Origin of the sequence: Sphingobacterium sp. G1-14 (assembly GCF_002196555.1) — a bacterium.
In the GTDB taxonomy this organism is placed as follows: domain Bacteria; phylum Bacteroidota; class Bacteroidia; order Sphingobacteriales; family Sphingobacteriaceae; genus Sphingobacterium; species Sphingobacterium siyangense.
This window is the reverse complement of sequence record NZ_CP021381.1, coordinates 1-230,686: the sequence shown is the minus strand read 5'-3', so window position 1 is coordinate 230,686 and position 230,686 is coordinate 1. Positions and strand designations below refer to the sequence as shown.

At 39.3% G+C, this 230,686-nt stretch carries 205 protein-coding genes and 2 tRNA genes (1 of these 207 cut by a window edge); 69 read left to right on the top strand and 138 right to left on the bottom strand.

Annotated elements, in window-relative coordinates:
• On the bottom strand, positions 1–225 hold the start of the coding sequence (locus CBM24_RS01025; protein ID WP_088159894.1) for a TlpA family protein disulfide reductase. 402 nt of this gene lie to the left of the window's left edge; 225 of the gene's 627 nt are visible here — the first part of the coding sequence; the start codon lies at positions 223–225; its stop codon lies beyond the left edge, outside the window.
• A 1-nt stretch (position 226) separates the two neighbouring features.
• Complete coding sequence (locus CBM24_RS01020) at positions 227–604, bottom strand: hypothetical protein (protein WP_088159893.1); 378 nt, start codon at positions 602–604, stop codon at positions 227–229.
• An 874-nt stretch (positions 605–1,478) separates the two neighbouring features.
• On the opposite strand from CBM24_RS01020, the gene CBM24_RS01015 reads away from it, so the two are divergent.
• Positions 1,479–1,853, top strand: a complete 375-nt coding sequence (locus CBM24_RS01015; RefSeq protein WP_088159892.1) for a hypothetical protein — start codon at positions 1,479–1,481, stop codon at positions 1,851–1,853.
• Between the two features lie 610 nt (positions 1,854–2,463).
• Here CBM24_RS01015 and CBM24_RS01005 read toward each other — a convergent pair.
• Positions 2,464–3,420, bottom strand: coding sequence for a hypothetical protein (locus tag CBM24_RS01005; RefSeq protein ID WP_088159890.1), 957 nt, complete (start codon positions 3,418–3,420; stop codon positions 2,464–2,466).
• A 270-nt stretch (positions 3,421–3,690) separates the two neighbouring features.
• Between CBM24_RS01005 and CBM24_RS01000 the strand changes: the two genes are divergently transcribed.
• The 6 genes from CBM24_RS01000 to CBM24_RS00970 all read left to right on the top strand — a co-directional run bounded on the left by CBM24_RS01000 (position 3,691) and on the right by CBM24_RS00970 (position 11,842).
• A complete protein-coding gene (locus CBM24_RS01000) occupies positions 3,691–4,392 on the top strand; it encodes a hypothetical protein (RefSeq protein ID WP_088159889.1) in 702 nt (233 codons plus the stop codon).
• A gap of 437 nt (positions 4,393–4,829) precedes the next feature.
• A complete protein-coding gene (locus CBM24_RS00990; protein WP_088159887.1) occupies positions 4,830–7,913 on the top strand; it encodes a SusC/RagA family TonB-linked outer membrane protein in 3,084 nt (1,027 codons plus the stop codon).
• A 12-nt stretch (positions 7,914–7,925) separates the two neighbouring features.
• Complete coding sequence (locus CBM24_RS00985; protein WP_088159886.1) at positions 7,926–9,491, top strand: SusD/RagB family nutrient-binding outer membrane lipoprotein; 1,566 nt, start codon at positions 7,926–7,928, stop codon at positions 9,489–9,491.
• An 18-nt stretch (positions 9,492–9,509) separates the two neighbouring features.
• Positions 9,510–10,322, top strand: a complete 813-nt coding sequence (locus tag CBM24_RS00980) for a DUF4397 domain-containing protein (protein ID WP_088159885.1) — start codon at positions 9,510–9,512, stop codon at positions 10,320–10,322.
• Positions 10,323–10,324: 2 nt separating this feature from the next.
• Positions 10,325–11,317, top strand: coding sequence for a phosphodiester glycosidase family protein (locus CBM24_RS00975; RefSeq protein WP_088159884.1), 993 nt, complete (start codon positions 10,325–10,327; stop codon positions 11,315–11,317).
• Positions 11,318–11,596: 279 nt separating this feature from the next.
• On the top strand, positions 11,597–11,842 hold the full coding sequence (locus tag CBM24_RS00970; protein WP_088159883.1) for a helix-turn-helix domain-containing protein: 246 nt from the start codon (positions 11,597–11,599) through the stop codon (positions 11,840–11,842).
• Here the strand turns inward: CBM24_RS00970 and CBM24_RS00965 are convergent.
• Entirely contained in the window at positions 11,839–12,942 is a 1,104-nt protein-coding gene (locus CBM24_RS00965; protein WP_088159882.1) for a PAS domain-containing sensor histidine kinase, read from the bottom strand. The two genes, CBM24_RS00970 and CBM24_RS00965, sit on opposite strands and share 4 nt — an antisense overlap.
• A gap of 88 nt (positions 12,943–13,030) precedes the next feature.
• Between CBM24_RS00965 and CBM24_RS27120 the strand changes: the two genes are divergently transcribed.
• Positions 13,031–13,189: a hypothetical protein gene (locus CBM24_RS27120; RefSeq protein WP_157698340.1), complete on the top strand. Its 159-nt coding sequence runs from the start codon at positions 13,031–13,033 to the stop codon at positions 13,187–13,189.
• Between the two features lie 61 nt (positions 13,190–13,250).
• A complete protein-coding gene (locus CBM24_RS00960; protein WP_088159881.1) occupies positions 13,251–14,300 on the top strand; it encodes a LacI family DNA-binding transcriptional regulator in 1,050 nt (349 codons plus the stop codon).
• A gap of 35 nt (positions 14,301–14,335) precedes the next feature.
• On the opposite strand, the gene CBM24_RS00955 is transcribed toward CBM24_RS00960, so the two are convergent.
• From CBM24_RS00955 to CBM24_RS27450, 10 genes are all read right to left on the bottom strand, one after another.
• A complete protein-coding gene (locus CBM24_RS00955) occupies positions 14,336–15,535 on the bottom strand; it encodes an endonuclease/exonuclease/phosphatase family protein (protein WP_088159880.1) in 1,200 nt (399 codons plus the stop codon).
• A 46-nt stretch (positions 15,536–15,581) separates the two neighbouring features.
• Entirely contained in the window at positions 15,582–16,406 is an 825-nt protein-coding gene (locus CBM24_RS00950; protein WP_198386019.1) for an endonuclease/exonuclease/phosphatase family protein, read from the bottom strand.
• 47 nt (positions 16,407–16,453) lie between these two features.
• Positions 16,454–17,713 carry an IPT/TIG domain-containing protein gene (locus tag CBM24_RS00945; protein ID WP_198386018.1) on the bottom strand — a complete coding sequence of 420 codons (1,260 nt, stop codon included), beginning with the start codon at positions 17,711–17,713 and terminating at the stop codon, positions 16,454–16,456.
• A 95-nt stretch (positions 17,714–17,808) separates the two neighbouring features.
• Entirely contained in the window at positions 17,809–18,660 is an 852-nt protein-coding gene (locus tag CBM24_RS00940; protein ID WP_088159878.1) for an endonuclease/exonuclease/phosphatase family protein, read from the bottom strand.
• Positions 18,653–19,357: a DUF3823 domain-containing protein gene (locus tag CBM24_RS00935; RefSeq protein ID WP_198386016.1), complete on the bottom strand. Its 705-nt coding sequence runs from the start codon at positions 19,355–19,357 to the stop codon at positions 18,653–18,655. The genes CBM24_RS00940 and CBM24_RS00935 overlap by 8 nt, the downstream gene beginning before the upstream one ends.
• Positions 19,358–19,384: 27 nt before the next feature.
• Entirely contained in the window at positions 19,385–21,283 is a 1,899-nt protein-coding gene (locus CBM24_RS00930; protein WP_198386015.1) for a RagB/SusD family nutrient uptake outer membrane protein, read from the bottom strand.
• Between the two features lie 11 nt (positions 21,284–21,294).
• Positions 21,295–24,441: a SusC/RagA family TonB-linked outer membrane protein gene (locus CBM24_RS00925; RefSeq protein WP_088159877.1), complete on the bottom strand. Its 3,147-nt coding sequence runs from the start codon at positions 24,439–24,441 to the stop codon at positions 21,295–21,297.
• 79 nt (positions 24,442–24,520) lie between these two features.
• The gene (locus tag CBM24_RS00920; protein WP_232475654.1) at positions 24,521–25,693 is read right to left on the bottom strand and encodes a glycoside hydrolase family 130 protein; all 1,173 of its coding nucleotides are present in this window, start codon (positions 25,691–25,693) and stop codon (positions 24,521–24,523) included.
• A 158-nt stretch (positions 25,694–25,851) separates the two neighbouring features.
• On the bottom strand, positions 25,852–27,129 hold the full coding sequence (locus tag CBM24_RS00915; RefSeq protein ID WP_198386014.1) for a sugar porter family MFS transporter: 1,278 nt from the start codon (positions 27,127–27,129) through the stop codon (positions 25,852–25,854).
• A complete protein-coding gene (locus CBM24_RS27450) occupies positions 27,126–27,986 on the bottom strand; it encodes an ROK family protein (protein ID WP_088159876.1) in 861 nt (286 codons plus the stop codon). The genes CBM24_RS00915 and CBM24_RS27450 overlap by 4 nt, the downstream gene beginning before the upstream one ends.
• Positions 27,987–28,149: 163 nt before the next feature.
• Between CBM24_RS27450 and CBM24_RS00905 the strand changes: the two genes are divergently transcribed.
• A complete protein-coding gene (locus CBM24_RS00905; protein ID WP_088159875.1) occupies positions 28,150–28,533 on the top strand; it encodes a hypothetical protein in 384 nt (127 codons plus the stop codon).
• Positions 28,534–28,914: 381 nt separating this feature from the next.
• Here CBM24_RS00905 and CBM24_RS00900 read toward each other — a convergent pair whose 3' ends face one another.
• The 7 genes from CBM24_RS00900 to CBM24_RS00870 form a co-directional block, all read right to left on the bottom strand.
• Positions 28,915–29,973, bottom strand: a complete 1,059-nt coding sequence (locus CBM24_RS00900) for an acyltransferase family protein (RefSeq protein ID WP_088159874.1) — start codon at positions 29,971–29,973, stop codon at positions 28,915–28,917.
• A 467-nt stretch (positions 29,974–30,440) separates the two neighbouring features.
• On the bottom strand, positions 30,441–32,804 hold the full coding sequence (locus tag CBM24_RS00895) for a hypothetical protein (RefSeq protein ID WP_088159873.1): 2,364 nt from the start codon (positions 32,802–32,804) through the stop codon (positions 30,441–30,443).
• A gap of 233 nt (positions 32,805–33,037) precedes the next feature.
• A complete protein-coding gene (gldN, locus tag CBM24_RS00890) occupies positions 33,038–34,003 on the bottom strand; it encodes a gliding motility protein GldN (protein WP_088159872.1) in 966 nt (321 codons plus the stop codon).
• 32 nt (positions 34,004–34,035) lie between these two features.
• Positions 34,036–35,334, bottom strand: a complete 1,299-nt coding sequence (locus tag CBM24_RS00885) for an SUMF1/EgtB/PvdO family nonheme iron enzyme (RefSeq protein WP_088159871.1) — start codon at positions 35,332–35,334, stop codon at positions 34,036–34,038.
• Between the two features lie 26 nt (positions 35,335–35,360).
• Positions 35,361–36,053 (bottom strand): outer membrane beta-barrel protein, encoded by a 693-nt coding sequence (locus tag CBM24_RS00880; RefSeq protein WP_088159870.1) that lies wholly within the window; start codon positions 36,051–36,053, stop codon positions 35,361–35,363.
• Between the two features lie 126 nt (positions 36,054–36,179).
• Complete coding sequence (locus CBM24_RS00875; RefSeq protein ID WP_088159869.1) at positions 36,180–38,576, bottom strand: GumC family protein; 2,397 nt, start codon at positions 38,574–38,576, stop codon at positions 36,180–36,182.
• Positions 38,577–38,584: 8 nt separating this feature from the next.
• Positions 38,585–39,367, bottom strand: coding sequence for a polysaccharide biosynthesis/export family protein (locus CBM24_RS00870; RefSeq protein ID WP_088159868.1), 783 nt, complete (start codon positions 39,365–39,367; stop codon positions 38,585–38,587).
• 282 nt (positions 39,368–39,649) lie between these two features.
• On the opposite strand from CBM24_RS00870, the gene CBM24_RS00865 reads away from it, so the two are divergent.
• Positions 39,650–40,096, top strand: coding sequence for a nucleotidyltransferase family protein (locus CBM24_RS00865; RefSeq protein WP_157698339.1), 447 nt, complete (start codon positions 39,650–39,652; stop codon positions 40,094–40,096).
• A 36-nt stretch (positions 40,097–40,132) separates the two neighbouring features.
• Here the strand turns inward: CBM24_RS00865 and CBM24_RS00860 are convergent, their stop codons facing one another.
• Complete coding sequence (locus CBM24_RS00860; protein WP_088159866.1) at positions 40,133–41,197, bottom strand: IS110 family transposase; 1,065 nt, start codon at positions 41,195–41,197, stop codon at positions 40,133–40,135.
• 389 nt (positions 41,198–41,586) lie between these two features.
• On the opposite strand from CBM24_RS00860, the gene istA reads away from it, so the two are divergent.
• Both istA and CBM24_RS00850 read left to right on the top strand, forming a co-directional pair.
• Positions 41,587–43,140, top strand: coding sequence for an IS21 family transposase (istA, locus tag CBM24_RS00855; RefSeq protein WP_088159865.1), 1,554 nt, complete (start codon positions 41,587–41,589; stop codon positions 43,138–43,140).
• Positions 43,141–43,158: 18 nt separating this feature from the next.
• Positions 43,159–43,512 (top strand): ATP-binding protein, encoded by a 354-nt coding sequence (locus CBM24_RS00850; RefSeq protein ID WP_232475653.1) that lies wholly within the window; start codon positions 43,159–43,161, stop codon positions 43,510–43,512.
• Positions 43,513–43,587: 75 nt separating this feature from the next.
• Here CBM24_RS00850 and CBM24_RS00845 read toward each other — a convergent pair whose 3' ends face one another.
• From CBM24_RS00845 to CBM24_RS00835, 3 genes are read right to left on the bottom strand one after another with little or no spacing between them, the layout of a single operon-like run.
• Positions 43,588–44,604: a site-specific integrase gene (locus tag CBM24_RS00845; RefSeq protein ID WP_088163413.1), complete on the bottom strand. Its 1,017-nt coding sequence runs from the start codon at positions 44,602–44,604 to the stop codon at positions 43,588–43,590.
• Positions 44,591–45,583, bottom strand: a complete 993-nt coding sequence (locus tag CBM24_RS00840; protein WP_088159864.1) for a tyrosine-type recombinase/integrase — start codon at positions 45,581–45,583, stop codon at positions 44,591–44,593. The genes CBM24_RS00845 and CBM24_RS00840 overlap by 14 nt, the downstream gene beginning before the upstream one ends.
• An 8-nt stretch (positions 45,584–45,591) precedes the next feature.
• A complete protein-coding gene (locus CBM24_RS00835) occupies positions 45,592–46,833 on the bottom strand; it encodes a tyrosine-type recombinase/integrase (RefSeq protein ID WP_088159863.1) in 1,242 nt (413 codons plus the stop codon).
• Between the two features lie 178 nt (positions 46,834–47,011).
• On the opposite strand from CBM24_RS00835, the gene CBM24_RS00830 reads away from it, so the two are divergent.
• Positions 47,012–47,398 (top strand): ATP-binding protein, encoded by a 387-nt coding sequence (locus CBM24_RS00830; RefSeq protein WP_262508008.1) that lies wholly within the window; start codon positions 47,012–47,014, stop codon positions 47,396–47,398.
• 70 nt (positions 47,399–47,468) lie between these two features.
• Here the strand turns inward: CBM24_RS00830 and CBM24_RS00825 are convergent, their stop codons facing one another.
• Genes CBM24_RS00825 through CBM24_RS00815 form a run of 3 tightly spaced genes read right to left on the bottom strand, consistent with a single transcriptional unit; the run spans position 47,469 to position 50,713 of the window.
• Positions 47,469–48,497, bottom strand: coding sequence for a tyrosine-type recombinase/integrase (locus tag CBM24_RS00825; RefSeq protein ID WP_088159862.1), 1,029 nt, complete (start codon positions 48,495–48,497; stop codon positions 47,469–47,471).
• On the bottom strand, positions 48,484–49,488 hold the full coding sequence (locus CBM24_RS00820; RefSeq protein ID WP_070568342.1) for a tyrosine-type recombinase/integrase: 1,005 nt from the start codon (positions 49,486–49,488) through the stop codon (positions 48,484–48,486). The genes CBM24_RS00825 and CBM24_RS00820 overlap by 14 nt, the downstream gene beginning before the upstream one ends.
• Complete coding sequence (locus tag CBM24_RS00815; protein ID WP_070568339.1) at positions 49,481–50,713, bottom strand: tyrosine-type recombinase/integrase; 1,233 nt, start codon at positions 50,711–50,713, stop codon at positions 49,481–49,483. Before CBM24_RS00815 ends, CBM24_RS00820 begins: the two co-directional genes overlap by 8 nt.
• A gap of 341 nt (positions 50,714–51,054) precedes the next feature.
• Between CBM24_RS00815 and CBM24_RS00810 the strand changes: the two genes are divergently transcribed.
• A complete protein-coding gene (locus tag CBM24_RS00810; protein ID WP_088159861.1) occupies positions 51,055–51,717 on the top strand; it encodes a nucleotidyltransferase family protein in 663 nt (220 codons plus the stop codon).
• Here the strand turns inward: CBM24_RS00810 and CBM24_RS00805 are convergent.
• The 21 genes from CBM24_RS00805 to CBM24_RS00705 form a co-directional block, all read right to left on the bottom strand.
• On the bottom strand, positions 51,689–52,132 hold the full coding sequence (locus CBM24_RS00805) for a hypothetical protein (RefSeq protein WP_088159860.1): 444 nt from the start codon (positions 52,130–52,132) through the stop codon (positions 51,689–51,691). The genes CBM24_RS00810 and CBM24_RS00805 overlap by 29 nt on opposite strands.
• A 4-nt stretch (positions 52,133–52,136) precedes the next feature.
• Positions 52,137–53,096, bottom strand: coding sequence for an MraY family glycosyltransferase (locus CBM24_RS00800; protein ID WP_088159859.1), 960 nt, complete (start codon positions 53,094–53,096; stop codon positions 52,137–52,139).
• Between the two features lie 31 nt (positions 53,097–53,127).
• On the bottom strand, positions 53,128–55,065 hold the full coding sequence (locus CBM24_RS00795) for a polysaccharide biosynthesis protein (protein WP_232475652.1): 1,938 nt from the start codon (positions 55,063–55,065) through the stop codon (positions 53,128–53,130).
• A gap of 12 nt (positions 55,066–55,077) precedes the next feature.
• A complete protein-coding gene (locus tag CBM24_RS00790) occupies positions 55,078–55,932 on the bottom strand; it encodes an aldose 1-epimerase family protein (protein WP_088159858.1) in 855 nt (284 codons plus the stop codon).
• A 14-nt stretch (positions 55,933–55,946) separates the two neighbouring features.
• Positions 55,947–57,683: a phospho-sugar mutase gene (locus CBM24_RS00785; protein WP_088159857.1), complete on the bottom strand. Its 1,737-nt coding sequence runs from the start codon at positions 57,681–57,683 to the stop codon at positions 55,947–55,949.
• A 29-nt stretch (positions 57,684–57,712) separates the two neighbouring features.
• Complete coding sequence (locus CBM24_RS00780) at positions 57,713–58,615, bottom strand: NAD-dependent epimerase/dehydratase family protein (RefSeq protein ID WP_088159856.1); 903 nt, start codon at positions 58,613–58,615, stop codon at positions 57,713–57,715.
• A gap of 20 nt (positions 58,616–58,635) precedes the next feature.
• The gene (locus tag CBM24_RS00775) at positions 58,636–59,382 is read right to left on the bottom strand and encodes a glycosyltransferase family 2 protein (protein ID WP_088159855.1); all 747 of its coding nucleotides are present in this window, start codon (positions 59,380–59,382) and stop codon (positions 58,636–58,638) included.
• Positions 59,383–59,428: 46 nt separating this feature from the next.
• Positions 59,429–60,319 (bottom strand): glycosyltransferase family 2 protein, encoded by an 891-nt coding sequence (locus CBM24_RS00770; RefSeq protein WP_088159854.1) that lies wholly within the window; start codon positions 60,317–60,319, stop codon positions 59,429–59,431.
• Positions 60,312–60,860: a colanic acid biosynthesis acetyltransferase WcaF gene (locus tag CBM24_RS00765; protein WP_088159853.1), complete on the bottom strand. Its 549-nt coding sequence runs from the start codon at positions 60,858–60,860 to the stop codon at positions 60,312–60,314. Before CBM24_RS00765 ends, CBM24_RS00770 begins: the two co-directional genes overlap by 8 nt.
• Positions 60,857–61,411, bottom strand: coding sequence for a putative colanic acid biosynthesis acetyltransferase (locus tag CBM24_RS00760; protein WP_088159852.1), 555 nt, complete (start codon positions 61,409–61,411; stop codon positions 60,857–60,859). The genes CBM24_RS00765 and CBM24_RS00760 overlap by 4 nt, the downstream gene beginning before the upstream one ends.
• Complete coding sequence (locus CBM24_RS00755; protein WP_088159851.1) at positions 61,399–62,556, bottom strand: glycosyltransferase; 1,158 nt, start codon at positions 62,554–62,556, stop codon at positions 61,399–61,401. The genes CBM24_RS00760 and CBM24_RS00755 overlap by 13 nt, the downstream gene beginning before the upstream one ends.
• Entirely contained in the window at positions 62,553–63,539 is a 987-nt protein-coding gene (locus CBM24_RS00750; protein ID WP_088159850.1) for a glycosyltransferase family 4 protein, read from the bottom strand. The genes CBM24_RS00755 and CBM24_RS00750 overlap by 4 nt, the downstream gene beginning before the upstream one ends.
• On the bottom strand, positions 63,517–64,572 hold the full coding sequence (locus CBM24_RS00745; RefSeq protein ID WP_088159849.1) for a glycosyltransferase: 1,056 nt from the start codon (positions 64,570–64,572) through the stop codon (positions 63,517–63,519). The genes CBM24_RS00750 and CBM24_RS00745 overlap by 23 nt, the downstream gene beginning before the upstream one ends.
• Positions 64,550–65,875: a hypothetical protein gene (locus tag CBM24_RS00740; RefSeq protein WP_157698337.1), complete on the bottom strand. Its 1,326-nt coding sequence runs from the start codon at positions 65,873–65,875 to the stop codon at positions 64,550–64,552. The genes CBM24_RS00745 and CBM24_RS00740 overlap by 23 nt, the downstream gene beginning before the upstream one ends.
• Positions 65,876–65,913: 38 nt before the next feature.
• The gene (locus CBM24_RS00735; RefSeq protein WP_088159847.1) at positions 65,914–67,221 is read right to left on the bottom strand and encodes a lipopolysaccharide biosynthesis protein; all 1,308 of its coding nucleotides are present in this window, start codon (positions 67,219–67,221) and stop codon (positions 65,914–65,916) included.
• 58 nt (positions 67,222–67,279) lie between these two features.
• Complete coding sequence (gmd, locus tag CBM24_RS00730; RefSeq protein WP_088159846.1) at positions 67,280–68,353, bottom strand: GDP-mannose 4,6-dehydratase; 1,074 nt, start codon at positions 68,351–68,353, stop codon at positions 67,280–67,282.
• Between the two features lie 62 nt (positions 68,354–68,415).
• Positions 68,416–69,366, bottom strand: coding sequence for a GDP-L-fucose synthase family protein (locus tag CBM24_RS00725; RefSeq protein ID WP_088159845.1), 951 nt, complete (start codon positions 69,364–69,366; stop codon positions 68,416–68,418).
• A gap of 17 nt (positions 69,367–69,383) precedes the next feature.
• Positions 69,384–70,379 (bottom strand): mannose-1-phosphate guanylyltransferase, encoded by a 996-nt coding sequence (locus tag CBM24_RS00720; protein ID WP_198386013.1) that lies wholly within the window; start codon positions 70,377–70,379, stop codon positions 69,384–69,386.
• 39 nt (positions 70,380–70,418) lie between these two features.
• Positions 70,419–71,801, bottom strand: a complete 1,383-nt coding sequence (locus CBM24_RS00715; protein ID WP_088159843.1) for a nucleotide sugar dehydrogenase — start codon at positions 71,799–71,801, stop codon at positions 70,419–70,421.
• Between the two features lie 33 nt (positions 71,802–71,834).
• Entirely contained in the window at positions 71,835–72,377 is a 543-nt protein-coding gene (locus CBM24_RS00710; protein ID WP_088159842.1) for a transcriptional regulator, read from the bottom strand.
• A 201-nt stretch (positions 72,378–72,578) separates the two neighbouring features.
• Positions 72,579–72,980, bottom strand: coding sequence for a hypothetical protein (locus CBM24_RS00705; protein ID WP_157698336.1), 402 nt, complete (start codon positions 72,978–72,980; stop codon positions 72,579–72,581).
• A gap of 274 nt (positions 72,981–73,254) precedes the next feature.
• Between CBM24_RS00705 and CBM24_RS00700 the strand changes: the two genes are divergently transcribed.
• Both CBM24_RS00700 and CBM24_RS00695 read left to right on the top strand, forming a co-directional pair.
• Positions 73,255–75,180, top strand: a complete 1,926-nt coding sequence (locus CBM24_RS00700) for a 7TM diverse intracellular signaling domain-containing protein (RefSeq protein ID WP_088159840.1) — start codon at positions 73,255–73,257, stop codon at positions 75,178–75,180.
• Positions 75,177–75,788 carry a DNA-binding response regulator gene (locus CBM24_RS00695; protein WP_088159839.1) on the top strand — a complete coding sequence of 204 codons (612 nt, stop codon included), beginning with the start codon at positions 75,177–75,179 and terminating at the stop codon, positions 75,786–75,788. Before CBM24_RS00700 ends, CBM24_RS00695 begins: the two co-directional genes overlap by 4 nt.
• Positions 75,789–75,846: 58 nt before the next feature.
• Here the strand turns inward: CBM24_RS00695 and CBM24_RS00690 are convergent, their stop codons facing one another.
• From CBM24_RS00690 to CBM24_RS00595, 21 genes are all read right to left on the bottom strand, one after another.
• Positions 75,847–76,335: a hypothetical protein gene (locus CBM24_RS00690; RefSeq protein ID WP_088159838.1), complete on the bottom strand. Its 489-nt coding sequence runs from the start codon at positions 76,333–76,335 to the stop codon at positions 75,847–75,849.
• A 310-nt stretch (positions 76,336–76,645) separates the two neighbouring features.
• On the bottom strand, positions 76,646–77,059 hold the full coding sequence (locus tag CBM24_RS00685) for an adenylyltransferase/cytidyltransferase family protein (RefSeq protein WP_088159837.1): 414 nt from the start codon (positions 77,057–77,059) through the stop codon (positions 76,646–76,648).
• Between the two features lie 134 nt (positions 77,060–77,193).
• Positions 77,194–77,652 (bottom strand): adenylyltransferase/cytidyltransferase family protein, encoded by a 459-nt coding sequence (locus tag CBM24_RS00680; protein ID WP_232475651.1) that lies wholly within the window; start codon positions 77,650–77,652, stop codon positions 77,194–77,196.
• A gap of 114 nt (positions 77,653–77,766) precedes the next feature.
• Positions 77,767–78,288, bottom strand: coding sequence for a 3'-5' exonuclease (locus tag CBM24_RS00675; RefSeq protein ID WP_088159836.1), 522 nt, complete (start codon positions 78,286–78,288; stop codon positions 77,767–77,769).
• Between the two features lie 146 nt (positions 78,289–78,434).
• Positions 78,435–79,634 (bottom strand): glycosyltransferase family 4 protein, encoded by a 1,200-nt coding sequence (locus CBM24_RS00670; protein ID WP_157698335.1) that lies wholly within the window; start codon positions 79,632–79,634, stop codon positions 78,435–78,437.
• Positions 79,618–80,607, bottom strand: coding sequence for a UDP-glucuronic acid decarboxylase family protein (locus CBM24_RS00665; protein ID WP_088159834.1), 990 nt, complete (start codon positions 80,605–80,607; stop codon positions 79,618–79,620). The genes CBM24_RS00670 and CBM24_RS00665 overlap by 17 nt, the downstream gene beginning before the upstream one ends.
• A gap of 79 nt (positions 80,608–80,686) precedes the next feature.
• Positions 80,687–81,931 (bottom strand): hypothetical protein, encoded by a 1,245-nt coding sequence (locus CBM24_RS00660; RefSeq protein ID WP_088159833.1) that lies wholly within the window; start codon positions 81,929–81,931, stop codon positions 80,687–80,689.
• Positions 81,928–82,734 (bottom strand): glycosyltransferase family 2 protein, encoded by an 807-nt coding sequence (locus CBM24_RS00655; RefSeq protein ID WP_088159832.1) that lies wholly within the window; start codon positions 82,732–82,734, stop codon positions 81,928–81,930. The genes CBM24_RS00660 and CBM24_RS00655 overlap by 4 nt, the downstream gene beginning before the upstream one ends.
• Positions 82,710–83,639 (bottom strand): NAD-dependent epimerase/dehydratase family protein, encoded by a 930-nt coding sequence (locus CBM24_RS00650; protein WP_088159831.1) that lies wholly within the window; start codon positions 83,637–83,639, stop codon positions 82,710–82,712. The genes CBM24_RS00655 and CBM24_RS00650 overlap by 25 nt, the downstream gene beginning before the upstream one ends.
• 15 nt (positions 83,640–83,654) lie before the next feature.
• The gene (locus CBM24_RS00645; RefSeq protein ID WP_088159830.1) at positions 83,655–84,917 is read right to left on the bottom strand and encodes a glycosyltransferase; all 1,263 of its coding nucleotides are present in this window, start codon (positions 84,915–84,917) and stop codon (positions 83,655–83,657) included.
• Positions 84,886–86,253, bottom strand: a complete 1,368-nt coding sequence (locus tag CBM24_RS00640) for a hypothetical protein (protein WP_232475650.1) — start codon at positions 86,251–86,253, stop codon at positions 84,886–84,888. The genes CBM24_RS00645 and CBM24_RS00640 overlap by 32 nt, the downstream gene beginning before the upstream one ends.
• A 140-nt stretch (positions 86,254–86,393) precedes the next feature.
• Positions 86,394–87,650: a hypothetical protein gene (locus tag CBM24_RS00635; protein WP_088159828.1), complete on the bottom strand. Its 1,257-nt coding sequence runs from the start codon at positions 87,648–87,650 to the stop codon at positions 86,394–86,396.
• 1 nt (position 87,651) lies between these two features.
• Positions 87,652–88,689: a pseudaminic acid synthase gene (gene pseI / locus CBM24_RS00630; protein WP_088159827.1), complete on the bottom strand. Its 1,038-nt coding sequence runs from the start codon at positions 88,687–88,689 to the stop codon at positions 87,652–87,654.
• Positions 88,679–89,686: a GNAT family N-acetyltransferase gene (locus tag CBM24_RS27110; RefSeq protein ID WP_157698333.1), complete on the bottom strand. Its 1,008-nt coding sequence runs from the start codon at positions 89,684–89,686 to the stop codon at positions 88,679–88,681. Before CBM24_RS27110 ends, pseI begins: the two co-directional genes overlap by 11 nt.
• A 15-nt stretch (positions 89,687–89,701) precedes the next feature.
• A complete protein-coding gene (locus CBM24_RS27445) occupies positions 89,702–91,012 on the bottom strand; it encodes an aminotransferase class III-fold pyridoxal phosphate-dependent enzyme (RefSeq protein WP_198386012.1) in 1,311 nt (436 codons plus the stop codon).
• Between the two features lie 2 nt (positions 91,013–91,014).
• On the bottom strand, positions 91,015–91,761 hold the full coding sequence (locus CBM24_RS27440) for a cytidylyltransferase domain-containing protein (RefSeq protein WP_198386011.1): 747 nt from the start codon (positions 91,759–91,761) through the stop codon (positions 91,015–91,017).
• Positions 91,743–92,621 carry an aldo/keto reductase gene (locus CBM24_RS00615; RefSeq protein WP_088159826.1) on the bottom strand — a complete coding sequence of 293 codons (879 nt, stop codon included), beginning with the start codon at positions 92,619–92,621 and terminating at the stop codon, positions 91,743–91,745. The genes CBM24_RS27440 and CBM24_RS00615 overlap by 19 nt, the downstream gene beginning before the upstream one ends.
• The gene (gene pseC / locus CBM24_RS00610; RefSeq protein ID WP_088159825.1) at positions 92,611–93,789 is read right to left on the bottom strand and encodes a UDP-4-amino-4,6-dideoxy-N-acetyl-beta-L-altrosamine transaminase; all 1,179 of its coding nucleotides are present in this window, start codon (positions 93,787–93,789) and stop codon (positions 92,611–92,613) included. Before pseC ends, CBM24_RS00615 begins: the two co-directional genes overlap by 11 nt.
• A 9-nt stretch (positions 93,790–93,798) precedes the next feature.
• Positions 93,799–94,827, bottom strand: a complete 1,029-nt coding sequence (pseB, locus tag CBM24_RS00605; protein WP_088159824.1) for a UDP-N-acetylglucosamine 4,6-dehydratase (inverting) — start codon at positions 94,825–94,827, stop codon at positions 93,799–93,801.
• 14 nt (positions 94,828–94,841) lie between these two features.
• Positions 94,842–95,921, bottom strand: coding sequence for a lipopolysaccharide biosynthesis protein (locus CBM24_RS00600; RefSeq protein ID WP_088159823.1), 1,080 nt, complete (start codon positions 95,919–95,921; stop codon positions 94,842–94,844).
• 4 nt (positions 95,922–95,925) lie between these two features.
• Entirely contained in the window at positions 95,926–98,457 is a 2,532-nt protein-coding gene (locus CBM24_RS00595; protein ID WP_088159822.1) for an SLBB domain-containing protein, read from the bottom strand.
• A 481-nt stretch (positions 98,458–98,938) separates the two neighbouring features.
• Between CBM24_RS00595 and CBM24_RS00590 the strand changes: the two genes are divergently transcribed.
• The 9 genes from CBM24_RS00590 to CBM24_RS00555 all read left to right on the top strand — a co-directional run bounded on the left by CBM24_RS00590 (position 98,939) and on the right by CBM24_RS00555 (position 103,420).
• Positions 98,939–99,064 carry a DUF5106 domain-containing protein gene (locus CBM24_RS00590; RefSeq protein ID WP_088159821.1) on the top strand — a complete coding sequence of 42 codons (126 nt, stop codon included), beginning with the start codon at positions 98,939–98,941 and terminating at the stop codon, positions 99,062–99,064.
• A gap of 63 nt (positions 99,065–99,127) precedes the next feature.
• On the top strand, positions 99,128–99,562 hold the full coding sequence (locus tag CBM24_RS00585; RefSeq protein WP_157698332.1) for a peroxiredoxin family protein: 435 nt from the start codon (positions 99,128–99,130) through the stop codon (positions 99,560–99,562).
• A 3-nt stretch (positions 99,563–99,565) separates the two neighbouring features.
• On the top strand, positions 99,566–99,766 hold the full coding sequence (locus CBM24_RS00580; protein WP_088159819.1) for a hypothetical protein: 201 nt from the start codon (positions 99,566–99,568) through the stop codon (positions 99,764–99,766).
• Positions 99,767–100,289: 523 nt separating this feature from the next.
• Positions 100,290–101,204 carry an NAD-dependent epimerase/dehydratase family protein gene (locus tag CBM24_RS00575; RefSeq protein ID WP_088159818.1) on the top strand — a complete coding sequence of 305 codons (915 nt, stop codon included), beginning with the start codon at positions 100,290–100,292 and terminating at the stop codon, positions 101,202–101,204.
• 334 nt (positions 101,205–101,538) lie between these two features.
• Entirely contained in the window at positions 101,539–101,787 is a 249-nt protein-coding gene (locus tag CBM24_RS27435; protein WP_198386174.1) for a hypothetical protein, read from the top strand.
• Positions 101,705–101,935, top strand: a complete 231-nt coding sequence (locus CBM24_RS28005) for a hypothetical protein (protein ID WP_088159817.1) — start codon at positions 101,705–101,707, stop codon at positions 101,933–101,935. The genes CBM24_RS27435 and CBM24_RS28005 overlap by 83 nt, the downstream gene beginning before the upstream one ends.
• A gap of 41 nt (positions 101,936–101,976) precedes the next feature.
• Positions 101,977–102,276: an ABC transporter ATP-binding protein gene (locus tag CBM24_RS00565; RefSeq protein WP_088159816.1), complete on the top strand. Its 300-nt coding sequence runs from the start codon at positions 101,977–101,979 to the stop codon at positions 102,274–102,276.
• Positions 102,277–102,858 (top strand): ATP-binding cassette domain-containing protein, encoded by a 582-nt coding sequence (locus tag CBM24_RS00560; protein ID WP_088159815.1) that lies wholly within the window; start codon positions 102,277–102,279, stop codon positions 102,856–102,858.
• A gap of 178 nt (positions 102,859–103,036) precedes the next feature.
• The gene (locus tag CBM24_RS00555) at positions 103,037–103,420 is read left to right on the top strand and encodes a hypothetical protein (protein WP_088159814.1); all 384 of its coding nucleotides are present in this window, start codon (positions 103,037–103,039) and stop codon (positions 103,418–103,420) included.
• 176 nt (positions 103,421–103,596) lie between these two features.
• Here CBM24_RS00555 and CBM24_RS00550 read toward each other — a convergent pair whose 3' ends face one another.
• Both CBM24_RS00550 and CBM24_RS00545 read right to left on the bottom strand, forming a co-directional pair.
• On the bottom strand, positions 103,597–105,105 hold the full coding sequence (locus CBM24_RS00550; RefSeq protein ID WP_088159813.1) for a S41 family peptidase: 1,509 nt from the start codon (positions 105,103–105,105) through the stop codon (positions 103,597–103,599).
• Between the two features lie 189 nt (positions 105,106–105,294).
• On the bottom strand, positions 105,295–106,575 hold the full coding sequence (locus CBM24_RS00545; RefSeq protein ID WP_070565875.1) for a replication-associated recombination protein A: 1,281 nt from the start codon (positions 106,573–106,575) through the stop codon (positions 105,295–105,297).
• Between the two features lie 314 nt (positions 106,576–106,889).
• Here CBM24_RS00545 and CBM24_RS00540 point away from each other — a divergent pair, with 314 nt between their 5' ends.
• From CBM24_RS00540 to CBM24_RS00530, 3 genes are all read left to right on the top strand, one after another.
• Entirely contained in the window at positions 106,890–107,993 is a 1,104-nt protein-coding gene (locus tag CBM24_RS00540) for a tetratricopeptide repeat protein (RefSeq protein ID WP_157698330.1), read from the top strand.
• A 208-nt stretch (positions 107,994–108,201) separates the two neighbouring features.
• Complete coding sequence (locus CBM24_RS00535) at positions 108,202–110,322, top strand: carboxy terminal-processing peptidase (protein WP_088163410.1); 2,121 nt, start codon at positions 108,202–108,204, stop codon at positions 110,320–110,322.
• A gap of 335 nt (positions 110,323–110,657) precedes the next feature.
• Complete coding sequence (locus tag CBM24_RS00530; protein WP_088159811.1) at positions 110,658–111,488, top strand: universal stress protein; 831 nt, start codon at positions 110,658–110,660, stop codon at positions 111,486–111,488.
• A gap of 146 nt (positions 111,489–111,634) precedes the next feature.
• Here CBM24_RS00530 and CBM24_RS00525 read toward each other — a convergent pair whose 3' ends face one another.
• Complete coding sequence (locus CBM24_RS00525) at positions 111,635–112,042, bottom strand: DoxX family protein (RefSeq protein ID WP_088159810.1); 408 nt, start codon at positions 112,040–112,042, stop codon at positions 111,635–111,637.
• 224 nt (positions 112,043–112,266) lie between these two features.
• Here CBM24_RS00525 and CBM24_RS00520 point away from each other — a divergent pair, with 224 nt between their 5' ends.
• Positions 112,267–113,097: a universal stress protein gene (locus CBM24_RS00520; protein WP_075990521.1), complete on the top strand. Its 831-nt coding sequence runs from the start codon at positions 112,267–112,269 to the stop codon at positions 113,095–113,097.
• 53 nt (positions 113,098–113,150) lie between these two features.
• Here CBM24_RS00520 and CBM24_RS00515 read toward each other — a convergent pair whose 3' ends face one another.
• Positions 113,151–114,053, bottom strand: a complete 903-nt coding sequence (locus CBM24_RS00515; RefSeq protein ID WP_088159809.1) for an LD-carboxypeptidase — start codon at positions 114,051–114,053, stop codon at positions 113,151–113,153.
• 409 nt (positions 114,054–114,462) lie between these two features.
• Here CBM24_RS00515 and metG point away from each other — a divergent pair, with 409 nt between their 5' ends.
• Positions 114,463–116,532, top strand: a complete 2,070-nt coding sequence (metG, locus tag CBM24_RS00510) for a methionine--tRNA ligase (protein WP_088159808.1) — start codon at positions 114,463–114,465, stop codon at positions 116,530–116,532.
• 168 nt (positions 116,533–116,700) lie between these two features.
• On the opposite strand, the gene CBM24_RS00505 is transcribed toward metG, so the two are convergent.
• The 10 genes from CBM24_RS00505 to CBM24_RS27105 all read right to left on the bottom strand — a co-directional run bounded on the left by CBM24_RS00505 (position 116,701) and on the right by CBM24_RS27105 (position 131,510).
• Positions 116,701–117,495 (bottom strand): GLPGLI family protein, encoded by a 795-nt coding sequence (locus CBM24_RS00505; RefSeq protein ID WP_232475649.1) that lies wholly within the window; start codon positions 117,493–117,495, stop codon positions 116,701–116,703.
• Between the two features lie 106 nt (positions 117,496–117,601).
• Positions 117,602–120,388: an outer membrane beta-barrel protein gene (locus CBM24_RS00500; RefSeq protein WP_198386010.1), complete on the bottom strand. Its 2,787-nt coding sequence runs from the start codon at positions 120,386–120,388 to the stop codon at positions 117,602–117,604.
• Positions 120,389–120,606: 218 nt separating this feature from the next.
• Positions 120,607–121,047: an RrF2 family transcriptional regulator gene (locus CBM24_RS00495; RefSeq protein ID WP_046673766.1), complete on the bottom strand. Its 441-nt coding sequence runs from the start codon at positions 121,045–121,047 to the stop codon at positions 120,607–120,609.
• Between the two features lie 91 nt (positions 121,048–121,138).
• The gene (gene pafA / locus CBM24_RS00490) at positions 121,139–122,782 is read right to left on the bottom strand and encodes an alkaline phosphatase PafA (protein WP_088159806.1); all 1,644 of its coding nucleotides are present in this window, start codon (positions 122,780–122,782) and stop codon (positions 121,139–121,141) included.
• Between the two features lie 140 nt (positions 122,783–122,922).
• Complete coding sequence (gene uvrA, locus CBM24_RS00485) at positions 122,923–125,724, bottom strand: excinuclease ABC subunit UvrA (protein ID WP_088159805.1); 2,802 nt, start codon at positions 125,722–125,724, stop codon at positions 122,923–122,925.
• Between the two features lie 224 nt (positions 125,725–125,948).
• Positions 125,949–127,754 carry a translational GTPase TypA gene (gene typA, locus CBM24_RS00480; protein WP_088159804.1) on the bottom strand — a complete coding sequence of 602 codons (1,806 nt, stop codon included), beginning with the start codon at positions 127,752–127,754 and terminating at the stop codon, positions 125,949–125,951.
• A gap of 78 nt (positions 127,755–127,832) precedes the next feature.
• Positions 127,833–129,023, bottom strand: a complete 1,191-nt coding sequence (gene kbl / locus CBM24_RS00475) for a glycine C-acetyltransferase (protein WP_075990514.1) — start codon at positions 129,021–129,023, stop codon at positions 127,833–127,835.
• A 264-nt stretch (positions 129,024–129,287) separates the two neighbouring features.
• Positions 129,288–130,535: an ABC transporter permease gene (locus CBM24_RS00470; protein ID WP_088159803.1), complete on the bottom strand. Its 1,248-nt coding sequence runs from the start codon at positions 130,533–130,535 to the stop codon at positions 129,288–129,290.
• A gap of 154 nt (positions 130,536–130,689) precedes the next feature.
• The gene (locus tag CBM24_RS00465) at positions 130,690–131,115 is read right to left on the bottom strand and encodes a DUF2147 domain-containing protein (protein ID WP_046673759.1); all 426 of its coding nucleotides are present in this window, start codon (positions 131,113–131,115) and stop codon (positions 130,690–130,692) included.
• 245 nt (positions 131,116–131,360) lie between these two features.
• Positions 131,361–131,510: a hypothetical protein gene (locus CBM24_RS27105; RefSeq protein ID WP_157698329.1), complete on the bottom strand. Its 150-nt coding sequence runs from the start codon at positions 131,508–131,510 to the stop codon at positions 131,361–131,363.
• A 72-nt stretch (positions 131,511–131,582) separates the two neighbouring features.
• On the opposite strand from CBM24_RS27105, the gene CBM24_RS00460 reads away from it, so the two are divergent.
• Positions 131,583–131,924 (top strand): phage holin family protein, encoded by a 342-nt coding sequence (locus CBM24_RS00460; RefSeq protein WP_088159802.1) that lies wholly within the window; start codon positions 131,583–131,585, stop codon positions 131,922–131,924.
• On the opposite strand, the gene CBM24_RS27100 is transcribed toward CBM24_RS00460, so the two are convergent.
• Positions 131,899–132,126, bottom strand: coding sequence for a hypothetical protein (locus CBM24_RS27100; RefSeq protein ID WP_157698328.1), 228 nt, complete (start codon positions 132,124–132,126; stop codon positions 131,899–131,901). The genes CBM24_RS00460 and CBM24_RS27100 overlap by 26 nt on opposite strands.
• Before the next feature lie 60 nt (positions 132,127–132,186).
• Between CBM24_RS27100 and CBM24_RS00455 the strand changes: the two genes are divergently transcribed.
• Positions 132,187–134,103, top strand: a complete 1,917-nt coding sequence (locus CBM24_RS00455) for a heavy metal translocating P-type ATPase (protein ID WP_088159801.1) — start codon at positions 132,187–132,189, stop codon at positions 134,101–134,103.
• A 110-nt stretch (positions 134,104–134,213) separates the two neighbouring features.
• On the opposite strand, the gene pgi is transcribed toward CBM24_RS00455, so the two are convergent.
• Positions 134,214–135,884, bottom strand: a complete 1,671-nt coding sequence (gene pgi / locus CBM24_RS00450) for a glucose-6-phosphate isomerase (protein ID WP_088159800.1) — start codon at positions 135,882–135,884, stop codon at positions 134,214–134,216.
• A gap of 218 nt (positions 135,885–136,102) precedes the next feature.
• On the opposite strand from pgi, the gene prfB reads away from it, so the two are divergent.
• The 3 genes from prfB (at position 136,103) to CBM24_RS00435 (ending at position 140,420) form a co-directional block, all read left to right on the top strand.
• Positions 136,103–137,186 (top strand): peptide chain release factor 2 gene (gene prfB, locus CBM24_RS00445; protein WP_157698327.1). Its coding sequence is split into 2 segments (ribosomal slippage): positions 136,103–136,162 and positions 136,164–137,186, totalling 1,083 coding nucleotides; the frame shifts between segments, so codons are not numbered across the junction.
• Positions 137,187–137,638: 452 nt separating this feature from the next.
• Positions 137,639–139,084 (top strand): glycosyltransferase, encoded by a 1,446-nt coding sequence (locus tag CBM24_RS00440; RefSeq protein ID WP_198386009.1) that lies wholly within the window; start codon positions 137,639–137,641, stop codon positions 139,082–139,084.
• 34 nt (positions 139,085–139,118) lie between these two features.
• Positions 139,119–140,420: a nucleotide sugar dehydrogenase gene (locus CBM24_RS00435; RefSeq protein WP_088159798.1), complete on the top strand. Its 1,302-nt coding sequence runs from the start codon at positions 139,119–139,121 to the stop codon at positions 140,418–140,420.
• A 185-nt stretch (positions 140,421–140,605) separates the two neighbouring features.
• Here the strand turns inward: CBM24_RS00435 and CBM24_RS00430 are convergent, their stop codons facing one another.
• The 3 genes from CBM24_RS00430 to CBM24_RS00420 all read right to left on the bottom strand — a co-directional run bounded on the left by CBM24_RS00430 (position 140,606) and on the right by CBM24_RS00420 (position 142,593).
• Positions 140,606–141,241, bottom strand: a complete 636-nt coding sequence (locus CBM24_RS00430) for a carbonic anhydrase (protein WP_088159797.1) — start codon at positions 141,239–141,241, stop codon at positions 140,606–140,608.
• A gap of 82 nt (positions 141,242–141,323) precedes the next feature.
• On the bottom strand, positions 141,324–142,196 hold the full coding sequence (locus tag CBM24_RS00425; protein ID WP_232475811.1) for a phosphotransferase: 873 nt from the start codon (positions 142,194–142,196) through the stop codon (positions 141,324–141,326).
• Between the two features lie 325 nt (positions 142,197–142,521).
• Positions 142,522–142,593: transfer RNA gene (locus CBM24_RS00420), tRNA-Glu, on the bottom strand.
• A gap of 140 nt (positions 142,594–142,733) precedes the next feature.
• Between CBM24_RS00420 and CBM24_RS00415 the strand changes: the two genes are divergently transcribed.
• Positions 142,734–145,250 carry a family 20 glycosylhydrolase gene (locus tag CBM24_RS00415; RefSeq protein WP_088159795.1) on the top strand — a complete coding sequence of 839 codons (2,517 nt, stop codon included), beginning with the start codon at positions 142,734–142,736 and terminating at the stop codon, positions 145,248–145,250.
• A gap of 188 nt (positions 145,251–145,438) precedes the next feature.
• Here the strand turns inward: CBM24_RS00415 and CBM24_RS00410 are convergent, their stop codons facing one another.
• The 3 genes from CBM24_RS00410 to CBM24_RS00400 form a co-directional block, all read right to left on the bottom strand.
• Positions 145,439–147,928, bottom strand: coding sequence for a TonB-dependent receptor (locus CBM24_RS00410; RefSeq protein ID WP_088159794.1), 2,490 nt, complete (start codon positions 147,926–147,928; stop codon positions 145,439–145,441).
• Between the two features lie 162 nt (positions 147,929–148,090).
• Complete coding sequence (gene nagB / locus CBM24_RS00405) at positions 148,091–150,019, bottom strand: glucosamine-6-phosphate deaminase (protein ID WP_075990500.1); 1,929 nt, start codon at positions 150,017–150,019, stop codon at positions 148,091–148,093.
• A gap of 141 nt (positions 150,020–150,160) precedes the next feature.
• A complete protein-coding gene (locus CBM24_RS00400) occupies positions 150,161–151,309 on the bottom strand; it encodes a methionine aminotransferase (RefSeq protein WP_088159793.1) in 1,149 nt (382 codons plus the stop codon).
• A gap of 72 nt (positions 151,310–151,381) precedes the next feature.
• Between CBM24_RS00400 and CBM24_RS00395 the strand changes: the two genes are divergently transcribed.
• Positions 151,382–152,065, top strand: a complete 684-nt coding sequence (locus CBM24_RS00395; protein WP_088159792.1) for a peroxiredoxin family protein — start codon at positions 151,382–151,384, stop codon at positions 152,063–152,065.
• 153 nt (positions 152,066–152,218) lie between these two features.
• Here CBM24_RS00395 and radA read toward each other — a convergent pair whose 3' ends face one another.
• From radA to CBM24_RS00380, 3 genes are all read right to left on the bottom strand, one after another.
• Positions 152,219–153,604, bottom strand: coding sequence for a DNA repair protein RadA (gene radA, locus CBM24_RS00390; protein WP_075990497.1), 1,386 nt, complete (start codon positions 153,602–153,604; stop codon positions 152,219–152,221).
• A 240-nt stretch (positions 153,605–153,844) separates the two neighbouring features.
• Positions 153,845–155,005: a dipeptidase gene (locus tag CBM24_RS00385; RefSeq protein ID WP_088159791.1), complete on the bottom strand. Its 1,161-nt coding sequence runs from the start codon at positions 155,003–155,005 to the stop codon at positions 153,845–153,847.
• Positions 155,002–156,726, bottom strand: a complete 1,725-nt coding sequence (locus tag CBM24_RS00380; RefSeq protein WP_088159790.1) for a serine hydrolase domain-containing protein — start codon at positions 156,724–156,726, stop codon at positions 155,002–155,004. The genes CBM24_RS00385 and CBM24_RS00380 overlap by 4 nt, the downstream gene beginning before the upstream one ends.
• A 196-nt stretch (positions 156,727–156,922) precedes the next feature.
• On the opposite strand from CBM24_RS00380, the gene xseA reads away from it, so the two are divergent.
• Both xseA and xseB read left to right on the top strand, forming a co-directional pair.
• Positions 156,923–158,209, top strand: coding sequence for an exodeoxyribonuclease VII large subunit (gene xseA, locus CBM24_RS00375; RefSeq protein ID WP_088159789.1), 1,287 nt, complete (start codon positions 156,923–156,925; stop codon positions 158,207–158,209).
• Between the two features lie 42 nt (positions 158,210–158,251).
• A complete protein-coding gene (gene xseB / locus CBM24_RS00370; RefSeq protein ID WP_075990493.1) occupies positions 158,252–158,473 on the top strand; it encodes an exodeoxyribonuclease VII small subunit in 222 nt (73 codons plus the stop codon).
• Here the strand turns inward: xseB and CBM24_RS00365 are convergent, their stop codons facing one another.
• The 8 genes from CBM24_RS00365 to CBM24_RS00330 all read right to left on the bottom strand — a co-directional run bounded on the left by CBM24_RS00365 (position 158,474) and on the right by CBM24_RS00330 (position 168,734).
• Complete coding sequence (locus CBM24_RS00365; RefSeq protein ID WP_198386008.1) at positions 158,474–158,668, bottom strand: hypothetical protein; 195 nt, start codon at positions 158,666–158,668, stop codon at positions 158,474–158,476.
• A 105-nt stretch (positions 158,669–158,773) separates the two neighbouring features.
• Complete coding sequence (locus tag CBM24_RS00360) at positions 158,774–159,418, bottom strand: MgtC/SapB family protein (RefSeq protein WP_088159788.1); 645 nt, start codon at positions 159,416–159,418, stop codon at positions 158,774–158,776.
• Between the two features lie 85 nt (positions 159,419–159,503).
• On the bottom strand, positions 159,504–160,217 hold the full coding sequence (locus CBM24_RS00355) for a pirin family protein (protein WP_088159787.1): 714 nt from the start codon (positions 160,215–160,217) through the stop codon (positions 159,504–159,506).
• Between the two features lie 98 nt (positions 160,218–160,315).
• Positions 160,316–161,062 carry an aspartate/glutamate racemase family protein gene (locus CBM24_RS00350; RefSeq protein ID WP_088159786.1) on the bottom strand — a complete coding sequence of 249 codons (747 nt, stop codon included), beginning with the start codon at positions 161,060–161,062 and terminating at the stop codon, positions 160,316–160,318.
• A gap of 56 nt (positions 161,063–161,118) precedes the next feature.
• Positions 161,119–162,102: a DUF4973 domain-containing protein gene (locus tag CBM24_RS00345; protein WP_088163408.1), complete on the bottom strand. Its 984-nt coding sequence runs from the start codon at positions 162,100–162,102 to the stop codon at positions 161,119–161,121.
• A gap of 15 nt (positions 162,103–162,117) precedes the next feature.
• On the bottom strand, positions 162,118–164,175 hold the full coding sequence (locus tag CBM24_RS00340; RefSeq protein ID WP_088159785.1) for a RagB/SusD family nutrient uptake outer membrane protein: 2,058 nt from the start codon (positions 164,173–164,175) through the stop codon (positions 162,118–162,120).
• 12 nt (positions 164,176–164,187) lie between these two features.
• Entirely contained in the window at positions 164,188–167,271 is a 3,084-nt protein-coding gene (locus tag CBM24_RS00335; RefSeq protein ID WP_232475648.1) for a SusC/RagA family TonB-linked outer membrane protein, read from the bottom strand.
• Positions 167,272–167,282: 11 nt separating this feature from the next.
• Complete coding sequence (locus CBM24_RS00330; RefSeq protein ID WP_198386007.1) at positions 167,283–168,734, bottom strand: IPT/TIG domain-containing protein; 1,452 nt, start codon at positions 168,732–168,734, stop codon at positions 167,283–167,285.
• Between the two features lie 544 nt (positions 168,735–169,278).
• On the opposite strand from CBM24_RS00330, the gene CBM24_RS00325 reads away from it, so the two are divergent.
• On the top strand, positions 169,279–169,485 hold the full coding sequence (locus CBM24_RS00325) for a hypothetical protein (protein ID WP_070562421.1): 207 nt from the start codon (positions 169,279–169,281) through the stop codon (positions 169,483–169,485).
• On the opposite strand, the gene CBM24_RS00320 is transcribed toward CBM24_RS00325, so the two are convergent.
• A tRNA-Glu gene (locus CBM24_RS00320) sits at positions 169,476–169,547 on the bottom strand. The genes CBM24_RS00325 and CBM24_RS00320 overlap by 10 nt on opposite strands.
• Positions 169,548–169,635: 88 nt before the next feature.
• Complete coding sequence (gene purD, locus CBM24_RS00315) at positions 169,636–170,910, bottom strand: phosphoribosylamine--glycine ligase (protein WP_088159783.1); 1,275 nt, start codon at positions 170,908–170,910, stop codon at positions 169,636–169,638.
• Positions 170,911–171,033: 123 nt separating this feature from the next.
• Between purD and CBM24_RS00310 the strand changes: the two genes are divergently transcribed.
• From CBM24_RS00310 to idi, 7 genes are all read left to right on the top strand, one after another.
• Complete coding sequence (locus CBM24_RS00310; RefSeq protein ID WP_088159782.1) at positions 171,034–173,718, top strand: carboxypeptidase-like regulatory domain-containing protein; 2,685 nt, start codon at positions 171,034–171,036, stop codon at positions 173,716–173,718.
• Between the two features lie 36 nt (positions 173,719–173,754).
• On the top strand, positions 173,755–174,519 hold the full coding sequence (locus CBM24_RS00305; protein WP_088159781.1) for an enoyl-CoA hydratase/isomerase family protein: 765 nt from the start codon (positions 173,755–173,757) through the stop codon (positions 174,517–174,519).
• A 17-nt stretch (positions 174,520–174,536) separates the two neighbouring features.
• Positions 174,537–175,220, top strand: coding sequence for a hypothetical protein (locus CBM24_RS00300; protein ID WP_088159780.1), 684 nt, complete (start codon positions 174,537–174,539; stop codon positions 175,218–175,220).
• Positions 175,221–175,252: 32 nt separating this feature from the next.
• Entirely contained in the window at positions 175,253–176,989 is a 1,737-nt protein-coding gene (locus tag CBM24_RS00295; RefSeq protein ID WP_088159779.1) for a phospho-sugar mutase, read from the top strand.
• Positions 176,989–177,531: an NUDIX hydrolase gene (locus CBM24_RS00290; RefSeq protein WP_088159778.1), complete on the top strand. Its 543-nt coding sequence runs from the start codon at positions 176,989–176,991 to the stop codon at positions 177,529–177,531. Before CBM24_RS00295 ends, CBM24_RS00290 begins: the two co-directional genes overlap by 1 nt.
• A 79-nt stretch (positions 177,532–177,610) precedes the next feature.
• A complete protein-coding gene (locus CBM24_RS00285) occupies positions 177,611–178,924 on the top strand; it encodes a nicotinamide mononucleotide adenylyltransferase (RefSeq protein ID WP_075990474.1) in 1,314 nt (437 codons plus the stop codon).
• Between the two features lie 76 nt (positions 178,925–179,000).
• Positions 179,001–179,540, top strand: a complete 540-nt coding sequence (gene idi, locus CBM24_RS00280) for an isopentenyl-diphosphate Delta-isomerase (RefSeq protein ID WP_088159777.1) — start codon at positions 179,001–179,003, stop codon at positions 179,538–179,540.
• Between the two features lie 77 nt (positions 179,541–179,617).
• Here idi and CBM24_RS00275 read toward each other — a convergent pair whose 3' ends face one another.
• The 3 genes from CBM24_RS00275 to gcvP all read right to left on the bottom strand — a co-directional run bounded on the left by CBM24_RS00275 (position 179,618) and on the right by gcvP (position 184,395).
• Positions 179,618–180,445 carry an N-acetylmuramoyl-L-alanine amidase gene (locus CBM24_RS00275; protein WP_088159776.1) on the bottom strand — a complete coding sequence of 276 codons (828 nt, stop codon included), beginning with the start codon at positions 180,443–180,445 and terminating at the stop codon, positions 179,618–179,620.
• A gap of 207 nt (positions 180,446–180,652) precedes the next feature.
• Positions 180,653–181,309, bottom strand: coding sequence for a hypothetical protein (locus CBM24_RS00270; RefSeq protein WP_075990471.1), 657 nt, complete (start codon positions 181,307–181,309; stop codon positions 180,653–180,655).
• A 212-nt stretch (positions 181,310–181,521) separates the two neighbouring features.
• Positions 181,522–184,395 carry an aminomethyl-transferring glycine dehydrogenase gene (gene gcvP, locus CBM24_RS00265; protein ID WP_088159775.1) on the bottom strand — a complete coding sequence of 958 codons (2,874 nt, stop codon included), beginning with the start codon at positions 184,393–184,395 and terminating at the stop codon, positions 181,522–181,524.
• A 575-nt stretch (positions 184,396–184,970) separates the two neighbouring features.
• On the opposite strand from gcvP, the gene ctlX reads away from it, so the two are divergent.
• Positions 184,971–185,921: a citrulline utilization hydrolase CtlX gene (gene ctlX, locus CBM24_RS00260; protein ID WP_088159774.1), complete on the top strand. Its 951-nt coding sequence runs from the start codon at positions 184,971–184,973 to the stop codon at positions 185,919–185,921.
• A gap of 158 nt (positions 185,922–186,079) precedes the next feature.
• Here the strand turns inward: ctlX and CBM24_RS00255 are convergent, their stop codons facing one another.
• The 7 genes from CBM24_RS00255 to rpmB form a co-directional block, all read right to left on the bottom strand.
• Positions 186,080–189,265, bottom strand: a complete 3,186-nt coding sequence (locus tag CBM24_RS00255) for a TonB-dependent receptor (RefSeq protein ID WP_088159773.1) — start codon at positions 189,263–189,265, stop codon at positions 186,080–186,082.
• A 296-nt stretch (positions 189,266–189,561) separates the two neighbouring features.
• Entirely contained in the window at positions 189,562–191,151 is a 1,590-nt protein-coding gene (gene bshC, locus CBM24_RS00250; protein WP_088159772.1) for a bacillithiol biosynthesis cysteine-adding enzyme BshC, read from the bottom strand.
• Positions 191,152–191,514: 363 nt separating this feature from the next.
• Positions 191,515–192,852, bottom strand: coding sequence for a 30S ribosomal protein S12 methylthiotransferase RimO (rimO, locus tag CBM24_RS00240; protein WP_088159771.1), 1,338 nt, complete (start codon positions 192,850–192,852; stop codon positions 191,515–191,517).
• An 18-nt stretch (positions 192,853–192,870) separates the two neighbouring features.
• On the bottom strand, positions 192,871–193,833 hold the full coding sequence (gene ftsY, locus CBM24_RS00235) for a signal recognition particle-docking protein FtsY (protein WP_088159770.1): 963 nt from the start codon (positions 193,831–193,833) through the stop codon (positions 192,871–192,873).
• A gap of 139 nt (positions 193,834–193,972) precedes the next feature.
• Entirely contained in the window at positions 193,973–194,134 is a 162-nt protein-coding gene (locus CBM24_RS00230) for a DUF4295 domain-containing protein (protein WP_070562566.1), read from the bottom strand.
• A gap of 51 nt (positions 194,135–194,185) precedes the next feature.
• Positions 194,186–194,368: a 50S ribosomal protein L33 gene (gene rpmG, locus CBM24_RS00225; protein WP_002998409.1), complete on the bottom strand. Its 183-nt coding sequence runs from the start codon at positions 194,366–194,368 to the stop codon at positions 194,186–194,188.
• Between the two features lie 75 nt (positions 194,369–194,443).
• Entirely contained in the window at positions 194,444–194,677 is a 234-nt protein-coding gene (rpmB, locus tag CBM24_RS00220) for a 50S ribosomal protein L28 (RefSeq protein ID WP_046672597.1), read from the bottom strand.
• Positions 194,678–194,894: 217 nt separating this feature from the next.
• On the opposite strand from rpmB, the gene CBM24_RS00215 reads away from it, so the two are divergent.
• The 3 genes from CBM24_RS00215 (at position 194,895) to CBM24_RS00205 (ending at position 196,582) form a co-directional block, all read left to right on the top strand.
• Positions 194,895–195,146, top strand: a complete 252-nt coding sequence (locus CBM24_RS00215) for a signal peptidase (protein WP_088159769.1) — start codon at positions 194,895–194,897, stop codon at positions 195,144–195,146.
• Positions 195,130–195,852, top strand: coding sequence for a DNA repair protein RecO (gene recO, locus CBM24_RS00210; protein WP_088159768.1), 723 nt, complete (start codon positions 195,130–195,132; stop codon positions 195,850–195,852). The genes CBM24_RS00215 and recO overlap by 17 nt, the downstream gene beginning before the upstream one ends.
• Positions 195,853–196,093: 241 nt before the next feature.
• Positions 196,094–196,582 carry a DUF805 domain-containing protein gene (locus CBM24_RS00205; RefSeq protein ID WP_088159767.1) on the top strand — a complete coding sequence of 163 codons (489 nt, stop codon included), beginning with the start codon at positions 196,094–196,096 and terminating at the stop codon, positions 196,580–196,582.
• Positions 196,583–196,726: 144 nt separating this feature from the next.
• Here the strand turns inward: CBM24_RS00205 and CBM24_RS00200 are convergent, their stop codons facing one another.
• Positions 196,727–196,921 (bottom strand): quinol oxidase subunit 4, encoded by a 195-nt coding sequence (locus CBM24_RS00200; RefSeq protein ID WP_088163406.1) that lies wholly within the window; start codon positions 196,919–196,921, stop codon positions 196,727–196,729.
• Positions 196,922–197,122: 201 nt separating this feature from the next.
• Positions 197,123–197,314: a cold-shock protein gene (locus CBM24_RS00195; protein WP_046672593.1), complete on the bottom strand. Its 192-nt coding sequence runs from the start codon at positions 197,312–197,314 to the stop codon at positions 197,123–197,125.
• Between the two features lie 162 nt (positions 197,315–197,476).
• On the opposite strand from CBM24_RS00195, the gene CBM24_RS00190 reads away from it, so the two are divergent.
• The 6 genes from CBM24_RS00190 (at position 197,477) to gcvT (ending at position 201,870) form a co-directional block, all read left to right on the top strand.
• Positions 197,477–198,193, top strand: coding sequence for an SIMPL domain-containing protein (locus CBM24_RS00190; protein WP_075990460.1), 717 nt, complete (start codon positions 197,477–197,479; stop codon positions 198,191–198,193).
• Between the two features lie 2 nt (positions 198,194–198,195).
• A complete protein-coding gene (locus CBM24_RS00185; protein ID WP_075990459.1) occupies positions 198,196–198,687 on the top strand; it encodes a DUF4112 domain-containing protein in 492 nt (163 codons plus the stop codon).
• Between the two features lie 145 nt (positions 198,688–198,832).
• Positions 198,833–199,201 carry a DUF4359 domain-containing protein gene (locus tag CBM24_RS00180; protein WP_088159766.1) on the top strand — a complete coding sequence of 123 codons (369 nt, stop codon included), beginning with the start codon at positions 198,833–198,835 and terminating at the stop codon, positions 199,199–199,201.
• Position 199,202: 1 nt separating this feature from the next.
• On the top strand, positions 199,203–199,895 hold the full coding sequence (locus tag CBM24_RS00175; RefSeq protein ID WP_088159765.1) for a pseudouridine synthase: 693 nt from the start codon (positions 199,203–199,205) through the stop codon (positions 199,893–199,895).
• Positions 199,889–200,707, top strand: a complete 819-nt coding sequence (locus CBM24_RS00170) for a DUF6929 family protein (protein ID WP_088159764.1) — start codon at positions 199,889–199,891, stop codon at positions 200,705–200,707. The genes CBM24_RS00175 and CBM24_RS00170 overlap by 7 nt, the downstream gene beginning before the upstream one ends.
• 80 nt (positions 200,708–200,787) lie before the next feature.
• Entirely contained in the window at positions 200,788–201,870 is a 1,083-nt protein-coding gene (gcvT, locus tag CBM24_RS00165) for a glycine cleavage system aminomethyltransferase GcvT (protein ID WP_075990455.1), read from the top strand.
• A 33-nt stretch (positions 201,871–201,903) separates the two neighbouring features.
• Here gcvT and CBM24_RS00160 read toward each other — a convergent pair whose 3' ends face one another.
• The 3 genes from CBM24_RS00160 to CBM24_RS00150 are packed head-to-tail and all read right to left on the bottom strand — an operon-like array spanning position 201,904 to position 202,751.
• Positions 201,904–202,134: a DUF6358 family protein gene (locus tag CBM24_RS00160; protein ID WP_046672586.1), complete on the bottom strand. Its 231-nt coding sequence runs from the start codon at positions 202,132–202,134 to the stop codon at positions 201,904–201,906.
• 1 nt (position 202,135) lies between these two features.
• On the bottom strand, positions 202,136–202,435 hold the full coding sequence (locus tag CBM24_RS00155) for a hypothetical protein (RefSeq protein WP_046672585.1): 300 nt from the start codon (positions 202,433–202,435) through the stop codon (positions 202,136–202,138).
• A 1-nt stretch (position 202,436) separates the two neighbouring features.
• The gene (locus tag CBM24_RS00150) at positions 202,437–202,751 is read right to left on the bottom strand and encodes a rhodanese-like domain-containing protein (RefSeq protein WP_088159763.1); all 315 of its coding nucleotides are present in this window, start codon (positions 202,749–202,751) and stop codon (positions 202,437–202,439) included.
• A gap of 257 nt (positions 202,752–203,008) precedes the next feature.
• Between CBM24_RS00150 and CBM24_RS00145 the strand changes: the two genes are divergently transcribed.
• A complete protein-coding gene (locus CBM24_RS00145; protein WP_088159762.1) occupies positions 203,009–204,313 on the top strand; it encodes a M20/M25/M40 family metallo-hydrolase in 1,305 nt (434 codons plus the stop codon).
• Here the strand turns inward: CBM24_RS00145 and CBM24_RS00140 are convergent.
• The 8 genes from CBM24_RS00140 to surE form a co-directional block, all read right to left on the bottom strand.
• On the bottom strand, positions 204,310–204,810 hold the full coding sequence (locus CBM24_RS00140) for a GNAT family N-acetyltransferase (RefSeq protein WP_088159761.1): 501 nt from the start codon (positions 204,808–204,810) through the stop codon (positions 204,310–204,312). The genes CBM24_RS00145 and CBM24_RS00140 overlap by 4 nt on opposite strands.
• Complete coding sequence (locus tag CBM24_RS00135) at positions 204,807–205,385, bottom strand: thiamine diphosphokinase (protein ID WP_088159760.1); 579 nt, start codon at positions 205,383–205,385, stop codon at positions 204,807–204,809. Before CBM24_RS00135 ends, CBM24_RS00140 begins: the two co-directional genes overlap by 4 nt.
• 7 nt (positions 205,386–205,392) lie before the next feature.
• Positions 205,393–206,583 (bottom strand): M20 family metallopeptidase, encoded by a 1,191-nt coding sequence (locus CBM24_RS00130; RefSeq protein ID WP_088163405.1) that lies wholly within the window; start codon positions 206,581–206,583, stop codon positions 205,393–205,395.
• A 13-nt stretch (positions 206,584–206,596) separates the two neighbouring features.
• Complete coding sequence (locus CBM24_RS00125) at positions 206,597–207,055, bottom strand: SPOR domain-containing protein (protein ID WP_088159759.1); 459 nt, start codon at positions 207,053–207,055, stop codon at positions 206,597–206,599.
• Positions 207,056–207,075: 20 nt separating this feature from the next.
• The gene (secA, locus tag CBM24_RS00120) at positions 207,076–210,363 is read right to left on the bottom strand and encodes a preprotein translocase subunit SecA (protein ID WP_088159758.1); all 3,288 of its coding nucleotides are present in this window, start codon (positions 210,361–210,363) and stop codon (positions 207,076–207,078) included.
• A 257-nt stretch (positions 210,364–210,620) separates the two neighbouring features.
• Complete coding sequence (locus CBM24_RS00115) at positions 210,621–211,490, bottom strand: menaquinone biosynthesis family protein (RefSeq protein WP_088159757.1); 870 nt, start codon at positions 211,488–211,490, stop codon at positions 210,621–210,623.
• A 48-nt stretch (positions 211,491–211,538) separates the two neighbouring features.
• Positions 211,539–211,799, bottom strand: coding sequence for a hypothetical protein (locus CBM24_RS00110; RefSeq protein ID WP_075990446.1), 261 nt, complete (start codon positions 211,797–211,799; stop codon positions 211,539–211,541).
• Positions 211,789–212,589, bottom strand: coding sequence for a 5'/3'-nucleotidase SurE (gene surE / locus CBM24_RS00105; protein WP_088159756.1), 801 nt, complete (start codon positions 212,587–212,589; stop codon positions 211,789–211,791). The genes CBM24_RS00110 and surE overlap by 11 nt, the downstream gene beginning before the upstream one ends.
• Positions 212,590–213,129: 540 nt before the next feature.
• Between surE and kduI the strand changes: the two genes are divergently transcribed.
• Genes kduI through CBM24_RS00090 form a run of 3 tightly spaced genes read left to right on the top strand, consistent with a single transcriptional unit; the run spans position 213,130 to position 215,868 of the window.
• Positions 213,130–213,975 carry a 5-dehydro-4-deoxy-D-glucuronate isomerase gene (gene kduI, locus CBM24_RS00100; protein WP_088159755.1) on the top strand — a complete coding sequence of 282 codons (846 nt, stop codon included), beginning with the start codon at positions 213,130–213,132 and terminating at the stop codon, positions 213,973–213,975.
• 1 nt (position 213,976) lies between these two features.
• On the top strand, positions 213,977–215,098 hold the full coding sequence (locus CBM24_RS00095) for a DUF4861 family protein (RefSeq protein ID WP_088159754.1): 1,122 nt from the start codon (positions 213,977–213,979) through the stop codon (positions 215,096–215,098).
• A gap of 5 nt (positions 215,099–215,103) precedes the next feature.
• Positions 215,104–215,868 (top strand): SDR family oxidoreductase, encoded by a 765-nt coding sequence (locus CBM24_RS00090; protein ID WP_172840746.1) that lies wholly within the window; start codon positions 215,104–215,106, stop codon positions 215,866–215,868.
• A gap of 26 nt (positions 215,869–215,894) precedes the next feature.
• Here the strand turns inward: CBM24_RS00090 and CBM24_RS00085 are convergent, their stop codons facing one another.
• The 9 genes from CBM24_RS00085 to dnaN all read right to left on the bottom strand — a co-directional run bounded on the left by CBM24_RS00085 (position 215,895) and on the right by dnaN (position 223,101).
• Positions 215,895–216,734, bottom strand: coding sequence for a formylglycine-generating enzyme family protein (locus CBM24_RS00085; protein ID WP_088159753.1), 840 nt, complete (start codon positions 216,732–216,734; stop codon positions 215,895–215,897).
• The gene (locus tag CBM24_RS00080) at positions 216,731–217,549 is read right to left on the bottom strand and encodes a hypothetical protein (RefSeq protein WP_088159752.1); all 819 of its coding nucleotides are present in this window, start codon (positions 217,547–217,549) and stop codon (positions 216,731–216,733) included. The genes CBM24_RS00085 and CBM24_RS00080 overlap by 4 nt, the downstream gene beginning before the upstream one ends.
• 222 nt (positions 217,550–217,771) lie before the next feature.
• Positions 217,772–218,347 (bottom strand): nicotinate (nicotinamide) nucleotide adenylyltransferase, encoded by a 576-nt coding sequence (nadD, locus tag CBM24_RS00075; protein WP_075990440.1) that lies wholly within the window; start codon positions 218,345–218,347, stop codon positions 217,772–217,774.
• A gap of 4 nt (positions 218,348–218,351) precedes the next feature.
• On the bottom strand, positions 218,352–218,921 hold the full coding sequence (gene gmk, locus CBM24_RS00070; RefSeq protein WP_075990439.1) for a guanylate kinase: 570 nt from the start codon (positions 218,919–218,921) through the stop codon (positions 218,352–218,354).
• Positions 218,922–218,923: 2 nt separating this feature from the next.
• Positions 218,924–219,799 carry a YicC/YloC family endoribonuclease gene (locus CBM24_RS00065; protein WP_083663423.1) on the bottom strand — a complete coding sequence of 292 codons (876 nt, stop codon included), beginning with the start codon at positions 219,797–219,799 and terminating at the stop codon, positions 218,924–218,926.
• A gap of 85 nt (positions 219,800–219,884) precedes the next feature.
• Complete coding sequence (locus CBM24_RS00060) at positions 219,885–220,457, bottom strand: CAP domain-containing protein (protein ID WP_088159751.1); 573 nt, start codon at positions 220,455–220,457, stop codon at positions 219,885–219,887.
• Positions 220,458–220,628: 171 nt separating this feature from the next.
• The gene (locus CBM24_RS00055; RefSeq protein ID WP_088159750.1) at positions 220,629–221,276 is read right to left on the bottom strand and encodes a DedA family protein; all 648 of its coding nucleotides are present in this window, start codon (positions 221,274–221,276) and stop codon (positions 220,629–220,631) included.
• A gap of 27 nt (positions 221,277–221,303) precedes the next feature.
• Positions 221,304–221,966, bottom strand: coding sequence for a DedA family protein (locus CBM24_RS00050; protein WP_075990435.1), 663 nt, complete (start codon positions 221,964–221,966; stop codon positions 221,304–221,306).
• 13 nt (positions 221,967–221,979) lie between these two features.
• Positions 221,980–223,101: a DNA polymerase III subunit beta gene (gene dnaN / locus CBM24_RS00045; RefSeq protein WP_088159749.1), complete on the bottom strand. Its 1,122-nt coding sequence runs from the start codon at positions 223,099–223,101 to the stop codon at positions 221,980–221,982.
• Between the two features lie 209 nt (positions 223,102–223,310).
• On the opposite strand from dnaN, the gene CBM24_RS00040 reads away from it, so the two are divergent.
• The 7 genes from CBM24_RS00040 to CBM24_RS00010 all read left to right on the top strand — a co-directional run bounded on the left by CBM24_RS00040 (position 223,311) and on the right by CBM24_RS00010 (position 229,096).
• The gene (locus CBM24_RS00040; RefSeq protein WP_088159748.1) at positions 223,311–224,456 is read left to right on the top strand and encodes an ATP-binding protein; all 1,146 of its coding nucleotides are present in this window, start codon (positions 223,311–223,313) and stop codon (positions 224,454–224,456) included.
• A gap of 6 nt (positions 224,457–224,462) precedes the next feature.
• Entirely contained in the window at positions 224,463–225,839 is a 1,377-nt protein-coding gene (locus tag CBM24_RS00035) for a stage 0 sporulation family protein (RefSeq protein WP_198386006.1), read from the top strand.
• A 52-nt stretch (positions 225,840–225,891) separates the two neighbouring features.
• Complete coding sequence (locus CBM24_RS00030) at positions 225,892–226,362, top strand: gliding motility lipoprotein GldH (RefSeq protein WP_088159746.1); 471 nt, start codon at positions 225,892–225,894, stop codon at positions 226,360–226,362.
• Positions 226,359–227,408: a tetraacyldisaccharide 4'-kinase gene (gene lpxK / locus CBM24_RS00025; protein WP_088159745.1), complete on the top strand. Its 1,050-nt coding sequence runs from the start codon at positions 226,359–226,361 to the stop codon at positions 227,406–227,408. The genes CBM24_RS00030 and lpxK overlap by 4 nt, the downstream gene beginning before the upstream one ends.
• A gap of 151 nt (positions 227,409–227,559) precedes the next feature.
• Complete coding sequence (locus CBM24_RS00020) at positions 227,560–227,928, top strand: hypothetical protein (RefSeq protein ID WP_145328250.1); 369 nt, start codon at positions 227,560–227,562, stop codon at positions 227,926–227,928.
• A 303-nt stretch (positions 227,929–228,231) separates the two neighbouring features.
• The gene (locus CBM24_RS00015) at positions 228,232–228,615 is read left to right on the top strand and encodes a hypothetical protein (RefSeq protein ID WP_088159744.1); all 384 of its coding nucleotides are present in this window, start codon (positions 228,232–228,234) and stop codon (positions 228,613–228,615) included.
• A gap of 64 nt (positions 228,616–228,679) precedes the next feature.
• Positions 228,680–229,096: a hypothetical protein gene (locus CBM24_RS00010; RefSeq protein WP_088159743.1), complete on the top strand. Its 417-nt coding sequence runs from the start codon at positions 228,680–228,682 to the stop codon at positions 229,094–229,096.
• 146 nt (positions 229,097–229,242) lie between these two features.
• Here CBM24_RS00010 and dnaA read toward each other — a convergent pair whose 3' ends face one another.
• Positions 229,243–230,667 carry a chromosomal replication initiator protein DnaA gene (gene dnaA / locus CBM24_RS00005; protein ID WP_046672557.1) on the bottom strand — a complete coding sequence of 475 codons (1,425 nt, stop codon included), beginning with the start codon at positions 230,665–230,667 and terminating at the stop codon, positions 229,243–229,245.
• Positions 230,668–230,686 lie beyond the last annotated feature (19 nt).

Here is a 230,686-nt window from a genome sequence, read left to right as displayed (position 1 = left end):
GATAGCCGTACCATTCGTGTAAACTTTATACTGTCGGGTATAAAAATCTTCGGGAACCCGATCGCCTACATTGATTGGTGCAACTGTAGGAAGCCCATTGGCCCCACTGTCCTTGCGGGGCGTCTGGGCCGATAAACTAAACATAGAAACCAAACACAGCAGTATTGCTCGTGCTCGTTTGCTTTTAAAAGCCTTGTATAAATTGTATAGTGTTGATTTCATCATCTTAAGGTTTTGATTGGTTAATGGATTGAAAAAAATCGTTGATTTGTTTGGTCAGCTGGAGTTCCTCCATACTTGCGCCCAGAGTTGACAGTTTTATTTGGGTCGTATCTAAATGGCGGCTATGTGTCAGGAAATACGCCATCAGAGCACGCAGGATATCGGCCAAAAATAGCGTTTGCTGTACAGCCTCCAATTTGCTTTCGGCAGCTGTTTCGAGGTTTTTGCATTTGAAATCCAAAGCATATAGGTATTCGCGTATTGAGACTAGCGGATAATTATCCCAAAAGTTTTCGATACATTTCAATGGATCGTAACTGTCTTCATGGATCTCGTAAAATGGCCTATCGAGATGCAGGAGATCTTCATAAATAGCTTTCATGTGTTTAGTTTTTGGCTGTGACCTTAGCGCATAGCTCTCCCTGTCCGACCGAAATCAGCTTTTTGCGAGAACCTGAATGGGCTCAGGTCACAGCAGTGAAAAAATAAGAAATAGGTTATCGGGCGCGGTGCAGGACAGTTACACGTAATTTGATAGAGACGATACCGCGTCCGTTGGTAAAATAAAAAACCGACCTTATATATAGATAATCTACAATCGTATTTTTCTTTAATCTTTGCTTTTGATTTCGGAAACCCTTACTTTTAAAGTGCGAAGATAAAAGAGAAGGGAGCCGTGCATTTTTGGGGCATAGATCTTAAAAAAGTACCGGTCGGCAAAATCAACAGTGGCGGTGCTATCCACAGGCCTTTGTTGGCTTTTGTATGCACATTCCTCATCCGAGGTAAAGGGCCATTGCTGATTTTAAGCTTTTGAGAAGCTATTCTGGCGGGCAGTATTTGTTCTTGATGAGCAGTGATACTGCAAGCCGACGAAGCTGATCCTTGATCTGCCGTCGTTCTGTAAATGTTCTTAGCTCTTTTGATCTCATAATATTACAATATGGTTAACAAAAAGAGTCTCAAGGGGGGAAGATATGAAAGGCATGGCTAAATATAAAAGGGGCGAGCCTCACTATCTTCCACCGAACATCGGGCACGGCAAAGAGCCTTGACACAGTTTCCAATAGAGAGTGCTCGCCCCTCCTTGTTGTAAAGATACAAAAAGCTGGGGGGTTCGCAAACCCTACATCTCGTGTCATTTGAAATTTGCCGTTTCGATATCCGAGACTAAATCAGATTACCTGATTATGATACAAATATAATTAAATAAAAATTATCAACAAAATATTTTGTAAAAACAACAAATAAAATTAATGAATATCGGAGAAAAGATTAAGGAAATCGCGGATAGAAAAAACTTGTCGCAGAAATTGGTTGGTGATCTGATAAATGAAAACCAGCAAAATGTTGGAAATGATTATAAAAGATCTTCTCTTTCCATTGATAAACTATTAACCTATTCAAAGGCATTAGACCATAATTTCATACAATATTACTATAACGATGAGCCATTTAAAACTTATCGAGAGGAAGAGTATAAACAATGGAATGAAAAAATCAATTCTCTGAACGAGCAGTTAGACCAGGCTAATCGACTGATATCTAGGCAGGAAGAAACAATACAGACTCAAAAGGATTTAATTTCTACACAAAAGTTATTGATAGAGGCCCTATCTGATAAAAAATAGAAACACATCACTTGGTATTGAACGTGTAGGCTTAGCCAATGACGGGTACGGAAAAATTCACAAACCAATGAAAGCTTAAGTAAATTCGCTAAGGTAATTTTCGTTGCCAGCCGTAAACATAAAGATATGACACCGAAAATCGGACCTCAAGTGTACCCAATAAGAAAAATCCGACATGAAAATGATGATACCGGTTTTTACCCCTATCAAGTGTATGCTTTAGCAAAAATATTACAAATAAAACCAAGTCAACTTTTTGACTACTTCCACGGCGATGACGAGCGACCAATAATTGGGTTAAGCTAAGCCAGCCAAAAAAAATGGAGAAGCAGACATAAAAAAATATTTTTATTTTTCCAATTCCAAAAAATTATTCCTATATTAGATTAGCCTGTTGAAATATATCAACATCTAGCGAAGCGGCTTAATCTATTAGGACGCTTTATTATTAACGATAAGGTTTTTTCATATATTTAGTTTAAAAAGGCACTCCTCTTTTATCAGCAATGAAAGGGGAGTTTTTTTGACCATATAGCATCCTTAAAATGAAAAGCCACTCCCTTCCGGAAATGGCTCAAAATAAATATCTATAAACTTTAAAAGTATTTGATTACAGCTTTTCGATTTCTTCGATAGAAAGACCGGTTCCTTTAGCAATATCAGCAATAGGTAAACCCATTTTCTTAAACTCTAGTGCAATGGCAATAGCTTCTTCACGCTTACCTTTTTCAATACCAGTCTTAAGACCTTTTTCAATACCAGTCTTAAGACCTTTTTCAATGCCTTTCTGAATTCCTTTTTTTTCAGCTTTATCTAATAAATATTCTTGAGTGCCCATTGTATCGCTCCTTCCTATTTTTGTTTTAATTTCTTGCTCAAATATACTTAAAACTTCCTCATTATCAAAACTTACGTAGTAAGTAAGGAAATCATATAGCCCCTGTCGGGTATCCTTATCCATCTTCCTTTTCATCATCTCATCATACAGATCATGTTTTATTTCTTTCAGTCCATCATCGGTCACTTTCTTGTTTACTACAGCCAAAAGTGCAGTAAGGACAATCACTGAAAATGGATTCTCATTTGCTCGCAATTCCGATTCTTCCTGATCGAGGATCTTATAGCTATTAAAATCGTAGCGTAATGAAGTTCCCATAAACTCCTGGCTATATACCACTGGTCGATAGCCTTTGTTTTCATCTGCCAAAATTGCAATAGCTGTAATTGGAACTTTGTAACGATCCCATATTCTATAAAAATAGCGAAACATGCGCTCGGCCAAATCTCCCCTGCCTTTATTGCTCTGAATCTCTACATGGCAGAGTACGAACTGTTCGCGGCCATCCTTTAAAAATACCTTCACAAGCTTGTCTACATAACGGACTCCCCTGCCGTTGCTTTCCGGAGGAAATAAACTCTCAAACTCTTTATCGAGATAATCAAAGGGTCTGCTCAGATCAAAAACGGCATCCGCATCCGGAAAGATAAATCGTAAAAAATGCGAGAACGTTTGTTCTAAGATAGATTTCCACAAAGGGTCGTCTACACGCCTTGATTTTGGACTCATAATTATTTATCAACTGGTTAACAGTACAAAGATACGAAATAACAATATAAAATACTAATATAATTAGTATTTTATAAGATAGGGTGAGTACTCCATTATGGTCGCATCTTTAGTATTCACTTTTCTAAAAAGGAGACCTGTATTGAGTATCAGCAGTGGACAATAAAAATAAATAACCACACATATAATAACTTTCAGTTATTATAACTATCTTTAAAATTATACAAAGCTTAAAAATCACACAGCTTGTTTACTCAAATCGCAAAAAACATGCAATTTAAAACGACTCTCCGCCCTCTTCTTTTTCTCTGCGCCCTAGGCTTATGTTTTAGCTCTTGCCAAAAGGATGCCTCTTCTGAGTCGGAGGGTCTAATTGATATTGAAACCAGAGATGCTACCTGGACGAAATTGAGTATCCCGGGCCAGCTCAGAGGTACATCGGCTATTTACGGTAATATTGACGATACTTTGGTCGTAGCCACCATGTATAAGATTTATATGACTACAGATAAAGGAGCTTCGTGGCAAATGGTCCGCGATGCTGGACTTGGCATACCAAGCTTCAGTATGTATCAGGGAGAATTGATGGCTTTAAGCAACTTCCAGGACCACTCGACAAGTCCATTTTTATTCTCGTTGGATCATGGCAAAAGTTGGAGCACAAAGGGCAAATATGGCTATGAAGTCTATGATAAAGTACGGGTCAATCGAAAAGAAACAAAGATCAGTGAAACTGAATCCTACAAAATCAGCCCACAGCCCAATGAAATCATCGACAAAGAATACGGCCGCCCGTTAATGCAGCCAGATAAACTAGTAAGAGTCACTGATAAAGGCGAACAGAAGCTCGATTTTCCTTTCCGTCGACAACTGAATTATATTTACCACGACAAGAAAAACCGACTTTACATTGGTGCTGAAGGTACACGTTATGAGTGGACTGTCCGAACGTTCCATCAACTCTTTGACTAAGGACAAACCTATTTCCGGCCCCTGTGCTTCAAGCGCTTTGCCTGCGCGCTCATGGACTTTAAATACGACATCCAGAAATTCATGTGGAATGCCGACCCCACGATCTTCCAAATAGTGTACAATTTCTTTGCTTGTCTTTTCCCCTCTATTGCAAGATAAACTTGCTCGGTATCTTTGGCATATTTCACAGCGTTAAAAACCATATTAACAGAAGCATCTTTATGCGTTTTTATTCAACAGATTACACATTTCAGACTAAAAAAATCGAAAAATATTTTAAACACTGCATTTTTATGCTATATTTGATATAAAACATATACAAACCGATTTCTAACCGCTATAAATTTTTATGAAATAGCACAATATCTATGTTGCCCAAGCACCAGGTGTATCGGCAAAACCTCAGTTAAACGAAACTAATCAAACACAATTTTATTATGAAAAGAAGTATGCTCATACTAGTGAGTTTACTGAGTACGTATGGTGTCGCCCTGGCCCAAAAAATCGTTACCGGTAAAGTCACTACGACAGATGGGTCGGCATTAGGCGGTGTAACAGTTCTCGAAAAAGGCAAAAACACCCAGTCCATCACCACCAACAGTGGAATGTACAAGATCACCGTACAAGAAAACGCCACCTTAATTTTTAGACATGTCGGTTATAACCAAATCGAAAAAGCGCTCATGGGGCAGTCGGTAATCAACATCAGCCTATCCGAAAACAGTTCGTCCCTCGACGAAGTGGTAGTCACCGCTTTCGGAGTCAAACGTGATCGAAAAACCCTCGGATACTCCACACCTATCGTTGCCGGATCAGATGTATCCGAAACCCAACGCGAATCGTTTTTCCAAGGTCTCCAAGGCCGTGTACCGGGCCTATCTGTCAATAGTACCAGTGGTATGCCAGGTGCATCAGCACAGATTGTACTGCGCGGCTTTGCCTCCATCTCTGGCGACAACAATGCCCTAATCGTTGTCGATGGCGTACCCATCAACAACTCCACACTGAATGAAAATGACCTGGCTAGCAATGGAGCAAATCGAGATCTCGATTACTCCAATCGGGCAATGGATATCAATCCAGACGATATCGAAACCTACACCATCCTGAAAGGCCCCGAGGCGACAGCCCAATTCGGCAGCCAAGGTGCAGGCGGAGCCATTCTCATAACAACCAAGAAAGGAAAAGCCGGTAAATTTACCGTCAACTATTCGCTTTCAGGACGTGTTGAAACGGTCAATAAATACCCCGAGCGGCAATATGTTTATGCACAGGGAACCAATGGTGTATACGCCGCTAATTCGGTCTATTCAATGGGACCAAAATATGCAGAAGGAGTCACGCTCTACAAAGACAATGTCAACAACTTCTTCCGCACCGGATATAATCAAAAGCATAATCTTTCTTTCGAAGGCGGATCAGAAAAAGTGACTTACCGCTGGTCCAATGAATACAGCAACAATACTGGTATCGTCCCCAATACCAGCTATAAGCGCTTTTCGACCCGCCTCAATGGAACAGCAAAATTTAACGACAAACTCGAATTTAACACCTCTTTCAACTATATCAATTCACAAAACGATAAAGTCCGTAAAGGCAATACAGGCTACCTGATTACCCTGATGCGCTTCAACCCGCTGTTTGATGTGAGGGACTGGATCGATGAAAAAGGGAATCGTGTACTCCACAGCACCGATATTTACAATGAGCTGGATAATCCCTTTTGGGATGTATACCGCAACACCGCCAATGATGATGTAAACCGCCTCCTTGCCACTTCCAACATTACCTATCGTGCTACGAACTGGCTAAGCCTCAACGGGATCATCGGCATCGACTTTGCCAACACACAGGGACAAAGCGTTTACCATCCTCAATCCTACTCCGGATCAGGGTCTTCGACCAATGTACGCAATGGCTCCATGAATGAGTATCAAGTCAATGCACGCGTGCTCTCGGGATCATTTATGGCGACGGCCAATACAAAAATCGGGCGCGACATTAGTTTTAGAGCAAACTTGGGAACAGAATTTAAAGACTACAATACCCTTACTAACTCCCAATATGGCGAGGACTTTTACGATCCCAACTTTTACAGCATCAACAATACCTTTCCGAGCACGCGCCTGGCGCGATCTGTTGCCAATAACTTTCGTACAGTCGGATTTTTGGCACAGGCCGGATTTGGATATCTTGACAACCTCCTGTACCTCAATTTAACAGGTCGACTGGATGCAGCCTCCCGCATGATGCCCAACAATCCCTATTTTGGCTACCCATCGGCATCCTTGGCCTTTAATTTTTCAGACCTGTCTTTCTTCAAAAATAAAGTACAATGGCTCAGCGACGGAAAATACCGCATCTCTGTAGGAACGACCGGAAAAGCACCCTTCAAAAGCTACTATACCCTATCCAATCTGGAGCCAAAGCTCTCAACAGGAGGCGGATTTGCTTACGGCGTGAACGGCGGTAACCCCGACCTGAAAGCCGAGAAAACCCGCGATTTTGAAACAGGACTCGAATTTGGTTTTTTTAAACGCCGCCTCACATTTGATTTCAGCTATTTTAATCGATTAAGCACAGGACAGATCATTCTGCCAAGATTGAGCTATGGCTCAGGCTTTGTACTACGGATGATGAACGGCGGCGAAGTCAAAACCTATGGTACCGAATTGCAAGTCAACGTCAACCCGATCAAAAAAGACGATTTCAGCTGGGATATGACCTTCAATTTTACCCAATACAAAGGAAAAGTACTATCGCTTGCTGAAGAATTGCCCGAACTCTATGATTCAGACACCTGGGTACTTAGTGGCGTACGGTCTTCCGTGATGCCAGGCTATAGTATCGGTACCCTAACAGGTACGCAGTTTAAAAGAAACGAGCGTGGAGACATTTTGATCAATCCACAAACAGGCTTACCCATTGCGGGCACCGATAAGTATTATCCGATAGGCGACCGCATTCCCGACTATACACTTGGAATTGTCAACAAGTTCAATTACAAAAACTTTTACCTAACGTTTTTATGGGATCTCCGCAAAGGTGGTGATGTGCTCAACGGGCTAGATTATAGACTCTATACCTATGGGCAGTCTGTGAAAACATTAAATCGGGAAGACCCGCGGGTAATTCAGGGCGTATTGGAAGACGGGCTTGAAAACACGGCCAATCCAACAGTAAACCACATTGCAGTAACACCATATTCCGCATCCGCCTACTATATGACCAATATCGAACCGCAGATGTTTATCGAGAAAAACATTTATGCATTTAGGCTTCGGGATGTAACTCTTCGCTATGCCCTACCCAAACATCTGACACAACGCATCTCGTCACAAGCCGCACTCAGCGTATTTTTTACGGCCACCGATCTCTTCCTGTTCACCAATTACACAGGGCTGGATCCCGAAAGTAATAGCAATACAGCAGGACTAGGCGGTATCGGCGGATACGGAATCGATTACGGGAATATGGCTAAACCCAGAGGTTTCAATTTTGGTTTAAACATGAGATTTTAGGAGGAATACACCATGAGAACAACGCTTTATATACTTATTTTCTTAGTCCTCACCGGATTGAGCAGTTGTAAAAAATACCTGGACATCAATGAAAACCCGTCCAACCCACAGCTTGTAAAAGCCGAATTGCTTTTAGCACCGATTATCTATCAAATGGCCAATGGTTATGCCAATGACCAACGTCAGATGAACAAGTTCAATCAGACCATCCTTGGCGCCAGCACCGATGAGTCCTCCCGAATCTGGGAGCGGCATGGATTTCCACAGCAAAGTGATGTTGGCGGTGTGATGTGGCGTATGGTCTATTTTGATCACGGACTAAACCTGCAGTTGATGATCAATGACGCCATAGCCAATCAGAAATATGAATATGCCGCAATCGGCTATGCCGTAAAAGCCTGGGGCTATCAGATGCTGACCGACTATCACGGCCCCATTATTCTCGATGAGGCCTTGCGTACGCAACAGTTATCCTTCAAATATAATGACCAACCAGAAGTGTATGCTAAAGTACGCGTATGGTGTGATTCTGCATTATATTATCTGGATCAAAAAAGCCCCGTCGATTACAGCGCCAACCTCAATTCAAAAAAGGGCGATAATCTCTTTCGGGGCAATATGGACCGCTGGCGCAAATTTGTCTACGGCCTAAAAGCACTTCAGTACATTCACTTGGTTAATAAACCCGATTTTAAGGAAAAGTATGCCGACTCGATTGCCTATTTTGTGGACCGCTCCTTTGATTCACCATCCGATGATGCAGGCGTTAAATTTGACGGCGACAAATCCGAAACAGCCAATGTGGTAAGCTCAAAATTCGGCCTTTATACCACATCCTATTACAACAGAGCCGGTAAGCCTATTGTGCGCTACCTAACCGGGGGATTGCGGGGTGAACCTATTGAAAATCCAAAAATATCGACAGACCCTCGTCTATCGCGTATGTTGATGATCAATAATCCTGTTGACAGTATTTTCGTCGGTGGTGAGCCCAATGTATCCAATACCACCGTTCCAAATATCCTAGGCGACGTCAGTAGCGGTGTAGGCAAATTCATCTTTAGAGACGCCGCAGATTTTCCATTGATGACCTATGCGCAGCTGCAACTGGTCAAAGCCGAGGCCCTCTTTATCAAAGGCGACGCAGCAAAGGCCTATGAGGCCTATATCAAAGGCATCTATGCCCACATGAACTTCGTCAATAAGTACATCAATACAACCAATGAAAAATCCATTACTGCTGTTGAAATAGATAATTACATCAAGGGAGGAGAAATACCGCTATCTGCTGCCGATCTAACCCTAGCCGACATTATGGGACAAAAGTATATTGTCCAGTGGGGATGGGGCGGTTTAGAACAATGGTGTGATTTAAGAAAATATCATTATAACACGGAAATATTCAAGCAGTTTATTCCATTGGCCGGCAGCCAGCTGACTTACAATGATTATTGCTATCGCGTTAGACCACGCTACAATTCGGAGTACGTATGGAATGCTTCAGAGCTAGAACGATGGGGCGGATTAGAGCCGGAGTACGTGATTAAGCCAACCTGGTTTGTTACAACAACTTATTAACGTATTAAAGGAAACATTATGAAGATATTCAAAAACTTAGCATTTCTAGCTTTAGGTGTCTTTGGCCTATATTCATGCGAGAAATCCATTCAGGACTTTGGAAAAGTAGATTTCCTTGGCGCCGATGATGTCATCGTGAAAATCAATATGGCATCGATATATCCCGATGACCGCTATATGTATGTCAAATTTGACGATCAGCGCGTTACTTCACTCATTCGGGGACGCGAGCCCTTTCCCGGCGGCGGGTATAATACCCGCGGAGATTCACGGCCTGATTTTTTAAAATGGAAAGCCGGCAACGTAAAGGTACAAGTTGCCCTTCCACATAAAACCGACGATGGACGCGACTCCATTATCTTGGCCGAATCATCCGTTAACCTGAGCGCAGGCAAGCGCTATACCATTCATATTACCGATACGGCGCAGAACACAAAAATGATCCTCAATGAAGAAGACCTCACACGTCCCGACAGTACACAAGCAAGGTATCACTTTACCAATCTGATGCCCAATGTACCATCAATAGACCTGTACTATGGTGCTGCGGCCACTGGGAGCGCAGATGCCATCGCCGTGCAAGACTCACTTGTCGCCAAGGACATTAAATACCTGGAAACAAGCCCATATTTCCAGCTCAACCGCATTGCCACCCGTACCTGGAAGATCCGCAAGGCGGGATCTCAGGTAACAAATGGCACTGTAATCGCGTCCTACAGCAATGCCGGAGCCATCCTGGACCGCAGGTCATATGTCATTTATGCTTTGGGCTATGATGGATTTACCAGCACCATCATGAAGCCTTATGTTTCATTTTTCTTAGTTCGATAGATATGAAAAGAAAAACAATATTAAGAAATGTCCTTTTGTACATCACGTGCATCAGCATGCTATATTCCTGCAAGCAAAGGGATGATTATCCCAGCTTTGACGATAAAGAGATAGTAACTCCGCCCACCGATATTATTCCAGAAGACAAGGAAATAGAGCCCGTCACCAAGAAGCTCATGGCGCAGACCGACCTCATCAAAACATTTCTGGTCGATTCATCCGTTACCCTAACCAATGGACTTGTACGAACCCATATTCGCTACCAGAACAAGCTCGATCAACGCGTGAGCCTTCAACTGCTCACTGTAGATCTTTCATCAAAAGCGGTTTTTCCTTCAATCATGAGTGCATTTGATGATTACCTATATGTGAGCCAGCCGATAGGTGATATGGCCAAGTACTGCGAACCACGCGCAGGCGGCGAGATCCTCGCAGCAACAAATGCGGCGTTATCGTCCACTTATTCCTACATTAAAAACGGGCGGCAGATCAATGTATCCACGAGCAATATAAAGACCAAAGAGAAGACCAGACCTTTCTTTGCGATACAAAAGGATGGCACGCCTTACATAGGCAATTGTGCCGATACCATCAAGTTTGCTTTTGAGCCTTATGATCTGAATCAATTTAGCGGACTGGTATCCGGCACCAATTGGGTCCGTTACCGGGGTTATAACGTTTTGACTACAGCAGCAATTGTTCAAGCGATAACAGCCATTGGCCTATCCGCAGATAATAAAACGATGTATGCCTTAGTTGTCGACGGAGGCGACACCAATTTTTCAGTAGGCATCAGTTTAAATGATGTTGCCGTCTTGATGGGAGCCTTAGGCAGTTACGATGCATTTGTATTGAACGGCGGTTCCACCAGCGTGATGGTCCAAAAGACCAATACAGGAAACCAATTTAATCCCGTGGTCTGGAACACCGTATCCAAGCCATTAACGGCAGGCGGATCTGCAAGCATCAGCGGTATCGCATTTGTGAAGCGATAAATTAGAAAATCAGCTACTCAACAACGGATTTTGAGTAGCTGATTTTTTAAATTTAAATTTGTTTACGCTGTTATTTCATCTTGCTTGCAGCTAAGCAAAACACGATTATTTCGCCCAAGAAAATTCAATCACAAGAATTTTATTTTCCTCATGCCCGAAATAAAACTTCCAGCCGAAGTTAGTATTAGGTCAACGTATCTACCAATATATTTCAATATAGTCCTAATTATTAAGTTTTCGGTTGTTTTTTTTGTATCTTAACGTTAGATTAATTTTTCAATGGACAAACTAGGAAAAGCAATTAGATTACTGAGACATCAAAAAGGCTGGAATCAAGGCGATGTTGCAACGCGATTAGAAATATCAATTCCTGCATTTTCTAAAATTGAAACCGGTTTTACAGATTTAAATATCTCTCGATTAAACCAAATCGCAAAGGTATTTAATTTGACAACCGCACAGCTTTTATATTATTCTGAAAATAAAGAAATTAAAGAGCATGTTGAGGAGTTAAAAGTTGTTTAGGCTAACGTTCGCGATGAAACTGGAAAAAATAAGCGAACGACGGTCCCTTTGTTAAGTTTGCTCGATAAATGAATCGTCCCACCGATACGTTCCATGAGATGTTTAACCAATGCCAGCCCGATTCCCGATCCAGCAATCTTGGCAGTATTACTCGCCCGTTCATTTGTAAGAAAAACCTTCTGCAACTCGTCTTCCGGAATCCCGATGCCATTATCTTCGAGATAATATACTACTCCTTTATCAGCTTTTTCACTATAAATATGCAAAAAAGCCTCGCCTGATTTTTTTGCATATTTAACGGCATTACGAATTAGATTTATAAAAACCTGATAAACGATTCCGCCATCCGTATACAAAGGAAATAGATCTCCTAATTTGATTTCCATTTGTTTGTCGGGATATACCAGTTTAATTTCATCAATACAATTCCTTATTTTTTTATCCATTGCCACACACGCGACTTCTTTCTCGGCACTGCGTATCTTGCCAAGCTGCAATGTCTGATTTATAATACTTTCTATATTTTGAATAGATGCCGCAAAGGCTTCAAACCACCTTTCACTTACCTTAACCGAAACACCCACATTTTTCCTCAGAAAACTATTCCCAATTTTCAAAACAGACAATGGATTTTTTAGATCATGTGCCAAAGTGCTGGCGAGCACGTCCAATTCGCGGCTAAACATAAGCTGCTCTTGCTTTTCTTCCACATTTTTGTAAGCAAGATGTTGCTCAGTCACATCACTTGCCGTATGCAAAATGGCATAGGTTTTCCCCTCCTCGTCAAGCAATGGCCTATATTCAAAATTAAAATACCGCAGTGTTTTCGTCCCTTCATGAACAATATTTGCGGGTGTACGCTCAGCCTGATAGACAATTCCTGTTTTCCAAACGTTTTTCAAAATAGATGAAAAACCTTCTTCTTTAAAATGAGGAAAGCATGCACAAAAACTACGCCCTAGGATGGACCGATCCACACATAATATATCCAGCATACCTTGGCTAACAAAAGCAATATTTAGGTCTATGCTATCATAAATTGCGATCGCACTATGGGACTGCTCCAAAATAGACACCAGAAGATTAGCTGTAATTTTCATCTATGCTAATTTAATCATAATATTTTACAACAGATAAATCAATAAGGGAAAATCCGAAAAACAAAAAGCTAATCACGAAGTTGACCTGATGCATCTTGACAGAGAAGGCTTCAACCCCATGATGGCCCAAGAAAAGATTATGAAGTACATTGAATCTCTTTACGATCTTGCCGATTTCTTCTGGACCCTTTTTTTCTTTGCTGCAGTAAACGACCTCTTTTTCAACAACAATGCCGGTAGATTCTAAAGGCTTTGAACGATAATGGATACAAGTGAATAAAAATCTATATTTTTAAGTTTTAGAATGTATGGAAAATAAAAAGATTTCAATAAATGACATTGCGAAACACTTAAAAATAGCAAAGTCAACCGTATCGTTGATCATTAACGGAAAAGCTGACGAAAGACGGATTAGCAAAGAATTACAGGCTAAAGTACTGGATTATGTCAGAGAGGTTCGTTTTTACCCGCATCACTTAGCGCAAAGCCTAGCCACAGGCCGAAGTAGCAGTATCGGACTTATTGTTGAAGATATTTCTGACTCATTTTTTGGACCAATAGCGCTCATGATCGAAAATCTAGCCAAAACGAAAGGGTATAGGATAATGTACAGCAGTACCCTCGGTGATACCAATACAGCCATTGAGATTATCAATTTTTTCAGACGGAGCCAACTGGATGGCTATATTATTGCACCAACCAAAGGAATAGAAGATGTCGTTAAAGAAATGGTGGATGAACATATCCCAATTGTTCTATTTGACCGGGATCCGGTCGAAGGTGTGGATTTTGTCGGAACCAACAACAAGGAAGCAATGATTGAAGCTTGTATGCATCTATATGATAAGGGGTTTCGTCAGATTGGATTCGTTACACTCGAATCTACACAAAGCCAAATGCATGAACGATTATTAGGTTACCAAGAGACGATGGAAAAATTAGCTGTTGACCCTAAAGTAGCCTTTATACCCTTTGAATCAAAAAAAACAGTCAAACAGCAGCTTATTAAAGATTTTCTTGAAAAAAATCTGGAATTGGACGCTATCATCTTTGCAACCAATTATCTTTGTCTTGCAGGGTTGGCTGCAATAAATAAGCTAACGGCTAAAAAGAAAATGGATTTCGGCATCGTGTCCTTTGACGATCATGAAGCGTTTAACCTGATCTCCCCAACGATCACCGCCATACGTCAGCCCTTGGAGGAACTAAGTAACAACATTATAAAATTATTGCTAAAGCAGATAGAAAAACCAACAAAAGATAATGCTAGTCATGTCGTGTTACCCTCTGTGATAAAAGCAAGAAAGTCATCTGAAAGAAAAAGCAATAATCTTCTGCCAATCGGTCGCAACAACTGATCGGCATAAGATTACCGAAAAAAGAGTGGCATCATTTATTCCACTTTCATGGACGAGGCCTTATCATTGGCTGTCGGTGTCAATTGAGAAAAGAGTGGCGTATCCGTCGTCAGCACCCAGTTGATCCCCGAGAAATTTTGGTGTTCGTACAGCGTCAAGGTAACTCCGTTTGGAACTTTCGCGGAGGATGCCCAATCATTTTCGATACCTCTGGCATTCAGATCTGCCAGATTATAGCTTCCTTTCGGCAAGAAAACTCCCTTTCCACCATAATGTGCATCCTTAAATATACTTACGCCTTCCACATTCATTCGTGCGACAACAGGAAAATGATCAGATGGCAATATTTCTCCCGGATCCTTATGATACCAATCAACTAATCGGGAAGATACTTTCCACTGACCGGTGACAAAGATATGGTCGATCTGGCTATCTCCTGTTGGACTAATATTCCATCCATTACCCGTTACACGTAATGCTGGCAACTTGGAACTCGCAACAGCCCAGCTTTCTTCTAACAATAAAGAACTATTAAGCACGTTATATGCCGCTGAGTTTTGATTTGCGTTTAAATCTCCCATTAAAACCGCAGGAAGCGCTCCGATTTTGTTTTGCATATAAGTCAACAAGAGATTCGCACTGTTAACCTTGGCTTCAACGCCTTTATGATCAAAATGTGTATTAAATACGTAAAATATCATTGCAGTCTGTTTATCCTGAAGTTTTATCCAGGTACAGATGCGCTTGTATGCGGCGTCCCAGGCAGGCCCTGTAGGAGTTGTAGGAGTTCCAGGGGCGAGCCAAAATGTACCGCTCTCCAACGCGTTAAACTTGGTGTTCTTGTAAAATATGGCCGAGTGTTCAGAAGAGGTATTTCCTTCACGCCCTGTACCAACTTTGCTGTAGCCCTGCAGATCTGAAGCCATATTGTCCATTTGGTTCCCTAAAGCTTCCTGAACTCCAACGATATCACAATCATGCTCCAATATGCGTTCTTTTACTAATGATCGCCTGACCGCCCAGGCACGGTTTCCCGCATCGGGCGCATCCTGCCGGATATTAAAAGTCATCATGACATAACCGCCGCTTCCAGCTATTGTTGCTGAACTTTGTAATTCAGTTGGTACGGACAGCTGTTCGCCAGTGGTCGAAGAATTTGTCAGATCTTTGGAACAAGAGGCAAAGATAAAACCCCACAAAAGTGTCAGCTGTAGTCCATAAATTAATTTTCCCATTATTTTTGGTTTATATGTTCCAATAATTAGTATTGAATTATTCAGACTATTTAATATTAAATGTTCCTACAACTGGAAAATGGTCGGATTCTTTGTCTGCCCAAAATTGAACCGCATAGTCCTTTACTTCAAAAGCCTGCTGCGGAGCATATATCAACCAATCACAAGTATATGTCGGTTTTGGTGTAGGTACAGTCCATTCACAATTCGAGGTTTGACAGGGCAGGGAAAACCATTTTTGCAAAGCCGGCATAGTCTGCGAGTTGGGCCGTGAATTCAGATCAGCACCCAAAATGATCGGCTTCTTTAAATTTTTGATTTCCGCCAAGATCTCATCGATCTGTTTTAAACGGGTGGCATCATCCTTTTTGTAGCCCAGGTGGGTCGTCGCAAAATAAAATTGTTTGCCTTCCTTTTCCAACAATGCATAGCCAAAGGATCGGATGTCATCCCCATCATTAGCAACCCCCAAATGGATAGACTTTGTCTCCAGTAGCGGATATTTGGAAAGGATAACATTACCATAATCACCTTTCTTCAACGTTAATGCATGTGCAAAATAATAGTATTGCATCCCTGTCAATGCAGCGATTTCCTTCGGAAAATCCATTGGATTAATAGCTGTATTGCGTTCCACTTCTTGCAAAGAAACAACATCGGGATCAACTTTTTTGATCACCGAAGCAATCGCTTCAATGCCCATTTTTCGAGCACTATAGATGTTGTAGGTCATTGTTTTGATCTCAACCTTACTATTCAATTTTTGGGCGGAAACTCCATTGGCGTTAACTGACAACAGCAGAGCGGTTATTAAAACAAACAGCAGGGGGCGCAAGTTTAAATGTCTTGCTTTAGACAAAGTTATCATCATGATCCTATTCTTTAATGTAAGTAAGAATTAGTTAAATTATGTTGTAGTTACTCTATAACGATCTTTCGAATAACGTGATTCCAGGTATCAGCTACATACAATGCTCCGTCAGGACCGAACTGTAGACCTTCGGGTTCGTAAAATTTTGCTGTTAAGGCATTCCCATTCTGGAGACCACTGGTGCCGGCAATTCCTGCATAAGTAGTTACCGTACCATTGGTCGTGATTTTACGAACACAATGGTTTTTACGATCGGCAACATATAAGTTTCCATCCTGATCCAGATCCATTTGTGCAGGTGTATTGAATCGCGCAGACTCTCCATTTCCTATTGCATTCCCCGTCGTATTGGCATTTGGTCCAGCAAGTACGTGTACAGCGCCGAATCTCTTGGCCGCAAGGTCATAGGGTACACGATAAACACTGTGTGCATTGTAGGCTCCTGATATAAACATAGTTTGCCCATCTGGAGAGAAAATAATGTCCATAATATTGACATTTTTTGAATTGACTGCAAATAGCTGCTCCAGCGTACCATCGGATTTTAAACGACAGATCTTTCCGCCCGAGTATATACCAACAAACACTTCATCTGTCACGGGGTTCGTTGTTACAGCCGTCAATCCTGCCGTTGCAGATAGGGCCGTTAAATTGCTATATTTACCAGAAGATTTTATCATCTTGCCAAAGCCCATGGATCCATTTGCGTTGTTATCATTGCTAAGGTACAATGTATTTTGGTCTATTGAAAAGTCAAAAGCCCGGAGCCGCTCGAACAAAGGGTTCTCAGAAGCATTAAGTAGGGTACTTACTTGATTATTTGCAGCAACACGGAGTGCTGCAAAATTATCTCGGCTACTCGCCCCCTCTTCGACAAAATAGAGCATATTATCCTTACTCCATTTCAAATAGCGTGGCCCGGATAATTTAGCCTGCACATAATCCCCGTCAACATCATCCTTAGTCGATCCTAAATAGGTATACACGACGGTCTGATATCCGTACTCAAAATTTTGCTTATAGGTATACGCTACGCCGTTAATAGCTAGTTTGACTTTACCAGATCCCGCATTCTGTGGAATACGTGCGGTAATGACCCGTCCATTGGAACTTAATACACTCGCTTCCTTCTCATTTATTGTCACTTTGATTTTTTCGAGATCCGTTCCAAAATTACTCCCATATAGGGATATTTCGGTAGATGAGCCTCCAGAAATGGGTGTATATTGGGTAATTTGAGGTTCATTAGCCTTATCGGGATACGTCATGTCGCCACCAATCTCTTTGGTGCAACTTAGTAGACCCATTGCGAAACAAAAAAATATCCCGATGTGAAGATTTCTTATTCCTGATATTTTAGAAAAACAAATAGTTATCATGGTTTTGCTACGTAAAATTTGTATTAGTTTTTGATTAAAAAATTCGCAACAACAGGAAAATGATCGGATTGCGAATAGGAACTATAGTCTACATCATATGTCTCCGTCAAGACCCCGTCTGCCGGTGCATACATCAGGTAATCTATGGTTCCATCAGGTTTAGGTGTTCCGGCTGTAAAGCCACAGTAGCCATTTAGGCATCCTGATGTAAACCATTTCGTCAACACTTTATAGCCTTCTTCTGTAGGCTTGGCATTGATGTCTGCAGACAGAATGATAGGTAGGGTAATATCTTTGGTATATTGGTGGATTAGGTCAATTTGATGGAGCCTATTGGCGTTATCTGACAGATGATCTAAATGCGTTACTGCAAAATAAAAATCCTGATTATCCTTGGTTACCCTCACCGTGCCAAGCGCTCTTATATAAGCGTTTGATTCTGAAGTGACCACATCCAAAAGGTAAGTTGCCTGTTCTTTAAGGGGTAATTTTGAAAGAATGAGATTACCATATTCCCCCTGAGCTAAGTCGCGGGCTTTGACAAAATAATAATAGGGCATACCGGTAAGCTCGGAAAGGCGTTTTCCGGTGTCAAAATTCAAATTGATGGAGTTCTTCTCCACTTCCTGCAGCCCCACAAGGTCGGGATCATTTTTCTTAATCACGTCGGCGATCGCCTCTATGCCTTTTTTTTGTGCAGCATAGATGTTATACGACATGGTTTTGACAGATGTGCCGGTTACGGATGGCTCTTCCACCTTGGTTTCATTTTTACTGCATGATACCAATAAAAAACCGATTATACTGAATGTTATAATTCTTTTCATGAGTGACTCCTGTGTAGTTTTTGCTTTGCGTGTTAGTTGATCAGTCATTTGCTATCAATTCTATGGTATCGCTATAATTGACGACGCCGTTTACCGTCGCACTTACCCGGACATAGATTTTGTTGCCGTTTGCCTTGATCTTGTAAAAGTTCTCGACAAATTGTTTATCATTGGCCAGTTCAAAGACATGTGTACCTTCATCTATTTTACCCTTAGCAATCTTTGTGACATAATTCGCATTATTTTCATCTACTCGGGGCGTATAGTTCCACATCACAGATACATTGGTAAACGTAAAGGATTCGTCCGATTTATTAACCTTAAATGCTACCTCGACTTGGTTTCTGTCGGAAATGGTGGCCGATGCCGTAATACGGGAAAAAGGGGTTGCTTTCAAATCAAATTCCGTTTGACCTTGGACGGTCGTATACCCTTCGCAAACGCCAATAAAAGGGCCGTTGACAACCACTCTATACTTCCCATTAAACACCGTATTGTTGGTATAAGATCCATCTGCATTTGCCCTGAAATCGACAGAGGCAGTCGCCCCGGTTCCTATTTCAAATAAAGAAACCAATACACCTCCCGAGCCCTCCACCGGCAATGGAATAGGCTTGTTTGTTTCCATATCATATATGGTGCCGTGAAGCCCCCCATTAGGAGCCTGTAGATTGTCGATCTCATTTTCGCAACTGTTCATGACAGCGATTAAAATAAAACCAAACACATAAAAAATATTCTTCATTTTGATCATAATTGTAATACATCATAATTAGTTGCCGTAACCCGGATTTTGAACCAGCTGCGGATTCGTACTCAAATCCGTAGGACTAATGCGGATATAGTAGTTTCTTTCCAGAAATAATCTTTTTTGCTTCGGAGGTACTCCGGTTTCGAAAGTATACTTATTGCTTTTGACATTGAACCAAGGATATAGCGCTGTACCTCTATAGTTGGTTAGTCCGCCCTGCGATTCATCCATGTGGGCTACTCGCCAGCGCTTGAGATCCCAAAAGCGTAGCTTTTCAAAAGCAAGCTCTACCTTGCGTTCCTGCCGAACTTTGGCAATGGATATCGTTGCAAGTGACTGAATTCCGGCACGTGTGCGAATGGCATTTACCGCCTGCAAAGCTTCGGTGTCTTTGCCTCCGAGCTCGACACAGGCCTCGGCAAAATTAAGGTATATTTCACCAAGGCGAAATACTACCCAAGGTGTCTCCGAACGTTTGGCATCAATATTTGTCATGTCTGTAAGCGTTTCATCAAAAAACTTACGCATATAAAACCCCGTTTTTGAAGCATCTCCGACGTCTGCACCGCCATCTTTACCCGATGTATTGTACCTCACACCGTCTATCGTAGCCACATTATCCTTGTCGGGCTGATTCTGTGCCTGGTATTTTTGCCCCGAGCCATTCTGCCCATTGATCACTCCTCGTATCCACTCGACCTTGCTGCCCTTTAATGGAGCGCCGGGAACATAGATGGAAGCAAACAACCGCGGGTCTTTCCCAACGAAAAGATCGTAGGGACTATCAAAACTACGCGGGGTCCCATCTGTATTTTTTAAAGACAATTTACCCGGGCTACCATCGCTGTATTCAAATGCTTCGACCATTTCGAGCGTTGGGGTCACTCCGCAGCCCCAGCCATCACCACGATAGGAAAAAGGAGCATTCATCTTATCCCACATGTGACCTTTCCCGGCTGAAACATTAAAGGTTTTCTGAAAGATGTATTCCCCATTATCGCCATTTACACTTTTTGAAAACAGCTCATAGAAATTCGCTGCTTTGTCGGCATTTTTGTTATAAAGGGTATAAGTGCCTGCCTCCAGCAATGCTTTTGAAGCATTATACGATTCGGTAAAATACCTCGTTGCCTCATTGGCTGCTATACCAACATAACCTCGCGTTACAGCCTCTCCACTTAAATTTGCATTTGAACCATATTTAGCGATCGAGCCAGCATACAGCGAAGCACGGGACCATAAGGCAAGGGCTGCACCTTGGGAGGCTCTATATTTACTTTCTGCAGATCGCGATACCGGAAGTATGTCGCTAATCGCCTTACATTCACTGATAATAAAATCGTAAACTTCCGATTCCTTATTTCTTGGAACCTGTAATGCCGAAAAATCGCCAGGAACGTATTCTTGTGGTGTCGTTAGCAAGGGGACACCACCATAGCGCTTCACCAAACCAAAATATTGCATCGCGCGTATCCACCTCGCCTCAGCATCGACTAGGCGCTTCTCCTCGTCGCTCAAGACTGTAGTCTCGCTCAGTTTCTTCAAGAAGTCGTTTGTACGTCTTATTTGGACGTATCGCGTCGCAAAAGGGTCTTCAAAGACGTAATCACTATACGTATATACCGAATTTGCATTACTAAATGCATAGTCTTTCTGATACGCTCCTGTCGCTTCATCAGACAAGGAGGTCAAATTGAGCAGATTTGATTTTCCTGTAAACCAATCGTCAAACTCATCTAATCGTAATCCCTCATCATACATCGTGACTAACACGGACTGTATCGCTTGCGGACTTTCCCAGATGAGATCAGAGGTGATAATTCCACTGGTAAGCTCCCGGTCCAGGTAATCGTTACAACTATATAAACTCAGTGTAAATGCACAACTCAGAAGAAGAGGACTGAAATATTTCATTTTCATAGTATAGGATTTTATAAAACTATATTAACACCAAAATTGAATGTTTTCAATTGTGGATAATAGCGCAATCGACTTTGATTGCTTTCAGGGTCTATATTTTTCAATAACGCATCACTCCCCGTGAACGTCAACAGGTTATTGGCATTAAAGTAGATTCTGCACCGTTCAATCTTTAGGGACTCGGCCCATTTTTTTGGTAAAGAATATCCTACTTCCAATGTTTTTAACCGTAGATAATCTGCTTTATGTAAGGACCATGAGTTATCAGATCGGTTGTCCACCTGACCTGTTACCCGGGCTGCGGGCATTGTGCCGGCAATCCATTCACTATTGGGATCAGCAGGATCTGCCCGGTGCCATCGGTCGGTCATAAATGCAAATCCGTTACCTAGGCCCTGTTGGATAAATGGATCAAGTATATCGCCACTTATATAAATATCATGGCCTGCAGCTCCCTGAAAAAATAAGGTCATATCAAATCCTTTATAATTCGCGCCGAGATTTAATCCATAATACATTCTTGGTGTTGCACCATGACCGATTGGTTCCACATCGTTCCCATCTATAATGCCGTCGCCATTCACATCTTTGAATTTCAAATCTCCGGGAAGCAGGGATCGATTTCCATTATTATCCTGCACCGGTGAATTTAAAATATCTTCATACGAGGAAAATTGACCCAAGACCGTCTTCCCCCACCGGATATCCTTATTTCTATCATTACTGTTGTTCCGCCAGTTATCATACATATTGGTTGAAGCTGCACGTTCGACGTAGCCATAGCGGATGCGTGTTACAGAAAAATTGCCGGATATATTATAGGCAAAATCACCAATTTTATTTTTATGGCCTACAGTCCATTCAAAACCGGTATTGATATCTGAATTTAAATTTTCCTGTGGCATGGACTCGCCGAATGTTGTCGGGAAAGTGCCTTGTCTTGTCGCAGGAAGGCCAGAGCGTTCGCGTCTAAACCAGTCGAATTCCGTATTGATCAATCCGTTTTTAAAGGAAGCCTCAAACCCTAGATTCATGATATTAGACTCGTACCATGTCAACCAAGGATTGGCCATCCCACTGCTTCTCAGCCCAGAAGACAAGCCTCCAGTTCCCAGCACATAACTCCCTCCATAGACATATCCGTCGAGGTATTGGAATGCCGAAAAATCACCCTCATCACCGACTTTGGCATAGGAGCCCCGGATTTTTACGTTATCAAAATGAGCAAAATTTTCTTTGAAAAATTTCTCTTCCGAAATCCGCCAACCGGCTGAAACTCCCGGGAAGAATCCCCACCTGCGGTCCCGCTGAAATTTATAAGATCCATCATAACGGAAATTCAATTCAAGTAGATATCTTCGGTCATAGGCATAATTAAACCTTCCTACCAGACCTGCATGCGCCGTTTCCACACTTTTGCCACTCGTATTTTGGTTTTCGGTGTCTCCTTTACTGATGTCGTCAATGATCCCGATCGAAGATTCCCTAAAACCCAATATATCGGTCAAACGGTCGTGATAGGCCTCCCATAACAATAAGCCACTGACATCATGCTTTTGTCCAAATACACGGTTGTAATTGATCGAATACTGCTGAGTTGGCATATACAGATTTTCCATCTTGGACTCCAGGCTTGCTTTTTTTCTTAGAGCGACCTCGGTATATTGTTCATTCGTCTGATTGTACTGGTAATCGCTCAATGCCTTTTGCCATGTTTTCCATTCACTGTTCTTATAGTCATAAGCGACCATAGCACGTAACGACAGTCCAGCTATCCACGGTAGCTTCCAATTTAGATCCAATGAACCGTTAAACTCTCTTCTCAGGCGCGATTCATATCCACTATGCTCGATATAAGAGCTATGTATAGGGTTGGCCATGTTTCCAATGGCCTGCCAATAACTGGGATTATTATTGGCATAAATGGAATAAATAGGGATGGCCATCTGTGCCTGTGTAAACAGATCGTCACCTCCATACGGTTTTTCACGATCTTGTAAACGACCAGTCAATTTAAATCCGACGGTAAAATTTGGCGTAACATTCAGATCAATATTGGAGCGTAGATTATACCTTTTGAAGTTCCAGTCATCTGACCTCAAAATACCACCCTGGTCAACATATCCCACCGAATTATAATATTTAACTTTGTCATTTCCCCCATAGATGCTGACATTGTGTGAGCTCTGTGGAGCATTGTTACGCACGAGGGAATCCCACCAGTCAGTACCCTGCGCTCCATTTTTGTAACTATCGAGTTGTTCTTGACTATATGCTGGTACCCCAGTGTACGGATTAGAATTATAGATCGCTTCATTATACAGCGACGCATATTCATAGGCATTCATCATACGTGGATATCGCGTCACCTGCTGGATCCCATAATATCCATTGTACTCCACTTTAGTTTTTGAATTGCTTCCTTTTTTTGTGGTCACCAATAGCACCCCGTTGGAACCTTTAAATCCGTACACCGCGGCAGCAGCATCCTTTAATATTGATATAGATTCGATATCATTCGGATCGACCTGTGCAAAATCTCGCTGTACGCCATCCACGATAACGAGCATACTACCGTACCCGCGGATATCCACCGACGCTCCGTCATCTCCGGGGGCACCGCTACGCTGTACCGCACGAATCCCCGGCAATCGACCAGCAAGCATATTTGTTACGTTTGGCGTTTTTACCTTAATCAGCTCTTCAGCCTGTATGGATGCAACTGAACCTGTTACCGAAGCTCGTTTCTGCACGCCGTATCCCACCACCACAACCTCGTCCATCATCGCTACACTATCTTGCAGAATAATGGATAAGTTTGTTCGTCCCCCAAGTAGGATTTCTTGGCTCTTATAGCCGGCGGCGGATAGCAGCAGTGTTTCGTTCGGATCTGTTGTAATGGAAAATTTTCCGGTTCCGTCCGTACTGGTTCCGATGGAGGGTGTGCGCTTTATTTGCACAGTGACCCCGGCGATCGGATTATTGGCAGCATCCGTTACTTGTCCGGTTATCCGGACGGGTGCTTTGGCCATAGCCATGAGGACAAGATCACTGTCCCAACGCTCATGACCATAAGCTGCGGATGTCATTAGTGCGATCCCTATCAAACTTGCCTTTAAGGCGCTCTTATAGGCTGCATTTAAATCACGCTGTATCATTTTTATAAAATTTATTTTTGGTTAGTAATTCTTTATTAAAACGCTTACACGAATCACTTTGGCTTTATACATCTATACCTTATTTTTCATTAGGGATGGGATCCAGTGCAGCAGGATGTTGCGGATCAAAAATGGCAACACCAACCTTTGAATCAGCACAGCCATAGTATAGAAACCATTTCTGTTTAAAATAAACCAGGCCTTCAATAAACACTGTGCCGTCAACATATTGACCACTTTTTTCAAAAGCTTCCATTGGTCTTAGGAAAGGTACGTCCATCCTTGCTAATACTTTACCCGGATCTTTACTGTCGAAAAGAACTTGCCCTGCTGAATAAGTACCTTTATTAAATCGCTTATCTCCTTTTTCGGGGTGGTTTTTGCCATTATATAATAGTAGAATTCCTTTATCTGTCAGGATGGCCGGTGGGCCACATTCTGTTAAAGAGCTATCAAAATATCCCTCTCGAGGTGAGATGAACGCTTTGAGTTGACCTTTCTCATCTACAACCGGTTCCCAGTCAATCAGATTATCCGACGTTGCGCCATATACACCATGCTCGCCCCAGTACATCCAATACTTCCCATTTACTTTAGTAATTAGCTGCTTACCATTTTCCAGTTTAGTGACAATCGATGCTGATTTATGCGATTTATTGACGAGCTCAGGCAGTATGTTCGATTTTTTAAAAATAGGCCCATATTTTGTCCAATTTTTAAGATCCTTTGAGGTAGCTACCCCTAGGCGAGGTACTTTTCGGTTCCATTGCGTATAGAACATCACATAGGTGCCATCTTCGGATTCCGCTATACGCGGATCCTCCGTTCCACCGGGCCATTCAAACTCACGCTGGCTATCAGCCCCGGGATAAAAAACAGGCGTGTTTTGTCGGTTGAAATGTGTTCCATCAGCGCTCGCAGCAAGTCCTAGACGTGAAGTACGATGACCAATTTTTATCCCCGTCTTATCTTCGGCACGATAAAGCACGTAGATACTATCTCCTTTTACCACCGCTGCCGGGTTGAAGGTGTCATTATTCTCCCAATGCACAAGTTGCCCATTCATGGGATTCATAAATGTGGTGGTACTATCCGGTTCGATTACAGGGTTTACCCCTGCTGGACGAACGAAACCGCCCATTACCCAGTCTGGGGCGAGATGGCGCTGCTGTCTTTGCGCGCTACAGCCCCAAAAAGTCACCGCAATCGCAATTATGGAAAGAGGTTTAAATAGCGTTATCATTTGTTTCATATGTCAATTATTTTAATATATGGTATTACGAAAATGTTTCTTTAGTATCAAAAGCGCATAATTATCTTAGAAAACCGGTTTTGCAAAACGAAAGTAAGAAGTTTATCGATCAATATCGCTTTATGATGAGGATTTAATAATTATTTAATATGGGAACTTTAGGTTATTTCTTCCAATACTTTGCCCTTCGTTTCGGGCATAAATAGAATAAACACGAAGGACGCGATAACCATCAGGGCATAGAATAAAAACACATAATATCCTCCGAGTACGCTACCTTCTACAATAATTGGAAATACCCAGGATATTATTGCAGCAAATAGCCAATGGGTGGTGCTCCCCAAGGAAGAGCCTTGGGCGCGAACCTCGTTCGGGAAAATTTCCGCCAAAAACACCCAAATCACCGCACCTTGTGATAAGGCAAAAGATGCTATAAATCCCATGATATAGAAAAGTAAAAATTGTGCGTTTACTCCTTTTAGGCCAAAGGCTGCCAATAACAGAAATAAGAACATGCCAATAGCGCCTGTCAAAAGCAGTTTTTTTCGCCCAAAACGATCGATGATGCTCATGCCAACCAGGGTGAAGAGCAAGTTGGTACCACCGATAAAAATAGGCTGAAGGTAGGCTAATTCTGCACTAAAGCCCGCCATTTCGAAGATCCGTGGTGCGTAATATAGAATAGCATTAATTCCGGTCATTTGATTAAAGAATGCTAACAACACCGCAAAAAGTATAGGTTTGGCATACCGTTTTTGGAATAGGCTAACATGCTTACCAGATGTTTGGGGCGGATTGACCTGCACTTCAAATGGAGTTTCAAGCCGAAGATAACTTGCACGCGCTTTTTCAATGTGTCCCTGCTGCAATAGCCATCTTGGACTTTCGGGAATGAGATTCAATAGAAGTACAAATAATAGGGCAGGCACAGCCATGATACCGAGCATGTATCGCCATCCGTCTGAATTTACGCTCATAAAAAGAAAATTTGTCAGATAGGCCGTAAAGATTCCCAGCACGATCATAATCTGAAAAGTCCCTGTAAGTTTACCGCGATCTTTTGCGGGAGCAATTTCGGAGGTATATACTGGTCCAACAACAGAGCTGATCCCCACAGCAAGTCCACCCAATAATCTGAACAACAGGAAAAGCTCCCAGATGGACGCTACTGCACAGCCCAATGCTGAGAGTAAATATAAAGCTGCAACGAAATAAAGCACGGGTTTACGCCCATAACGATCGGCCATACGCCCGGCGATAACGGCTCCTATAATGGTTCCGATCAGCGAGATCGATACGGTAAGTCCATGACGGACAGCATCCAAGTCCCAGAGTTTTTGTATGATTTGTTCAGCACCCGATATCACTGCTGTTTCAAAACCAAACAAAAAACCTCCCAACGATGCGATTAATGTAAATTTCCAAATGGGTTTCATATACTAAATGTCTTGAGGGTTAATCCGAGAAATAAGTTGCGTTCATCAAATGACGCAAGGGATAGCTCCGTATCAAGGGTACAAAGGAGCTTATCAAAAAAATAATTGTGGGCCTTGGCAATACTGCCTCCGATTATAATTGTGTCTGGCGTTAACGGATAAATATATTCTTTAATGAAAGTAATCAGTTGGTTGCTTAGGAAATCAAAAGCCTCTTTTCTAAAAATTTCCAGATCTGGGCGTTCAGCTATGTCTTTTATGTTATCAACGGGAATATACCCAAATTTTTCTGTCAAATGAGTTAAGACCCCTCGGGTTGAAATGAAGTCTTCTACAATGCCGTTGCTGAAAACTGCTGATCCTAAATTGAGATCTACGATTGTTCCATTTTCGTAAAGCGAAGAACCCAATCCGGTTCCTAAAGTCAGGCCTATAACGCGCCTATTTTCCATTTTTTTATTGACAACTTCGCCCAATAAAAAGGCTGCAGCGTCGTTATAAAAGTAGATCGAACTTAAATCAATTCCCGTGATATTCGCAAAAAATGTTTTTAGATTAAAGCCTAGTAGCGACTGATACTTATTCATTCCGTCCATTAAGGATATTCCGTTTTCGTAATCGAATGGGCCAGGGCAAGATATGAAAATTTCGGATGGTAAATTCGTAGTTGAACTTAGGGTCTTATCGATGGTTTGTTTTATGGCCGACAAAATCTGTACTCTTTCTGCGTTACTATTTACATTCCCGCGAAAGTACGATCCGTCCATGACAACTGCAGGGCTCCCGTGCACAAGGCCGGATGAGCAATGCGTACCACCTAAATCGACACATAAAATTATATTTTCGGTATGAGGCATTTTTGTTTTTAAAATTGGTTATTAATAATAATAAGCAAAACCGGTTTTGCTTAGATAATGCTAAGATAACACTTATATTTGAAAATCAAATTTTTAATCTAAATTTTTATCTTCCATCCGTCTTACATCCTCTCTTAAGTTTAGCGGTAGCCCCCTATTTTGTATGTGCCATAAAAAAACTTTTGGCTTCTGCTCGCACTTACCTGCTACAGACTATCGCTATAATCCGGCCGATGATGGTGAAGTCGTGGTGGTACCGGTTACTGCCGACCGTCTGACCAGACTACCGGCGTACCGTGAAAATTACCTGGATCCGGATACTGAATTATCCATTCGCCATATTTATGAGGGAACAGGTGATGTCGGATTTACGGTAGGATCTGGTGTATATGACCAGGATTTTTATCAACATCCACATTTTAATGAAGATACATTTTATAGCCCGGGATCAAAGACAGATGAATTTGCTGCGGAGCGCGAGCGTGCCCGGCGTGTACGTGCTAGATACGATAGAAATTTAGATGGTGATCCCAATGATTTAATCTAAAGAATTTATCAGGTTAAGATTTACCATTCCAAAGGTTTTCATTCTTTACAGTTTGAAAACCTTTTTTTTCCGATAGATATCGGTGTTTAATTACGTTGGCAATTGGCAGTCGACTTAAAGGTACTCATTCGTTTCGGGAGAAGATATCACGGTCCACAATCGGGTCAACTGGCATATTAGCCGCAAGGACAAGCCCTTGAACTTCGTCGACCAAGTGGGCCATTTTTCAGAAGTTGAACACGGGAAAAAATACAGTTCCATAGACCAGCTGCCTCCTAAAATGTCTAAGCGAGAGGAAAACACAAGGTAAAATATAGAAAGTGCTCCCCATGGGCTCAAGTTGATCAGCACAGTTCTCTGTTCTCTGAATCGTAGAAATAATTAAATTTTATTTGAACAACTTATTAAATATCTATTTGCTATCTTAACACATTTTGTTTCAAAAAACCGATAACTCAAATAACTAATCACAATGGATAATATTGCCGCAAGTAGTATGAAAGAATACATAGGTAGTGAAATATGAAAGATATCTAATGATTTCTTGAAAAGCGAATATACAATGGGATGAAATAAATATATTCCATAACTTATCTCACCTAAAAAAAGAAGTGGTTTATGGATAAATACATTTGTATTCGCTTTCAACAGATATAGGCTGGCTACAATAAGCCAACAAGCTATAAAAAACACATACCTATTTCCTTTTATCACTAGGAGAACATCATTTGTCCCAGTAGGATAACAAATAAAAATGATCAATGAGATAATTAATACAGCCCACAGACCGATTTTAGAAACACTTTTATTCATTGAAAATAACCTACCTATTGCGATACCAGAATAAAAGTAAATCAATTGATTCAGTGGATTCACATAATTTCTCCAAAATATTGTGTCTTGGTTCATCGAATCCGGCAAAACATAAAAAGAAAAGTAGATGCTTATGAATAAGATAAAGGCTCCGATACACCAAAATAACATATTCCTTTTTTTAGCCGCAACTAACAGAAAAGGGAAAAAAGCATAAAAAACTAACTCATTGCCTATTGACCAAGCACCAGTAGCAAAATAGGCATCCCATTTAAAAAAGCCAAACAAGCCTGACAGATTCAAAAAGACATCTAAATAATTTGGAGCGTTATCGCTGAATATAATTGATTTCAGAGAAACCAACCAAAGTAAAGGTAGTATCCGAGCGATTCGCTTAATAAAAAATGCTTTTATAGTATTTTTTTTAAATGTGAAGCTTTCATTATATACATAGAATAATGTTAATCCACTTAATATATAAAAGATGGTCACTCCATAGTAGCCCATCCTTCTAATAAAAGATTCGCCATCAAACTCGACACCTTCAAAAATAAGATAATGATAAATTAGAATAAGTAATGCTGCTCCCCCCCTTAGATAGTCTAAGGTATAAACGCGTTGTTTCATAAAATAGTGAATTCATGCCAAATGTAATAATATTCTTAAAAAGAATATTAAAAACAACTAAAAAATTTCACTATCCAATTAAATTCTGTTAATATGTATAGTCATCTAAAGCCAAAATATCAACAAACAGAAAAATTAAACTCGAGCATATACTTAACGCGGTTGCGCTAAGGACCGATGAATTTCTTCCTGCCTATTTTATACATGCAGAAGGTTGTGAAATTCGTTTTCTGACCTTTTTCTATTTATAAACTGTAAAAAATTTGGGGACTAAAAATCACTATATTAAAACAGATTCAAATGAGCGTTTTGCTATAGAATTCCAAATCATCGGATAAGCGGCAATATTGATTGGTGCTTTGAAGACGACGGATATAAAAAATCCCGTAATTTTTTAAAGAATAATCTATATCTTTTAGCACTTCATGCATGTCTAAAATTATTAGCTATAAAAAGCCTTTTTATGGCTATTCTCCTATTCTAATGTTTTCAATTTCCATTACTATTTTACTCCGTCCTTTGAAATCGAATTTCCCCTGCTGTGGTAAAAGATAGAGTTTTGTAATTTTAGATACCTTAGCATTATTCAAAATACGTGTAGAGTTTTGAGATATATCAATATTATCCCAGAGAACATTTACTCCAGAAATATCAGTACAGATCTTCATATTTGAAGGTCCTCTACTTCTTCCATACGGCGCTACATTAATAACGGAAATTTTCCTAATCGAAGAACCAGTTGGCAAAGAAAGTGAAATTGGTAATGACAATGAACCATCAGTAGAATTTATAATATTAGTAATAGTAAAAGTCGAATTAATATTACTGCCTCGTTGCTTATAAGTAATGTTATTACTCACATCAATTAAGTCAACTTCGTTTGTATTGCTAAGGTTCTTATTTGAATTAACTAAAATTCGCATTTGATTACCCACAAAATCATCAGATAATTTCCTCCATCCCTTAACAATCACATCATATCTGTTATTAAACGATGTTTCTCTAGTATTATTATCAGTGGCCACTATGCCTATATATTTTTTTTTGGATGAAAAAGCAGCTATATTTACATTGGCTTGATAATAGTTGTTACTGCCTCTAAGACCTATAAATCCCTGTTGGTCGCCCGAGTAGTCATTTACATAAACGTTTATATTCTTTAAAATATTTTTGTCTGCTTTACCTATGATTGAAATGGGCCATACATATGAAATGGATGAGACATCCTTTACAGTGACATTTTCTATTACATTATTTTTAAAATAGGAGGTGACAATATCTCTTATTGCAACAAAACCAAAAGATGGATCGAAAATACTTGAATTATATTCCGCATATATATTCCTATAAATACTGTTTATACTATTACCAACATCAAAAACCCCATCCCTACGAAATGATTTGTAGTTATCAATTAATCCATTGTTTACTCCAGCCAACTTCAGAGAATTACAATACCCCCCTGAATAAGCTTTTACATCTTTAACACCAACATATAGACCTGAATCATAAACATTTGTTATTTTTAAGCTATCTTGCGAAAAAACACCAATTTCGTTCAAATAAAATAAATGTGGTGGTGGCATCCACCTATCACCTTTACCGTTCACAATAGAACCACCATAGTTATCGCCATTAGCCCCTTGAACATTAGAATATCTAACAGATTTGACATTGTTAGCTCGAAAATTAGCACATTGTCCTTGAACCCCCATTATCGTACCATCCAATTTCACATTCTCCAAAGTTACATTGGAGGATTCTTGAAGATAATTCTTTATCATTTTATTATTCACGTCTACAAAGCCATCCTTAGTAAATTCCGGTTGAAGCTTCATTACCCATACAATAAAACGATCTGCCGATACGCCAGAGGAATATATATTAACATTTTCAAATCTTATATTTTTACTTCCCCTTATATTAAACATCGCCATATACGCTACTGGTCCTTGCCAATAGGGATCTATATTAATGTTAGCCCATTGAATACGGTTCTTTTTAAGCCATGTTTTTACTTGTCGCTGATTTATACCATTAAACAAAGTGCCACTTTCTGCAGCATCATATTTCCCGTCATATCTAAAATTAATATTTTTGAAAACAATATTCTTTGAAAGGGCAATTACAAAAGCCGGTGATATGGTCTGATTTAATATGATGCAGCTACTATTCTCACTCTTAATAAATGTATTGTCATCAATAAAAATCATCCCGCTCCCATCCTTTTTGTTAACATCTAAAAAGCAATCCTTACTAATGTTGACAAAAATTTTATGTTCTGAAGCATACTTAATAGCCCTTCTAAAAATTTCTATATTGTCTCCATTTTTTTCGCCAAAGTAAGAGAGATCAACTTCATTTATAAAATTATGCTCCAATTTAATCTGTCCTAGTTTAAAAGTACTACCACCGTCGTCAGGATTTGTGGTGTTGGACAAATGATACTCAATTGGCTTTGGCGTATCTCCTTGGATATAATATCCTAAAAGTCGTATACCTTTAAATATGCCTTCCCGAATAAGGGACTGATTCTTAGGGCTCATATTTCGTAATTCCTCAACTGTCCTTACTTCCAGATAAGAATCCATGATTTGGGGCTCGTCAAGAACGAGTCTATCTGATGTCACATAACTTGGAAAATGATTAGACTCTTCTGTCTTCGGATAATTCCAACTCGATAAAAAAGAAAAGCGCCCATGTGAATTAACAGTTTCACTATTTTTCAATTCATAAGAGGAATGAAGAATATCGTTCCGTAAAAAAAAAATAGATTGATTACTGGTAATACCAAGCATTAAAACTGAAAGAATTTTTGAAATTAGATTCATTTTCAACACAAAAATTAATAAAACTGGAATTTTAAGGCATACTTTCACCTACAATAGACCTAACAAAATCCAATCCATTTGAATCAATAATATTTAGTAAACATTTATATTAAAAAAATTTACTGAGTATCAGCTAAATTACGAAATCATCAAAATCCTCGACATTGCCACCTACTTTAATCAACAAACAGCTTCAAGAAAAAGAAATACATGTCCAAACAAGCAGTTGAACATCATTTAAGATTCGATCTATTACCGTCTAATTCTTCAGCCTTTACCCCTTTTGGGTTGCTCCAAAGTTTTCTCTTATATGTATCCAATTTCTCTTCCACTTTTTTTCCGTCCAACTGTTGCCCTCCGTTCTCAGTATCTTTGAGATTCTGCAACATACCTGGAGAAGACTCTCGCACGATGGTACCGGCAAATTTATTCTGTACAAAGAAATCATCCATGGTCATATCATAAAGGCCTTTGTCTGGATCAGAAATATCAACCTGAATCAAGCTGTAACGCAGTTGAGGGAAATATAGCCAAAATGCTGGCGTAGCACCAACAGATTCTGCTAATTCTGCAGATGTAGTGATGTTCATTAGAGGTGCTACTCCGATTATGCGCGTTTCCAGTCGGCTTCGTTGTTTATCAAAAAAGATGTCCTCTTTAATTCTAAACTTGGTCACACGCGCAGGATCAAATTCATTAAGTGCCATTTTCGAATCGATCTGATTTCCTTCGCCATCAAAAATTGGCACTAATACGCTATCGGCAAATCGCGCCATACCTTCCTGAGCGCTCAATCTTCCCTTGAACGAATCATCATCAGGGCTATATAATGACAATTTCCCTTTTTCGATTGCCTTCATCACCACTTCAATCAGCGAATTACCAGGGATAGCAAGAATGTTATTCTTCTCATCTTTTAGATCAATATCGCGCCATACTCTTTTGTAAAAACGGATATTCTTTTTATTTACCTCAGGATACGCAAAAGGCACTGCATCTTCCATATTATTCGCCTGATAGAATCCATCAGTTAGTGGAATTGTATCCTGAATAACTTCACCCGACGCGGGAATAGCTGAATTAACATTATTCAACATCCTTTGGTTTTTAGGCACTGTATCTATTCTTGTCTCTTGCTGTGCAAACAATGACCCAACTCCAAAAGTCATCGCCGCTATCAATACTATTTTAGTTTTCATCGTTATCGGTTTTTGGGTTATACAACAGCGAATTAATATTTACGTGTTTTACTTTGTACCGTCGGCATTTCAAATGCAGACATGACGCAACGGAAGCCAATATAGGAATGTGGCTCATAGTCAACCGAATAATTTCGCGTTTCGCTATTCAGTTGCTCTCCGTTATCCTTCCATGAACCTCCGCGCACAACCTTACGCTTCAAGGCATCACCATCCCTCGCGTCTGCATCATAGAGCAAAGCGGGATTTAAGTCATTGACAAAAACGACTGCAGAGGGACTATAGGCATCTAGTGTCCACTCAGACACATTCCCCGCCATATTATAAACTCCAAAAGCATTTGGCATATACGATTTTACGGGTAGGGTAAAAGTAGCCCCATCGCGGGAATAGGTTCCTTCTCCCTGTTTAAAGTTAACAGCCAATTTCTTTTTACCTTCTGTACCATCAATAGTCATTCGCATTCCAACAATTGTATCCTGTGGATCTACTTTTCCGGAAGCTGCATATTGCCACTGTGCTTCTGTTGGGAGACTTAAGCTCAATTGATAACCGTTCAAATAAGAGTTTTTCAATACCGTAGCAGCCATCTCGTTAGCTCGCCAATCTGTAAATGCCCGTGCTTGCCTCCAAGTCACCCCCACAACTGGATAATAATCAAAAGAGGGATGGGTAAAGTAATTTGCATCTAAGGACGCTAATTGAGCATTGGGGAAGTCTTTAGTCCAAATATCTTCGACAGGCATTACAGAGACTGTGTCGGTTACATATTTCTTTTTTACATTGCCCTTAGACTGGAGATAAGAGAAACGATATTTGATCATTTCTGGATTCAGAGAACGCCTGTTTCCTTGCATTTCGAGCATAGGTGCAATACGTTCTTGAATAGCTGGATCGTTACTTTTCCATATTGGAGATATCTTTTTGACTTTCGCCCAATTAATTCGCTTTTGACCAACCTGTTCACCAGCAATCTCCAAGAAGTATTGTCCATCATTTAAATAGTCCGTTACGGCTACGGAATCTGCAACCCAATTGACAAATTCGCGATATTGCTTGTTTGTTACCTCAGCCTCGTCAATAAAAAATGCGCTGACGCTCACATTTTTACCAACATTCCCACTATCTAGTGATCCTTTGAATAGAATAGTACCCGATGGGATATAAACCATTCCCGGAGGAGCCGGCAGTTTACCCCCTCTAAACGCGTTCACATTTGGCGCTTTATATATAGCGGTATTAGATTTACAGGCTGTAAATCCGATCAGGATAGCTAAAGAAAAAAGCCCCATTAGGCGATTTCTATTGTACCTTTTAAGTATATTCATCATTTTCCTTATTTAGATATTAAACTGGCCTATTTACGATTGAATAATGCATATTTCACGCCAACAGAAATCAGGCCGTACTGGTCATTATTTTTATTAATGATCCCATCAAGATTGTCGTCAAAAGTCAATGTATGTTGATAGTTAACATTAATGGCCCATTGTGGCCCATATAAAGTCCGTCCAAACGGGATATCCACACCGACGTTAACCGGAAGCACAAAATGTATTCCAAAACGATCTTCGGCCAACTCGCCATTATTTTTTTCTATATATTTAACGTAATCTGGAGACAACTGATTAACAATACGATTTTTCATTAATCCGGCTCCAGCTCCGACATAAATATTAGAGAGGATACGCGAGAGAGCATTTGCTTCTAGGGTGTAATAACTATAATTATCTACATGTCCCATAAATTGTCCCAAACGAAGTTTACCATTGATATTTGCGGCAAAATATCGGTTTTTAAAATTGCTGTCATATCCATTTCCAGCCAATGTACCTTTTTCACCATGTAATCCAACAGAAACGAAGGGGGTTAACAGATAATCCAATTCACCGTAAAAGGCAAATTTCGATTCGACAGTGCCCAAATCAGTTAAATTAATAGTTCCCCCCGCACCAGCTCCTACACTTATAGGTCTAGAAAATTGGGCTGATACAGAAGTTGTTATCAAACATAAAAGTCCAATAACACTAAAAAATAGAAGTTTTTTCATTTGGTTGAGTGTATTAAATTAATAATAGAACGGCAGATAACAAGTAAAAGTATAAAATAAACCCCAAGCCGATCCTTCGACTTGGGGTTCAACAACAATAAGGCCAAAATGTGTTAAGAACCTCGCTTATTTAATATTTAAACGATCTTTTAAGTTTTGCCAAACTTTTGACAAACCTGTTTTCTTCACATTTTTATCACCGTAGCCATAACCATAACCATATCCATATCCATAACCGCGTGCAAAATCCACATCATTGATTACTGCCGCAAGATTTTTCAATTTACCTTCTACATACAGTTCTCGTGGCACCTGTAATAAACGCTTGTCTAGGTAATTTACACGCGAAACATATAGTGTAAGGTCGGCATTATGTGCTATTAATAAAGTATCAGTCACCAAACTAACTGGCGCAGTATCGACCAGGACATAATCATAATGTTCTCGTGCGTATTTAATTACATCATCAAAATGACCATTCATTAATAATTCTGCGGGGTTTGGAGCGATATAGCCAGAATACACTACGTCGAAATCATAATTACCTGGTTTTTTGATAATGATATTATCAACATCCATATCCGGATTGATCAAAAACTGAGTAATCCCAACATTGGTATGTTGAAGATGTGATAGACCTAAATAATCCAATACTTTTGGACTACGAATATCAGCACCAATTAACAATACTTTTTTACCAGACATGGATAAAATTTGCGCCAGATTGGTCGTCACAAAGGATTTACCTTCACCGGAAATTGTCGACGTTACAAATACCACCTTAGAAGCATCCTTATTGTCTGCACCAAACATAAAACTCATATTGGTACGAAGAATACGAAAAGCCTCTGCCAAAGAGGAACGATCATTTAAATGTACCATCGTATCTTCTGCAGTAGGGATCTCCCCTAAAACAGGGATTTTAACAATGTCTTCAACATCCTTACGTGAGTGAATTTTATTGTCCAATAGAAACTTTAAATAAATGATTACTAGAGGGATTAAAAACCCTAAAATTAAAGCGGCTATTAAAACCATCGATTTCTTTGGAGAAACTGGAATTTTATTCCCATAAGCTACATCGATTACCTTTAAATTATCAGGAGTTGCGGCAGCTTTCACTTCGCTTTCTTCACGCTTTTGAAGAAGTAAAAGATATAGAGATTCAACAATTTGCTGTTGTCTAGAAATCTTTCGGAACCCTTGTTCCTGATTTGGAATGGAACTTATACGCCCCTTTATCTCATTAGATTTTCGTTCTATATTATTTAATGCTAATCGGGTTACTCGCTGATAATTTTGTAAAGATTGCCGAATATTATTACTACTTTCCGCAATATTCTCATTTAGGGCGATAACTGTAGGATTTTGACTGGAAGCGGATTTCAATAAATCATCCCGCTCTAATACCACTTTATTATACTCAGCTATAGATGCTGCTATTGATTCATCCTGAAGACCAATATTTGATGGAATGAGCTTACCCTTAGGTTGATCTTTCAGATAATCATTCATATGGTCTACCAATTGCAGCTGAGTGCGATATTCCAATACCTTTTTATCATTTTCGGAGGCTGTATTAAGAAAAACACCTGCTTCCGCAGTCATATCAACCATTGAATTGGAGGATTTAAATTCTGCTGCTTCCCTATCTGAACCTGAAAGATCTTTAGAAATTAATAGTAGGCGTTTGTTAATAAAATCCGATGTGGCACGAGTAGTCCGCATCTTATCTTCTGTTAGATCAGTATTATAAACATCAATCAAACTATTTAATACTAATTCAGCTTTCCTACTTAATGTAGAAACCATCGAGAAATTTACAATATAAGATTGCAATTCCTTATTTGGCGTTATACTAATAGAATTAAGAGTGGACATTATTGCCCAATCTTTTGGAACTATATTAACTATAAACTCCCTCTCCGAATTAACTTTATATGTGCTATTGTGACGGAATATTATTTCACTCTTTCCGATTTTTAAAATTTTGTCAAAATTAGTCTCAAATTTCTTTTTTGAAGCCAAATCTTCAATACCTAGTTTACCATTTCTAAGAACACTTACTTGCATATTAACCCAAGACGTATCTATATTATTTTTAGCCTCTATTGAAAAAGGCACATCATTAACAGCAATTTCAGCTGTTCGAATTTTACCCTTGGCTGAATAGTTTATATTTAGATTCAGTCGATCAACGACCTTACGCATTAACCTTCGGGAATAAAGTACCTCAATTTGGTCTGTAACAAAAGCGGATCTTGATCCACCAAAGCCCATACTACTACTTAATTCTGCGATACCTGCTAGTTCACCCGCAGCGGCACTTCGCTCATCTTTAAGCAAGATCTTTGCATTCGTAACATAAGTTCTTTCTGCATAACGCAAATAAATAAAAGCTATACTTATAGAAATAATGACGCATAGAGCAAACCATTTCCAGTAATAAGCATACTGTTCAAAAAGCTGCCTTAGATTAACTTCCTCTTGATCTTGTTTAATATTTGTTGATTGTTGTTCCATGGATAAAATTAGCGAGTCAATACAGAAATAACAGTAATTAATAAACCTGCAATAGAAATAATTACATTTGTATTACTTCCTAGTTTAGAGTTGTTGATTTGAGATTTATTTGGTTCGACATAGATCACGTCATTTTGAGCTAAATAATAATACGGTGAGTTTAAAGTATTTTGCTGAGTGAGATCCAAACGATGCACGGTCTTCTGTCCATTAATTTCTCGGATTAGCATGACATTTTCGCGTACACCGCGAATTGTGAGATCACCAGCTAAACCTAAAGCTTCTAATACTGTCACTCGTTCTGTAGGCATAATAAAGGATCCTGGACGAGCGACCTCTCCCAATACGGAAACCCTAAAATTATTAAAATTTATATTAACCCCCGGGTCTTTAATATAAGTACTTAACTCTGTACGAATTTTTTCAATTGCTTCCACACGGGTTAAACCAGCAACCTTTACTCTACCCAACATAGGCAGCGTAATTTCACCATTATCATCTACAGTATACGTAGGACGCAATGCTAAATCAGTTGCTTGTGTTACATTCCCCGCAGCCATTGAACTCATTGGATTGAACGGTGTAGTAACCCTTGGATCAGCCGCAGATACAACTACTGTTAAAATATCGTTAGGCTGGATTTTTGGCACATATTGTTCATATATAGCACTAATATGTGCTGAATCAGGTTGAAAGTATACCATACTCTTCCGCGAACCGCAGGAGCTAAACATCATCAGGACTATAGCAAATAATCCTAATAGTAATCCAAACTTTGAAAATAATCGCATGGGCTGTTTGATAATAAATTGATTTATGACAAAAATATATTTTTTTCTCTAAAAACCCCTTAAAAATAACATATTAATGGGGTCTATTCTTGAGCATCCTCCGATAAGCAATATCTGTGCCCAATTTTTCATTTTCGACATGATATTCTAAATAAACCTCATCAATTGACCTAATTTTAAAATCCAGGCAAATAATTTAAAATTTTAAATCTAAATATAATCGTTCTACTACAACTCTAATCCCTTTAATCATTATATTTGAGTTAAATGTTGACCCCATTAATGAATAAACAACTTCAGAACATATTTTTCCAATTACTGCGTTTAGGCTTATGGGGCCAGGGACGTCTAAATCTCGATCATCGTTTATCAGCAGAAGACTGGCAGCAGCTCTATACAGCCGCAGTTAAGCGCACTGTTGAAGGACTGATCTACGACAGCTTTAATTTATTACAGGAAGATCAACTTCCGCCGCCTTCGCTAAGAATGAAATGGGCTATACGCATAGACCAGATTGAGCGGATCAATATGAAAATGAACACGGTTATCGCGACACAATATCGATTCTTTTCGGATATTGGGCTAAGCCCTATTCTTCAGAAAGGCCAGGGGGTCGCACAATGTTATAGAAGCCCTTTACATCGCGTTTCTGGCGATATCGACTGGTACTTTGAGTCTGGCGGCTATGTCGAGGCGCGAAAATCCTTAAAAAAAAAGGTACTGTTTTAAATTCCAAATATTTAGACAAAAAAGTATTTTTGTAATCTAAAGAAGTTCAGGTTCTGAACTATCTAGTGTAGTCTCGGTTTTCGGATCGGGACTACTTACTTTATAATTTTCTATAAACACGGTGTCATTTTTCCAAAGTGTATACATTAAGATTAATAATTTTCTCTGTACAGCAACCTGTCCGACCATTTTTGACGGCTTTTTCAGGATAATTCTCGTATAAGCTTCCTTTAACACAGAATTATATCTGCAGGCTACCATAGCCGGGAAATACAGCGCATTTCTGATATATCTATTCCCTTTCTTTGATATCCTGGTTTTTCCTTTGACCGATGTTCCAGATTCCCGTTGAACCACATCATAGCCGGCATAGCTGACAAGTTGTTTGGCGCTACCAAACTCTTCAAACCCCATTGTTTCAGCAAGAATGGTAACTATGGTGATCATTCCGATACCTTTTATCGTTGCAAGCTTCTCAATTTTTTTATGGAGACCCACGTCCGACTTTACCAGCCTGTTGATTTCCCTGAGGCATCTGACAATTTCCTTATCTATCTCAGTAATAAGTTTTTTATTGCTTTTCAGGATAAAGGTTTGGATATCATGCGAACAGTCTTTGCTATGTTTGATGTTACCCAATCCAGTTTTCTGCTCTTGTAGCTGGACATAGTATCTGGTCAAATTTCTCAGCTGCAATAATATGGCTGGAGGCGGGGTCCATGCTTTATGAATCCTTTCGACACCGAACTGACTCAAGATTCTGGAATCAACAGCATCTGTTTTGGTCTTGATATTGAGGCTTGAAAAATAGTGTTTCGACATATTGGGAAGAACAACATGAACCCTTTTCTTAATCTTGTGCAGATGGTGGGCAAGGTTCTCATAATACACACCGGTAGCTTCCATCAAAAAAACAAGTGCTGCATCTCTGGCAATGACTCCTTTCGTCCATCGAAGGAACTGGTTGAATCCTTTGCTGTCGTTACTAAAATCAATTGCCTTGGAGAACGCTAATCCTCCATCATCTGAACGTTGACACAGACATGCTGTGAAGGTCCCTTTTGAGATATCTATCCCAATGCATTGTTTACTAATACCCATAGTCAAGAATTTAAATCGTATCGACTTAATCCTCCTTCGTCTATCCTTTTGTTTTATCCAGGCTCCAAATAGCGGCCTTAAGTACTGTTCAGACTCCTGAGAATAAAATCGTGTGGACAATTCCTTTTTTACGGTATAACGATCTGTTTACCTAGCCCACATTCGTCTCACACGAAAAGTCAATACATTTTGTATAACAACAATATAATTGGATATTACGGTTTGATTTGTGCCAGTCATTTCGGTCGGATGGTGCCAGCTACTACGGTTCAAATGATGCCACTTTAGTGGTATAGTTTTAGTCCGTCCATCCGTATTTTTTACGGTTTGAATTGTGCCACTTTAAAAAGATCAAGAAAGAATTACCTTGTCGCTTTAAATACAGCGATATGGCCAACAAACTTGATCCGATGGACTTAAAACAAATACTCACATTACATCTGGACGGTTACAGTAACCGTAAAATAGGTTCCGTTCTCGGTATTTCCCGCAATACAGTCAATACCTATATGCAGCTATTTGCAGGCAGCGGCTACTCATTCAGAGAGCTTCTGGGCTTTGATACCGCTGTTTTATCCGAACTTTTTTCATCCCATACGACGCTGGACGCTACCCGCCACAATGAACTCATGCTTTACTTTGAGGGGGTCAACAAGGCCCGGAATCATCCCGGCTTTACCTTTCTGTATCATTATCAGCAATATGTTGAGCTAGCCGCAGAACCATATAGCTACACGCAGTTTCTCGAACATTACCGCCGTAAATATCCAAAAGAAAAGGGTTCGATGAAACTTCAGCATATTGCGGGCGAAGAAATGTTCGTGGACTTTGCCGGGAAGAAGCTGCAGATCATCGATAAACACACCGGAGAGGTTATCGCTGTGGAAGTATTTGTGGCCATACTACCGTGCAGCCAGTACACCTATATCCAGGCATGCAGGAGCCAGAAACGCGAAGATATGATATCCTGTTGCACAGCGGCGCTTCGTTTTTATGGTGGATCGCCCAAAGCGATAGTGTCCGACAATCTAAAGTCCGCCGTCAATAGATCGAGCAGATACGAAGCGGACATCAACCGTAGCTTCAAGGACTTTGCCCGCCATTATAACTGTGTCATCAACCCGACTCGTAGTTACGCTCCACAGGACAAAGCGCTGGTTGAGAATGCGGTGCATCTGGCCTATCAGCGTATCTATTACCCATTACGTGAAATGACTTTCTTCTCGCTGGAAGATCTCAATAGAGAAATTGCAGTACTACTGGAGCGTTATAACAATCTATTGTTCAAACGAAAAGAATCGAGCCGTATCGAGCTCTTCCAGAGTATTGAACGAGAATATCTCAAAGCCCTTCCCGCTGATCCATATGAACTGAAAGATTACAAAAGGGCCAAAGTACAGAAAATGGGTTACGTATACTTTTCTCCCGAGAAGTGTTATTATAGTGTTCCATACCGGTATATCGGAAAGGAAACAATGATCCATTACACCAGAAGTCGTATTGAGATCTTTTATAATCATGAAAGAATTGCGCTACACCCGCGCAATCTGACCAAAGGCAGCTACATCACCAACGCAGATCACCTGAGCAGCACACATAAGTTCTATTCGGAATGGAGCCCTGAGTTCTTTAGAAAAAAAGCGCTGCCACATGGGGAATATGTCCTGGCATGCATCGAAAAGATACTTGCTTCCAATGATTATCCCGAAATAAACTACAAACGCTCCCTTGGAATTATCCACCTGCACCGAGCCTATGGATCCGGGCGTCTGAACAATGCGTGTAAAAGAGCATTGGATACAGATAGCTGCTCCTATCTACGGATAAAGAATATCCTGAAAAACAATATGGACAGGCTGCTTTTATCTGTGAATGAGCTTGAGCCCCAAAAACCACATATACCTTTTCACAGCAATATACGCGGTGCTTCCGCATATGAATAATAAACAAAAATCAAGAAAATGAACAATCAGACAGTTGAAAAACTACGCGACATGCGTTTAGGAGCTATGGCACAGTTACATCAGCAGTACGTTAAGGAAAACAGGCTCGAAGGTATGACCTGCGACGAATACCTCGCGTTACTTACTGACCATCAGTGGGAAGACCGGGAAAATAAAAAGATAGAGCGTTTGCTCAAGCAGGCAAACTTTAGGCATAATGCCAGTATAGGTGATATAAACTACGCCAGTGAAAGAAATCTGGACAAAAATATGTTTGCGCGTCTGGGTACACTGGACTTTATGCTCCGAAAAGAATACATTATTATCTGTGGTGCTTCTGGCACAGGAAATGTAAACCATATGATAATGTAAAGCAGAAAGTTTTTTATACTTAGTATCCTTATGTTAAGCTTTTATCATTCAATCCACTTTACATTATATTAGCCTTTATCTAAAGGCCTTCAGCCACTCCAAAAGGTCATTATTTTCAACCCACTCAGGTATTTCCTTGGAAACCACATCTACATACGCTTTTTCTATAGCTTCTCTTTTTTGTTGTGAATCGGCACGGGCATATATTTCCGTAGTTTGAACGGATTCATGTCCCAGGAAGTCTCTTATATAAACGAGATGTACTCCAGACTGCAAAAGATGCATCGCCTTAGAATGTCTTAATGAATGGCAGCTTATCTTTTCTGGTATAAGTCCTGGATTCTTGTTCCTGGCCATGCAGGCGTACTTTTTCAGTATGCAGTTGATTCCTGCCCTAGTCAGTTTTTCTCTGCGACTGTTACAGAACAAGGGGGATGTGCGCATTTGCGGTTCCAGTAAGTGGTTTTCATCCATATATCTTTTTATATGAACAATCGCCTCATCCATCAAAGGAATTACCCTGGCCTTGTTTCCCTTACCAGTAATCTTCATTGTAAAGGGTTTATCTAATCGGATAAAGGATGGTTCCGCATCAATTATCTCCTGTACCCGGGCAGCGCAATCATACATCAAGGCCAGCATGGAAAGATCCCTTCTTCCTTTACGACTAGAGGTGTCAGGTTGTTCCAATAGGAGCTTAAGACCCTCTACAGAAAGATAACTGACAGCATTTTTTGCGATCTTCTTAACTTTTATGGAGAGGATACGTTGCCATTCTGCCATGTGATCTGGCTGCTGGTATTGCATAAAACTGAAGAAGGAATGTAATGCGGCCAGCCGCACATTTCGGGTAGCAGCGGAGGATTTTCTTTCTGACTGCAGCCAATCAAGGAACTCTACAACTATTTCTTTAGTAATATCGCTCAATACCAATTTGGAAACACGTATTTTTTTTACCTGCTCAATAAATGAGATAAACAGAATAAAGGTAAACCTGTAGGATGATATCGTATGGTTACTCATTCCACGTTCTCCCGGAAGATAGCGTGAAAGAAAGTTAGTCAGATGTCGGGAAAAGTCAGTCGGTTTCATGATCATCTTGGTTTAGGTGAAGCAAAGGGAATACACTGGCGGATAAGTCGGTTGATTTTTTGATGAGGTATGGATACATTTCAGCAGTTAAACGTACGTAACCATCTGTCGCTTCAAGAGATTGGTGCCCAAGATAGGTCGATAATAGAGGCATAGAGTGATACAGATCAAGTCCCTCTCTTGCCATTGTTGCTAGGGAGTGAACGCTGAAAGTATGACGCAGATCATGTAGTCTAGGGCCTTTTCCTCTTCCTCCGTGAGATATGCCTGCCCACCAGATAATCTTTCTGAACCATTTATAAGAAGTATACTGATTCAATGGGGTCCCATCGGGCAGCATGAATATTCTCTCTGTTTTATCAGCTCCAGTAAACAGGGATCGGTAGGTTAGATAGTCTTTGCATACATCATTTAGGGAGTCTGACATTGGTACCATCCTGTCTTTTCCATTTTTGGTTTTTCTTAGTACAAGGTATTTCTCAGCAAGGTTTATATCATTGTATGACAAGTAAAGAGCCTCGTTGATCCTTATTCCTGTACCATAAAGTAGTCTTATCAAAAAAGGGATCTGGAATACTCCGGAATTACGGTTACGGCAGGATGGTGAAAGCCCGTCGCAAACGGCAAAGATGGCTTGAATTTCATCCTGTGAAAAGATGTAGGGAATGAACGTACGGCTTAGTTTTGGAAGCCTGGGGATATAAGATCTCAGCCCTAAATCACATAGGAATTGGGCAAACTGCCTTAATATCTGCATTCTGTTATACCGGGTCTTTTCTGATTCATTAGGTCTTATTTCAGCATATTTACTAGTAAGTTCTTTTGTGATAGGAACTTCAGTGACATCCTCTCTCAACGCCAAGTTATCCAGCAACCTTAGTGCATTTCCTCCGTCTTTATATTTGTAGCCAAGGCTGTTTTTTAAAGCTATAAATTTCACAATGTAGGGCCCATACAGGCTATAATAGATTCTGTTCATAGCTTACCTCACTTCTGTTTATAAAACGACACTGGAACTAGGGGAACTTCAATTGCACATTTTTTTAGGGAGTCCTTGTCAATACGCAAATACAGCATAGTTGATTCCATAGAACTGTGCCCCAAGGCTTCTGATATGATTGGCAACGGTAATTTTTCTCTCAGAAGGGCGCTGGCGAAGCTATGACGTAGGGAATGGGGGCCATGCCTCCGGTTAGAATAGTTTATTTTAGATAGCGTCATATATTTTCGAACCATATTGCCCATATCTGTGGAATGGATTCTTTCATAAGGAGCCTGTACGTGAATAAAACAATGATTATCCTTGGTAACGGGACGGCCATATCTAAGGTAATCTACGATGGCGTTGCCAACCTCCGCCAAGAGCGGAAGCTCTAATGCTTTTCCTGTTTTGTACTGAATGATCTGGATGATGTTTTGTTCCCAAATGATATTATCAAAGGTCAGTTCACATATATCTGAAGCTCTAAGACCTAACCTAATTGCTAATAGCAACATGGCGTAATCCCGTTTCCCCTTTGGATTACCACGATCTACTGATTTTAACAGGGCTGCTATCTCCTGATCTGTAAATGTGGATGGCAACTTAGGCTGCTGCTTATAATTGTCCTTGGGAATAATTCTGGAGTAATCCAAGGACAACGTATTATTCTCGTACAGATGTTTGAAATAGTTCCGCAGGATATTCAGTGACACATACCTGTTTGCCGGTTTATTGGCATTCATTTGCTCTACATAAAGCAAGACTTCTGAAGCTTTTATCGCTTTTAGATTGATCTTATTTCTATGTATATAGTTGCAAAATGCATAAAGATGGAAAATATAAGATCCAATAGTGTTTTCTGATAAGCCTAACACAACCTGCTTATAATTAATGAAGGCTTTGATGCTTGCTGCAGCTGATCCACGAAACTCTTTAGGGCGATGTTTTCTTGCCCCCATAAACAGCCGGCCTGTTTTCTGAAACTCTCCGAGGGCCTCAGTTATATTTATTAGATCCCTTTTTTTCCTATCAAGCTGATAATAATCGTAATCTCCAAGTTCATGTTTTAAGTACGCCTGTTCTACTGCTGGATTGTAGTATTTAAGCTTTTGAGCAGACATGAAATCTTTTATTCTTTGCCATATGCGCTTATAACGCTTTAGGCTTCCTTCTGTGCGATAGATGCTTCTCATGTAATTAAAGAAGTCGTTCATCAAATCATCCACTGTTTGTTTTTTTGTATTCATGATATATTGTTTACAGACAATAACATCATGATGATGAGAAATGTAATGTAAAGTAAACTTTAGACAATCCCATACCGTTTAAAGGTTCTGGTTATACATTAGCAAATTACTTTACATTATCATATGGTTTACATTTCCACAGTAATGTAAAAGTTTACATTAGTGCGGAAAAAGCTACCTGTCACAGGCTCTCGGACATCAGGCATGTATTACAGGGGTAAAAACCTCATATACAGTAACTGCCAGACTGATCAAAAGGCTGAAATTGAGCAAAGTTGACGGAACATACCTTAAAGAACTGGAAAAACTAACGAAAACGGAACTGCTGATACTTGATGACTTTGGCTTACAGGCTTTTGATAGCCAAGATCGGGAAACACTGATGGATATTATTGATGACCGACATGGTAAAAGATCAACCATAATATCATCCCAAATACCTGTATCGGCCTGGTACGAGGTCATCGGCGGAGAGGGCACTATTGCGGATGCGATCTTGGACCGGATTGTAAACTCCTCACATCGGATAGACCTAAAAGGCTATGACAACAATATGGATATGTAAAGTCCATTGAAAGGTACATTGATTCACAGAGCATTGCGTTACGGCTTTACATTTGGACTTTACATAATCGTTATTTCTTACCCAGCCCTTTCAGCCAAGTTATCAAGTTACTGTTATCGATCCATTCTCCAGTAACCTGGTTAGGTGTAAGGCATTCCGATGCCTGTTCTATAGCCTCTCTTTTCTGTTTTGAGTCGGCCCTTGCATATATCTCTGTGGTCTGGACCGAGGTATGCCCCAAAAGATCCCTTATCCAAACCAGATTTACACCAGATTGCAACAGGTGGATTGCGCGACTATGCCTTAACTGATGGCAACTGGTAACCTCGGGAATAAGATTAGAATCGTATATACGGGCCATATCTGCATATTTCTTTAAGATATAAGTTATACCGGCTCTGGTGAGTTTATTCCCCGCGCTATTACAAAAGATCGGTCTTTTTATATCAATCTCGTAGTCAACATTGTACCTTTCCATATACTTCTTGAGTATTACGACGACATGCTCAGAAAGCGGTACTATTCTCACTTTTCTTCCTTTTCCATATACCTTGATCGAGTATGGCTGATACTGTATTCGCATTGACACTACCGTCAGGTCAGCCAGTTCCTGTACCCGACAACCTGTATCATACATCAAAGCAAGGACCGTAAGGTGTCTCAGCCCTTGATAAGATGCACTATCCGGTTGTTCAAGTAGAAGCTTTATTCCTTCTTTTGTAAAGTATACCGGGGTAGGATGTGCTTTTTTCAGATTTCCAATCTTCAGGACTTTTTGCCACTGATCCAGGTATTCGATGCTATCATACTGAAGATATGCTACAAAGGAATGTATCGCTGCCAATCTATTATTGCGCGTCGCAATACTGTTTCCCTGCCGCTCAATCAGCCATCGTAGATATTCAACCACATTATCCCTATTAATATCTGACAAAATCGCATTTTCAATCTTTATCTGTTTCTCATCCCTCAAGAAGGAAAAAAAGGAGACAAAACCATCGCGGTACGCGGATATGGTATTGGGGCTGACGTTTCGCTCGTGCGGAAGATACACACCAAGGAAACCTGTGATATATTTTGCTATGTTATTCGTTGCCATCTTTTTGGGGATATATAAATTCATTGAGGGAAATACACATTTCCAATAGTTCGGGATATTCGTTGCAGGTGAGTCTCACATATTCTTCGGTGGATGTAAGAGACTTGTGTCCCAGACAAGCAGCCAGTAATGGAAGGGCAGTGTACACATCAAGCCCTTTTCTTATCATTTTTGCAAGAGAATGCGTTGCCATGGTGTGTCTTATATCATGCACCCGAGGACCAAAGCATTCACCTTTATATGCAATTCCACATTTCGTATATACCTTTTTGAACCAGTTGTATGCGTTGGCGGAAGACACGGCTGTACCATTCAATTTAATGAAGAATGGACGTTCGCTATCAGTAACGCCTTTTACGGGGAGCATGCTCCTGTAATGTAAATATTTCAGAAGGGCCTCCTTTAAAGAGCTGCATATGGGAACCAGGCGTTCTTCTCCATTTTTAGTATTGCCCCAAGTGCCAACCCTTAATACATTCCTGTCGGGATCCACATCCTTGTTTCGCAGCGAGGTTGCTTCTGTGATTCTTAGGCCTGTACTATATAAAAGTCGAAAAAGACAGGGTAGGGATATAATTGGGTCATCTTTTCGATGGCTTCCTCGCTGAAGCCCGTCAGATTCCCGGAATATGGCCAGCATCTGCTCTTCAGTGAAGATATAGGGTACAAAACCACGATCGTTCGTACATTTTGGCAAAGGCATGATATATGATTTAACCCCGTGCTCATTCATGTATTTCGCCAGTTGGGCCAGACGGGAGCATTTTCCATAGAATGTTCTACTACAATCATTTTCCCTGGACTTTGCCCAGGCACCTATCAGATCTTTCGTGATAACTGGATTTGATAAACCATATATTATGGTGAACTCGTCAAACTCTTTGTAAGTCCATTTGGTTGATAGCACGGTGGACCCACAGGATTCTTTGATCCGGATCAGGGCTTTCATATAAGGAGCCAATACTCCCCGATAGTCAAATGGATCAGTCATAGAACCACCCTCCTCTCTGCGTATAAAAGCAATCGCTGGATTCCGGAACATCTAGTACGCATCCCAGCATATGTGACAGGTCTATCCGGACATAGGTTCTTGTTGTATCTGCTTCGGAGTGACCCAGTGTTTCCGATATAATTGAGATTGGCGTGGATTTGTCCAGCATTCTTTGCGCCAGACTGAATCTCAATGCATGCCCTCCATGATGCCTGTTCCCGAATTCGATTCCAGAAGACTTAAAAACAATTAAGATGGCTCCATGAACCGCTCCTCCATTAAGTGCCCCATATGGAGGACGACAACTTAAAAACACTTTGTCTGACATGGATTTTGGGCGTGCATACCGAACATAGTCGATAATGGCATTACCAACTATAGGTAAAAGTGGAAGTGTCAATGGATTTCCGGTCTTATATTGCACAAGCGTTATTTTATTGGTTTCCCAATTTATGTCGCTAAAACTCAAATTGGCTATATCCGAGACGCGCAGCCCTAGACGGGAGCATAATAATAGCATAGCATAGTTGCGTTTTCCAATATTGCTTGAACGGGAAATCGATGTCTCTATCTTCTGTACTTCATCTGGAGCATAGAACGAAGGGGCCTTTACACGCTTGATTTTTTTACCAAGTGATTTTAGCATATAGGAATAGTCCTTTGCAATTATATTTTCGCGGAAGAGAAATAATAGAAAGCGGCGCGTAGTATCAATATACTCCTTCTGTTGATATTCGCGACTCTCAACATACCTCACTATATCTTCTTCGGTTATTCCCGAACGATTGTCTATTCCCAGTTCGAGTAGATATTCTATAAAGTTGCTCATTGTTTTTCTGTAACGCTGAAGTGTCTTCTTCTCATTTAAGCCCAGGGATTTCAAGTATTCAAGATACTGAATAGCGGCGGCGCCGATGTCACCCCGTAAGGGATGTTGTACCACATGCTGTCTTCTCCCTCCCAGATTGCTATCCAACAAAACATGGGTCAACACTTCAATACTTTTAATAAGGTCGCGATGATGGAATGTAACGTTGAAACCATCACGGCACGTCAGCATATATTCGTTGCCGACGTTTTCGTCGTAGTCAACCAAGCCTCTTGAGTGCATATAAACAAGGATGCCTTTCTTCCACAACCAATTATAGGTGTAGATACGACTGCCTGAATATCTGGCCTCTTTTAAAAGTTGGTTAGTACGTTCAATAAGATTTTGAATTTCCATAACTTTTACTATTTATGTTGATATATTGTAATATGCAACACTAACGTTATGGAAAGCAATTATGTGTAGTCGTATTAATAATTGGCTATAAATGAATTTTGAGAAGAGATCTGATAATGGACTTTACATATCCATATTGTTGTCATAGCCTTTATTATGGAAAGCTTTCCATAATAAAGGTGAATCGCTAAGAAAAGGAATATTGAAAAAGGAATAATCATAGCTTTTTTATATAATTGTATGATCTTTTAAGTGGCACGGTTTGACCGAAATCACTGGCATCATTACTCCGAAATACCCAATAATGACCTTTTCTAAATTCTCAGTAAAAATAAAAGCACATATCCATTGAAGATACTGCCGGCTTTAGTCTCAACTACAGATATCAGAACATTGACATTGAACATCATAAAAAACTATTCGATATCCGTAATCCATTCAAAACGGGCTACATCAAAAATTTGCAGGAACGTTATGCAGATCAATATCAATATTTAAAAGTTGAAGATCAATCTGTGCGTATTCTTTCACCAGAATTGCAATTACTGCAAGTCAATGTTCATATTCTAAAACATCTTATTGCACTGGGGATCGGACTACGACAATTCTGTGATTCTGCACGCCTCTACCATACACTCTCTTCGCAAATCGACCCCGATGCCCTGAAAAAGATCTATCGGGATTTAGGCATCCTCCAATGGGCACACGCCCTGCATCGTATTTTGGTCGAGCTTATCGGCCTTCCAATAACAGATATACCGTTTCCTTATCCTAAAGATATTGAGATCAATTGGATCGTCGACGAGATATGGTACGCCGGCAATTTTGGCTATCAAGATGAACGGTTTGAAGGAGGAAAAACATCTTCCCTTTCCATGCATCCCGACGGTGCGAATCGGCTATGGACCAACTTTAGACGTTATTATAAATATGCCCCTATGGAAGTATTTTTTTATCCATTGGAACAGTTGTATTCTAAAGTGATCGGGATAGACCGTGATTGATAAAGTAATCTGCAGGCCAAGTATAATCGTCAACAGTTGCATGCGCTAGGGGATAATCGGCATATACCAATAATTCACTTCCTTCTTCCAATGCCCGAAAGGCCGTCCCATAACCTGCAGGAACATTTATTATTCTCATATCTGCAGCATAAAGGATATGGTGCTCTATCGGCAAATCTTGCGCTGGATTTTCCCAAGTATCTATTTTGACAAGGCTCAACGAAAAAGTACCTGAAAGTACATAGAACCACCGTTGTTCAATCCGATGTGCACGCCAGCCACGAATTAATTCAATATCATTATTTTTAATAATATAGAAACGCCTAACTAGGGTCATATCGAACTCATTAACAAACCGAATCTGTCCCCTATAATCCTGCGCCACTCCTCCCTGAATAGTTTTCACTTCAGCCATTTTTCTATTTTTTTACAAATTTGTTGATAATATAACGCTTCAATCCCAGATAGCATGTACTCAAAAAAATCAAAAGTCCAATAGCGAAAAAGATCTGGCTATTTACACTTTCCGATGCTACCCATATCACCATCAAGCCAACAACAATCTGAAGCAATCCATACGAAAAAGATATCCAGAGTTTATTTACACCGGCTTCATTTCCTAGATATTGATACAAATGTGAACGATGGGCTTCAAAGATATTTTCACGAAGAGACACGCGACGAATTATAGTCCAAACAGCATCCATTCCATATACAGCCAAAAATAATATATAGATTAAGTTACCGGTATGAATAATAAGTGCCCCCAACGAGAACAGCAGAATGAATGCTATGCTCACAGAGCCGACATCCCCAGCAAAACATTTCGCCTTTTGTCGGAAATTAAAAAAAGCAAATACCAGCACCCCCATCAAGGTATATATCAACAAATCCTGCGCTATAAAATTCAATTTAAAATTGACCAAAAGCAACAAGATTCCAACAGCCAAACTATAACATGCAGTAATACCGTTGATACCATCCATAAAATTGTACGCATTGATTACACCGACAACAACAACAAATGTGATCAGTAAATAATACCACGGCATACTGAATAGTTGCAACTGATATGTCATCAATAACACCGAAGAGAAATGAATTAACAAGCGAATCTTGTTTGAAAGCGTATAAATATCATCCAAAAAAGAGACCACGGTCATTAACGTAAGGCCCAGAAAAAAATAAGGGTATTGAAAATCAGATAGGAAGAAGTAAATAAGTGCTGCAAAATAAAATATAACACCGCCACCACGAAGTGTGATTGCTGTATGGGAGGAGCGCTCATTTGGTTTGTCAATGATATTAAAATGATTAGCAACTTTAAAATAAAGAAGTTCTAAAACAAACAGGGCAATTAATATAAAAATATAGCTCATTGTGATATTTTTCGTTGATTTAATATTAAGGTTAATGATCTAATGTTTCAAAGATTGAGTTCTGCGATTTAAACTCCGGAACAATCTCTTTGATCAGACCTACCATCTTCATTTTATCCCCATGAGGATGGCCATTTTGTACCAGCTGACAAAGCTCTTCAATTAATACCCGCTTTTTCCCAACATCTTCGTTATTCACTTTCGCTATCATAATCTTTTCATGATGTGTCTTCTCTGTATTTTCGTTACTCGCCAAAAGCTCTTCATAAATCTTTTCACCAGGTCGCAATCCAACAATATTGATATCTATGTCTTCGGGATAAGACAGTCCCTTCAATCGGATCATCTGTTTAGCAAGATCCATTATCTTAACAGATTCACCCATATCAAATACATATATTTCACCGCCATTTCCCATCACACCGGCCTCTTGTACCAATTGGCATGCTTCGGGAATCGTCATAAAATAGCGTGTTATATCGGGATGGGTAATGGTGATCGGCCCTCCTTTATCAATCTGCTTCTCAAATAGTGGAATAACAGATCCGTTGGAACCGAGCACATTTCCAAAACGAGTTACTATAAAACTAGTTTTGGAAAATTGATTTACGGCTGTAACAGCTATTTCAGCCACACGCTTTGTTGCCCCCATTACGTTGGTAGGATTGACTGCCTTATCTGTCGACACCATAACAAATTTTTCGACTTCATATTTATCGGCCAATAAAGCAAGATTATAAGACCCAAAAATATTAGTCCATATTGCTTCATAGGGATTTGCTTCCATCAAAGGCACATGCTTGTAAGCGGCCGCATGAAAAATACGCTGCGGCCTATAAGTCATAAAAACACTTTCCATAAAGGTTTTATCCCGCACATCACCGACCATAAAAATAAAGGTATCATAACGAGGATTATCGCGTAATTCCTGTTGAATATCATACAATGCAGATTCCGCCTGATCGAGCACGATCAATTTGCAAGGTATATGTGCAATCTGTCTTACGAGCTCGGCTCCTATTGAACCTGCTCCACCTGTAACCAATACAACCCTATCCGTTAAAGATTCCTTAATAATAGGATTGTCGAGCTCAATTGGTTTTCGCCCGAGCAAATCAGCTATTTTTAGGGTACGAATTTGCCGGGTAGCTACATTACCTTCCAACAACGCAGCAGAGTTTGGAATAATCTTAATTTTAATAGGTAAAAGCTCTGCCTTGGAAGAAATGCTCTTTAAGCGCTCTGGTGAAGAGTTGTCAATAGCAATTACAAGCTCTTGAGCCCCTCCTACTTGTTTTAATAAATCTAAATTGAGATTTTCAAGCGACTGAATCCGAATACCTTGGATATAACGGCCTATTCTCTTCGGATTATCGTCAATTATGGCCACCACTTTATACCTATTTCGGGAACCTAATTGTAATAAATTATAGGTGTTGTGCCCCATATTTCCTGCGCCGAACAAGATAACTGGGATCGCATTCTGCCGGTTATTCCAAAAAAAGTTATGATATGCAGTTTTATAAAGCAAACGTACAGACGCCATAGAAATACCCGTTAAAAGCGCATGAAAAAGTAATTGAGTCTGTGAAATATAGTAACGGCTTTCAACGGGATCAGAGACTATAACTTCCCATAAATAAGACAACAAAATTCCAATAAAAAATGCGAAGGCAATACAATTCCCTATTAATTTTAAATCTCGCAATCCTGTACGCCTAACAATACTTTTATAAGGCTTAAATATCAAAAAGACAAGCACATAAATTAAAGATATGACAACCGATTCCAATAACAAAACAAACCACGAAATTGAACCCCGATGTTTCATGACCAATATATAGCTCAATACAAAGTTGAACCATACGATAAAGAGATCGGCTAAAAACACAAACCAGCGAGGGCCATCTTTACGTAGAAAACCTTTTAGACCATCTGAATTATCATTTCCCATAGCACTAATTTCCATTCTAATTTAGTATTAAATCGTTATACTCCACTTTGCATGCCAATCGCTATTTCCGTTTAATTTGACTATTCCCTCTTTTTCTGAAAACAGCAAATTATGGTTAACATGATCGGGTAGCCCTTGCCAAGGTTCCAAACATATAAAAGAGCTTTCGGGCACCGACCATATGCCAAAATAGGAAAAACCTTCATACGCAAATCTCAGTTGTCTGTTATTAGATCTTATAATAACCGCATTTGAATTTAGATTTTTTAATATCCATGCATCTTCCTTAAAAGTATCCCTATCAGGAAATAATTGATGGTTTTTCAATTCAATACAATCAAAGCTGGTCGACAATAGGTTATCATGCAGATGATAGCGTTCTAAGATATCGTCTGCTGGAAACTCCAAATATGCGGTGCTATTGTCAGCTTGATTATAAGAGAAATTAAAGGCGGGATGAGCACCTAAGGAAAAATAGAGTAGATCTTGACCAAGATTACAAACACAATAGCTGACTTCCAACATATTTTCCTTCAACTCATAGGTCAATTTTAAAGAAAAATGAAAGGGAAAGCAGTGTTCTGTATTATCATTAGCATTAAGGGCAAAAACTATCCTTGTCGCTGTAGTTTCTACAATATCAAAGTCAATATCCCGTGCGAAGCCATGCCTAGGCAGATGGTAGGTTTGACCAGCATGAATAAACCGACCTTCTTTCAATGCCCCTACGATCGGGAAAAGAATTGGGCTAGACTTAGCCCAAAATCGTTCATCAGCCTGCCACATCCATTCATACTTATTATGTTTGTCAACCACAGACCGTAATTCTGCCCCTTTCTGGAATAAACCAACGCTTAGAAAATCATTCTCAATAGTGTGCATCACGACTCTAATTGTTAGCCTACAATATCTTTCATCATACGATCTATCTTCGCTTCCAGAACATTTTGCAGATCGAGGTAATCGGAGGTATCCCGTAAGTTTTCTTTGACTGAACAGTAGAATTTAATCTTGGGTTCCGTCCCTGAAGGTCGAGCAGAAATCACATCGCCGTCGACTGTTATAAATTGTAAAACATCGGATTTAGGCAGAGAGATCGCTTTTCGCTCCCCGGTACTCATATCTGTTGTCTGTGAAAGCTGATAATCTCGTATCTCCCGGATTTTTATTCCACCGAGGGTGTTCGGTAGATTATGACGTAAGCCGGCCATCATGGTCTGGATTTCTTCGGCTCCTGCCTTTCCTTTTTTTGTCAAAGAAATAAGTTTTTCCTGGTAGCACCCGAATTCTTTGTAGATATCTAATAAAACTTCGTAAACTGTTTTTCCTTTTGTTTTGAAATAGGCGGTCATTTCGGCTAGGAAAGCACAAGAGTTTGGAGCGTCCTTGTCACGAACTAAATCGCCGACTAAGAAACCGTAACTTTCTTCTCCGCCCACAAGATATTGTGCTGAATCACCTAAATTGGTAATCAATTCACCGATATATTTGAAGCCTGTAAGGGTTTCATAACAAGGTACCCCAAAATATTTTGCAATTTCGGACTCTAGATTGGTTGTTACGATAGTCTTTACAATATAAGGATTTGCCCCTAGCTGTTTCAATTCACTTTTTGCGCTTAAAACATAATATATCAATAAGCTGCCAATCTGATTACCATTAAGTAGCTGAAACTCGCCCTTATTATTTTTTACGGCAATCCCTACACGATCGGCATCAGGGTCTGTTGCTAATACAAGATCAGCATCAATTTCTTCTCCTTTTTTCTTTGCTAAGGCCATCGCATCTTCCTCTTCGGGGTTTGGATAGATTACCGTTGGAAAGTTGCCATCAGGTGTGGCTTGTTCAGCAACGACCGACACATTTTCAAATCCCCAGGCCTCCAGCATTTTAGGGACAATAGTAATTCCGGTACCATGTATCGGAGAGAAAACGATCTTTAAATCCTTTTGTACCAATACAGCTTCCGGATGAATACTTAATTTTTTATTGGCGTCAATATAGAGCTGATCAATTTCATCGCCGACGGGAATGATATTGTGTGTGTGCCCTTCAAATTTAATGTCGTTAACAGCATTGATTGCGTTTACTTCATCGATTACATTTTTATCATGTGGGGCCGTCAGCTGGCATCCATCATTCCAATAAGCCTTATAACCATTGTATTCCTTTGGGTTGTGTGAAGCCGTTAGCATAACACCACTTTGACAGCCGAAATGGCGGATGGCGAACGACAGCATTGGGGTCGGGCGCAGTGCCGTGAACAGATGTACCTTGATGCCGTTGGCTGCAAACACGTTGGCAACTAGCTGGCCAAAAGCCTGCGAATTGTTGCGGCTGTCATACGATACCGCTACTTTAATCTCCTGATCTGGGAACTGTTTCTTTAGATAGTTGACTAATCCTTGAGTTGCTTTGCCGATCGTATACTTATTCATGCGATTGGAGCCAACGCCCATAATGCCTCTTAAACCTCCGGTTCCAAATTCAAGATCCTTGTAAAAAGAATCCGTAAGTTCCGTCTCCTCATTATTGTCGATTAAATCCTGAACTGCTTTTCGCGTTCCTTCATCATAACTTGGGGTTAACCAATCTTCGATTTTCTTTTGTATGTCTTTATTTAGGGATTTCATAAAATATATAAATATATTGGGTTACAAGGCTATTTATTCTGAAATGATTTAATAGTCAATGCAAGTCCTTCTTTCGTACTTATCGGTAGGTTAGAAATGCCAAGGGCTCTCTTTATTTTTGTATTTGAAACGATATAGGATTCTGTCAGTTTCTTCAAGCGTTCGGAGTTCAAAGGCAAGGGAAGCACATCCCCAACTTTTACGAGAGACTTAATTAAGGATGCCGATATGTGCCATAATTTGGGTTTCTTATTTAATGTTTCTGAAATCAACATAACCAGATCATTTGTCGACAGAGACTCATCATCAGCAAAATTATAGATACCGGATGAAAGTTCCTCCTTTTCAAGCATCGTCTGAACAAGAAAAGAAAGATTATCTATACTCAAGAAAGAGCGTTCATTTGGAAAAGATGCCAAAGGCCAAGGCGCACCCTTTTCGACAACCTTATACAGCAGGTTTAAATTCCCCTTATTACCCGGTCCGTGTATCATACAAGGACGGATAATAAATAGTCTTTTCCCAGCAGGCAACGATTTACTCAATAAATATTGTTCTGCTTTCTGCTTAGATTTTCCATAAGGGGTCAGAGGTTTAGCCTCGGTTTCTTCCGTAAGCACATCCAACACAGTATCTGCAACTGCTTTCACAGAGGAGAAATAAAAGAAATCTTTTATTTCTGATTTCATAAAAAGATCAAATAATTTGATTGTCAAGTCGCAATTTACTGTAAAATACTCTTCATCGGCAGATGTATTTGAGGTATCATGTGCCTTTCCCGCCAAATGGACAATTGCGGCCGCATCCAACAACGCTGTTTCCCAATCAGAATTTCTAAGGGAAAGTTTTTTAATACTATTTCCTTTGGTAGCCAAATAATCAGCAAGATTTTGTCCCACAAAACCAGAAGCACCTGTAATAATGATATCCATATTTTTCTATTAAAACAGTATTATTTTCTTTTTAGGAATCCGAATACTTTCCATACAATACGAGACTTAATGCGCCAGGCTTGGAAAGGAACATTATTCATTCGAAGAGCTTTTATAATTTCTTCGCTAACCTTTTTGTAAGAACTAAAACCTGACGAACTTACACCACCAATAAGCATCTTATGTGTGGTTATACCTGAAAATTTCCAGGATATTTGCTGTTTGAGAAAATATCTGGTAATCAATTCATAGTCTGCGCCTATTTTGAAATCTAGAGAATAGTAACCCAATTTTTCGAACAGCTCTTTTCTAAAAAAAATAGCGGGATGCGCTGGCATGAAGCCTATTTTCAATTTTTCGGGATTCCAATTTTGGGCAGAATAGCGTCTGATTATTTGACCATCTTCACGATGCTGTACAATATCTCCAACACTGGCATCCACATTATGGATTTTAAGAAAATTAGCAATATTAGATATAGTATCAGCATCAGAAAAAGTATCGTCGGCATTAACAATTCCTATATAGTCGCCAGTAGCCATACGAATACCTTTGTTCATGGCATCATAAAGCCCCTTATCAGGTTCTGAAACCCATTTTGTAACCACCTGCGGATACCGTTTGATAATTTCTAAGGTGCTATCCTTAGATTGACCGTCTACAATAATATACTCTAAGTCGGGGTAGTCTTGAGCTTCGACTGATTTTATGGTCTTTTCAATTGTAGCTGCGGAGTTCCAACAAACTGTTATAATGGAAATTTTCATTTGTTATTATTACTAAAAGCTATACTAGGTTACTTAAAATTAGTTCTTACAACCGTATTCCATAATTATTATGAATATATTGTTTCATCTTCTCCTTATCATCCCCACAGAACTTCTTGATTTCAAAAACTTTTGCATCTACTAAAGTCCGATACCACCAGCCTTGCAAAAAATGCCAAAGGAAACCTTCCTTTCCATCCAGAAAGCCCAATTTGAATATATATCTATAAATAAAATATGTAAAAGAACGAATGAAAAGAGGACTCTTTACATATCTCATCTTCATTTCTCTTTTTTTACGAGCTTGTTCATCTAAATTATTGTTATGGCTATTTCCTAAAATCTGGTATTCCATATCTAATAAATCTATTGCCTCTCGTACAGAATAGCTATTATGCTTAGTTGTCCACCAACCAATATTATTCAAGTTATCATCGGCGAATGCTCCATTAAGATCAATAATATCCCCAAATTCAATTTGAATATGCTCGTCCATCCATCTATTTTCAGATCTTCCTCGACCATAACGAAACAATCGAATCATCTTTATTTTTGGCATACGTTTTATCTCTCTTCCCATAAAAACTCGTTTCAACACCAATGTTGCTGCAGAAACAGTATCGGGCAATTTAGACAAATCACTGTTAATGACCTCAATACCGTTTTCACAAAGGTATTCATCGGCATCAAGCCGAAGTACCCATTCTGTATCTATCGGACAATTATCTAGGGCCCAATTGAATTGAGTAGCATAATTAACCCATGCGTTTTGATAAAAATGAGCTCCATATTTCTCAGCGATTTCTCTAGTTCTATCTGTAGAAAAAGAGTCAACCACAAAAACCTTAGCATTAATCATCTTGAGTGATTTTAGACAACGCTCTAAATGAATCTCCTCATTATAGGTTAATACAATTGCTGATATACCCTTAACCATTGAATCTTTGTTTAATATATTTCGCAGGAGCACCTGCCCATATTTGGTTTTCAGGCACGTTCTTTGTCAATATTGAAAAGGCTCCCAAAACACTGAAATTGTTAATAGTCACTCCTGGCAATACTTTGACTCCAGTAGCTATCCAAACTCCACATCCGATAACAATTGGAGCTGTTATTAATGGAAAATTAGGATCCTTGACATCATGTGTGCCAGTAATCAAGTATACGTCCTCTCCAATACAGGTTTTCTCACCTATTTTTATTTTATCCAGACAATAAATCCAAGAATTTTTCCCTATACTACTCAAGTTATTAATTTCCAAATTCCAAGGAAAGTCTATTCTTGCATTCCTGTCAATGGATACATTTCCATCTATTTTTGCACCAAATAACTTTAAAATTGAAACCCTAAAACCATTAAAATTATAGGGCAACAGTTTAAAAATAGTTGCATTAATTATTTTCCACACTCGGGATAGTATTTTCTCTTTCAAAGTGAAAGGTGTTGTTTGAACGGGATTATAATCGTTTATGTTCATATAAATTTGCGAGCTTTTATGAATTTAGCTGGATTCCCTCCAACTACTACCCATGGTTCAACATCTTTAAAAACAGCGGCTCTTGCACCTACAACAGCGCCCTGTCCAATCGTAACTCCCATTCCAACAAATGTATCGGTAGCTACCCAAGCTTGATCACAGATAATTATTGGAGCGCTAATGAGGGGATGTTTCGGATCAGAAATATCATGAGAAGCACTACACAAATACGCAGACTGGGAAATTGTAGCATTAGATTTTATTATTATCTTATTAACATTATAGCAATTTACATCTTGAGCTATGGCAACATATTCCCCAATATCTAAATTCCACGGCGCCCAGACCTTTACAGAAGAATATATCACACTCCCTTTCCCGATTTTTGCACCAAATAATTTCAATAAAAATTTTCGCCATTCATTGAAATAATTCGATACAAAAGGTCTAAAAAGGAAGAAACAAATAATATTCCATAATAATCTGCCCATTCTATTTCTAAGAGTGAGCTCATTCTTATATTGAGAATGGTCTACCTTTATCCCTTCCATACATCTACAAATTTTGGTTGTTCAGACCTTTTTAAAAGCCAATTATATACATCAAACATCTTTAATGCAACAGATTCAATAGAATATTGTTCTTCTATTAATTTCCTACCATTCAGTCCCAATCTATGGAGCTCTATCCCGTTCATACTCATATGAAGCTTTAATGATCTCACTAATTCACTTTCGTTAAGGTCAATCCATTCTCCCGCTTTTGCTATATTTAGCTCTCGCCAAGGCGTTCCTTTTGTTGTAATAACTGGAACACCACAAGAGAGTGCTTCAGCTATTACTATACCAAAATTCTCACTATAGGTTGGCAAAACAAATAAATCTGCTTCGTGGTAGACATCAATTTTTTCCTGCCCAAATTTAGGACCTACAATTTTTATACTTTTCTCTAAAGAATTTGATTTAATCAAATTCTTTAGAGAAGTTATATATTCTCTGTCGCCATTTCCAACAATTTCTATTTCCCAATTAGACTTAATGTCAGCATCTAATTTCATCCATGCTGTTATTAAATATTCGATTCCTTTTTTGGGATGAATTCGAGAAAGAAATAAAATTTTTCTCCTTCCTTCTTTATGTTCTTTCCAAATCTTTACAGGGTATTGAGATAAATCAATACCATTTGGTATAACAGCTATAGGGTTTTTGTAACCCAATTTCCTAATACTTTCTGCTTCCATCTCAGCAGTAGCATGTAAGCAAGTAGCGTTCTTCAAATCCTTATGTTGATATAAGAACATCGCTAATCTCTTTTTGAAAAAAGATTGTTTTAATGACCAAGGCTCAAGCATCCCTCTTATTGAAATTATGTAAGGAACATCCAATCTTCTTGCAACTTTAGCCATTTGACTTACTGGAAAATCCCATATACCATGACCGTGAAATATATTTGCTCTACTCTCATTCAACTCACTTTCCAATTCTTTTGACAATTTTAAAAAGTCAGGCTTACAGAAACGAATTTTCCCTTTTGGGGATTCAAAATTAGTAATTATAGGATCCTCAGAATATAAGGTGAATAAGTCTACGAAATCGATACTCTCATTTTCACAAAGCTTATTTATAAGAGCGGTAGAACTTCTAGCAGGCCCTCCGGTAGATTGATCGATGGAAGATATGATATGAGTTATTTTCATATTTTGATTTTTTGATAAATCTCTATGTATTGATCAGCTATTTTAGTAACACTAAATCTTTCAACATTGACAAACCCCTTTTTTATAATACTCTCTTTGTATACATTATCAGATAAAAGTGCTTTAAATCCTTCTTTAATAGATTTAACACTTTCAGGATTCACATAATGAACTGAATTACCTCCAACTTCCCTCAAAGGATCTATATTTGACGTTAGAACAGCTCTACCAACAGCTTGCGCTTCGATTATAGGCATTCCAAATCCTTCGAATAATGATGGAAAACTCACAAGGTTGCATTTTTCATATTCAACAATAATTTGCTCATCAGTTAGATTATAATCATTAGAATAGAAAATGCCACTACTATTAAGTAAACCAAGCTGTTCAGCATTTAATCTTCCTATAATTCTCAAATTACATTGTGTATCTTTAAGTGCCTGAATCACTCTCGTCAAGTTTTTATTCCAACCAGTGCCAATATGCAATATAACTGGCGTAAAGTTCTTTTTGTCCTCAGCCATTCTACTAAATCCGCTATCAACGGAATTATGAACAACTGATATCGCTTTCTTTTTTACGACACTCAAAACCTCTAATTTAGTCTTGTGTGAAATACACACAACGTGATTTGCCAATTTAATTGGCAAATAAAACCATAAAAGCCATTTTAAAAAATAATCCAATTTATTTTTCGCATTTTTTAAAGTAGCTATATCATGTATAGTTAAAACTACTTTGCAACCAATTAGAGCTAACAAGATATAATGAATATCTCCAGTAACATGAAATATCGCATCCTTTCGCCTCAACTTTAATACAAATAAAAGATTTTTAAGAATTTTGTGAGGAGCAGCACCAAAATGTGGCATATTATAAATTTCAACAGTTTGCTCTTGCCTAACTAATTTTATAACTGGCTTAAAGACCTTAGCTATACTAAAGCCTGCCTCTTTACTTCTATTTAGATATACTATATTCACAGTTTAAGATTTTTTTAAACACTCTTTGTATTGTTTTTCGATTAGAGTAGCCACTACTTAAACATCTTTGATATCCATTTTCTGCAATGGACTCTCTTAGTTCATTATTTTTTAAATAAAATTTGACCTTTTCAAGTAATTGATCATCAGAAATAAAGAAATCAGCCTCCTTCCCTTTTTTAAACAGGGAAAGGTGTTCACTTGTTTCTTCCGCTAACATAAAGCCTTTACAAGCTGGTATTTCCATCGTTCTAGTTGTTTGAAGATCATTATTCATTTTCCTTAGAAAACAAAGATTAATTTTAAAAGAACATAAAGCTTTAACATAATCCTCTGAAAATAATGCTCGACTTTCAATAGATAGATTAGGATAAAGGTTATAATATTCTAACCATTTACCCCCACCCCATACTCTAACATTAACGCCATTTTTTGCTAAAAATAAGATACTTTCCGCTCTCCTCTCTTCCCACATGCCTATAAATCCAACATCTCCTCCTAAACGTTTTTTCTCACTCTCAGTTAACACATGAGGAAAGTGAAATTTTTCCTCGTAAGCATTATCAACGAAAATTACTTCCTTTGCTCCTAAATTCTTCAAATCATTAACCGCATAGGATTTAGTCGTTATATAAAAATCATAATAGGGCAAACTCTGTAAAAATTCATATGATTGATTATGTATCTTGGTCATCTCATCAGGAGAATATCCAACAATTCTAATATCTGGATTAATCCTCTTTAATTTAATCAACGTCGACTTTTTAATAATAATCCCCTTATCGATCCAGATAATGTCATATCTATTATTTCTCGCTTCATCTAAAATCCTTTTATTTACTTTACTGGTATCAATGAAAGGAAAACTTATTCCATATACGAATAGCCTTTTAACAATTCTGTTAAACAGTGAGTATTTAAAAGCAGTATCAACAGCAGTTGTGCTACCCAACTGCTCTAAGGCCCAATGCCTGTGCAGAGCAGTGTTACTACTATTATAATTACTAAAATTAGCTACTGATAGTATTTTCATACGAAAATTGAAGTTTTGATTTAAAAATTATATATATAAAGACTAGTATTAAATAAAGTTTAACAAAACCAACAAATTGACCAACAAATTCTTGCTCAAATTTCACAAAACTTATAAATACAGAAGGGATAGTCAATAAAAATATATTATATCCCCTTCTTACGGTGAATAAAGCAACTAAAAAGTTGTACATTCTATTCAAGAGTTGTCCAAAGAAAAACATAAATATCCATGAGCCAATAACTCCAAATTCAGCATATGAAATTCCAAAAACATTAATTCCGACTGAAACATTGTCTTCAACATAACGGCCTGTATATCTCATATAATTTGCTCTAGTATCAATTTCCTTCTTATCAGAATATAGAAATCTAGGAATCAAACCATTTGACAAATCTTCCAAGAGCTGTCTACCATATAGATGAGGATATTTTTTTGGAACGTAATCATAAATTTCTGCAATTACGCTTCCAGAGTTTGCTCGTTCTATTGCTGACATTGATTTTTCTTGCTTGGGAGCAAGCATTGCTTGTAAAAATAAACCAAAATCGTAAGATCTATTTTCGCCCTTCCAAACCATTTCTCTATATACTAATTTTGCATTTTGAAATAAATTTAGAACGAAGAAGCAACATACAAATAAAACAATTATTTGTCTTTTTGTGAGATTAAAAATCATTGGAATATACAAAATCGCAAGTAGTCCAAATGAAATAACTGGAGCAAATACGGCAGATCTTATTGACTGAAATAATATAATCAAAAAGAAAATACTTGGATAGTACCAATATTTCTTACTTTTCTTCATCAAACCTAAAGAAAACAAAATAGCAATACCAGAAAAGTTATTTAATAAATTTACAAATGCATTCGAAGTAAATGAAGATAAAAATACACCTAAAATTCCAGTTAATATAATGACTTTAGACCAATAAGTGTTCCTACCGATTTCAAAAAACTTCTCAACACCAATATCATTAAAATAGTTTTTTTTAATATTCCATTTAAAGCCAAAGTAAAAAAAGAAAAATGCAGGAAGCATTATAGACAAATAATTTGGCAAATTATTCATATTATCAAAATTGATAATAGGAAAAAAAACTAGTTGGAGTACACAGATTAAAAAAATGAGATCTACAATTGCTATTTCTTTCCTGATGTTATTCAAAAAGTTAACCAAAAAAAATAGCGTCACAGCAAGGCCAACGGTAATATTTATGATATTATTCTGTAATATCAATAAAAAAATAACCGTCATTAATAATATTATATTCTGTATTTTCTTTAAATTTATTTTATCCACTTTAGTTCCTTTAGTTCAATAACGAAATAATTTTACATCTATATAACCTTAAAAAGGTCAAATATTCGATCCTTAGTTATTCGAAGATTTAATTTCATACAATAATATGAAAGTGGAATATCAACAATTAATAAGGAAATAAGCGCAAACGGTAAAGATTGGGAAAAAATAATTATAGCTCTAAAAGCAATAATGCAAGTAATATTTAACAATAAGAAATACCATCCAAGCTTTGTATGATTATTGGTAGACATCAATACTACACTACTACTGTACCATATATTACCGAAAAATACACTCAACAAAAAGCTGAACATGATTCGATAATCAAAAGTAATTTTGTTGTGCAGCCAAATTGAATATATATACGGACCTATTAACAGAAGGACCGCGCCAATAATCAAAGTAACTCCAATTGATATAAATAGCAATTTCCGGTTGAGATTACGCATCATTAAGTAATCTTTATTTCCATATGCTATCGAAAATTCAGGCCAAATAGAAGCATGAAATATTCCTATAAAACTTTTAATAAAATTGCAGAGCGTTCTAGTAGTATTAAACAGGATTAAAATTTCTGCAGAAAAATTTCTTGCTACCATTAAAGTCAATCCTTGATTCATGATAGCATAACCTACAGGAAAAGCCATAAAACTCAATGATGGTCCGCTTGTCTCTTTTATAAAACTCCATTCAAAATCCTTTAAATAGAACTTATAATCAAAGTATTTTGGTATATCAAATATCTTGTAACCCCATACTAACAATTTTGGCAAAACAAGCAAAACTGAGACTGTAGAGAAACTCGAGTTGAAATATAAACAAATAAACATTATAATCAATTCAGCAAATTTAGCTCCATCTTCCAAATAAAAGGCTATATAAGTCTTTTTTACTGATCGATAAATAGCATTAAAAACAGCACTAAATTGCGCTGTAATAATCTGAAAGAATAGAAAATAAACTACAAAAATTATATCTTTATGTGGAGTTACCCTAGTACCAAGGATGGAAGAAATATCAAAAAATAATATAAATATTGTCAGACTAAATATACATACAATACTAGCAAAAATTAGAAGTATATAATTATTTGTTAAATATTTTCTACATTGATCAATCCTTCCTTCTGTGAATGAAACAACAAATTTATTTGCAATTACATCATTGAAACCAACATTTGACATTGAAAAAAAACTCATGATCGTAGATAAAATAATCCAATCGCCGTACTTATCTACTCCCCAAAATCGTATAAATAATGGTATAAGTGCTACTTGATTAAACAAGTTAACACCTAAGCCAAAAAATCTGGAGATAATATTTTTAAGAATATGTGCATTCACGGAATATAAGATATAAGATCAAGATAAATTGAATTTAACATAAGGTATGATAAGCTTTTTATGACCTTAGCAAATCACTCTTTACCATCTCTTTTACCAAAGCGGCCAAATCATATTGAGGTTGCCAGCCCAATTTAGTTTTAGATTTAGTAGGGTCGCCAATTAACAAGTCAACTTCTGTAGGACGATAATACTGTGGATCTACGCGAACAACAACCTTATCAATCTCAAGTTGATACTCGGGATTTGAACAAGATTTGACTTTTGCAATTTCACATTCTTCCGATCCCTCAAAAGTTAATTCAACACCAATTTCAGCAAAAGCTAAACGTACAAAGTCACGAACTGAAGTTGTTATTCCTGTAGCGATCACATAATCTTCGGCTACATCTTGTTGCAAGATACGCCACATCGCCTCCACATAATCTTTCGCATGCCCCCAATCACGCAGAGCGTTTAAATTTCCAAGATATAAACACTCTTGCTTACCTAATGCAATTGCAGCAGTAGCCATAGTAATCTTACGTGTTACAAAAGTCTCACCACGACGAGGCGACTCATGATTAAACAATATACCATTACATGCATACATATTATAGGCTTCTCTGTAATTTTTGGTTATCCAGAATCCATAAATTTTCGCTACACCATAGGGAGAACGTGGATAGAAAGGAGAGCTTTCATCGTAGAAACCTTTTTCATTTTTATTTTCTTCTAAACCGCCATAAAGCTCAGAAGTTGATGCTTGATAGATTCTAGTTTTCTTTTCCAATCCTAATATACGTACAGCTTCTAAGATACGTAATGTACCGATACCATCAACATTGGCAACATACTCGGGCGAATCAAAAGATACTTTCACATGAGACATCGCTCCTAAATTATAGATCTCGTCCGGTTGAACCTCTTGGATAATACGAATAATATTGGTCGAGTCTGTCAAATCACCATAATGCAATTTGAAATTGACATTCGACTCATGTTGATCTTGATACAAATGATCAATACGCTGTGTGTTAAAAGAAGATGCCCTTCTTTTTATACCATGCACCATATATCCTTTTTCCAATAGTAATTCGGCCAAATAAGACCCATCCTGACCTGTAATCCCTGTAATTAATGCTGTTTTCATATTTATAGTATTCTCTTCTAATTAATGATATAACGAAACTTTATATCAAACGGTTAATAATCTTATAACTTTACTTCTTTATATTGCCCTTCATTTTCCAAGAACCAAGCATAGGTACGCTCAATTCCTTCTTTCAGTTCAATTTGGTGTTTCCAGCCGAGCTCATGCATTTTGGAGATATCCATCAATTTACGTGGAGTGCCATCTGGTTTAGAACTATCCCATACAATCTCTCCCGTATGCCCCACGACTTCCTGAATCAACTCAGCAAGCTCCTTAATAGTCAAGTCTTCTCCAGTACCTACATTATATAAATGCTCTGGCAATTTATTTTCTAATGCAAAAATTACAGAAGCCGCCATATCATCTACAAACAGGAATTCACGCATAGGCGTACCTGATCCCCACAAAGTGACGGGTTGATTCCCGTTTAACTTTGCCTCATGAAACTTACGAATCATCGCTGGCAAGACATGGGATGACTTCAAATCGAAATTATCATGTGTGCCGTATAAATTCGTCGGCATTAAACTCACATAGTCTTTTCCAAATTGCTTGCGAATGGCTTGACAGGCTTTCACCCCTGTAATTTTTGCGATCGCATACCATTCATTGGTAGGCTCTAAGCTATCGGTCAAGAGGTATTCCTCTTTTAACGGCTGTGGTGCAAACTTAGGATAGATACAAGATGAGCCTAAGAAAATAAATTTGTCAACATCACTTTTTAAAGCCGTATCAATTAAATTATTTTGGATCTGCATATTTTCCATCAAAAATTGATAGGGGAAATCATTATTCGCCAAAATACCGCCCACGCGTGCAGCGGCATCGATAACAATCGCAGGCGATTCTTCCTTAAAAAATGCTTGTACAGCCTTTTGATCACGCAGATCCAGTTCAGCACTACTTTTTCCAATCAAGTTCGTATACCCCTTGGATTCTAATATTCTCCAAATAGCTGCACCTACCATTCCACGATGACCAGCAATATAAATCTTTGTATTTTTTTCCATCAATAATGTTATTTCAACTAATCCAATAATTTAGATTGATGCTTCTCTAGCATATTGTAAATTTTCTTTACGTCTTGAGATTTTTCCTTCTGTATAATCAAAAATGCATCTTTGGTATGGACGAATATGGCTCTCTTAAGACCTACAAATCCAGTAAAAATATCCGTTCCGATCACTATATTATCTTGATCATCTTTCGGGTAACCACTATCGATAAAATAATCGTACAAAGATTCAAAAGAACCTAAATCAGACCAGTCAAAACTCGTTGGTACGACCCGAATCTTTTTCGAACGCTCCATCACAGCATAATCAACAGATATAGAAGGAATGGCTAACGATAATTCTTCATCTAAGAAGCCTTCTGTTGAAGCCTCCCATACCGCTAACGCTTTCTCGTATACGATTGGCTCATACTTTTTCAGCTCTTCTAGAAAAACAGAGGCTTGGAAACAAAACATCCCGGAGTTCCATAAAAAGTTACCTTTTTCGATAAAATCTTCGGCTGTGTCCTGATTTGGTTTCTCGCGGAAAGACTTGACCTCGTCGCCATCAAATTCAATATAGCCATAGCCTGTCTCCGGACGAGTAGGGCGAATACCAAAAGTCACGATAAAACCTTCCTTAGCTTTTTCCACCCCATCTTCCATCGCTTTTCGATAGGCTTCTTCTCCAGCAATCATATGATCGGAAGGGGTTACGATAAGGATATCATCAGGCTCCACACTAAAGGCCGCGAAAGCGATTGCAGCTGCGGTATTACGTGGCGTCGCCTCAACAATATTTTTATAGGGTAGTCCACAGGAAACCATCGCTTTATGGCTCAAATGCGTATTATCTTTGTTTCCAACCACAATAACACGCTCGGCAACCTGTTGATTGCGCTGCACGGTCATTTCAAATAAAGATTTACCATCAAATAACCCTAAATATTGTTTAGGACTATGTTTACGCGAAAGCGGCCATAAGCGACTTCCTATACCTCCCGAAAGGAGCACATGTACAATATTCATTTTAGAAATTTTCTATTTTAAACTTGTCCACTAAATTTATTATTCACCAATCGCATAATAATCGAACCCTAAACCATTTAGCTGAGTACGATCCAATAACTTGCGCCCATCAAAAACAAAAGCTGGTTTTTTCATCTGTTCTTTGATCGTCGCCCAGTCGTATCCTTTAAACTCATCCCATTCGGTCAAAATAGCTGTGGCATGTGCATCGGCAATGGCTTCATAAGGATCATTAACAACCGTTACCAAGCGGCGGTTTTCTTCTGCTGAACGTGTACCTAAATAATCCAAATCCTTGTAAATTTGTTCTGCAGGCACTTTAGGATCATAAACCACCACATGGGCCTCTTCTTCCAAAAGATGATCGGCTACATAAATCGCAGCAGACTCCCTGGTATCATTGGTATCTTTCTTGAAGGCCCAGCCCAAAAACGCGATCTTCTTACCATTGACCGTGTTGTACATCGTCTGAATGATATTTTGCGCAAACCGTGATTTTTGATGATCATTCAGAATAATGACCTGCTCCCAGTAATCAGCTACAGCAGTCAAATTGTAAGAGCGCGCAATATAGACTAGGTTCAAAATATCTTTTTGGAAACAAGAGCCCCCAAAACCAACGGATGCCTTTAAAAACTTAGGGCCTATCCGGCTATCGTGACCAATAGCACGGGACACTTCGTCCACGTTCGCTCCTGTGACCTCACACAATTCTGAAATAGCATTGATCGAAGAAACGCGTTGCGCCAAAAATGCATTGGCAACCAGTTTTGCTAACTCAGAAGACCATAAATTGGTCGTCAGGATTCGCTCGCGAGGTACCCAAGCTTCGTAAACCTGCACCAAGGCTTCTATCGCATCTGCATCTTCTCCACCGATCAATACACGGTCTGGATTATGCAAATCAGTAACAGCTGTACCTTCGGCTAAAAATTCCGGATTAGAAAGAATTTGGAAATTGACACCATTACCGGTATTGTCCAAAATGCTTTTTAGTGCAGCAGCTGTACGAACGGGCAACGTCGACTTCTCGACAACGATCTTATCGGATTTAGCAACTGCAGCAATCTGGCGAGCACATAACTCGATATATTTTAAGTCTGCCGCCTGTCCTTTGCCTTTACCGTAAGTCTTCGTCGGGGTATTGACAGAAATAAAAATCATATCGGCCTCGTCGATGGCTTTTTCCACATCCGTAGAAAAGAAAAGATTTCGTCCACGCGCCTCTGCCACTACAGCATCCAAACCCGGCTCGTAAACCGGTAACTTCTCCAAATCAGCATCATTCCAAGCAGCAATACGTGCCTGATTGAGATCAACTACTGTAACTGTTACATTTGGATTTTTCTGTGCAATGACCGACATGGTAGGACCACCTACATAACCCGCCCCAATACAGGTTATTTTCTTAATTTCTTTCATTTTATCCGTTTCCAATTAGTTTTCTATTATTTTCTAGTTCTTTTTATCTTCATTTTGAGGCAAAGTGCCTGTTTTTTCATACAGGACAATCATTCCCTGCGTTTTTTCAACAAGTTCTGTATATACGGTCACCTTCTTACCAAGTATTGTGCCAGCTTTTAAAGCAGCTTGCTGTAAATACGCTAAATTTAGTTCATTTCCTTGCACCAATACCTCAATATGCCCCGAATCCAAACCCTGCGCATAGTCACCCAACAGTGCCACTTCCTCCACATCGCCAGCACGCTCAAGCACTTTGTCCACAAAAACTTCGATCCCTAAAAAATCATGAATCAATCCTTGAAGCGAAGTAAAAAGTGAATGCTTAATATTGGCCCGGTAATAAATTTTATGTTCATTATCCTCGCGGATCAAATAGCCTGCTTCGGTGAGCTGATTGAGCTCTTTGCGAATAGAATTAGTCGACTCCTTGAACTCATCGGCCAACCCACGCAAATAACCGCGGTTACTCGCTGATACAAAAAACTTGATCAGCAGTTTAAGTCTGGTTTTGGAGGTAATCAACGAGTCTAACATGGTTTAGTATCAGATTGAGTAACAAAAGTACTCAATGCGAATGAATATCACAAATTAAATAATTATTAACTACTTGATAGCTTAACAGTAGCAAATTAAAATCCACGTGGAACATGTTACAAACGCTAATAAAGAAACCCCGACAAGCAGGGTTTCTTCGGTTAAATAATTATGTAATATGGAATAAAAAACACGTAAATATTAACTTTTAAACTGATTCTGCGCTTCAGAACGATCACCAGCATATACCCCCTTCATGGGTAAGGTCACACGAAAAGCTTTCTTCTCGCCATTTTTATAGTTGACCACGGCATTAATTCTAACTTTATAATTCGTCAAATCAACACGCCGCGCTTTATCCGAAGCCACACGAAAACGTACAGATACTTCCGAAGATGCCTTTTCGTTAGTTTTAAATGGCAAAACAAGGACCTGTTGCAGCTTTATCTCAACTTTGGAATCCGCAGAACGAACGTCTTTGATCACGATATTGTTGATATCTTCCTGATATCTTTCACTTCGAAATACCAACGCTCCATACGTTGCACCAAGACTACCACTATACTGCCCCGGATACTCTTGAATGCGGTAATAAACATTCATAGAGACATCATCTGGTATTTTGCTTTTTGAAGCAAAAATTTTAAAAACAATAAATATGAATGCAATAAGTAGTACTATATATAAATATATCATAATCAATTAATCATTCATTCCAAGTCTGCATATGTCTTGCGTTCGTAGATAATACTTAGAATGCGTGTAGCAAAAATAGAAAGTAAATGGGCATGAGAATAGAGACCCTAGGGTCTCATTTACAATTAAGAAAATAAAAACTTATTAGATTTATTTAAAATAATGCATTTTTGTTTGCCATATGAAGCCAAATATCATTTTTATCCTATTACTGCTGCTCAGTATAGCCACTATTCGATTGGGAAGGGATGCTATCATCGCAAATAACATGCTGATAAAGAAAACTTTTTTGGCCACCGAGACGCCTATATTAATCGCCAAGGAAAGTGAAAGTAGGAAAGACCCCATATATTATTACAATAATCCACAGCTTTTTCTTCCCATCACCCACTATCATCGTGATAAAAATCAAAACAAAGACAACTATTGGCTGCGCAAGAAAATTTTCCTCAACAATCCTTTGTCAACAGGACAATATGTGCTGTCCTTTGATAATTTAACCTTTGTTGACCTGACGCTAATCGATGGAAACGACAAGGTTATTGACCGTAGGAAAGCTGGCCTTTTTTGCAAAACCAGCTCGTTATCAGCGAATGATGGCCGCGACCATTTTGTTATCCATCTGGATGCCAATAAGGATTACACAATTCTATTGCGCGTGAGACACATTAAAGGCTATATTCCTCTATATGACTTCCACCTGCAAACACAGTTGGATTATCTAAAAAAGACACAATGGATCAATATCATTCATGCATTTATGGAAGGGGCTATCATTGTGCTCCTTCTCTATATCGCTTTCGCATGGCTGGTATCACGCTATCGGCCTTACCTCTGGATCTTTTTCTTTTTGTTATTTATTGGCTTTTATAGCTATGGACTTCAAAGCCAATTTACAGACCTATTCTTCCCCAATACGCCGCAGCTTGGATGGAGCTTAGTTTCCGTATTTAGAAATCTGGCGGGAATCAGTTTTTCGCTACTGACGATCGCGTTCTTAAATCTGAAAAAAATAAGTCGTCTGCATTATAAGCTAATTCTTTGCCTTATTCTTGTAGTATTTATCGCAGCTGTATTTAATTTTGTCAACAACTATTATTTAGCCAATTTCAAACAAAGCAACTGGATCAATATCGCGCTGGGGGCGCTATATGTCGCCTATTTTTCGAACCTATTTATATCCCTATGGAAAAAGATTGACAAGATGCAGCGATTTTTGACCTATTCGGTTATTTTCCTGGTCATAGGCATTAGTACACTCCTTTATTTTGGATTGGTTTTAAAGGAACAATCGATTCAATATGTATCTATGCTGACACAGTTTTTTGGATTGTGCATCACGATGATTCTTTTGATCGGTATACGCTTAAAACTCCGTAAATCAGAACTGGACCATCATAAATCTACGGAAATCATTGTTCAAGAGCGAACAGTCGAGCTTAAAAAAGCCAATGATGCGCTCTACGAGCAACAGATTCAATTGCTTCAAAAAAACCACTATATCGAAACGCTCATCGATGAAGTCAATCACCGCGTCAAAAACAACCTTCAACTGCTGTATAGTCTAGGGAGCCTTTATAAAGCAGGCGATAACCATGGCTCCCAACATATTCAGCCCATACAATCCATGCAAGACCGCACCCACGCGATGATGCTGGTTAATCAACTACTGGTTTATAATCAAAATAGTCAGCTAAAATTAAATGTTCTAGTGATCGAAACAGTTAACTACCTGAAACAAATGCATGATCCTGAAAGAATTGTACCTATCCATGTCGATGTGGGACAAAATTGGTTAATTACGACCAATACCTCGATCCCTTTAGCCCTTATCATTACGGAGCTATTGACAAATAGTTACAAATATGCTTTTCCTAAAAGTAAAGGACATGATATTTCGCCGCGGATCAATTTGAGTATAATCAAAAGTGAATCGGGAACGACCATGAGATTTGAAGATAATGGCATTGGAGCAAAAAAGATTATTTCCGGATCATCTTTCGGAATTGGCTTAGTAAAGGACCTTACCCGCCAAATAAAAGGGACAGTGACAATTAACTCTGAAAAAGGATTTAAGTATTTATTTGAATTTAACAATATCATATGAGCCTAAAAGTATTAATCGTAGAAGATGAAATGATTATCGCCAGATTTATAGAATATCAGCTTCATTCCCTTTATACTGGACTAGAGTCGCATATCGCACTCAGCGTTGATGATGTAGAGACTTATATGGAACACAATTCGCCTGATCTGGTACTTTGTGATATTCAGCTCAATGATAGGCTAGATGGTATTGAGCTCATGGAGCGCTATGCGACAAAAAAATTGTTCAGCTTGGTCTTTATCACCTCCTATCAATCAAAAAATAGCATCGACCGAGCCGCCGCGTTAAATCCAGAGAATTATATTATTAAGCCTTTAGGCGAAAACCGCCTTTATGCGGGCACCCATATGATCATTCAGCGACTGCAACAACAACGCAATAAAAACAAAGCTTTAGAAAGACTAAAAACATTGACTCCCTCGGAATTAAATATACTTAAAATGATCGCCTTGAGGTATACGACAAAATATATTGCCGAAACATTATTCCTAAGCCCTTATACCGTCAAAAATACCCGGCATCGCATCTGTCGCAAGCTTGATCTCAATGAAGCGAACAACGCATTGCTTTCATGGGCAATTGAGCACCAGCATTTACTGAAGTTCTAAAAAAATAAGGGTTTGCGATGCAGCAAACCCTTTACCATAAAATAACAATTAATGCAAATTATGTCTTCTGATCCGATTGTTCGTTTGATTGATAAAGCTCTCCTATCTTCAACACTGTACTAAACGTTTTTGGTTTTCTGTTGGCATAATTCAACACACCGGCAATGCGTATCCCCTTACCTTCCAATGCTGTTATTTCACCTTTCTTTCGCTGTAATTTAAATCGCACCGATACATCTGAATCCCCCTTTTTGCTTTCGAAAGGCACAACCACAATCTGTTCCAGATTGACGAGCAAAGCGGGATGATCTGGTTTGACCAGTTTGATTACCAAATTTTTAAGCGCGTTGTCTCTGGATTTCGTACGAAAAACAAAAACACCGCTTTTTGTCCGATAGTCGCCACTGTATTGCCCCGCCCTATCCTGAAACAGGTAGTTGACCTGCATCGAAACAGCTTCGTTAAATAGCTTTTCACGTTGCCTTGATTGTAGAATAAAATAAATAATAAACAAAACGATAACTAAAACTGCTAAAATAAGTACCATAATAAAATAGATAATAGGACTAGGTGATATACAATCTTATGATTGAATTTAACTATATGTCAAATTTAATTTAATGGAACTCTCAGCACTAAAATTTATAGGGGACAAATAAGGGACAATTTCATATAACAATGAAAAACAGCACTATACAATATTTTAAAATAAGTAAATAGGTTATAAAATCGAAAAATTAAGATGCTAATAATTTTTGTGGGGATGAAAAATAAATATTTAAATCAGCCGTATCCCAAAATTAAGAATACAGCTGACAAAAAAGACCTTTACCTTCTAGTAAGATTTTTATCTTATTTTAAACTTGCTTCGAAGCAACAACTTTACGAAGCCCTTCACTGGAAAAGCGGTGTGTACGTTTATTATAATAGATTTCGACATTTTCTTCGATACAATAATGTCTTCCAGTGAAATCCTGATCGCGGTATTCTTCTCCGATAATTCGCATATCGATCGGTAAAGCCTTGATCATATCAATCAGATCCTGTTCTGTTTCGTAGGGAATAATCTCATCGACATAGCGACAACCCTCCAATTGAATATATCGCTCCACAATGGTCTGCGTAGGTTTAGCCTTCTCAGGATATACCTCTGAAGGATCTGTATTGAGACCGACAATTAAGTAATCACAATGTCTTTTCGCTTCTTCAAGCATCATAATATGTCCGGCATGCAATAAATCAAAGACACCGAAGGTAATTCCAATTTTCATTTAATTATCTTTTAATGGTTAATGAGCGCTAGCAGCTCGGTTTCATTGTAGACCTTTATTCATCAGCGCATTTTCTCTTAAGACATTATAGTGCATTAAAGGCTAAAGCAACTGATGTGCGCCTCAAAAGAAGCTTATGGTGCTGTTACGGATTCTGAATTAGCCTCTGCCACAATCCGGCGTAATCCCGAACTTGAAAATCGGTGATCGCGGCTATTGAAATAAAGTTCGATTCCTTTTTCCTCACAATATGCCCTTCCTGTGAAACTCTTCTCCCGGTATTCATCACCAACGATGCGCACATCAATATTAAAGGAGCGAAGAATATCTTCGAGATCCTGCTCTGTGGCATAGGGAACAATTTGGTCAACGTACTGGCAACCTTTAAGCTGAATATAGCGTTCTACAACAGTCTGCGCGGGCTTATTCTTCTCGGGGCGATCCAAGGTCGGATCAGTCTGCAGTCCACAAATCAGATAATCACATTGTCTTTTGGCATCTTCAAGCATCTTGATATGCCCTGCATGTAGTAGGTCGAATGCGCTGAAGGTAATACCTATACGCATTCCCTTGGCTGGGATTGTTATCATCATCAAAAATATGGATGTAAAATTTATTAATAAAACGGCTGTACAGCTAATCAAAGATATAAAAATATCCAACTTAGCGTACTTGATATACCGAATTTAAAAGATTTAAAGTAAAAATCATGCCAAAGAGGGAATATCGGCGTGTCGTAAATACAATTGCGCGCAGGCACGTGCATCAGAGAGTGCCTCGTGGTGATTTAAATCTATCCCAAGCACCTCACAACAGGCGTTTAAACGTGCCGGCTTAAAGCCTTTACCTTGGTAGATCTTGAAAGTACACTCCCATTTATCCATAAGCCCCAGATGATCATACGGTAAATTGTAATAATGCATGGTTTTACGCAATACACCTCGGTCAAATAGTTCATTGTGCGCCACCATAAGCCTATTATTAATAAGAGGATAGATATGAGGAAACAATTCTTTGAACGTAGGCGCACTGGCCGTGTCCTTTGGACGAATACCATGAACACGAGTAGTTTGCCACATATATTGGTTGTTAGGAGGCTGTATCAGTGAATAAAATTCATCCACAATAATTCCTCGCTCTACAACCACCAAGCCGATTGCGCAGGCGGAATTCTGATTCGCCGTAGCTGTCTCGAAATCTATTGCTGTAAAACTTAATTCTGATTGCATAGTCGCTCCTTCTAAAGTTGCGGTAAAATTACTACTTTTTTCATTCTACTCAAACCCACTCGCTAAATCATAGACTTTTGGGAACCGAATAATCAGATATTAACAATATGCAACAAAATTATTTAAACCGATAAAAGGTATGGTTACTAAAATGTTTTCTTTAAAAAGAATAACTTATCTGCTATATCTTCCCATACAACTCTTTGTTGAAAATGATTTATTATAAACTGACGTCCATTAAGTCCATGCTGCCTTTTTACATCCAAATTATCTCGGTAAAATTTAATTTTATCCGCTATATCTCGTGGATCATGGGTAATATGCATTCCTGTCTGTCCATCGACAATAGCGTCTATGCAGCCAGTTGCTTTCGAAGTTAAAATCGGCAAAGACATCGCTGAAGCTTCCAGAATTACGGTAGGAAATCCTTCTCGATATGAAGGCAAGACCAAAATATCCATTAAACAATAGTAAGGAGCAACATCTTCTATAAAATCAATATGTATTATACTATTTAAATTACGTATCTGATCAAGAATATCCTCTGGTACAGCATCTCTCTTTTCAATAGGTCCAATAAGCAATAGTTTCATTCTATTATCGTCAGCATGAACTAATTGCCATGCCTCTATTAAATCAATTATTCCTTTATCGCGCACCATTCGCCCAACATATCCAACAACAAAATCCGTCTCAGCGATACCTAATGACTGCCGAATAAGTTGTGCCTCGTCTGTCGCAAGGAAATTAAGCCTTGAAAACCTATCAATATTCACACCATTACAAGTCCCCTTTGAAAGTAGAATACTTTTTTGATCATATTTTATCCCATCCATTTTTGCTCGCGCAGAAAGAGATGGACTGACATTTACAATAGTTGTTGAAAGACAACAAGTCATCTTTTCAACAGACATCAATAGTTTCCTAAATAGCCCATTCGCGGTCTCATATAGGAGTCCGTGCCTAAAATAAACCCTGTTTTCAACACCCGCTAAATAAGCGGCAATCATTGCTATCATTGCTCCTTTGGGTGTATGACCAAATACATGGGTAAAACGATTTCTTTTTATTACTTTAAAAAGTTTCCAAACAGCTATAGCATCCGAAAACGGGCTAAAACTTCGTGTAATTGGAATAGGAAAATATGGTATATCCACTTTATGAAGATATTTTCTTAAAAAAGCGGAATCCCGACAAGCCACATATTGATCAATATTTCTTCCTTTAAAATAATCAAACTGATCTCCGATAAAATACGGCAGCGAAAATGCATCGCTTACAACCTGAAGTAATCTAACTTTTGTCATATTATGATAATCAGGCCCTTGCTTATCTGGTAAATTCACTAAAGTCTTTATGATCGATCTTTTCGAGCTGTTCTTTAGTAAGCGACTTAAAATATTCGTATGTCAATTTGAGACCTTCTGCACGAGTAATTTTAGGTTCCCAATTGAGTAATTCCTTTGCTTTTAAAATGTCAGGCCTCCGTTGTTTGGGATCATCCTGAGGGAGATCTTTATAAACCACTTTTTGATCTGTACCTGTTAATTCAATAATTTCCTCCGCAAATTGTCCAATAGTAATTTCATCTGGATTGCCAATATTTACCGGATAGGCATAGTCTGATAAAAGCAATTTATAGATTCCTTCAATGAGATCTTTCACATAACAAAAAGAGCGCGTCTGTGAGCCGTCACCAAAAATAGTTAAATCTTCTCCTCTCAAAGCTTGTCCGATAAATGCAGGTAAAACACGCCCATCATTTAATCGCATACGCGGGCCATAAGTATTAAATATTCTTACTATACGTGTTTCTAAACCATGAAACGTATGATAAGCCATCGTTATAGCTTCCTGAAATCTTTTTGCTTCGTCATAGACACCCCTTGGTCCAACAGGGTTAACATTACCCCAATAACTCTCGGGTTGAGGGTTGACTGAAGGATCACCATAGACTTCTGAAGTGGATGCTATCAAAATTCTAGCATTCTTAGATTTTGCTAACCCCAAGAGATTGTGTATTCCTAATGACCCTACCTTTAACGTTTGAATAGGAATTTTTAAATAATCTATAGGACTTGCTGGTGAAGCGAAATGCAAAATGTAATCCAGCTTTCCTGAAATATGTACAAATTTAGAAACGTCATGATTATAAAATTCAAAATTTTTGAGCTTAAACAAATGCGCTATATTGCTCAAGTCGCCAGTAATTAAATTGTCCATTCCAACAACCTCATATCCTTTTTTAATAAATAAATCACATAAATGTGATCCTAAAAACCCAGCGGCACCTGTAATTAAAACCCTTTTACTTTCCATTAATTAGACAATATTATTTAATAACATATTATAATTTCAATTCGCACTTATCAATGCCCTATTCTATTATCATCTTGTTTCAGACTAACGCCAATTCCGGAGATTGTTCTTGAAATCGGTTTTTTATTCCTAAAAGATAGAGATACAAGATTACTAGCGGACTAAACATAACTACCACCGAATTAAAAGAAATAATAACAAAAAATAGTAGTAATAGATAGAGAAATTTTATTCTGAAAAAAAAACAAAATAACATTGCTAGGTAGGCTAATATAGGAAATATTCCCAATTCGATAAAATATTTCAGCCAGCCATTGGATTCTCCAGCTTCCGACACAGTTTCAATAGTACCTGGCCCATAGCCGAAAAGAAAACGAATGATATCCATATTTTTAATTAAACCTAAGGATACTTCGATACGGTCGCTTCTATTCTCCAGAGAAGTATACTTATCATAATTTTGTATAAAATCGTTTAGCGATATCAAAATTGACTGCCCAAAAAGAATACATACAATGATAATTAATCCCAAAAACAAGCCTAGTTTTTTAAATACACTCTTTTTCAATTTAATGACATCAAATAAAAAAAGTGTAAAAAAAATCAAACAGGTAATGACTAAAGAAATTGCCATGGACAACCATGCGCCTAATGAAAATGTAAGTAAAAACGCAAGTATACTCAACGTAATGTATCTTTTATAGTATTTAGAGAAATCTATTTTTCTCCATGCAATCCAAAAAATATTAAGTCCGTGGAAGAAACCTAGATAACTAGGCTCGGTCATAAACCATACGGGTCGACCGAGCTTAAATATCAATAAATCCCTTTCGGAAATAACGCCCATCAAAGGATTAAAAAAAGTATTAGACTCAGAATAATTACCCAAATCAACTGAATGGTATCCAATTCTACCTAAAAAGTTGAATATAATAAAGGACATGAGTGTTGAAATCAATGAGACTTTAATGAAGTAATCCCAAATTTTTATTAAAAAAAATAGATCACTTTTTGGAATTTTTGAAGTTTCTAATACAACAATCAAAAAAATTGAAAAAAGTATCAAGAAAGCATTAGAGAATATATAGGAGCCTAAAATTGTCCAAATGATCAGAAGTAAAGCACTCAGGCCTGCGAATAAAATGACCATGCTATTATTCTTTTGCTTATTCAATTCAATCAAAATGAGGCACACCAAGACCCCTAGTATCGGCACATAACGTACTACTTTAGGAAGTAATACATCTGATAACATAGGACCATTTGTTAAAGTAACTAAAAAAATCAGTACAATTAGGGCTCTTGTTAAGTGAATCGTTTTCATTTATTAAAAACTTTGTAACATATAATTTTAAAATAAACGATTAAATAAGCCATACTTTTCAATAATGGAGATACATCCAATGCAGAAAATGCATCGTTGAAAACCAAAAGTAATTTCTTGTTCCCTTCCGAAAGGGATTTGGAAATGTTTGTAGCATGTACCCGGTAATAGGTTTCTACTGAATCTATTACGTTAAATTTACCTGCTTGACTAAGCTTAAGCCACAAATGATAGTCTTCTACAGCCCTAAATTTCGGATCATCTTTAAACGATCCAGCCTGGAAAACAAATTTTATACGCGTCATTACTGACGAATAGGTGATATAATTAGTAAGAAAAATAATTTGATTAAAATTTTTCTTAGGTAACCATTTTAGGTTTCTTTCATTCAAGGGTTTATTGTTTGAATCGATAGTGCTGCGATTTGTTGCACATAAAATGTATGCAGGATTACTTTCTAAAAATTGAAATTGCTTTGCTATCTTATCTTTTTCCCATAAATCGTCATCGTCACAAAAAGCAATATATTCGCCGTTACATTTACTTAATGCAAAGTTTCTAGGTTTAGCAGGATATCCACAATGCTCCGTGAAGCAATAGGATATTCGATATCCTATTGCTTTCAACTCATTGACATACTGTTCCACATCAGATTCATATCCATCTGATGCCACCACAACCTCAATATTATTAAAACTTTGGTTCAAAACAGACTGAATTGTTTCTTTTAAATAATTTAGTCTTCGATAAGTAACTATAATAACCGAAACTAGACCTTTTATTTCATCTCTTTGCGTTCCCATTCAATTGTTTTTAGAATTCCTGTATTCAAATCCAAAGGCTCGAAGCCAATATATCTTTTTAATTTGGTTATATCCAAACGAAAAAATCCAACATCTGTAACCTTTGATTCCTGATAGCAAATTTCTACATTTGGAATTAAATTACCTATCGTTTTCAAAATCTCATTTAAACTGATAGAATGTCCTGCCCCAATATTAAAAATTTCATTTTTTACCCCTTTATAAAATAATTCCGAAATCACTTTAGCAATATCATCTACAAAAATATAATCTTTCGTTTGATTACCTGTTCCCCATACGTTTATAGGAATTCCCCTCAACGCATTTCGAATCGCAATATTAACAATGCCTTGTTTTGATGAAGTATGATATTTTCCAAAAGGATTTGACAAACGCAAAATCAGATAATCGAGGCCAAAGAGTCTATGGTAGAGTTGGATATAATTCTCGACCGTAAGTTTAGCTATGCCATAAGAACTAATGGGATGGCATACATGCTCCTCGTTTAATATTTCCGTGGAGTTTCCGTACACGGCTCCTCCAGATGATAGATACAAAAGCATATTGCAATGATATTGCCTCATCACATCCATCAACTGTATCGACGGCACTACATTTTCGTAAATATCCTGAACATTTGTGTCTTGGGCTGCAGATGGTACTGTTGTATTTGCAAAATGAAATACCGCGTCAAACTGATATTTTGAAAATAAATTTGTTAAAATGCTTATATCCGAAAAATCTCCATAACAAAACTCTACTTGAGTTGTCTCTGTTTCTTTTTCATTCAATTTACGGCTAAGTACAACAATTTTCGGTGGTAATTCCAGATCATTGTTACTAAAGTAATGTACTACGTTTTTTCCAATGAAACCGTCTCCACCTATTACAAGAATTTTCTTCATAATAATTCGGTTATCTTATCTATATATGGCTAGCAATTGCTTCCCATAATTCTCTTCTGAGAATTGTGATGCCGCACTAGCTACATTTTGAATTATACTTTCCCTTTTAATATTATCTGAAACCAATGCCATAACGCTCTCAGCGATCTCCTCTGCCAGATTAGAAGAGGAAGGATTTAGTAGTATGCCAGAATGCTGATCTTCGATCACCTCTCCTATTCCGGCAAAATTAGTTGCTATAATAACCTTGTGCAATAATATTGATTCTATCACCACCAAAGGCATATCCTCATCCTGGATAGAAGGCATCAAAACAAAATCAGCTATTGCAAGAAATTCATGATAATCGTTTCGGTTGCCAAGCATAAAAACATCATTCTTAAGCTCCATGTCAACGATTGCTTTTTCAAGATCTGATCTATCTTCTCCATCACCAATCAAAAACAATACAAATCTCCTACTATTGTTCATCTTTAAACGATGTAAAGCTTTTATCGCATTTATCTGTCCTTTTCGCTTGGTCAAAAATGCGACCTGAACCAAAATCAAAACATCTTTCTGCAAACTGTAAAATTGCAATAAAGATTCACGATTAGAGCTTAAAGGCTTCGCCATTACGACATTTTTTACTAGTGTAATCTTCTCAGGTTTAAAACCCCCATTCACAGAAAGGTTAAATTTTGCTAGGTTAGAAGCGGTAACAAAGTTCCCTACACACAAGTTAACAATCGGATTAATAAGGTACCCAAAGAACTTCGGCTTTCTAGCTTGATTATTGACCTGGTAAACAATTTTTTCAACACCAAAAAGCTTAGCGACGATAGCCAATTGCGAACAGGTCCTAGCAGCAGGATAGCCACCATTATTGATGTGTAATATATCTGGTTTAACATCACGCAGCATCTGTATAAACTTTATACTATTAAAAAGAAAATAGAAACCAGAATAATAAAATGAGGTTAATACTATCTTTGTTAAAATTGTAAGGAAAGTGTAAGTTTTCCTTGTGATATTGTGGTTAATAGTATCATTGGAAACCAATTTTAAAGGGATAATTTTTCCTTTAAAGGAACCAAAATCTGATTCCATGGCCGATGAATATTGTTTATGTGCTCTATATGCAAAAGTAATTTCATAGTTTTTTGAAAGAACTGAATTCTTAACTAAAAAGGACATCAACCTTTCGCTACCTCCATAGATATAACAATCACTATATACCAATAATCTTTTTCCCATAATCAAAAAACTATCTTCTCCCCAACATAGTGGTGAGTGCATCTCTAAAATCTTTACTAAAAGCAAAAAAAGCTAAACAGGTAAGCATAAAAAGCCCGCCAACATATGAAAAATAAATTAGCAAGTGAGCCATACTTTTCTTTAGGGGCAAAAGTGGCCCAATAGTAGACGATATTACCACTATAATAACTATCCCCAACACAATGCCAGCAGCATTTTTTAATACAAAATCCTTCCAGTCAAGCGCCATATATCTGCTACTAAAATACAAATAAAAACAAGCATACAGGGCAAACGCTACAAGCTTGAAAATTGCAAAGGAAAGCATTCCTAACCTGTCGAAAGTAAAAACTACTCCGCCCCAATAGATTAGTGGCAAAAATATACTAACAAAATACATCGCTTTCAATTTATTTTTAGCCACAACAGCTATTCCTCCAGGAGAAGTAACAAAGTTAAAAAAATATATCAAAAACATAATTTTCATAATCGAGATCGCTTGTTCATATTGATCCCCAACCCAAAGTAGGATTAACTTATCCATTGAGAACACGACAATTAGCGTTGCAAAAATGGACAAAGGAATACCAAATAAAATAACCGTTCGATAAGCTAAGTTCAATTTATCTGTCAATCCTAAACCAATATAGTGATTGAATTTAACAGAAAAGGGATTATATATTATACCGAAAAGTGACCTGGCAAAGGTCATCAAGCTCAGACATACACTGAATAGCGCAACGTCCTTCAAACGCGCTATTTTTGCGATAACGATGCTATCTATTTCATAATATAAAACCCATGAAATTGTCAGTATCAGGCTACCATAGGCTAGTCCCTTAATCTTACTATAAATCACCTTATTGAATTTGCAATATTTAAAGAAAAGCTTAAAATTATAGTCGTAATCTTTTTTTGCTAAAAGAAATCCAATGAGAACGACAACAAGATTTAACAATTGAAAAATAAAATAATACGTAATAATTGGATATTCAAAAAAATGAAATAAAATTACAGCTATTCCTATTTTTACTAAATTAACGATGGCGTAAACTCGCTGGTATTTAAAATCTTCGAGTCTGATATTAAAAATAAGCTGGATGATCCGATGCAAAAGAGTAATTGGCAAAGAGGCCAAAAATATCAACAAAAGATCTTTTGCCACTTGAAGCTCATCTGCCGATTCTATTCCTTTAAGGGCGATTGATGGGTTTAGGTAACCATAGAAAATCATTACCGCAAAAAGAGCAAACATGGTGAACATAATGAATAAGACAAAGCCCAAAATTTTATATTCCTGTTCTTTATCTTTTTGAATAAATGCTTCGGCGGCATATTTTATGCCCGCTGATAAAAAACCAAAATCCGCATATGACAAAAATAAATTTAAAGAGATAACGAAACTATAAATCCCGAAATAGTTTTGGTTTGACGACAGATAAGGTGTAACGATAAACATCGTGGCAAATCCCGACACCAAGGAGAGTATCTGCCAAAAATAGATTTTTAATATCCCTTTCATGCCCCTACCAGGTTAATAAGTACCTGATCTTCAGAAGTCGTTTCGAAATAATCGTTTAAAAGATCTTTGTTGATATTCTCCAAAGGATGAGTAAAATTTGCTACAAAATCAGCTTCAGTGACTGTAAGTTTGATAAAAGACTTCCCGTCAAAAGGTGAGACGAGTTTCAAACCTTCTAGTGTAAGGTCGTTTTCAACTGGATCAAATAATATATAGTTTACATTTGCAAGTATCGCATCCAATACCATCGTAGATGTTGGGCCAACCACTAAAGATGCGTTTTTGAGGCAATCCTCTTTAGAATCTTCACTTATGGTAAAAAAATCGTCAATTAAATTCTTTCTATAGAAATCAGCATTCTCGGAAGGATGTAATCTTAAATTAGCTTTCTTTACACCGACCTTCCCCAACATACTTTTAACTTTTTCAAGATAAGTTAACGATACCGAACGATTAGGCAAGTTGAGGAAATCTGAGGAACTGGGTGTACCATTGATTGCTTTCGTCAATACCAAAATGTTGTCCAAGGATGAGCGCAAGGATGTGAACTGAAAACTGTGATAAACGGGATGCTTTAATGTTAAAATTTTATCAGGATCTACACCCGCATCTACATAATTTTTCTTTATACCCTCTCCCCAAACAACCAGATATTTTGCGCGATTATCGTCAATACGATTATACCGCGCAGGTAAGCCATGCAAATACACAAACGTAGGAATGCCAATTCCGTTAAGTGTATGAATCGTCAAATTTTCATAAAATGATAAATCATTTGGAAAAAATGCAGCCTTTAGCTTATTTTTTTTCACAAACTCTTCAATACACCGCTTATACGCTTTGATAAGATTATAAAATTCTTTACTATAAATTGCCCTTAGGCTCCGCGCATTACGGACTTTATTAATTGCATTAATCGTTTTATAAACATTTCCAGGATAAACGTTGTTTCTGAACGACGCCGACCATGGTGGCGCCACTATTCTAGTTCCAAGGGGTACCGTCACATAGGCATTACTAATAATTAAATCTGTTGGTTCCTTCTTTAAAGTGCCTGAGACCACCGATTTGATCTTCAGAATCCATCGGGTAGCAAGACTTTTGAGCAAATTAAATCTGCTATGAACATTTCCCTTCTGATGGTCGCCATAGTTATAAAGAATCCCATTGCTCTCATATAAAAATATGTCGAATAGTTCCTGTTCAGCGAGTTCAGTAGAAATAGAATTCAAATAATGATTACCTTTTTGCATTTTAATAAATATCATCAAAACTAACCCTCGTGCCTTTTTCGAGAGCCTTATTCACATGTTTCCCCAATATTGCTGATAAATATTTCGGATGTAATCCAAATCCAGGACGAATGGACCTCACATTTTCCGTTGTTATCAAATCTCCCTCAGCTACGTTCTCTACGAAATATAGCGACCGTGAAAAATCTTTGCCTTTAATTTGTTTATCTGTCAAGTCGTAAGTCACTTTCCCTATTGCTGATTCTGCTTCCCGTACAGCTTTAACCATTTCGGTGAACTCCTGCTCGTTCATTGAAAATGAAGCGTCAGGTCCTCCTATTGAACGGTCAAGAATGAAATGCTTTTCAATAATTTTGGCGCCAAAGCAAGTCGCCACAATTGGCACTGTAGCCCCCATTGTATGATCCGACAACCCCGTAATCACACCGAATCTATCAGCAAAATCCTTGATCATCACCATATTCGCTTCTTCAATAGGAGCGGGATAAGAGGATGTGCATTTTAGCAAGGCAATATCGGTATTCCCCATACGGTAACATGCATCCAAGGCTAGTTTAATGTCTTCTTCTGAAGCAATTCCAGTTGAAATCACAACCGGCTTTCCTTTTGAAGCAATCAGCTCAATCAACGGGATATCTGTTATCTCAAATGATGCGATTTTATAAGCGGGTGTATCTAAAGATTCCAAAAAATCAACCGATGTCGCATCGAATGGTGATGAAAAACAAATAAGTCCTTCTTTTTCGGCAAGATCAAAAATCTCTTTATGCCATTCCCATGGTGTATATGCCTCTTTGTAAAGATCGTGTAAATTACATCCATCCCAGATAGTTCCCTTTATTAAAAAATCATCTTTCCGAGAATCTATTGTTATAGTATCGGCTGTATATGTTTGTAACTTAATACAATTCGCCCCAGCCCTTTTTGCTGCTCGCACTGTTTCCAAGGCTGTAGACAAATTCCCGTTATGGTTAGCCGAAAGTTCTGCGATTATAAATACAGCACTCTCACTATCTATTTTAAAATTTTTAATTTGCATTTAATTTTTTCTCAAAATAATAAGTATCTAGGTTTTCTTCACTTTGGTATCCTAATTTTTCAAAGATCTTGATAGATGCTATATTTTCCTTTTTAACAACACCAAAGAGCTTTTCAATGTTTATATTAAAAAACGTACATAGTTCTTGTGCAGCTTTTAGAACTTTCGTCCCGAATCCTTTTCCATGGGCAATAGGATCCAAAAGATAACTAATTGTCGCCACAGTATTGCTGACATCTAACCGCAGCGATCCAATGGGTATGTTTTCGTGCATTACTATAAAATAAGCACAGTTATTATCTATCATTTTTTTTCTATACCATTCCAGATGACTTTCCCATGTTATTGGAGACTGTGTGAGTGAAAATTTTCTAACCAAGGGATCATTGGCCCATTTAAATGTAATATTAACATCAGTATAAAGCGCTCTCCTTAAGTGAAAAGCACCATTGATTTTAAAATGTATCAAAACATCTATATAATTATCCCTGAAAAGACAGTGATCTTTTAATCTAGCATCTTCATTATACCCAGATTGTAATAAAATGGAATACAATTGCGGTCTCACATCAAAGGCATAGGTATAAACTTTATGCAATTTCAAATCATTAAAAGCAACCTTTTCAATCAATTGTAAATATAAATGCCAATAATAAGCAAGTTGCTCTTCCAGTTGGGTGTTTATTATAAAAGATATCTCTGCATTCTTATCTATCCAATTAATATGAACCAAACCTCCATATCCAATACACTTGTTATCCTCCAAAAAGGAGAATAACAGCTGCGTAGGCTCACTTTCTTCGAATAATTTATCGACAACATTTCTAAAGTAACTATCTTGATCTTGTATCGTCAATACTTTATCTTGTCGTAAGTGGTAGATTTGCTCATTACGCCACGTCATAATTTCCATTCGATCTTCAAATCTAATTGGCACCAAGGAATGACGTCCAATAGAAAAAACCTGATTTTCTAAAGCTTTAAAGTACCTTTGCATTACTTTACTATTTTACTAATTCAACCGTTTGAATCCAGCATGACAAACCTCCCCTTCGAGCAGATTTTCAATGGGATCAATATCACTTTCTACGGCTGCTATATGCTCATAAACTGTATCAAGCTCATTAAAGTATTGGTCAATTATTTCTTGTGAATGTCTAATGCAAGCATAAAAATTTGTACTGGCCAAAAACCCTTTCTTTAACATTTCCTGAGTGATGAACGTTTTATATATCAATGCGTTTGGACTATCAAAAGAATAAGTACTTAAAGCCGGAATACCTGAAACTGTAATTTTTAAATTATGTAGATCTGCTAGCTTTTTCCAACCTTCTTGAATAGTTTTTCCTATCATGGTAATCTGTTCATAAGATCTTTCTTCTTCGATGGCTTTAAGGGCCGCCAATGCAGCTGTCGGTCCAATTCTTTCTGTCCAAAAAGTACTACTAATAAATGTTGCTTGAGCCGCTTCCATAACAGCACGTTTTCCAACGATTGCTGTTAATGCATATCCATTAGCGATTGTTTTTCCAAATACTGTTAAATCCGGTTCAACACCGTACTTTTTAAATATCCCCCCATATGTTTCTCGGAACCCGGATGTACATTCATCAAATATTAGAACAATGTTTCGCTCTGTTGCTAAGTCACGGACTTTTTGAAGAAAGTCATTTGTAGGCCCAAAATTCCGCACGACTTCCATCTTTATTACGCCTATATCTTGTTTGTTTACGATGTTCAACAATTCATCAAAATCATTATACATGAAAGGATAAACTGAGTTCTTGAGGTGCTGAGGAACTCCCGCTATACTTAATCCTGACAATAAATGGTTTGAAAGGTCATCCCCCCGCTCATTTAGATTCACCGATAAATACCAATCATGCCAGCCATGATATCCGCAAATCGCTACTTTATCTTTACCCGAAGCCGCACGTGCAATTCGGATAGCAATAGCGTTTGCCTCACCACCACTTCTAGCGAAACGCACCATATCAGCCCATGGATTAATCTCAATTAATTTTTCAGCTAAATAGACTTCTTCTGGGCAATTTAAAGTAGTCATATTTCCAGCAGCAACAACACCCTCTACAGCTGTATCTACCCGTTTATCGGCATATCCCAACGTATTTGTACCAACTCCCATTAAAGAAGTATCATAAAACATATTACCATCCAGGTCCCATACTTGACAACCTTTGGATTTGGAATAATATGCAGGCCACAAATCAGGTAAAAACATTTCTGGCCTTTTTGACAGCAACATCGTCCCTCCTGGAATAAGAGTTTTTGCTTTCTGATATAATTCTTGTCCTTTTCCCATTATTAATCTTTTTTTAACGATTTGAGATAACCTTCATTTCTAATAATTCCTGCGTTTAGGTCAGAAATACTAGAATTTAATAAATATTTCGTGTAATCTAACCAAGAAGCGTCCTTCCCAAGTGCTAAAATTAGCTGCTCAATTACATTAAAATCTACCTGTTCATCCACAGTCATGCGCACTTTGGAATAATCTGCAGAACAAGGGAAATCTAAACATGTAAATCCGTTTTTAGAATTCCGAATATAAGGAGTTACATGTTCTCTTTCAGACAATAAAGATGCTTCTTTCCAAGCCCTTTCCAAGGCGCTAAATTTAAATACTTCAACATCCTGCCCATCGGGAAAGTTTTCTATAATTCCCGTTGAGCAATAGTCAACATCGTTCACTAACGCGCAAGAAATCACTGCATCTATTAGATCTGGATCTATAAGTGGGCAATCTGATGTAACCCTTACAACCCATGTGGGTCTTTCATTTTTAATACTTTGATAAAAGCGATCAAGAACATCATTTTCAGAACCAGCAAAGCAATAGAAATTATTTTGCTCGGAAATATCCCTTATTATTTTATCCGCTGTATTATCAGTTGTTGCAACGATTACTTTATCGACTCTATGCGCCTTTCTTATCCTATTTAAATGTATGATCAACAGCGGCTCATGATCAATTTCCATCAGCACTTTACCTGGCAACCTGGTACTACCTGTACGAGCCTGCGTAATCAATACTACGTTAGCTTGTTCCATAATGTAGGATTAATTAAATCTATATCTTTTATTTTAATTCTTTCGACCTCCATTAAAGCTTCTTTTGGGACGCTTCTTTGTAAACTTACAATATTCTGCAGCAATTGCGCCCAATTATCTACCCCTATTAATATGCTATTGATCTTCCTATTTTCAAAAGCATAATGGAGAGCCAAATCTTGTATTGATATGTCATACCTTTCGGCAATACCATTAATAAGTGACAATTCCTCTTTTAAAGATCTTGCAACCGGATTTTCACTTTCAGGAGACATAAAGAACAGCCCCTGTAGGAAACTGGATCGCGTATGGATCTCTTTATTCGAATTTGATGCCTTTTCTAAAACCTCATTTCGAAGATGACAATTATCAAAAAGATTATACGGCATCTGGATGAAATCGATTAAAGGATCTTCAATCGATTTTATTGCTTCTTCATTTGTATAAACTGAAACACCTATCTTATTAATGTGTCCCTTTTCTTTCAATTTACGAAGCTGTCTACAAACGTCTTTTATTTTACCCTTATAGGAGTCGAAAGAATGAAAAGAAAAACCATATAGGCTATCGACCTGCAAGTCGTTAAGATACCTTTCAACTTTATCGTCAATTTGCTCCGCAAACTCATGCGGCAGCTTTGTTAATATATTAAAGCGCGCAGAAGCATTCCTACGATGAAACAAACCAATAATTTCATGCGCATTACCATAAGCTTCTGCCGTGTCCAAGAATGTAATTCCTGATTTGAATGCTTCCTCTAATAATGTCAAACTATTATCTAGCGTTATCTGTCCATGCACATTGTTAATACCGTATGGCAACCCGAGCTGAACTGTACCTAAAATTAGCTTATTCAGCATAAAATTTTGCAATTAAATCAATAACGATTTGCTGTTCATCTTGTGTTAAGGTAGGATACATTGGCAAGCTTATACACTGTTTGTAATACTTTTCAGCGTTAGGCCGATCGCCTTCTTTCCAGCCCAGCTGTCTATAATACGGCATTAAATGGCAAGGAATATAATGAATCTGCGCGAACACATCGTTGGCACGCAAATAATCGTATAATTCTTTCCTTTTAGGAACTTCAATAACATATAAATGATACGCATGTCCATCAACATCACCAGACTGTCCCTTAATATTCGGAATGGTAGCAAAAGCCTTGCTATAGATCGAGGCTATTTCCTTTCGCCTTTCAAGTCCTTGCTCCGCTCGTTTCAACTGGCTATTACCTAATGCCGCCTGAAAATCGGTGATTCGATAATTATAGCCTAGCATTTGCATTTCCATATACCATTGAGGATATGAATCTTTTCCGCCGGCGAATTCGATAGAATTTTGATAAGCATCATCGTTTTTCACGATTCCATGCGTTCTCAACTGAAGTAACCTACGATATAAAAATTCATCGTTAGTAGTTATCATTCCTCCCTCCCCTGAAGCTATGTGCTTGACGGGATGAAACGAAAAGATTGCCAAATCGGCAAAAACACCATTTCCACAAAGCTGCTTATTAGCTTTAGAATCGATAAAATATCCTCCTGGCGCATGACAGGCATCTTCAATAATCCACAAACCGAACTCATCGGCTAGTATTCTAAATGCCTCTAAGTCTACTGGCCTACCGGCAAAATCAACAGGAATTATTCCAGCATACGTCCCTTTTGGGGCAGCTTCAAGCAAATCCCTGACGGAATTAATATCTAACAAATAGGTTTTTGGATCTATATCTGCAAAAATAACATCTCCGCCACAATAACGAATGCAATTCGCGGAAGCGGCGAAGGTAATAGGCGTAGTGATCACTTTTTGGCCTTCCTTAACATCCAAAGCCAAAGCACATAAATGTAGAGCTGCAGTTCCATTGGCTACCGCAACTGCATATTTTGCACCGACATATTTTGCAAACGCTTCTTCAAATTCTAGAATTTTTGGCCCTTGAGTCAAAAAATCAGATTGCAAAGTTTCTATAACAACTTGGATATCTTCTTGCGTAATATGCTGTTTTCCGTATGGTATCGCCATAATTAAAGATTATATTGTAAAACTTGGATCCACATGCTCAACGATCAAACTCCTCAATGAATCAACCGTTTCCCAATCTGTATTCTCACCAGAATTATATTTAAAGCCTAGTTTAACTTTCTCAGCGTTAAATGTTGAAATAAAATTAGATAAACTCCAATTTGTAACAGCAGGAAGTATAACATAATATTTTCCCAAATCATAGGTATTAAAGGAGTCGGACGGTGTTATCATTTCTTCATGTATCTTTTCCCCAGGACGAATACCGACCACCTTATGCTCACATTCCGGCCCTATCGCCTCAGCTACGTCCATAATCTTATAAGATGATATTTTAGGCACAAAGATTTCTCCTCCCCATGCCGTAAAAAGTGCATGCATGACCATATCGACACCGCCGCTAAGTGATATGTTAAACCTTGTCATATTTGCATCTGTAATGGGCAAAATACCTTCTTGTTTCTTGTTGATAAAAAAGGGAATTACAGAACCATTCGACCCCATAACGTTACCATATCTAACCACAGAAAACCGGATTGGATTATTTCCTTTGATATTATTTGCAGCAACAAATAATTTGTCCGAAGCTAGTTTTGTTGCACCATATAAGTTAATAGGAGCACACGCTTTATCAGTAGATAGTGCCACTACACGCTCAACATCTGTTTCTAAGCAAGCATCAATTACATTTTGTGCACCATGAATATTCGTTTTAACACATTCATCTGGGTTATACTCCGCGATGTGAACATGTTTCATTGCTGCGGCATGTATTACATAATCGATTCCCTTCATCGCACGAACAAGCCTGCTTTTATCCCGAACATCTCCTATAAAAAAACGTACCTGCGGGTATAGCGATTCTGGATATTCCTGAGCCATTTGAAACTGCTTTTGCTCATCCCGAGAAAAAATCACTAATCTTTTTACCTCTGGATATTGTTGCAAAATATGCTTAGTTAATGCTTTGCCAAGAGATCCTGTTCCTCCTGTAATTAGTACTGATTTATTTGCTAAATTCATGATTATTTCATTCATTACGAATTATTCTGTTATTTAATAATCCCTTTAAATAAAAGGGTCAACCCTGCTATAAATGCTCCCATAATAAAAGCCATCACGGCAGCTTTAAGCAAAGCTATTTTGTCGTTTTCTAACGGCAATCTCGGTTCATCCACTATCTGAATCAGTGGAGAATCCTTCAAAAGATTCATTTTCGACATTTCTAAATGTTGGACCAATTGGCCTAAAATAGCTTTATTTGTCTCTGCAGAAAATTGAGATCGTTGAACCGGAGCAATTCTCTGCGCCTGCCTAGCGGGGTTTAAGTTGGGGGTCTGATCAACAGTGATTGCGGCAGATGAAATTGCACCGTTCATAACCGATCGAACCGAATCCACCTTATTTTGTAAAATTTTAACTGTCTCAAGAGACTTTTTGGTTTTTGTCCGGACATAAAAATCATTCACTTGATCGACTAAGGAGATATTCAATTCCTGCGCAAAAGATTCATCATCTGATCTTACCGCAATTTTTAGTAGAGACAATTTCTTATCTAACTTTCCAACGTCAAGTGCATTCCGCTTAATATCGGATACTACAGCAGTAACAACACTATCCCTTTTTCTTTGTAATAGTTTATCTGGTTGTGTTGTATTATTAAAATTTATTTTAAGAAGATCAGGCGAATTTTTTATCCAATTTTCTTTAATATGTTCCTGATTGAGGTATTGATCCAGAAGTGTTTTGTGAGATTCTGTACTTGCGTTTTGAAGTAGTGCAGCCTCAATCATTTTTTGGGATTTGTATAATTCCAAAAGATTTTCTCCTTGAAAAATACCGTTTCCCCCACCCTGTAAATCTATCCCTACCATAGCTGCAACACCGGCATACTGTCCTAATCCACCTCCTTGGTCTCCTGTCTCCAGCACGAATGTCGTTGTCGCGGTATAAATAGTTTTTTTACTCTTAGCATACCAAAAACCAATTATTCCACAAATTACTCCAGCTATTAATAAAATATACCATTTAGAAATTAGATAATTAAATGGTTTCTTTAACTTGAAAACGAGCTCTTTTATTGAAATTTCGTCACTCCCAACTCTTTCACAATTATTATTTCCTTGATTCATTTGATTAACGTAATAAAGAAACAATAATAGCTGCTAACGAAGCAATTCCCGTACCTAGTCCTACCCAACCCTGTGCAGTCATGCGCTCTCTAGGTGCTCTCTTAGGAACAACGATTTCAGCCCCTGGTTTTACCTCTGGGTACCCACCATCTTTCCCCTTTACGGCGCCATTCGCATATTGAACAAAGACACGTTTTTTTAGGGCATTATCTGTAAACCCGCCAGCCTGGTTCACGTAATATTTTAAGTTCTTCCCTTTCACGTAAATAACGTTATTGGGGTTCAAAACCTCACCTACAACTTTTACTGTTTCCAATTCCTTTGGAACATTGATAATATCACCATCTAAAACCAAAAGATCCCCTTTTTCATAAGGTTTTTCTAAGATTTTATTCAATTCAATACCCACAAGGTCACTCGGTTCAATATCCGAAGCTGAGGTTCCTTGTTGTGATACTTTTGCTAAAGCGCTACTTTTTGCTTTCGAATTATCTCCATTCTCTTCTTCAAGATCTTTATATTTTGCCGTTTTGCCATCTTTTTCATCAATATCAAGACTATCCTTTTCGAGCTCTCTTTTCAAACGCTCTTTCTCTTTCTTCTCCGCTGCCTTTAATTTGGACATACCTGTACGTTTCAAAGAAGCCCCTTCTGTATAAGCATAAGGCGTCAAACCTCCTGCGCGCTTAATAATATCCGAAATACGTTCATCCTCGCGTGCAATTGTATAGAAGCCTGGATAAAGTACCTCCCCTTCAATTTTTACCTGACGCTGCGTACGGAAACCGGCATCGCCCAAAATTGAGATGACATCATAAGGTTGTAAGGTCAATGCAGGATCCAATAAGACCCCATCTTTAATATCCACTAAAATGGTTTTTGACGAGCGATGATCATTCACATCTAGGTTTTGTATACGTCGAGCAATTTCTACCCGTGCATTTTTAGCCGCTTCAGTCAATCCCCCAGCTTTCTGAATAAGGTCTCCCAACGTAGCATTGCTCGCAAATGGAAAATCTCCGGGAAAGCGAACTTCTCCTTGTACAGTAAATTTATATTCGTCTCTTAAATCAAAAATTGAAGCAATTTCAATCTTATCTTCTCTTTTTAAAGGAATATCTGCTACAGTTCCGGCTAGGATATCGTGTACATTAAAATTGATCAATTCGGATGTATTATCTGCTTTCAAACGATTGATGATCCCGCGTTCCAAAAAGGCGTCTTCGCGTACGCCATCAGCCATTTCCAATACTTGTTTAAGAGTCATACCTGGCTCCAAACCAAATATCCCAGGACGAAATACGGCCCCTAATACACTAATACGATTGGCAAAACGCTCCAATATGGGTTCTACGATATATTGATCGCCGCTTTTAGGCATATAATTGGCAAATTGATCGGCATAGATATCCTGTACACTGCGTTCACGGCCTGTTGTTTGCAAAACTTTGACTTTAGCACTATAGGCATTTTCTGTAAAATCTCCAGCATAACGTAGGATATCAGAAAGCGATTCTCCCGGAACCGTTTCGAAAATTGCAGGCCTTTTTACTTCACCTTCAAATTGTACACGTGCACCATACACTGGAATATGAATTATATCCTGATCTTGTAATCGGATATTCCCTTGTTGAATGCCATTCGCCAAAAAATCGTACACATCGATCGTGCTGATCACCCTATTGTCGCGGATAACTTGAATCTTACGGTACGTTCCATTTTTATTAGGCCCTCCTGCAGCGTAGAGCGCGTTAAATACGGTTGCCAAAGAGGGTAAACTATAGGTACCCGGTTTTGTGGCTGCGCCAGTTAATGTAACACGTATAGTGCGGATATTACCAATGGTGACACTCACCTGTGTACGTCCAGACCTTAGGGCTGGATAAGTGCCGCTCAAACGTTGTTCTATTTTACTTTTGGCCGCTGCGATGGATAAACCGGCGACATTGATCTGACCTACATATTCGATTTTAATAGTTCCATCAGGGCTTACGGGAAGTTTATACGAAGCTTCATTATCGCCTGTAATATCTAACAGAATTTCATCGTCTGGACCAATAATATAGGAACTGGGGGTAGCCATACGTAGATTTGGCTCAAAAGTGATGGCGTTATTCTTAAAGAGATCCGAACCAAAAATCTTTAACTTTCCCTCTTCACTATCAACTGAATCTCGCTTACCCGTTTGTTTATTTTGTAGCGAATCAGAATTCGATACTCCGCCCACTTGACGGACGCCACTCTGACTATTACTTTTTGTATTTGATAATTCCTTTAACTGATCCGGTTGCTGTTTCTTCCTTTTGATTTTCACCAGACGATCCTTTAATTTCTGAACTTCCACGGCAGACACCCCTTGTGCACGGGCAAAACCATCCAATTGGCTTTCATCGTAGCCCATTAATGCAGCCTGCTTCACATATTGCTCAATCTGAGCATCACTAAGATTATCAACTTTTATATTCGCAGGATTGGTTTGGGCAGATACTGTTCCCACAAATCCTGCTATACATAACCATAATATTATTCTTTTCATTCGATACTTCGGCATTTTGCCGCAAAATTAGTAAAACTATTTAATTAAATGGTTTATAAATTTACTCAACGAAACCCATTTTTCCTCATCTGTACCTCTTTTAGCTCAGCTGGTCAAAGGATTCATCAAAATTTTATAACGTCATTATATCGGTTTCTGCTACTACATAATTTTCGAATAGCACGCAATATATAAATACCTACCACCTCCTTTTGCTTTCCCTTACCATATTTGGAGGCCGTTCGAGGCGCTGCACAATATTACGTATTACTCTAATGGTCAATAAAAACTTACAGAACAGGAATAGATTCGTTCAAGTAGAATAATGAAAGTTTTATTAACTTCGTAAAGTTAAGCATAAATTAAATAAAAAGTCCAATCCTTAATCTTTGGCTATCCATATGTCTAATAGCCTTGTTCAATTGTTCCTATAAAGACAATACAAAAGGAAAACAGAAAAACAACCTGGCACAACAACCTCATGTTGGACAAGGCAAAAGTCAATCGAACAGACTTTGATTATTTCATCAAACAATACGAGCATTATTTATACGACGGCAATTCGCCCATGCGTAATGATATTGGTTACGAATCGGTATTGCGCTAACTAATCAAAAAAGATTTGCTTTCAGACCTTGAAAAAGAAGCCTAAAGACCAACCTATTAATTGGTGCTCCGCAATAAAGAGGGAAAAACTGCCGAAGACTTTACTTATGAACTAGCAAATGGCAAAAAACAAAAGTTATCGGATACAAAATCAAAATATACCTTCTTGACCTTCTATGATCCGGATTGCTCGCATTGCAAAGAAACCATGCATCAGCTTCGTGATACGCCACAATTAGTACAGCTCTTTTTACAATTACAGGTGCAAGTACTCGCGATCGATCCATGGGGTGACCGCACGAAGTGGAAAAACTATCAGTCACAGCTGTCTGACCAATGGATCAACGGTTTTGACGGCGAAAGCAAAATATTGTCTTTCAACCTATACGACCTCAAAGCTTCACCAACGATTTACCTCTTGGATGAAAATAAAAGGGTGCTATTAAAAGATACCTATTTACAACAGGTCATTGCTTATTTTGTTAAAACTAATTCTTAGCTAATGTCTGAAAACACAAGCGAAGGCAGAACACGAGTTATTTCAAATGAAGACTATTTTGCTGAAGTGCAACGCATCCTTCGTGAAGGCAAGGAGGTGCGCATACGTGTCAAGGGTGGTAGGGAATCGCTAGCTTTAGCCAGCAATATACTGGCCAAAAGAAGACTGGTTCCATATCCGTTTGTTTCGCCGCATTGCTGCTAAATTGAAATTCTGAAACTATAATTCAACAATTTTATAGGAGCACTAACCTATAAAATTGTTGAATTTAAGTAACCTGCTTAAGACAACTCCTATAAATCTTTTCTGTAGCTTTAGATTATAAAACTATCAGATAAAATATTCAATTCAATAAGATCTATTTTCTAAACGAATAGGTTATTTCTTCAAAATGAATGAAATACTACAAAAACTAACAACACGCTGTAGCACTTTCTATAAATTTAACGTTGAGTAAATTAAGATAAGTAAATATATGTATATTTGTAACGATTATACTAGCTCGAATTGTGATGAAAGTTTTTACAATATGTAAAGATCCTACAAGGCAACACTTTTATTGCTCAACGCAATAAGCCACAGCAACCTGTATTACAGGTATTTAAAACCAATTAAAACGGTAAAATCCAGTTAGCGGTATATTAAGGGGTACATAATTCGCAGTTACAAGATAATCAACATATTTATTTTAGCTATATAAATATCAGAGAGAGTTAAGGGTATTAAGATGAGAGTATTAATTTTAGGGGGAAAAACTGGCTTCATTGGCAGCCATTTAAGCACGAAGCTCAAAGATCCATTTCAATGTGATTTTGTGTCCATGAGAAACCTCAGCTGGGCGACGGATAATATTTTAGCCGACTGCATGATCAATTTAGTCGGTAAAGCGCATGACTTTACAGGAAAGGCAACGGAAAGTGATTTCTTTTTTGCTAATTTTGAACTCGCAAAAAAAGCTTTTGAGCTATTCATTTCCTCACAGGCAAAGTTATTTATTCATATTAGTTCACTGGCAGCTATCGAAGAAGTCGAATCTGCAAAATCACTCTCGGAAAATGCATCCTACAACTCCGTATCGCCATACGGCAGATCTAAACAGGCTGCCGAAGAATGGCTTTTGAGTCAGAAGTTACCGACAGATAAGAAATTAATTATTTTACGTCCGCCCATGGTACATGGTGCTGGGGACAAAGGCAACTTAAAACAGTTATTCTCCATAGTCAGTAAAGGAATCCCCTATCCATTGGTTCGATTTAAGAATAAACGTTCTTTTCTTTCTATCGATAACTTTTGTTTCTATATCGAACAGATCCTCTTGCAAAACGAAAAATTGAGTTCAGGAATCTACCATCTATCCGATGACGAAACCTTATCGTCAAATGAAATTGTGAAAATTATGAAACAGGAGACTGGGCTAAAAATCCCTTGTTTTCCCTTGCCAAAGCGCATCATCTCCTTTCTATCTAAGCTAGGGGACCATACGAGAGCATTTCCACTAAATACATGGCGTTTAAAAAAACTGACAAGCAATCTTGTGGTTTCAAACAAAAAAATAAAAGTTGCTCTGGAGATAGAACGTTTGCCCAAAACAGCAAAGGAAGGTCTGCGTGATACCATACGTGCATTAAAGCAACAACATTAAAACTATTTCTTTTATTATTTCATTATGGACTTATGAATGGAAAACGATTAAGCCCGTATAGCGTATGAGAAAGATAAAAAATTGTACCTTGAATACGAGCCTTTTATAGTGTATTTAAGGCACAATTTATTTATGTTTGATAGGATAACGCATTGATTAAAATTGCACCATATAGTAAATGGGTTGTTTCTAAAATAGCAGACTATTTGCGTTTAATAGTTCGTCATGCAATTTAGCAACGGGCGGCCTTTAATATAAGGTATCGATAATATAAGGTATCGAGTTTAACTTGTTAAAAATATTTAAAGCTTATAAAATTAAGATCAGATTTAGTTTGAGAACAATAGGTTCAGATCATTTGATTGTGGCCCCTAGCCAAGATATGGTTGACCTATCAACAGTTTATACGCTAAACCGCTCTGCAGCATGGTTGTGGGAACAACTCAAAGGAAAAGAATTCACGATTGACACTATTGGCCTCAGTCGCTTTTCTTTGGTACATGGCCCCGATGCTGGCGCTGATGATCTTGGCCATATCCCCTCTTTTTGTATTTTCAAAATTGTATTTCCGCAAGATGCGTAAGCTTAGCAAGGAAGTCAAGGAAGAGGAAAGCAACTTTTCAAAGGTGCTGCAGGAAAATCTTCGTTTTCGACTCCTCATTCGGGCCATGGGCATCTTCCCAAAAAGAAGAGAGAAACTCTTAACGAGCAGCATCAATTATTATTGTTGAAAATACGCCAGCTCAACTTCTCCACATACACTCAGGGAGCCATGAAAGTAGCCATGAATGCCGGTTATTTAATCGCTTTTATCTGGGGGATCTATCGATTACAAGCGGGGCAGATTTCATTTGGTACCATGACCGCTTTCCTACAACTGGTTGCACGGATTCAATCGCCCATCCTCGCACTGATTGCTTATATCCCCGGCTTTGTGCGGTTCCGTGTATCTGCAGATCGACTATTGGAATTGCAGGCTGGAGAAATCGAACCTCAGGTAACACAACAGCGTCTCCATGAGACTCAGGAGCTTCGGATCAGCGACCTCTCCTTCCGCTATGAAGATCAATAGGTGTTACAAAATTTAAATCTTTCCTTAAAGGCAGGTGAGCCCACCGCTATTATTGGACCGAGTGGAAAAGGAAAGACAACTTTGATACGTTTGCTGCTGGCATTGCTAAAAGCTGAAAAGGGACAAATTAGGCTTTTAGATAAGGATGGTGAAAGAGAGTTAACGACCAGCCATCGGATCAACCTCGCTTATATTCCGCAGGGAAATTCACTATTCAGTGGTACCATTCGTGAGAATTTACTCCTTCATGTGAAAGAGGAAGGGGCAATGGATATGCAGAAAGCACTTTGGCTTGCCTGTGCGGAATTTGTATTTGACCTACCCGACGGAATTGACACAGTCGTCGGCGAATCTGGCATCGGCCTATCGGAAGGGCAGGCACAACGCGTTGCTATTGCCCGCGCACTCATGCACGACGGTGACATATGGCTCTTCGATGAGGTTACTTCCGCATTGGATAAGACGACATCGGATACGTTAATTCATCGACTATTGGAACATGGAAAGCACAAAATCTGCTTGTTTGTAACACATGACGTCCACCTGGCCGAAAAATGCCAGCAACGTATTTATCTCGACTAATCCTAATTCGAGCAACATAGTGGATCAATAAGAATCATATCGGCACAATAGACAAATGAAAAGAAGTAGCTGACATCAGCTATGAAATAAAAAGAAATGACCGGCAAGTACTTAGCCTGAATTTCTAACAAGTTTTTAAAAGACAAATCGGGCGAACCCACGAAATAATTATTTAAACATGAATTTGACGACATCATCCGAATTATCCCAGACACGCTACCGTATCGCGGAATTAATACTGGAGTTTAATCATCCTGCAGACTATCCGCTAACCAAGCTTCTTCCTTCGTTTCGCGACTTCCAATGGCTAGACCCCACCGACAAAACAGACATTAGTATCACTGTCAGTGTAGCAAAAGCACCAATTATTTTCCAACATGAATACCATTTTGGAAAAAATCATCGCTCAGGCTCCTGTTGGCTACTTAAAATGTTTGCCGGATGCTGCCGCAGCAGAACTGTGCCATTCTTATCTTTTTTCGAACGAATAAAAGGGACCAGATTCGTACTTTGTTCGTACCTGCTTCGGATGCGGACAGACCGTGACCCAATAGGCAACTGACCTTGACCAGATCCTGAACAGGAATTATCTGTTCAGTACCTGCACAAAATTTCTATACGTATTCATCAGCCCCGAACGCGGTCCGAAGACAATACGAAGAACGTGCGAAGAAATGAAATAAAAAATCCCCCATTTGTCGACGAGATCTTTGGGGATTTTTTTATAGCTTTTTTTGATTAGCGTTTCTTGAACATGCCGCGCTCGGGACGGGGATTGACCAGCCCTTGGCTAATGCTTCTGCGGCTTTTGCTGCTCACAGTACTTAATGCAGCCTTAGTTGTGATACCGGGCAAAGCATCATTCAATGCCGTAGCCAGCATCGTCTCCTTCTTATCACCAAAGTCGACAAAAACATAATCATCAACATTACTTTTATCGGGACTAAGTCCGTCCCAATACTCAGATGCCCCTTTGGAATTGCGCAGCATAAAGGATACTGGCCAAAAGGAAACTTTATTGCGAATCACTTCTTCAAAAAATCCGACAGGCTTACCGTAGGTTCGGTTACCCGAAGCGATCACCTCGACGGTCAGATGTGGTTTGAGCACATTGATCAACATCTCTGCTGCCGAGGCAGTACCTTCGCTCACAAGAAAGTAAACCTTAGTCAGATTGAGACTACTGCTCCCACTGAAATAGGTATTTCCAAATTCCTTGCTGAGCTGTGCATCATTTTTGATGTAATCGTTTACATCATAGGTCAACATCAATCGCTTATCCGCACCGATGGTTCCAGCGATTTTATCGGCAACATAAACGGAGGATTCGACGTAACCTCCACCATTGTAACGCAGATCAACAATCAGGCTCTTGATACCGGCAGTTTGAAACTTCGTAAAGGCATCGTCCATATTCTTTTTGTTGATCGCACTGCTGCCAATCTCTTCAAACGAAGACAGGGCTAAATAACCAACACTACTGCCATTGTAGGTGTAGACCTCATCTTTATAAATTGGATTGATCGTATAACCATTGGCGTAAGTAAGATCTTCGCTCATCGTTGTCCCGTCCTGATGTTTAACCTGCAGTTTAAGTGTACCAGCGTCCAAGGCTGCATTCAGCTTATTCATCATTTTGTCCCGGGCACTTGCATCATTAATCGAACAACCAGTCGTCGTACAGGTAACAGCAATCGAATAATCGGAATCGCCGTTGACAGCAGTAATAAAATCTGAACGTTTAAAACCTGCTTTTTGGGCAGGAGATCCGCCCTCGACAAAATAAATAATAGGTTGTGCTGTTTTTCCATCTTCTGTACCCAGTTGCACATAGATGCCATACCCATCGTTCGTATCCATCTTAAGTCTGCCAGAAGCTGTTGTTCCGGTATTATAACCATCTAGCCCCAACATATAGGAAAACCGGTCCAATACACCTCCTGAATAAGAAGCATGTGCTGGAGTCATCTTCTTCAATGCGTCGAGCACCAAATCTGCTGAGCCATATTTATCGGTGAATTGAGAAGGATCACTGGTATAATCAGGAATGGATTTGTCCCAAAGTGAATATAACTTATAATACTTATAGATATCATCCTTGATCAGCTGCGCTTCGGTACGCGCCACTGGTTCGGGTTCGGGCTCAGGCTCCGGTTCAGGGCTATCCTTTTTACAAGAGAAAACTAAAAGTCCAGTCAGTGCTAGGATAACCAGACGTCCTGTTTGTTTTAATGGCGCTACGTTCATAGTTGAAACATTTGTAAAACAAACATAAATAATTTACTCCGATCCACAATAAAAAAAACACGCTGACCATGGGGAGTGCCAGCGTGTTTACTACCTATTGAAAAACGTTAGGAGAACAAGCAAAGGCATAAGATAGTTTTAACAAAATCAAAAAATACCCGCCAAGCCCGTTTTTTATAACATATTGATTTAATACTTATATTTCTCTTTCCATTTGTCCCGTAAACTCTGTCTCAATTTTTCCTCCTGTGAATTTTGCCCAGGCTCATACAATTTGACACCACTAATTTCTTTGGGCAGAAATTCCTGAACGACAAAGTTTCCCGGATAGGCATGTGCATATTTGTATTCGGCCCCATAATTTAAGTCCTTCATCAATTTGGTCGGCGCATTACGGATATGCAGCGGTACCGACAGATCACCAGTTTGTTTCACCAAGGCTTGCGCTTTATTGATTGCTTCATAGGAAGCGTTGCTTTTAACTGAAGTAGCCAAATAGATAACCGTTTGCGAAAGAATGATACGTGATTCGGGCCACCCAATGACATTGACAGCCTGAAAGCAATTGTTCGCCAACAACAAGGCATTCGGATTGGCATTGCCAATATCTTCAGAAGCTAAAATCAACAACCTCCGTGCAATAAAGGATGGATCCTCCCCGCCTTCGATCATCCGTGCAAGCCAATATACTGCTGCATTCGGGTCAGACCCGCGGATTGATTTAATAAAGGCCGAAATAATATCGTAATGCTGCTCACCCGCTTTATCATAAATGGCCATATTTTGCTGTACCTGCTTCAAAACAAAAGCATTAGTAATTGGCTCTTTGTGCAGTACAGCAGCATTCACAACCAATTCGAGAACATTCAACAATTTACGTGCATCGCCACCAGACAACCGCAACAAGGCCTCATATTCTTCTACAACAATCGCTTGTTTCTGTAAATATTCATCTTCATGTAATGCTTTTTGAATTAATCCAATCAGATCTTGTTCTGAAAGGTGTTCCAATACATACACCTGGCAACGCGAGAGCAACGCCGAGATGACCTCGAACGATGGGTTTTCTGTTGTTGCACCAATCAGTGTCACAAGACCGCGTTCAACAGCCCCTAAAAGTGAATCTTGCTGCGACTTGGAAAAACGGTGAATCTCATCAATAAATAAAATGGGTTGATCTTGGTTGAAGTTCATCAGCCGTTCGGCTTTTTCGATGACTTCACGAATATCTTTCACCCCTGCCTGAATTGCACTTAATGAAAAGAAAGGCCGGTCGAGCGCTCTTGCGATCAGCAAGGCCAAACTTGTTTTCCCAACCCCGGGAGGTCCCCACAAAATCATGGATGGAATATTTTTTTGCTGGATCGCATGATAGAGTACCGCATCTGGGCCCACAATATGTTGTTGTCCCACATAATCACTCAATTGCCGCGGTCTAAGTCGTTCTGCTAATGGAATTCGTGTCGCCATAACACAAAGTTAAAAATTAAACGGCACAGCAACTAAATATTTTAGCTTTATTCATCCAAACTCTGCTATTATGACTTCTGCAAAGCGATAAGCATCAAGCTTTCACACGCATAGTTTTGAGGGTCATCATTCGCCGTTCGCTATTACTTTAACATTTTTTCACACAATTTTTCGTCATATTTGCGCTATGATATATGTAAATTGCTTGTGGCAGCGCATAACCGACCGTACAGGTTTATCGAATGAAGTAGTAGATTGCTCAAATATGCCCTTTAGCTAAATTTATGTAGACGTTAATAATAACGTAATATTTTATGAGAATGACAAAATACTGGATTGCTATAGTTACCGCTTTGACTGCATTCATGAATATACCATGTCAGGTAATCGCACAGGATGCCGCCAAAGATTATACGGGCGCAATAAAACAATACGATGCTTCCTTTAAAGGTATCGGTCCAGAGGTCTATTTTTTACCACCTCCAAAAACGGCCAATGAAATACTAGCAGAGAATTATGCGGACAAGAAGTCTTTCAGCAAAGAAATTGCCAGGCAGCTCCTGCTCCAGCGACTGTTATTGCAACTGCGGAGCACCAATAACGTGGGCCATTTTCAATATTTGATGAACCCCATGCCCACTGCGGCAAAGAGCTGGGATACTGCTATAGAGAGGCAAACGAAGGCTGAAAACTGGATTGCTGGCTATGCGCTTGCCAATGAAGCCGCCTTATTTTCAATTAAAAATAACGATAGCAGCAACGCCTCAAAATTTCTATATCAGGCGCTTTCCTTGGCAAATCGTACCGATAACAGGGATGATATTGCCACCATTAATATGAACATCAGCAATTTCCAGCTGTATCGTGGAGACTTTGTACGTGCTGAAGAGAGTGCACAAAATTATCATACCTATGCCATGAAGAGCAAAAGCTATGCAGACCAAGCCAACGCCTGGCTTCTAATTGCTATGGCACGAGCCGGTCAGGGAAATTATAAAGCTGCCGAAAACAATATTATCCGCAGTGCGATCCCTTTGCTCAATAAGGCCAAAGCCTATGAGGGGAAGATTTTCGCATGGGAAATGCTTGCTGAAATTTATTTTAAGCAAAATAAATTTACCGAGGCTCAGTGGTTTCTGCTACAGGCCCGCGACTTGGCCAATGCAAAAAAACTAGGTAGCGAGCTTGCTGAAATCGAATACTTGCTGGCCTCATCCAAGCAAAAAGATGGTAATTATAAGGTGGCGATCAAAGAATTTGTGCAAGCGGCAGAACTCGCTTCAGATGAAAATAATAAACAACTGTCGCTGGCTATATTGGACAAACTTGGTGAAGTATATCTTGTGCTAAAAGATTATCCATCTGCTGATCAGACCTACAAAGCCTATACGCAGTTGAAAAATGAATTGTACAATTGAAACATTTAAAACAATCTACCCCTTCTACTGGTCTTTTGAAAGAGCCGTCTACAAAGAGATTTTAAGCTTTTTGTAAATATTGAAGGATAAATCAAATAAATTTTTAGATTCTGCGATAATGTGCTACGAATTTCACTAAATTTAGCACGCTTATCAATAAGAGCTGAATATTTTTTAAATAAAAATGATTATTAAAACCGTCGAAAATATGTTTAGGAAACTCATATTTGCACTTTTTGTTGTATCCATTGTTTCTTGTGGTTCAAAACCACGGGTAGCGCTTCCTGATGATGGAGGGCTTAAACCAAGCACACAACATCAGATTATCGCTAAAGAAGTCTCTGGATTATTGGAAAATGCGAGCTACAAAAAGGTCAAAATGAATGATTCGATATCGGGCATCATATACGATAATCTGATCAAAAGTTTGGATCAAGGAAAAAATTACTTGCTTCAATCGGATATTGATGAATTTCAAGCGTACAGAAACAATCTTGCGCAGGATATCAAAAATGGAGATCTTTCTGCTGCATTCCATATTTTTAATGTCTATTCCAAGAGATACCTGGACAGAATGCAATATGCGCTTTCAGAAATTGACAAGAAACAGGATTATACAAAGGATGAGTATTACCAACCTAACCGTGAAAAACTGGGCTGGTTTAAAACTGCAGATGAAGCCAACGATCAATGGCGTAAACGGGTGAAATACGACCTGCTCAACTTAGAAACTGCCAGTGGAAAATCTACGGACAGTGCGCGAACCAAACAGGTGGAAACATTAAAAAAACGCTACGTCAATTTGATCTCTCAGGCCAAAAAAACCAATGCAAACGATGCTTTTCAAGTGGTTATGCAAGCATTGACCGATGCTGTTGATCCACATACGTCCTATTTTAACCCATCCTTTGCCCAGGCGTTTAATGAGGGAATGGCCAATACGTTTGAAGGGATCGGTGCAAGATTATCCATCGATAATGAAGCGGTAAGCATCTTCGAAATTATCCCCGGTGGACCAATATTCAAGGACAAGAGTATTCATGTCAATGATAAGATTATTGCTGTAGCCCAAGGTAAAGATGGTGAATTCGAAGACATTATTGGCTGGAGACTTGATGCAGCCGTAGCAAAAATCAAAGGTCCAAAAGGAACCATTGTTCGCCTGAAAATTATACCTGCTGGTCAACCCATGAACTCTCATCCGCGCATTGTATCTTTAGTACGTGAGAAAATCGTCGTTGAAGAAGAGTCTGCGAAAAAAGAGATTATGAACGTCAAAGGTGCCGATGGAAAAACGTACAAAGTGGGTATCATCAATATTCCGAAGTTCTACATGGATTTTGAAGCTTACAGAAGACGCGATCCAAACTATAAGAGCACAACGAGAGACGTTAGGTTAATCTTAGACACCTTGAAACAGGAAAAAGTAGATGCTGTGGTTATCGATTTACGATTCAATGGTGGCGGTTCCTTACCGGAAGCCATTGATTTAACAGGTTTATTTATCGACAAAGGTCCAGTTGTACAAGTAAGAGACACAAAAAATAACATCGATGTCGAAGAAGATAAAAACGCGGGTGTATCCTGGGATGGTCCATTGGGCATCATGATCAACCGCTTCTCGGCTTCGGCTTCTGAAATCTTTGCTGGAGCGATCCAGGATTATGGAAGAGGTATTATCTTGGGATCTCAAAGTTATGGTAAAGGAACAGTGCAATCGGCAATCGACATGTCTCGCGTTATTAGCCCAACCAGCCGCTTATTGCTAAAGGCCTCGGGTGAAAAAGATCCGGACACCCCAGAAGGTGCTCCTCAATATGGACAGATCAATATCACACTCGGTAAATTCTACCGTGTAAACGGTAGTAGTACACAACATAAAGGGGTTACACCAGATATCGTATTCCCTTCACAGTTCTCCGCAGAAAAATTTGGAGAGAGCTCAGAAAAATCAGCACTCCCTTGGGATCAGATCCAATCGAGCAACTTCAAAAAAGTAGCTGATCTAAGTGCTGTTGACAAAAAATTAGAAGCAATGCATGAGGCACGCATTAAAAACTCATTGGAATATAAGTATCTGAAAGAGGATATTGAAGAAGCTCAAAAAGATGAGGATGTTAAAATTCCATTGGAACTCAACAAATTCAAAAAAGAGAAAGATGACAACCTCAAGAAAAATAGGGACCGCATCAACGCTTTATTGAAATTGCAGGGTAAACCAGCTTGGGAGGAAGGTAAGTCCCAACCTAAAATCGATCTTGACTTTGTGAAAGATGAAAGTGCCAAAGTGATGACCGATTATATCATCAACTTTCAAGCAAAAAAATAGAACGAATGCTCTCTCTTAAAAAAGGCAACCGTAATCGCGGTTGCCTTTTTTTTTCTGAAAGTGTCTGATCTTATTGGCTAGAAAGAACCTTCAGTTCGCTTTTATCGCTGTTGGTGTCTTACGAAGCAATGAAGGTTTTATGACCCTCATCACAATAGGGAGAGTTTAACATTAAATTCACGTTTTCTTTGTAACTTACCGCTACATTCATTGTTTTAGTAATATACCGGTACTGCTTAAAGTCCCAATGATTCCCATAGCTCATACGCTAAAGATTTTGCAGGACAGGATGCACCAACCAGGTTATAGAAGTTAAACGTATAAAAAAGAACATCATGAAACGTATCCTCCTGTTAACTGACTTTTCAGAAAATGCTCTTCTGGCAGCACAACAAGTAGCCCTATGTACAGAAGCCTGGAAAACGCAAAAGGTTATTATCTACCATACGTACAACAGTGTTACCATTGTCAATAACGAACCTATTGTCATTGTCAATGATGAGGTAAAAGAGGCCAAAGAGAAAGAACTGACACAATGGTTTGACCAAATTAGATTATTGTTCCCTCCACAAGTGGAACTTACACATCAGATGGAAGATGTTGATCTGCCATTGGGGGTCAACGACATGTGTAAATCGCACGACATTGACCTTGTCGCATTGGGTATTACCGGACAAACAGGTTTTGCTAAGATCTTGGTCGGAAGTAATGCTATTACACTGATGGACATCTGCATTAAGCCCATGCTTATCGTTTCCCATAAGGTAAATCCTGCCGTCCCCAAAAATGTGTTGGCGACAACCGATCTGAAGGAGGTAGACAGAAAACTGGATTTATTCAATTTAGATCAGGTGTTAGATACGTTCAATGCACAATTGTATGTGTTGAATGTTGCTAAAAAAGAAGGTTCAGCCGCAGACTTGGCACAGGAATTAAAGCACCTCCATGAACGCCTAGATAAATATCATCCGATTTATGACTACATCAGCCATGATGATATTGCACTAGGTATTGAAGAATATGCCAAAGAGAAACATATTGATCTCATACTTTCATTCCATAAAAAGCAAGGACTATTAGCGAGCCTATTCAAAACAAGCATTTCTAAAAAAATAGCCTGGAATGGCGCGGCCAACTTATTGGTTGTTCCCATGGATAGATTGTAGAAATCTGTGCTTTGTACATATCCACAGCGATGGACTCCTTGTCCAATAGAAACAAATTATACGACAAAAACGCCGCAATGTATGCTAAATTGCGGCGTTTTTGTCATATCGTTGTTCCTCCAGGAAATCTCTTCCCGAGAAATCTCTTATTTCTTGTCAACCGAATGTTTACCTGGCCCAATAAGGATAAGTCCTAAAAACACAAAGCAAAGCTCAATCGCATGTGATGCACCAGCGATACCATCTCCTTTAGAAAGATGCATTAATCCAGCGATGACCATCGTAAATGCAAGCAATAATGCCGCTGGTCGGAAAAAGAGCCCCAGCAGTAAAAATAGGCCCCCAACAGTTTCGGTAGCAGCTGCCATAAAGCCCCAAAAAGTAGGCATAAAATGAATACCAATATTACCCATTGATTTTCCGACACCTGCCCAGACCTCAGGACCGCCCTGCAATTTGGGCAGACCATGCATGATCATCATCACCCCAAGTCCAACACGCAAGACCAAAAGTCCCGTATCCCTATATTTACCCAATGAATTCCAAATTGCCATAAAAAACGTTTAATTTATTAAAACTTGAATTACCGATCTCCCTAAATTAATGAAATTATTTAAATTGAACAGCTCACCGTACTCACCATAATAAATAAAGCTATTGCATTTATAATACTTAATGCGTAATTTGATAACGATAGACCCGATTATAATGCTTTGGAACGGCTAAGACAGCGTAAAAGACCTTAGCCACGGATTATGGATCAACAAATAACTAAAGGATGAAAAACCTACTCTTGTTAACAGACTTTTCGGACAATGCCTATGCTGCTGCTCGATATGCCGCACAATTAGCTCCACTTTGGGGCATTGAAAAGGTTGTCCTATACCACACATACGAAGTAATCCCTACCGTAGGTACTGAACCTGTTGTCATCAGCAATTCAGAAATCTTGGAAGAAAAACAAAAGGATCTCAATACCTGGCAACAGGAACTGATGTTGCTTTTTCCTGAGGGCATTGCCTGGAAATCAGTTCTTGAAGAATATGAACTGAGCTATGGCGTAAACCGTACCTGTGCTGAGGAGGACATTGACCTTGTTATCGTCGGAACTGCAGGTAAAAGCGGCCTAAAGAAACTGCTTCTTGGAAGCAATACCCTCAAGCTGATCGAAAATTGTCACACACCATTACTGGTGGTCCCCGCACGAGCAGAATTTCGGGTACCCAAAAAAATGTTAATCGCCACCAATCTCAAAGAGGTAAAACTAAAATTAAACCGTCTTTTGGTTAATGCGTCCGAAGTATTACGGAAAAGTGAGGTCTATGTCGTCCATGTGACTAAAGAAGATCCTGCAAATAAGGCGGTAAATGCCGAAATAAAAACCATGCAGGATTTACTGGCGCCTTATCATCCCATCTATAGTTATATCCTCAACGCAGACATTGCTGCAGGGATCAACCAATACATCAACGAAAATCATATCGACATGATGGTCACTTTCCATCGGGACAAGGGCTTATTAAGTCGAATTTTCAATACGAGCATTGCGCAAAAGATGGCCTGGAAGAGTCAGGCTGCCATGATGGTCATCCCTGTACATTCGGGATAATCAATAAACGGGATAATCAATAAATAAAACAACGAGATTCTGTTCAGCTTCCCCTACAAATAGGTTAACTGAACAGAATCAGCTGTAGTCTGCAATTTTACTTTTCGCCCAAATACCAGGGCGTGATTATCATCAATATGTCCGGCAGGATAGCCAAATGCTACCGGAAAATCATATTCTTTCACTATATCCCACACAATTTCCTCCACACGCTGCCCAAAAGCAGGATCATTGTCTTTCATCGCAGAAAAGCCCCCTACAATTAGACCATTCAATTTTTTTAATTTCCCCGCGCGCTTCAATGCCCTTAGCATTCTGTCTACGGAATAATAGGCTTCACCTACATCCTCTATAAATAAAACTTTATTCTTGTAATTGACATCCGAATTGGAAGCAAGTACAGATAGTAAGATTGCTAAATTTCCACCGACCAATTTTCCTTCGCCTTTACCCGCACGATTGGGGAATAACGTTTGCTCGTAGGCAAAATCCATAGTATGTCCAAACAATGCATTTTTTAAGGTTTCCAACGATGCTTTTGTGCCCGTTTCAAAAGACTTTGGCATCTGTCCATGTATTGTTGCAATTTTATAGTTCCGTTGAATATGACTATGCAATACGGTAATATCGCTAAAACCCACCAACCATTTGGGATCTTTTTCAAAGCTTGAAAAATCTATCTGATCGACAATACGAACACAACCGTAACCTCCGCGCGCAGCAAAAACCGCTTTAATCGACGGATCATCCAATGCCCACTGCAGATCGGCAGCGCGCAACTTGTCATCTCCGGCAAACTGATGGAACGATGTCCCAACAGTCTTCCCAACCACAACCTCCAGGCCCCAGTTCTCCAATGTTTTTATGCCAACATCAATAGATCCACGTATAAAACTCGCAGGACAAACGATAGCTACTTTATCGCCTTCTTTCAGAAAATCAGGTATTTTGGACATCTTTTTTATCGCTAATGATCAAACAAAACCTTCATGGCTTCGAAGACAGCAACAGCTATGCAAGCGAACTGAAGAATCTTTCTGGCCAATAACATCAAACACTTTCAAAAAAAAGGACCGCTACATTGCAGAGTCCGATTAGAAATATACTTGATATATGGTGCTTATATGTACAAATAAACGTAAATTTATCTAAGTTTTCTACCGCTATGTTGAATAATATTTCTACGATAACAAGCTGTTAAGTGAAAGCTCATTTTAATCAAGTTGAAACAATCGTAGAAATGAGTCAAAACAAGAATTCAAGAATAAATTGTTCGATATGACACGCATTTATATTGCATATAAACAGCAATTTATCTAAGTTTGCCAAAGAAAACAAGTACACACTTTAATATACTTTCAAGCATTGAGTATTCTAGATAAAAAACGTTATACCATCACATCGGCATTACCTTATGCCAATGGTCCTTTACATATTGGACACCTTGCCGGAGCTTATATCCCAGGGGATATTTTTGTCCGCTATTTGCGTCTGAATCAAAAAGATGTAGTCTATGTATGTGGTTCAGATGAGCATGGTGCGGCGATTACCATCCGTGCAAAAAAAGAGGGCATCACCCCGCAACAAATCATTGACAAATACAATAAACAAATCAAAGAAAGCTTTGAGGAGTTTGGTATCTCTTTCGATATATATCACCGTACGTCGGAGCCCATACATCACCAGTTATCGCAGGATTTCTTCTTGAACCTTTACAACAAAGGTGAATTTGTGGAGAAATTTTCGGAGCAGTACTACGATGAGGAATACCATCAGTTTTTGGCCGACCGTTACATTACGGGAACTTGTCCAAATTGTAAGTCCGAAGGCGCCTATGGTGACCAATGTGAAAAGTGTGGGACATCACTTAGCCCAACAGATCTGATCAACCCAATTTCAACATTGAGCGGAAAAACGCCAGTTTTGAAAGAAACAAAACATTGGTATCTACCTTTGGATAAATACCAGCCTTGGCTTGAAAAATGGCTGATCGAAGGAAAGAAAAATATCCTTAAATCCAACGTTTTTGGCCAATGTCAATCTTGGCTTAAATCCGGTTTACAGCCGCGTTCAATGACAAGAGATCTGGATTGGGGCGTCGATGTACCTTTGGCTGAAGCAGAGGGTAAAAAACTATATGTTTGGTTAGATGCACCTATCGGGTATATCTCAGCAACAAAACAGTGGGCTTTAGACCATGGTAAAAACTGGGAAGACTATTGGAAAACCCATGAAAACCCAGCAGACGATTCTACGCTGATCCATTTTATTGGAAAAGATAATATTGTTTTCCACTGTATTATTTTCCCAGCGATTCTTCATGCACACGGCGACTATATTTTACCAGAAAATATTCCAGCCAACGAATTCCTTAACCTGGAGGGCGATAAGCTGTCCACGTCCAGAAACCATGCGGTTTGGTTACATGAATACCTACAGGAATTTCCTGACAAACAGGATGAATTGCGTTATGTATTGACATCCATATTACCGGAAACTTCGGATGCCGAGTTTACATGGAAGGATTTCCAAGCTAGGATCAACAATGAGCTCGTTGCTATTTTTGGAAACTTTGTCAACCGTGTCTTGGTACTTTACCACAAATATTTTGATGGCAAGGTATTGAACGGTTCGCCACTAACAGCTGTAGACCAAGCGGTACTGGATGAATTAAAAACATACCCTACTTCGATCAAATCGTCTTTGGAGCAATTCCGCTTCCGTGAGGCATTGGCAGAATTTATGAATGTAGCTCGTCTGGGCAATAAATACCTTGCCGATGAGGAACCATGGAAAATCATTAAAACAGATGAGGAACGTGTCAAAACAATCCTAAATGTAGCGGCACAGATCGTTGCTAACCTTGCCGTTCTTGCACAGCCCTTTTTACCGAAAACAGCGATCAAACTATTTGAAATGCTTAATTTTCCACAAGGGAACTGGAACGACGCAGGTTCAGATGCTTTGATCCAAGCTGGACACCAATTGGGTGAAGTGCAATTGTTATTCGACAAAATAACCGATGAACAAGTCGACTTCCAATTGAATAAGCTTGCCGAGGCAAAAGCAAAAAATCTAGCTGATAATGCAAAAGTTGCTCCAGCGAAAGAAAACATCAGTTTTGACGATTTTGTTAAAATGGATATCCGTGTCGGAACGATTACAGCAGCCGAAAAAGTTGCGAAAACAAAAAAATTGTTGAAATTAACAATCGATACTGGTATTGATACACGCACGGTCGTTTCGGGTATCGCAGAGTTCTTTAGTCCGGAAGAAATCGTAGGCCGTCAGGTATCTATTTTGGTTAACCTTGAACCTCGTGAAATCAAAGGAATTATGTCACAAGGAATGATCCTGATGGCAGAAGACGCTGATGGTCGACTTGATTTTGTCAAACCAGATACAACAATTAAAGTAGGAAGTACAGTACGCTAATTTAAAACGTACATTCCTTTTATATTAAACGGGACTATCAAACTTTCTTGGATAGTCCCGTTTTTATGCCATTTTATGCATCGCGCCCTCAACAGCATTTCAGCTATTCATTCTCGAAGGGTTTGACCAGACTTTTAGCCCCTTCACTTTTTTCTGTTATTACTTTCGCTAGAACAGTATACTCTGCAAACGCTTCTTAAACGCCTTCTCATCCAGATAGTCATAAACGGTATCTTTCAGCTTCTTTACGATTTCTGCTCTGGATTCCGCAACAACTTTTTTCTTTTTGGTCAGGACATTCGAAAATGCTGCATTGGTAATTTCGACCTTTGTGGCAAACATATTTACATTCATACTTGGGATGGATATCCCCATCACTAAGCCCGGGAGTCCGTGTATAAGTTCAGGACCACCGGAGATGGGTATTTGCCCCGCAAAAAACGCAACCACATAGACCGAATCTTGAATAATTCCATTGGCTCTTCTGCAGTCATATCCTGCAATATTTCGGTATTCATCGGTGTACTTCCATTTTACAGTAGGCAATGAATCTTTAAGCAAGAGCTGATCATCTCCAAAGGGGAGCAATTTTAAGAATTCCTGATTCTGGAAATTAATGTACGTTTTTGAATCCGGAAGAATAGAATTATAGTAAGTCACATTACGATAATTTGCAGGATAATCTTCCTGCACCGTTTCAAACAGGGTTTCATTATCGTAAAATTTCAGAATATGGTGGGTCACCACCTCTGCAGGCCCATTCTTTACCGCATTGTCGACCATCAGCTTATCCCAGGTATCTAGATCGGGTTTGCTGAGATAATTACGTTTTAAGAAATTCTGCACATGAAACTTCCGTTCATAAGTCACCGTTCCGCTGCTCGGAAAATACGCGTGTTGTGCACGGGCTACTCCTGAGCTCAGCAATAATACCCAGACCATCAACTTTATATACTTACTCATTTGGCATCTCCTTTCATCTGTAAATAATTTAATTTTTCCATCGGCCAGATGGAGCTTACCATGATTAAATTCATGGAAATCATTGAAAACAAAATCGTTAATTTAATCATGGACGGTTCATTGTTGTAAAATTGTAGATTACTTTTAGCATTCCATAACGACGCAGTACATCGTTGCTGGTCTGTATAAATGAAGTTCCATTTTGATAACGGTACACCCCATTATTTTTGTTTAAAATATCGTTGACAAATACCTGTACTTCCAAAGACTTATCTTTCAATAATTTTTTGGAAACATAGCCATTCATATTAATGATATTAATGGATTGCAATGTTTTCGTCGCTGCCTGATAATTCTGGTTTGTCGACAGGGAAATTTTGAAGTCTTTTGGTAAATAATACGTAATCTCCGAGAACGTCCTAAATTTAAAAGTCGTGCGATTTAACTCAGGTTGCAAATAGGAATTCATCTGCTCCACACCAGGGCTCATGGAGATGTAAAAATCCATTTTATTTGCCTTGTACCGACTGAAGCCAAGGCTCGGCGCCACACTCCATGTTTGATTTCTATTGAGCTCAGGATCTTCGTTGTAAGTAGATAAATAGCTAAACTGGCTGTTATACTGCGCGTTCATACCCAAGTTCATTTTTAATCCCCATTTTTTCTTCAATACAAAACTGTATCCTCCACCGCCATACATACGCCAATTGTCTTTATCAATATTCACGTAGGAAATTTGCTGCGTACCTTTATCTAGATCATAGCGTACGCTATTGTTGATACTTTTCTTTCCTTGATCTGCACTGACATAAAAATAAATACTCTGGTCTTTTAACTGCTTGTAGTTGTTGAAATTAATTGAATAGGAGTTGTTAAAGCCCGCTTCCAGATCTGGATTGTCCAAATACTCGACGAGTGGCTGGGCATTTTGTTTCAACGGCTCTATTTGCGTCAACGATGGCTGGCTCGTGCGGCCGCTGTATCGGAAGCTCACATTTTTGCTTTTCGAGATTTTGTAGTTGACGGAAAGGACTGGAGCAACAGAAGTCTGGTTCCGCTGTAGTATTGTATTCAGGTTGTTATAGGTTCTCTTGACCTGCTCAAAATCAACCCTATTGCTCAAATTTACAGTTAATGTGTTGGACTTGTAGTTCAAGGAGGCGTTGACACCATTTTTTAAACTGTTAAAATCAAAATCGTTGAGCAGGTTTTCGTCCAATACCGTATATTTTCCTGTAACCGGATCTCTATCAAATGACTGATTGAGTGTTTCCGATTTATCTAGATTGAATGCATAACCTATTGCAGCAGTCAACCTTTTAGACAAAGGCTCCGAATAGGTTACTGAAGCACCATACGTATTGTTGGCCAACTTATCATTTTTATATTGATCGATCAAGGTTGTATCTCCGGAACTTTGGAAGAAATTTTCCGAAAAATACTGTGTCTTGTTACGATTTTGATCTGTATTCGCATTGACATTGAAAGTAATGGAGCGGCGGTCCTTTTTAAAACGACGTGTAAGCATCGCATTTACATTAAACTTATCCTGATCGTTATTTAAATCTGTCTTGGACGAAGTCCGTGTAATCAATGTGCCATCCAATTTACGCTGGTCTGCTTCGGAATTGGATAAATTGTCGCGGCTAGATTTGGTAAAGCCCATAGTGACAGTCAAGTCTGCGAGCGAATCAAGCTTATAGTCATACCTTAAATTCGCGATATTGGCCTGTGTTTCGGTTTCAGATGCTGTCACATTATTATCGACCTGCGCACGTTCAGGAAGATTGTTCTGCGCATTATAGGTACTTGTATTATTGACATTGATCTGATTCCGTTTGAAGTTGACATTGATCTTATGCTTATCATCTTTGGATTTGTCGGAATAACTTGCGCCCATGTTCACGGCCTTAGGCACGCCACCACCATAGTAATTACCATCCCATCCACCGTCGGAGCCATCACCACTAGAAGAAATCATGATGCCGCCGCCGTCCATCATCTGTACATTGCTGCTTCCGCCCACACCATATTTTTGGCTATCTTCAAATCCTAATCCGACCATTCCATCATTGGCGAGAATGCCATAAGCTGCAATTTTCTGCGATCCCTTAAACTTATTGAGCATGACTTTTCCGCCATAATATTTATCTGTACCAGCTCCCGCAACAGCTTGGCCGAACATTCCTTTTTTCTTATCTTCTTTGAGCTTAATATCAATTGTCTGCGTTCGTTCGCCATCATCTACTCCGGTACGTACAGCAAGATCTGATTTCTTCTCATACACTTGTACCTTGCTAACCATATCTGACCGAATATTCTTGGTAATCAGGGTTGGATCATCACCAAAAAACTCTTCCCCATCAAGCAATACCTTTTTTACTTCCTTGCCCTGAGCAATGATCTTGCCTGATCCATCCATCGTAATACCCGGCAAGACCTTCAATAGGTCCTCTACTTTAGCATCCTTCTCTACTTTAAAACTACCGGCATCGTATTCGATGGTGTCGCCTTTAATAACCACAGGAATTTTGCCATTCACCTGCACCTCCTCCAATAGTAGCGCTGCTTTGGATAGCTTTACAATACCAATATCTAGATCTTCGGCGGCCACATGGATATCTTTTACCAAGTCAGCATACTGCGGATAGGAAACCACCATTTTATAGGTACCGGTGTCGAGATTGGCAATTTGGAATGTTCCATTTTCTTTCGTCCGACCGAATTTAACCAAAATCGAATCTTTGGGACTGAGCAGCGCGATTGAAGCTTGATGTAGTTTTGCAAGATCTTTGATATCGGCCACCGATCCCACAAGTTTATGTTGTGCATAGGACTTGGAACTCAGGACTGAAAATAAAAGAAACAAAACTAGGGAATAGGTTAGTTTCATAAAATTTCGTTTATATATTGTCGAGGTAAATATATACATGTTGCTACGGAAAATTCGTAAAATAATGTTAAATAATTATGCAGTTAATAAAATAGACTTGGCTCCTTCAAATAAAACACGATAATTCACGCTATACCAATAACTTTACCGCATAAAAAAAGAGGCGTAACTTATTTGTTACGCCTCCAGTCTAAATAGAAAAATATATTTTATTTCCTTTAATCTACATTTAGGTTCAATTCTTTTTCCTTATTGATTAAATGGGCAATACTTGTATCATTTAAAATCTGCAACATGGCATTTCTCACCTCTACAAAAGTATCGCGTATGCCACAGGCATGCTCTTGTGTACACTCTTCGCAGGAGCGGTAGAAGTTCAAGCTCACGCAGGGTAGCAAGGCTATGGGGCCATCAATCAGGCGCATCACCTGCGATAAAAAAACATCTTCGGGAGCCTTATTGAGGCTATAACCACCTCCAGCACCTTTTTTGCTATAGAGAATTCCGGCATTTCGCATTTCAAGTAGAATTTGTTCCAAGAATTTTTTTGGAATATTCTCCTCCTGCGCAATCTTCACGATTTGCATCGGCTCATTACCGTAATTACGACCAAGCACCATCAGTGCCTTTATTGCATATTTTGTCTTTTTGGACAGCATAATTTGTTAACCCCCTGTTGAATTGCAAATTTACGTTTTTTATTCAATAGAATAAAACCTTCATGATTTCACGCATGCAGCAACAGTTTCCTTATTGCCCCAATACCGCCGTGATCGGTTTTCCGATGCTACCATTGGGCTCAGTGATGTGGAGTAGTGAAGAAATTGTCGGTGCAATATCCACAATATGTACCTCCGTATTAGATACACCCGGTTTAATTCCCCAACCCATAAATACTAAAGGAATATGGGAATCATAGCCAGACCAGGTACCATGTGTTGTCCCGGTGGAGCGCGGCGTGCCGTCATACCATTGTGGCTCACAAACGATCTGAATAGCACCACTACGTTTAAAGTTGTAACCGTTGATCATTTTTTCGCGAATAGGCGCCGGGATCATCAGACTTTCCCCTTTTTCCATATCAGCCACATATGCGACACCTTCGGTATGGCGAAGTTCACGAATGATGGTCTCTTTTATTTTATCACGATCCAAGTTCAACGAATCAATCAATTGATTATTTAAGTGCACCTGGTAGTTCATCATACTTTTAACAAGCTTCTCTTGTCCAAATTTCTCTTTAAGGGTTTTGTTAAGTCCTGTGATAATCTGACGGGAATAGAAATAACCACCATTTCCTTTCATATCCATAAAGAAACGAGAGTTATAAGAAGCGCCATGATCTGCTGTCAGGAAGAACGTGTAGTTACCCTTGCCCACCGTCTTATCGAGGTAGTTGAAGAAATCGGCAAGCTGTTTATCGAGCTGCAGATAGATATCTTCAATCTCCACTGCTGTCAATGAGTAACGGTGTCCAACGTAGTCTGTTGCAGAAAGGCTCACACAAAGGAAGTCGGTATTTTTAGTTGGGTTATTTCCCATCTGCTCATTTTTGATTGCTTCCATAGCCAGATCCAACGTAAACTGATTTCCCATTGGTGTGGTTTTGATCAGCTCATAGCCTTCGTCTTTCATTAGCTTAGAAGTCGCACGCGGCAAAGTCGGTTTTTCTTCACCTGGGTACTTACCTTCGTAGATGTTATCATCTGCAATACTGTTGGCAGCATAGCTGCTGATATCATACATGGGTTTCCAGTCGCCTTTCAGGTATTTTTCGGCCAATTTTTTCTTGTTGAAGTCTACGACCCATTTTGGCAGTTTATCCATATAGAAATTAGAGGTGATCCAATCGCCTGATTTAGCTTCAAACCAATATGCTGCATCGGCAAAATGCCCCGCCGGTAGAATACCGCCGCGGTCTTTGATCGCGATACCGATCACTTTGGATTTAAAGTTAGAAGCGAGCTTCAATTGGTCCGTTACGGTCGATGCAAGTAAATTACGTGGAGACTGCTGTCCCTCCTTGGCTGTAGTACCTACACCAACGACATTATCGTCCTGCGTACAGTACATATTTTTACCCGTCTGTTCTTCAATCCAGTCATTGCCCGCAATACCATGTATGGAAGGAACGGATCCTGTATAGACCGAACTGTGTCCAATAGCGGTGTATGTCGGAATATAATTAATCAATGTATTTTCACAGGAGAATCCTTCTTTCAAAAGTCGTTTGAAACCATCATTTCCATATCGATCTGCAAAACGATATAAATAATCCCAACGCATTTGATCTACCATCAGGCCGACAACCAATTTTGGTCTTTCCGGTTGTTGCGCCATGGACGAAAGCGCCGCTATTCCAAGGACGACACTTAAAAAAAATCTTTTAATCATAATCGTATTAAGTATTGAAATATTAGTTTTTTAATTACTGTATAGTATTCCATCAGACCTTAACAAAAGGAACAATAAACGGAACATATTGGCAGCTCCGTTGCCCTGAGACAGATTACTTCACTTCGCTAAAGTAGGATTTAATCTTTTAAATGTGTCTTTAAAAATTGACCTGTATAAGAATCTTTACAATGAATAAGTTCTTCAGGAAGTCCCGCAAAGACGAGCTTTCCACCTTTATTACCGCCCTCAGGACCAATATCGATGACCCAATCTGCCGATTTGATCATATCCATATTATGCTCGATCACTAATATACTGTTCCCTAAGGCAATCAGTGCATCAAATGATTTCAATAACTTTTTAATATCCTGAAAGTGTAAGCCTGTTGTTGGCTCATCAAAGATAAAAAGTGTCTTCTTGCTATTATTTCCCTTAATGAGGAAGGAGGCGAGTTTAATCCGCTGTGCTTCACCGCCAGACAATGTACTTGACGATTGCCCGAGCTTAACGTAGCCTAGTCCAACGTCCTGTAAAGGCTGCAATTTCGCTAATATTTTAGGCTGGTCTGCAAAGAATACGATCGCTTCATCAACACTCATCTCGAGAACATCTGCTACCGACTTGTTCTTATAGTGTACATCAAGCACAAACTGTTTAAATCGCTTGCCCCCACAGGCCTCACATGGCAAAACGATATCGGCCATAAATTGCATTTCAATTTTAACTTCACCTTCACCTTGACAGACATCACAACGTCCACCTTCAACATTAAATGAAAATGCCGCAGGTTTCAGTCCAGCAGCTTTGGCTGCCGCCTGGTTGGCATATAAGGCCCTGATTTCATCCCAGGCTTTCACGTAAGTCACCGGGTTGGATCGCGAAGAACGACCGATCGGGTTTTGATCGACCATTTCAACTTGTTCTATATGGGTAATATCCCCCTCGATCGCATCATAGACCCCAGTCTGTTCACCAGAGTAATTGCCTATCGACTTCTGCAATGCTGGGTAAAGGATACGTTTGACCAAGGAGGTCTTACCTGACCCTGAAACACCTGTCACCACAGTAAACGTATTCAATGGAAATTGTACATCAATCCCTTTGAGGTTATTCTCATGCGCTCCTTTAATGGTCACACTATTGGACCATGAGCGGCGCTTTTGGGGTACCTCAATCTGGCTTTTACCACTGAGGTATTGCCCCGTAAGGCTCTTTGTATCTTTCAGAATCTGCTGATATGTACCTGCGAAGACCATTTCGCCGCCATTGATCCCGGCTTCCGGTCCGATATCGATCAGGTAATCAGCCGCCTCCATCATCTCCTGCTCATGCTCGACCACCACAACCGTATTACCAACATCGCGCAGGGATTTCAGCACAGAAATCAGACGCTGTGTATCACGTGGATGAAGTCCAATACTTGGCTCGTCCAACACATAAATAGAACCTACGAGCGAACTCCCTAATGAAGTTGCCAGATTGATCCGCTGTGATTCCCCTCCAGAAAGGGTATTCGATAGCCGGTTCAAGGTCAGGTAACTTAATCCAACATCGCACAAAAATTGCAATCTATTATTAATTTCAGCAAGAAGTCTTTTGGCAATGACCAGTTCATTACCCACCAGCGGTAGGGTTTTAAAGAATTCCAAGGCTTCTTCAAGCGGCATCAAAACGATATCGGTGATAGACTTGCCCCCTACTTTCACATAAGTCGCATCTTTGCGTAAACGGGTACCGCGGCAATCCGGGCAATCTGTCTTCCCGCGGTAGCGAGACAACATCACCCGGTATTGAATTTTATAGGTCTGAGCTTCGAGCTCTTCAAAAAATTGAGTAAGACCTGCGAAATATTTATTTCCCGTCCACAGCAGCTGTTTCTGCGCCGCAGTCAGGTCCATGTAGGCACGATGTATTGGGAAATCAAATTTCAACGAACTTTTAACAAGCACTTGTAACCACTCGCCCATTTTCTCTCCTCGCCAAGGTGCAATTGCGCCATCGTAGACCGAGCGGCTTTTGTCTGGAATAACAAGATCAGGGTCAATACCAATGATCTTTCCATAGCCCTCACATCGACGACAGGCACCATAGGGGTTATTAAAACTGAAGAAATTTGGTGTAGGTTCTTCAAATGTTATTCCATCAAGTTCAAATTTATGGGAGAAATGATGTCTTTGACCATTTTCTTCCATATAGAGCTCACCCTTACCTTCGAAAAAACCTGTTTGGACAGAGTCAGAAAGTCGATTGACTGTATCATCGTCCTGTTCAACACGGACCCGGTCGACGACAATAAGCACTTCACCATCCTGAAGGTCTTTATTGGCGACGGCCTTATCATCGATAATAGCTTCGATTTTCTGCATGCTATCCCCAAAGACGACACGCACAAAACCTTTCTGTAACAGGAGCGACAGTTCTTCCTTAAGTTTACGTCCATGAGCAGGAATAAGTGGCGCGAGAAGTGTCACCGTTGTCCCCTCTTCCAAATTCAAGGCAAAATCCACCACTGAACTCACACTGTCTTTGGTCACCTCGCGACCAGATACAGGAGAAATTGTCTTGCCGATCCGGGCATACAACAATTTCAGATAATCATAGATCTCAGTGGATGTCCCCACCGTCGAACGGGGGTTGGACGTAATGACGCGTTGCTCAATGGCAATTGCAGGAGCGATACCTTTGATGTAATCCACCTCCGGTTTATTCATCCGTCCCATAAATTGTCTTGCGTACGAAGAAAGACTTTCGACATAACGTCGCTGTCCTTCGGCATAGAGCGTATCAAAAGCTAAGGAGGATTTTCCTGAGCCCGACATTCCAGTGATAACAACTAATTTATTTTTAGGGATATCAACGTCAATATTCTTTAAGTTATTAACTCTTGCGCCCTTTATCTGAATATATTCTTTTGGAGTGTGCTCCACCTGTTTACTCATAATAATCCTTATCTCACACAAAGTTACGTATTCTTGGCTGATTATATTCCTTTGAATTAAAAAGCTATTCGGTTTTCTGCCGGATGATACTTACTGTACCGGGGAGGAAAGAACAAAAAAACGTGATATCTCCCTAAGGCACTGCCAAGGCGAGGATTTAAATCATCAAAAAAAGCCCTCGAACAATGTTCGGGGGCTTTTTTTATAGCGCGTTCCGCTATTGACTATTGGAATTTCTTTGCGTTAACTTTACGCTCGTTTTCAGTCAAATAGATTTTACGTAGACGCATTGATTGTGGTGTCACCTCAATATACTCGTCAGCTTGAATATACTCCATACATTCTTCCAATGAGAATTTGATTGCCGGTGCAATGCGTGTATTATCATCAGAACCAGAAGCACGCATATTTGTCAACTGTTTTCCTTTGGTAACGTTGATCGTTAAATCATTGTCACGGATGTGTTCACCTAAAATTTGTCCTTCGTATACATCCACACCTGGATCGACGAAGAAACGACCACGGTCTTGTAATTTATCAATGGAGTACGCAGTTGTTGAACCTGTATCCAAAGAGATCAATACACCTGCCAAACGACCAGGAATTGTACCTTTCCAAGGCTCGTAACCTTTCAAACGGTGTGCCATAACAGCTTCACCCGCTGTTGCTGTCAACACGTTGTTACGTAAACCGATAATACCACGAGAAGGGATAGAGAACTCAAGATGTTGCATATCTCCTCTAGCTTCCATAATCAACAACTCACCTTTACGTTGGGTCACCAACTCAATTACTTTTCCTGACACATCAGAAGGAACGTCAACAACAAGTTCTTCGATTGGCTCACATTTTTGACCATCGATTTCTTTGATGATAACTTGTGGCTGGCCTACTTGCAATTCATAACCTTCACGACGCATTGTTTCGATCAATACCGACAAGTGAAGGATACCACGTCCGTATACCAACCAAGCATCTGGAGACTCTGTAGGAACGACACGTAGTGCTAAGTTTTTCTCCAACTCTTTTTGTAAACGATCGTAGATGTTACGTGATGTTACCAATTTACCTTCTTTACCGAAGAAAGGAGAGTTATTGATGGTAAACAACATGTTCATTGTTGGTTCATCAATGCTGATAACTTCCAATTGCTCTGGATTTTCAAAATCTGCAATGGTATCACCGATATCGAAACCTTCGATACCTACTACGGCACAGATATCACCTGCATTTACTTCAGGCACTTTGATGCGGCCAAGGCCTTCAAATACCTGTAGTTCTTTTACACGTGATTTCACAACTTTTCCGTCGCGTTTCACCAAAGAAACCGGTTGGTTTTCTTTGATTGTACCACGAGCAACACGACCGATAGCGATACGTCCTACGAAAGTTGAGTAATCCAACGATGTTACCTGCATTTGTAAAGTACCTTCAGATACTTCTGGTGCAGGGATATATTTGATGATGGCTTCCAACAAGTCGGTGAAGTCTTCAGTACGATTTTTCCAATCTGTAGACATCCATCCTTGTTTTGAAGAACCGTACAATACTGGGAAGTCCAATTGCTCTTCAGTAGCACCTAAGTTGAAGAATAGGTCAAAAACATGTTCGTATACTTCTTCAGGACGACAGTTTTCTTTATCGACTTTATTGACAACGACGATAGGTTTGATACCTAAACCTAGCGCTTTACCTGTAACGAAACGTGTTTGAGGCATTGGGCCTTCAAAAGCATCGACCAATAGCACTACTCCATCAGCCATCTTCAATACACGCTCTACTTCACCACCGAAATCGGCGTGACCTGGGGTATCGATGATGTTGATTTTAACACCTTTATATGTTACTGATACGTTCTTAGATACAATAGTGATCCCGCGTTCACGCTCTAAATCATTATTGTCTAGGATTAATTCACCAGCATTTTCATTTTCTCTGAATTGATTGGTAAAATATAAAATTTTGTCTACAAGCGTAGTTTTACCGTGGTCGACGTGAGCGATGATCGCAATGTTTCTAATGTTTTGCATTGAGCAAGAATATTTTTATAAAATTTTAGGGTGCAAAGATAAACATTTTGCACCATAAAATTTATAACTATGTGTATTTTATTTAATTACACCTAATTCTTTACCTACTTTGGTAAAGGCGGCGATTGCTTTATCCAGGTGAGCAACTTCGTGTCCTGCCGAAATCTGCACACGGATACGGGCTTTTCCCTGAGGTACAACGGGATAGTAAAAACCGATCACATAAATTCCCTCGTCCAACATCTTGGCTGCGAACTCCTGCGCTAATTTCGCGTCATACAGCATCACAGGCACGATTGGATGGAAACCTGGCTTGATATCAAATCCAGCAGCCGTCATTTTTTCACGGAAGTAGATCGTATTGGATTCCAGTTTATCACGCAATGCAGTTGTCTCACTCAGCATGTCCAAGACCGCAACAGAAGCTCCTGCAATTGCGGGGGCTAGGGTGTTCGAAAATAAATAAGGACGTGAACGCTGACGTAACAAATCGATGATCTCTTTTTTACCAGAAGTAAAACCACCGGAAGCACCACCTAGCGCCTTACCCAACGTACCTGTAATGATATCTACACGATCAATTACATTGAAAAGCTCGTGCGTACCACGTCCAGTTGCACCGATAAATCCTGTACAATGCGATTCATCGATCATCACGAGCGCCTGGTATTTATCGGCTAGATCACAGATCTGGTCCAATGGAGCTACAGATCCATCCATCGAAAACGCGCCATCTGTAACAATGATTTTATGTCGAGCACCGGATGCAGCCTGCAATTGCGCTTCCAAATCAGCCATATCCGCATTTTTATAACGGAAGCGTTGTGCTTTACACAAACGAACACCGTCTATGATAGAAGCATGATTTAATTCGTCTGAAATGATGGCATCTTCGGCACCAAATAATGGCTCAAACACACCACCATTCGCGTCGAATGCTGCCGCATATAAAATAGTATCTTCTGTTCCGAGGAACGTAGAAATTTTTGCTTCTAATTCTTTATGCACATCTTGGGTACCACAGATGAAACGTACGGAAGACATTCCATAACCATGTGTATCAATCGCTTTCTTAGCAGCTTCGATTACTTTTGGATGTGAAGAAAGTCCCAAATAATTGTTCGCACAAAAATTGACAACTTCTTGTCCTGTACTCACTTTGATGTCTGCTCCTTGGGGAGTAACGATCACTCGCTCTTGTTTATACAATCCCGCTTCTTTGATTGCTTCCAATTCCTTTTCTAAAACTGGTTGTAATGTATTGTACATAATTCGATTTTATTTTTTTATACAATATTACAGTTTTTTCATTGGAATAAGTTGCTTCACCTTTCGAGACAAGGGCTATTCACGGAGAATTCACCCCAAATCAATGATTTGGTAACATTAAACCGATTGCATAAAATTCCTTTTTTCAATCGATCTACTTTTCCTCTTGCTTTGATAGCGACCAACTGGGCGACAAGCCCTAGACATCTTCGTCCTGCAAGCAGGGTGTATGTAAAAATAGAGCGATAGGGGGGCCAATGTGAATTACTCGTAACGAAGCGCATCGACTGGATCCAGTTTAGATGCTTTTGAGGCCGGGTAATAGCCCGATAGCATACCGACGAGTCCACATACCGCAAAACCCAAAATAATCGCTCCCCAAGGTATAATAAAAGATGTGCCGAGCTGCAGCGCCAGAATATTACCAATCAAGATACCAATAAAGATCCCGGCGACACCTCCAATCATACAGATCACAATGGCTTCCATCAGAAATTGTTTGCGTATAACACTCGGTGTTGCACCGATTGCCTTACGAATACCGATCTCTCGCGTACGTTCGGTGACCGAAACTAACATGATGTTCATCAATCCGATTGAAGCTCCCACAAGGGTTATAAAAGCGATCACCACTGCACCCAAAGTAACCATAGCCATATTTTGCATCAGCATCTGGGCAACCGCATCTGATTTGGTGATTTCAAAATCATTTGACTGCCGTGATGCCAATCCGCGAATATTTCGAAATACGATGGTAGCTTCGCCGATTGCGGCTTCCAATCGCATGGGGTCATTGGAAGAAACAGTGATCACATAGGAAGGCTCGGTACCTTGCATCACTGCCCGGGCCTTGATCAGGGGAATAAAGCAGGCTCTGTCCCCACCCATCCCGGCAGAGGAACCTTTACTTTTTAAGACTCCTATCACCAAATAGCGGATATTGTTAACCGTAATAAACTGTCCTATTGGATCAATAATTTCGTTGAATAGCATTTTACTCACTTCACTACCGATGATGATCACGCCACTACCTGTTTCAACCTCCCGCGTAGAAAAATTACGGCCTTCGCTGACAACATACCCTGATGTCTGCAGATAATTTTCATCTGTCCCGATCAGGCCGATATTGGGGTTTGTCTTTTTGGATTGATATTTTGCGGTCGTATTCCAACTCACATTGGCACTGATTGATGTCAACGCATTAAAGTGAAAATCCTGTCTGAACCTTGCAGACTGTGCGTAGGTAATATTAGCAAAGACTTTTGAGCGAGTCCCTTCATTACCGATCCGAACATTCAATCCCCTGTTGCGTATGTTGAAGGAATTGGATCCCATCGACGAAAAGGAATCTGTCAGCGAGTTTTTCATGGCATCAATCGAGGTCAATACTCCTATTAATGCCATCATCCCTATGGCAATGATCAGTGCTGTTAAAAATGTCCGCAGCTTATTCCCTACAATGGACTGTAGTGCAAGCTTGACATTTTCAACATAAGACATTTTTACGGCCATAGAGCTGGTATTTATAATTTGTAGGGATGAAAATACTGTAATTCCAGCACAAAACCAAAAAGGCAATTTACTTCCTAGAAATAAATTGCCTTTTTGGTGGAATCTGACCTATCCATGCAAGCGGATTATTTTGATTTTGCAGCCATTTTCTATCTTAATTAATTCTTTTCCATGTCTCGGTGCGTCCAAGTAAGCTCACACCCACATAACCTCTGATATCAAGCTTATCGCCTTTTAAGGTCATCTTGCAGCTATACGTTTTGCCCGACTTCGGATCATAGATCTTTCCGTCAACATACGTATTGCCATCTTTATCAAAATTGGTCAAGATTTCTAGCCCTTGTACATTTCTACTCTGCAGTGCTTTATCTGGATTTTTTATATCTTTCTTCGGTTGACCGGCTTCATTATTTGGAAATTTCAGCCAATAGAGCTTACCAAAAAACTTATCGCCTTTCTTGTAAATTTCAACACGGCCTTCGCCGCTTGGGTTTTCCCACTTTCCGATGATGGGATCTGTTTGCGCAAATAATGCTACTGTAGTCAGCAGCATTATGAATGACATCATAATTTTCTTCATGGGTCTATTATTTTGTGAACTTAATTCTTTCAATTTTCCCTGCTATTGGTGATCCGACCGCTTGTTTAAATGACTATCACCTGTTTAAATGACTTAAGTACGTCTTTCAATTCTTTTCCACCATCGGCAACCGTCATACATGACACGCATAATTGTTGATGACCATACGGCTATAGCATGCATAGCTTCTGAATAAATATACAAAATATTTACTATGCTTGCATATATTTTTTATTCCAGTATTGCTATTTATCAAACAGCTCCCGCTTACTAATACCAGTTAACGGTCCATCCATCCATCCATCCATCCATCCATCCATCCATCCATCCATCCATCCATCCATCCATCCATCCATCCATCCATCCCAAAGATTTAAATGCGATAATCTAAACAAAGTTTGGCATTGGGTTTGTACGACAATTATTATATTATTACTTTATTTACTCTTTATAAATTAGCACATATTATGAAATTTATTATTAGTCTTTTACTTACTGGTCTGGTAGTCGCAATTGCTTGCTGGGTTGTTCCTGGTGCTGAAGTTGCTGGTTTCGGTTGGGCTATCGTTACGGGACTTGTCATTGGATTTGTCAACGCGACTGTGGGATCGATTTTAAGGTTATTTACGTTCCCATTGAATTGGCTTACCCTTGGTCTAGTTTCCTTTATTATTACCGTATTGATGGTCTTGTTGACCGATTCACTACTTGGATCCAAATTTGATGTACATGGATTTTGGACCGCAGCGCTGTTTGCCATTGTCGTTGCCATATTGGAAATGATTATTGGCAGTACTTCGAAAGATTAAAAATACATTCAATAAAATAGCAGGCGTCCGCATCAATACATGTGGACGCCTTTTCATTGCTCAGCGATTGTCCCCCTTCCTTGCTGACAGCATCTTCCCTTACGGACAGCATCTGTCGTTTGAAAAACAGCTTGTTTACCGTTCCTATTCCTTTAAAATAATCGTCTAAAATAATTGCCCTTATGGGTGAGTTTATCCTCATTTCCCTCGCTTTTTACAGCAGAATTCGCTAAATTTAATTCTTTAAAAGAACCGCTGATATATGTGCGAACACAACCACGAGCATAGCCATGACACAATGGGGCACTCCCTTCCAACACAGGAGCGTCCTTGGTGGATTACCCAACGTAAACTCCTCATGGCTCTTGTCATTCTACTTACTTTACTCCTATTGAAATATGCTTTTAAGATCAGCCTTCCCTTTGGCATCAACTTGACCTTAAATAGCATCGCCTATCTTCTCGCGGGAATCCCCGTTATTCAAATGGCATTGCGCAAGGCAAGCCGTGGCGATATTTTTAATGAGTTCTTTTTGATGACCGTTGCAACATTGGGCGCTTTCGCTATTGGAGAATTTGAAGAGGGCGTCGCGGTAATGGTGTTCTATCAAATCGGAGAATGGTTTCAGGATACTGCCGTCGACAATGCCAAGAAATCAATCAAATCCTTATTAGATATCCGCCCTGACGCAGTAACGGTCATACGAAATGGGCAGCAACAGCAGATAAATCCAAAAACTGTCCAAATTGGCGAAATTATCCTTGTAAAAGCTGGAGAAAAAGTGGCTCTGGATGGTACATTGAAAACGGAAAGAGCCGCATTTAACACTGCTGCTTTGACTGGAGAGAGTAAACCCGATACAAAATATTCCGGTAATGCTGTCTTTGCAGGTATGATCAACTTAGAAACAGTTGTTCAAATCGAGGTATCCAGCGTATTTGAAGATAGCAAATTGAGCAAAATTCTGGAAATGGTTCAGGACGCCACTGCACGTAAATCCAAAACACAATTGTTTATCGCCAGATTTGCTAAAATATATGTCCCTATTATTTTCGGCCTTGCGCTTTTGGTCCTTATTTTACCCCTATTTTTTGTTCATGACTATAGTTTTAAGGACTGGTTCTACCGGAGTTTAGTCTTTCTGGTGATCAGCTGCCCCTGCGCCCTGGTCGTTTCCATTCCCCTGGGTTATTTTGGCGGTATAGGCTTAGCTTCCCGAAATGGTATATTATTTAAGGGCGGGAACTTCCTCGATGCCATCACTTCAGTCGATACCGTTATCATGGATAAAACGGGCACGCTTACAGCTGGTGTCTTTGAGGTAACGGAAGTTTTTGCCGTCAATGGAGATCCAGAGGAATTACTGAACTATGCGAAAGCCATTGAGGCACATTCAACGCACCCCATTGCGAAGGCGATCGCCAGTTATCATCCCGGCACTGCCGCATTGGAAGCCGAGAAAATCCAGGAAATAGCAGGCCACGGACTTTTCGCCACTGTTAACGGAAAGCCCACACTCGCGGGCAACAGCAAATTACTGGACAAATTCGATATTGGCTATCCGGCAGAGCTAAGGCAAATGGCATACTCCATTGTATTACTCGCCATCGAAGGTCACTATGCGGGTTATATTACTGTTGCGGATCGAATTAAACCAGATGCCAGGGCAGTGATCCAAGCCATGCATGCTCAAGGTTTGTATACAGTCATGTTATCTGGAGATAAAACAGCGGTGGTAGATGAAGTCGCCAAAGAACTTGGACTCGACAAAGCCTATGGCGATCTCCTTCCTGAGGATAAAGTGAGCCATGTACAGCAGCTGATTGACCAAGGACGCCGCGTTGCCTTTGCCGGCGATGGCGTAAACGACGCCCCTGTAGTTGCCTTAGCACATGTTGGCATTGCTATGGGTGGACTGGGAGCTGATGCAACTATTGAAACTGCTGATGTTGTGATCCAAAACGATGAGCCACACAAGATTTTGTCGGCCATAAAAATTGGCAAAATAACCCGAAGTATTGTCTGGCAGAATGTCATCCTGGCGATGGGAATAAAAATCATTGTTCTGATCCTTGGCGCCGGAGGCATTGCAACACTATGGGAAGCGGTCATCGCTGATGTGGGGGTAGCTCTTCTGGCGATTTTAAATGCCATTCGGATCCAACATAAAAAAGTTTAAAAACTGAGCGATCATGTAATGCCCAAAAAAGCACTGCCCCCAAAAAGTTAGATACTTTCTGAGGGCAGTCCTGTTGTATAAAGGATCTCTTTTAGATCCTAGTTAGAAATTTAATCCCGCCAAGCTTTATATGCATTGATCAATCCATTGGTAGAAGAGTCATGACTCGTAACCGTATTGGCGTCACTTAATTCCGGAAGGATTTGATTGGCCAATTGTTTACCTAGCTCCACACCCCATTGATCAAAGCTATAAATATTCCAGATCACACCCTGCACAAAAATCTTATGCTCATACAAAGCGATAAGTCGTCCTAAAGTGCGTGGCGTCATTTTTTTGAACAGGATGGAATTCGTTGGGCGATTACCTTCAAAAACTTTATAGGCTTTAAGCAACTCTATTTCTTGGTCCGATTTGCCTGCTTTCTTTAATTCGGCAACTACTTCTTCCTCCGTTTTGCCATTCATCAAAGCCTCAGTCTGTGCAAAAAAGTTGGACAATAACAATTGGTGGTGGTTTCCGATCGGATTAAGACTATTGGCAGGCGCAATGAAATCACAAGGAATCAATTTGGTTCCCTGGTGAATCAACTGATAGAAGGCATGCTGTCCGTTCGTACCAGGTTCACCCCATATAATCGGTCCAGTCTGATAATCCACCTGTTGACCATTACGGTCCACATATTTGCCGTTACTTTCCATATCCCCTTGTTGGAAATATGCAGCAAAACGGTGCAGATATTGATCGTAAGGGAGAATTGCATGGCTTTCGGCCTGGAAAAAATTATTGTACCATACACCAAGCAAAGCCAATATTACCGGAATATTGGATTCGAAGGGAGTTTCCTTAAAATGAACGTCCGCATCGTCGGCACCTTTTAAAAGTTCCTCGAAATTATCAAAGCCTATTGCCAAGCTAATGGAAAGACCTATAGCAGACCACAGGGAATACCGTCCGCCTACCCAGTCCCAAAACTCAAACATATTTTGAGTATCTATTCCAAAGGCACGTACTGCTTCTGTATTGGTGCTCAATGCTGCAAAATGCTTAGCGACATCCTCCTGAAGGGCTCCGCTCGCCAAAAACCAGTCTTTAGCTGTATGCGCATTGGCCATCGTTTCCTGCGTTGTGAAAGTTTTTGAAGCAATCAGAAACAAGGTTGTTTCAGGATCCACAGCTTTCAATGTTTCAGCAATGTGTGTACCGTCTACGTTGGAGACAAAATGTACATTTAAGCGCGTTTTATATGCTTTTAAGGCTTCTGTTACCATCACAGGACCTAGATCTGAACCACCGATACCGATATTCACCACATCTGTAATTTCTTTACCCGTATATCCTTTCCACTGACCAGCTATAATCTTTTCCGTGAAGGCTTTCATTTGTGCCAGCACGCGCTTAACGTCGGGCATGACATCCTTTCCGTCCACATAAACGGGCTGATCGGATTGATTTCGCAAAGCGGTGTGTAACACCGGTCTGTTTTCGGTCACGTTGATGCGCTCACCCGAGAACATCGCTGCTATCGCATCAGCAAGACCACATTCTTTAGCCAACTGGACCAAGAGCGCTTTTGTCTCTGCAGTAATCCGATTTTTGGAGTAATCCAAAAGTATATCTTCGAAAGCGATCGAGAACTTCTCAAAACGTGTGGGATCTGCGGCAAAAAGTGCACGTAGATCATTTTTTTCGCTATTGTTAGATAGACCTGATAAAGAACCAAAATGCTGCGCTAGATTCTTATAGGCCTCAGTCTTTGTAAAATTAATTTTTGGGAACATACTGTTTTTACTGAAATTATTTGTTTTAAACATCAATAAGAGCCTTCAGTATTTCATTGTTACACATCGTGTAGATCTTTAAATGAAGGTTTATTCCGTTGACAATACCAAAACTAAAAAAAAAAGGTCAAATTATCCCTATTTGGCAATCTATATTGGGCGCGAAGTTATTCGATAGAAGCACGAATTTATTAATTAAAATTTCTACTTTAGCAGATATGACAAAAGAACAAATTCAAGACTTGAGGGATCGTGTTACTTCCCTGAGGAGGCATCTTTGACATCGATGCACGCAAAGAAGAGATAGAAAGAGATCAAGCTATTACGCTTGAAGCAAGTTTTTGGGATGATTCCAAAGCTGCAGAGAAAATACTCTTGGCCATAAAAAACCAAAAGGTATGGACAGACCACTTCGACGAAGTTGCAGCGGCGGTTGAAGACGCCTATGTCATGTATGAATTCTTGCAATCTGGCGACGCGAGTGATAAGGAAGTGGACGACCAATATAAACTAGCTTTAGCGCAAGTCGAGGAACTCGAATTCAAAAACATGCTTAGCGCCGAAGAAGATCAGCTGGATGCAATTTTACAGATTACAGCTGGTGCCGGCGGGACTGAAAGCTGTGACTGGGCTGCCATGCTGATGCGTATGTATATTATGTGGGGCGAAAAAAATGGGTATAAAGTGACCGAACAAGATTCGCAGGAAGGTGACGTTGCAGGCATTAAGAGTGTAACCTTACAAATATCAGGCGATTTTGCTTATGGCTACCTTAAGGGAGAAAACGGTGTACACAGGCTCGTTCGGATTTCTCCGTTTGATTCCAACGCAAAACGCCATACCTCTTTCGCGTCTGTTTATGTTTATCCCTTGATTGATGATAATATTGAGATTGATGTGAAGGATTCGGAAATCGAATGGGACACGTTCCGTTCAGGTGGTGCAGGAGGTCAGAACGTAAATAAGGTGGAAACAGCTGTTCGATTACATCACAAACCTACTGGCATTATTATTAAAAATCAGGAATCCAGATCGCAATTACAAAACAAAGAAAATGCGATGCGCTTATTGAAATCACAGTTATATGAGATTGAAATGCGTAAACGCCAGGAAGCTACCGCTGCTATTGAAGGAAACAAAAAGAAAATAGAATGGGGATCCCAAATTCGAAATTATGTCCTACATCCTTACAAGTTAATTAAAGATTTACGGACCAATTACGAAACATCCAATACACAAGCTGTGCTGGATGGTGATCTAAATGATTTTCTAAAAAATTATCTAATGGAATTTGGCGGATAAAGACGATTTCGAAACTTGATGATATTGAAGACGTTCTCTTTTCGAGGCGTCTTTTTTTGTGCTGTCTGTTGCTTTTTTTATTTGGCTTCAGCTGAATTTCTTCAGTCCACCCATTGCCCCCTTTCCTACACAGTTTGTCACAAAAATTGTCAAATTCTCTTAATAATCAGCAGGCAAATGTTAAAAAACCTTAAAAGTCTACTGCCCATATCGTTATTATATTTTAATCGATTTTTATTACAAATCAAAATTAAAGCACTGAAAACAAACGACTTACTTATATCTTTTTTGTATCAAGAACGTTACAGTTTGAGCGGTCGGATCATTTTTGGCACAAAATAAAGGCATGTCTTTTGCGTTTATGCAATCGTAATATTTTCATTACAAATGATACCGATTGCGGTATCGATTAAATATAGAATGAACGAATGTATATCTAAAATAGAACGGTTATGAATTACATGAAAGAAAACTCGATCGTATCCAAGCAGATGACCAAACAATGGCAGCCTGCGGTATATGATGTAAATGCAGGAGAAAAGCGATCTGATCATACAGTGAGCAAAAACGAGGAAAGCAACTTTGGTCCAAGAGAATATGGTATTTTTGGAGCGACTTTTTTTATACTATTTGCGTCTGTTTTTGGCGTATACATGCTTCAACCCGATTTTGATGCGTTACGTTTCCAACGTTTAGACAGTATTGGCGGAACATTTTTGATTATTTTCGGGATACTTTTAGCGGCTATTGCCATCAGTTTTTTGATTTTTTTAATTGTACTTCACCGTAAATATAAGCCCATTGCTTCTGTATCGGACGATGAGCTACCTACTTGTACGATTATTGTTCCGGCTTATAACGAAGGGCAGTTAGTCTATGATACCTTACATAGTTTGGCTAGCAGTGATTATCCGGAGAAGAAACTTCAGATCATTGCCATTGACGACGGTAGTAAGGACAATACCTTTGCCTGGATACAACGTGCCAAAATGGAATTGGGCGATCGTGTTGAAATTTATCAGCAGCCCAAGAATATGGGTAAGAGACATGCTTTATACCGTGGATTTAAGTTAGGTACGGGAGAAATCTTTATTACGGTTGATAGTGATTCTATTGTTAAAAAGGATACCATACGTAATATGGCGAGTCCTTTTGTAACAAACAAGGAGTGTGGAGCAGTTGCGGGCAACGTGCGTGTATTGAATACCAAAAAAGCGATTATACCCCGTATGTTGAATGTTAGCTTCGTATTCAGCTTTGAGTTTGTACGTTCGGCGCAAAGTATGCTGGGCACGGTCATGTGTACACCAGGAGCCTTGTCCGGCTATCGTAAAGAGGCTGTCATGAACTGTTTGGAGGATTGGATTAACCAGACTTTTATGGGGCAACCGTCTGATATCGGTGAAGATCGCGCGATGACCAATATGATCCTAAAACAGGGGTATCATGTGTTATTTCAATCCAATGCATACGTTTATACCGACACTCCTGTACGTTACAAAAATCTGTACAAGATGTTTATCCGTTGGGAACGAAGCAACGTGCGCGAAAACATTGCGATGAGTAAATTTGCATTTAAGAATTTCCGTCAGGGACCTAAATGGGGAGCACGTATCTTATTGCTTATGCAATGGAAAAAAGTATTATTGTCTTATCCAATGATGTTGTTGATGCTGTGGACAGTATTTCATTATCCATTGATGTTCCTAAGCTCAACGTTGGTCGGTATCTTAATATTTTCCAGCATCCAGGCCTATTTCTTTGCTTCTAAAAACTCTGACACCAAAGAAGCTTTCTGGGCGTATAGTTACAGTATATTTTATGCCTTCAGCTTATTCTGGATTACACCGTATGCGATAGCGACAGCCGGACGCAGAGGTTGGTTGACAAGAGGTTAAAAGTAAAGCAAAGAACGTATATTTACAGCTATATATGAGAGATTTTAAGGTAAAAAAAATTGCCGTCATCGGCCAAGGATATGTGGGATTGCCATTAGCAATAGCATTTTCCGATTTTTTCCCGGTGATTGGATTTGACATAAATAAAACACGTATCGAAGAGCTTAAGCAAGGGCTTGACCGCACCCTAGAAACGGATCAAAAAGAGTTAAAACGGGCGCGAGATTTATTCCATACATCTAACCAAAACAAAGGTTATGATGCGAGTAATTCTATAGCTGACATTGCAGATGCAAATGTCTATATTGTAACTGTCCCAACTCCGATAGACCGTTATAATTCTCCAGACTTGTCCCCTTTGTTAAAAGCTTCTAAAATGCTTGGAGAGCTTTTGACAATAGGTGATTTGGTGATCTATGAATCTACTGTTTATCCTGGTTGTACTGAAGAAGAGTGTATACCTGTTTTGGAGACTTTCTCGGGATTAAAATTTAATCAAGATTTTTTTGTTGGCTATTCACCAGAACGCATTAATCCAGGCGATAAAGTAAATTCACTTCAAAAAGTCATGAAGGTGACTTCCGGAAGTACGCCTGAGGCAGGATTGGTGGTAGATGGACTTTATAAAAATATTATTGAAGCCGGGACACATTTGGCCCCCTCAATCAAAGTTGCCGAAGCTGCCAAAGTGATCGAAAATGCGCAGCGTGATGTAAATATTTCCTTTATGAATGAGCTCGCGCTAATCTTCGACCGAGTGGGCATAGATACACAGGACGTGTTAGATGCTGCAGGTACAAAATATAACTTCCTTCGTTTTAAACCGGGTTTAGTCGGAGGCCATTGTATTTCTGTGGACCCTTATTATCTTGCTCAAAAAGCAACTCAACTAGGCTATCATCCCCACGTCATTTTATCTGGCAGAGAGGTGAATGATCAAATTGCTTCTTTCATTGCTTCAAAAGTTGTTAAACTGATGATTCAAAAAAATATCAAATTTGAGGGAGCCAAAGCGCTGGTATTAGGTATTACATTCAAAGAAAATTGTCCCGATATTAGAAACAGCAAGGTCATTGACATGATCCATGACCTCCAAGAGTTTGGTTTAAAGGTAGATGTCTACGATCCATGGGTAAATGTAGATGATGTGAAATCACATTTCAATCTCGAGCTATTGTCATCTCTTCCTGAATCTGCAGATTATGACAGCGTTATACTTGCCGTTGGACACCGAGAATTTTTGCATTTGGATCTCAACAACTTAAAAAAGAACCCATCCGTTGTTTTTGATATCAAGGGCCTACTCGACCGAAAATTAGTGGATGCTCGTCTATAAGGAATTTATTTTGATTACATCGGTTACTTTATAAGATCTTGATCTACTTAAATTTGTAATAAGTAGATCAAGATTTTGTTAGTATTGACAACTATATCCCATCGGCAATGTTGAATCGGTAGTCAAGTCAGCTGCGGTTGTTCATCTTTTATAAACGACAAAACCTATTTGTCTGTCTCTACAACTTACAACCAACTTACGCTACCGGTCTCAACGTCATAGTTTGCGCCAACAATCTTAATTTTACCCTCTTCTTCAAGTTTACGAAGCGTTGAACTTTGTCTGCGAATGTCACGGATCGCATGTTTAATGTTCTGTTGATTTAGTTTTTCAAGCAACACACTATTTTTAGAAGAACGTTCTTCCCCCTTATCGATCACCTCATTAATGATTGGGTCGAAATGATTTATCAAATGATTTAGGTTATCCATTCCCATACCCTCAATCTGTGCCGCATCCAATCCTCCTTTTAATGCTCCACATTTGGTATGCCCTAGAACGACAACAAGTTTAGAACCTGCCACATTGCAACCAAACTCCATCGAACCTAAAATATCTTGATTGACAAAATTTCCGGCAATCCGGATACTGAAGATATCGCCCAATCCCTGATCAAATATAAGTTCAGCTGAAGTACGGCTATCGATGCAGCTTAGCACCACGGCAAATGGCCATTGTCCCTCACGCGTAGCGTTCACCTGTTCAAGTAGATCGCGGTTAGCTTTCAGGTTATTAACAAAGCGCTGGTTTCCCTCCTTCAGGAAATTTAATGCTTTTTCAGGTGTAATCGTCGATTGTGTTTCGTACGTATGTGCCTTCATAAAATTTTATTATTTGGAATATTAAAGGTAAAATTAATACGTTACATTTTAATTACCAATAGGAGAAAATACCTGTAATTTCTTATACAGCCCCAGTAACTTCGTTCTTTGTGTAATAATCCATCCAAGCTTTAATTCTTCCAACAAACATTTTAAGATAGTTTTCTGTCAAAAATATGTTGGACCAATCAAATCTTTGTGCCTGTACGCCCAGATAAAAAATAAAAATAGATGCGCCAGCTTTTGGTATTAAGCTGAGCTCTTTTTCAGATAAAAATCTATTGCTCTGGTATCCCCGCAAGAAGCTTTGCATTTTTAATTCATACTGCTCTTTATCTGATTCTATGAAAAACAGTTGTTTGCAGAAATATCCAACATCTAAAATTTGCCATCCATTTCCACAAAAGTCAAAGTCAAAAATCGTAATCTCCTTTTCAGCTGTAACGGCCATATTATCATACCAGATATCCATATGTATAATTCCGGTTTTTGTATTATCAAAATCTGAATTTTGAAAATTTCTGCCAAACCCCTCGATGAATTCCATTTCTGGCAACTTGTCTGAAAAGAATTGTTGTAAATACGCATAAGGTAGTTCTATAAGAGACTTCTTATTGTAAGACACACGGTTAATATTCTTGTTTTCGGTATGGTTGTGCATATTTGCCATTAGAGAACCTATTCGAAAACAAGTTTCCTTGTCCATAAATCGAATTTTCTCCCCTTGAGCAAAGGAAAAAAGTACAACATATCGGATTCCTTCAGGCGCATTTATTTCTTGAATGTATGCTCCGTCTTTATCTTCAATTGGAAAAGAAACACTTAAATTTTCATTCTTCAATGAGTTCAGAAGTTCAAGCTCTTCAATAATTTCGGTTCTTGACCTCCAATTATGACTATAAACTCGCAAAACGTATTTCGTTTCGGTGTTGGAAAGAAAATACGTGTGATTCATTCCTGTTCTGAATAGGGTACAATTGTATTTGTCGTCTAGGCCATATCTATCTTTCACAAAATCTCCTAATTGTTTGGCAGAAAGAGTAGAGGCTATAACCGGAAATGTTGTCATTTTTTTTACGTTAAATTTATAGTTTCGTTGATGAAGGATGTTTTTCCATTCAGGGTTATGATCAATAGCAGATTATTTTTTATCCCCCTACAACTTTTGTTTATGACTCACTTTGTTCCCGGAAGTTCATATTGGTTTTGTAGATACTAATAGCAAAAAAAAGCTTGCAATATGATTTGCAAGCTTTTTTAAGTTTTAATCTTTCGATCTGTAGCCCGTAGGGGAATCGAACCCCTGTTTCAAGAATGAAAATCTTGCGTCCTAACCCCTAGACGAACGGGCCGTTTTCTGTTTCGGTGTGCAAATATAGAAATATTTATAAATGTGTCAAAATTTTTATCTTTTTTTTATTCATTTTTTTTGAAATAGATCATAAAACCCTCTAGAATAGCTATATTTAGAGTCATTGAAAAAGTAACCAACATGACTAATTTTAAAAAAATCAAAAAACCGCTACTCTATGCCGGACTAGGCTTGGCTTTATTAAGTCAGGAAGCCTATGCCCAGAAATCGAGCGCTATCGCAGATCAACTGCAACTCACCTGGAAGGTCAAAGACGGACAGAATATCCGTAAAAATCCGGTATCCACCCTAATTTTAAAAAACAAAGGAAAAAGTGCTGTTCAACTCAACGACTGGAGCCTCTGGTTTAATTTTATCCGATCTATCGATCCCGATAAGGTCGACAAACGTTTTGCGATAGACCACCGAAACGGAGATCTCTTTCAGGTTAGCTTTAAGAAAAATAACTTTTTATTAAATGCGCAAGATACAGTCCACATCGATTTTATCACGACTGGACTGGTCAATTATACGGATGGGCCAATTGGTCTATACCTAAAAAATAATAAGACCGGGCTTGCAACAAATATTTCGGATTATTCTGCGGTTAAAATTGCTCCCCAGTCGGACGCTGAAAAAACAGCTTACTTTGCTTTTAAATACGATCAAAATAAGCTGGTAGAGGGTATAGCAGCACAGCATATCATCCCTTTACCAAGCAATATCAGCATCAATAATAACGAAAAATTCAACCTATCGACAGGTACAAATTTTTTTATTGACCATGAATTTGCTAGCGAAGGAGGCTTTCTGACATATTTCCTGACCAGCTATTCAGGCGTTAAGCTAGCAGCTTCATCCAGTCCACAAGGCGGCATTGAGATTGTCAAAGCAAACAACTTAAAGCCCGAATCCTATCACTTGACGATTGGTGCTAAAGGTGTACGAATAGAAGCATCAGATAAAGCTGGTGCATTTTATGCCATACAATCGTTAAAATCGTTGATCAATCACAGTCAATGGAACAAAGGCATAAAATCGATCACATTACCATTCTGCAACATTGAAGATAGCCCGCGCTATGGGTACCGTGGATTTATGCTGGATGCTGCCCGTAATTTCCATAGCAAAGCCGAGGTTTTAAGAATATTGGATCTCATGGCTTCTTACAAGTTGAACAAGTTCCATTTCCACTTCATTGACGACGAAGGTTGGCGATTGGAAATTCCAGCCCTACCCGAATTAACGACTATCGGAGCCAACCGTTCGGCTAATTTTGAAGATGGAAAGGCAATACAGTCTGCTTATGGTTCTGGAGCGACAGCCAAATCGCATCAATTCTACAGTGTTGCTGACTACATCGAAATCTTAAAATATGCAAAGGCAAGACATATAGACGTCATACCCGAGGTAGAAACTCCTGGTCATGCCCGCGCAGCGATCAAAGCAATGCGCGCGCGCTTTGCACATTACTCAAACCTTGGCGATAAACAGAAGGCGGAGGAATTCCTGCTGGACGATGCAGAGGACAAATCCGTTTACAATTCTGCACAAAACTGGAATGACAATGTCATGAACCCTGCCCTACCTTCAACCTATCACTTCCTGAGCAAGGTGATCGATGAAATCAAAGCGATGCATGATCAAGCTGGAGTTCCGTTGAAAATTATCGATTTAGGGGGCGACGAGACGCCAAGTGGTGTTTGGGAAAAATCGCCAAAGGTATCGGCCTTTATGAAGGAAAATAATATCGCCAATGTACTCGATGTATGGCCACTGTATATTACCAAAATTAATACCCTTGTTCAAGAAAAAGGGTTAACGATGTCTGGATGGGAAGAAATGGGTATGCGCAATAAAGGAAAAGGCATGGTTGTCAATGCCGATCTAGGAAAATCCGGCATCCATTTGAACGTATGGAACAATCTCCCGGGCCAAGGACAGGAAGACCTCGCCTATCGATTGGCAAATGCAGGATATAAAGTTGTTTATACGAGTGCTGCAAACAACTACCTGGACATGTCTTGGGACCGCGATTTTGCTGATCCAGGACACAGTTGGGTCGGTACGGTTAATCTGAATAGAACTTATTCGTTTTCTCCTGAAAATTTCTTCATCAATCTGCGCAAGGATGACACCGGAAAAGATCTTAGACCAGAGGCATACACCAATAAAGAACAGCTTACAGCGGAAGGGAAGAAAAACCTCCTCGGTATCAAAGGTGCCTTATGGGCAGAAAAGGTATCTACTGACCAGCGCCTTGAGGAAATGATATTTCCACGTTTAATAGCGATTGCTGACCGCGCATGGGCACCCGAACAAACCTGGGAAAAAGGAAACTCTTTTGACGAGGCCACTTATCGTAAATCGTATACCTCCTTTATCAAAAAATTAGGTGAGGATGAATTGAGAAAACTGGATCGGGTAAATGGAGGCTACACCTATCGACTTCCTAAAATTGGAATCAAGAAAGAGGGTAGCCAACTCCTTATCAATACCGATTATCCCGGTTTCAAAGTCTATTATAGCGAAAACGGCACTACGCCAACTTTGAAATCTAAACTTGTGAACGGTCCAATACCGTTCCAAACCGGAAAGAAATACTTATTTAAGGTATTTGATGCCAAAGGACGATCAGGTGATGTGATTAGCTATTAATATCGGGATTCAAGATGATGGATGCTATTGGCCGTTGACAATAAAAAAAGCTGCCTAAGATAACATCAGTCACTTCAAAAATCGACTGCTTGAACTGGCACTTAAGCTGATAAAGGCAAAATAGAATAAAAAAAGGGCTGTCCAAAAGAAGTTGGACAGCCCTTCTGTTTTATACAGATATTGTATCCTTAAAACTTATAACTCAATGCAACAGCAGCATTTCTTGGATCGATCTGATTAATAAAACCACCGCGGAAGTATGAATTCAATCCAATCTCATTGGTGATATTATTTACAAATACTTTCGCATCAAATTTGCGCCATTTGTATCCCACCTGTGCATTTAATGTGGTATAAGCTGGCATATTGAAAGGTTCTGTACCATAATATTCGCCATGTCCATTTGGCGTTAAGCTATATTCATTGACAGGTCGGTCTCCAACATAATAAACGCCCGCACTTAAACTCAGGTTCCGAAGAGCTCCTTGATGAAATACATATTGTATCCATGCATTTGCCGTATGTTTTGGCGCGTTCATCGGTGCCGATCCATCCATATAAGAAGGTGAATTTTTATATCGCGCATCTAAATAGGCATAGCCCAACATCACTGTTAAATTTTCCAATACACGACCGTTCAACTCAGCCTCAATTCCATCGCGTACCAGATCCCCTGCCTTAAAGTATAATCCTGTAGCAACATTAGTGCCCGGTGTATACTCAGCGTTGGTCAAGTTAGAGGTATAAATATGGAAATAGGTTAAATTGAAACGTAACCGATTATTCAGCCAATCGGATTTAATCCCCCCTTCAAATTGTTCGGTTTTAGAAGCACCTGCTGCTGTACCATCGGTTAATGGATTCGCAGCATTCCTTAAATTCGTTGAGTTTGTATAAGACCCAAATACATTAAAATTCTCAAATGGCGTAAAAATCACCCCCGCCATTGGATTCCATGCAGACTCCCTTTTATTACCGTTTGATGTGAAATCTTTTGTTGTAATTTCGGAATAACGTAAACCTAATACAGCCTTAATGTATTTATTAAATTCAATAACGTCCTGCCCCATAAATCCTATAGAAGAATAATAACTTCGCACAGGCGTTCCAGCTGTGTAGGCGATTTGCTTTCCTTTTCGCTGGTTTCCCAAAGAATCGACATAGACAACCTCGGATAGATCATTTACCCAATCGCCGTGAATATCAATAATATCAATTACATTACTATTTTGATCGGCTTTTTTCAAAAGAACATTTTTCTCCAGTGGACTTAATTTTCCTGCAAAAGAAGTTGTTGTCGCATCAGCGATACGATAATCCACCCCTGCCTGAACCAAATGTTTTACTTTACCCGTATAAAGATCTTTTCCGATCAAGTCAAACTGAAAAGTTTTATTCTTGTCATCGCGCAGGCTTTTGCTCATTGAGCGCGAGAATGTGTTATATTGTTTTGCATCGTCTTTAATCAATGAAGAAGAAGATGACTGGTTATCAACCTGATAAGAGGACGTTGCAATAGAAGCTCTGATGCTCCAGCGATCGGTCAATTCATGATTGATCTGGGCCATAAAGCTCTTCATCTCTGTATTATTATTATCGGAATTGAAGCCCAAAAACTTATTGTTCGGGATAACATATAGCGCATTCACCCCTTGTGAAGGATTTAAATTGACTGCGGAATTAACGGGCGTACGATTATCATTAAAATAATCACCCTCCAAAGTAACTGTCGTCTTATCCGTTGGTTTCCAAGCTAAGGATGGATTTAGATAAACACGGTTAGAGGATACACTTTTGCGGTAGCTATCGCTACGTTCATAAGCGCCATCCATTCGAAAAGCAACGGTCTCTTTCTTATCCAGTACCGTTTGGAAATCAAAGGTTGGGCGGAATTGCCCCCAGCTTCCCGCACGGACACCAATCTCTCCAGAATTCGTGAAATTAGGAGTTTTAGTGACCACATTAATTACCCCTCCTGCATTACCGATATCCGTAATAACACCCTGCGTAACCGCAGCAGACCCTTTAATCATTTGAATAGACTCCACACCTTGCATATCAACGACTCCAGATGCAGTCTGAAATTGAGAGTCAATCCGCACACCGTTCTTCAAGACAGGTACCCCTCTGAAACCACGTGTTGACAAAGATTCTTTAACACCGCCATAAGAACCGAATAAGGTTACACCCGGAATATTTCTTACAGCATCCGTCAACGTAAGAATACCCTGATCTTGAATTACCTTATTGGAGATGACGGAAATACTCTGAATTTGATCCGAAGGTTTTAATGGCATACGTGTAATCATTTCCAAGCCTTTTGGCTTTTTGTTGCGTTCACCAAACACTTCCACCTCATCAATCGCCTGCTCATTGCTCACTAGGGTAATTGGATCAATAATCACTTCAGGGCTCTTCGTGCTAAAAACATAATCAATAACGGTTGTTTGGTAGCCCATATAAGTGAATTTAATCACCGTATTTTGGTCGATGCCATGTAGTCTAAAATGACCTCTATGGTCTGTACGGACCTTTTTATCTCCGATTGAAACGGTTACTGAACTTAAAGGATTATTTTGTGTATCGACGACTTTACCTTTGACGATTCCCGAGGTTTGACCATATACTGCACCTCCGATTAAAAATGTAGAAGCAAGAGCTAGTAAGTGTTTGTCCATGTTAATAATTTTGGGTAATTATTTTTAATTATTCTAAATAACACCGCAAAGGTATAAAAAATAACCTATTTAGAATGATTAAAAATAAAAAAGTCCTGAACCACCTCAGGCTCAGGACTTTTTTATGTAGTCAGACAGTTATTTTATAGTCAGACAGTTATTTTAGTCAAATTTCCATCTTACGAACGCTTCAATAGCTTCATAATTTGCAAGACCTAATTGGTCATATAAAGCTGCGGTTTCGCTTGTACGGTCTTCAGCACGTACCCAGAATTCACGTGGATCATCTCCAGGGAATACAGGTAAATCTTTTTGAGATTGGTGTTTGAAGATGGCTAAACGTTTGCGATAAACTTCTTGCGGAGATAATGGAACGGCCATTTGGATCTCGTGGATTGGGTATTCATGCCATGCGCCTCTGTATAACCATAACCAACAATCTTTGGTCCATTCATCTGTTTTGCTCAATCTGCTCAATGCTTCAAACAAGATATCGAAACATACTTTATGCGTACCGTGTGGGTCAGCAAAGTCACCTGCAGCAAATACCTGATGTGGTTTTACCTGACGCAACAATTCCATTGTTTGTTGAATATCATCTTCAAAAGATACATTTTTTGAAAACTTTTGTCTATCATAGAAAGGCAGATCCTGGAAATGGATATTTTCATCTGGCAAACCAACCAAACGAGCTCCTGCGATCGCCTCACCCTTACGGATCAATGCTTTGATTTTACGGACAAGTTCAGTATCGATCTGATTTGGTTTTTTTGTCGCAAAAATTGCTCTTTCCTCATCATAAATTCGACCGATCTGAGAAGCTTCCGCCTCTGCCCCTATTTGTTTTGCTAAATCTTCAGCAAACTCCAGATAACGTACCACATCATCATCCCAAACAGCTGTATTACCACAAGTTTGGTAAGCAACATGGACATTGTGTCCTTGGTCTGCCAGACGAATAAATGTACCCCCCATCGAGATGACATCATCATCCGGGTGTGGAGAAAATACAATTACATTTTTCTTCGCTGGATTGGCACGCTCAGGACGTTGTGAATCGTCAACATTGGGTTTACCTCCCGGCCATCCCGTGATCGTATGTTGAAGTTCGTTGAATATACGGATGTTGATATTATATGCCGGACCGGTTTCTGTAACCAACTTCGCCATTCCGTGTGCATTATAATCCTCGTCGGTAAGTTTCAGGATTGGTTTTTTGATCTCTAAAGCTAACCAAACAACTGCTTTTTTAATTAACGAAGGTGTCCAAGTAACATCTTCTGCCAACCAAGGAAGATCAAAACGTGTCAACAATGAAGCAGCAGCTTCATCAAGAATAAATTCAACGTTATCCGATAATTGTAGATAAGTTGCAGGAATCTCTGAGGAGATTTCACCTTCAACTGCTTTTTTAATGATCTCAGCCTTTGTTTCGCTCCAAGCCATCAAAATGATCTCTCTCGCTTTGAAAATTGTACCTACACCCATGGTAATCGCTTTTGTTGGTACATTTTCTTTTCCACCAAAAGCACGGGAAGCATCGCGACGAGTTAAATCGTCCAACGTTACCACACGTGTACCAGAGTTAGGAGCAGAACCTGGCTCATTGAATCCGATATGGCCTGTACGGCCAATACCTAATAATTGAATATCTAAACCTCCTGCTGCCGTAATCTTCTGTTCGTACGCCTCACAGAATGCATTTACTTGATCAGGAGCTAAGGTACCATCTGGAATATTTACATTGGCCGCATCAATATCTACGTGGTCGAACAAGTTTTTGTTCATAAAGGTCACATAGCTCTGATCAGCATCAGGTTGCATCGGGTAGTATTCGTCAAGATTGAAGGTAATCACGTTCTTAAAGCTTAAACCTTCTTCTTTATGCAAACGAATCAATTCTTGATAGACTTTTACCGGTGTGGCACCAGTAGCAAGGCCCAGAACAGCTTTCTCACCTTTCTCTTGCTTTGCACGAATAATTTCAGCAATACGATTTGCAACGTTTTTCGAAGCTGAATTTTGATCTGGATAGACGCTCACAGGGACTTTTTCGAAGCGTGTTTCTTCCAATAAATTTAATCTAGCCATTTTATGGGTATGTTGATAAACGTGAATTACAAATTTATAAAATTAGTACCTCAAGTTGAAGTAAAATTTTAATAAAGTGGTTCTTTCTTAGCAATATTTTAAATAAAACCTTTTAGCTATTCTTTCAGGTCAATAATACGATTATACCTTATTTAAAATCTCGACGGCTTTTAATAGCGTTTCATCCTTTTTAGCGAAACAGACCCGCAAAACTTGTTGATTTGTAGCTTCTTTATAGAACGCCGAAAGTGGGATTGTTGCAATTTTGTGTTGCCTGGTTAACGAACAAGCAAACTCAAATTCTTTCTCCTGACTGATAGCACTATAATCTATATTAAGGAAATAAGTTCCTTCGCAAGGAAGAATCTTAAACCGGGATCCCCTTAATCCGTCCTTCAACAAATTCCTTTTCCGCTCAAAAAAATGCGATAGGCCTTTGACATAGCTTATATCCTCCAGATATGCTGCGATAGCGAATTGCATGGGCGTATTTACGCTAAATACATTGAATTGATGTACTTTTCTAAATTCTTGAGTTAATTGCGGCGGGGCAATGCAATAACCAATCTTCCAACCCGTAGTATGCAATAACTTTCCAAAAGAAGCTATAACAAAACTTCGCTCCCGCAAGGTGGGTATTTCCAGTACCGATTGTGGGGAAGCTCCGTCAAACACAATATGCTCGTATACCTCATCGCTCAGCAACAACGCATTGGTACCTGATAACAAATCCCCAAGTTTAATCAATTCTTCTCTACCAAGTACTTTGCCTGTTGGATTATTCGGATTATTGATGATGATTAAACGGGTTTTGGAATTAATTAACGTAGCTACGTAATCCCAGTCAATCTGAAAATCAGGAGCCAATAATCGCACGGGAACAACTTTACCGCCGAACAATTCGATCGTCGGTGCATAACAATCGTATGCCGGTTCAAAGATAATAACCTCATCCTGTGGCTTAACAACTGTGGCAATAGCTGTAAAAATTGCTTGTGTACCGCCGGATGTCACAGTAAGCTCCGCTGTTGCATCAACCGCCACGTCATAAACTTCACGATATTTTTTAGCGATAGTATCACGTAATGCCTGTGCCCCAATCATTGGCGCATATTGGTTATGCCCCTGTTCCATTGCCTTAGACACTAATTGAACCAACTTCGGATCAGTCTCAAAGTCAGGAAAACCTTGCGACAGATTTAAGGCTTGCTGCTCATTAGCGAGCATCGTCATTTTGGTAAAAATCGTCGTGCCGACATGTGGAAGTTTAGAAGTTAGGTTGAAGTTCATTTTTTGACATTTTATTAATCTACTAAATTAGTGGATTTTCTTATATTTGTAAATATATATAAGAATAATAACATGATAAAATACATCACACTACTTTTTTTAGTTCTGCCATTCTTTGGTTCTGCACAAAAAAAAGAACTTACCAAAGAGGAGTATATTGCCCGTGTCAAAGCTACTCCAGATTCAATCTCGACATTGGTTGACTTGCGTAGAGTTGGAGGTTATGACCCTGTATACCCCGAGCTTCAGGCGCTTTATAATACCTTGAGTAAAAATGTCAAGAATTCAAGTGAAGGAAAAGAGTTCCAAGACTACTTAAATACGTTGGAAACGGTTCAAATTGGAAAAATAGCTCCTGCGTTTACACAAAATGATACTACTGGTAACCCTGTAAAGCTTTCGGACTTTAAAGGAAAGTATGTTCTCCTTGATTTTTGGGCATCTTGGTGTCCAGATTGCCGTGTCGAAAGCCCAGATCTTGTAAAAACATACCAACAATTTAAAGGTGAAAACTTTGAAATATTGGGTATATCCTTTGATAAGGATCGCAATTCTTGGATTAAAGCCATCCATGCAGACAAATTGCACTGGCGTCATGTTTCGGATCTCAAACGTTGGCAAAATGATGTCGGAACATTATACGGCGTAAAATCTATTCCTCAGAATGTACTGATCGATCCCAATGGTAAAATCGTCGCCAAGAATTTACATGGTGATGCTTTACGCGCGAAATTGAAAGAAGTCCTGAAAAAATAAACTATAGACGATCCATAAAAAAGACCATGCTTTAGTAAAAGCATGGTCTTTTTATTTTTATTCTTTGGAAAACGCCATTTTTCTGAAAAAATCTATATTAAGATGATCCCAGTAAATTAGGATATTAAACGATTGATTGCCCCTTTTACTCGCTTAGCCAAACAAAGCACTGAAGATGTCCTCCAATTTGGCAACCGGACGAATGGCAATATTATATTTTTTAGCATCCAATCCTTTGGTATTGAATTTAGAAATAAAAATACCATCAAAGCCCAACTTCTCGGCCTCCTGAATACGCTGTTCAATGCGATTTACGGCCCTTATCTCACCCGATAAACCAACCTCACCGGCAAAAGTCAGATTGGATCGAATCGCGATATCTTGTTGTGAAGAAATAATTGCAACAACAACAGCCAAATCGATCGCAGGATCTTCGACACGCAACCCACCGGCAATATTCAAAAACACATCCTGTGCACTTAACCTAAAACCAAAGCGTTTCTCCAAAACAGCCAGCAGCATATTTAATCGCTTCGTATCGTAACCTGTAGAAGAGCGCTGGGCATTTCCAAACGCCGAGTTACTCACCAGTGCCTGTACTTCAATCATCATAGGGCGCACTCCTTCGAGCATCGCCGCAATGGAAACGCCACTAACAGGTTCATCGCGCTGGGAAATCATAATCTCCGAAGGATTTGACACTTCCCTTAGCCCCGACCCTTGCATTTCATAAATACCCAGTTCTGAAGCCGATCCAAAACGATTCTTTACGGCCCGTAAAATTCGGTATACATGATGGCGATCACCCTCGAATTGAAGCACCGTATCCACCATATGTTCTAAAACCTTGGGCCCTGCAATAGATCCGTCCTTGGTAATATGCCCTACAATAAAAACTGGTGTACTGGTTTCCTTTGCAAACCGCAGCAATTCTGCGGTACATTCGCGCACCTGAGAAACCGACCCTGGCGCCGATTCAATTTGTGCGGAATGTAAAGTCTGTATAGAATCTATGACAATGACATTCGGCTGTACCGTCTCGATCTGCTTGAAAATATTTTGAGTAGATGTCTCGGTCAGGATATAACAATTTGCTTTAGAAGATTGTGACAATCGCTCGGCCCGCATCTTAATTTGCTGTTCGCTTTCTTCTCCAGATATATAAAGTGTCTTGACTTGGGGGATCGATAACGCGAGCTGTAACATCAACGTAGACTTCCCAATACCGGGTTCGCCTCCGATAAGTACCAATGACCCCGGAACAATACCACCACCAAGAACCCGATTAAACTCCTGATCAGGAGTCAATATCCGTAATTCATCCTGATAGACAATTTCGTGGATGATCGCAGCTTTATTCGCTCTTTTCGTGCTTCCACCTGTGGTAGAACTGCGCCATTCGGGCACTTTTGAGCTCGTCTTTTCGACGACTTCCTCAACAAAACTATTCCATTGCTTACAAGAAGGGCATTGTCCCATCCATTTGGGAGATTCGTAGCCACAGTTTTGACAGAAGTATGCTGATTTTGATTTTGCCATGCTACGAAATTACAAATTTATAGCTGTTAAAAGCGTATTATCATGCCCCATACGTATTATATTACCCAGGATATTATGCAAGGACTGATCAGCCTTTCCATAATGCTACTCCTATGGCGGCTTAAGTCAATATACAGTATATTACATATTAATAGATACCACATCACTATTTTAACAATACGTGAACAATGCTGCGTGTATACTGGAACCTTACCGACAAACTTTAAAGAAAGGAAGTGTTTATTCTTCATTTTCCTTTAAGATCCGCAAGAAATTTTGTCCCATGATCTTCGCAACATCTGTCTTTGTATAACCTCTCTCCAACAGCGCTTTAGTCAGTAGCGGAAATTTAGAAACATCTTCCAGACCTTGCGGTGAGGATTCTATGCCATCGAAGTCCGAGCCTACAGCCACATGATCAATACCTACTTTTTTGACCAGATAGTCGATATGATCCAATAGTTTCGACAGTGGAGCATCGGCTTGCCGTTGAAGTTCTTTTGGCAACTTTTCATACATGAACCAGGTACTCAATGTTGTATCCCCCTTATCACCAAATTTGCCTACATACAAATCCTTAAGTCTTGTTTCATAGGATGGATCCAAAAAACCTGAATAAAAATTGACGCCAACAACGCCTCCATTTTTTTTCAAAGCTTCCAATTGTGCATCTTTCAGATTGCGGAAATGTGGACATAATTCATAGGCGTTGCTATGGGAAACCAAGATCGGTTTGGTCGTTATCGCCAGCACGTCATAGAAAGTCTGCTCTCCTCCATGGGACAGATCAACCATCATACCTAATTCGTTCATCTTCCGAATAATTGCTCGACCTTTTGCCGTCAACCCTTTATCCTTGGGATTCATACGACCTGATTCCATTGCTGCACAACTCGCCCAGGACAAATTGTAGTTCCAGGTCAAAGTGAGGTATTGGGCACCACGCTCATAGAGTCGCATTAAATGATCAACACTTCCCTCAATCATATTTCCGCCTTCAACCCCAATCAAAGCGACTATTTTTCCCGTTTTTAAGATCGAATCGATATCACGTGAAGATTTTGCCAAACTTATTTTATCGGTGTTCGCCGCAATCATCTTTTCCAAGGCATCTATCTGGTCATTGGCGTGCTTAAATGCCCCGGATTTCCACTTCGCATCATCGGACCACACAGCAAATACCTGCACATCGACACCTCCCTCCCGCAGTCGCGGTAAATCAGTAGCTCCCGTACTTATTCGCTGACCAATATTTTTCCCTGGGAAAATGGATTCGTAAATCACATCATTGTGTCCGTCGACGATCACCAAATCTTGGTGTATCTGTTTATAGTCTTGACTATATCCAACATTGTTGAGTGTCGTCATTGCTAGTCCAAGTAATAGCAGGCCTTTTATCATTTTTGACTTTCATTGATCGTTTCATAAATAGCGTCCTGAATCCTGCTTCTGATATTTAGATCCAACAGCCTAGTACTCACCTGAGGATGTACGCGATTAGACAAAAAGATATAGATCAGTTGATTTTGTGGATCAATCCAGATACATGTCCCTGTATAGCCAGTATGTCCAAATACAGCGCTATTTGCTAACTTAGATGGATATTCATTTTTTGGGTTTGGATCCCAACGGTCAAAACCTAAGCCCCGACGACTGCTTGTCGATTGCCTGGAGGTAAATAAATCTATTGTTTCGGTTTTAAAGTAGCGCTCCCCCCCGTACTCTCCTCTATTCAATAACAGTTGACCATAGATTGCCAAATCATTTGCTGTAGCAAATAATCCGGCATGCCCGGCAATACCGCCGGCCATTGCCGCACCCTGATCGTGGACATAGCCTTCTAGTAATGTTTTCCGAAAGGAGGTATCCTGCTCGGTAGGAACGATCTCATCCTTTGCAAAACGCTCTCGGGGAAGGTAACCCGCACGCGTCATCCCCAATGGCCTGTAAAAGTTCTCCTGCACATAATCTTGCAGAGGTTCAGCGGTCTGATGTTCTGCAACTTCCTTCATCACGTACATACTGATATCACTATACACATAATTTCCAGTGGGTTTTACAGGTGATTTTAGCATCTCGGGCCACATGACATCGCGGTAATAATTGTTGAGGATATAGCTATTGTCGGCCATTTTTACTTGATGGTTATCATCGCGGACTGAAGCAACGTCTCCAACTTTCAGATATTTATAGAAGGGAATAAAAGGTGTAAATCCTGCTTCATGCAACATGACGGAACGAAGCTTGATATCCTTTTTATTGGTATACTTTGCCTGCCATAGGTAATGTCCCATGGTACTATCCAAATTAATAATATTCCGCTCGGTAAGACGCATAATCACAGGAGTAGTACCGGCAATCTTACTGACAGATGCGAGATCAAAAATATCAGTTGTTTTTGTGGAAATATCTTTGGAATATGTGTGAAATCCGTAAGATTTCTCCAAGAGTACTTGCCCGTCTTTCACGATCATGACAACAGCTCCCGGTGTTGCTTGCTTATCGATGGCTTCTTGTGCAATGGCATCAATTTTCTTCGTCAATTTGGTCAGGTTCAGATTAGAACTTGATGCAGCGCCATATTGCAGCCTTGTCTGTGTGGTTTTGACATGACCGGCGGTTATAGGAATCCCACCAAAAATAGACATTGCCATCTGACGCTGTCCAATCTCTGAAAAAGGAGCAAGCAATTCGATCAAATCAGACTGAGGATGCTCCGATAAACTCTTTTTGCTCTTTTCATTTTCAAAAAAATGACAAAGGATAACTTTTTTATTGTTTAATACGGCCTGCTTCAACTGTGCTAGACAAGCTGCATCTAAGTCATCTTCCTTTCCAGCAACAATAATGGTGTTATAATATTTGATGTCCTCATCAAATTTATTAAAATCAAAAATTTTGGTGTTTGCATAGCGGGCCAACTGTTCTGTGAACATCGCATATTTTGCAGCGTTAGGAACGACAACTGCAATACGAAGTTGATCCAGGTTTTCTAAAGGCAGCAACTGATCGAGGTTATTAAACAGTATCGTCTCGTTCTTAATCGTAGACTTATATTGAGCAAACAGGGGGCTAATACAGAACAAACCTGCAAATAAAGCCCCAAAAAATCGTTTTTTCATTCTGCTTTTATCGTTTTTTAGGTTCTATCAAATAAAAATACGAATTAAATAACGAAGGAATATACTCGCTCGAAAAAAAATCAATTTTGTTACTCGACTTGACTATCGGGGTTAATAAATTCTGTCTCCCTTTGGTCATAGCAGATTCAACCATCCCCGGATTGCATCATGAAGGTTTTTTCTGTAAGTTTGACTAATGCCAGAATTGATTCAAGATAAGACAATATTTTCCTTGCTGGAAGTCAGCCGCAGTATCCAAAAGACACTTGCAGAGCGGTATAAGAGTTTGTACTGGATCAAAGCCGAAATGAACAAGCTCAATCATTATACGCATTCTGGCCACTGTTACCCTGAGCTGGTTGAGAAACAGGATGGTAAAATTGTCGCTGAAATTCGGTCCATCTTATGGAAAGCTGATTACAATCGTATCAACAACAATTTTCTTAAAGTCGCCCAAGAACCTTTGCGAGAAGGGATCACGATGTTATTTCAGGCAAGTATTTCCTATGACCCCATGTATGGATTAAGTTTGCGCATTGTTGATATTGATCCGACTTTTACCTTAGGTGAACTTGAAAAGGAGAAGTTAGACAGTATTCGAAAGCTGAAAGCAGAGGGTATATATGAATCCAATAAATTATTGGGCTTTCCTGTGGTTCCCAAAAGATTGGCGATTATTTCAGTGGAAACAAGTAAGGGTCTTTCTGATTTTTACAAAATTATTAATCAAAACCCTTGGGGTTACCGCATAGAATGCACGCTCTTTCCGGCATTATTACAAGGAGACAAGTCAGTACCTTCTATTATCAATCAGCTTGCAGTTATTGCTGAAAAAATCGACAAATACGATGTCGTCGCCATCATACGTGGAGGGGGTGGTGAGGTTGGGCTTTCCAGTTATAACAACTACTTATTGGCACGTGCTATCGCTATCTTCCCAATCCCTGTATTGACAGGCATTGGACATTCGACGAATTACACGGTTAGCGAAATGGTCGCCTATAAAAACGCGATCACTCCCAGTGAGCTCGCCGATTTTCTGATTCAGAAGTTTCATAACTTTGCTATTCCGGTTGATAAGGCAGCGGAAAGTATACAGCAACTCATTCTTACTCGTTTTAAAGAAGAGCGCAATGTACTATCTCAGCTCGCAACACATATACAATGGATTGGCAAAAGGGAAATTCAGACCTCGAGAGCCGCTGTTCAGCAATTTCAACATGAGCTGAACTCCTTAATAAAATTACGGCTTTACGAGCACAAGACGGCTTTGGCTCATACCGAGCGAATTATTCAACTCTCTGATCCTATTCGGTTATTGAAACAAGGTTTTTCAATTACTAAGGTTAACGGAAAACTACTGCAGTCGGTGACACAGGTATCACCGGGCGATGTGATACAGACGATACTCGAATATGGCGAACTTACCAGTACTGTAACGGATAAATCTCCGAAAGAAGGTCTGGATGCGAACCAGGCTTAATTTGGCCATCGGTACACAAAATTTTAAAGAAAGCATATCATAATGGAACAGAATTATACCTATACAGACGCCTTTAACGAGTTGCAAACAATCGTAAGGGAAATTGAAAATGGCACAACAAATATTGATGAGCTCGCGGGAAAAATCAAAAGGGCTTCCGACCTCATTCAAGTCTGCAAAGCCAAGTTAACAGCGACGGAGGACGAGGTAAACAGTTTATTACAGAAAATATCCCCTGCTCAGGAAACGGATGATGACGAATAGTTAAACCAAACGACAAGGCACATCAAGATCCTCGGTAAAATAATAACTGACACATAAGCGGTGGTAACCATCTGCTATGATAAGTTTCCCATTTGCCCGAACCAACAGAATTGGAGATAGCTTTTCTTTCTTCTTGATCTTTCTTAGATTTTCCTTGACGTGGCGATTGGTATCAGGAAGCGGCGGGGAAGTCATGTTCCTGGGGATCCGCTAACCAAAAAGCCTGTCCTTTTTCAATTTTAACTGTACTCATAATATAGACATCATTTCCTAATACATTTCAGCTCATCCTAAAGCTTGCTAATATTGATAAGCCACGACCTGCCTATCACGGCGTACTGTTTCTACAAACTCCCGATGTTTGGTCACATTTCCCGTCAATCGCCAAATGGTATTCAAACTTTCTTTGTTATAGCGTTGACTTACAATGACAGCCTTAAAACCCATCCGTCTGATTAACTGCTCGGTATGTTCAAAATCTGCCTCAGATGAGGTCTGCAGTTCATAGTCTTTTATCTTGTGATAATTGTCAATATAGGTTTGCAAATAAGTTAGCAGCGCTAAAATCATCAGAACCAAGCCTACACCAATAAACGCTAAAAATATATATCCAGCACCAACACACATACCCAAAGAAGCTGCAGCCCAAATTGTCGTAGCGGTTGTTATACCACTTACTTTATTGTCTTCTTTGAAAATCACGCCTGCTCCTAGGAAACCGATACCAGTAATAATGTTTGCCGCCAATCGATCTGGATTTGCCAATCCAATTTTTAATGAAAGAATAGTAAAAAGACAAGATCCAAAGCTCACCAATATAAACGTCCTCAAACCCGCGGATTTATTGCGATATTCACGTTCAATCCCAATCAGCAGACCTATTAAGACTGATAACATGATAAGTAAAACGTCACGCGATTCAAAAGGTTGTAATAGGCTATCCATGAGTTTATTTCTTCTTCATCCAATTTAAGAAAAATAGGGAGATCTATCAAATGATCTCCCTATTAAAGAATAGCTTTTCTTCGACCTAATACATTGGTACTTCAATTAGCAGTAATGATGTATCATAGTAAGCTTCAAGCGCTATTTTTTCAGTTCCGTATAAACCAATGGCATCTCTTCTTGATAGCATTTCATTTGCTACGGCGATCTTTCCTTCCAAAACAAAAAGATAAAGCCCATTTTGCTCCGAATGAACAGTATATTCTATCTTTTTACCCGCCTCGATGTCTGCCAAGTTAAAATATGCATCCTGATGTATGTGTACAGCATTGTTATCCATTTTATCCGGTGAAACAATCGTTGCAAATTTATTGTGCCGATCTAATTGAAGGTAGGATTTCTGATCGTATCTAGGCTCCAACCCTATTTCGTTGGGGATTACCCAAATTTGTAGAAATTTAACAAGATTCTTCTGATCGTTATTAAACTCGGCGTGCTGCACACCAGTACCTGCAGACATAATCTGCACATCTCCTGTTTTGATCGTACGGCCATTGCCCATACTATCTTGATGCGCCAGCGCCCCCTCCAGTGGTATGCTAACAATTTCCATATTATCGTGTCCATGCCGATCAAAACCTTGACCACCTTCCACCTGATCATCGTTCAATACCCTCAAGGCACCAAAATTCATCCTTTCGGGATCAAGATATTGTCCAAAACTGAATGAATGCGCACTTTTCAGCCAGCCGAAATCGACGTGGCCACGATCACCTTCCCGATGTATAATCTTTTGCATGTTGTCCTCCTTACTGCATAAGCTTCTAACTATCAAGGACAAAACCCATACCAACAGGAATATAAACCCAAAAGCTGACAATTTGTCAAAAGAGAGGACTACAGTGGCTTTAATTTATCCGGAGCTAGCGCGTGAACAAGTGCACGCGCGAGAATTCTATTCGGGTCTATGATAGTCATCCCATTGTAATCCCGTTCAGGGATAGCCAAAGGGAACTCTGCACAACCCAAAATAATGACCTGCGCTCCTTTCTTTTTCAGATCATCCATGACCAACAATAGATCTTCCCTTGCTTTATTCGCAATCGGTACGGGCTGGGCCTTTATTCCATAATCCTCATCATAGATTGCATTATTTACCTTCTCTTGCTGCGATCCTTCCGGCTCGACAACAACGAAACCTTTTCGAATAAATGCTTCCCGATATAAACTGCAGATCTGTTCTCCTGCGGTAGACAAAATCCCGACTGTCGTGTCGGGATAGTTTTCGTCTACAAATCGGACAGTCTCATAGACGATATGCAATAGCTTCAACGTGCTCCCCATACGGGCCATCTCATCTTGAACAACAGAAAAAATTGGTTCTGCATGTGCCGTATTGGACGGAATCGCCGCAATGGTCGCTCCGGCCATTTCAAGTTGTCTTAAAATTGTAGCAATAGCCTTACCGGGATTAACATTGGATTTATCCAATAAATATGCCGTTCGGTCAGAGATCAAATTTGGACATGAGAATAACAAGAGCGGCAAGTGTTCCTGATCGGATCTTGCCGCCGTCTCATCTATAATTTTCTTCGTAATATCCAAGCCTCCATAAGGGCCTAGTCCACCTACTATTCCAATCATAAAACTATTTTTATATCATAGATATAACCAATAGTCTTACAAATGGTTTGTAGAAATTACCATTCTATGGACTGATCTTCGTCAGGAATCTGCGTATTCAATTGACGTTCCAAGATCAATGAGCCCGAAACCTTGAACTTAATAGCTGTCGTAGAAACCAAGGTATAATCCGTAAATTCATAATCCACATTATTTACCGTAATATAACGATGCAATAGGTAAGGACGTACAGCATCCATCTGTTCCGAAACAGTATAACTTGCATCTTTTTTAACAGTAAATTTCATATTTGGATTTTCAGCCCGAAATGTAACCCCACCAGTTTCATTGAACGTTGCAAAGACCTTATAATTCTTCCTGTCTTTACGATCTTCATCAATGTTCCCTGCATAAAAGAAAACTGTATTTTCATCAACTACATAACTTCTTATTTGGCTCTTGACAATCGGGGTCTCACTTTCATGCCCATCCATCACAACTTTTAAGGCTGTGCCGCTGTAAGTTCCTGAATAATTATTGAAAGGATTTATACGCAGCAATGCTTTCTTATAATATTTTCGAGGGTTTATTTTGTATTTAGCAGCGGGATCCTCCAAAATCGTCAATGGAAGCACCCATTTTTCGGCCATATCAATTCCTTTTAACGAAAAATCGATAGCCATTAACGCGGTGTTCTCCCCCGACTTTATATTTACGGTCTCAGGGATAGAAAAATACGTATTATTCAACTGCTTGTAATAGAAATCTTCTCTGGTCTGAAAACGTTCATAATTCAATATGCCCAATGTATCGGAATCCACCGCAACACCTACTGAAAGATCCGTATTATTTGTGGTCGATCCACTCACTTCCAACGGCTGTAGAAATGTAGTTTTTTGCCCCTCTTTATAACGGACATAAATATTTGCGACACCCTCATTTTCCAGAGGGGCTTTAAATGAAACGTAATGTTCAAATTGTTCCTCTTTCCATTCATCGTTGCATGCATAGCATGCACATAATACCATCAGGAAAAAAAGCTGTATAGATGACTTTTTCATAAATTGCATAGTTGATTAATCATTATAAGTCCAACCAGGGTTTTGTGTTAAATTCTTATTGCGTTTGAGCTCTGTATGACTAATTGGCCAAAACCACATTTTATCCGCGAAGGTCGTTTTCAATGTCCAGATCGCAACAGGTTGATAAAAAAGATCACGTTCCTTTTCATTCATCAAGACGTTACAGCCATAAACCGGCAAAGCTTCTTCAACGGGAGCATCCATCCAACGACGTAAATCATAATAACGTTGTCCCTCACCCATCAGCTCTATAAAACGTTCACGCTTTATTGTATTACGCAATTCATTCTTATTTCCATATACACTCGCCGAAAAATCAGGAACTCCACCTCTGATGCGAACAGGCTGAATACCTTTTTTAATTTCAGCTACATCACGGCTTATCGTATAACTTCCTCCACGCCAAGATGGAATCGTAAAAGAACCACTTAATTCATTTAATGCTTCGGCATACATCAGTAATATATCGGCATAACGGATCGCGGGTTCTGCCTTTGGAACGATACGCGATCCAACACCACCTTCATAGGTATCACTTGGGTGAACAAACTTTTTAACACCAAAACCTGTACGCAACCAATAACCATTAGCAGAGTTAAAGCCATTTCCTTTTGGATCAGCACTGTAATAAAAAATTTGTTTGTTACGATTTTCTTCCTTGGTTTCATTCAACAAAGTCCAAAAACTACCGCTGTACGAAACAGAAGCATAAAACCTCGGCTCACGATTTGCGTATTGTAAAGAAACACCTGGGCGCAATGGTCTATATTTTTTTGCATTATAATCGTCTTGGGTAACATATCCTGTACTTCTATTAGAGCCATTTCCACGCCCTATTTCTTTATCCTTACCCGGGACATCTGTTCCATCATTCATATAATAGGCATCGACAAGTTTCTGTGTTAGCCCCTGGGTATTCCATCCTGTTGCAGAACGAGGTAGTTGATGGATCACCATTTGGTCAATTCCTTCATTGGGTTGATTTTTGCCACGTGTAAAGATTAATTCTGGATTACCCGATGCCGATAATGTGCCATCAAATACTTGTGCATATGATTTCGTGGGATCAATATTTGCCCACCCTTCGGGCCAACTTTTGTCTGAAAAATTATGATCTTCAGGAGGTTTAACTGTCGCATCATCTCCCGTTTCCTGAAAGGGCGCTGTATAAAGTTTGTATAGCCCCAGTTCGATCACATCTCGTGCGGCTGCTGCAGCTTTTGCCCATTTTTCTTCCTTAAATTCTGCTGAAAGCAATCGCTTACCTTGTTTATCCACCAAAAGTGCCGCATAGCCGGAATTATTACCATTCGCCAATGGACTTGCGGCATAGAGTAACACTTTAGCACGTGTAGCCAAAGCCGCGCCAACAGTTGGTCTTGCCGAACCGTCCTGCCCACGTTTCATCCCTAAAGATTCCATTTCTTTAGCAGCTTGTAACAATTCATCGCTGATATAGGTTGCACATTCCTCATAAGTACTTCGCGGAATAGCCAGATCATCATAGCTATCGGTATAATCCAAACCTTCGTCCGGTAATAATGGCACCGGGCCATATTTACGGAGCAATAACCAGTAAAGATAAGCCCTTCCAAAACGTGCCTGCCCCCTATAATCGGAGATCTCAGCTGCAGACATTTCGTTATTCATATAAATATTCTGAATAAAGGTCGAAGCATTGCGAATCCCGCGATAAGATTGTGTCCAGGTTCCTTGCTTATCATTTTCGGTGTACTGCCCCATTTTAAACATGTTGTAGGACAATTCATTTTTCGAAGGGTCATAATCCCGATCCCGGTCACCAAAGTACATGTCATCCGCGAAACAATGTGGAGTATTTCCCTTACTCGCAACATCGGCATTTTCGCCCCTGAATTCTTCAAATACATGTGCAAGCCATTCTTCAGAATAGAGTTTACTTTTAAACGTTTTCTCTATGTTGAGTCGATCCTTAAAATATTGATCGGACTTTAAATAATCCTTTTTGCATGACGAGACAACACTTGCGCTAAATACGAGCATCATCGCAATATATAGATTCTTTCTTTGCATCTTTTTTAAATTTTATAGATTGACATTGATGCCAAATGTAAACGATTTAGGTAACGGATAATCCTCTCCTCTTGGTGTCGCTAACTCGGGATCCCAAAGCTTGAATTTTGACCAGGTCAATAAATTCGAGCCCGTAAAAAAAACACGAACGCTATTAGTCTTAATTCGATTGGTCAGTGCTTTTGGCAAGGTATAACCAATATCGAGCGTTTTCAAGCGAACATATTGACCATTTTTTAACCAAAAAGTCGACTCTCTAAAATTATTGGGATTCGCACCATAACTCAATCTTGGATAAGAGGCATTGGGATTTTCTGTTGATGGGTCACCAGATAGGTCTGCCGATATCCAACGGTTATCGCCCATCACACCTTTCAGCACCTGCCCCCATTCTCCCTCACTAAAGGCATATACAGTTTTTCCATAGGTGAAAAAAGTTGATTTCCCCGCTCCTTGAAAATGGACGCTAAAATCTAAACTTTTCCAACTCGCTGACAATCCTACGCCATAAATCAAATTGGGACGTCTCGTTGCGCCAATCGCAACACGATCGCCATCATCTATAATACCGTCACCGTTGACATCTTTATATTTGATATCTCCGGGCTGGTAATTTCCGAATACCTGTTTTGGGCTATTCCGTATATCATCATAGTCCTTAAATAAGCCTAACGCAATAAGTCCTTTTGCTTGGTCAACGCGGTATCCCTTTTGATTTTGGTAGCCATACACATTATTTTCTTCATCAATCTCAGTGATTTCGTTCTTACTATACGTAATATTACTTCTGGCCGTTAAATTTACTTCCCCCAACTTTTGTTTGTATTCTAAACGACCATCAAAACCATTGGATTTCACCGCTCCCACGTTAGCACTTGGTACAGATTCTAGTCCAACCATACCAGGTAGAAAATTACGGGCCATATAAATCCCGGTACGCTGCTCATTGAAGAAATCCAAGTTGGCAATAATCTTATCTTTAAAGAGCGCCAAATCAAATCCCAAGTTCCTTTTTGTGGCCATTTCCCAAGTCACATTAGGGGATGCCACCTGACTATATTTCATAGCTACATACGGGCGTTCAAATCCATAATCAGCCCAGTCATAACCTCCATCTACTTGCGAGATGGTCGATAAATAAGGGAAGCGCACACCGCCAGCCAATTGATCATTACCCACTCTTCCCCAAGAATAGCGCACTTTGAACATATTCATCCAGGAGATATTTTCCTTTACAAAAGGTTCTTCGCCGATATTCCATGCTGCTGAAACAGCCGGGAAAAAGCCATATTGTTTACCTGGAGCAAAGTTTTCTGACCCGTTATACCCAAAGTTAAAATCAGCAATATAGCGTGATTTCCAATTATAAGTCAGACGTCCAGCTAACCCTTGATTTCTTTTTGCGATTCCATTTTTAATATCATCACCAAGATCAACTGTACGAACAAGCGCATCACGCGTAAAGCGAGCAACTGCACCAATGTTATGATCACCAATACTACGATCATAATTGAACATCATATCATAAAACTCGCGACGCTCACCACTAGCACTACTTGCCTGATACAGTTCGTGCGGATCAGAAATATGCGTAAATATCAAATTGCCATTTTCATCTCGTGCACGTTCGGCCCGCCACTGTTCCGGCCATTTGCGCCGTTGAATATTATTGTCATTATTTGTATCGTAGCCCAAAATTCCTCTAAACCGTAATCCCTTGGTAATAAAGTCAAAATTTTGCTCAATAGAAATATTTGTCTGTATCTTATTTTGCCAGGTTTCATTGTATCCAGTCTGTGTAGCAACTACCCAAGGATTAGTTTGATTTCCAGCTCCAATAGCAGGAACGTAACCATTCGAATACAATACTGGCGTACGAATTGGCGAATAACCAAAGAGCACACCCCAAAAGTCATCGTCTCCTAAGCCGGGGCTATTTCTTTTATTAAGGGAGCCCGCAACGCCAATTTTCAGCACAGTGCTTTTGGTCACGTTAATATCGGTGTTTAAGCGGTAGTTATATCTTTTGTAATTTGCATTTGTACTGTAATCGTTGCGCAAAGTTTCATCCGTTTTATACATCCCTCCCTCATTAATGTAGCTTCCTGACAAAAAATAACGAGCAGTCGACCCACCACCAGTCATATTTAGATTGGCCCGATAAGTCATCGCTCCATCTTTTAGCAATAGATCTTTCCAGTTGACATTTGGATATAAATCGGGGTCCAAGCCCAAGCGTAGGATTTCAAGCTCCTCTGGCTGATAAATAGGTTCAAAATTCCGTGTAATACGCGCTTCATTTAGGAGATTTGCGTAGGTAATACCATCTTCAAACTCAGGTGTAATAGTCCGGGTATTGTAGATATTTTCATCTTTAAAATTGATACTGATCTTACCATCTTTACCCCGCTTTGTGGTAATTAATATAACACCGTTTGCTCCTTTTGAACCGTAGATCGCAGTTACAGCTGCATCTTTAAGAATATTGATCGTCTCAATATCTTCAATATTGATATCGTTTATGTCACGCTCAATATTATCGACCAAGATAAGAGCCGACGCTCCGCCACCGAAGGTAGAAATACCTCTGATCCAGAACTCTGTAATATTTTTTCCAGGCTGCCCCGACTGCATCATCCCCAGCACACCAGGAGCATTCCCGATCAAGGCATTACTTATACTTGACGTTGGATTCTTTGTCATCGTGTTTAGATCCACACTACTCGTTGCAGCGGTCGATGTCAACTTCTTCTGTGTACCCGTACCAGTAACTACGACTTCTTCGAGCACACTAGTCTCAGATTCTTTCAATGTCACATTAACAGCATGCGTATCCTTGATTAGTACTTCTTGTTTCTGATACCCCACAGATGAGAATACAAGCGTCTTATAACGCTCAACTTTAATTTTATAATTTCCTTTATTATCGGTCGTAGTTCCCAACCCAGGCGCATCCTTAACTGAGATGCTGACACCAACTATTGGTGCTTTCTGGCCATCAACAACTACACCCGTTACTTCAAGAATATCCTGCGCCAACACACCAAAGGTCACACAGAGAAGCAACATACATGTTAACAATATTTTATTTATCATTTTATCACAGGTTAATTTTGGTTACTTTCATCCATTTCTTCCAACGCAATCTTGCGAATCCGGCGATTTTCTCGGTCTCCTATATAAAAGGCCCCTTCTTGCTCATTATATGCTATACCTGATGGACGATCAAAACGAGCATCATCACGCAAATCACCATTAACATATCCATACGGATTACTATTGAGACTTGAGCTTCCGCGACCAGCGAAGGTGGTTACAGCCCCTTCAGGCGTAAGCACACGAATCGCATGATTATTAAGATCTGTAAAATAAAAATCATAAGGGTCCGGCTTGCCTGCTTCCACATAGGCTTGATTTTTAACAAAAACGCCTTGATAAGGTTGATTGACACGAGCAGAGGAACCCACACCATCTTTGTATCCCGATTCCCTTACTTTTCCACAAACAAGATAAGGCTGGTTAAAACGTTTCTTTTCCCAGTTGTAATCGGCACGCATAATATAGCCTTGGTTAATGACCAAAATATAGGCGTAATTTCCACTGGGATGAATTAATGCCCGATATTCCCATTCCGGATCCTGGATTACATATAATTGCTCTGCTTTAGTCGTTTTATCAACAAAGTATTGATTCAGATCAAAACGAAAAAATTCGCCTTTCGCATAGCTATTAAAATACATTTCACCATTGACAGGGTGGATAGACGCCCCATTACATTGTTTACTTCTTGTCAAGACTTCTTTATCCAGGAAATTTCTTGCACGCGAAAATAACAGAGTAGATTCATCATTCTCTCCGCCACGATCCTGAGCCACAATCATATAATTACCATCCATAGAGAAGTCGACACTACGCGGGCGATCAAAATCCGAACGTTTTTTTGTTATGGTACTATCCTCAAAATTGATAAGATATAGACCATTATTGTTATCGAATGTCATCCAAAGATGCTTTGGATTTAGGGGATCAAACTTCATAAAAGAAGAAAGCCAAAAGCCGCTTGCCATCTGATTCTGATCCGCGTCTTTAAACTTCCCGTCTTTCCAAGGTTCATCACCACGTGCGTTTCGATACCCCGCTAGAGTCGATACAACAAGTTTACGCTGATAGTCAAAATTTGCGGATGCCTTTCCGACGACGGGCTTTTCCTCTCCTCCAACGCGCACTTCAATGTCACCTTTGAAAGCCTGCTTCGGTACGAGACAATAGAGTGATTCACCCAAAGCATTAATGACTACAGCTTTTTTCCCGCCAATAAAAACATTTACATTTTTTGGATCGTTTCCAAAGTTTTTTCCATAGATCACAAGTCGTTGTCCCATACCTCCTGATTTGGGAGCGAAGTCCGAAACAACAACAGGTTGCGAAGGATCAAAGGGCACACCTTCTGAAATACTGCCAAGATTGTCATTCTTGCAGCTTCCAAAGCCCAAAAAAAGCACCATAATGGGCCAAATCATCCGATTTAGAAACCAACTATTAGTCGCTATTTGTTTCATTCTCATAAGGTTTTTTTAATTGGTTAGAATTTTATTTGAACAACTTTACTATATCACGGTCAACGAATCCCAGATTCACCGATTTTGCGATATATCCATTAAAATTTCATTAACATCACTGATAGTTATAGGATAATTTTAGGACGAACGGATTGAGGCCCGCCCTATTATTAGGCGAACGCTTAGTTTTAATTTCCACATAATTGGTTACTTTTATATAAAGCTAAATGGTATTAGCTATCTTAAGCTAAAAAAAGACTTTCTGACAATCGATTCAAAGTCTTCCGGTTTTTAAAATTACTTTTCTACTTATTTTTCTATTTTAAACTCACAATAGCTATCGACCTTAACGGTTCTCATTCCCCGTGCTCTACACTATTTTTTCTTCACGAAGAAAATGGACGAATGATTTCTGATTTAACTTTCTAAATGCTTCTCTAAGGTTTTCTTTCTATAATTGATTACTCAAATTTAGGGATTGTAAAGATTCTGATACTATAGAATTATCTCAATAAACTGCTTATTTGTATCACAGCAAATAAAGATGACCACATACTTGCGTACACACCACTTCTTGGATATTATTTTGAAAAAAGGTTGGCATGTGAAAAGCATTTTGCTTTGGCTGACTGGAGAATTAGCCCGCTATTCGGAGATCTTATGGATCAAGCTGTATCATTTGCTGCTCGCTTGGGTTCAAACAAAAAAACCTGCAAAAATATTTGCAGGTTTTATCTTTTGTAGCCCGTAGGGGAATCGAACCCCTGTTTCAAGAATGAAAATCTTGCGTCCTAACCCCTAGACGAACGGGCCTTTTTATGCAACTCCAATAACATTGTTGTTTTTGGAGTTGCAAATATAGATCTTAAAATCAGTATTCCAAAAAAAAATTAAATATTTTTTAAATAAGGTCGAAACCGATATCTCTTCTGAAGTATTTCCCTTCAAAATATATCCTTCCAGCATCTGCAGTTGCCTGTTGAAGGGCTTCAAACAGTGTATCTTGCAATGTGGTAACAGCAATTACACGTCCTCCTGCAGTAACGATCTTGCCATCCACCTCTTTCGTACCTGCTTGAAATACGATGGATTCTTTCACGTTTTCAATATTGGCGATCTCTTTTCCAGATTCATAATCTCCTGGATAACCTCCGGCAACCAACATGACAGTAACAGCAGTCTTAGAAGATACCGTATACGAACGTTGATCCAAATTGCCTTGTGCAACACCTTCCAGTAAATCCAATAGATCCGATTCAATACGTGGCAATACGGACTCAGTCTCTGGATCTCCCATACGAACATTATACTCGATGACATAAGGTTCTCCTTCTACATTCATCAGACCTATAAAAATAAATCCTTTATACGGAATACCATCTTTTTTAAGTCCTTCAACTGTTGGTCTGATAATACGCTCTTCTACTTTATTTAAAAATGTCTCATCTGCAAAAGGAACCGGAGATATCGATCCCATACCACCCGTGTTTAGGCCTGTATCCCCCTCTCCAATACGTTTGTAATCTTTTGCAGAAGGAAGCACTTTATATGAATTCCCATCTGTCAAAACAAAAACAGACAATTCAATTCCTTTTAAGAATTCTTCAACAACCACAACTCGGCTAGCTTCTCCAAACTTTGAATCTGCGATCATCGCCTTTAACTCTGCTTTAGCATCTTCCAGCGTCTCACAGATCAACACTCCTTTGCCTGCAGCTAAACCATCAGCCTTAAGCACAATCGGCAATTTTTGCGTTTCAAGGTAAGCCAATCCATCTTCCAATGATGTTGCATCAAACGATCTTGAAGCGGCAGTAGGTACGCCATGGCGATCCATAAATTGCTTCGAAAAATCTTTTGAGCCCTCCAATTGAGCCCCCTCCTGTTGCGGCCCTATTACCGGGATATTTTTTAAATCTTCCCGATTTAAAAAGTAATCATGAATACCTTTTACCAAAGGCTCTTCTGGACCGACGAGCACCATTTGCACGTTATTCTCCAAAACGAAGGAAGCAATAGCAGCAAAGTCAGTAACTTTAATATTTACATTCTGACCATACGCACCTGTTCCAGCATTTCCTGGAGCAATAAACAATTGATCTAAACGTGGACTTTTCGACAACTTATAGGCGAAGGCGGATTCACGACCTCCTGAACCGATTATTAGGATATTCATAACACAAAGATATTTTTTTTATGCTAATTTTAAGGTATCAGATCGTTTAAAATGAGACTAATATTTTGATTTATAAATTGATTAAAGGAAAATATTTTCTAATTTTCATAAAACATTAGTCATATGTATGCTAAATTACTGCTGTTAGTAAATTGCCTCCTATTCGCTTTGTTGGCGTCGGCCCAGATCGATCAGACATTGCAGAAACTGGATACTTACCATAGCCAGCACATCAAAGAAAAAATCTATCTCCATTTGGACAAAAATGATTATTCGGCCGGAGAAACCATCTGGTTTAAATTATACTGCACCACCGCCCCTTTTAATTATTTGAGCAACATTAGTAAAATTGCTAACGTAGAATTGATTTCTCCAACCAATAAGATCATTAAAAGTATCAAAATTCCAATTACACTCGGTCTAAGTATAGGCGACTTCAATCTGCCGGACACCTTGGAAGAAGGCTCCTATCGCGTTAGATCATTTACCAGATGGATGCAAAATGACTCTGTAGCCAATTTCTATGAACGCGTCGTTCCCATTACAAATGGTCGATCTGATAATATCATAACGAGAAGTGAACTGGTCAAAAACGGAACAGAAAACATGTTCCAGATTAATCTCAAAACCATTCAGGGAGCCCCACTGATTAATAACAGCATCAGTTATACTCTACAACCGAACAACAATAAAGAGAAATCCGGCCGATTAAAATCGAATGATAATGGAACAGTGGCGCTGGAATTGAAAGATGACTTTAAAGGGGGGACGTTGTCTTTACAATTTCTTTCTCTGGATAAAAGACGTATTCTCAAAAGTTTTGTTATCCCCGATCCCAACAACCAAAATAGCATTCAAATTTTCCCCGAAAGTGGCGAACTGGTCAACAACATATTATCCAAAACAGGGTTCAAAACACTTACTCCCAACGGTTTCGGAAAAAAAGCAAAAATAACAATAGTGGAAGAAAACCAAACAACTGTTGCAGATTTTGAAACAAATTCACTGGGGATGGGAAGTATACCACTCGTCTTACAGGCAGGAAAAAAATACGTCGCTACAGCCCTTTTCGAAGATGGATCGTCAACAAGTGCTTCTTTACCCCCTGTTCAAAATTCCGGATATGTTCTAACCGTAAATTCAGTACTAAAGGATAAGATTGCAGCACAACTTTCCGCTACTGCAGACTTGGTCAATGGCAAAGATATTTATCTGGTAGCCCAATACAATGGCCTTGTACTTCATGCCGCTAAGCAGAAATTAAATGGAACGGAGATCTTATTCAATATCCCCAAAAAAAACCTGCCTTCTGGAGTTTTACAATTATCCATCTTAACAGATCAAATGGTTCCTATTGTGGAAAGATTGGTGTTTAACTACAATACGACATCGACCTTACTTCCTGTCTCCATAGAACTCAACAAACTCAGCTTTACAATACGCGATAAAGTGATTGCTGATCTTTCCGTTAAATATGATGATAGTGACACCACTAGGTTTGCGGCGCTCTCCGCATCAGTGGTAAACCTCAGCAAGGTTGATTCCACAACAGATCGCTATTATTCATCTATTGTCTCGGAGCTCCTATTGAAATCTGATCTTCGTGGCTTTATTGAACGGCCCAATTATTACTTTGAGGATTTAACGAACATTAAACTGACAGAACTAGATAATCTTATGTTGATCCAAGGTTGGCGCAAATTGGACTGGAAGAATTACACAAGTACATCAGCTACTTCGTTCCTTCCTGAAAAAGGACTTACCATCGCTGGGGCCATCAAGAAAACGGCCCGAAAGGCTGTGGTTCCAAATGCTAAAGTAACCCTAATACCGACGAGCAATATGTTGCTGAGTGTAGATACGCTGACAGACAATAATGGCCGATTTTCATTTGACGAACTTTTATTTGCAGACAGCGTCAAGTTTATTGTAACAGGTGATGGCCCTAAAGAGAAAAAAAGAGTTGATATTGTTATCGACAACCCGCTTACCCCTCCTCTAAATCCGAGTAAAGATCAACCCTTGTTGGTCAACGACATCAATACCAAGCTGCTTACACAACTGAAAAATAGCCAACAATTCCTTGGCGAATTGGAAGCGGCGGGCATAATCCAAAAGAGCATTCGGTTGGAAGAGGTACAGGTCAATAGAGTACGAACAAATAAAGCTGACAAGAACTCCAGAAACCTCAATGGGCCAGGAAATGCCGATCAGGTCATTTCGGCCGAAGACCTTTCCACTTGTACGACACTGGAGCAGTGTCTTGCGGGTCGATTAGTTGGTGTCATGTTTCGAAATGGTGTCCCTTACAGCACAAGATCCATGGGGTTAAATGGCGGAAGTCCCATGCAAATTGTTCTTGATGGGATGTATATTGAAGCTGATCAAATTGATATGATCAATGTCGCCGATATTGCTAGTATTGAGGTTCTCCGCAGCATAGGCAACACGGCCATATACGGCAGCTACGGAGGCAACGGTGTTATCGTTATTACCAGTAAATCAGGAGATGCCATCTCCTCATCTTATACCCCCACAGGAATTCTAACGATCACGCCAAAAGGGCTATATGTACCCCGAACCTTTTTCAAGCCCCAATATGATGCAACAATCCAACATAAGCTTACACGCGATCTACGGACAACAATCGCATGGGAACCAAATCTGATTACGCAGAAAGAAGGAAAAACACATTTCGATTTCTTTACTTCTGACGAACCTGGGACTTACAAACTAACCGTTGAGGGAATAAGCATGGATGGAAAAATTGCTCATCTGGAGTATTTAATAGAGGTAAAACCACAATAGCAGCGCAAACAAATCGTTATATTTAAAAACAAGGTTATGCAACATATTAAAACCAAAATAGAAGATCATATTTTAAGTATTTTCCTCGACAGGGGGAAGTCAAATGCCATCGACACTCAGCTATTGAAGGAACTGATAGACACCTTGGAATCTTCCCAGCAAAATGAAGCCATTTATGGTGCAATATTGATTGGCAAGGAAAACTTCTTTAGCGCAGGACTCGATCTAATTACCTTATTCCAATACGATGAAGAACAGATTCAGGAATTCTGGAATTTATTCTTGGAGGCGACATCGCTACTGGCCGCTTTTCCAAAGCCGCTCGTCGCTGCAATATCTGGTCATAGCCCAGCTGGGGGCTGCGTACTGGCACTCTGCTGCGATTATCGCATTATGGCCGAAGGGAATTTTGTGATTGGCCTTAATGAAATTCCAGTCGGACTCATCGTCCCTGAAAGTATATTTCAGCTTTATGCATTTTGGATCGGAAAACGGAATGCTTATCAGAATTTGCTCGAAGGTAAATTGCTCTCTCCTGTAGATGCAAAAACACAGGGGCTTATCGATGACATTGTTCCCGCTAATATACTCTTCAATACCGCAACAAAAAAGATAAAACAGATCACGCAGTTCAACCAAAAGACCTGGCAGACATCCAAATTGAACTTCCGAAAGGAAATAATCCTTAAATTGCGCGAGAATAGAGAAGAGACAATCCAGCGCATCCTCGAACAATGGTGGCTTCCGTCAACGCGCTCTATTCTAAAGTCAATTATTGAAAACTTGACTTCAAAGAAGTAATATTAAACAAAATCATCATGAGAAATCTCTTTTTCTTTATTCTTATTTGTCTCACTGCAAGCACAATCTCCTGCAGAAATAGTAAAAAAGAAGATAAGGCTGTAAAAATCGTACAGGATTCAATTCCTGTGGATACCCTACAAAAACCTGACACGACTGAAAAGGAAGTAAAGGAAGAGAACTCCGAAACGCTGGAGGAGGTACTGGAGAAACTTGCCAAGGCATATTCAGAACAGGACAGTAAAACAATAAATTCCTATATACATCCCAAATTGGGAATCTACATTATTTATCGTCCAGGCGCACTAGACTCTTATGTACACCAAAACAGTTTTAATTTTTCTAAGCCTGTACCAGAGTACCATTCTTATGAAAAGTTAACATACAAGGGTCCATTGAAGTCCGGAAAACTACCTATTTTTGATTGTGGTACGATGAAGTGGGATAAAGCCGGATTCTATTACGATAGAAAATCCCGCCCCAATGAATTATCTCAAACGGCAAAGTTCATGAATGAAATTCTTGACGCCAAAATTAGTAATACTGAATTACAGCGACTAAGAAATATAGAATTCAAAAGTTATAGAGCCATTATGACCTCCAATGAACATGAAGAACCCTTTGTTTTTCATGTGACAAAAGAGGGAGAAAAATGGTATATTACAGCCATAGACCGCGCTTATGCCGGATGTGACGCATAATATGTTGTACATTTTAACCAAACTTAACGATAATGAAAAATTTAGATAAAGACATACAAAGGAAAATCGAAGATTGGTTAACCCCAAGTTATGATGAAGGAACTCGAAAGGCAGTTCAGGATTTAATTGACAATAATGAAGAGACAGAACTTACGGATTCTTTTTACAGGGATCTTGAGTTTGGAACCGGTGGCTTAAGGGGCATTATGGGTGTGGGCTCCAATCGTATGAATAAGTATACGATCGGCAAAGCCACGCAAGGATTAGCCAACTATTTAAAGAAACAATTCCCAGATCAGGAGATTAAAGTAGCGGTATCTTATGATAGCCGCAACAATTCGCAGGCATTTGGCCAGCTGGTTGCCAACGTTTTTGCCGCCAACGGCATCAAGGTACATCTGTTCACCGAATTGCGCCCGACCCCAATGTTGTCGTTTGCCATTCGTCATTTCGGCTGTCAGAGCGGTGTTATGCTAACGGCTTCACACAACCCAAAGGAGTACAATGGTTATAAGGCTTACTGGAACGATGGCTGCCAGCTGACTGCACCTCATGATAAAAATGTAATCGACGAAGTAAACGCAATCAGTTCAGTGAGCGCTATTGAATTTGACGGGAATACGCAAAACATCATTCCTGTTGGGGAAGAAATCGATCAGCGCTATATCAATGCCAATAAAACATTAAGTATTCATCCGGAAGCGGTACTGGCTCAAAAAAACTTGAAAATTGTTTTTTCGCCGATACATGGTACCGGAATTACCATTGTTCCTAAAATGCTAGAAGCCTGGGGATTTGAAAATGTTTCAGTCGTTGCTGAACAGGCCACGCCCGATGGCAACTTTCCAACGGTAATCTATCCAAACCCCGAAGAGGAAGATGCAATGGCCTTAGCAAAGAAAAAAGGGGAAGAAATTGATGCTGACCTTGTATTGGCAACAGATCCCGATGCTGATCGTGTCGGGATTGCCGTAAAAAATAATAAGGGACAATTTCAACTGCTCAATGGTAATCAGATCGGCAGTTTATTGATATACTATGTCCTCAGTGCAAAAAGTGAACTAAAACAACTCGGATCGAATCCATATATTGTAAAAACTATCGTAACTAGTAATTTACAATCCGATATTGCAGATCACTATGGTGTAAAACATTATGAAACACTTACAGGCTTCAAATATATTGGTGAATTGATTACCAACCTAGGTGATTCAGCACAATATCTTGCAGGCGGAGAGGAGAGTTATGGCTATCTAGTAGGCGATCTAGTGCGTGACAAGGACGCTCCAAACGCTTGTGCTTTCCTAGCCGAAATGACCGCCTATTTCAAAACAAAAGGAAAAACAGTTTACGAAGTTCTATTAGATATCTACAAAGAATTTGGCTGTTATCAAGAAAAGCTCATTTCCCTAACTAAAAAAGGAAAGGCTGGTGCCGAAGAAATTCAAGCCATGATGAATGGCTTACGTCATAATCTACCAACCACACTCGGTGGAATAAAAGTCAAAGAAATCAGGGACTATCAGCTTTCCCAAATCACAGATATGAGTACAGGGGAGAGAAGAGCGATCTCATTGCCTAAATCTGATGTATTGCAATTTATAACAGTAGATGGCGATGTGATTTCTGCCAGACCATCGGGAACTGAACCCAAGATTAAATTTTACTGTTCTGTAAAAGAAAGCTTGAAAGATACTGCTGATTATTTCGATGTACAAACTATTTTGGAAGAAAAGGTTGACCGCATGATGAAAGATATTGTAAGCTAATGGAAAAGTGGAAACTATTATCCTCTGAATATATCTGTAAAGAGCCTTGGGCTACACTGCGCAGAGATACCTGTGAGCTTCCGGATGGACGGATCAATGACCATTATTACGTACTGGAGTATCCAGATTGGGTAAATATGATTGGAATTACTGAGCAGAACGAACTTCTGGTCATTAAGCAATACCGCCATGGAGCGGGCATTATTTCATTGGAGATTCCCGCAGGGACAACAGAAGCAGGAGAAGATCCTAAACATGCTGCTGTGCGTGAAATGCTTGAAGAAACAGGCTATCAATTTGATCAGATTGAAGAAATCGCCACGCTTTATGCCAACCCGGCGACAAGTGGCAATATTACCTATACCTATCTGATGACGGGGGGTAAAAAAGTTCAGGAACAGGCATTAGATGAACATGAAGAAATCGATGTTTATCGTATACCGCTTGAAGAAGCAAAAAGCATGTTGCTGGACAACAAATTCAGTCAGGCACTACATGCTAGTGCGCTATTCTATGCTTTCAACAAATTAGGCTTGTTATAAAACAAGCCTAATTTTATTCTGTTTTTTTCATTCATACTTTTAATTTTCACTAGCTTGCTGATTTTTGTACCTTTGCATCATGGCAAGAGAAATTTTTGAAACCAAGCGAAAGGCCCTGAAAATAAATCTAAACCCAGAGATTTATGGAACCTTTGCAGAGATCGGTGCTGGACAGGAAGTCGCACGTAACTTTTTCAACGCAGGAGCAGCATCAGGCACAATTGCTAAAACAATGTCAGCTTACGACATGGCTTTCAGTGATGCAATTTATGGTGAAGAGGCTGATGGTCGATATGTCAGCAGAACACGTTTAAAGAAAATGCTCTCCCATGAATTCAATCTTCTTACCCAACGACTTCATGGCGATAAATACTGCAACAAAAAATTCTTTGCTTTTGCAGATACGGTAACAACCCTCAATTTCACCAAGACAAATGAACCTCACGGCTGGATCGGACTTCGCTTCCAACATGAAGTTGGAGGCCCTACAAATGATATCATTGTCCATGTAAGACTACTAGACAGCGACAACCAATTGCAACAAAAAGTTTTAGGTATAATTGGTGTAAACCTATTATTTGCGGCTTATTATTATACAGACAATGTGCAGACCATGATCGAATCATTGGTCGATAACCTTTCTGTTGGTTCCGTTGAGATTGACCTGGTTAAATTAAACGGCCCTCTATTTGAAAACGTCAACCAACGCCTAATCAACTTATACCTGATTGCAAAAGGATTTGCTAAAGCCGCAATATTCCAGCCTGATGGTAAAGCGGTACAAATCAAAGATTATCTGTACAAAAAGAACATTATTTTACTTCGTACCAAATACCGTCAGAAATCCCTTCCAAACTTTGATCTCTTCAATCTTGCCGTTGAACAGTTCAAAAAAAATACGGGTGCAACTGACGCAGACACCATTGTATTAATTGAAGTCCTGATGGGAAATGTGTTGGAAGATACACATGAAATTACAGATGAAGACCTGCAAGAATTTGCTTCTAGGGCTGACGAACTATGTGCGACAGGCAATAATATTATCGTTAGCAACTTTAGAAGAAATAATCATTTAGCCGAGTTTATAAGCAACTTTAAGCCTAAGAACATTGGAATTGCAACCAACGTTTACAATTTAAAGAACATTTTCAATTCAGATAATTATAATAAAGAGTTATACACCAATGAACTTCTTTCCTATATCTCGGGGATGTTCAATAAAAATGTGAAACTCTACGCATATCCTTATCTCTTGAAAAAAGAAAATAAGATTATTACAACGCACAATATGCCGGTTTCTGAAGAAGCCAAACCTTTATTTGAATTCTTAATTAAAAACGGCTATATCATAGATATTGAAAATTACGATGAGAAATTTGTAAAAACCGTATAAGCAGATTATCTCCAAAATTATAATTTATTATATAGCCCAATTTTCTTAAATTGGGCTATATTTATTTTTGTGCCTTATGAAGCAAGAAAATGTAATACTGGTTGACAGCAATGACAGGATGATTGGTAGCATGGAGAAATATGAAGCCCATGAAAAGGGGCTATTGCACCGTGCTTTTAGTGTATTTTTGTTCAATGAGCAAGACGAATTGCTCCTGCAACAAAGAGCATTAAGTAAATACCACTGTGGCGGACTTTGGACTAATAGCTGCTGTTCGCATCAGCGCCTGGAAGAAAGTAACGTAGACGCCGCCAAAAGGCGCTTAATGGAGGAATTAGGAATTACTGCAACAGCTCTTCAAGATGTCTTCTCGTTCGTTTATAAAGCTCAATTTGACAACGGACTTACGGAGCATGAATTCGATTATGTCTTATTCGGAAAATTTAATGGAACTACAGAAATTAACGAAGAAGAAGTTGCCGCAACAAAATACATGAACCAACAGGAAATTCAAAATGAAATACAACACTCACCCGAGCAGTTTACTCCCTGGTTCAAACTAATCTATCAACGTGCTTTTGATACTTACTTTCGTATATATAAAAACAAATTATAACAATCTTATACCCTGCAAAAAAAAGATCCTGCCTTTTAAGAACCAGGATCTTTTTTTGCCTTTAGTTTAGCGAATCGCTATAAGAATTTTTTATAGATGGAATACAGAATTTTAAGATCATTCTCACTCATGAACGCTGTATTTACGTCCTGCTGAATGTAGTGAATCTTAAATGCTTTTATTGCCGCATCGAGATTACTTACATCGTAACCGATAATACGTAAGGCCATTTTTGGGTTAAAGTCTGCTGGAGGCACCTCTAAATAGTCCTCATACCAAAAGCCGAATCCTTGATCAGCCAGTTTTTTCCAAGGAAAACGTGACGGATCATTTTTTCGGGTTGGTGCCAAATCCATATGTCCAATAAAATTTGCCTGCGGGATTCTATAGGTCGTTTTTAAATAAGTCAACAACTGCGTCAAGGCGTTTATCTGGGCATCAGTCCAAGGATCAGTAGTCCCATTATTATCGAGCTCGATGCCAATGGAAGAAGAATTGAGGTCCGTATCATTACCCCATTTCCCCAAGCCCGCATGATGCGCACGATACAGGTCATTGACCATCTGTACTACTTTTCCATCCCGACCAACCACATAATGGGAGCTTACACCTGCTTTCGCGGAATGAAATGTACGGATGGTCTGTCCCAAAGAATCCTGTGCAGTATGATGAATGACAACAAAATTTGGTTTACGGATGCCAAAATTAATCGAGGCGATCCATTGTTGTTCTTTGACATTCACCTTCTCCAATTGACCGGTGACAGGCGATTGTTTATAGAGTTTTGAAAATTCTTTTGCTTGCTTTTTATATACCTTTTCAGTCTTCGCGTATTTACCTCCCGCACAGGAAGCCAATAATGCTGTTGCGACACAAAGATTGATGGAAAATTTTAGTATCTTCATATTGAAATGTTTCAGCACAAACTAAGGTAAATTTGCCAACAAAAACAAATTTATTAGCTTCGTCCTATAGTTCGACATAATTTCCAAATATCCTTTTCTTATACATTGCGAAACAACGCTGCCTGCTTTAAAAAAAGCCCAAACCAATGTTTGAGCCTTTCCCATATCAACTATGCATTTCCTGCTTAACTGAAATTATATTTTCTATTATTTCAGTGCGCTGAGGTTCAATTTTGCCAAAAATCCTTTCAGCTCGTCGAGGCTATACCCATTCCCCCGAAGGGTAATCAGATAGCGGTCTTTCTCGAGATAACTTATTTCGGAGCTTTTTGCCGTTGAGCCTTCCACTCCTTTGCTATCTGTTGTTTTTGCTCGTTTACCTTCAAATTCGCCAGTTTTTTCTATTTCAGTATCTGTAATTTTCTCTGAATCTACCATGAAGCCCATTTGCGCCAAGCCCACGATTGCCGAAGCTGTCTCGCCCGCACCATCAATGATATTGACTTTAATTTCCTTCTGGTTATCGACAGTATACGTAGCCTCTCCAGATACAACTTCTGCCCCATACATTGATCCGCCAGAATAGGACGTTCTTTTTAAACCATCTAAGCTTTCCGGTAAAAAAGCCTTCAACTCTTCCGAACTTAAGGGTTTCTCGGATTTAAGTTTGGCTTGAAGGTCTTCCAATTTTTTTGCTCCATCACTCAGATTACCCAAGTTGGATACTCCCTTAACTACATCCGAAATCCCAGCCTCTTTCTCCTTAGCATCTTCACCACCTTCACTGGATTTGCTGTTGCCGCAGCTCGCGACCAAAAGGCCCAGTCCTAAGAGAACAGGCATTACTTTCCATTGTCTTTTCATGATTATCAGTTTTAATTAAAACGCTAAAAAGAACAAAATAATATAATTAATCTAAATTTTAAAATCTGTTCGCATACGATCTTTAGACCTTAAAGCGCGACCTAAATTTCTACCTGTTACTTGTTTTTTCTAAATACTGCCGAATGGGACTGCGCTGCACAAAAAAAAGGCCTCTATGCGAGTATAGAGGCCTTCCGTTATAACTACCGAGATTATGCTTCGGCGTATTCTTCAATTGAAGGACACGAACAAATCAATGTACGGTCACCTTGAGAGTCGTTCACACGACCTACTGAAGGCCAGAATTTACGTTCTCTTACATACTCCAATGGGTATGCGGCAGTTTGACGACTGTAAGGTCTGTCCCACTCATCTGCAGTTACAACCGAAGCTGTATGTGGTGCATGTTTCAGTACATTGTTAGCTTGGTCCACGTCTCCTGCTTCAACCGCAGCGATCTCTTCACGGATAGCAACTAATGCATCACAGAAACGATCCAATTCAGCCTTAGACTCAGATTCAGTAGGCTCAACCATCAATGTTCCTGCAACAGGGAAAGAAACTGTCGGTGCGTGGAAACCATAATCCATTAAACGTTTTGCAATATCTGCAACCTCGATACCAAAGTTTTTGAATCCACGGCAATCTAAGATCATTTCGTGTGCACAACGTCCGTTAGTACCTGAATAAAGTACTGGATACGCATTTTCTAAACGTGCCTTAATATAGTTTGCATTTAATATTGCGGTTCTTGTCGCATTTGTCAAGCCTTCACCACCCATCATTGAAATATAAGCATGAGAAATAAGCAAGATTGATGCTGAACCAAATGGAGCTGCAGAAACAGCAGAGATACCCTCTTCACCAGAAGTCGAAACCACTTCGTGGTTAGGTAAGAAAGGAACTAAGTGTTTTGCAACACCGATAGGTCCCATACCTGGACCTCCACCACCGTGAGGAATACAGAATGTTTTATGGAGGTTCAAGTGACAAACATCGGCACCAATATGCCCTGGGCTTGTCAATCCAACCTGTGCATTCATGTTCGCACCGTCCATATAAACCTGACCGCCATTTGCATGAACAATTTCACAGACTTCAATGATCGACTCTTCAAATACACCGTGTGTAGAAGGGTAAGTCACCATCAGTGAGTTCAAGTTTGCAGCATGTTCAGTCGCTTTTGCTCTTAAATCTGGAATATCGATATTTCCTAATTCATCACATTTCACAACGACCACTTTTAAGCCTGCCATAGAAGCAGAAGCCGGGTTGGTTCCGTGTGCAGAAGCAGGGATCAAACAGATATTACGTCCATGATCACCACGGCTCTCATGGTAAGCACGGATAACCATCAGACCAGCGTACTCACCTTGTGCTCCTGAATTTGGTTGGAAACTCATCTTCGCAAAACCAGTAATTTCAGACAACCAATCGTTCAATTCACCGATCATTTGCATATATCCAGAAGTTTGATCTGCAGGAGCAAATGGATGCAAACCGCCAAATCTCGCCCAAGTAACTGGCACCATTTCAGCTGTAGCATTCAATTTCATCGTACATGAGCCCAATGGAATCATCGAGTGGCAAAGCGATAAATCTTTTGCTTCCAACGATTTGATATAGCGCAACATCTCATGTTCAGAATGATAGCTATTAAAATTTGGATGTGTTAAGTAGGCAGAAGTACGTACTAAATCGGCAGGAATTGAAGAACCTAAATTCTCTTCTAATGCATCGAAATCTACGTCATTCAATGTTTTACCTTGAATTTTAGCAAATACTTTGACGATCGTCTTAATATCTTCGTATGTGGTTGTTTCGTCGATAGCGATTGAAACTTCCGAACCATTATAATAGAAGTTTAATTCGTTATTTAATGCTTCAGATTTCAAAGCACCAGCATGTGCACCTAAGTCTACACGTAAAGTATCAAAATAAGCCGCGTTCAATTGCGTATAACCCAACGACTGTAATGCTTGATCCAACAGATTGGCCAAAGCATTGATACGTGATGCTATATTTTTGATTCCTTCTGGGCCATGGTACACGGCATAGAATGAAGCCATAATCGCTAAAAGAGCTTGTGCAGTACAAATATTTGAAGATGCTTTATCACGGCGGATGTGTTGTTCACGAGTCTGCAAAGCCATACGCAATGCATACTTTCCATTTGAATCGGAAGTAACACCAATAATACGACCAGGGATATTACGTTTAAAGCTGTCGCGTGTCGCAAAATATGCTGCATGAGGACCACCAAAGCCCATCGGTACGCCAAAACGTTGCGAATTACCAACAACAACATCTGCACCCCATTCTCCTGGAGGCGTTAATAATGCTAAGCTCATCAAATCTGCCGCCGCACATACGGTAATATTCTTACTGTGAGCTGTAGCTGCAAATGATTTATAATCAACAATAGAACCATCCGCTGCAGGATATTGAACAAATGCAGCAAATACATCATCTGTTAATTCTGATTCAGCAATAGCCGCAATTTTAAGTTCAATACCAAAAGACAAGGCACGGGTCTTCAAAACATCAACCGTCTGCGCATAGGCATTGTCCGACACCAAGAATACATTAGCATCTTTATTTTTCCGAGCTGAATAAAGCATAAACATGGCTTCAGCTGCAGCCGTAGCTTCATCCAACAAAGAAGCATTTGCTATTTCTAAACCAGTAAAGTCACAAATTACAGTCTGGAAGTTCAATAAAGCTTGTAACCTGCCTTGTGCAATCTCCGCCTGATAAGGTGTATACTGCGTATACCATCCTGGGTTTTCAAATACATTTCGTTGAATGACGCCCGGAAGGATTACATCGTAGTAACCTTGACCAATAAAAGATTTAAAAACTTTATTTTTCTCAGCGATTTCCGCAATACGCTTTAAATAGGCTACCTCAGACAATGCTTTAGGAAGATTTAAAGGTTTTGGAGCACGAATTTGAGAAGGGACCGTTTGGTCAATAAGTTGGTCAATTGACGAAACGCCTAATTTAGCCAACATTTCATTCGCTTCAACTGGACTTGGGCCATTGTGGCGACTTTCGAATTTTTCTTGGAAGTGTATATTGCTCATGTGTGCAAAAAGTTAACGCTTATAGATAGTTAGCGACATAATAATTAGGCAATTAACTCTCTTATAAACAGTCGTTTTTTGGATGAGCAAAGATAGCAAAATAAATGACTGAAAACGAAGCAAAAAAGTGGATAAAAAGTCAGTTTTACTGAGCTACTGAAATGCAATCGATTGTCTTTGTCAATTAATTTTTGGAATAACCTCAAACATACAGATTGTTCATTATAAATATAACAAACAATACAACAATCACTTGCTACAATTTTAAAAAAACACCGGGTTATCTGTTATTTCACCTACGTATTTCTTTCATTACTTCACTATTCTTTTTTGCAATGCCAATGAATTTTCAATAAATTAGTATATGTACCAATTGTAAAGTGACTTCGAAATAACGATATACACTTTTTTGCTAAGAACAACTGATATCAAGGGTATTTTGTTATCAGGAATCTTAACAAAGAAAACATTATCCAGCTAGGGAAGCATCTCTTTTGACAAATGCAAATTATCACAAAAAACGAATATCATTTCTTTTTAACGAATATAAAACAGCGAAGTAACGATTATAAACCATGAGAAAACAGGTAACAGACAGCGTTCTTTTAGTAAGACCCTCTGTCTTCCGTAAAAATGAACAGACTGCGGTCAACAACTTCTTCCAAAAGGATATCGAAAATCTCAGTATGGAAGAAGTCAACAAAGAAGCGCAAGGAGAGTTCGACGCGCTAGTAAATGAATTGAAGTCACATGGAATTTTGGTGACTGTCATTCAAGACGACGAGAAATCAGAAAGCCCCGACAGTATATTCCCTAATAATATTGTCTCCTTTCATCAGGATGGAAAAATAATTTTCTATCCCATGTTTGCTCCCAATCGTCGAAAAGAACATTTATTGGATTTCGAAGGTCCGTTGAAGCAAAACGGTTATTATGTAAAACTAACTAAAGATCTCAGTGAAGCCGAAAACAATAAACAATATTTGGAGGGCACTGGCGCACTTGTCTTGGACCGCGCTCACCGTGTAGCCTACTGTGCCTTATCCGAAAGGGCAGACCGGGATATGCTCGACGAATACTGCAGGACTGAAAACTACACACCTGTTGTATTTCACGCCTTCCAAACTGTCCATGGAGAGCGGAGACCTATCTATCACACCAATGTGGTGCTAGCCGTAGGCGAAGACTTTGCCATCTTATGCCCACAGGCAATCGATAATCAGGCTGAGCTCCAAACGCTGCTGAAGAGTCTAAAAGATACAGGCAAAGAGATCATTGAAATCAATGAGAACCAACTCGAATCTTTTGCAGCAAACTGCCTCCAGGTGAGAAATAAATATGGTAATCGTTTTATTGTCCTGAGCAATCAAGCGTTATCCTCATTGACTTTATACCAAACAGCGCAATTGGAAAAGCATGGTAAAATCATCCATCAAGATCTACATGTTATCGAGACATGTGGTGGTGGAAGTGTACGCCACATGATGGCTGAAGTTTTTCTTCCGAAAGAAAACATACTGTGCTAGTCCCAAGCATACCGATGCCATTAGGCTGCTCTTTTTAAAATAAGCCTATTTACCTAATCAGGCTTATTTAATAGACAAATAAAAATGCCCCTTAGAGCCATTGCTCTCAGGGGCATTATCTTTTCTAAAACGATCTAATTCTTATTTCTCCAGTCAAGTTAGAACGAATACCGCAATCCTAATTGGAATTGGTACGGATTCCCTGAAGGCGATACAATACCAGAGTTGTTCAATCTATAATTGAACTGTTGCTTAACAGGATCGAATGCAGGAATTTCGGGATTTCCATTTGCTGCCGCTGTTTTTGATACAGCATACAAGGATTGATTACCTAAAGATTCATTGACACCCCAGGTTTTCTTAAAGAGATTTGCAACATTGAATATGTCCGCTGAAAGCTCTAAAGCATGTGTTTTGTAAAGGTTGAATTTTTTAGCTATTCTTAAATCAATCAAACCGTAAAAGCTATTGATACCACCATTTCTTTCGGCCATCTTACCTTCGTACTTTTTAATATAATCTTTCAGACTTTGACTGGCTTCACCATTCGCCAACAACGCATTCATGGCATCTGCCAAAGCCTCTGGCGTATTTGGACTATTGGGATCGAAAATAAAGGCCAAGTCATTCGAATTGGATACAAAATCGCCATTGATATTACCTCCAGCAAGCAAGCTGTAGCGTGTTCCACCAATTCCCGAATAACGAACCCCTACACTGACACCATAAAATGTAGGTAGTGTACCATAAATAACAATTTTATTTCGGAATTGATTATTCGAATAACTCATCTTACTCAAATCTCTTGGATCATCTTTTACCGCCAGCGATAAGGTTGCTGTATTGGCAACATTGCCATTGTAGGACGTGTTATCTTTCGCATCGTTCCACGTGTAGCTTACAGAAATCGATCCATCTTTATAGTACTGATAACTTGCATCCAATACAACTGCAAACTGATTTACTTTTCCCTCAGAGTTCAGTTCTAACACGCGTCCAAACTTATTGGAAACCCTTCCCTGTTTCCAATCTGGAACACCATTGACAATAGCCGTTGCCGGTACGAATACCCCACGATTATCTTCATTCGCCAATCTAAAGAAGGGATCTTGAACCATATTACGATCAACATACATGTAGTTGTTGCGTCCTAGATTCATATATCCTGAAAGACTTGCTTTTAACTTTTCGGTAAAGAAATGCGTGTAAGATACATTGGCCTTGTACACCACTGGTATTTTCGCATCAGCTCCATAGGTGTTGATCGTTGGCACTTGAAATTGTGCCAGGGTTGGCGTTGTTGACGGATCTTGTCTGTACCCTACAAAATTAGGTGTAGGCACATCGTTACCACGAACATCTACTGTCGCAAAATGCTTCCCATCAAAAGTTAAATTATTGATGGTCATGTAATTATTAATATCAGATGCAAAGATACCTGCTCCTACACGGAAAAAATCTTTTCGTTCTTCATTCACATCCCAAGTCATCTGGAAACGAGGCTGTACAACAAAAGATTTCAACTTGTGATCTGTACGTACCCCCACTTCTTTCAGCAATTCTTCATTTAGAGGAGAGGTTGGATAATGACCATAATCCAATCGTAGTCCCGCAACCAAATCCAATCCTTTCGCCAATTTGGTCTGCAACTGTCCATACGCACCAGCATTAAATATCTTCCCGATCACAGTTGGATCAGCCACCAAAGGGACCTCCCGGTAAAATGCATAAGGTTTTAGGTTTGCAAAATTTTGCAATGCCGTATTGTTAGCATCGTCCCTAAAATGAAAACGTCCGTTGACTTCACTTCCGTAAATCGAATTTGCATGTGTATACATCAAATCCACACCAAAAGTATAATTGATATTATCTGTACTATAATAAAGGTTATTGACCAACTGTACGACATTATTCTTAAAGGACTCTTGTGCAAACCGGTGACCGCCTAATTGAATATTAGTCGACAAATTACTTCCGTCAATGGTAGACACCACATTCTCTACAATGGCACGGGGAATATTTTGACTAGGCAACATATCTCCAGGACTACTTTTTTGAAAAGTATAAAGATGTTGCAATTTCAGTTCATTGGTAAGCTTTGGGGAAATGGAAGTACGTAAAGTTGCTAAAAAGCTGTTATCAATATTCTTGTCATTTCCGTATGATTCATATAAATTGATGGCGGTATTATCCTCTAGGCCAAGCTTATTGAGGTCACTTGTAAAGTTATTCCGTATTGTCAATAAATTCTTTTCATTGATCTGCCAATCTATACGACCAAATATGGCATCAGAATTTCGTTTCTTATCGAAAGAACCATATTGTCTATCATTACTCAATCCATATTTTTCACGTCCTATACGGATATACTCATCTAGGGTCGATTGTGTAACATTGAAACGCTTTTCATCTGCTGGCGAATTGATATCTGCGATAATCAACGGGCGGGCATCGCGTTGATGATCCCAAGCTACAAAATAATGCAACTTGTCTTTAATGATGGGACCGCCTAATGTAAATCCATATTGATATGTAGAGAAATCGTTGCTTCGTTTGTTTCCTCTAATATCGTATGGGCTGGACAACCAATCTGCCCTTGAATAAAGCCATGCGCTTCCGTGCGTTTGATTTGTTCCTTGTTTGGTTACCGCACTGACTGTTCCTCCCCCTGCTCTTCCATAAGTCACATCATATTGGTTGGTGACCACTTTAAATTCACGAACGGCTTCTATCGAAATGGAAAACGGGGCACCACTACGACTGGTTGTTGAGCCTGCAGAAGTCGGGTTTTTGGCATTCATACCATCAATCGTAAAATTAGTAGAGGATCCCAACTGACCACCGATATTATCTCCCTTACTCAAAGGAGACAGGTCCATCAGCGAAGTAAAATTCCGACCGTTGACAGGCAATTTCGCAATATCCTTGGCTGTAACCGCTGTAGCAGCACCTAGATTTTCTATTTTATTCTTTAGGGTACTTATTCCTGTTAATTCAACCGTTTCTAATACATTTGAGGTATTTTGGATAGGAATCTTCAGGCGGACCATATCGCCTTGATTTAAATTAAATCCCGAACGCACTTGTTCGCCATAGCCTATATAAGTTACTTTGATCGTGTATGGGCCGCCTAAAGGCAACTCCTTAAAGTTGAAATCGCCATTTGCATTGGTCGAAGTCTTCGTTGTGAAACCCGTTGATTCATTACGTACTTCAATTGAAGCTCCGTGAACTCCTTTATCATTTTCGTCCGTAATCTTGCCGGAAAACCCAGCTTGGGTCGTTTGGGCGTACAAACCTGTTCCAAGCGCAATGGCACATGTTGTGAGTAAAAATTCTTTCATTTAGTTGTTGGTTGTGATAATGAAAGCAAAACTACACTGGAACTGTTAACAGGAGCTAAACGAAATATTATGAAATTATAAACAAAGCATTTTGAAATAAATATTAATAAAAATGAAAGCGATTTTGAAAAAACAGGGAAATATCGGAACATGCAACAAAAGCATTTTAAATAGGGATAGAAATAGACTGTATCTGCAAAAAGCCTGCATGATTCATAAACACCAACAGAAATGATCCGAACCAACGGTCTTCTTGCGAATAACATCACAAAAAAAAGTCAGCCGAAGCTGACTTGCTAATACAAAATTGTAAACTTAAAATCCAATGGATTAAAGTATTTGTAAAGATCCCTAAATAGGTTATCTCCATATTTGACATAGAGTAACGCAAAATTTTCAGACCTTTCCTGTAGTCCTCCGCCAGGAAAGAGCTTTTCCTTCACATTATCAATATCGGTTAAAGCATGTTGATGATTTCGCTTTTCGGCTTTCATCAGCTTTTTCTCCAAATTATTGATCGCTTTTTTTAACCGCGCTTTTACCGCTTCCGTACTAGGGCCTAAACTTGGATCTATTTTGTGGGTTCGTAACTTTATCTTACCAAAAATAGCGTTCAGCTCCATCCATTCGTCATTAAGATTCAGACGTTCTTTGGTATGACGTCGAACATATTCTTTTTTCAGCACTTCTGCTGGACGAAAGATACTCTTAAAGGTTAGATCAACGCGAAATAATTTAGCCGCAACGTTGTCCTCTGTTATCATCGCTGAATTGCGCGGTATCAAAATTGGAAAATCTACCTGATATTGGTCAAAGTTAGACTTCAATTGCATCCAGTAGACCATTTCGGCGCCACCACCAATATAAGCAAGATTGGGAAGTATAATTTCCTGATACATCGGACGCATAACCACATTTGGACTGAAACGCTCTGGATAATGATCAATCTCATGTTCAAGCTCAGCCTTCGTAAAATAAATATGCTGATGCAATACCTCGTATCGACCATCGGCAGCGAGCACCAAGCGCTCCCTAAAGTCATCCGTCAAATAAAAGAAATTAATCTCACGAGCATGCACTTGAGTAGAGAAACCATTTGATTCCAGCTCTTCCGATCGCGCTGTTATTGCCTTAAAGCTTTTTTCAGATAAGATATCCTCCTTAATAATTGGCTTGAACAGTTCCTTCAATTCCCGGTCATCCGCATCGACGATCAAAAGACCGTAAGACTTAAACAACTCATTGACCATATATCGCGTTGCATCTGCTAATCGATCATGGTTCAAATAGGCTTCTTCCACAATCCGTGTAAGTTTAGTCGAATTTTCGGAAAGCCCTAAAATATTTGTGTACTGCTTCACAGCATCAACGATTGTTGCTGTATCCATTCGCCCGGTAGCAGAAACTGCAGGCGTATCCCAACTAATTTTCTTACTGAAGACTTTCGTATGGTTGATTTCTTCAAAATCATGATCTTCGGTCGCCATCCAATATACAGGAACAAAATTTTTATCGGGGTGTTTGTTCTTCAAATCTTCGGACAAACGTATTGCCGTCATGATTTTAAAAATAAAATACAAAGGTCCGGTAAAAATATTGAGCTGATGTCCCGTCGTGATGGTATAAGAATTCTGGTCGAGCAACAGTTCTATATTGGCAGCTACAGCAGGAGAATCCTTTAATAGCTCGCCATATTGCTTTTTAAGACGCTCAACAAGAATCTCCCGGTGTTCAAATTTCTTCTTTTCGCTCAATTGCTTTTCAAAACCAGCCCAGGTAGGCCAGTTTCCTACAAAAGATTTTAAGGCTTCATCATGCGCCAAATAGGCCAATAAAGTCTTAGAGAAGCTATTTGTTTCACTATATTCAATATAAGTTGCCTTCATCTGCAAATTTTATTAATTATTCTCTATTCTTAATTGATAACGAAAATCCCCCAAAGCAAGCTGACATGGCAGTGTATCTTTTTCGCTAAATAGAACCTATTTTCAATTTTAATCAGAAGGATGATTCACCATGAAACGACAGGCTTTCTTGAATCTGATTTTAAACGGCTATAGATTGTTTAAAATGGGGATTGTACGTTTACAAATGTATCTAGTTTGCGTCGACAAAATAGTGAATTTTCACAAAAAGCTTGTCCCGCTTTTAAATTATATCATTTTATTGACAATTGTCTATAAACAAACGGGCCTCCTTTGAATAAAGGGGGCCCGTTTGTTTATATTATCATCTATAAGCTTTAAAACTTATTTCCTTACAATCTCACCATATAGATCGAAATCTTCAGCTCGGTCGATTTTTACCTGAACAAAATCACCAATACGCGCATAAGAATCTACAGCAGGAATCAAAACCTCATTGTCGACTTCTGGAGAATCGTATTCTGTGCGGCCGATAAAGTAATCGCCGTCTACGCGATCAACCAATACTTTATACGTATTGCCCACTTTGGACTGATTGATATCATACGAAATACCTTGCTGCACTTCCATGATAGCTTCCACACGCTCTTCTTTTACTTCCTGTGGCACATTATCCTCCAGCGAATGTGCGTGCGTCTTTTCCTCATGAGAATAGGTAAAACAGCCTAACCTGTCAAAACGGGTCTCTTCAACCCAATCCAACATCTCCTGGAAATCCTGTTCAGTTTCACCTGGATAACCACAAATTAATGTCGTACGCAAGGCGATATCTGGAACTTTGTCACGTATGGCGTTGACAAGATCGATCTGTTTCTGTTTTGTTGTACCTCTTCGCATAGACTTCAACATCGGATCAGATATATGTTGCAATGGCATATCCAAGTAATTACAGATATTTGAACGTTCGTTCATGGCGTCCAAAATATCCATTGGGAAACCCGAAGGATAGGCATACTGCAGTCTGATCCATTCGATACCATCAACATCTGACAAATGGCGCATTAAATCAGAAAGATTGCGCTTTCCATAGATATCTAAGCCATAATAGGTCAGGTCTTGTGCAATCAGAATCAATTCTTTCGTGCCGTTCGACGCGAGAAATTTTGCTTCTTTCACAAGATCATCAATAGATTTGGAAACGTGTTTACCACGCATCAAGGGAATTGCACAAAAAGAGCAGGGACGGTTACATCCTTCGGCAATCTTAAAGTAAGAAAAATGCGAGGGTGTTGTCAATAAGCGTTCGCCCAACAATTCATGCCGATAATCAGCACCAATGGATGACAACAGATCCGGCAAATCATTCGTACCGAAAAAGGCATCAACATTGGGGATTTCAGACTGTAGCTCTGGCTTATATCGTTCAGAAAGACAACCTGTAACGATCACTTTATTGATTTTACCCTGATCTTTTAGATCCGAATATTGTAAGATCGCATCAATAGATTCCTGCTTGGCATTATCAATAAAACCGCAGGTATTGATGACGACAATATCATTCGCCTGTATATTGGATGCTTCATGCACGACTTCCATCTGATTGCCCTTTAACTGGCCCATCAGGACTTCACTATCGTGAATATTTTTCGAACAGCCCAAGGTCACCACATTGACACGTGGTTTATTGATCAAAGGCGCTGGTTTCGCGTATTTTGTCTTCATATGATTAGAAGGTAGACTCTATTTGAAAAGGGAGTCCACAAATTCCTTTTTGTTAAACAACTGAAGATCACCTATTTTCTCTCCTACACCAATGTATTTCACCGGGATCTTAAATTGATCAGATATACCAATAACCACCCCACCCTTAGCCGTTCCATCGAGTTTAGTCAATGCTAAGGCATTCACATCCGTTGCCTGCGTAAACTGCGTACATTGCTCAATGGCATTTTGCCCTGTCGATGCATCCAAAACCAACAAGATTTCATGTGGTGCACAAGGAACAACCTTCTGCATCACATTTTTGATCTTCGTGAGCTCATTCATGAGGCCAACCTTATTGTGCAAACGGCCTGCGGTATCAATGATACACACATCTTCACCATTTGCCACTGCCGATTTCACGGTATCATAGGCCACTGAAGCAGGATCCGAGCCCATTGCCTGAGCGACAACACGCACGCCAACACGCTCACCCCATAATTTAAGTTGATCAACAGCAGCTGCCCGAAAGGTATCTGCTGCTCCCAATACAACTTTGCTTCCAGCTTGTTTCAACTGATGAGCCAGCTTGCCAATGGTCGTTGTTTTGCCAACCCCATTAACACCTACAACCATAATAACGTATGGTTTATGATCGCCATAATTGAAATTCTCGAAATCAGCACTATTGTTCTCTGCCAGTAGCGTTTGAATTTCCTCTTTCAGGAGATTGTTCAGTTCAGAAGTAGAAACGTACTTATCGCGGGCAACACGGGCTTGTATGCGATCAATGATTTTTAAGGTAGTTGTAACCCCAACATCAGAAGTAACCAAAACTTCTTCCAGATTATCCAGCACATCGTCATCTACTGTTGACTTACCAACGACAGCTTTTGTAATCTTGGAAAGAAAGCCTTCTTTTGTTTTTTCCAAACCTTTATCTAAGGCCTGTTCTTCTTCTTGTGTTTGTGGCTTTTTCTTAAAAAAATCAAATAATCCCATGGAGTGTAGTAGTGAAAATTGATGTTCAAATATAAACAAATGTCCTCAACAAAAAAAGCCCTTTCGGTAGGATACCAAAACGGCTATTTTTATCGAATTCTTTTTAAAGAAAAACTTTAAAAAAGGAAAATGCTACTAGTTATTTTTGAGCTGCTGCAACTACGTCTTTCACTTTATCGTTGTGAACCATACCTTCTTTGAAAGTATACGCGCCAGTTTTTGCAGATTTAGTAGTAATAATAACCTTTGTAAATTCTTTACCGCCACCTTTTTGTAACGATGCAACTGCTTTCTTTGCCATGGTATATTAATATTTTACTTAGCTTCTCTTTCAAGGGCCAAGATGTGTGACTTACTTAATTTCTTTATGAACAGTAACTTTTCTCAATACTGGGTTGAATTTTTTCAATTCCAAACGCTCAGTTGTGTTCTTTTTGTTTTTAGTAGTGATGTAACGAGACATTCCCGGAAGACCACTTTCTTTGTGTTCAGTACATTCTAAGATAACTTGTACTCTATTTCCTTTTTTAGCCATTGTTTTACTTTATTTTGATCCTATTATAGGATTGAAATTCATGAATAATCTTAATGTAACAGGCGCGACAATCAATTAGATTGACCCTTTAACGATAAATTTATTGATCGCTGCTGTAATCCCGTTCTTGTTGATAGTCTTGATAGCAGAAGTAGATACTTTTAACGTAATCCAACGATCTTCTTCTGGAATGTAAAAACGTTTCGTTTGTAAATTTGGATAGAATTTACGTTTAGTTTTAACGTTTGAGTGAGAAACGTTATTTCCTGTTAACGCCGCTTTGCCTGTTAAATCACAAATTCTTGACATGATATTATTTTTTTGTTGTCTTTATTACAATATGTTAATCCTTTGCACTCTCTGCAAAGAGTTTGCAAATATCTATATTTTTTTTTGGATAAGCAACAAGATAATTGGAATTATTTTTAAAAATAGTTCTACACAGGAATGGTAAGGGCAAAAATAAAGGATTTTATTGTATTATATTTGCTCTGTAAAGAAAAATAGTTTTCAACAATTCACATTTATGAACAAATATCTTCGCAAGGGCTTAAGGGAAATAATCATCGGTGTCGTGCTTGTAATCTTGGGATATTATCTGATGGAACAGCGCTCCAACTGGTATAAACTCGCTATGCTTGTCGGAGTTATTGCATTTAGTATCGGTATCCTGACTTTAATCTATCGCATGATTCGTAAGGTAGACCGAAATGCCATTATTGAGATGCGTGAAGAATCGCATAAAAAAGATAAAGAAGGAGATGCTGAACAAAACTAGGGGTATAGTATTAAAAACAACCAACTATTCGGAAAGTAGCCTCGTGGCGCAGCTCTACACCGAACAGTTTGGCATGCAATCCTATCTCATTACTGGCGCAAGGAAGCCTAAAGCAAAGATCAAGGCCAATATCCTTCAACCCTTACATTTATTGGAAATTGTCGCTACACATAAAGATAATGGTTCATTACAGCGGATCTCCGAAGCTCGTCAAGTCCCTGTTCTGCAAGAAATTCCTTATGATATTGTCAAAAGCTCGCTCGCTCTTTTTCTGAATGAAATACTCTATAAAATTCTGAAGGAACAAGAAACTGACCATTATCTTTTTGAATTCATCCACCAATCTATCCGTTGGCTGGATGAAACGCATTTAAATCTGGCCAATTTTCATCTTGTTTTTTTAATCAAGCTAACCCGTTTTCTCGGGTTTTATCCGGCTGAATCTAAGCAGGCCCACCCCTATTTTAATCTTCATGAAGCGACCTTCTCAAATAGCCTTCCTGAACATCCGCTTGTATTACAGGAACCACATACGTCTATTTTCAGAAATTTAATCGAATCCGAATATTCGAATTGCGACCGCATCAAAATGAGCAGTTCTGATCGACAATTCCTATTGGAAAAAGTGCTCGACTTCTATCGTCTGCACCGCACAAATTTTAAAGAAATAAAATCGCTCTATATACTCGAAGAAATTTTTAGATAATTAAGCCCAAGTTTCCTATTCAAAAGATCCAACAGGCGCTCTTTGGATAACAGGAAATAAATATCCCTTCTGAAATGCTCAACCAGCCTAAACAAAATAACCAGCAATTAGCTACTTGGTAACCATCTAATTGTCTCTAATAATTGTTCTCTCAGATAAATTCTTGGTACATTTATTGTAACAAAATTGAAATAACATTTGGTTTACTAACATCATTTTCACCTAAAAAAGTATTAAAGATATGGAACTTAAAGAAAACTTTTTAAAGGTTGTTCGAGACAACTATGCCAACTTTGAAGGAAGAGCCCGCCGAAAGGAATATTGGATGTTTTTCCTTGCAAATCTTATCATTAGCGCAGTATTTGGAATACTGGGACAAATTGCAAGCTTATTTACGTATGTCTCAGGCTTAGTAAGTTTAGCTTTACTAATTCCAGGGATAGCCGTTACGGTCCGAAGATTACATGACACCAATAAATCAGGCTGGTTTATATTAGTCGCCTTGATTCCATTTATTGGTTGGATCTATCTGCTTTACTTATTGGTATTGGAAGGTGACAAGGCTTCAAATCAATATGGTCCAGACCCCAAGGCTATTGAAAACGGTTCAAATCATCCCTTTAATCAAAGCCAAGATCCTTTTGGTTCTTCTCGTCCACAGGACCCATTCGGAAGTTCGCAACCCTCGAATCCTGCGCCACCTGCACCCGATAAAGATCCCTTTGCTTAAGGCTAACCCATATAAAAAGCCCTTTCACAATCTTGTGGAAGGGCTTTTTGTTTAAATTCTATTTTTGATCTTTCCCGATCAACTAACGAAAATTCACCGCCCCAAGAATTGATAGCGGCGTGACCCTTTAAAGTCTAACTAGAACTAATATCTATTCTTTTTCTTTTGTTGCCCGGGAGCAAAATCACGAGCAGACTGCTCTCCGTAGTATTTTTTAGCCTGACCTGGCGGCATTTTTTTCGGACCTCGGCCATGGCTGTGGCCATGATGAGTGGAATAACATGCCGACATGGAAACCGCTATTACGACAGAAAGAACCAATAATAAAGTGCGTTTCATCTTAATCTCCATATTTTAAACACTTCATTACAATTATCAGTCCAAAATGTTTAACCGACCATAACGACCGCCCCCGCACCTACTCTTTGGAATTTCCAATGCTAAAGGATAATATCAATCCTGGCTCATGAAATACAACTGCATAAAAAAGCCCATGCTGTTCGCATAGGCCTTTTCACAATAAATATATCTTCAATCTAATTAGATAACTCTTACATTTACCGCATTAAGACCTTTACGGCCTTGTTCAACTTCGTAAGATACATTGTCATTCTCACGAACTTTGTCTACTAATCCCGAAACGTGAACAAAAATTTCGCTCTCGCCTGAGTTAGGGATGATGAAACCGAAACCTTTGGTCTCATTAAAGAATTTTACTTTACCTTCTTGCATGGCACTATATTATTAATTTCCCTAAAGGTATAGAAATAAAATCAAAAATCTTAACCTTTTTATTTTTTTTATCCGTTAAACTTTTTCATCAACTTTGGCTCCAATCTTGTAGCAAAGCGATAATAGCAATCGTATTATTATAAAAACTTTAAGACAAAAAACATGAAAAAAATACTTTTAGGACTTGCATTTTTAGGTTTGATGACTCAATTAAACGCTCAACAAATGGTTAATAAAGAATTTGTATCCACGGTAGGCCGTGCCGAAGAGGAAGTAACTCCCGATATCATCTACATCGATGTAACACTGAAAGAGTTTTATGAGAATGGTAACACCAAGAAAAAAGCTGCAATAGACAAATTAGAAAAGGATCTGTTTGATTCGGCAACAAAAGCTGGTGTTAAAAAAGAGGATTTTACCATCCAAAATATCTGGAGTTATAACGTCCCGGACAAAAAGAAAAAAGATACAGATATTCTACTTTCGAGACAATACCGTATCAAGGTAACCAACTTAAATAATCTGGATCAATTACTAGATGGAGTCGACAAAGCTGGTATCCAAAGCACTTATATCAGTGAATATGACTATTCGAAGAAAAAAGAACTGGAAAAAAGTTTAAAAACCAAAGCTGTATTGGATGCCAAAGCTAATGCACAGATTCTAGCAGAAGCAGCAGGTCAAAAAATTGGCAAAGCTATCGTATTATCTGAAACACCGCAACAAATTATATTTGGCGTTCAACCGATGATGCGTAACGCCATGTATAAAGGCGCCATGGCCGAAGCTGCAGATAGTGCTGCTGGCAATGGGCTTGATTTAAATATCAGACCGATGAAAGTAACGAGTGAGATCAGCGCTTCGTTCGAGTTATTGTAATCATGCATAGAGAAAAAACTCCAGCAGATAAATTAAAACAAATTGACCAAGATTTCGGTTGGATCGACCGAATATCTTGGTTAATGGATAATCAGTTTAAAATCGGAGGATTTCGGTTTGGGTTAGATCCGCTGTTAAACCTTATTCCCCTAGGAGGAGCAATAGCGGGTTTTGGAACATCACTAGTCTTAGTCATAGCCATGTGGCGTAATGGCGCCAGCCCCAAGCTCGTCATACGCATGCTCCTCAATATTTCCCTGGATGCAATTCTTGGGAGCATTCCTTTCCTCGGAAACCTGCTCGATTTTTTTAGCAAAGCCAACGAAAAGAATATCAAATTACTGAGACAACATTATTATGAAGGAAAACATACGGGTTCAGGTATCGGCATCGTCATCAGTATCCTGATTGTCTTTTTCCTCCTCATCGCTGTTACATTGTATCTTATCTGGACATTATTCTCCTGGGCTTTTTCGCTGCTGAATGGTATCTAAAACCAACAATTCCTGTCATTCTCTCGCTAAAATGGAATCCTTGGTATTTCTGGGAAAACAATGACCTATATCTAATATCTATTTAATAATTTTGATGTCGATAGTCATCCCGTTATGACATTCAAAACTTAATCTCGAATTTAAAATGAGTAAAAAAAGAATATTTGCACTGATTTTGATCGTCGTCATGCTGGCTGCAATTTTGACTAACCCCAGCAAAGAGGAACATGAAAAAATTGTCCGTGCGAAAGCCGAACAATTATTAAAAAATCAGCTTCATGCCAAAGATAAAGAGTTTTTTGGCTTGGGAATGCAGCTCTTCGGAAATGACATTGTCGATAAATTTATCCAAAGTTCCGTTGTGGTAGACAACTACTATTTGTTTTCCTTGACAAAAATAAAATGGCAGGGCACCGAACAGATCATAGGCGGAGGAGCTTTTAAACACATCTGGCTGAGCCCAAAAATTGATGAAAAAGCAGACGAAATTATTGCTGCATTGAAAAAGATCTAACATGCCTTTAGAAATACTTTACGAAGACGAATCTATCGTTGCAATCAATAAACCGCATGGACTATTGGTACACCGATCTTCTATCGCACGCGATGCTTCAGAGTTTGCGCTACAGCTCCTTCGGGACCAACTAGGAAAAACAGTTTATCCTGCACATCGTTTAGACCGGAAGACCGGAGGCATACTGCTATTTTCATTAAATAAGGAGACCGACCAATATTTACAAAAAAGTTTTCAGGAGCGTAAGGTCGACAAAAAATACCTCGCCGTCCTCAGAGGTTTCGCGCCAGCAGAAGGTCTGATTGATTATCCTTTAAAAAGGGACGATGGTACGGTTCAGGAAGCGCAAACATCTTTTCGTTTACTTGCTCAAAGCGAGCTGGCCGTTACCTTCGGGAAATTTCCGACGTCACGATACAGTCTCGTCGAAGCCAATCCAATTACAGGTCGTATGCATCAGTTACGCCGCCATTTCGCTCATATCTTCCATCCAATTATCGGCGATCGCCCGCACGGATGCAACAAACAAAACAAGTTCTGGAAAGAAACGTACCAAATGGATACCATGCTATTGCATGCCTCGGAGCTGACCTTTAAACATCCTTTATCGGGCGAAGACGTTCATATCAAAGCGCTCCTACAACCCGATTTCATCAGGGTATTGGAAATATTAAACCTCAATGAAGTATGTTAAAATTGATTCTCGAAGCTTTCATAAGCATATCCGGTATCACCGCAGCTTCTGGTATTGTCTATCAGGATAGTCAGATCCATATCGTTTCTGACAATAGCAATTACATCTACAGCTATCATATCGCAGACCAAAAGTTGTCTAAAACCGTACTACTGCGCTCTGATCCGATGGAAAACATGGCTAAAGCAGCTAAAATGGATTTGGAATCGATTACTTTCGATGGAAGCCACTATTACCTTTACGGCTCTGGTTCTACCCCAAACAGAAACAATCGTTTTATTTGGGACGGCAAAACAGTCCTTCAGGAAGACTACAGTAAAATCTATTCTTCCTTAATGGAAAAATTCAGTATTTCCAAAGAAGACTTCAATATTGAAGGCGTTGTTCATTTAAAAGATAAGATCTTATTTTTTAACCGGGGAAATGGTCCTAAAGGCACAAATGCCATTTTAGAGTATCACCCGCTTTCTCCCGGCCTGTCCCGATTTATCCCGATTGAACTACCCAAGCTAAATGGCATCTCGACAGGCTTCTCAGATGCGACCCTGGTTGGAAATGAAATCTATTTTATCGCTACCGCGGAAGACGCAAAATCGACCTATCTGGATGGAGAAATCGGAGGCTCCCTTCTTGGAAAAATACCGTCAGATCTTTCTGGCAAACCCGAGACATTCGAAATTCCTGAAAAGCATAAATTTGAAGGAATCACGTTAAAAGAGAAGACAGCCCAAGGCCTTGTTTTCCTGCTGTGTGAGGATACCGATAGCGAAGATGATCATATGACCATCTATTCGCTCCAGGTAAGCAATTAAATCGATTGTTCTAAAATGGATTCACAGTGAGGAATCACGTATATTTTATTAAATTTGTAGCTGATTAAAACTTAATTTTTATGTTAAAAAATACTGCCCTTTCGGAGACGCACATTGCTTTAGGAGCAAAAATGGTTCCCTTTGCAGGCTTCAACATGCCCGTACAATACACAGGCATCAATGATGAGCACGAAACAGTTCGCACAGGTGTAGGAGTTTTTGATGTAAGCCACATGGGTGAATTCATCCTAAAAGGTGAAAAAGCCTTGGATCTACTTCAAAAAATATCTTCCAATGATGTGTCAAAATTATACGATGGCAAAGTTCAATATGCTTATATCCCCAATGAAACTGGCGGTGTAGTTGATGACTTCCTAACATACCGTATAGACGATAAGACATATTTTTTGGTTGTGAATGCGTCAAATATTGAGAAAGACTGGAACTGGATCTCCAAGTACAATACAGATGGTGTGGAGATGAAGAATATCTCTGATCAAACCTCTTTATTTGCGGTACAGGGTCCTAAGGCTGCTGATGCACTTCAATCGCTTACAGATATCGAATTAGCTCCAATGGAATACTATACCTTTGCAAAAGGTACATTTGCGGGTGTAGAAAATGTATTGGTTTCTGCAACAGGATATACTGGCGCTGGAGGTTTTGAAATATATGTAGCCAATGAAGATGCCCAAAAAGTATGGGATGCTATTTTTGAAGCAGGTAAAGCTTATGGAATCAAACCAATTGGTTTAGGTGCCCGTGATACTTTACGTCTAGAAATGGGTTTCTGCCTGTACGGAAATGATATCGACGATAATACATCCCCCTTAGAAGGCGGTTTGGGCTGGGTAACGAAGTTTACAAAAGACTTTGTGAATTCTGCGGCGCTTAAAGCGGAAAAAGAAGCTGGTCTAAAGAAAAAGCTTGTTGGTTTCGAAATGATTGACAGAGGCATTCCTCGTCATGATTACGAAATCGTTGATGCTGATGGAAATGTAATTGGACGTGTTACTTCGGGAACGCAATCACCAACATTGAAAAAATCAATCGGTTTGGGTTATGTGGATACAGCTTTTTCAAAAGACGGCACCGAGATCTTTATTCTGATCCGCAATCAAAAAATAAAAGCAAAAGTAACAAAACCACCATTTGTGAAGTAATAAAAAAAGCCTGCTTAAAGCAGGCTTTTTTTATTACTTCTTCTTTTGTTTTGTAGTAGGTTGCTGTTTACCGCTTTCTTTTTGTTGAATAAGCGATCGAACTCGTTTACTTAAAACAACGCGGAGGTAGATCAAAACCACCAAAAAGGCGATGGATAATCCCGTTACCAACATGTTGCCGGCCTTATACCCTTCGAAACCACTGTAAACTAAAAATACAATAGCCAAACTCAACACGATGTTTAGAAAAAAATACTTTAACATATTACTTTTTTATTAATCCCAATACCCGTTGTCTCCATCCTCCAAAGAAATAGAATGCTCCCCCAACAATGTTTAATAAAACGATCGTCAAAGCCATCAGCATCCTTTCTGTGTTAGAAATTGTCCTCGAAAGCATGATTTCCCGTAGAACCAATATCACCCATAGGAGAGACAATAAAATGGAAAGGCTACCTAATATAGGGAATATACCAAGGTTAAATAATCGAGCTAAAATAGCTACGCTATAAAAAGCAAGACTAAACAAGAAAGCTTGCTTAGTCTGATGCTCCAAATTCTTCATCTTAATAAACGTCTAACTCTGGATCGATTTCCTCTTTCCAAGCTAAAATTCCGCCTTTTAAGTTTGCAAGATTGTCAAAACCCTGTTGTTCCAATAACATAATCGCCTGTGCAGAACGTTTTCCAGAACGGCATTGTACGATAACAGGTTTATCTTTCGAAATCTTATCCGCTTCGATCAATATACCTGAAAGTGGAATATTCAATCCATTTAAATTTGATACTTCATACTCAAAGGATTCACGAACGTCTATCAACTGAAAATCTTCGTTGTTATCGATTTTATTCTTTAATTCTTGTACAGATACTTCTTTCATTTTCAAACTATTTAATATTCAAATATACTACATTTTTTCCGAAAGTGTTCGCTTTCATAGATGCTCAAAATCAGCCATTGTTAATGAGAATAGCATAAAATATACCTCAATTTTTAGTGTATTAACGGCGTTAGAAATGCCAGACGGGATTTCCCTATCTTCGCATCATTTTGTCTGCATCATTTTAGGATTTTTTTTCATGCACAATTCGCTTGTAGAATTTTCCTTATCTTCACCGAGACTTTACTAAGCTTTATATGAATTCAATACCTAAAATTATACTGTCCATATCTTTACTAGCACTCTCGGCAGTAACTTATGGACAGCAAGTCATTTCCGCTCAGGAACGCCAAGATGTGAGCCGTATACTCAATACCTTAGCCGCCGACGATATGCGTGGGAGATCTGCTTTGACAAAAGACATCGAACCTGCTGCAGATTTTATCGCTGCTGAAATGAAGAGAATAGGCCTGACCCCCTACGCAGAACAAAGTTATAGGCAAACATTCCAATTGGATAAAATCTCTCCGGTAAGCAAATCCGCAACCATCAATAAGCAGGTTATTGCAGCTGACCATATTATTTCACTTGGAAACCATGTGGATTTACAGTGGGATAATCAAAGTAGCCTTAACATCGTCGAAATAAAATCGGGCGATGATTTTGCGAAAGTATTTAGAGAACATTCACTGGCCAAAGAAAATACACTGGTCTTGGTAGATCCTTCCTTTGAAAGCTATTTTGTACGTTTTGGTAAAATGCTCAACGCACCAAAATTTATAGAGGAATCCACCAAACAAAAACCATCGATTGTCTACCTTTTGACAGCGGAAAAGCCCAAAACATTTCAAATTCATATTGAACGGAAACTTCAAAATTTCCCCTTGTTTAATGTGGCGGGAATTATTCCTGGCAAAAGTAAACCCAACGAATACGTCATCTTTTCGGGACATTACGATCATATTGGCATTCTTCCGGCAGTAGGCCAAGATTCTATTGCCAACGGAGCCGATGATGATGCCTCGGGCGTAACAGCGATGTTGACCCTGGCAGATTACTACAAAAAACAGAATAAAAATGAAAGGACCCTTATTTTTGTCGCCTTTACCGCAGAAGAGCTTGGCATGTATGGCTCAAAATATTTTTCCAACCATATCAATGCGGACCAGGTAGTCGCGATGATCAATATGGAAATGATCGGAAAAGACTCAAAATTCGGTCCCAATACGGTATATATCACGGGATATGATCAATCCAATCTTGGCGAATTGATGCAGGAGAATCTGAAAAATACAACCTTCAAATTCTACCCAGATCCTTATACCAAACAAAATCTGTTTTATCGAAGCGACAATGCAGTATTAGCGGCCAAGGGAGTTCCGGCACATTCGTTCTCAACCTCTCAAATGGACAAGGATGAATACTACCACACCGTAAAAGATGAGGTATCTACACTAAACGTTCAGAACATTATTTCCAGTATAGAAGCGATCGCGATAGGTACCTCGGGAATTGTAGAAGGTAGACAAACACCTTCCCGTGTCGAAAAACTAAAAGATTAAGAAACAGCTGAAGCTTTGACTTCCTTTTGCATAACATAGTCGTTTAGCACATAATCATAATAAGGAATATCAATAGTTTCAATGACCTCAAAGCCCTGCTTTAAATAGAAATGGTAAGCAGGGTTATTTCTATTTACATTTAGTTCAAGAATACCTTTACCTTTTAGTCGTGTTTTTTGTGAAGCGAAGTCTATCAGTGCCTTTCCGAAACCTTTTCCTTGAACGTTAGGCATCAAGTAGAGCTTTTCAATACGGACGCGATCTTCAAGAGTTCTCAAGGCAATAAATCCTTGTGCTACCCCTTCTTCTTTCAAAACATAGAAAAATTGGCCATTAACCATGCTTTCCGCTAATCCTTCTACGGTATAGCTTTTTTCCAGCATAAAGTCAATTTGGTCCTGTGAAAGTATCTCTCCATAAGTAACTGGCCAAATAATATGCGCCATATTGGAAATGCTTCTGATATCGCTTTGTTCTGCCAATTCTATTGTTATCATGCGATCTTTTCTCCTATTAATATGTATTTTACATGGGAAAATTTAAGGGCAAATAGGCCGTCTTTTTCCATTTCGTATTCGTTGTCACCAATTTTAATCAAGCCTTCGTGCGTATTTTTTTCATCAGCATCAAGTCCCTCAATTCGGATCCTTTCCCCTGCCGGCTTCCATTTGGTGAATCCTGTTGTCACAAAACAATAGCGAACCCCATTCGTGATAAGGACAACATTAATCTGCTCAAGATAGGGCTCGTAATACGCCACATCAAGCTGATCGGTCAAGATATTCACCGCTTTATAATGATGTGCTATAAGGTATTCAATAGCCGTCCTTAGAAAAACATTATTATAGGAAATTACCTTCAGATTCTCCTGTGACGCGTTAATGGTATTTTTTGTAAAAACAATATCGAACTTATACCCTCGTGCATCCAGTAAATCCATTGTTCCTTCTTCGATTACAATGGTTGGGCTCCATTCCAGTAGCTGGCCCAAATCCTCTTCATCAATAAGGAAAAGATCTTCAATCAGTAATGCGGGTTCCTGATTTTCGCGGACAATATGATGAGATGACATATATAATTTAATATCCGAGCCTACGTAACGTGATATAAGCCATCAATCCCGTACTGATCTCCAACGAGCTTTCGTCCACATCAAAGGTAGGCGTATGAACAGCTGAAGAGATCCCTCGCGCCGCATTGCCTGTACCCAAACGATAGAAACAAGCATTAATTTCTTGCGAATAATAGGAAAAATCCTCCGCGGCAGGCCATAGATCTAAGTCTACAACATTTTCCTTACCAAGATATTCTTCTGCAAAAGTGCGTGCATTTTTAGTCAATTGAGGTTCGTTTATTAAAAAAGGATATCCCTTACGGACCTCAAATTCACAAATTGCACCCATACTTTCAGCAATGCCGACAGCAATTTTCACCATTCTTTCATGCGCCTCAGCACGCCACTCCTCGTCAAATGTGCGAAATGTACCTTCCAGATATACCTGATCAGGAATAATATTTGTCGCTCCATTGGCAATAATCTTTCCAAAAGATAAAACCGTTGGGGTACGTGGGTCTGCAAATCGACTAGCGATCTGTTGCAAAGCGGTAATGATCTGTGCTGTAATAACAATTGGATCAATATTTTGGTGCGGATGTGCACCATGCCCGCCCCTGCCTTTGACTGTCATAAACAGTTCATCGCAGGAAGCCATATATTTTCCCTCACGGAAACCAACCTTGCCTACCTCAATAAAGGGCATCACATGCTGACCTATTATGGCTGAGGGGGCAGGATTCTGCAAAGCGCCCTCTTTGATCATTAAGGAAGCTCCTCCTGGCAAGCGCTCTTCGCCAGGCTGGAAGATCAATTTGATCGTTCCTCCAAATTCGGCTTTTAGGCTATTCAATATTTTAGCTGTCCCCAAAAGTGAGGAGGTATGTACATCATGGCCACAGGCATGCATCACTCCTGGGGTGTTGGAACCATATGAACGCCCCTCCACTTCTTGAATTGGTAAAGCATCCATATCTGCGCGCAACGCGATAACTTCATCTGAGGGTAGGTCACCTTTGATTAAAGCGACAATCCCCGTATCAGCTTTAGCCTCATAAGGAATTCCCAATTCATCCAATTGCTTTTTTACAAATGCCGAGGTATTGTATTCTTCGAAGGAAAGTTCAGGATTCTGATGAAGATGTCTACGGTTGGAAACCGTATCTTCAAAATATTGATGAGCTAAGGCCAGGACTTTTTCTTTCGTACTTGCCATAAGGTTGATTGATTTATTGATATACAAAAACGTTCTCTGAAAAAACAAAGACGTTGCTAAAATATTGACGTAACTCGCGCATGAAGGCATTTGCTTCAGAGCGACTTCTAAAATCACCTACCTTGACGCGATAATTGGGTTCATCATAGGTGATATAAGTATCAATATCTTTATACATACTTCGGAAACGTGTCTGCTCCGAAAAGGCCTGATTCCGATTCGATCCAGCAAAGATCTGTACACGGAATCCCCTTACTTTGACCCGCGTCGCCGCTGAGCGGACAACGGGTTTAGCAGGAACTACTGTCGCTTTGCTTTCGACAGGATTGATCCCCATAGCTGCCCTGAAATTTTGAAGCTGTGTAATCAATGAATCTTTGGTTACAATTACTCCACCTTTTTCTTGTGCGTTTACCTGAACTAGCGCAAACAACACAAGTGCATGTATGAAAATCAATCCTCTCTTCAGCATAGTTTAACCTTTCTTATCGATTAGTTATTTGCGCCGTGGCAATTTTTATATTTTTTTCCTGAACCACAAGGACATTCGTCATTGCGTCCAACAGTATTCTCGTTACGAACAGGTTCTTTTGGACCTTCATTCACATCCTCCTCACTCACACCTGTAGGCGAAGCCAATTCAGCTTTCGTTTCAATCGTTTTTACTGGAGCCTGCTGTACTTGTCTCGCTTGCATAGAAGTCGGTTCTTGACCAGGGATCTCTCCTTTGAAAATAAAGCTAACGACATCCTTATTCATTGAAGCCAACATCGATTTAAACAAATCAAATGCCTCCATTTTATAAATGATAATCGGATCCTTTTGTTCATAAACAGCATTTTGAACGGATTGTTTCAAATCATCCATTTCACGCAAGTGCTCTTTCCAAGCCTCGTCGATTAATGCTAATACGATTCCTTTTTCAAAAGATTTGAAAACTTCTTTACCGTTGCTTTCGATCGCTTTTTTCAAATTCGCAGAAACTTGAATGCCACGGATACCATCCGTAAATGGAATAACGACATTTTCGACGATTTGACCTCTTTCCGCATACACATTATTCAATACAGGAACTGTCAAAGCGCCAACGGCTTCAATTTTATGGTGGTAAGCATTAATTGCATGCTCAAATAGACGATCGGTCAAGCCTTCAATTTTGCCTTGCGCAAATTCTTCCGCAGTAATTTCTGGTGTAATCGCAAAAATACGGATTACTTCGATTTGGAAATCTTCATAGTTACCTTGCTCTTTTGCTTCAACGACAATTTCTTCGGCTACATCAAAAATCATGTTGTTCAAATCCACATCCAAACGTTCTCCAAACAAAGCGTTTTTACGCTTCGAATAGATTACAGTACGTTGTGAATTCATGACATCATCGTATTCCAATAGACGTTTACGAATACCAAAGTTATTCTCCTCCACTTTACGTTGTGCACGTTCGATGGATTTAGTCAACATACTATGTTGCATCACTTCACCTTCTTCAACACCCATTTTCACCATGATGTTAGAGATTCGCTCTGAGGCAAATAAACGCATCAAGTTATCTTCCAAAGAAACGAAGAATTGCGAAGAACCCGGGTCTCCCTGACGACCTGCACGACCACGTAACTGACGGTCAACACGACGAGATTCGTGTCTTTCGGTACCGATAATTGCAAGACCGCCAGCATTTTTAACTTCTTCGGTCAATTTAATATCCGTACCACGACCAGCCATGTTGGTCGCGATGGTTACTTGTCCTGGGCGTCCAGCTTCAGCTACGATATCAGCTTCTTTTTGGTGTAACTTCGCATTTAATACATTATGTTTGATCTTACGCAATTGAAGCATACGGCTCAATAACTCCGAAATTTCAACCGATGTCGTACCAACCAATACTGGACGTCCCGCATCTGTCAATCGTTGAATTTCTTCAGCTACTGCATTGTATTTTTCACGTGCCGTACGATAAATCAGATCTTGACGGTCATCGCGTTGTGCAACACGATTCGTCGGAATTTCGACCACATCAAGTTTGTAAATTTCCCAAAGCTCACCGGCCTCCGTCGACGCTGTACCTGTCATACCCGAAAGCTTATGGTACATACGGAAGTAATTTTGCAGTGTAATCGTTGCGTAAGTTTGTGTTGCATCTTCTACTTTCACATTCTCCTTTGCTTCGATCGCCTGGTGTAAACCATCGGAGTAACGGCGGCCGTCCATGATACGACCTGTTTGCTCATCAACAATTTTCACTTTACCTTCATCAACGATATATTCAACATCATTTTCAAACAAGGTATATGCTTTTAACAGCTGGTTAATCGAGTGAATACGCTCTGCTTTAATTGAATAGTCGCGCAGCATGTCTTCTTTCTGAGCTGCCTTTTCTTCCAAAGTCAAAGAAGACTTTTCAATTTCGGCAATCTCAGTACCAACATCCGGTAAAATAAAGAATGAAGGATCTTCACCTGTTGCTGTAATCAACTCGATACCTTTTTCTGTCAATTCTACTTGATTATTCTTTTCATCAATCACAAAATAAAGTTCTGCATCTACTTTAGGCATATTTTTATTTTGCTCTTGCATATAGTAGTTTTCTACTTTTTGTAAGATAGAACGATTAGCACCTTCACTTAAGAACTTGATTAATGCTTTATTTTTAGGTAAACCTCTATAAGCTCTTAACAATGCTAAACCTCCGCCTTCAACATCAGAATCTCCTGCCGCCAACGCTTTTTTAGCATCATTCAAGACTGTATTGATGTAAGCTTTCTGTACATGTACCAAACGTTCGATACGCGGTTTTAATTGGTAGAATTCGTGTTGATCGCCACGAGGAATCGGACCTGAGATAATTAATGGTGTACGCGCATCATCAATCAATACAGAGTCAACCTCATCGACCATGGCAAAGTGTAATTTTCCTTGCACCAATGCGTCTGGAGTCTGAACCATATTATCACGTAGATAATCGAAGCCAAACTCATTATTCGTACCATATACGATATCCGATTGATAAGCTTTACGACGTTGCGGGGAATTTGGTTGATGTTTATCGATACAGTCAACAGATAGTCCGTGGAACTCAAATAACGGTGCATTCCACTCCGAGTCACGACGAGCAAGGTAATCATTCACCGTTACGATGTGTACTCCTTGACCAGAAAGAGCATTTAGATAGGTCGGTAATGTTCCTACCAACGTTTTACCCTCACCTGTTGCCATCTCGGCAATTTTACCGCTGTGCAATACAATACCACCGATTAACTGGACATCATAGTGTACCATGTTCCAAGTGACCTCAGTACCTGCAGCCATCCATTTGTTTTTCCAAATCGCCTTATCACCATTGATGATAACGTTTGATTTGTAAACAGCCAATTCTCTGTCAAAATCGTTGGCAGTAACTTCTAATTCTTCGTTTTCTGTCAAACGTCTTGAAGTCTCTTTTACCACGGCAAATGCCTCCGGTAAAATATCCTTCAATACCTCTTCCAACTTCTTGTCACGGTCTTTGGACAATTTGTCCACTTGCTCGTAAATAGAAGTTTTCTTTGCCATATCGTCCTCGTCTTGATCCGCTTCTTTTTTAAGCGTATCAATTTCTTGGTCAATATCTGCTAGGTAATTTTTAATTCTTTCTTTGAAATCAACGGTCTTGGCACGTAACTCGTCATTGGTTAGATTTGAAAGCTTCTCATATTCAGCTTTGATTTGGTCTACCACAGGCTGAATTCCCTTGATATCTCTCTCGGATTTACTTCCAAATAATTTACTTAAAAACTTTAACATAATTTTTTTTCTATCTCAACTTAAGATTTTGTACAATAATGACTCCAAAGTAAAATTGCAGACAATTTGACACTAATCGGGCAAATTTAGTTATTAGATATGATATCTAACAGCTTACATCCATTTTTTTTACGTTATTTTTATTGAAAATGTCAGTTCCTCTCAGCCAGCAAGAATCCTATATATATTTATCCCCTATTACGCTATCTTTACGTGAAGTTTTTCTGTTTAATATATGCTTCTAAACCGTCAGCTGATTATGATAAAAACAACTTTTGGTCTGATTGCGGAATGAATCCCAGTTCCTGAGCCTTTTCAAACATCTTCGTAATCGCATCACGTCCTTCAAGCCCCAGCTCTACTGAATATTTATTGACATAAAGTTCAATATGCTTGTACATCACCTCTTCACTCATTTCCTGTGCATGCGCACGAATAAATTCAAGTCCAGATTTCGGATTGGCAAATGCGAATTCTACACTTTCCTTTAAAATTGTATTCAACGTATCCTTCACCTCTTGTGGCAAACTACGTTTTACGACAATTCCTCCAAGAGGAATCGGAAATTTTGTCGTCTTCTCCCAGTACTCGCCCAGATCCACGACTTTATGCAGTCCTTTTTCAGCATAAGTGAACCTATTTTCATGAATAATCAATCCCAAATCAATGGATCCATCAAGTAAGGCTCCCTCAATATCCGAAAAAACAAGTTCCACTTTATTTTTTAATTCGGGGAATGCCAAGCTTAATAAAAAGTTAGCGGTTGTATACTTTCCTGGATACCCCACTTTCAATTGATCGAATCCCTCCAGGCTCTCAGCTCTTTCTAATTTTTGCTGAAGTAATTTCGCTAATTTCGGATCCTTCGTAATCAGCATAGGCCCTACACCAAATCCTAAAGCACTACCTGCATCGAGCAGTTCATAATCTTCAACCGCGTAGGCAAAGGCATGATAGCTCAGCTTGGTGATGTCAAGATCGCCTTGAAAAGCTTTCAAGTTCAAGGTCTCCACATCTTGATATTCCACCTCAAAATCCAGTCCTTTGGTATCTATCTTATGATGAATCAATGCATCAAAAATAAATGTATCGTTTGGACATGGAGAAAATCCTAATGTTAATTTCATGTTGTACAAAATTTTTCCCATCCGTCAGATGGGATTTATGAATTTTAATCAAACCGTAATTCTATGCGTTATCAGGTAAAGTATCATTGCCAAGAAAGTACTGGCAATAATTCCTTTTCCGAGATGATCGTTCCCCGATCGATACGCAAAACGTAAAAGCACTAAATTAACCAATACGGCTATGGTATAGATAGCCATGGGTTTCTCGGGTAAAAAATGAAGTTCAAGATCCGTAAAACGTACTAAAATATGAGCCAATACTGGAGATACAGTACCGATACCCAATCCTATCCAGAGATTATTTTTCACGTTTATCGTCTCCCTTTGTATTTCCCAGATGATCAAAGCTCCATGAGTTCAATTCTGGGATAGCGTGATGTGCCGTCATATCGAACTGTGTCGGAACGACAGATACATAACCATTGGCCAATGCAAAACTATCGGTATCTTCCCCCCTGTCCTGCAAGACAAATTTACCCGTTGTCCAATAATAATCGCGATTGTGCGGATCAATGCGTTCATCAAATTCTTCTACCCAATGTCCGCCTGCCTGTCTACAAATTTTAATACCTTTAAAACCTGCTGTTTGCGGAAAATTAACATTCAGCAATGTATTTTTAGGAAGACCATTCGCCAGCACCTGCTCGGCAATAGAAATCACGTAAGGTCTGCAATAGCTAAAATCCGCATCATGGGAAAAGTTATCGAGCGAAAAACCAACAGAAGGAATCCCTTCAATAGCCCCTTCTACCGCAGCAGACATCGTACCGGAATACAAAACATTGATTGAATTGTTGAGCCCATGATTGATTCCCGAGACGCATATATCTGGTTTTTGTCCTTTAAAAACTTTATTCACCGCAAGTTTCACACAATCTACCGGTGTTCCTGAACACTGATACATTTCAACCCCTTCATATAAATTGATTTTATCCAAACGTAGCGGTCTACCAAGTGTAATGGCGTGCCCCATTCCAGATTGCGCCGAATCAGGAGCAACGACAACTACATTTCCGATTTTCTGCATCTCCTCCAATAGCACCTTAATCCCCGGCGCTGTGATACCGTCGTCATTAACAACTAAAATATTGGGTTTCATATGTAAATAATTTCTTTTTTAAAGGTCATCAGGAATCCCCAGTTCAATCCATCTGTGTTTATGCTTTTAGAATATGAGGATTTCCTCTTTACCATATACGAAGTTAGTAAATCTGAAACCGAGATGTAAATAATATTGACACAACAGGCAATTATTATCTGTAAAGGTCGCTCATTAGGACATGGCAAACAGCATAAGCGACTGTCGAAACAGGGGGCAAACGAACACAGGGAAGCTGCAAGAGAGCGATGAGTTTAGGTGCAGCAAACGAAGATGAGATGGTAACCAAGTTATATGTTTTAACAGTGCTTATTCAGTGCTCGTTCAGTGCTTGTTCAGTGCTTGCTCAGTAACGACTGACTAAATACTGATTAATCACTGTCTAAACATTGGTTAAATATTGTTATTCGGTACAATTTGGTAGGGGTGTGATTTACCACCGATTACTACGACATCGTTTGCGTAAGATTGTGTCGTTATTGACAAATATTAGCCCTAAATTTAGCATTCAAACAGACAAACAAAGATAATAATTCAGTTATGAGCATTAATTTTGAATCCCGTTACGCAATAGGGCCAAAGGAATACAAAACTTTAGATACACAAGGGTTAAGGGAAAATTTTCTAATTGAAACAGTTTTTGAAGCAGACAGAATTAATTTTGTCTATACCCACTATGATCGCTATATGGCTGGTGGAGCAATGCCTGTAAGCTCAAAAATCAAATTAGATACCATTCCCGCATTATTAAAAGAACCTTACTTCCTTTCTAGAAGAGAGTTGGGTATTATCAATGTCGGTGGGAACGGTCAAGTTGAAGTTGACGGCATTACCTATGATCTCAATACCAAAGAAGCCCTTTATATCGGCCAGGGTGCTCAAGAGGTTTATTTTTCAAGCAAGGACGCCGCACAGCCCGCAAAATTCTATTTAAACTCTACACCTGCACATTGCAGCTACCCAACTAAAAAGGTAACGAAAGAAGATGCAAATAAAATAGAATTGGGTTCATTGGAAACAGCTAACCACCGTACGATAAACCAGATGTTATTGAACAAAGTGGTACAAACCTGCCAATTACAGATGGGAATGACCGAGTTAAAACCGGGCTCAGTATGGAATACAATGCCATCCCATACCCACGATCGTCGTATGGAAGTCTATTTCTATTTTGAATTACCAGAGGGACAGGCGGTATCACATTTTATGGGACCCATCGATGAGACCCGCCATATTTGGATGCACAACGATCAGGCTGTAATTTCTCCACCATGGTCAATTCACTCCGGAGCTGGAACTTCCAATTATACCTTTATATGGGGAATGGCGGGTGAAAATTTAGATTATGACGATATGGACAAATGTGCCATCACAGAATTGAAGTAATATGAAAAAAACACTCGTATTGAGTTTAGCGCTAGGACTTTCAACACTTGCTTTTGCGCAGAACAACAAAACCATTACTGTAAACAACTCTTCCGCTAGCGCAAGAACAGAGTTGATCAGCATCCCTTATACAACATTCGAGAAACACTTCGACCTGAAAAACAGTGTATTTACGATTGTGGATAAGGACAAAAAGGAACTCGCCTATCAACTTGAAAAACTAGGAAAACCGACGGCACAAAATATTTTAATCCAAATAACCGTTGCTCCTAAAAGTTCAACAACCTTCGGGGTAAATGGGAATAAACCCACAACTATTGCTTCCAAGACCTATGCAAGATACGTCCCTGAACGCAAAGATGACTTTGCATGGGAAAACGATATTGCAGCGTTTAGAGCCTATGGAAAGGCTTTAGAAGGTAGCTCTGAGGACGCACAGGGTTTTGACTTCTGGGCAAAACGTAGCAATGACCTTGTTGTTGACGAATGGTATAAAACCGGGGATTATCATGCCGATCATGGCAAAGGATTAGATTATTATTCCGTCGGACAAACCTTAGGTGTTGGTGATGCAACCCCCTTTATTGACGAACAGGTTGTTTACCATAAGCATTATCGCCAATACGAGGTATTGGACAACGGTCCGCTGCGCTCCACATTCAAACTTATCTATGAACCGGAGAATGTAAAAGGTCAGCAGCTACAGGTTGAAAAGACCATTTCCTTAGATGCTGGGAGTCAATTGAACAAAATAAGCTATTCCATCAAAAACGCAACCTCTGCCGCTACACCAATTGTTGTGGGGATCGCTAAAAGAAAAGAGGAAAAACCTCAGATTCTAAATGATGTAGAGAATGGCATTTTAGCGTATTGGGAACCTGCAGAAGGAGATAAAATTACTGGAACTGCGGTTATCCTACCAAAAGTAAAATATGTATTCAAAGATAGTCCAAAACAATTTTTACTGGCAACCACCGTCAAAAATGATAAACCACTGGTTTATTTTGCGGGGGCTGCATTCAATAAAGCGGGTAAAATAGGTAGTTTTGAGCAATGGCAGTCTTATTTAAAAACATTTAAAAATAATTTAGATCAACCGTTAACAATAAAATATTCAAAATAATGTCCATACTGCAATCTTTTGACTTAAGTGGGAAAGTAGCCTTGGTAACAGGCTGCAAAAGAGGAATTGGCAAGGCAATTGCCGAAGCATTGGCTGAAGCCGGAGCAGATATTATCGGCGTTTCAGCGTCATTGGAAACTGAAGGCTCTGCAGTAGAAAAATCCGTAAAAGCATTAGGCAAAAATTTCTATGCCTATCAGTGTGATTTCTCTAAACGTACAGAACTTTACAAATTTATCGAAAAAGTAAAATCAGCGCATCCGACGATTGACATCCTGTTTAACAATGCTGGAAATATCCTTCGTAAACCTGCTGCCGAGCATCCAGATGAATATTGGGATGAAATTATCGAGATCAATCAAAATGCGCAATTTATATTAACACGTGAAATTGGAAAGGACATGATTTCACGTGGAACTGGAAAGATCGTATTTACAGCATCCTTGTTAACTTTCCAAGGTGGCATCAATGTTCCGGGATATGCCGCTTCAAAAGGTGCTGTAGGATCTTTAGTAAAGGCTTTTGCGAATGAGTGGGCTTCCAAAGGTGTCAACGTAAACGGATTTGCTCCAGGATATATTGCAACGGATAATACCGAGGCCCTTAGAGACGACCCTGAACGCTCTAAGTCCATTTTGGACCGTATACCTGCAGGTCGCTGGGGAACCCCAGAAGATTTTAAGGGGCCAGCTGTATTCCTCGCTTCAAAAGCGTCTGACTATGTACATGGAACCATCCTTACAGTGGATGGTGGCTGGATGGGAAGATAACAATCAACCTTTACGATGAATTTGTTTTAAGAGTCTTTATCCGAAGGGGTAAAGACTTTTTTTACAATTCTAAATCCCAGATTACTAAAAGATGCATTGGGACTAACTGAACCTATATAGACTGTATTAAAAGCAGCACAGCTATTTTTACTACACCACCAGGAGCCTCCTCGGGCATGGGCAATAGAGCGATCACCATCTCTTTCAAGCTTTCCGGTACAAAATTCAAAGACATTTCCAAAGATGTCATAAAGCCCCCATGGATTGGGTTTGAATTTTCCGACAGGAGAAGTATACAGATAGCCATCGGAATAATCCGCTTTCAAATGATCTCTTCCATGCCATACATTTGCATATTCACCCATATTCTCCTTACTGAAACCTTCAAAATAATAACCTTCGCTACCCGCTCTTGCCGCCACCTCCCATTCGTCAAAAGAGGGCAATCTACAGTTTGCCCATGTACAATATGCTAGCACATCCTTATAGGAAATGCAGGTAACAGGATGATCCATCTTAGCCTCAATGCCGCCACGACTTACGCCATTCGGAAAGCGCCAATAGGCTGTACTATCCTGTAGCCAACGAAACTCCGCCAAGCCAGGCTCAAAGACCATGGCGTTGTGATAGCGTTCTGCTAATGTTTTATAGCCTGTTGCTTGAACAAATTTCTCAAATTCAGCATTTGTCAGCTCAAACTTAGCGATCCAAAACGATTCAACTTTTACAACTCTTTTGGGATTGTCTAGGCTACCTGTATCACCCAAATGATAGTCTCCGGCCGGAATTTGGATATAGTTTCCAGCTTGGGCTTCACATTGGAGATGTAAAACAATCAATCCCATCAAATAGAGTAATTTCCTCATTCTCCTTGCCGTTTGTTATAATACAAATTTGAAGTTTCGAATACTAAAAATCCAACTGCACTACTTGCTTTTTTCTCATCGTAATATTTAAGTGCCCGACTAAAGATCAGCGCCTCATTTTCTTTATTGTAATTTAGATAGGAGTAATAATTGCTATTTTCTCCATATAACTTTTTAAAAGACGTAGACTTTATAAATTCACTATATTCACCTCGTTTCATCAGCAACATCAATAAGGTCAGGGCATCTTTGTCTTTCGGTGTTTTCTTGGCATAATCAATAATAAAAGGAATCATTTGCCAACCGTTTAGTTCCACTAGGGCATGCTTATAATTTACCCCCATCCGTTTGCTTCGGATAACAGATTCCTGGATAAGTTTGATTACTGAATCCCTATTCTCCTGCAAAAAATCGGTCTGTCTTTGCGACCAGGACGACTCATTAAAACCGTCCAATAAGGTACCGAAGATTTTTTTGTCGATCTGCGTTTGGTATTCAGGTATAGCGCAATTCTGTGCATATAGTTCTGCGTGAATCATGGTATAGGTAAACTTTTCGCGCAGGGATAGCTTTTTAAAATCAGTAGCCGAAATTGCATTTGTTCCAGCATCGGTCGTTTCTTTATCTTCTTCGGGGATTATTTTTGCGATTAACGCCTTTACTTTGTCCAAACCATAGGGCGGGATGGTCATTTTGTTCCGCACTTCGATAGCGGCAGTATCCATAAAAAGACTCTCGTCATCCTCCGGATTTGTTTGTGCAAAAACACCTGCCCAACACAGGAAAGAAATAAAAAATAAAAGTCCCCTTTTCATATCGTATGATTTAATATCTTTTAAAAATAAAGAAATTACTGCTACAAAAATTATTCCTCTTTATTATATAGAACTTCCTTTCGCCACGATCTGCCTTTTCCTAATTGCAATGATTTCTAAATACAATAATTCCTTTTTGTAATGAATACCCTCTGCTCCTAACAAAAATCCCCGGATTTAATAAAACCCAGGGATACTATATTTCTTTTACTTTTGTCTATATCAAGAATATAAACCTTTCTTATCGATAAACTCTATCACCTTTTGCGGTACAAAAAATTGAATATTTTTATTTTCCTTGATTGCCTTTCGCAAAAAGGTAGAAGACAATTCCATCAATGGTGTAGCTGTGATGGTGATTGAAGGATGATCCTTAAGCTTTCCACCATCATATCCAGGACGTGGATAGACATAAATCTGGTAGTCGCGTAAGATAATATCCGCATTTTTCCATTTTTCCAAAGATTCCAAACTATCTTCTCCCATAAGGAGCACAAATTCACGATTGGGATATTTTGCTTTTAAATGGGTGAGTGTATCTATCGTATATGACGGTATTGGTAAATGGAATTCAATATCTGTTACCCGCAGGTGTTCAGCACCCTCCAAAGCCAGATTTAACATCTCCAGACGATCATAGGGATCTGCCAATGTAGATTTCTTCTTAAATGGATTTTGAGGAGAGACCACAAACCAAACTTCATCCAATTCAGTGAAACTGGCCATATAATTGGCGATGATCAGGTGCCCTATGTGCACCGGATTAAAAGAACCAAAATACAGACCAATTTTTCGCATGGACTTATTTATTGATAAATCCCATAACAATTTCTTCAGCTTCGGCACATGCGGTAGCTAAATCAAAGTTATTCAATATGACATCAAATTTATTAGCATAGGTAAGTTCCAGTTCAGCTTTGGCAAAACGTTCCTTCAATTTTTCTTCTGAATCCGTTCCACGTCCTGTCAAACGCTCCTTAAGCACTTCCAATGAAGGTGGCTGTACGAAAATAGAAATTGCCTGTTCTGGAAATTTTGATTTCAAACGTAGTCCACCAACCACATCGATATCAAAAATAACATGTTTACCTTCTTTCCAAATACGTTCAATTTCTGAACGCAAAGTACCGTAAAATGTTCCTGAATATACTTCTTCAAACTCGATGAACTCCTGTTTAGCGACCTTATGTAGAAACTCCTCCTTTGACATAAAATAATAATCTTTTCCGTCTACTTCCTGTCCTCTGGGGTCACGGGTACTCGCCGAAATGGAAAACTCGATTTTATCGCCATGTTTACTTAAAAGATCTCTTACTATTGTTGTTTTACCCGCTCCTGACGGGGCCGAGAATATAATTAATTTACCGCTCATCCTTATAATACGTTGAGCAATTGCTCTTTTATTTTTTCTAATTCTTCTTTCATTCTAACCACAATCTGTTGGATTCCGGCATGATTGGCTTTAGAACCAAGGGTATTGATTTCTCTACCCATTTCTTGTGAAATAAAACCTAATTTTTTACCATTTGAATCGGCTGAATCAAACGCTTTTAAAAAGTAGTTGCAATGGGCGCGCAATCTCACTTTCTCCTCAGTCACATCCAATTTGTCGATGTAGTAAACAAGTTCCTGCTCAAATCGATTTTGATCGACATTTTCTTTACCTACCGTATCATTCAAAAATTGCTCGATACGCTGTCTGATCAAAGGTATACGTTCTACTTCCAAAGCCTCTACCTCAGCAAGGTAAACTAAAATAAGCTCAGCCCGCTTTTTTAAGTCTCCAGCAAGTACATTTCCCTCATCTTCACGAAATGTATTAAAACGTTTGACGGCATCATAAAAAGCATCCATCAATACCTTAGACTCCTCGTCATCAACCGAATCATCATTGTTCGTGATTACCTCAGGCATATTTAATGCGAGTTCAAACAGGTTGACATTCGTATCGTTGAGCTCTACAGCAATCTGCTGCAATTGACTATAATATTTTTTGAGTAAATCAGCATTAATGGAAGACGCCTTCGCAGTTTGATCCGTGTATTCAACCGTTACATTCATGTTAACTTTACCACGTTCAATAAGTTTGCTACTTTCAGTACGCAGGGTTAATTCTTTGTCCGAAACAACTTTGGGCAAACGAAGATTTAATTCAAGGAATTTTGAATTTAAGGACTTTATTTCGACACTATATTTAACTTTACCGTTATCAGCGGAAGCTGTGCCATATCCTGTCATGGATTTTATCATATGCAAAGGTATGACTTTTCAGTAAAAATTAAATACACTGTATCGATTAATTGCTGATACTCGCCAAATTACCTTTCTTTTTATTTTACCAATCGTGTTTAGCGATGATAACTACTAAGTAACTTTCATAAGGTTTGGCACCTTTGCATTCAACATAACCAATCCCAATATCATATAGCGAAGCGTTCCACTGATCCATGCCCAATAAATGGGTACGATGATGATAACCCGGAGCTTCCTTTCCAATAATTAAGGCCTTAATGCCAGCGGTAGCACCGGATCGGTTGGCCGCAATGGACTCAAAATTGTTTGCATTTCGTTTTGACAGCCATGCCGGATTAAGCTGATATCCTGCCTCGTCAATGAAATAATTAGGTCCATAGCCCTCAGGTGAGACATGGTCAAAATAAGAACGTTTAGCCATATCTTTTGCACGATAAACCGCAACCTCGGCCAATTGTTTATTCCAATTGAGTTTGGTTCGTTTAATCTTCTGCAGATTAAAAAGCTTAAGTTCCTTCTTATACTTTTCGGGATTTGTACGAATTTTGTTCAAAAGCTCATAGGCCTCGATGGCTTGACCATGATCGACAACCACACGTTGGGCAAAAATAGACTGTGTAAAAAGCAGGGTAAATGCTAAAACCAAATAGTTCATACGTAAATAATCTCTTCTTCAATGACCTTACGAAATATCCAGATGATATTGCCAGCTTAACTTAATTTTATCGCGTCCAAAATACATTTGGGCACAGTACCTGTACTTTTTCAATAGGAATATTTCGTATCAATCCTTTAACCCTAAAAGACCATATTTAGTATGCAACGTTTAATCTTTTTTTGATTTATTTGTAGTCAGAAATTGTATAAGCATGGGTATTAGGCTAATAAAGATAACGACCAAAATAACAAGGGAGAAATTATGCTTAAAGAATGGCAGCTGTCCAAAAAAATAACCTGCAAGCATAAACAATGAAACCCATAATATACCGCCAACTAAATTATATGTTCCAAAGATCCTGTACGGCATTTTACCAATACCGGCTACAAATGGCGCAAAAGTCCTAACAATGGGCACAAATCGCGCGTAAATAATGGTCCTCGTTCCATGTTTCGCATAAAAATCCTGTGTTTTTTGCAGGTAAGTCGGCTTAAATATCCTTGATCCTGGCTTAAAAACACGTATTCCAACATATTTACCAATTTCATAATTCACGAAATCCCCAGAAATAGCGGCGAAAACTAAGATGACCATAAATAGTGGTAAAGAAAGCGGACAATCGGGGCGGGCAATTATCGCACCCAGGGCAAATAAAACTGAATCACCAGGAAGAAATGGGGTAAAAACAAGTCCTGTCTCCGCAAAGATGATTAAAAACAAAATCAGATAAGTCCAGTTTTCATAACTATTGATCAGTTGCAAAAGATGCTGGTCGATATGCACTATAAAATCAATAAACTGTGAAATGATTTCCATTTTTTTGATCTATAAAAAAAGGGAATCTTATTGGATTCCCTTTTTAGTTTTTATCTTTTCTTTAATAAGCTCGAAGATTATTGGCAATATCGATATAAAAATAATGATCAATACGACCTTCGAGAAATTATCTCTGATAATCGGAATATTTCCTAAAAAGTATCCTGCGAGGGTTATACCACCCACCCACAAGACAGCCCCTACGACATTATACGTAATGAAGGTGCCATAATTCATCTTTCCAATCCCCCCAACGAAAGGCGCCAAGGTACGTACGATAGGTACAAATCGAGCGATAACGATTGTTTTACTGCCATATTTCTCATAAAAAGAATGAGTCTTGGCAATTTGCTCATCTTTGACTACCTGCTTACCAAAGAGCTTAAATTTCGTTAGGCGCATACCAAAATTCTTACCAATAGCATAGTTTAAGGAATCCCCAGAAACCGCGGCTACCAATAAAATGAGAATCATCAACCATACGTTAAGATCATTTGGTTGTGCGGCTAGCATGCCCGCTGCGAACAATAAAGAATCTCCTGGTAAAAAAGGCATCACAACCACTCCGGTTTCTACAAAAATAATAAGAAACAGAATAAGGTATGTCCAAGTCTGATAATCATTGACTATTTCAACCAAATGTTTATCAATATGGAGAATAAAGTCTATAAGATGCGTAATTAGTTCCAAACCCTGACGAAGATTAAGCGTTGTTTAACATAACAGGCATCACCAACATCAAAATATCTTCATGATCTTCAGATACGGCCGGAATCAATAAACCGGCACGATTTGGCGTACTCATCTCCAAAACAACTTCTTCACTCTCTAAGTTATTTAACATCTCCACGAGGAATTTGGCGTTAAAACCGATTTCCATATCATCCCCTTCAAATTGACAGGACAAGCGTTCATGCGCTTCATTAGAGAAATCTAAATCTTCTGCAGAGATATGCAATTCACTTCCTGAGATCTTCAGACGAACCTGATGGGTTGTTTTATTAGCAAAAATCACCACACGTCTCAAGGTATTTAAAAACAATAATCGATCTACAGTTAACTTGTTAGGGTTGACTTGAGGGATTACAGCAGCATAATCTGGGTAACGTTCATCAATCAAACGACAGATCAAATTAATATTGCCAAAGCTAAAGAACGCATTGGTTTGATTATATTCTATCGATACTGTAACATCATCGGATGGTAGCGACGATTTGAGCAATGAAAGTGCCTTTTTCGGCAAAATAAGTGATGCTGGTTTTTCAGCACCAATATCAGTTCTCGAATAACGCACCAACTTGTGCGCATCAGTAGAGACAAAAGTCACATTCTTTTCAGCTAATTGCACCAAAACACCGGACATCGCAGGTCTCAATTCGTCGTTACTGACAGCAAAGATTGTTTTACTGATCGCTTCTGACAAAATAGGAGCTGGCATCTGAATAACGGACCCGTTATCGATTGAAGGAATTTTAGGGAAATCGTCGGCATTCTCTCCACTCAATTTATATTTTCCATCACCTGCACTGATCTCAATAGCCAAGGTATTCATATCTACTGAAAATGCTACTGGTTGATCTGGTAAGGTTTTTAATGTCTCGATCAAAATCTTCGAAGGCATGGCTACTCTTCCCTCTTCTTTTGCTTCGATCTGTAAGGAAGTAACCATACTAGTTTGCAGATCCGTAGCAGAAATAGTCAAGTTATTGTCTTTTATTTCAAAAAGAAAGTTTTCCAAGATAGGCAAAACAGTACTTGTACTGGATGCGCCATTGATAGCTTGTAACTGCTTTAATAAAATTGATGTTGATACAATGAATCTCATTTCCTGAATACTAATTATTATGTGCAATAATACACAAATTAATCAATATTTTTCAGTTTTATAGGCTGCTTTCTTTCCACATAAAGAGATTTCGATCGTTCAAATAAGCAATTGTATTTCAATTAATAAGCACAGCGCCAAAAGTATAGAAAGCAAATTCGGCCCGATAAATCACAATATTTATTACATTTGTATAATAGCAGTAGTGTATGCAGTTTAAAGAGATCATTGGGCACAAAGACATCAAAGAACATTTAGTTCGCACGGTTCATGAAAATCGTGTGAGTCATGCGCAATTATTTCTTGGTCCAGAGGGCTCTGGTAGCCTTGCATTAGCCTATGCTTATGCACAGTTTTTGAATTGTGAAAACCGACAGTCAACCGACAGTTGTGGCGAATGCCCCTCTTGTCGAAAATATAATAAGCTGATCCATCCCGATCTCCACATGTCCTATCCTTTCATAGCCAAACATAAGGAAGATACGGCATCCGATTATGCGGACAGCTGGCGAAAATCTTTTTTATCCAATCCGTACATGGGATTGGAGTATTGGCGCAATCAATTGGATGCGGACAACAAACAGGTCAATATCAATATTGCCGAGGCGCATGGGATCATCAAAAAACTAAGCCTCAAATCCTTCGAAGCTGAATATAAGGTTTTAATTATGTGGCTGCCCGAATACCTGGACACACAAGGCAATGCGCTGTTAAAGTTAATCGAAGAACCACCCGAAAAAACGCTCTTTATTCTGGTTGCAGAAAATCAGGACAAAATATTAAATACGATCATATCGCGTACGCAATTGGTCAAAATAAAGAAACTGGATCATAGTGAGGTAACACAATACTTAAAAACGGTACATCAACTTTCGGATCAAGAGGCGTCAGAGATTGCTTTTATTGCAGATGGAAATCTCCAGGAAGCAACCAATCTATTGCACGCGCAGACAAATAATCATTTTGGCATTTTAGTCAATTGGTTACGTTTCATTGTTTCAGATGCGGGAACCAATATGATCTCTTTAGTGGAAGAAGAGCTCTCAAAAATGGGGCGAGAAAACCAAAAAAGCTTTCTTTTTTATGCAATTAATATGATGCGTCAAATTATATTAATCAAAGAAGGGCTTTCCAGCTTAGTGTTCTTACCGGCCAAAGAATTGGATTTTGTCCAAAAATTTGCCGTACACTATACCGTTGAACAAATTGAAGCAACAATAAATCTATTTGAGGAAACACATTATTTTGTAGAAAGAAATGCAAATCCCAAAATATTATTTTTAGATTTATCTTTGCAGTTAACATTAATATACAAGTACAAAACGTTTCCGAAAGGAACTCAATATATAATATAGAAAACTATGGGATGTGGCAGTTGCTCATCCGGCGGAGGTTGCGGTACTACCACGACAAATGGTACACCAGCAGGATGTCAGAACAATGGCTCTTGCATGACTAGCGGATGTAATAAATTAGATGTATATGACTGGCTTTCCGATATGGATATGCCTTCAAACTATAAACCATTTAATATCGTCGAAGTACGATTCAAGGGATCACGAAAAGATTTCTTTATTAATGTAGACAATACCTACCTTGAAATGGGGGAAATGGTCGTTGTAGAACCTTCTACTGGTGGCTATGATGTCGGACATGTCTCCTTAACGGGTGAATTGGTCAGACTACAATTAAAAAAGAACAATGTTACCCCAGAAACGGTAACTAAAAAAATCTATCGGAAGCCCAATGAAATGGATGTAGAGAAGTATAATGCAGCAAAAGATCTCGAATGGGAAACTATGCACAAAGCACGTAAACTGGCTTTGGACCTGGGTTTGTCCATGAAGATTTCTGATGTTGACTACCAGGGCGATAAAACCAAAGCTACCTTCTACTACACTGCTGAGGGCCGCGTGGATTTCCGTGAGCTTATCAAAAAAATGGCTGAAGCTTTCAGAATACGCATTGAAATGCGCCAGATAGGTATGCGACAAGAAGCTAGCCGTCTCGGTGGAATCGGCTCCTGTGGTCGCGAACTCTGCTGTTCAACCTGGCTAACGGATTTCAAAACAGTATCCACGTCGGCAGCACGTTATCAAAATCTTTCTTTGAATACGTTAAAGCTAGCGGGACAATGCGGAAAATTAAAATGCTGTCTCAATTATGAATTAGATAGTTACATGGATGCTTTAAAAGACATCCCTAATAATATCGACCGCATCGAAACGCTAAAAGGAGTTGCTTATCTTCAAAAGACCGATATTTTCAAGAAAATGATGTGGTTCTCTTTTCCTGGAGCTGAAAATTGGATCGCCATTCCCGTTCAACAAGTCAAAGAGTTTGTCGAAATGAATAAGCAGGGGATCAAACCGGAAGCAATTTCGAGTGCAGTAGATAACGATGAAGTCAGAGAAGAGAAAAATATCAATTACGATTACGAAAATGTAGTCGGACAAGATAGCTTAACTCGACTTGATGACCGGAATAAAAGAAAGAAAAAAAGAAAATCCAAAAGCAATACTGTCAAACCTGAAAGTAAGGTTGGACAAAAAACTGAGAAGTCCGAACAAAGTACACCTAGACAAAGTGCTAAACCTCAGATTTCGACCGATGCTGGAGCTCCAAGCGCGAATAAAGAGAATAAAGAAGGATCTAACAACAGACCCAAAAAGCGCTTCAATCGCCATCGGAATAAAAACAAAGGTAATAACAACAATGCTGCACCGAAAGCAGAATAAAAAAAATATGCCTAATTTTAACCCATTAGGCATATTCTTTTTATAAATAAACATGAAACTCAAAAGCTCTCCCTTCCTTATTGGTTTGTTATGTATTGGCATAGGGTGTTCTTGTGACCAAACTTTTGTCATAAATGAAAATAAACCCATTGATAATAAAGCTTGGCTGAATACATCACCGCCTAGTTTTCAATTTCATATCGGCGACAAGACCAAACGATACGACGTATTGATGGATGTCCGTCATACACGGGAATATGCTTTTTCCAATCTTTTTGTACTTATTTACCAACGAGGCCCAGATAAAAAACAATATACTTATCGTAAAGAAATAAAAATGGCCAGACCGGATGGAAAATGGCTTGGAAAATCCTCTGGCAGCTTGTATAACAATCAATCCATCATCCATAAAGATTACCTATTTCCGGATACAGGAATTTATACGATTTCCATCGAACAGAACATGAAAGAAAATCCGTTGAAAGAAATCACAGACGTAGGGTTAACCATTGTTCCAAAATGATACGCTTATTACGATATCTATTATTTCCTTTTACCATCATCTATGCCCTTGTGGTGTGGATAAGAAATCGATTATATGATCTTAAGCTGCTTCCATCGCGGTCTTTTGACATTCCAACCGTAGTTATAGGAAATCTTGCCGTTGGTGGGACAGGAAAAAGCCCAATGACTGAATTTGTGGTATCCAGCCTTAAAGGTCACTTTAAAACAGCAATACTCAGTCGGGGGTATGGACGCAGCACCAAAGGTTTCTTATTGGTACAGACGGATTCATCGGCTATGGATGTCGGTGATGAGCCCTTACAGTTCAAAAATAAATTTCCGGCTGTCACTGTTGCAGTTTGTGAGGATCGTTGTACTGGAGTTGAAAAACTTCAGTCAACCCATCAACTTATTATTCTGGACGACGCTTATCAACACCGAAAATTATCGCCTCTTTTCAATATATTATTATTTGATTTTTTATCATTTTCTCACCCTATGCTCGTATTTCCCACAGGAAACTTTAGGGATCTCCTTATGGAGGCTAAACGCGCACAGATCATAACGATTACGAAATGTCCTATTGATCTTTCTAATGAGCAAAAAAAACGGATAGAAAACAAAATCAGGTATTATAACAAAGAAGCTTTAATAGTATTTAGCTATATCGACTATCTTGAACCCATCAATAGTAAAGGAAATCTAATCGATGTCAAAGGCAAAGATATTATTTTGGTTACGGGTATTGCTAAACCTCAACCCTTAGTAGATTATCTCCAAAACAAAACCAATTCAATCCAACACATTTCCTTTAAAGATCATCATTCTTTTACTGAATCGGATATCAATCAAATTGCAAAATCTTACCACGATCTGGCGAGCAGCAACAAGATCGTATTGACAACTGAAAAGGACTTTCAGCGACTAAAACCTTTTAAACAGCAATTTACTGCAATTGATTTGGCTTATCTGCCGATCGGTCTTCAATTTCACGACCCTATCCAACAGGAAATATTCCATGAAAGGCTATATAATGCAGTGGCTCAAAGTGTTAATCAACCTTAAATTTTGTTAAGATCAGATGCTATACTAAACTTTTTCATCAAATTTATATTCTATATGTAAACAGAGAATCTCAAAAGTTTTCGCTCTGTCTATAATGAACAAATTGAGTGTATACCCGATATTCGGCACTCATGATATAAACTATACAAAGATGAAAAAGAAAATTTTAATGGCAGTAGCTTGTCTATTTTTAAGTGCTACAGGAGTTTTTGCCCAACAACGTCAGCAACGTAGTCCTGAAGAACAAGCTAAAATGCGCGTAGAGCATTTAGACAAATTATTAAGCCTAAATCAAACGCAAAAAGATTCGATCTATAACCTTACATTAAGTCAGGCTCAACAACGGGCTGCTCTTCGAAATGATGGTGGAGATCGAAAAGCGAGTATGGAAAAATTTAAGCAGCTTCAGGAAATACAAACAACCAAAATCAAATCATGGCTTACTCCAGACCAAGCTAAGCTATTTGACGAACAACAAGAAAAAATGAAAGAAAGAATGTCTAAACGTTCCGACAATTAATAAAGCTATCTTAGAAAAGGCCTTGTTTTTTGACAAGGCCTTTTTTATTTCACGTTCAGTTTTATTCTGACGTTATCATCACAATTAAGTTCGTCTAACTTTATCGATCCTGTTAACTGTGCAATAACAGCGATATCATCAATTTTTGCATTTCACACCATATATAAAAATCCATATTACAATGAATTACAATTAGTTAATGTTAAAACTTTGTTAAAGTAACATAGTTGATACAATATAAATACCCCTTTCCGAGTTTTTATAGCAAGATCGTTTAATTGTAACTTTTTAAATACAATAGATATGAAAAAGCTAATTTTAACAGGAATAGGATTCATTCTAGCGATGGGCCTAACGTTTGCACAACAGGGTAGTCCCGAAGATGCAGCTGCTAAAGCAACGACTGAACTTGTACAGAAACTGCATCTGAATGATGAGCAAAAAACTGCAGTATCAACTATTCTATTGGATCAGGTAAAAGCAGAACAGACAATAGTAAAAGATACTGGGTCTTCTGCTCAAGCGAAAAGCGAAGCGCTTAATAAGCTACAGACTGAAGTAGATACCAAAGTCAGTCAATTACTTACCGAAGATCAGAAATCGCTTTATCAAAAAGTCATAACTGAAAGACCAGCTAAAGCTGTGCCGACCGCAGCTGAGCCTACGAAAACTGAATCTGGTCAATAATCGAAAACAAAGTAAAATTAGGTAGCAGAAAAACATTGAATAATTTCATCTAAAATTGAACATCATGAAAAAGTTATTTTTAGCAGGCATAGGTTTCTTCCTAGCGATGGGCCTAACATTTGCACAACAAGCACAAACAACACCGGAAGAAAATGCAACAAAGGTAGTGACTGAATTAGTCACAAAGCTGACATTAAATGACGAGCAGAAAACTGCGGTATCAACAATCGTATTGGATCAAGAAAAAGCTATAGCGGCTGTCATTCAGGACTCCACGACTAAGGTTGACGTCAAAAAGGAGAATATTGCCAAAATACAGGGTGAATCAGATACTAAAATAGCACAGTTGCTAACAGATGAACAAAAAGTTGCTTATCAGAAATATGTAACTGAGCGACCTCCGGTAAACATTCCCGCAACGCAAGAAACAACAGAACAAAAAGAATCCGGTAACGGACAGAGCAATCAACAACAACAATAACCATTCGAGAACGAATGAAAATCCTCTGGGTATGTAATGCATATCCAGAGGATTTTTTATGCCTTACAAGGCCTTAAATACATTAAAAAAGGGCTGTCCAAGTAATATGGACAGCCCTTCTAGTGTTTTGCTTACGATAATTGACATTAAGATTTTAATTTTTTCATAATGTCACTTACATAAGTTTTAAATTTCTTGTCAGTTTCAATTAAATCCTCTACGGTTTGACAGGCATAAATGACTGTCGAGTGGTCTCTTCCTCCGAAGAATGCTCCAATCGATTTTAGTGAAGATTTGGTATGTGCTTTTGCTAAGTACATCGAAATTTGCCTGGCCTGCACGATTTCACGCTTTCTAACTTTCGACTTTACCATATCCACAGGAACTTCAAAATATTCACAGACTAATTTTTGAATAAAGTCCATTGAAATTTCCTTATGGGTATTCTTCACAAAATTCTTCAACATGGATTTTGCTAAGCCCAAATCGATCTCTTTTTTGTTCAAAGTAGACTGAGCCAATAATGAAACCATGGCTCCTTCCAATTCACGAACGCTGTTATCGATCTGTGTTGCGACGTACTCCACTACATTTTCAGGTAAGTCAATACCATCGGAATACATCTTCTTCTTCAAAATTGCCATTCTCGTCTCAAGATCAGGAATCTGAATATCTGCAGATAATCCCCATTTAAAACGACTAAGCAAACGTTCCTCCAAACCAGCTAAATCCTTAGGTGCTTTGTCTGAAGTCAAAATAATTTGCTTTCCAGATTGATGCAAATGATTAAAAATATGGAAGAAAATATCCTGTGTTTTTTCTTTACCGGCAAAGTTATGTACATCATCCATAATGATGACATCCATTGCTTGATAAAAGTTAACGAAATCATTGATTGTATTATTTTTCAATGAATCCACAAACTGCTGACAGAATTTCTCACAAGACACATAAATGACCAGTTTATCGGGAAGATTTCTCTTGATTTCATTTCCGATTGCTTGGGCAAGGTGTGTCTTTCCCAAACCAACATCACCATAAATCATCAAAGGGTTGAATGAAGTACCACCTGGCTTATTCGCTACAGCGTAACCTGCAGAGCGAGCAAGACGATTACATTCACCTTCGATAAAATTTTCGAATGTGTAGTTTTGATTCAATTGCGGATCAACCTGCAATTTTTTCAATCCAGGAATAACAAATGGATTTTTGATATCTCTATTTAAAGATACCGGTACAGGGATAGATTGTCTTTTCCCTTCTGCTCCATTGCCGTTCGATGGAAGATTAGTCGTATAGGGATGAGAAGCTGAAGACTTCTCCACTACAATATTGTATTCCAATCTACCTTGTTCTCCTAAAAATTTCTTTACGGTCTTACGAAGAATTCCTACATAGTGTTCTTCCAGCCACTCATAAAAAAATAAGCTAGGCACTTGAATAGTCAAAACGTCACCCTCCAAACGGACTGCTTTCACAGGTTCAAACCAGGTCTTGAAACTTTGCGCTGGTATATTATCTTTGATAATCGAAAGACAATTATTCCAGACACTTGAATACGTTTTTTCCATTCTAAAATTGTTAATAAGT

Bases quoted from the DNA above. Each gene is read 5' to 3' on its own strand.
- CBM24_RS00460 (WP_088159802.1), top strand. From the start codon at position 131,583: ATGAAATTTATTATTAGTCTTTTACTTACTGGTCTGGTAGTCGCAATT.
- CBM24_RS00915 (WP_198386014.1), bottom strand. From the start codon at position 27,129: ATGAAACCCATTTGGAAATTTACATTAATCGCATCGTTGGGAGGTTTT.
- CBM24_RS00060 (WP_088159751.1), bottom strand. From the start codon at position 220,457: ATGAACTATTTGGTTTTAGCATTTACCCTGCTTTTTACACAGTCTATT.
- CBM24_RS00700 (WP_088159840.1), top strand. From the start codon at position 73,255: ATGAAGCCAAATATCATTTTTATCCTATTACTGCTGCTCAGTATAGCC.
- uvrA (WP_088159805.1), bottom strand. From the start codon at position 125,724: ATGAGTAAACAGGTGGAGCACACTCCAAAAGAATATATTCAGATAAAG.
- CBM24_RS00410 (WP_088159794.1), bottom strand. From the start codon at position 147,928: ATGGACAAACACTTACTAGCTCTTGCTTCTACATTTTTAATCGGAGGT.
- CBM24_RS00895 (WP_088159873.1), bottom strand. From the start codon at position 32,804: ATGAATCTAATTTCAAAAATTCTTTCAGTTTTAATGCTTGGTATTACC.
- xseA (WP_088159789.1), top strand. From the start codon at position 156,923: ATGCCAGAATTGATTCAAGATAAGACAATATTTTCCTTGCTGGAAGTC.
- CBM24_RS00805 (WP_088159860.1), bottom strand. From the start codon at position 52,132: ATGGCTGAAGTGAAAACTATTCAGGGAGGAGTGGCGCAGGATTATAGG.
- CBM24_RS00545 (WP_070565875.1), bottom strand. From the start codon at position 106,575: ATGGCGACACGAATTCCATTAGCAGAACGACTTAGACCGCGGCAATTG.
- CBM24_RS00385 (WP_088159791.1), bottom strand. From the start codon at position 155,005: ATGATAAAAGGCCTGCTATTACTTGGACTAGCAATGACGACACTCAAC.
- CBM24_RS27120 (WP_157698340.1), top strand. From the start codon at position 13,031: ATGCATCTTGACAGAGAAGGCTTCAACCCCATGATGGCCCAAGAAAAG.
- CBM24_RS00325 (WP_070562421.1), top strand. From the start codon at position 169,279: ATGACCACATACTTGCGTACACACCACTTCTTGGATATTATTTTGAAA.
- CBM24_RS00780 (WP_088159856.1), bottom strand. From the start codon at position 58,615: ATGGATATCATTATTACAGGTGCTTCTGGTTTTGTGGGACAAAATCTT.
- CBM24_RS00360 (WP_088159788.1), bottom strand. From the start codon at position 159,418: ATGGATAGCCTATTACAACCTTTTGAATCGCGTGACGTTTTACTTATC.
- gcvP (WP_088159775.1), bottom strand. From the start codon at position 184,395: ATGAGCAATATACACTTCCAAGAAAAATTCGAAAGTCGCCACAATGGC.
- CBM24_RS00790 (WP_088159858.1), bottom strand. From the start codon at position 55,932: ATGCACACTATTGAGAATGATTTTCTAAGCGTTGGTTTATTCCAGAAA.
- CBM24_RS27440 (WP_198386011.1), bottom strand. From the start codon at position 91,761: ATGGAACAAGCTAACGTAGTATTGATTACGCAGGCTCGTACAGGTAGT.
- CBM24_RS00615 (WP_088159826.1), bottom strand. From the start codon at position 92,621: ATGCTGAATAAGCTAATTTTAGGTACAGTTCAGCTCGGGTTGCCATAC.
- CBM24_RS00710 (WP_088159842.1), bottom strand. From the start codon at position 72,377: ATGTTAGACTCGTTGATTACCTCCAAAACCAGACTTAAACTGCTGATC.
- CBM24_RS00850 (WP_232475653.1), top strand. From the start codon at position 43,159: ATGAACAATCAGACAGTTGAAAAACTACGCGACATGCGTTTAGGAGCT.
- CBM24_RS00270 (WP_075990471.1), bottom strand. From the start codon at position 181,309: ATGAAAAGACAATGGAAAGTAATGCCTGTTCTCTTAGGACTGGGCCTT.
- CBM24_RS00345 (WP_088163408.1), bottom strand. From the start codon at position 162,102: ATGAAAAAGTCATCTATACAGCTTTTTTTCCTGATGGTATTATGTGCA.
- CBM24_RS00955 (WP_088159880.1), bottom strand. From the start codon at position 15,535: ATGGGAAAATTAATTTATGGACTACAGCTGACACTTTTGTGGGGTTTT.
- kduI (WP_088159755.1), top strand. From the start codon at position 213,130: ATGAGCATTAATTTTGAATCCCGTTACGCAATAGGGCCAAAGGAATAC.
- CBM24_RS00745 (WP_088159849.1), bottom strand. From the start codon at position 64,572: ATGAAAATACTATCAGTAGCTAATTTTAGTAATTATAATAGTAGTAAC.
- CBM24_RS00650 (WP_088159831.1), bottom strand. From the start codon at position 83,639: ATGAAGAAAATTCTTGTAATAGGTGGAGACGGTTTCATTGGAAAAAAC.
- CBM24_RS00425 (WP_232475811.1), bottom strand. From the start codon at position 142,196: ATGAATCACACGTATTTTCTTTCCAACACCGAAACGAAATACGTTTTG.
- gmk (WP_075990439.1), bottom strand. From the start codon at position 218,921: ATGAGCGGTAAATTAATTATATTCTCGGCCCCGTCAGGAGCGGGTAAA.
- CBM24_RS00180 (WP_088159766.1), top strand. From the start codon at position 198,833: ATGAGTAAAAAAAGAATATTTGCACTGATTTTGATCGTCGTCATGCTG.
- CBM24_RS00455 (WP_088159801.1), top strand. From the start codon at position 132,187: ATGTGCGAACACAACCACGAGCATAGCCATGACACAATGGGGCACTCC.
- CBM24_RS00440 (WP_198386009.1), top strand. From the start codon at position 137,639: ATGAATTACATGAAAGAAAACTCGATCGTATCCAAGCAGATGACCAAA.
- CBM24_RS00515 (WP_088159809.1), bottom strand. From the start codon at position 114,053: ATGTCCAAAATACCTGATTTTCTGAAAGAAGGCGATAAAGTAGCTATC.
- pgi (WP_088159800.1), bottom strand. From the start codon at position 135,884: ATGTTCCCAAAAATTAATTTTACAAAGACTGAGGCCTATAAGAATCTA.
- CBM24_RS00020 (WP_145328250.1), top strand. From the start codon at position 227,560: ATGAAAAAGAAAATTTTAATGGCAGTAGCTTGTCTATTTTTAAGTGCT.
- CBM24_RS00820 (WP_070568342.1), bottom strand. From the start codon at position 49,488: ATGACTGATCCATTTGACTATCGGGGAGTATTGGCTCCTTATATGAAA.
- CBM24_RS00925 (WP_088159877.1), bottom strand. From the start codon at position 24,441: ATGATACAGCGTGATTTAAATGCAGCCTATAAGAGCGCCTTAAAGGCA.
- CBM24_RS00595 (WP_088159822.1), bottom strand. From the start codon at position 98,457: ATGAAAAGAATAATATTATGGTTATGTATAGCAGGATTTGTGGGAACA.
- lpxK (WP_088159745.1), top strand. From the start codon at position 226,359: ATGATACGCTTATTACGATATCTATTATTTCCTTTTACCATCATCTAT.
- CBM24_RS00935 (WP_198386016.1), bottom strand. From the start codon at position 19,357: ATGAAGAATATTTTTTATGTGTTTGGTTTTATTTTAATCGCTGTCATG.
- CBM24_RS00685 (WP_088159837.1), bottom strand. From the start codon at position 77,059: ATGAAAATTGGAATTACCTTCGGTGTCTTTGATTTATTGCATGCCGGA.
- CBM24_RS00160 (WP_046672586.1), bottom strand. From the start codon at position 202,134: ATGTTAAAGTATTTTTTTCTAAACATCGTGTTGAGTTTGGCTATTGTA.
- pseI (WP_088159827.1), bottom strand. From the start codon at position 88,689: ATGCAAATTAAAAATTTTAAAATAGATAGTGAGAGTGCTGTATTTATA.
- recO (WP_088159768.1), top strand. From the start codon at position 195,130: ATGCTGAACAAAACTAGGGGTATAGTATTAAAAACAACCAACTATTCG.
- CBM24_RS00575 (WP_088159818.1), top strand. From the start codon at position 100,290: ATGAGAGTATTAATTTTAGGGGGAAAAACTGGCTTCATTGGCAGCCAT.
- CBM24_RS00040 (WP_088159748.1), top strand. From the start codon at position 223,311: ATGCAGTTTAAAGAGATCATTGGGCACAAAGACATCAAAGAACATTTA.
- CBM24_RS00065 (WP_083663423.1), bottom strand. From the start codon at position 219,799: ATGATAAAATCCATGACAGGATATGGCACAGCTTCCGCTGATAACGGT.
- CBM24_RS00175 (WP_088159765.1), top strand. From the start codon at position 199,203: ATGCCTTTAGAAATACTTTACGAAGACGAATCTATCGTTGCAATCAAT.
- istA (WP_088159865.1), top strand. From the start codon at position 41,587: ATGGCCAACAAACTTGATCCGATGGACTTAAAACAAATACTCACATTA.
- CBM24_RS00600 (WP_088159823.1), bottom strand. From the start codon at position 95,921: ATGAATCAAGGAAATAATAATTGTGAAAGAGTTGGGAGTGACGAAATT.
- CBM24_RS00335 (WP_232475648.1), bottom strand. From the start codon at position 167,271: ATGATAAATAAAATATTGTTAACATGTATGTTGCTTCTCTGTGTGACC.
- CBM24_RS00940 (WP_088159878.1), bottom strand. From the start codon at position 18,660: ATGACTGATCAACTAACACGCAAAGCAAAAACTACACAGGAGTCACTC.
- secA (WP_088159758.1), bottom strand. From the start codon at position 210,363: ATGTTAAAGTTTTTAAGTAAATTATTTGGAAGTAAATCCGAGAGAGAT.
- nagB (WP_075990500.1), bottom strand. From the start codon at position 150,019: ATGGCTAGATTAAATTTATTGGAAGAAACACGCTTCGAAAAAGTCCCT.
- CBM24_RS00285 (WP_075990474.1), top strand. From the start codon at position 177,611: ATGGCAAGAGAAATTTTTGAAACCAAGCGAAAGGCCCTGAAAATAAAT.
- CBM24_RS00085 (WP_088159753.1), bottom strand. From the start codon at position 216,734: ATGAGGAAATTACTCTATTTGATGGGATTGATTGTTTTACATCTCCAA.
- CBM24_RS00365 (WP_198386008.1), bottom strand. From the start codon at position 158,668: ATGACTTCCCCGCCGCTTCCTGATACCAATCGCCACGTCAAGGAAAAT.
- CBM24_RS00115 (WP_088159757.1), bottom strand. From the start codon at position 211,490: ATGAAATTAACATTAGGATTTTCTCCATGTCCAAACGATACATTTATT.
- surE (WP_088159756.1), bottom strand. From the start codon at position 212,589: ATGAAACCCAATATTTTAGTTGTTAATGACGACGGTATCACAGCGCCG.
- CBM24_RS00550 (WP_088159813.1), bottom strand. From the start codon at position 105,105: ATGAACGTAGCGCCATTAAAACAAACAGGACGTCTGGTTATCCTAGCA.
- CBM24_RS00705 (WP_157698336.1), bottom strand. From the start codon at position 72,980: ATGAATGTTTATTACCGCATTCAAGAGTATCCGGGGCAGTATAGTGGT.
- CBM24_RS00505 (WP_232475649.1), bottom strand. From the start codon at position 117,495: ATGAGTAAGTATATAAAGTTGATGGTCTGGGTATTATTGCTGAGCTCA.
- CBM24_RS00825 (WP_088159862.1), bottom strand. From the start codon at position 48,497: ATGGCAACGAATAACATAGCAAAATATATCACAGGTTTCCTTGGTGTG.
- CBM24_RS00010 (WP_088159743.1), top strand. From the start codon at position 228,680: ATGAAAAAGTTATTTTTAGCAGGCATAGGTTTCTTCCTAGCGATGGGC.
- CBM24_RS00815 (WP_070568339.1), bottom strand. From the start codon at position 50,713: ATGGAAATTCAAAATCTTATTGAACGTACTAACCAACTTTTAAAAGAG.
- bshC (WP_088159772.1), bottom strand. From the start codon at position 191,151: ATGAAGGCAACTTATATTGAATATAGTGAAACAAATAGCTTCTCTAAG.
- CBM24_RS00435 (WP_088159798.1), top strand. From the start codon at position 139,119: ATGAGAGATTTTAAGGTAAAAAAAATTGCCGTCATCGGCCAAGGATAT.
- CBM24_RS00680 (WP_232475651.1), bottom strand. From the start codon at position 77,652: ATGATGATAACAATCCCAGCCAAGGGAATGCGTATAGGTATTACCTTC.
- CBM24_RS01020 (WP_088159893.1), bottom strand. From the start codon at position 604: ATGAAAGCTATTTATGAAGATCTCCTGCATCTCGATAGGCCATTTTAC.
- CBM24_RS00770 (WP_088159854.1), bottom strand. From the start codon at position 60,319: ATGGTTAAGGGTATATCAGCAATTGTATTAACCTATAATGAGGAGATT.
- CBM24_RS00555 (WP_088159814.1), top strand. From the start codon at position 103,037: ATGAATTTGACGACATCATCCGAATTATCCCAGACACGCTACCGTATC.
- CBM24_RS00140 (WP_088159761.1), bottom strand. From the start codon at position 204,810: ATGATAACAATAGAATTGGCAGAACAAAGCGATATCAGAAGCATTTCC.
- CBM24_RS00920 (WP_232475654.1), bottom strand. From the start codon at position 25,693: ATGAAACAAATGATAACGCTATTTAAACCTCTTTCCATAATTGCGATT.
- CBM24_RS00660 (WP_088159833.1), bottom strand. From the start codon at position 81,931: ATGAAAACGATTCACTTAACAAGAGCCCTAATTGTACTGATTTTTTTA.
- CBM24_RS00130 (WP_088163405.1), bottom strand. From the start codon at position 206,583: ATGGCAAGTACGAAAGAAAAAGTCCTGGCCTTAGCTCATCAATATTTT.
- CBM24_RS00150 (WP_088159763.1), bottom strand. From the start codon at position 202,751: ATGAAAGAAGTATCTGTACAAGAATTAAAGAATAAAATCGATAACAAC.
- CBM24_RS00655 (WP_088159832.1), bottom strand. From the start codon at position 82,734: ATGGGAACGCAAAGAGATGAAATAAAAGGTCTAGTTTCGGTTATTATA.
- CBM24_RS00170 (WP_088159764.1), top strand. From the start codon at position 199,889: ATGTTAAAATTGATTCTCGAAGCTTTCATAAGCATATCCGGTATCACC.
- CBM24_RS27100 (WP_157698328.1), bottom strand. From the start codon at position 132,126: ATGAGGATAAACTCACCCATAAGGGCAATTATTTTAGACGATTATTTT.
- xseB (WP_075990493.1), top strand. From the start codon at position 158,252: ATGGAACAGAATTATACCTATACAGACGCCTTTAACGAGTTGCAAACA.
- CBM24_RS00950 (WP_198386019.1), bottom strand. From the start codon at position 16,406: ATGATGATAACTTTGTCTAAAGCAAGACATTTAAACTTGCGCCCCCTG.
- CBM24_RS00055 (WP_088159750.1), bottom strand. From the start codon at position 221,276: ATGGAAATCATTTCACAGTTTATTGATTTTATAGTGCATATCGACCAG.
- CBM24_RS00980 (WP_088159885.1), top strand. From the start codon at position 9,510: ATGAAGATATTCAAAAACTTAGCATTTCTAGCTTTAGGTGTCTTTGGC.
- rimO (WP_088159771.1), bottom strand. From the start codon at position 192,852: ATGAAGACAAAATACGCGAAACCAGCGCCTTTGATCAATAAACCACGT.
- CBM24_RS00200 (WP_088163406.1), bottom strand. From the start codon at position 196,921: ATGAAACGCACTTTATTATTGGTTCTTTCTGTCGTAATAGCGGTTTCC.
- rpmB (WP_046672597.1), bottom strand. From the start codon at position 194,677: ATGTCAAGAATTTGTGATTTAACAGGCAAAGCGGCGTTAACAGGAAAT.
- CBM24_RS00540 (WP_157698330.1), top strand. From the start codon at position 106,890: ATGAGAATGACAAAATACTGGATTGCTATAGTTACCGCTTTGACTGCA.
- CBM24_RS00355 (WP_088159787.1), bottom strand. From the start codon at position 160,217: ATGCAAAAGATTATACATCGGGAAGGTGATCGTGGCCACGTCGATTTC.
- CBM24_RS00305 (WP_088159781.1), top strand. From the start codon at position 173,755: ATGCAACATATTAAAACCAAAATAGAAGATCATATTTTAAGTATTTTC.
- CBM24_RS00500 (WP_198386010.1), bottom strand. From the start codon at position 120,388: ATGAAACTAACCTATTCCCTAGTTTTGTTTCTTTTATTTTCAGTCCTG.
- CBM24_RS00255 (WP_088159773.1), bottom strand. From the start codon at position 189,265: ATGAAAGAATTTTTACTCACAACATGTGCCATTGCGCTTGGAACAGGT.
- CBM24_RS00145 (WP_088159762.1), top strand. From the start codon at position 203,009: ATGAATTCAATACCTAAAATTATACTGTCCATATCTTTACTAGCACTC.
- pseC (WP_088159825.1), bottom strand. From the start codon at position 93,789: ATGGCGATACCATACGGAAAACAGCATATTACGCAAGAAGATATCCAA.
- CBM24_RS00215 (WP_088159769.1), top strand. From the start codon at position 194,895: ATGAACAAATATCTTCGCAAGGGCTTAAGGGAAATAATCATCGGTGTC.
- CBM24_RS00295 (WP_088159779.1), top strand. From the start codon at position 175,253: ATGAAAAATTTAGATAAAGACATACAAAGGAAAATCGAAGATTGGTTA.
- CBM24_RS00960 (WP_088159881.1), top strand. From the start codon at position 13,251: ATGGAAAATAAAAAGATTTCAATAAATGACATTGCGAAACACTTAAAA.
- CBM24_RS27445 (WP_198386012.1), bottom strand. From the start codon at position 91,012: ATGGGAAAAGGACAAGAATTATATCAGAAAGCAAAAACTCTTATTCCA.
- CBM24_RS01015 (WP_088159892.1), top strand. From the start codon at position 1,479: ATGAATATCGGAGAAAAGATTAAGGAAATCGCGGATAGAAAAAACTTG.
- rpmG (WP_002998409.1), bottom strand. From the start codon at position 194,368: ATGGCTAAAAAAGGAAATAGAGTACAAGTTATCTTAGAATGTACTGAA.
- CBM24_RS27450 (WP_088159876.1), bottom strand. From the start codon at position 27,986: ATGCCTCATACCGAAAATATAATTTTATGTGTCGATTTAGGTGGTACG.
- CBM24_RS00765 (WP_088159853.1), bottom strand. From the start codon at position 60,860: ATGAACATAAACGATTATAATCCCGTTCAAACAACACCTTTCACTTTG.
- CBM24_RS00785 (WP_088159857.1), bottom strand. From the start codon at position 57,683: ATGAAATCCCTAAATAAAGACATACAAAAGAAAATCGAAGATTGGTTA.
- CBM24_RS00415 (WP_088159795.1), top strand. From the start codon at position 142,734: ATGACTAATTTTAAAAAAATCAAAAAACCGCTACTCTATGCCGGACTA.
- CBM24_RS00970 (WP_088159883.1), top strand. From the start codon at position 11,597: ATGGACAAACTAGGAAAAGCAATTAGATTACTGAGACATCAAAAAGGC.
- CBM24_RS00885 (WP_088159871.1), bottom strand. From the start codon at position 35,334: ATGATGAATATACTTAAAAGGTACAATAGAAATCGCCTAATGGGGCTT.
- pafA (WP_088159806.1), bottom strand. From the start codon at position 122,782: ATGATTAAAAGATTTTTTTTAAGTGTCGTCCTTGGAATAGCGGCGCTT.
- CBM24_RS27110 (WP_157698333.1), bottom strand. From the start codon at position 89,686: ATGCAAAGGTACTTTAAAGCTTTAGAAAATCAGGTTTTTTCTATTGGA.
- CBM24_RS00715 (WP_088159843.1), bottom strand. From the start codon at position 71,801: ATGAAAGAAATTAAGAAAATAACCTGTATTGGGGCGGGTTATGTAGGT.
- CBM24_RS00880 (WP_088159870.1), bottom strand. From the start codon at position 36,053: ATGAAAAAACTTCTATTTTTTAGTGTTATTGGACTTTTATGTTTGATA.
- CBM24_RS00340 (WP_088159785.1), bottom strand. From the start codon at position 164,175: ATGCAAAGAAAGAATCTATATATTGCGATGATGCTCGTATTTAGCGCA.
- CBM24_RS00275 (WP_088159776.1), bottom strand. From the start codon at position 180,445: ATGAAGATACTAAAATTTTCCATCAATCTTTGTGTCGCAACAGCATTA.
- CBM24_RS00230 (WP_070562566.1), bottom strand. From the start codon at position 194,134: ATGGCAAAGAAAGCAGTTGCATCGTTACAAAAAGGTGGCGGTAAAGAA.
- CBM24_RS00380 (WP_088159790.1), bottom strand. From the start codon at position 156,726: ATGAAAAAACGATTTTTTGGGGCTTTATTTGCAGGTTTGTTCTGTATT.
- CBM24_RS00300 (WP_088159780.1), top strand. From the start codon at position 174,537: ATGAGAAATCTCTTTTTCTTTATTCTTATTTGTCTCACTGCAAGCACA.
- CBM24_RS00125 (WP_088159759.1), bottom strand. From the start codon at position 207,055: ATGCTGAAGAGAGGATTGATTTTCATACATGCACTTGTGTTGTTTGCG.
- CBM24_RS00775 (WP_088159855.1), bottom strand. From the start codon at position 59,382: ATGAAAATTTCCATTATAACAGTTTGTTGGAACTCCGCAGCTACAATT.
- purD (WP_088159783.1), bottom strand. From the start codon at position 170,910: ATGAATATCCTAATAATCGGTTCAGGAGGTCGTGAATCCGCCTTCGCC.
- CBM24_RS00395 (WP_088159792.1), top strand. From the start codon at position 151,382: ATGATAAAATACATCACACTACTTTTTTTAGTTCTGCCATTCTTTGGT.
- CBM24_RS00860 (WP_088159866.1), bottom strand. From the start codon at position 41,197: ATGGGTATTAGTAAACAATGCATTGGGATAGATATCTCAAAAGGGACC.
- CBM24_RS00155 (WP_046672585.1), bottom strand. From the start codon at position 202,435: ATGAAGAATTTGGAGCATCAGACTAAGCAAGCTTTCTTGTTTAGTCTT.
- CBM24_RS00350 (WP_088159786.1), bottom strand. From the start codon at position 161,062: ATGATTGGAATAGTAGGTGGACTAGGCCCTTATGGAGGCTTGGATATT.
- CBM24_RS00945 (WP_198386018.1), bottom strand. From the start codon at position 17,713: ATGGGTCTACTAAGTTGCACCAAAGAGATTGGTGGCGACATGACGTAT.
- CBM24_RS00095 (WP_088159754.1), top strand. From the start codon at position 213,977: ATGAAAAAAACACTCGTATTGAGTTTAGCGCTAGGACTTTCAACACTT.
- CBM24_RS00535 (WP_088163410.1), top strand. From the start codon at position 108,202: ATGTTTAGGAAACTCATATTTGCACTTTTTGTTGTATCCATTGTTTCT.
- CBM24_RS00015 (WP_088159744.1), top strand. From the start codon at position 228,232: ATGAAAAAGCTAATTTTAACAGGAATAGGATTCATTCTAGCGATGGGC.
- CBM24_RS00675 (WP_088159836.1), bottom strand. From the start codon at position 78,288: ATGCAATCAGAATTAAGTTTTACAGCAATAGATTTCGAGACAGCTACG.
- typA (WP_088159804.1), bottom strand. From the start codon at position 127,754: ATGCAAAACATTAGAAACATTGCGATCATCGCTCACGTCGACCACGGT.
- CBM24_RS00845 (WP_088163413.1), bottom strand. From the start codon at position 44,604: ATGAAACCGACTGACTTTTCCCGACATCTGACTAACTTTCTTTCACGC.
- CBM24_RS01005 (WP_088159890.1), bottom strand. From the start codon at position 3,420: ATGAGTCCAAAATCAAGGCGTGTAGACGACCCTTTGTGGAAATCTATC.
- CBM24_RS00900 (WP_088159874.1), bottom strand. From the start codon at position 29,973: ATGAAACAACGCGTTTATACCTTAGACTATCTAAGGGGGGGAGCAGCA.
- CBM24_RS00760 (WP_088159852.1), bottom strand. From the start codon at position 61,411: ATGGAAGGGATAAAGGTAGACCATTCTCAATATAAGAATGAGCTCACT.
- CBM24_RS01000 (WP_088159889.1), top strand. From the start codon at position 3,691: ATGCAATTTAAAACGACTCTCCGCCCTCTTCTTTTTCTCTGCGCCCTA.
- gmd (WP_088159846.1), bottom strand. From the start codon at position 68,353: ATGAAAACAGCATTAATTACAGGGATTACAGGTCAGGATGGGTCTTAT.
- CBM24_RS00195 (WP_046672593.1), bottom strand. From the start codon at position 197,314: ATGCAAGAAGGTAAAGTAAAATTCTTTAATGAGACCAAAGGTTTCGGT.
- nadD (WP_075990440.1), bottom strand. From the start codon at position 218,347: ATGCGAAAAATTGGTCTGTATTTTGGTTCTTTTAATCCGGTGCACATA.
- CBM24_RS00470 (WP_088159803.1), bottom strand. From the start codon at position 130,535: ATGGCCGTAAAAATGTCTTATGTTGAAAATGTCAAGCTTGCACTACAG.
- dnaN (WP_088159749.1), bottom strand. From the start codon at position 223,101: ATGAGATTCATTGTATCAACATCAATTTTATTAAAGCAGTTACAAGCT.
- CBM24_RS00990 (WP_088159887.1), top strand. From the start codon at position 4,830: ATGAAAAGAAGTATGCTCATACTAGTGAGTTTACTGAGTACGTATGGT.
- CBM24_RS28005 (WP_088159817.1), top strand. From the start codon at position 101,705: ATGGCCCCGATGCTGGCGCTGATGATCTTGGCCATATCCCCTCTTTTT.
- CBM24_RS00530 (WP_088159811.1), top strand. From the start codon at position 110,658: ATGAAACGTATCCTCCTGTTAACTGACTTTTCAGAAAATGCTCTTCTG.
- CBM24_RS00135 (WP_088159760.1), bottom strand. From the start codon at position 205,385: ATGTCATCTCATCATATTGTCCGCGAAAATCAGGAACCCGCATTACTG.
- CBM24_RS00870 (WP_088159868.1), bottom strand. From the start codon at position 39,367: ATGCGATTATTTTCAAAGTTTGGATTACTATTAGGATTATTTGCTATA.
- CBM24_RS00840 (WP_088159864.1), bottom strand. From the start codon at position 45,583: ATGAACAGAATCTATTATAGCCTGTATGGGCCCTACATTGTGAAATTT.
- CBM24_RS00865 (WP_157698339.1), top strand. From the start codon at position 39,650: ATGAATAAACAACTTCAGAACATATTTTTCCAATTACTGCGTTTAGGC.
- kbl (WP_075990514.1), bottom strand. From the start codon at position 129,023: ATGTACAATACATTACAACCAGTTTTAGAAAAGGAATTGGAAGCAATC.
- radA (WP_075990497.1), bottom strand. From the start codon at position 153,604: ATGGCAAAATCAAAATCAGCATACTTCTGTCAAAACTGTGGCTACGAA.
- CBM24_RS00035 (WP_198386006.1), top strand. From the start codon at position 224,463: ATGGGATGTGGCAGTTGCTCATCCGGCGGAGGTTGCGGTACTACCACG.
- CBM24_RS00720 (WP_198386013.1), bottom strand. From the start codon at position 70,379: ATGAATATTGTACATGTGCTCCTTTCGGGAGGTATAGGAAGTCGCTTA.
- CBM24_RS00755 (WP_088159851.1), bottom strand. From the start codon at position 62,556: ATGAAAATAACTCATATCATATCTTCCATCGATCAATCTACCGGAGGG.
- CBM24_RS00835 (WP_088159863.1), bottom strand. From the start codon at position 46,833: ATGAATACAAAAAAACAAACAGTGGATGATTTGATGAACGACTTCTTT.
- CBM24_RS00875 (WP_088159869.1), bottom strand. From the start codon at position 38,576: ATGGAACAACAATCAACAAATATTAAACAAGATCAAGAGGAAGTTAAT.
- dnaA (WP_046672557.1), bottom strand. From the start codon at position 230,667: ATGGAAAAAACGTATTCAAGTGTCTGGAATAATTGTCTTTCGATTATC.
- CBM24_RS00635 (WP_088159828.1), bottom strand. From the start codon at position 87,650: ATGCAAAAAGGTAATCATTATTTGAATTCTATTTCTACTGAACTCGCT.
- CBM24_RS00795 (WP_232475652.1), bottom strand. From the start codon at position 55,065: ATGGAAATTAGTGCTATGGGAAATGATAATTCAGATGGTCTAAAAGGT.
- CBM24_RS00525 (WP_088159810.1), bottom strand. From the start codon at position 112,042: ATGGCAATTTGGAATTCATTGGGTAAATATAGGGATACGGGACTTTTG.
- CBM24_RS00495 (WP_046673766.1), bottom strand. From the start codon at position 121,047: ATGCTGTCCAAAAAGACAAAATATGCAATAAAGGCACTGATGGTGCTT.
- gcvT (WP_075990455.1), top strand. From the start codon at position 200,788: ATGTTAAAAAATACTGCCCTTTCGGAGACGCACATTGCTTTAGGAGCA.
- idi (WP_088159777.1), top strand. From the start codon at position 179,001: ATGAAGCAAGAAAATGTAATACTGGTTGACAGCAATGACAGGATGATT.
- CBM24_RS00565 (WP_088159816.1), top strand. From the start codon at position 101,977: ATGAAAGTAGCCATGAATGCCGGTTATTTAATCGCTTTTATCTGGGGG.
- pseB (WP_088159824.1), bottom strand. From the start codon at position 94,827: ATGAATGAAATAATCATGAATTTAGCAAATAAATCAGTACTAATTACA.
- CBM24_RS00590 (WP_088159821.1), top strand. From the start codon at position 98,939: ATGTTGGACAAGGCAAAAGTCAATCGAACAGACTTTGATTATTTCATC.
- CBM24_RS00430 (WP_088159797.1), bottom strand. From the start codon at position 141,241: ATGAAGGCACATACGTACGAAACACAATCGACGATTACACCTGAAAAA.
- CBM24_RS00400 (WP_088159793.1), bottom strand. From the start codon at position 151,309: ATGAACTTCAACCTAACTTCTAAACTTCCACATGTCGGCACGACGATT.
- CBM24_RS00695 (WP_088159839.1), top strand. From the start codon at position 75,177: ATGAGCCTAAAAGTATTAATCGTAGAAGATGAAATGATTATCGCCAGA.
- CBM24_RS00800 (WP_088159859.1), bottom strand. From the start codon at position 53,096: ATGAGCTATATTTTTATATTAATTGCCCTGTTTGTTTTAGAACTTCTT.
- CBM24_RS00080 (WP_088159752.1), bottom strand. From the start codon at position 217,549: ATGAAAAGGGGACTTTTATTTTTTATTTCTTTCCTGTGTTGGGCAGGT.
- CBM24_RS00205 (WP_088159767.1), top strand. From the start codon at position 196,094: ATGGAACTTAAAGAAAACTTTTTAAAGGTTGTTCGAGACAACTATGCC.
- CBM24_RS00185 (WP_075990459.1), top strand. From the start codon at position 198,196: ATGCATAGAGAAAAAACTCCAGCAGATAAATTAAAACAAATTGACCAA.
- CBM24_RS00665 (WP_088159834.1), bottom strand. From the start codon at position 80,607: ATGGAAAGTAAAAGGGTTTTAATTACAGGTGCCGCTGGGTTTTTAGGA.
- CBM24_RS00985 (WP_088159886.1), top strand. From the start codon at position 7,926: ATGAGAACAACGCTTTATATACTTATTTTCTTAGTCCTCACCGGATTG.
- CBM24_RS00030 (WP_088159746.1), top strand. From the start codon at position 225,892: ATGAAACTCAAAAGCTCTCCCTTCCTTATTGGTTTGTTATGTATTGGC.
- ftsY (WP_088159770.1), bottom strand. From the start codon at position 193,833: ATGGGATTATTTGATTTTTTTAAGAAAAAGCCACAAACACAAGAAGAA.
- ctlX (WP_088159774.1), top strand. From the start codon at position 184,971: ATGAGAAAACAGGTAACAGACAGCGTTCTTTTAGTAAGACCCTCTGTC.
- CBM24_RS00520 (WP_075990521.1), top strand. From the start codon at position 112,267: ATGAAAAACCTACTCTTGTTAACAGACTTTTCGGACAATGCCTATGCT.
- CBM24_RS00465 (WP_046673759.1), bottom strand. From the start codon at position 131,115: ATGAAGAAAATTATGATGTCATTCATAATGCTGCTGACTACAGTAGCA.
- CBM24_RS00190 (WP_075990460.1), top strand. From the start codon at position 197,477: ATGAAAAAAATACTTTTAGGACTTGCATTTTTAGGTTTGATGACTCAA.
- CBM24_RS00690 (WP_088159838.1), bottom strand. From the start codon at position 76,335: ATGGTACTTATTTTAGCAGTTTTAGTTATCGTTTTGTTTATTATTTAT.
- CBM24_RS00725 (WP_088159845.1), bottom strand. From the start codon at position 69,366: ATGGAAAAAAATACAAAGATTTATATTGCTGGTCATCGTGGAATGGTA.
- CBM24_RS00965 (WP_088159882.1), bottom strand. From the start codon at position 12,942: ATGAAAATTACAGCTAATCTTCTGGTGTCTATTTTGGAGCAGTCCCAT.
- CBM24_RS00905 (WP_088159875.1), top strand. From the start codon at position 28,150: ATGTGCCATAAAAAAACTTTTGGCTTCTGCTCGCACTTACCTGCTACA.
- CBM24_RS00645 (WP_088159830.1), bottom strand. From the start codon at position 84,917: ATGCACTCACCACTATGTTGGGGAGAAGATAGTTTTTTGATTATGGGA.
- CBM24_RS00290 (WP_088159778.1), top strand. From the start codon at position 176,989: ATGGAAAAGTGGAAACTATTATCCTCTGAATATATCTGTAAAGAGCCT.
- CBM24_RS00310 (WP_088159782.1), top strand. From the start codon at position 171,034: ATGTATGCTAAATTACTGCTGTTAGTAAATTGCCTCCTATTCGCTTTG.
- CBM24_RS00580 (WP_088159819.1), top strand. From the start codon at position 99,566: ATGTCTGAAAACACAAGCGAAGGCAGAACACGAGTTATTTCAAATGAA.
- CBM24_RS00930 (WP_198386015.1), bottom strand. From the start codon at position 21,283: ATGAAAATGAAATATTTCAGTCCTCTTCTTCTGAGTTGTGCATTTACA.
- CBM24_RS00975 (WP_088159884.1), top strand. From the start codon at position 10,325: ATGAAAAGAAAAACAATATTAAGAAATGTCCTTTTGTACATCACGTGC.
- gldN (WP_088159872.1), bottom strand. From the start codon at position 34,003: ATGAAAACTAAAATAGTATTGATAGCGGCGATGACTTTTGGAGTTGGG.
- CBM24_RS00330 (WP_198386007.1), bottom strand. From the start codon at position 168,734: ATGAAACAAATAGCGACTAATAGTTGGTTTCTAAATCGGATGATTTGG.